Annotated in this window: 163 protein-coding genes and 1 pseudogene (2 of these 164 running past the window's edge); 76 read left to right on the top strand and 88 right to left on the bottom strand. The window is 71.8% G+C overall.

Going from position 1 to position 230686, the window contains the following annotated elements; translation table 11 throughout:
• Window positions 1-201 carry the 5' portion of a lactoylglutathione lyase gene (gene gloA / locus WMF11_RS20070; protein WP_437910006.1) on the bottom strand. The gene continues 195 nt to the left of window position 1, outside the view, so only the first 201 of its 396 coding nucleotides appear in the window; it begins with the start codon at window positions 199-201; its stop codon lies off the left edge, out of view.
• Window positions 202-245: 44 nt separating this feature from the next.
• Complete coding sequence (greB, locus tag WMF11_RS20065) at window positions 246-719, bottom strand: transcription elongation factor GreB (RefSeq protein WP_437553877.1); 474 nt, start codon at window positions 717-719, stop codon at window positions 246-248.
• Window positions 720-978: 259 nt separating this feature from the next.
• Here greB and WMF11_RS20060 point away from each other — a divergent pair, with 259 nt between their 5' ends.
• The gene (locus tag WMF11_RS20060) at window positions 979-2838 is read left to right on the top strand and encodes an acyl-CoA dehydrogenase (protein WP_437553875.1); all 1860 of its coding nucleotides are present in this window, start codon (window positions 979-981) and stop codon (window positions 2836-2838) included.
• A gap of 48 nt (window positions 2839-2886) precedes the next feature.
• On the opposite strand, the gene WMF11_RS20055 is transcribed toward WMF11_RS20060, so the two are convergent.
• Complete coding sequence (locus tag WMF11_RS20055; RefSeq protein ID WP_437553873.1) at window positions 2887-3372, bottom strand: hypothetical protein; 486 nt, start codon at window positions 3370-3372, stop codon at window positions 2887-2889.
• Window positions 3373-3524: 152 nt separating this feature from the next.
• Between WMF11_RS20055 and WMF11_RS20050 the strand changes: the two genes are divergently transcribed.
• On the top strand, window positions 3525-5057 hold the full coding sequence (locus WMF11_RS20050; RefSeq protein WP_437978604.1) for a PGRS family protein: 1533 nt from the start codon (window positions 3525-3527) through the stop codon (window positions 5055-5057).
• A gap of 36 nt (window positions 5058-5093) precedes the next feature.
• On the opposite strand, the gene WMF11_RS20045 is transcribed toward WMF11_RS20050, so the two are convergent.
• Window positions 5094-5882 carry a hypothetical protein gene (locus tag WMF11_RS20045; RefSeq protein ID WP_437910002.1) on the bottom strand — a complete coding sequence of 263 codons (789 nt, stop codon included), beginning with the start codon at window positions 5880-5882 and terminating at the stop codon, window positions 5094-5096.
• 182 nt (window positions 5883-6064) lie between these two features.
• On the opposite strand from WMF11_RS20045, the gene WMF11_RS20040 reads away from it, so the two are divergent.
• Both WMF11_RS20040 and WMF11_RS20035 read left to right on the top strand, forming a co-directional pair.
• Entirely contained in the window at window positions 6065-7297 is a 1233-nt protein-coding gene (locus tag WMF11_RS20040) for a di-heme oxidoredictase family protein (RefSeq protein WP_437910001.1), read from the top strand.
• Window positions 7298-7378: 81 nt separating this feature from the next.
• A complete protein-coding gene (locus WMF11_RS20035; RefSeq protein WP_437910000.1) occupies window positions 7379-8440 on the top strand; it encodes an EfeM/EfeO family lipoprotein in 1062 nt (353 codons plus the stop codon).
• Between the two features lie 46 nt (window positions 8441-8486).
• Here WMF11_RS20035 and WMF11_RS20030 read toward each other — a convergent pair whose 3' ends face one another.
• The 5 genes from WMF11_RS20030 to WMF11_RS20010 form a co-directional block, all read right to left on the bottom strand.
• Entirely contained in the window at window positions 8487-9257 is a 771-nt protein-coding gene (locus WMF11_RS20030) for a PP2C family protein-serine/threonine phosphatase (RefSeq protein WP_437553864.1), read from the bottom strand.
• Window positions 9258-9404: 147 nt separating this feature from the next.
• A complete protein-coding gene (locus tag WMF11_RS20025) occupies window positions 9405-10910 on the bottom strand; it encodes a hypothetical protein (RefSeq protein WP_437909999.1) in 1506 nt (501 codons plus the stop codon).
• A 251-nt stretch (window positions 10911-11161) separates the two neighbouring features.
• Complete coding sequence (locus WMF11_RS20020; RefSeq protein ID WP_437909997.1) at window positions 11162-13000, bottom strand: OmpA family protein; 1839 nt, start codon at window positions 12998-13000, stop codon at window positions 11162-11164.
• A gap of 212 nt (window positions 13001-13212) precedes the next feature.
• A complete protein-coding gene (locus WMF11_RS20015) occupies window positions 13213-13884 on the bottom strand; it encodes a hypothetical protein (protein ID WP_437978603.1) in 672 nt (223 codons plus the stop codon).
• 254 nt (window positions 13885-14138) lie between these two features.
• Window positions 14139-17609 (bottom strand): thrombospondin type 3 repeat-containing protein, encoded by a 3471-nt coding sequence (locus WMF11_RS20010; protein WP_437978602.1) that lies wholly within the window; start codon window positions 17607-17609, stop codon window positions 14139-14141.
• Window positions 17610-17882: 273 nt separating this feature from the next.
• On the opposite strand from WMF11_RS20010, the gene WMF11_RS20005 reads away from it, so the two are divergent.
• On the top strand, window positions 17883-21518 hold the full coding sequence (locus WMF11_RS20005; protein WP_437978601.1) for a Kelch repeat-containing protein: 3636 nt from the start codon (window positions 17883-17885) through the stop codon (window positions 21516-21518).
• Between the two features lie 286 nt (window positions 21519-21804).
• On the opposite strand, the gene WMF11_RS20000 is transcribed toward WMF11_RS20005, so the two are convergent.
• The 4 genes from WMF11_RS20000 to WMF11_RS19985 all read right to left on the bottom strand — a co-directional run bounded on the left by WMF11_RS20000 (window position 21805) and on the right by WMF11_RS19985 (window position 28886).
• Window positions 21805-23703 carry a PEGA domain-containing protein gene (locus tag WMF11_RS20000; protein ID WP_437909991.1) on the bottom strand — a complete coding sequence of 633 codons (1899 nt, stop codon included), beginning with the start codon at window positions 23701-23703 and terminating at the stop codon, window positions 21805-21807.
• Window positions 23704-23739: 36 nt separating this feature from the next.
• A complete protein-coding gene (locus tag WMF11_RS19995; protein WP_437978600.1) occupies window positions 23740-25542 on the bottom strand; it encodes a serine/threonine protein kinase in 1803 nt (600 codons plus the stop codon).
• 571 nt (window positions 25543-26113) lie between these two features.
• Entirely contained in the window at window positions 26114-26929 is an 816-nt protein-coding gene (locus tag WMF11_RS19990; RefSeq protein WP_437978599.1) for a hypothetical protein, read from the bottom strand.
• Window positions 26930-27605: 676 nt separating this feature from the next.
• Complete coding sequence (locus WMF11_RS19985) at window positions 27606-28886, bottom strand: SUMF1/EgtB/PvdO family nonheme iron enzyme (protein WP_437978598.1); 1281 nt, start codon at window positions 28884-28886, stop codon at window positions 27606-27608.
• A 115-nt stretch (window positions 28887-29001) separates the two neighbouring features.
• Between WMF11_RS19985 and WMF11_RS19980 the strand changes: the two genes are divergently transcribed.
• Window positions 29002-30591: a metallophosphoesterase family protein gene (locus WMF11_RS19980; protein ID WP_437978597.1), complete on the top strand. Its 1590-nt coding sequence runs from the start codon at window positions 29002-29004 to the stop codon at window positions 30589-30591.
• Window positions 30592-30606: 15 nt separating this feature from the next.
• Here the strand turns inward: WMF11_RS19980 and WMF11_RS19975 are convergent, their stop codons facing one another.
• Both WMF11_RS19975 and WMF11_RS19970 read right to left on the bottom strand, forming a co-directional pair.
• On the bottom strand, window positions 30607-31815 hold the full coding sequence (locus tag WMF11_RS19975; protein WP_437978596.1) for a glycerate kinase family protein: 1209 nt from the start codon (window positions 31813-31815) through the stop codon (window positions 30607-30609).
• The gene (locus WMF11_RS19970) at window positions 31812-33320 is read right to left on the bottom strand and encodes an SLC13 family permease (RefSeq protein WP_437978595.1); all 1509 of its coding nucleotides are present in this window, start codon (window positions 33318-33320) and stop codon (window positions 31812-31814) included. Before WMF11_RS19970 ends, WMF11_RS19975 begins: the two co-directional genes overlap by 4 nt.
• 727 nt (window positions 33321-34047) lie before the next feature.
• Here WMF11_RS19970 and WMF11_RS19965 point away from each other — a divergent pair.
• From WMF11_RS19965 to WMF11_RS19940, 6 genes and pseudogenes are all read left to right on the top strand, one after another.
• Window positions 34048-34986, top strand: a complete 939-nt coding sequence (locus WMF11_RS19965; protein ID WP_437978594.1) for a vWA domain-containing protein — start codon at window positions 34048-34050, stop codon at window positions 34984-34986.
• An 88-nt stretch (window positions 34987-35074) separates the two neighbouring features.
• Entirely contained in the window at window positions 35075-36361 is a 1287-nt protein-coding gene (locus tag WMF11_RS19960; RefSeq protein WP_437909981.1) for a BMP family lipoprotein, read from the top strand.
• 83 nt (window positions 36362-36444) lie between these two features.
• Window positions 36445-36912, top strand: a pseudogene (locus tag WMF11_RS19955) (ATP-binding cassette domain-containing protein); the annotation flags it as partial.
• Window positions 36913-37086: 174 nt separating this feature from the next.
• The gene (locus WMF11_RS19950; protein WP_437979326.1) at window positions 37087-38016 is read left to right on the top strand and encodes an ATP-binding cassette domain-containing protein; all 930 of its coding nucleotides are present in this window, start codon (window positions 37087-37089) and stop codon (window positions 38014-38016) included.
• The gene (locus WMF11_RS19945) at window positions 38013-39098 is read left to right on the top strand and encodes an ABC transporter permease (RefSeq protein WP_437978593.1); all 1086 of its coding nucleotides are present in this window, start codon (window positions 38013-38015) and stop codon (window positions 39096-39098) included. Before WMF11_RS19950 ends, WMF11_RS19945 begins: the two co-directional genes overlap by 4 nt.
• Window positions 39099-39177: 79 nt before the next feature.
• Window positions 39178-40269 carry an ABC transporter permease gene (locus WMF11_RS19940; RefSeq protein ID WP_437978592.1) on the top strand — a complete coding sequence of 364 codons (1092 nt, stop codon included), beginning with the start codon at window positions 39178-39180 and terminating at the stop codon, window positions 40267-40269.
• Here the strand turns inward: WMF11_RS19940 and WMF11_RS19935 are convergent.
• Window positions 40254-41447: a DNRLRE domain-containing protein gene (locus tag WMF11_RS19935; protein WP_437978591.1), complete on the bottom strand. Its 1194-nt coding sequence runs from the start codon at window positions 41445-41447 to the stop codon at window positions 40254-40256. The two genes, WMF11_RS19940 and WMF11_RS19935, sit on opposite strands and share 16 nt — an antisense overlap.
• A gap of 798 nt (window positions 41448-42245) precedes the next feature.
• Between WMF11_RS19935 and WMF11_RS19930 the strand changes: the two genes are divergently transcribed.
• Window positions 42246-42386 carry a hypothetical protein gene (locus WMF11_RS19930; RefSeq protein ID WP_437978590.1) on the top strand — a complete coding sequence of 47 codons (141 nt, stop codon included), beginning with the start codon at window positions 42246-42248 and terminating at the stop codon, window positions 42384-42386.
• Between the two features lie 355 nt (window positions 42387-42741).
• On the opposite strand, the gene WMF11_RS19925 is transcribed toward WMF11_RS19930, so the two are convergent.
• Entirely contained in the window at window positions 42742-43182 is a 441-nt protein-coding gene (locus WMF11_RS19925) for a tetratricopeptide repeat protein (RefSeq protein ID WP_437978589.1), read from the bottom strand.
• Between the two features lie 107 nt (window positions 43183-43289).
• On the opposite strand from WMF11_RS19925, the gene WMF11_RS19920 reads away from it, so the two are divergent.
• The 3 genes from WMF11_RS19920 to WMF11_RS19910 all read left to right on the top strand — a co-directional run bounded on the left by WMF11_RS19920 (window position 43290) and on the right by WMF11_RS19910 (window position 49669).
• Entirely contained in the window at window positions 43290-44678 is a 1389-nt protein-coding gene (locus WMF11_RS19920; protein WP_437978588.1) for a hypothetical protein, read from the top strand.
• Between the two features lie 279 nt (window positions 44679-44957).
• Window positions 44958-48695 (top strand): serine/threonine-protein kinase, encoded by a 3738-nt coding sequence (locus tag WMF11_RS19915; RefSeq protein WP_437978587.1) that lies wholly within the window; start codon window positions 44958-44960, stop codon window positions 48693-48695.
• A gap of 68 nt (window positions 48696-48763) precedes the next feature.
• A complete protein-coding gene (locus WMF11_RS19910) occupies window positions 48764-49669 on the top strand; it encodes an SDR family oxidoreductase (protein ID WP_437909968.1) in 906 nt (301 codons plus the stop codon).
• A gap of 4 nt (window positions 49670-49673) precedes the next feature.
• On the opposite strand, the gene WMF11_RS19905 is transcribed toward WMF11_RS19910, so the two are convergent.
• The 4 genes from WMF11_RS19905 to WMF11_RS19890 all read right to left on the bottom strand — a co-directional run bounded on the left by WMF11_RS19905 (window position 49674) and on the right by WMF11_RS19890 (window position 53311).
• Window positions 49674-51116: a TfuA-like protein gene (locus WMF11_RS19905; protein ID WP_437978586.1), complete on the bottom strand. Its 1443-nt coding sequence runs from the start codon at window positions 51114-51116 to the stop codon at window positions 49674-49676.
• Window positions 51113-52405: a YcaO-like family protein gene (locus WMF11_RS19900; protein ID WP_437978585.1), complete on the bottom strand. Its 1293-nt coding sequence runs from the start codon at window positions 52403-52405 to the stop codon at window positions 51113-51115. Before WMF11_RS19900 ends, WMF11_RS19905 begins: the two co-directional genes overlap by 4 nt.
• Window positions 52402-52917 carry a hypothetical protein gene (locus WMF11_RS19895; RefSeq protein WP_437909964.1) on the bottom strand — a complete coding sequence of 172 codons (516 nt, stop codon included), beginning with the start codon at window positions 52915-52917 and terminating at the stop codon, window positions 52402-52404. Before WMF11_RS19895 ends, WMF11_RS19900 begins: the two co-directional genes overlap by 4 nt.
• Before the next feature lie 172 nt (window positions 52918-53089).
• Window positions 53090-53311, bottom strand: a complete 222-nt coding sequence (locus WMF11_RS19890) for a hypothetical protein (protein WP_012236178.1) — start codon at window positions 53309-53311, stop codon at window positions 53090-53092.
• A gap of 132 nt (window positions 53312-53443) precedes the next feature.
• Here WMF11_RS19890 and WMF11_RS19885 point away from each other — a divergent pair, with 132 nt between their 5' ends.
• The 3 genes from WMF11_RS19885 (at window position 53444) to gnd (ending at window position 55739) form a co-directional block, all read left to right on the top strand.
• Window positions 53444-53593, top strand: coding sequence for a hypothetical protein (locus WMF11_RS19885; protein ID WP_437553814.1), 150 nt, complete (start codon window positions 53444-53446; stop codon window positions 53591-53593).
• Window positions 53593-54621, top strand: coding sequence for an STAS domain-containing protein (locus tag WMF11_RS19880; protein WP_437978584.1), 1029 nt, complete (start codon window positions 53593-53595; stop codon window positions 54619-54621). Before WMF11_RS19885 ends, WMF11_RS19880 begins: the two co-directional genes overlap by 1 nt.
• A 122-nt stretch (window positions 54622-54743) precedes the next feature.
• Window positions 54744-55739, top strand: a complete 996-nt coding sequence (gene gnd, locus WMF11_RS19875) for a phosphogluconate dehydrogenase (NAD(+)-dependent, decarboxylating) (RefSeq protein ID WP_437553810.1) — start codon at window positions 54744-54746, stop codon at window positions 55737-55739.
• Window positions 55740-55887: 148 nt separating this feature from the next.
• Here the strand turns inward: gnd and WMF11_RS19870 are convergent, their stop codons facing one another.
• Together WMF11_RS19870 and WMF11_RS19865 are read right to left on the bottom strand one after the other, a co-directional pair.
• Window positions 55888-57768, bottom strand: a complete 1881-nt coding sequence (locus WMF11_RS19870) for an inositol monophosphatase family protein (protein ID WP_437978583.1) — start codon at window positions 57766-57768, stop codon at window positions 55888-55890.
• A gap of 29 nt (window positions 57769-57797) precedes the next feature.
• On the bottom strand, window positions 57798-58115 hold the full coding sequence (locus tag WMF11_RS19865; RefSeq protein WP_437978582.1) for a LysR family transcriptional regulator: 318 nt from the start codon (window positions 58113-58115) through the stop codon (window positions 57798-57800).
• A gap of 103 nt (window positions 58116-58218) precedes the next feature.
• On the opposite strand from WMF11_RS19865, the gene map reads away from it, so the two are divergent.
• The gene (map, locus tag WMF11_RS19860; protein ID WP_437553801.1) at window positions 58219-58968 is read left to right on the top strand and encodes a type I methionyl aminopeptidase; all 750 of its coding nucleotides are present in this window, start codon (window positions 58219-58221) and stop codon (window positions 58966-58968) included.
• A 71-nt stretch (window positions 58969-59039) separates the two neighbouring features.
• Entirely contained in the window at window positions 59040-59903 is an 864-nt protein-coding gene (locus tag WMF11_RS19855) for a Uma2 family endonuclease (protein WP_437909959.1), read from the top strand.
• Between the two features lie 32 nt (window positions 59904-59935).
• On the opposite strand, the gene WMF11_RS19850 is transcribed toward WMF11_RS19855, so the two are convergent.
• Both WMF11_RS19850 and WMF11_RS19845 read right to left on the bottom strand, forming a co-directional pair.
• On the bottom strand, window positions 59936-60427 hold the full coding sequence (locus WMF11_RS19850; RefSeq protein WP_437909957.1) for a hotdog fold domain-containing protein: 492 nt from the start codon (window positions 60425-60427) through the stop codon (window positions 59936-59938).
• Between the two features lie 77 nt (window positions 60428-60504).
• Window positions 60505-62163, bottom strand: a complete 1659-nt coding sequence (locus WMF11_RS19845; RefSeq protein WP_437909956.1) for a protein kinase domain-containing protein — start codon at window positions 62161-62163, stop codon at window positions 60505-60507.
• 175 nt (window positions 62164-62338) lie between these two features.
• Between WMF11_RS19845 and WMF11_RS19840 the strand changes: the two genes are divergently transcribed.
• Window positions 62339-63595: a dicarboxylate/amino acid:cation symporter gene (locus tag WMF11_RS19840; RefSeq protein ID WP_437978581.1), complete on the top strand. Its 1257-nt coding sequence runs from the start codon at window positions 62339-62341 to the stop codon at window positions 63593-63595.
• A 115-nt stretch (window positions 63596-63710) separates the two neighbouring features.
• Here the strand turns inward: WMF11_RS19840 and WMF11_RS19835 are convergent, their stop codons facing one another.
• From WMF11_RS19835 to WMF11_RS19815, 5 genes are all read right to left on the bottom strand, one after another.
• Entirely contained in the window at window positions 63711-64055 is a 345-nt protein-coding gene (locus WMF11_RS19835) for a hypothetical protein (protein ID WP_437978580.1), read from the bottom strand.
• Between the two features lie 343 nt (window positions 64056-64398).
• Window positions 64399-64716: a hypothetical protein gene (locus WMF11_RS19830; protein WP_437909951.1), complete on the bottom strand. Its 318-nt coding sequence runs from the start codon at window positions 64714-64716 to the stop codon at window positions 64399-64401.
• A 99-nt stretch (window positions 64717-64815) separates the two neighbouring features.
• Window positions 64816-65217, bottom strand: coding sequence for an SPW repeat domain-containing protein (locus tag WMF11_RS19825; RefSeq protein WP_012236164.1), 402 nt, complete (start codon window positions 65215-65217; stop codon window positions 64816-64818).
• A 270-nt stretch (window positions 65218-65487) separates the two neighbouring features.
• Window positions 65488-66510 (bottom strand): M23 family metallopeptidase, encoded by a 1023-nt coding sequence (locus WMF11_RS19820; protein ID WP_437553790.1) that lies wholly within the window; start codon window positions 66508-66510, stop codon window positions 65488-65490.
• A gap of 238 nt (window positions 66511-66748) precedes the next feature.
• Complete coding sequence (locus WMF11_RS19815) at window positions 66749-68185, bottom strand: DEAD/DEAH box helicase (protein ID WP_437979325.1); 1437 nt, start codon at window positions 68183-68185, stop codon at window positions 66749-66751.
• A gap of 549 nt (window positions 68186-68734) precedes the next feature.
• Here WMF11_RS19815 and WMF11_RS19810 point away from each other — a divergent pair.
• Window positions 68735-69868, top strand: coding sequence for a hypothetical protein (locus WMF11_RS19810; RefSeq protein ID WP_437909950.1), 1134 nt, complete (start codon window positions 68735-68737; stop codon window positions 69866-69868).
• Between the two features lie 280 nt (window positions 69869-70148).
• Window positions 70149-73418 carry a UvrD-helicase domain-containing protein gene (locus tag WMF11_RS19805; protein ID WP_437978579.1) on the top strand — a complete coding sequence of 1090 codons (3270 nt, stop codon included), beginning with the start codon at window positions 70149-70151 and terminating at the stop codon, window positions 73416-73418.
• Between the two features lie 166 nt (window positions 73419-73584).
• Here WMF11_RS19805 and WMF11_RS19800 read toward each other — a convergent pair whose 3' ends face one another.
• Window positions 73585-75195, bottom strand: coding sequence for an SEL1-like repeat protein (locus WMF11_RS19800; protein ID WP_437978578.1), 1611 nt, complete (start codon window positions 75193-75195; stop codon window positions 73585-73587).
• 124 nt (window positions 75196-75319) lie between these two features.
• Between WMF11_RS19800 and WMF11_RS19795 the strand changes: the two genes are divergently transcribed.
• The 3 genes from WMF11_RS19795 to WMF11_RS19785 all read left to right on the top strand — a co-directional run bounded on the left by WMF11_RS19795 (window position 75320) and on the right by WMF11_RS19785 (window position 77437).
• A complete protein-coding gene (locus tag WMF11_RS19795) occupies window positions 75320-75571 on the top strand; it encodes a hypothetical protein (protein WP_437978577.1) in 252 nt (83 codons plus the stop codon).
• A gap of 102 nt (window positions 75572-75673) precedes the next feature.
• Entirely contained in the window at window positions 75674-77107 is a 1434-nt protein-coding gene (gene mgtE, locus WMF11_RS19790; protein ID WP_437978576.1) for a magnesium transporter, read from the top strand.
• Window positions 77108-77146: 39 nt separating this feature from the next.
• Entirely contained in the window at window positions 77147-77437 is a 291-nt protein-coding gene (locus WMF11_RS19785; RefSeq protein ID WP_437909944.1) for a SelT/SelW/SelH family protein, read from the top strand.
• 64 nt (window positions 77438-77501) lie between these two features.
• Here WMF11_RS19785 and WMF11_RS19780 read toward each other — a convergent pair whose 3' ends face one another.
• On the bottom strand, window positions 77502-78494 hold the full coding sequence (locus tag WMF11_RS19780) for a serine O-acetyltransferase (RefSeq protein WP_437909943.1): 993 nt from the start codon (window positions 78492-78494) through the stop codon (window positions 77502-77504).
• A 7-nt stretch (window positions 78495-78501) separates the two neighbouring features.
• Window positions 78502-79494, bottom strand: coding sequence for a cysteine synthase A (gene cysK, locus WMF11_RS19775; protein WP_437978575.1), 993 nt, complete (start codon window positions 79492-79494; stop codon window positions 78502-78504).
• Between the two features lie 789 nt (window positions 79495-80283).
• Here cysK and WMF11_RS19770 point away from each other — a divergent pair.
• The 6 genes from WMF11_RS19770 to WMF11_RS19745 all read left to right on the top strand — a co-directional run bounded on the left by WMF11_RS19770 (window position 80284) and on the right by WMF11_RS19745 (window position 86842).
• Window positions 80284-81522, top strand: coding sequence for a hypothetical protein (locus WMF11_RS19770; protein WP_437978574.1), 1239 nt, complete (start codon window positions 80284-80286; stop codon window positions 81520-81522).
• 281 nt (window positions 81523-81803) lie between these two features.
• Window positions 81804-82148: a hypothetical protein gene (locus WMF11_RS19765; protein WP_437978573.1), complete on the top strand. Its 345-nt coding sequence runs from the start codon at window positions 81804-81806 to the stop codon at window positions 82146-82148.
• A gap of 567 nt (window positions 82149-82715) precedes the next feature.
• Window positions 82716-84788 (top strand): DNA ligase D, encoded by a 2073-nt coding sequence (ligD, locus tag WMF11_RS19760; protein ID WP_437978572.1) that lies wholly within the window; start codon window positions 82716-82718, stop codon window positions 84786-84788.
• A gap of 183 nt (window positions 84789-84971) precedes the next feature.
• Window positions 84972-85607 carry a hypothetical protein gene (locus WMF11_RS19755; protein ID WP_437553764.1) on the top strand — a complete coding sequence of 212 codons (636 nt, stop codon included), beginning with the start codon at window positions 84972-84974 and terminating at the stop codon, window positions 85605-85607.
• Window positions 85608-85619: 12 nt separating this feature from the next.
• Window positions 85620-86219 carry an RES family NAD+ phosphorylase gene (locus WMF11_RS19750; RefSeq protein WP_437978571.1) on the top strand — a complete coding sequence of 200 codons (600 nt, stop codon included), beginning with the start codon at window positions 85620-85622 and terminating at the stop codon, window positions 86217-86219.
• Window positions 86220-86416: 197 nt separating this feature from the next.
• A complete protein-coding gene (locus tag WMF11_RS19745) occupies window positions 86417-86842 on the top strand; it encodes a hypothetical protein (RefSeq protein WP_437909935.1) in 426 nt (141 codons plus the stop codon).
• A gap of 43 nt (window positions 86843-86885) precedes the next feature.
• Here the strand turns inward: WMF11_RS19745 and WMF11_RS19740 are convergent, their stop codons facing one another.
• The 5 genes from WMF11_RS19740 to WMF11_RS19720 form a co-directional block, all read right to left on the bottom strand.
• Window positions 86886-87494: a DUF4360 domain-containing protein gene (locus tag WMF11_RS19740; RefSeq protein WP_437978570.1), complete on the bottom strand. Its 609-nt coding sequence runs from the start codon at window positions 87492-87494 to the stop codon at window positions 86886-86888.
• 264 nt (window positions 87495-87758) lie between these two features.
• Complete coding sequence (locus WMF11_RS19735) at window positions 87759-89621, bottom strand: M14 family zinc carboxypeptidase (protein ID WP_437978569.1); 1863 nt, start codon at window positions 89619-89621, stop codon at window positions 87759-87761.
• 390 nt (window positions 89622-90011) lie between these two features.
• On the bottom strand, window positions 90012-90287 hold the full coding sequence (locus tag WMF11_RS19730; RefSeq protein WP_437978568.1) for a DUF7716 domain-containing protein: 276 nt from the start codon (window positions 90285-90287) through the stop codon (window positions 90012-90014).
• Window position 90288: 1 nt separating this feature from the next.
• On the bottom strand, window positions 90289-96996 hold the full coding sequence (locus tag WMF11_RS19725) for an RHS repeat-associated core domain-containing protein (RefSeq protein ID WP_437979324.1): 6708 nt from the start codon (window positions 96994-96996) through the stop codon (window positions 90289-90291).
• A gap of 356 nt (window positions 96997-97352) precedes the next feature.
• Window positions 97353-98264, bottom strand: a complete 912-nt coding sequence (locus WMF11_RS19720) for a hypothetical protein (protein ID WP_437978567.1) — start codon at window positions 98262-98264, stop codon at window positions 97353-97355.
• A gap of 486 nt (window positions 98265-98750) precedes the next feature.
• Between WMF11_RS19720 and WMF11_RS19715 the strand changes: the two genes are divergently transcribed.
• From WMF11_RS19715 to WMF11_RS19705, 3 genes are all read left to right on the top strand, one after another.
• Entirely contained in the window at window positions 98751-99776 is a 1026-nt protein-coding gene (locus WMF11_RS19715; RefSeq protein ID WP_437978566.1) for an extensin family protein, read from the top strand.
• A 233-nt stretch (window positions 99777-100009) separates the two neighbouring features.
• Entirely contained in the window at window positions 100010-101578 is a 1569-nt protein-coding gene (locus WMF11_RS19710; protein ID WP_437978565.1) for a hypothetical protein, read from the top strand.
• 49 nt (window positions 101579-101627) lie between these two features.
• Window positions 101628-103172, top strand: coding sequence for a hypothetical protein (locus tag WMF11_RS19705; RefSeq protein WP_437978564.1), 1545 nt, complete (start codon window positions 101628-101630; stop codon window positions 103170-103172).
• Between the two features lie 162 nt (window positions 103173-103334).
• Here the strand turns inward: WMF11_RS19705 and WMF11_RS19700 are convergent, their stop codons facing one another.
• From WMF11_RS19700 to WMF11_RS19670, 7 genes are all read right to left on the bottom strand, one after another.
• Window positions 103335-103790 (bottom strand): hypothetical protein, encoded by a 456-nt coding sequence (locus WMF11_RS19700; RefSeq protein ID WP_437978563.1) that lies wholly within the window; start codon window positions 103788-103790, stop codon window positions 103335-103337.
• A gap of 219 nt (window positions 103791-104009) precedes the next feature.
• Window positions 104010-104375 carry a hypothetical protein gene (locus tag WMF11_RS19695; RefSeq protein WP_437978562.1) on the bottom strand — a complete coding sequence of 122 codons (366 nt, stop codon included), beginning with the start codon at window positions 104373-104375 and terminating at the stop codon, window positions 104010-104012.
• 348 nt (window positions 104376-104723) lie between these two features.
• Window positions 104724-104963: an ATP-binding protein gene (locus tag WMF11_RS19690; protein WP_437978561.1), complete on the bottom strand. Its 240-nt coding sequence runs from the start codon at window positions 104961-104963 to the stop codon at window positions 104724-104726.
• Window positions 104960-107476 carry a sensor histidine kinase gene (locus WMF11_RS19685; RefSeq protein ID WP_437978560.1) on the bottom strand — a complete coding sequence of 839 codons (2517 nt, stop codon included), beginning with the start codon at window positions 107474-107476 and terminating at the stop codon, window positions 104960-104962. Before WMF11_RS19685 ends, WMF11_RS19690 begins: the two co-directional genes overlap by 4 nt.
• Window positions 107477-107485: 9 nt before the next feature.
• Window positions 107486-109657: an ATPase domain-containing protein gene (locus WMF11_RS19680; protein WP_437978559.1), complete on the bottom strand. Its 2172-nt coding sequence runs from the start codon at window positions 109655-109657 to the stop codon at window positions 107486-107488.
• On the bottom strand, window positions 109654-110133 hold the full coding sequence (locus WMF11_RS19675) for a hypothetical protein (RefSeq protein ID WP_437978558.1): 480 nt from the start codon (window positions 110131-110133) through the stop codon (window positions 109654-109656). Before WMF11_RS19675 ends, WMF11_RS19680 begins: the two co-directional genes overlap by 4 nt.
• Before the next feature lie 150 nt (window positions 110134-110283).
• Window positions 110284-110649, bottom strand: a complete 366-nt coding sequence (locus tag WMF11_RS19670; protein ID WP_437978557.1) for a hypothetical protein — start codon at window positions 110647-110649, stop codon at window positions 110284-110286.
• A gap of 864 nt (window positions 110650-111513) precedes the next feature.
• On the opposite strand from WMF11_RS19670, the gene WMF11_RS19665 reads away from it, so the two are divergent.
• From WMF11_RS19665 to WMF11_RS19640, 6 genes are all read left to right on the top strand, one after another.
• Entirely contained in the window at window positions 111514-112590 is a 1077-nt protein-coding gene (locus tag WMF11_RS19665; RefSeq protein WP_437978556.1) for an alpha/beta fold hydrolase, read from the top strand.
• The gene (locus tag WMF11_RS19660; RefSeq protein WP_437978555.1) at window positions 112587-113651 is read left to right on the top strand and encodes a hypothetical protein; all 1065 of its coding nucleotides are present in this window, start codon (window positions 112587-112589) and stop codon (window positions 113649-113651) included. Before WMF11_RS19665 ends, WMF11_RS19660 begins: the two co-directional genes overlap by 4 nt.
• Window positions 113648-114664, top strand: a complete 1017-nt coding sequence (locus tag WMF11_RS19655) for a zinc ribbon domain-containing protein (RefSeq protein ID WP_437978554.1) — start codon at window positions 113648-113650, stop codon at window positions 114662-114664. Before WMF11_RS19660 ends, WMF11_RS19655 begins: the two co-directional genes overlap by 4 nt.
• Before the next feature lie 211 nt (window positions 114665-114875).
• Entirely contained in the window at window positions 114876-115406 is a 531-nt protein-coding gene (locus WMF11_RS19650; protein ID WP_437978553.1) for a pyridoxamine 5'-phosphate oxidase family protein, read from the top strand.
• A 151-nt stretch (window positions 115407-115557) separates the two neighbouring features.
• Complete coding sequence (locus WMF11_RS19645) at window positions 115558-116655, top strand: AI-2E family transporter (RefSeq protein WP_437978552.1); 1098 nt, start codon at window positions 115558-115560, stop codon at window positions 116653-116655.
• Between the two features lie 45 nt (window positions 116656-116700).
• Window positions 116701-120192 (top strand): ATP-binding protein, encoded by a 3492-nt coding sequence (locus WMF11_RS19640; RefSeq protein ID WP_437978551.1) that lies wholly within the window; start codon window positions 116701-116703, stop codon window positions 120190-120192.
• Here WMF11_RS19640 and WMF11_RS19635 read toward each other — a convergent pair.
• The 3 genes from WMF11_RS19635 to WMF11_RS19625 form a co-directional block, all read right to left on the bottom strand.
• The gene (locus WMF11_RS19635) at window positions 120144-120902 is read right to left on the bottom strand and encodes a hypothetical protein (protein ID WP_437978550.1); all 759 of its coding nucleotides are present in this window, start codon (window positions 120900-120902) and stop codon (window positions 120144-120146) included. The two genes, WMF11_RS19640 and WMF11_RS19635, sit on opposite strands and share 49 nt — an antisense overlap.
• A gap of 125 nt (window positions 120903-121027) precedes the next feature.
• A complete protein-coding gene (locus WMF11_RS19630; RefSeq protein ID WP_437978549.1) occupies window positions 121028-121903 on the bottom strand; it encodes an Fpg/Nei family DNA glycosylase in 876 nt (291 codons plus the stop codon).
• A 73-nt stretch (window positions 121904-121976) separates the two neighbouring features.
• Window positions 121977-122210, bottom strand: a complete 234-nt coding sequence (locus tag WMF11_RS19625) for a hypothetical protein (RefSeq protein WP_437978548.1) — start codon at window positions 122208-122210, stop codon at window positions 121977-121979.
• Between the two features lie 182 nt (window positions 122211-122392).
• Between WMF11_RS19625 and WMF11_RS19620 the strand changes: the two genes are divergently transcribed.
• Complete coding sequence (locus tag WMF11_RS19620; RefSeq protein WP_437978547.1) at window positions 122393-124189, top strand: sigma 54-interacting transcriptional regulator; 1797 nt, start codon at window positions 122393-122395, stop codon at window positions 124187-124189.
• Between the two features lie 210 nt (window positions 124190-124399).
• Here WMF11_RS19620 and WMF11_RS19615 read toward each other — a convergent pair whose 3' ends face one another.
• Window positions 124400-124891 (bottom strand): hypothetical protein, encoded by a 492-nt coding sequence (locus tag WMF11_RS19615; RefSeq protein ID WP_437978546.1) that lies wholly within the window; start codon window positions 124889-124891, stop codon window positions 124400-124402.
• A 472-nt stretch (window positions 124892-125363) separates the two neighbouring features.
• Between WMF11_RS19615 and WMF11_RS19610 the strand changes: the two genes are divergently transcribed.
• From WMF11_RS19610 to WMF11_RS19590, 5 genes are all read left to right on the top strand, one after another.
• On the top strand, window positions 125364-125564 hold the full coding sequence (locus WMF11_RS19610; protein WP_437978545.1) for a mersacidin/lichenicidin family type 2 lantibiotic: 201 nt from the start codon (window positions 125364-125366) through the stop codon (window positions 125562-125564).
• Between the two features lie 412 nt (window positions 125565-125976).
• Window positions 125977-129162 carry a type 2 lanthipeptide synthetase LanM family protein gene (locus tag WMF11_RS19605; RefSeq protein WP_437978544.1) on the top strand — a complete coding sequence of 1062 codons (3186 nt, stop codon included), beginning with the start codon at window positions 125977-125979 and terminating at the stop codon, window positions 129160-129162.
• 153 nt (window positions 129163-129315) lie between these two features.
• Window positions 129316-133218 carry an nSTAND1 domain-containing NTPase gene (locus tag WMF11_RS19600; RefSeq protein WP_437978543.1) on the top strand — a complete coding sequence of 1301 codons (3903 nt, stop codon included), beginning with the start codon at window positions 129316-129318 and terminating at the stop codon, window positions 133216-133218.
• Window positions 133219-133446: 228 nt separating this feature from the next.
• The gene (locus tag WMF11_RS19595) at window positions 133447-134325 is read left to right on the top strand and encodes an ADYC domain-containing protein (RefSeq protein WP_437979323.1); all 879 of its coding nucleotides are present in this window, start codon (window positions 133447-133449) and stop codon (window positions 134323-134325) included.
• A 591-nt stretch (window positions 134326-134916) separates the two neighbouring features.
• Entirely contained in the window at window positions 134917-136170 is a 1254-nt protein-coding gene (locus WMF11_RS19590) for an AgmX/PglI C-terminal domain-containing protein (RefSeq protein ID WP_437978542.1), read from the top strand.
• A gap of 56 nt (window positions 136171-136226) precedes the next feature.
• On the opposite strand, the gene WMF11_RS19585 is transcribed toward WMF11_RS19590, so the two are convergent.
• From WMF11_RS19585 to WMF11_RS19550, 8 genes are all read right to left on the bottom strand, one after another.
• Window positions 136227-137828, bottom strand: a complete 1602-nt coding sequence (locus tag WMF11_RS19585) for a PAS domain-containing protein (RefSeq protein WP_437978541.1) — start codon at window positions 137826-137828, stop codon at window positions 136227-136229.
• Between the two features lie 208 nt (window positions 137829-138036).
• On the bottom strand, window positions 138037-139197 hold the full coding sequence (locus WMF11_RS19580; RefSeq protein ID WP_437978540.1) for a PAS domain-containing protein: 1161 nt from the start codon (window positions 139195-139197) through the stop codon (window positions 138037-138039).
• Between the two features lie 156 nt (window positions 139198-139353).
• On the bottom strand, window positions 139354-140286 hold the full coding sequence (locus WMF11_RS19575) for an AraC family transcriptional regulator (RefSeq protein WP_437978539.1): 933 nt from the start codon (window positions 140284-140286) through the stop codon (window positions 139354-139356).
• Window positions 140287-140363: 77 nt separating this feature from the next.
• Entirely contained in the window at window positions 140364-146453 is a 6090-nt protein-coding gene (locus WMF11_RS19570; protein WP_437978538.1) for an AAA family ATPase, read from the bottom strand.
• Between the two features lie 199 nt (window positions 146454-146652).
• Window positions 146653-148557: a protein kinase domain-containing protein gene (locus tag WMF11_RS19565; protein WP_437978537.1), complete on the bottom strand. Its 1905-nt coding sequence runs from the start codon at window positions 148555-148557 to the stop codon at window positions 146653-146655.
• A 139-nt stretch (window positions 148558-148696) separates the two neighbouring features.
• The gene (locus tag WMF11_RS19560) at window positions 148697-149014 is read right to left on the bottom strand and encodes a Rieske (2Fe-2S) protein (RefSeq protein WP_437978536.1); all 318 of its coding nucleotides are present in this window, start codon (window positions 149012-149014) and stop codon (window positions 148697-148699) included.
• 11 nt (window positions 149015-149025) lie between these two features.
• On the bottom strand, window positions 149026-151470 hold the full coding sequence (nirB, locus tag WMF11_RS19555) for a nitrite reductase large subunit NirB (protein ID WP_437978535.1): 2445 nt from the start codon (window positions 151468-151470) through the stop codon (window positions 149026-149028).
• Window positions 151471-151473: 3 nt separating this feature from the next.
• Window positions 151474-151818: a hypothetical protein gene (locus WMF11_RS19550; RefSeq protein ID WP_012236117.1), complete on the bottom strand. Its 345-nt coding sequence runs from the start codon at window positions 151816-151818 to the stop codon at window positions 151474-151476.
• A 167-nt stretch (window positions 151819-151985) separates the two neighbouring features.
• Between WMF11_RS19550 and WMF11_RS19545 the strand changes: the two genes are divergently transcribed.
• The 3 genes from WMF11_RS19545 to WMF11_RS19535 all read left to right on the top strand — a co-directional run bounded on the left by WMF11_RS19545 (window position 151986) and on the right by WMF11_RS19535 (window position 158243).
• On the top strand, window positions 151986-153554 hold the full coding sequence (locus WMF11_RS19545; RefSeq protein WP_437978534.1) for a GMC family oxidoreductase: 1569 nt from the start codon (window positions 151986-151988) through the stop codon (window positions 153552-153554).
• A 76-nt stretch (window positions 153555-153630) separates the two neighbouring features.
• Window positions 153631-154326: a zinc finger domain-containing protein gene (locus WMF11_RS19540; RefSeq protein WP_437978533.1), complete on the top strand. Its 696-nt coding sequence runs from the start codon at window positions 153631-153633 to the stop codon at window positions 154324-154326.
• A gap of 299 nt (window positions 154327-154625) precedes the next feature.
• Window positions 154626-158243, top strand: coding sequence for a protein kinase domain-containing protein (locus WMF11_RS19535; protein ID WP_437978532.1), 3618 nt, complete (start codon window positions 154626-154628; stop codon window positions 158241-158243).
• Between the two features lie 21 nt (window positions 158244-158264).
• Here WMF11_RS19535 and WMF11_RS19530 read toward each other — a convergent pair whose 3' ends face one another.
• Window positions 158265-160121, bottom strand: a complete 1857-nt coding sequence (locus WMF11_RS19530) for a hypothetical protein (RefSeq protein WP_437978531.1) — start codon at window positions 160119-160121, stop codon at window positions 158265-158267.
• Between the two features lie 263 nt (window positions 160122-160384).
• On the opposite strand from WMF11_RS19530, the gene WMF11_RS19525 reads away from it, so the two are divergent.
• The 3 genes from WMF11_RS19525 to WMF11_RS19515 all read left to right on the top strand — a co-directional run bounded on the left by WMF11_RS19525 (window position 160385) and on the right by WMF11_RS19515 (window position 163392).
• Entirely contained in the window at window positions 160385-161785 is a 1401-nt protein-coding gene (locus tag WMF11_RS19525; protein ID WP_437978530.1) for a sigma 54-interacting transcriptional regulator, read from the top strand.
• Window positions 161786-162170: 385 nt separating this feature from the next.
• Window positions 162171-162632, top strand: a complete 462-nt coding sequence (locus tag WMF11_RS19520) for a hypothetical protein (RefSeq protein ID WP_437978529.1) — start codon at window positions 162171-162173, stop codon at window positions 162630-162632.
• A gap of 79 nt (window positions 162633-162711) precedes the next feature.
• Window positions 162712-163392 (top strand): hypothetical protein, encoded by a 681-nt coding sequence (locus WMF11_RS19515; RefSeq protein ID WP_437978528.1) that lies wholly within the window; start codon window positions 162712-162714, stop codon window positions 163390-163392.
• A gap of 158 nt (window positions 163393-163550) precedes the next feature.
• On the opposite strand, the gene WMF11_RS19510 is transcribed toward WMF11_RS19515, so the two are convergent.
• Entirely contained in the window at window positions 163551-164978 is a 1428-nt protein-coding gene (locus WMF11_RS19510) for an FG-GAP repeat domain-containing protein (RefSeq protein WP_437978527.1), read from the bottom strand.
• Between the two features lie 304 nt (window positions 164979-165282).
• On the bottom strand, window positions 165283-165984 hold the full coding sequence (locus WMF11_RS19505; RefSeq protein ID WP_437978526.1) for a hypothetical protein: 702 nt from the start codon (window positions 165982-165984) through the stop codon (window positions 165283-165285).
• Between the two features lie 576 nt (window positions 165985-166560).
• On the opposite strand from WMF11_RS19505, the gene WMF11_RS19500 reads away from it, so the two are divergent.
• The 4 genes from WMF11_RS19500 to WMF11_RS19485 all read left to right on the top strand — a co-directional run bounded on the left by WMF11_RS19500 (window position 166561) and on the right by WMF11_RS19485 (window position 170480).
• Window positions 166561-167619, top strand: coding sequence for an alpha/beta fold hydrolase (locus tag WMF11_RS19500; RefSeq protein ID WP_437909878.1), 1059 nt, complete (start codon window positions 166561-166563; stop codon window positions 167617-167619).
• A 68-nt stretch (window positions 167620-167687) separates the two neighbouring features.
• Window positions 167688-168923: a fatty acid desaturase family protein gene (locus tag WMF11_RS19495; RefSeq protein WP_437978525.1), complete on the top strand. Its 1236-nt coding sequence runs from the start codon at window positions 167688-167690 to the stop codon at window positions 168921-168923.
• Between the two features lie 93 nt (window positions 168924-169016).
• Window positions 169017-169511, top strand: coding sequence for a PaaI family thioesterase (locus WMF11_RS19490; protein WP_437553700.1), 495 nt, complete (start codon window positions 169017-169019; stop codon window positions 169509-169511).
• A gap of 291 nt (window positions 169512-169802) precedes the next feature.
• Window positions 169803-170480, top strand: coding sequence for a hypothetical protein (locus tag WMF11_RS19485; RefSeq protein WP_437978524.1), 678 nt, complete (start codon window positions 169803-169805; stop codon window positions 170478-170480).
• Here the strand turns inward: WMF11_RS19485 and WMF11_RS19480 are convergent.
• The 4 genes from WMF11_RS19480 to WMF11_RS19465 form a co-directional block, all read right to left on the bottom strand.
• Window positions 170464-171546: a lipase secretion chaperone gene (locus WMF11_RS19480; RefSeq protein ID WP_437978523.1), complete on the bottom strand. Its 1083-nt coding sequence runs from the start codon at window positions 171544-171546 to the stop codon at window positions 170464-170466. The two genes, WMF11_RS19485 and WMF11_RS19480, sit on opposite strands and share 17 nt — an antisense overlap.
• Window positions 171547-171564: 18 nt before the next feature.
• Complete coding sequence (locus WMF11_RS19475; RefSeq protein ID WP_437909874.1) at window positions 171565-172476, bottom strand: esterase/lipase family protein; 912 nt, start codon at window positions 172474-172476, stop codon at window positions 171565-171567.
• A 416-nt stretch (window positions 172477-172892) separates the two neighbouring features.
• Window positions 172893-177059: a serine/threonine-protein kinase gene (locus WMF11_RS19470; RefSeq protein ID WP_437978522.1), complete on the bottom strand. Its 4167-nt coding sequence runs from the start codon at window positions 177057-177059 to the stop codon at window positions 172893-172895.
• Window position 177060: 1 nt separating this feature from the next.
• A complete protein-coding gene (locus WMF11_RS19465; RefSeq protein WP_437553690.1) occupies window positions 177061-177888 on the bottom strand; it encodes a hypothetical protein in 828 nt (275 codons plus the stop codon).
• A gap of 744 nt (window positions 177889-178632) precedes the next feature.
• Between WMF11_RS19465 and WMF11_RS19460 the strand changes: the two genes are divergently transcribed.
• A complete protein-coding gene (locus WMF11_RS19460) occupies window positions 178633-179013 on the top strand; it encodes a CBS domain-containing protein (protein WP_437909872.1) in 381 nt (126 codons plus the stop codon).
• A 78-nt stretch (window positions 179014-179091) separates the two neighbouring features.
• On the opposite strand, the gene WMF11_RS19455 is transcribed toward WMF11_RS19460, so the two are convergent.
• The 11 genes from WMF11_RS19455 to WMF11_RS19405 all read right to left on the bottom strand — a co-directional run bounded on the left by WMF11_RS19455 (window position 179092) and on the right by WMF11_RS19405 (window position 192886).
• Complete coding sequence (locus WMF11_RS19455; RefSeq protein ID WP_437978521.1) at window positions 179092-181860, bottom strand: hypothetical protein; 2769 nt, start codon at window positions 181858-181860, stop codon at window positions 179092-179094.
• 19 nt (window positions 181861-181879) lie between these two features.
• Window positions 181880-184063, bottom strand: a complete 2184-nt coding sequence (locus WMF11_RS19450) for a hypothetical protein (RefSeq protein ID WP_437978520.1) — start codon at window positions 184061-184063, stop codon at window positions 181880-181882.
• A gap of 160 nt (window positions 184064-184223) precedes the next feature.
• Entirely contained in the window at window positions 184224-185036 is an 813-nt protein-coding gene (locus tag WMF11_RS19445; protein ID WP_437978519.1) for a metallophosphoesterase family protein, read from the bottom strand.
• A 14-nt stretch (window positions 185037-185050) separates the two neighbouring features.
• The gene (locus WMF11_RS19440) at window positions 185051-185401 is read right to left on the bottom strand and encodes a BolA family protein (protein WP_437978518.1); all 351 of its coding nucleotides are present in this window, start codon (window positions 185399-185401) and stop codon (window positions 185051-185053) included.
• A gap of 123 nt (window positions 185402-185524) precedes the next feature.
• Complete coding sequence (locus WMF11_RS19435; RefSeq protein ID WP_437978517.1) at window positions 185525-186919, bottom strand: hypothetical protein; 1395 nt, start codon at window positions 186917-186919, stop codon at window positions 185525-185527.
• A gap of 125 nt (window positions 186920-187044) precedes the next feature.
• Entirely contained in the window at window positions 187045-188061 is a 1017-nt protein-coding gene (locus tag WMF11_RS19430) for an ABC transporter ATP-binding protein (protein ID WP_437909867.1), read from the bottom strand.
• A complete protein-coding gene (locus WMF11_RS19425) occupies window positions 188058-189071 on the bottom strand; it encodes an ABC transporter ATP-binding protein (protein WP_437300518.1) in 1014 nt (337 codons plus the stop codon). Before WMF11_RS19425 ends, WMF11_RS19430 begins: the two co-directional genes overlap by 4 nt.
• Window positions 189072-189118: 47 nt before the next feature.
• Window positions 189119-190162 carry an ABC transporter permease gene (locus tag WMF11_RS19420; RefSeq protein WP_437978516.1) on the bottom strand — a complete coding sequence of 348 codons (1044 nt, stop codon included), beginning with the start codon at window positions 190160-190162 and terminating at the stop codon, window positions 189119-189121.
• A 2-nt stretch (window positions 190163-190164) separates the two neighbouring features.
• Window positions 190165-191085 (bottom strand): ABC transporter permease, encoded by a 921-nt coding sequence (locus tag WMF11_RS19415; RefSeq protein ID WP_012236088.1) that lies wholly within the window; start codon window positions 191083-191085, stop codon window positions 190165-190167.
• A 272-nt stretch (window positions 191086-191357) separates the two neighbouring features.
• Entirely contained in the window at window positions 191358-191717 is a 360-nt protein-coding gene (locus WMF11_RS19410; protein WP_437553672.1) for a glutaredoxin domain-containing protein, read from the bottom strand.
• Between the two features lie 200 nt (window positions 191718-191917).
• A complete protein-coding gene (locus WMF11_RS19405) occupies window positions 191918-192886 on the bottom strand; it encodes a quinone oxidoreductase family protein (protein ID WP_437909865.1) in 969 nt (322 codons plus the stop codon).
• A gap of 120 nt (window positions 192887-193006) precedes the next feature.
• On the opposite strand from WMF11_RS19405, the gene WMF11_RS19400 reads away from it, so the two are divergent.
• Window positions 193007-194518, top strand: a complete 1512-nt coding sequence (locus WMF11_RS19400; RefSeq protein WP_437909864.1) for a GH1 family beta-glucosidase — start codon at window positions 193007-193009, stop codon at window positions 194516-194518.
• A gap of 207 nt (window positions 194519-194725) precedes the next feature.
• Window positions 194726-196210 carry a hypothetical protein gene (locus WMF11_RS19395; RefSeq protein ID WP_437978515.1) on the top strand — a complete coding sequence of 495 codons (1485 nt, stop codon included), beginning with the start codon at window positions 194726-194728 and terminating at the stop codon, window positions 196208-196210.
• A 124-nt stretch (window positions 196211-196334) separates the two neighbouring features.
• On the opposite strand, the gene WMF11_RS19390 is transcribed toward WMF11_RS19395, so the two are convergent.
• Window positions 196335-197168: a class I SAM-dependent methyltransferase gene (locus WMF11_RS19390; RefSeq protein ID WP_437978514.1), complete on the bottom strand. Its 834-nt coding sequence runs from the start codon at window positions 197166-197168 to the stop codon at window positions 196335-196337.
• Window positions 197169-197470: 302 nt separating this feature from the next.
• On the opposite strand from WMF11_RS19390, the gene WMF11_RS19385 reads away from it, so the two are divergent.
• The gene (locus WMF11_RS19385; protein WP_437553661.1) at window positions 197471-197875 is read left to right on the top strand and encodes a hypothetical protein; all 405 of its coding nucleotides are present in this window, start codon (window positions 197471-197473) and stop codon (window positions 197873-197875) included.
• Between the two features lie 123 nt (window positions 197876-197998).
• Here WMF11_RS19385 and WMF11_RS19380 read toward each other — a convergent pair whose 3' ends face one another.
• A complete protein-coding gene (locus tag WMF11_RS19380; RefSeq protein ID WP_437978513.1) occupies window positions 197999-198931 on the bottom strand; it encodes a fibro-slime domain-containing protein in 933 nt (310 codons plus the stop codon).
• 276 nt (window positions 198932-199207) lie between these two features.
• Complete coding sequence (locus tag WMF11_RS19375; protein WP_437978512.1) at window positions 199208-199924, bottom strand: SDR family oxidoreductase; 717 nt, start codon at window positions 199922-199924, stop codon at window positions 199208-199210.
• A 61-nt stretch (window positions 199925-199985) separates the two neighbouring features.
• On the opposite strand from WMF11_RS19375, the gene WMF11_RS19370 reads away from it, so the two are divergent.
• Complete coding sequence (locus WMF11_RS19370; RefSeq protein ID WP_437978511.1) at window positions 199986-200873, top strand: LysR family transcriptional regulator; 888 nt, start codon at window positions 199986-199988, stop codon at window positions 200871-200873.
• Window positions 200874-200900: 27 nt separating this feature from the next.
• Here WMF11_RS19370 and WMF11_RS19365 read toward each other — a convergent pair whose 3' ends face one another.
• The 4 genes from WMF11_RS19365 to WMF11_RS19350 all read right to left on the bottom strand — a co-directional run bounded on the left by WMF11_RS19365 (window position 200901) and on the right by WMF11_RS19350 (window position 209237).
• Entirely contained in the window at window positions 200901-203309 is a 2409-nt protein-coding gene (locus WMF11_RS19365) for a glycoside hydrolase family 31 protein (protein ID WP_437978510.1), read from the bottom strand.
• A complete protein-coding gene (locus WMF11_RS19360) occupies window positions 203306-205450 on the bottom strand; it encodes a peptide ABC transporter substrate-binding protein (protein WP_437978509.1) in 2145 nt (714 codons plus the stop codon). Before WMF11_RS19360 ends, WMF11_RS19365 begins: the two co-directional genes overlap by 4 nt.
• Before the next feature lie 187 nt (window positions 205451-205637).
• On the bottom strand, window positions 205638-206654 hold the full coding sequence (gene galE, locus WMF11_RS19355; protein WP_437978508.1) for a UDP-glucose 4-epimerase GalE: 1017 nt from the start codon (window positions 206652-206654) through the stop codon (window positions 205638-205640).
• Window positions 206655-206762: 108 nt separating this feature from the next.
• Complete coding sequence (locus WMF11_RS19350; RefSeq protein ID WP_437978507.1) at window positions 206763-209237, bottom strand: ABC transporter substrate-binding protein; 2475 nt, start codon at window positions 209235-209237, stop codon at window positions 206763-206765.
• A gap of 71 nt (window positions 209238-209308) precedes the next feature.
• On the opposite strand from WMF11_RS19350, the gene WMF11_RS19345 reads away from it, so the two are divergent.
• Window positions 209309-213709: a hypothetical protein gene (locus WMF11_RS19345; RefSeq protein WP_437978506.1), complete on the top strand. Its 4401-nt coding sequence runs from the start codon at window positions 209309-209311 to the stop codon at window positions 213707-213709.
• Window positions 213710-213736: 27 nt separating this feature from the next.
• Here WMF11_RS19345 and WMF11_RS19340 read toward each other — a convergent pair whose 3' ends face one another.
• Together WMF11_RS19340 and WMF11_RS19335 are read right to left on the bottom strand one after the other, a co-directional pair.
• Window positions 213737-214768 carry an OmpA family protein gene (locus WMF11_RS19340; RefSeq protein WP_437978505.1) on the bottom strand — a complete coding sequence of 344 codons (1032 nt, stop codon included), beginning with the start codon at window positions 214766-214768 and terminating at the stop codon, window positions 213737-213739.
• Window positions 214769-214997: 229 nt separating this feature from the next.
• Window positions 214998-216056, bottom strand: coding sequence for an RNA polymerase sigma factor (locus WMF11_RS19335; protein ID WP_437978504.1), 1059 nt, complete (start codon window positions 216054-216056; stop codon window positions 214998-215000).
• A 105-nt stretch (window positions 216057-216161) separates the two neighbouring features.
• On the opposite strand from WMF11_RS19335, the gene WMF11_RS19330 reads away from it, so the two are divergent.
• From WMF11_RS19330 to WMF11_RS19315, 4 genes are all read left to right on the top strand, one after another.
• Window positions 216162-216698: a L,D-transpeptidase family protein gene (locus tag WMF11_RS19330; protein WP_437978503.1), complete on the top strand. Its 537-nt coding sequence runs from the start codon at window positions 216162-216164 to the stop codon at window positions 216696-216698.
• A gap of 105 nt (window positions 216699-216803) precedes the next feature.
• Complete coding sequence (locus tag WMF11_RS19325) at window positions 216804-217229, top strand: EVE domain-containing protein (protein ID WP_437282361.1); 426 nt, start codon at window positions 216804-216806, stop codon at window positions 217227-217229.
• Window positions 217230-217261: 32 nt separating this feature from the next.
• Complete coding sequence (locus WMF11_RS19320) at window positions 217262-217966, top strand: hypothetical protein (protein WP_437978502.1); 705 nt, start codon at window positions 217262-217264, stop codon at window positions 217964-217966.
• Window positions 217967-218828: 862 nt separating this feature from the next.
• Window positions 218829-221318: an efflux RND transporter permease subunit gene (locus tag WMF11_RS19315; RefSeq protein WP_437909849.1), complete on the top strand. Its 2490-nt coding sequence runs from the start codon at window positions 218829-218831 to the stop codon at window positions 221316-221318.
• Between the two features lie 66 nt (window positions 221319-221384).
• On the opposite strand, the gene WMF11_RS19310 is transcribed toward WMF11_RS19315, so the two are convergent.
• A complete protein-coding gene (locus tag WMF11_RS19310; protein ID WP_437909848.1) occupies window positions 221385-221858 on the bottom strand; it encodes an SRPBCC family protein in 474 nt (157 codons plus the stop codon).
• A 671-nt stretch (window positions 221859-222529) separates the two neighbouring features.
• Complete coding sequence (locus WMF11_RS19305) at window positions 222530-223006, bottom strand: SRPBCC family protein (protein ID WP_437909847.1); 477 nt, start codon at window positions 223004-223006, stop codon at window positions 222530-222532.
• Window positions 223007-223340: 334 nt separating this feature from the next.
• Between WMF11_RS19305 and WMF11_RS19300 the strand changes: the two genes are divergently transcribed.
• From WMF11_RS19300 to WMF11_RS19290, 3 genes are read left to right on the top strand one after another with little or no spacing between them, the layout of a single operon-like run.
• Window positions 223341-223466, top strand: coding sequence for a hypothetical protein (locus WMF11_RS19300; RefSeq protein WP_437978501.1), 126 nt, complete (start codon window positions 223341-223343; stop codon window positions 223464-223466).
• Window positions 223459-224736, top strand: coding sequence for an AAA family ATPase (locus WMF11_RS19295; RefSeq protein ID WP_437909846.1), 1278 nt, complete (start codon window positions 223459-223461; stop codon window positions 224734-224736). The genes WMF11_RS19300 and WMF11_RS19295 overlap by 8 nt, the downstream gene beginning before the upstream one ends.
• Window positions 224733-225311 (top strand): hypothetical protein, encoded by a 579-nt coding sequence (locus WMF11_RS19290; protein ID WP_437909845.1) that lies wholly within the window; start codon window positions 224733-224735, stop codon window positions 225309-225311. Before WMF11_RS19295 ends, WMF11_RS19290 begins: the two co-directional genes overlap by 4 nt.
• 20 nt (window positions 225312-225331) lie before the next feature.
• On the opposite strand, the gene WMF11_RS19285 is transcribed toward WMF11_RS19290, so the two are convergent.
• Both WMF11_RS19285 and WMF11_RS19280 read right to left on the bottom strand, forming a co-directional pair.
• Window positions 225332-226387, bottom strand: a complete 1056-nt coding sequence (locus tag WMF11_RS19285; RefSeq protein ID WP_437978500.1) for a hypothetical protein — start codon at window positions 226385-226387, stop codon at window positions 225332-225334.
• Window positions 226368-227369 carry a hypothetical protein gene (locus tag WMF11_RS19280; protein ID WP_437978499.1) on the bottom strand — a complete coding sequence of 334 codons (1002 nt, stop codon included), beginning with the start codon at window positions 227367-227369 and terminating at the stop codon, window positions 226368-226370. Before WMF11_RS19280 ends, WMF11_RS19285 begins: the two co-directional genes overlap by 20 nt.
• 367 nt (window positions 227370-227736) lie before the next feature.
• Here WMF11_RS19280 and WMF11_RS19275 point away from each other — a divergent pair, with 367 nt between their 5' ends.
• The 5 genes from WMF11_RS19275 to WMF11_RS19255 form a co-directional block, all read left to right on the top strand.
• Window positions 227737-228063, top strand: a complete 327-nt coding sequence (locus WMF11_RS19275; RefSeq protein WP_437553623.1) for a hypothetical protein — start codon at window positions 227737-227739, stop codon at window positions 228061-228063.
• 156 nt (window positions 228064-228219) lie between these two features.
• Window positions 228220-229077, top strand: a complete 858-nt coding sequence (gene bufB / locus WMF11_RS19270) for an MNIO family bufferin maturase (RefSeq protein WP_437978498.1) — start codon at window positions 228220-228222, stop codon at window positions 229075-229077.
• Complete coding sequence (locus WMF11_RS19265) at window positions 229061-229963, top strand: HvfC/BufC family peptide modification chaperone (protein ID WP_437909841.1); 903 nt, start codon at window positions 229061-229063, stop codon at window positions 229961-229963. Before bufB ends, WMF11_RS19265 begins: the two co-directional genes overlap by 17 nt.
• 9 nt (window positions 229964-229972) lie before the next feature.
• Window positions 229973-230404, top strand: a complete 432-nt coding sequence (locus WMF11_RS19260; protein WP_437978497.1) for a secondary thiamine-phosphate synthase enzyme YjbQ — start codon at window positions 229973-229975, stop codon at window positions 230402-230404.
• A gap of 187 nt (window positions 230405-230591) precedes the next feature.
• A protein-coding gene (locus WMF11_RS19255; RefSeq protein ID WP_437553615.1) for a lysophospholipid acyltransferase family protein crosses the window boundary here: on the top strand, window positions 230592-230686 show its start. The gene runs 655 nt beyond the window's last position; the window shows 95 of its 750 coding nt (coding positions 1-95); its start codon is at window positions 230592-230594; its stop codon lies beyond the right edge, outside the window.

Genomic DNA, 230686 nt, shown 5'->3' with positions numbered 1-230686 from the left:
CTCGTATCTGTCCACGCCCCAGTTGTGCGTGAGCTCGAGCTCGGCGTGCTCGGGGTTCTTCCCGTAGCCGAGGAAGCAGAGCGTGAACTTGCCCTCGGGGTAGTCCTGCCGCGACAGGAGCTGCATCCCGAGCACGTCCCTGTAGAAGCCGATCGAGCGCTCGAGATCGCCGACCCGAAGCATCGTGTGCAAGATCCTCATGCCGATTCCCGTCTCCTTCTCCGGCCCTGGCGCCCGCGCGGCGCTCAGCCGTAACGCACCGAGATGAGCTCCATCTCCGCCTCGCCCGCCGGGCGGCGGACCGTGATCACGTCCCCCGCGCGCTTGCCGAGGAGCGACCGACCGACCGGAGAGCGCCAGCTGATGCGCCCTGCGGCGCTGTCGATCTCGTCCTCGCCCACGATCTGGTAGGTGCGGCGCGCGCCGTCCTCGTCCTCGATCTCGACCGTCGCGCCGAAGAAGACCTTGTCGCCGCGCTGCTCGGCCGGATCGACCACGACGGCCTTCTCCAGCCGCTTGGTCAGGTAGTGCATCCGCCGGTCGATCTCGCGCAGCTTCTTCTTGCCGTAGATGTACTCGGCGTTCTCGGAGCGGTCGCCCTGCGCCGCCGCGTCGGCGACCTCCTGGACGATGCGGGGCCGCTCCACGGAGCGGAGCCGCCCGAGCTCTTCGGACAGCCTCCTGGCCCCGCTGGGCGTGATGTAAGCCGGGTCGGACATGGTCGATCGCGAGCGAGCCTACGCCGCGCCGCTCGCCAGTTCAACGCCGTGGATCCCGGCGCGGGAGCCCCGCCGAGGACCCGCCTCGGATGCCCCGATCTTCACGGATCTCCACGAGATTCTTCGCATGTTGCGGACGGCTATTGACGCGACGCGGCGACATGCTAGGCGAATGCAGAACTGTGCCGCAGCTGCGCGGAAGACCGGGAAGGGAACCGGCTGCCAGCGCCTCCCTGCCGCGGCAACGAGGAGGTCTCCCATGTCGAACGCTCAAACCCACCAGAACCGCTACAAGGCCGACCTCCGCGAGATCCGCTTCCTCCTCTTCGAGCAATTCCGCCTGGACGAGCTGCTCGGCAGCGCGCCCTACGACGCCTGGGGGCGCGACGAGGTCGGGATGGTCGTCGACGAGGCGTACAAGTTCGCGTGCGATGTCTTCGGCCCGCTCAACGCGGTCGGCGATCGGGTCGGCTGTCGCATCGAGGGGGGGCAGGTCAAGACCCCGCCGGGGTTCAAGGACGCGTGGGACAAGCTGTATGAGGCCGGGTGGAAGTCGGTCTCGGTCTCGCCCACCTACGACGGTCAGGGCGGTCCCTTCACGCTCTACACGGTGGTGGAGGAGTTCCTCTGCGGCGCGAACGCGGCGCTCAACATGTACCCCGGGCTGACGTACGGCGCGGCCGAGGTGATCGAGCACTTCGGGACGCCGAGGCAGCGCGACCTCTTCTTGAAGCGGATGTACGGCGGGCAGTGGAGCGGGACGATGTGCCTGACCGAGCCCCAGGCCGGGTCGGACGTCGGCTCGTCGCGGACGAACGCAGTGAAGCAGAAGGACGGCAAGTACCTCATCCGCGGCACGAAGATCTTCATCTCCGGCGGCGATCAGGACCTCACCGAGAACGTGGTGCACCTCGTGCTCGCCCGCGTCGAGGGCGCGCCCCCCGGCACGAAGGGGCTCAGCCTCTTCGTCGTGCCCAAGTTCCGGGTGAACGACGACGGCTCGCTCGGCGGGCCGAACGACGTCGTCGTCGGCAACATCGAGCACAAGATGGGCATCAACGGGTCGTCGACGTGCGTGCTCAACTTCGGCGAGAGCGACGCCTGCCTCGGGGAGCTCGTCGGCACCGTCGAGCACCAGGGCATGCCGCAGATGTTCCGGATGATGAACGGCGCGCGCATCTCCGTCGGCCTGCAGGGCGTCTCGGTCGCGTCCTCGGCGTACCTGAACGCGCTCGAGTACGCGAAGGATCGCAAGCAGGGCTCGTCGATCCTCCAGTGGAAGGACGCGACGGCGCCGCGCGTGCCGGTCATTGATCACCCGGACGTGCGGCGGATGCTGCTCGACATGAAGAGCCGCGTGGAGGGCATCCGCGCGCTCATCATCAAGCTCGCGCGCCACCAGGACGCGGTCGCCGTCTACCAGGGCAAGGACGACCGCGCGGCCGCCTACAACCAGGGCCAGGTCGACCTGCTCGTGCCGCTCGTGAAGGCCTACTCGTCCGACCAGGCGTTCCGCGTCTGCGAGACGGCGATCCAGACCTTCGGCGGCGCCGGGTACACGAAGGATTACCCCGTCGAGCAGTACTGCCGCGACGCGAAGGTCTTCTCGATCTACGAGGGCACGAACCACATCCAGGCGATGGACCTCGTCGGGCGCAAGCTCGGCCAGGGCGGCGGGGTCAACCTGCAGGCCTTCCTGAACGACGTGGCCGAGTTCGTGAAGGCCAACGAGAAGCACCCCGTCCTCGCCGCGAGCATCAAGGAGCTCCGCGAGGCGCACGAGGCCGTCGCCGGCACCGCGATGCGGCTGCTCTCGTGGTTCCAGCTGGGCAAGATGCCGATGGTGCCGCTCGCGGCGAACCGCTTCCTCGAGATGATGAGCGAGCTCGCGATCGGCTGGCTGCTGCTCGACGGCGCGGTCATCGCGCTCAAGGCGATGGAGGGCCTCCCGGCCGGCGACGCCGGCGCGAAGGACCGCGCCTTCTACGAGGGCAAGAAGCACGCTGCCCTCTACTTCGCGGCCAACGTGCTGCCGCACGCGAAGTTCTCCGCCGAGATCCTCGGGCGCGAGGACTCGTCCGCGCTCGACATCCCGGCCGACGCGTTCGCGACCGTCTGACCTCCCTCCCCGCGCCGCCCCGCCTCCGGGCGGGGGCGCGGCGCGGGCTCACGCGGGGACCGTGAGCCGCTCCGCAAGGTCCCGGACGGGCACGGGCATCGTCGGGTCGCGCGAGACGGCCATGATCTCGGCGCGGAGCGCGCGGACCTCCGTCAACCGGAGCCACGAGAGCGCGAGCCGCGTCATGCTCGGCAAGCCTCTCGCGAGCACCGCTCGGACGACGTCGGCCGCGGGGAACGAGAAGGCCACCTCCTCGGGGGGGAGGCCCGCGGCCTTCGCCGCCGCCTCGATGCTCGCGTCGAAGTCGTCCCGCTTCGTCTCCAGCACCTCGAAGAAGGCCCGCCCGCGCTCCGGCGCGATGGCCTGAGGCGCCCCGCCGCCTTCGGGCGCGAAGACCCAGGCGCCCGAGCCGTCCAGCCCCACCCGGGCGCCGGACTCCAGCGTGACGAGCGGCAGGAAGCGGCCGCCTTCGATCGGCTCGCCGCCGCCGGCCTCGATCAGCTCGCGCACGAGATCCCTCAGGTTCGCGCTCATGGGCCGATGTTCGCACGGAACACCCGGCGATGGGCAACTGGGCCGGCACGCCAGCGCCGGCAGGCGCGGGGCAGGCGCGGCGCTCGCGCCGGTCGGCACGCGCAGGTCGCTTTGCTTGGAAAACGCGCAGGGCTGACCGGAATAGGAATAGTATGAGGATTCGATTCAAGGTTGATGCATGGGTAGTGGGGTTCATTCCGGTCGCGATGGCGTTGAGCGGCTGCTTTCACGAGTCAAACGTCGTCGGGATCATCGGAGACGAGCTGTCCGACGAGGACTGCACTCCGAGCAAGCACGATCCGGTCCCCCCGACGTGCGGGGTGTGGGTCTCGAGCACCCTGGGGAACGACGGCAACGCGGGGATCCAGAGGGCGCCCGTGAGGACGATCTCGGAGGCGTTGCAGCTCTCCCCGGACAAGGGAAGGCGCATCTATCTCTGCGCCCAGACGTTCGATGAAGCGGTGATCGTGCCCGGGGGACACAAGCTCTTCGGCGGGCTCGATTGCGACGACCGCTGGCGCTGGATAGGCGACAAGAAGAAGACCACGCTCACCGCTCCCGAAGGCGAGACGCCGCTCTCGTTCGACAACGGCGAAGGCGCGGCGGTGATCGAGGATCTCCACGTGAGCGCGCGCTCGATCCCGGTGACCCACACCGAGCTGGCAGGCCGATCGGCGATCGCCGCGAACAGCTCCGGGGTCCCTGTCCATTTCACGCGGTGCATCCTCGAGGCGGGCGACGGGGCGCCGGGGGCGAGCGGCGGGGCGTTCGTGGACGGCGCTGCCGAGAAAGGGATGACCGGCAACTTCGGCAACGCCGCGTGCTCGGCCACGACGGTCACCGGCGGGCTCCCCGTGAACAACACCTGCGGTACCCCCGACGATCGGTCGGACGACTCGCGCGGCGGCACGGGAGGGACGGGTGGCCTGGAGTCCGGGGGGGATGGAAGCAGCGGGTTTCCGAGCGATGGGATGAACGGCGGCAAGGGTGAGACCAGCACCCAGCGCTGCACCGCGGGGCAGGAGGGCGCGGACGGGGTGGACGGGAGTCCGGGCGCCGGTGCGACGGGCTTCGGCGATCTGTTCCTGAATGGGTACACTGGCCCGCTCGCCGGCGACGGGACGCCGGGCACGCGGGGCCAGGGCGGCGGAGGAGGCGGCGGTGCGAAGGGCGGCACCGGCGCGCAGATGTGTCCTTTCGAGGCCTCTGCGGCCGGCGCTGGCGGAGGCGCCGGGGGCGCGGGCGGGTGCGGGGGGCTCGGCGGCCGCGGCGGAGGCGCCGGCGGGGTGAGCATCGCCCTCTTCGTGGGGAGCGCGTCCATCGACTTGAACGACGTGGTCCTGAAGACCGGCCGCGGCGGCAATGGCGGCGCCGGGGGCGAGGGCCAGCCGGGCGGCGAGGGCGGCGACCACGGGGCAGCCGGGACCCGAGGCGAGGCCACGGGGCTGAACGCCGCCTGCCCTGGCGGTCGCGGTGGCCGGGGCGGTCAGGGCGGCCGGGGCGGCGGCGGGCTCGGCGGCCACTCGATCGCCATCGCGTACGCGGGCATCGAGCCCTCGCTCACGAACACGACCATCGAGCTGGGTGAGGCCGGGATCGGAGGGCGCGGGGCCAGCCGAACCCATGACGGAGCCGACGGCGTGGCGGCGGAGATCTACGATATCGAGCAGCGGTTCCGGCAGTAGCGCGGCGTGAGGTCCGCGCCGCGACAGCGCCCCGCTCTACGCCGGCGCCGCGGGCGCGGGCCAACTCCGATCCTCCTGCATGCAGCGGAGCTGCGTCACGCGCCGTCCCTCGGCGGTGGTCACCACGATCTCCCGAACGGGCGTGTCGCGCCGCGCGCGTCGACTCAGCTTCTCGACCACCAGGAAGCCCTCCCGCGCGCCCGCGAGGCGGAGGAACTCGTCGAACAGCGCGATGTGCGCGCTGCGCGTGCCCTCGTCGGCCGTCGCGATGCGCCGCTGGGTGGTGACGCCGATCGCCAGCGCGCCGCCCCGGGCCCGTACGACCATCGCAGGATCGAGCCCACGCTGGCTCTCGTCAGGCACCGTCCAGATGTCCGCGACCCCCGCCTCGGTGAGGCGTCGCTTCATGTAGTAGAAGGAAGACTCGAGCGTGTTGTTCCGGTACGGGATCGCCTTCGACTCGATCGGATCGACGTGATTCCGCCAGAACGCGATCAGCGCGCGCGCCCAGCGCCCGCCGTCGAGCCGGCGATCCTGGAACGGCCAGTCCTCCGCCATCGCCTGCGCGCACACGCCGCGCAGCGCCTGCTCGTCGATGCCGCGCGTCGCCAGGCAGGGCGCGCAGTGCATGTAGGCCGTTCCCCTGTCGAGGAGCGCGCCGCACATCGAGCAGATGTCGTTGCCGTAGCCGGGGCCCATGTACCGGAGCCAGCCGGCGCTGAGCTCCTCGTGAGCCGCGCGGCGCTCCTCGTTCCGCTCGATCTCCCGCAGTCCGTCCCGGAGGGCCTTCGAGGCCGCGCGCCGCTCGTCATCTCGCTGCTTCATCCGCTGTCCTCCAGCGTGAGCCCGTCCGCGCCGGCTCGCGCAGTGTAACGCCCGAGCCTCCGCCACGCTTCGCAAGGAGGTGGGATCCGCCCGCGCGCGATCCGGCACACCAGCCCGGCGAGCGCGCCGCCGTGGGTTATTGACGCTGACTTTCATTTACGGCTACGGTTCCGGTCGACGACATGTCACGATTTGCCCTGTTTCTTGCGCTCCCGCTGGTCTTCAATGTGGGTTGCGGCTCGGAGTCCGCTCCCGACGATCCTCTGGCTGGCATCACGCTGATCGGTGATGACCTCACCGACATCCCGCTGCACGACGCTTCTGCCGAGCAGGTAGCTCGGTTCAAGGACGGCGACGCGCTCTTCGATTTCGTCTTTCGCGAGCGCGATGGCCTCGGGCCGCTCTACATCCGGGCGGCGTGCGCCGGCTGTCACGACGGCGCCGCGCGCGGCCCGGGCGCGGTCCAGAAGATGGCGCTCGTCGAGGACGACGGCGTGACGCCGGCGGCGGATCAGGGGGGGCTCCCCTACGGACACACGTTGCGGCCCTACGCCGTCGGGGGGGCGACGACGCTCTCGCAGCCCGAGGCCGAGGCGACGATCAAGGTCTCGAAGCGCCTCGGCCCGCCGGTGTTCGGGCGCGGCTACATGGAGGCGGTCGACGACGCCGAGATCGAGCGGGTCGCGGCCGAGCAGGCCGCGCGCGGCGACGCCATCCGCGGGCGCATCAACCGCGTGGTGTTCCACTCGAAGAAGAGCGGGGACGAGTCGTTCTACGCCTTCGTCGAGGGCGACGAGAACCTCATCGGCCGCTTCGGGTTCAAGGCGCGGGTCGCCACGCTCGACGACTTCACGGCCGACGCCTACCAGGGCGACATGGGCATCACCTCGCCGCTCCGGCCGGACGAGCTGCCGAACCCCGACGGGCTCACGGACGACGCCAAGCCGGGCGAGGACGTGGTGCTCGACACGGTGAACGCCGTCGCCGACTACATGCGCTTGCTCGAGATCCCGAGGCGCGCGCCCGCCGACGCGCGCGGCCAGGAGCTCTTCGCCGAGGCCGACTGCGCCGCCTGCCATGTCCCCTCGCTGAGGACGCGCGCCGACTACCCGATCGCGCAGCTCGCGGACATCGACGCTCCGGTCTACACGGATTTCCTCCTGCACGACCTCGGCCCTGATCTCGCCGACGGGCTGGCCGACGAGTCGGCCAGCTCCGTCGCCTGGCGGACGGCGCCGCTCATCGGCGTGCGCCACAGCACCTCGTATCTCCACGACGGCCGCGCCAGGACCATCGAGCAGGCCATCTTGCTCCACGACGGCCCCGGCTCGGAGGCCGCCGCTTCGGTCGCCGCGTTCCGCGCGCTCTCCTACGAGGATCGCGGGGCGCTCATCGACTTCGTGCGCTCGCTCTGATCGACGTCCACCGAGACGCACACGCACCCGTCCACATCGCGCGCTCGCCCCACGCGAGCGGTGACAAGGAGCTCGAACATCATGCACATCCCCGCCCGCCTGCGGTCCGGTCTGGCCATCGCCGCCGCCGCCCTCTCGCTTCCTGCGTGCGGAAGCGACAACGAGACGCTGCTCACCGACGCGGAGTACGAGCAGCAGGCAGTGCTCGACGTGAAGGCCTTCATCCAGGACAACATCGACGAGTTCGCCGCCGCCACGGCCGCGCTCCAGGCCGCCGCGCCCGCGCCGGACGCCGACGGGTGGAGCGCGACGAGCGACAAGGAGGCCGTCGATGCCATGAAGGCCGAGTGGAAGAAGGCACGGCAAGCCTACGAGAGCGTCGAAGGAGCCATCGCGGTCGTCTTTCCGGATCTCGACTACTCGACGGATGCCCGCTACGACGCGTTCATCGAGGAGCAGGCCGACGACAACCTCTTTGATGGAGTGGGCGTGACCGGCGTACACGCCGTCGAGCGCATCCTCTGGGCCGACGCGATCCCGGAGCCCGTCCTCGCCTTCGAGTCTGAGCTCGATAACTACAGCGAGGCTGCCTTCCCTGCCACCGAGGCCGAGGCCGCGTCGTTCAAGGACGAGCTCTGCGCGCGCCTCGCGGCCGACGCGGCGAAGATGCGATCGGATTTCGGCTCGCTCGCGCTCGACGCGCCGTCCGCCTACCGCGGGGTCATCGCCTCCATCGCCGAGCAGGTGGAGAAGACCAGCAAGGCGGCGACCGGAGAGGAGGAGTCCCGCTACGCCCAGTACACGCTCGCCGACATGCGCGCGAACGTCGCGGCCGGCGTGGCGACCTACGAGGCCTTCCAGCCGTGGATCCTGACCAAGGGCGCCGAAGGCGCGGAGGTCGACGAGGCGGTGCGCGACGGCTTCGAGCGGCTGTCGAGCGCGTACGACGCGATCGAAGGCGACGCGCTGCCACCGCTTCCGGAGGGGTGGAGCGAGGCGGAGCCGACCGACGAGCAGCTCGCGACGCCGTTCGGGAAGCTGTTCTCGCTCGTGGAGCACGAGAGCGACGACGCGACCCCGGGCACGCTCGCCAGCGACATGACGAGGTCCGCCGATCTGCTCCGGATCAAGACGCTCCCGTAGAGCGGGGCGCGTCCTCGTGCGCCGAGGCGCGGCGCGCTCGGCCGCGTCAGCCGCCGGCGTTCCACCGCACGAGCACGCACGTGACGTTGTCGGGGCCGCCGTGCTCGTTGGCGCGGTCGATGAGGGACCGCGCCGTCGCGGCGAGGTCGCTCTCCTGCGCGAGCAGCTCGGCGATCTCCAGCTCGGGGACCGGGCCCGAGAGCCCGTCCGAGCAGATCAGCAGGAGATCTCCGGCCTCGGGCCGCTCGACGCGCGTGGCCACGTCGACCGTCTTGCCCATCCCGAGCGCGCGCGTCACGACGTTGCGGGCGAGCAGCGGATCCACATCGTCAGGCAGCTGCTCGCCGGTGTTCAGGTGCTCGTTCCAGAGCGAGTGATCCTCGGTGAGCCGCTCGAGGCGGCGCCTTCGGTAACGGTAGACCCGGCTGTCGCCGACGTGCGCGATGCACGCCGAGCTCCCGTCGACGTAGACGCCCGCGAACGTCGTCCCCATGCCGTAGCAGAGCGGGTCGCGCTGCCCGACCTCGAAGATGCGCTCGTTGGCGCGCCAGATGGAAGAGACCAGGCGCAGCTCGAGGGGCGTCACCTCGTCGTACCCCGTCGGCTGGGTGATCTCGCCCTCGCCGTCCTTGCAGAACGACCGCACGATGTCGACCGCCATCCGCGACGCGACCTCCCCACCGGCGGCGCCGCCGATGCCGTCCGCGACGACGAAGAGGCCGAGATCCAGATCGACCGCGAAGCTGTCCTCGTTGTGCTCGCGCTGGTGGCCGACGTGGCTGTCACCGGCGGCTTCGATGTGGAGCGGGGGGTTCACAGAGCTTCCTCGTCAGCGGGACGCGTGTCGTGCCGGGAGCATCCAGCGGCGGGGCGCCTCGCGCAAGTCAGGAAGGAGCTCAATTCGAGTGAAGAGCGCCGGCCTGCTCGGGTACGTACGTGACGCGCGTGACGCGCGTGACGCGCGTCACGTGCGCAGCGCCGCGGTCGCTGGCGACTGGAGAGGCGGATGGGCGCCGTGCAGCTCGCTGCGCTGCCCGGCGGGGGGCGGGACGCTGGCCGTGAGGGCCTCGAAGCGGCCGTTCTTCCAGGTCACGAGGCCTCCCGAGAGGCGCGCGGCGCTGCCCGCCCCCGGCTCGGACCTCAGCCAGACCAGGGGACGCGCGGCGAAGACCGGCTTGGTGCAGGCCACGTCCTCGAAGGCCGCGGACCACGAGCCGGTGTTGCCGAAGAACAGCCCGCCCTCCCAGGTGCCCTCGGGCGTGTGCGTGTGGCCGAAGACGACCGCTCTGGCGCGATGGGCGCGGGCGACGTGGCGCGCGGCGCGACTGACGCGCTGCCACGTCGCGTCGAGCGGGAGCTTCGGCACGAGGCGCTCGTAGACGATGAGCGCCGCCGGCGCGACGAGCGCCCCCGGCGCGAGCCAGAGCGGAGCGAGCACCAGCCACACGAGCGCCACCGCGACCGCGAGCAGCGCCAGCGCGGCCCGGTCGAGCCACAGCTCGCGCGCGACGAGCCCCAGCCGATCCTCCGCCGGGGGTGCGAACAGGCGGGCGTGACGGGCCACGGCGCGGAGCGGGGCGCCCGTCTCCTGCGCCGCGGCGGCGAGGCTCTCGCGCAGGCGAGCGCGCCGCTCCGGCTCGCGCCGACGCACGAGCTCGACGAGCGTGCGGAGCGCGCCGAGCGCCCACGCCCCCGCGAGCGAGCGGCTGGAGAACATGTAGTAACGCGCCCAGTGCGCGAGGTACCCGAACGCGGACAGCATGAACGAGGCGTCCACGTGCGGGTTGAAGTAGCCCATGCGCGACACGAGCAGCCGGCACACGAGCGAGCCCATGGTGGGCTGGATCTCGCCCGGTTTACGCCCGAACGGGACCATCGGGTAGCGGTAGCTGCAATACGCGTCGTACTGGTTGCCGTGCTCCACGATGATGCCGTCGGGCGTCTTGTGGAACCACGCGCGAAACACGACGCGCGCGCCCAGCGCCGCGCGCGCGTGCGGGGCGCTGGAGAGCGGCGCGTCGCCCAGCGCGGCGAGCGCCGCATCGACGACGCGGGCCCGGACCAGGTCGCGCACCTCGGGCAACGTGAGCTGGACGTCGTGGTTGCCGGAGATGAACACGACGGTGTGCCCGTCCGCGACGACGCGACCGAGCGCCTCGATGAACACCGGGTGGTCCGCGAGGATCGCCGCCATCGCCGGCACCGCGTGCTCCGCGCTGCGGGGGAGATCGTGAAAGACGCTCTGCTGGTCGATCACGCGCGGCGCATCGAAGTCGAACACATCGCCGTTGAGCACGAGCGTGAGCTCATCGCGCCCCGCGCCGCGCGCCGCGCCCTGCCTCATCTCGTCCCGGAGCGCGTCCAGCATCGCCGCGACCTCGCTGTCGGGGGAGTAAGGAGCCTGACGGTAGCGCATCCACAGGCCGTCACCCGGCTCGAGCTCGCAAAGATGGATATCTGAGATCGCCACCGTATGGAGCATTCGATAAGGTGACACACTCGCCTGTCCACGGCCGTCAGGGAACGGTCACGGCCAGGGGTCGGGCGGCGGCGGAGGCGCATGCGGGCGCGGCGCAGCATGACGTGCCGCGGCGCCGCGATCGCCCTGGACTGCGAGGTATCGGCGTCCGCGCGTCTGGGCGTCTGTCGGGATTTGTGGTGTCTTGGGCGTTGTGTCGCTCGTGGTCGAGCGTGTTGCGCCGCGACGTCGGCGCTTGCTCGCTAGGGCTTTCCCTTGCGCTTGACGATCACGAACTGCACACGGCGGTTCTTCTGGCGCCCTGTCTTGACGCGGTTGTCCCCGACCGGCTGCTCGAAGCCGTAGCCCTTGGCGACGAGCTTCTCCCTCGGAACCCCGGCGGCCACGAGCCACGAGAGGACCGCGTCCGCGCGCTGCTGCGACAGGCGGAGGTTGTACTCCTCGGTCCCGTTGTCGTCGGTGTGGCCTTGCACCTCGACGAGCTCGATGTCCGGGTTCTGCTGGATGGTGTCGCGCACCTCGTACAGGACCTCGTCGGAGATGGGATCGACCGTCTCGGCGCGCGACTTGCCGTAGACGACGAACTGGACCGGCTTGGACGTCTTGATCTCGTCGGCGTTGACGCGAACGAACCTGGGGCAGCCGTTCTGTCGTGGATCGGGGTCGGAGGGCCCCCGCTCGTTCGGGCAGGCGTCCGCGGCGCCGCGCACGCCGTCGCCATCCGGATCGTCCGGGCAGCCGTTCTGCTTCGGGTCCCGGTTCGCCGGCCCCTTGGCCTTGGGGCAGGCGTCCGAGGCGTCGGCGATGCCGTCGCCGTCCGCGTCGCCAGGGCAGCCGACCTTCTTCGGGTCGTCGCTCGCCCCGCCGCGCACGCTGGGGCAGGCGTCGATGCCGTCGTGGAAGCCGTCGTCGTCCGAGTCCTCGGGGCAGCCGTTCTCCGTGGCGTCGGCGCTGCGGGCGCCCGGGGTGCTCGGGCACGCGTCGTCGATGTCGAGCACCGTGTCCCCGTCGCGATCGGCCGGAGGACATCCGTCCTTCGCGCGATCGGGCGAAGGATCGCCCTTCACGTCGGGGCACGCGTCGATCTCGTCGTTGATGCCGTCGTCGTCCCTGTCGCCCGCGACGGCGGCGGCCTGGGCGCGATCCGGGGCCGGCTTCGGGAGCGGCGTCCAGCCGACCATGCCGACGGCGCGGACCGGCGGTGTGCCGATGGCGTTCGTCAGGCCCGGGCCGACCGCGGCGCCGAACGTGAGGCCGTCGAGGACGCGCAGCTTGGCGCCGAAGAGCAGCTCGGCGTTGACGCCCGCCTCGTCGCGCTGCACCGGCGTGCTGGAGAGCAGGAGCTCGTTGCCGAGCGGCGCGCCGCCGTACGCCTCGGCGCCGAGCTGGAGGAGATCGTCGGCGATCAGGAGCCCGGCGGCGCCGCCGAACGTGAACAGCTGCGGCCGGTTGCGGCCGCCTCCGAGCTCGACGCCGCCGCTCGCGCTCCACAGGAACCCGAGCGACGAGCTCGCCGAGCCGACGCGCCCGCCGACGCTCGCGTGGACGGCGCCGCGGGCCTCCGCGTCGCCGGTGTACTGCGCCGGCGCGCCGGTGGGCGCGAACAGGTATCCGCCGATCCCGAGCTGGAACGGGCCTGCGTCTTCCCCGAGCAGGCGGACGCGCGCGCCGAAGCGCAGGTCGCCGAGCTCGGGCGCCGTCAGCTCGGTGAACTCGACGCCGGGGATGCCCGGGTCGTCGCCCCCTTGCGCGACGGCGAGGGGCGCGTCGATCGAGAGCAGGAGGCGGTCCCAGAGCGCGAGCGAGGCGTCGAGGCGGAGGAACGTCTGCGAAGAGACGAGGTCGACGGGGGTCTCACCGCTGGTGTGGATGGGGCGGTGAGCGTAATCGAGCATCACGTAGGCGCGCGGCGCGAGGTGGCCGGGAGCGGCCGGAGAAGGCACGCCGAAGAAGGCGTCTCCAGCGGGCGCCGGCTCGAACCGGTCGAGGGAGAACCCGCCGGTGGATTGACCGCGCGAGGCGCCGGCGAGCGTCATGAGGACGGCCGTGGACGCGACCGCTGCGACGGAGGAATGCCTCATCGGCCGGGCACGATAGCGGGGGCGCGTGGCGGGGGGCAACATCCGCATTTCTTCCCTGGCCGCGGCGATCCTGGGCGAGGTCCAGGAGGCGGCCTGCGACCCGCCCGCGCCGCGTTCGACGTGGCCACGACTCTGACCACAGGGCGACGGTGCGCGGAGGGCGCGCCGCGCCAGGGACGATCAACGGCTATGGAATGGCCGAGCGCGGCGCGTCACGGACAGTCGCCGAAGGCGCTGTTGGGAACGACGCTGCGCGTGATATCCGCCGTGACGGTGGGGATGTCCTGTGTCCAGACGTGATCCGTGGGGGCCGCGTCGCAAGTCCCATTCTGCGAAAGGTCCACGTACCAGTGCATCTTGTACGCCTTGTCGCCGGGTATCTGCCCCGTCACGCTGAACGTGCCGTCGGCCTCGATCGCGTCCGACGCGCTCAGGGCCGGCGCGGCATCGCCGGCAGCGACGACGGCCACGTAGACCATGTCACCAGTGGTGTAGGCGGGAACGTAACCGGTGCCGCGGAGGGTGAAATTGAAGCTCTCGCCCGACGTGCCGCCAGCGCCGCCGGAGCCGCCTGCTCCCGCGCCGCCTGAACCGCCGGCGCCCTCGCCGCCCGTTCCCGTCCCGCCGGCGCCGCCCGTTCCTGCACCGCCTGTTCCCGCGCCGCCTGAGCCGCCCGTTCCCGCGCCACCAGCGCCGCCCGCTCCTTCGCCGCCAGCGCCGCCCGTTCCTGTGTTGCTCGTGCTGCCCTCACCCGTGGTGGTGGTCGTCGAGCTCGAGGTCGTCGCCTCCCCCGTGGCGTCGTCAGCTCCGCATCCCGCGCCCGTACCGGCGATGACGAGCGCGCCCATCGCCATCCACACCGCGATCCACCGAGATGCCTGCATGAGGGTCCTCCTTGAAGCTCCGTTATGGCGGGGCGCATCTCCGTGCGCCGCGGGCTCGTCCGCGCCGTTCGGCTCGCTGCGGCGTACTTTCGTGCGCCTCGCTCGCCTGCCTGGCGGCTGAGCCCGTATCACACGAATCTGCACCTCGCTATCCAAGATTGACGGTATCGGACGGCCGCGCCGACGAGGAGCCGCCGCGCTCGCCGGGTGTCGCTCTCAGGTGATCGTCAGAGCCCAGTTTCCGCGGCGTGGAATCATGCCGCCCGTCGCGGTTGCAGCCGGCCTCGCCGCCGGAGCACGGCGGCGAGGATCAGCAGCATGCCCCACGCCTCCCGGGGCATCGGCCCACGTCCCATGCGGCAGTCGCAGCCGCCTTGGAAATCCGGCGACGCCGCGCCGCCGCTGGTCGCGGTCGTCGTCGCGGCCTCACCGCCGGCGCCGCCCATGCCGCCAGCGCCGCCCGTCCCGCCGGCCCCTCCGCCGCCGCCGCTGCCGGTCGGATCCGGCGGCTCGCAGGCGTCACCCTGGCCGTCCTCGTCGGTGTCGGTCTGCTCGGGGTTCGCCACGCTGGGGCAGTTGTCGGCGTCGGTCACCACCCCGTCGCCGTCGGGATCGCAGGCATCGCCGAGATCATCGCCGTTCGCGTCTTCCTGCCCGGCGTTCGCCAGGCTCGGGCAGTTGTCGCAGATGTCGCCGCGGCGGTCGCCGTCGGCGTCCGCCTGATCGGCATTCACGATCTGCGGGCAATTGTCGTCCGCGTCAGGTATCGCGTCGCCGTCGGCGTCGTCATCGCAGGGATCGCCGAGGCCGTCGCCGTCGATGTCGGCCTGCGGCTCGCCCGGCGCAGGCGGCGGGTTCGCCGCGAAATCGCAGTTGTCGTCCTCGTTCGTCACCCCGTCGGCGTCCGGATCGCCGTCTGGATCGCACGCGTCGCCGGTCCCGTCGCCGTCGGCGTCTTGCTGCCCGGCGTTCGCCAGGCTCGGGCAGTTGTCGTCGACGTCGAGCGTGCCGTCGTTGTCCGAGTCGCCGTCGCACACGTCGCCCTTGCCGTCGCCATCGGTGTCGACCTGCGGCTCGCCCGGCGCGGGCGGCGGGTTCTCCGTGAGGCGGCAGTTGTCGTCGCCGTCGAGCACGCCATCGTCGTCCGAGTCGGTGTCCCGGTAGTCCGGGGTCCCATCGCCGTCTGTGTCGATCGCCGGCGTATTCAGCAGAGCATCCCCGGCCTCTTCGGAGTCGAGCACCCCGTCGCCGTCGCTGTAGCGGTCCACGGCGTCGATGAACGCGTCACCGTCGGTGTTGTTGGCCGGATCGGCGGGATTGTCGCGGTTCAACACCTCCTCGAAGTCGCCGATCGTGTCGCCGTCGGAGTCGACGCTGGTCGGGTCGGTCCGGAGCGCCGCCTCCTCCGCATCCGTGAGGAGGTCGTTGTCGTCGTCGTCGTCGCAGACGTCCCCGTCGCCATCGCCGTCGGTATCGAGCTGGTTGGTGTTGATGTCGTATCCGCAGTTGTCATCTGCGTCGAGGACGCGGTCGTTGTCGTCGTCGTCGTCGCACGCGTCACCGAGCGCGTCTTCGGGCCCGGTCTTCGGGTTGTTCTCCTGCCCCGGGTTCGGCGTGGTGCGGCAGTTGTCGCCGCCGTCCGGCACCCCGTCAGCGTCGTCGTCGTTGTCGCACGCGTCGCCCTGCGCGTCGCCGCCCGCGAGGCTCTGGTCGGTGTTGATCTGCGTGCTGTTCGGCGCGAACTGGCAGTTGTCGGCGGCGTCGAGCACGCCGTCGGCGTCGTCGTCATCGTCGCACGCGTCGCCCAGCGCATCGCCGCTTGCAAGGTTCAGATCCGTGTTGGCCTGGGCGCTGTTCGGCGTCGTGATGCAGTTGTCGTTCACGTCGGGCACGCCGTCGGCGTCGTCGTCGTCATCGCAGGCGTCGCCGAACCCGTCGCCGTCGGTCAGGTCCTCGTCCGTGTTCGTCTGATCCAGGTTGCGCTGGAGCGGACAGTTGTCGGTTGCGTCGGGCACGCCGTCGGCGTCGTCGTCGTTGTCGCACGCGTCGCCCAGCGTGTCGCCGCCGGGCAGGTTCCGGTCCGTGTTGCGCTGGCTCGTGTTCGGCTCGGTCGGGCAGTTGTCGGCGGCGTCGAGCACGCCGTCGGCGTCGTCGTCGTCGTCGCACGCGTCGCCCAGCGTGTCGCCGGTGGCGGCGTCGGTGTTCGTCTGGTTCGCGTTAGCCACGTCCGGGCAGTTGTCGCAGGAGTCGCCTCTCTGGTCCCCGTCGCTGTCGCCCTGGTTGTTCGTGTCGTTCGGCCCGTTCGGCGTCGAGGGGCAATTGTCGCAGACGTTGCCGACCCCATCGTGGTCATCGTCGATCTGGCCGGCGTTGGCGACGCTGGCGCAGTTGTCGCAGGCGTTGCCGAGGCCGTCGCCGTCGCTGTCGACCTGGGTCGTGTTGGCGACCTCGGGGCAGTTGTCGCAAGCATTGCCGACGCGGTCTCCGTCGCCGTCGGCCTGGTTCGCGGTGATGAGGCGCGGGCAGTTGTCGCAATCGTCGCCGAAGCCGTCGCCGTCGGTGTCGACCTGGGTCAGGGTCGCGACGTACGGGCAGAGGTCGCACGCGTTTCCGAAGGCGTCGCCGTCCTCGTTCTGCTGATCGTTCGCGCGGTCCGCGCAGTTGTCGCACGCGTCGCCCACCCCATCGAGGTCGCTGTCCGACTGGCTGGGGTGCGACGTGGCAGGGCAGTTGTCGCACGCGTTGCCGAACGCGTCGCTGTCCCCGTTCGCCTGGTCCGCGTTCGCGCGGCTCAGGCAGTTGTCGCACGCGTCGCCGACCCCATCGCTATCCGCGTCTTCCTGACCGCTGTTGGGCGTGCCAGGGCAGTTGTCGCACGTGTCACCGTCCCCGTCGCCATCGCCGTCCGCCTGGTTCTCGTTCGCGCGGTTCTGGCAGTTGTCGCAGGCGTTGCCGATCGTATCGCCGTCGGTGTCCGCCTGGTTGTTGTTGGCCGTCCCAGGACAGTTGTCGCAGACGTCGCCGAAGAGGTCGCCGTCAGGGTTGCGCTGATCGGCGTTCGGCGCGTTTGCGCAGTTGTCGCAGTCGTCTCCAACGCCATCGTTGTCCCTGTCCCGCTGATCGTTGTTGTGTGCAGTGGGGCAGTTGTCGCAGGCGTCGCCGTAGTTGTCGCCATCGGCATTGGCCTGGTTGGCGTTCGAGACGTTGAGGCAGTTGTCGTTGAAGTCGGTGTCGCCATCCGCGTCGTTGTCGGTCTCGCAGATGTTCCCCCGCCCGTCGCGATCGCTGTCGAGCTGATCCTCGTTGCGATCTCCATCGCAGTTGTCGCAGACATCCGGGACGCCATCGCCATCGTCGTCGAAGTCCGGATCCGCGGCCAGGGGCGTGGGAATCGTCGGACACTTGTCTGCGGTGTCCGCTATCCCATCGCCGTCGTCGTCGAGATCCGTGTCATCCGGGGTGCCGTCGTTGTCATCGTCATCGTCGCAAGCGTCGCCCTGACCATCGCCATCGCCGTCGTACTGGCTCCGGTTGCTGACCCCAGGGCAGTTGTCGACGCCGTTCGCGACCTCGTCATTGTCCGTGTCCCACAGCGTCGCGCTCGCCGGCCGGGGCGCGAGCGCCACGAGCGTGAGCAGGCCCGCGATCAGCGGCAAGAGCCCGCGTCGCGCAGCGCCGGCGTGCGCGAGGTGGCGGGACATCCAGGGCAAGGCGGGGAAAGTCATCGCGGCTCCTCCAGACAGATCGCGCCGTACGCGACAGCGCCCCCGTAAGCCTACCCAGTTTCGCCCGCCTCCTGGGGAGGTTTTCCTCGGCCGCGCGCTCGATCGAGCGGCGATCGCCCGCCGCCACGTCCCCGTGTCGGAGGCCACGTCGGAGGAGCCCCTCGCCTCTCTCGACGCGCCGCCTCACTTGTTCGGCGGCGGGCCGCCTTCTGTTAGGATGGCCCAGATCCGCCCTCTCACGTCGCGCGCGCCGCGCCGACCACGGAACGACCCTTGCGAAACCACCGCGTGCTGCGACTCGGCTTCAGGCTGCGAACGGCTGCGCTGCTCTCTGCGTGCGCCATTCTCCCCCAGGTCCTTGGCTGCTCCGACGAGGGCGCCTCGCGCCGCTCCCCCCCGGCCGGCCCCGGGTCGCCTCAGGCGGCGCCGCCCGGAGCGCGCGCCCGCATCGCCGCGATCCGCGCGCGCTTCGCCAACGCCATCGCCGCGAGCCCCGTCAAGATCGTCGCGGCGACTCCGGCCGGTGCCCTGCGCGCGGCAGCCCCGGAGGCCGCCGCGGCGTCCGTCGAGCTCCCGGCGCGCGCCGCCGGTCCGGTGCGCCTCGCCGATGGCGCGTCCCGCGTCTCGATCGCCTTCTCCCTCGTCGATGCCGCGGACGTGCCTGCCGCGGTCGACAGCGGCCTCGTCCTCTACGCAGGCGCGCTGCGCGCCGAAGGCGGCGGCGCCCGCGACGTCCTGCACCGCGTCCTCCCGCACGGCACCGAGGACTTCGTCGTCTTCGAGCAGGAGCCCACGCGCAAGGAGCTCCGCTACCGGGTCGACGTCACCGCCGTCTCGGGCCTCCGCCTCGTGGAGCGCACGCTCGAGTTCCTCGACGCCGGCGGCTCGCCCCGCCTGCGCGTCGCGCCCCCCTACCTCGTCGACGCGAACGGCGCGCGCGTTCCGGCCTCGCTCTCCGTCGAGGGCTGCGCCGTCGACACGAGCCCTCGCGCCCCGTGGGGCCGGCCGGTCACCCCGCCGGGCGCGCCGGATTGCACGGTGATCGTCGGATGGCAGCCCGCCGGCGTTCGGTACCCGGCGCTCGTCGACCCGCAGTGGATCGCCACGACAAACCAGATGATCACGCCGCGCGCCCGTCACACGGCCACCGTGATCGACCCGGCGAACCCTGCGAGCCCCGTGCTCTTCGCGGGCGGGTTCGACGCGTCCGGGGGCGCGCTCGCGACGGCGGAGCTGTACTTCCCGCTCGACCGCACGTTCGCGAGCACCGACGCGATGGACGTCGCGCGCGGCGCCCACACCGCCACGGCCGTCACGAAGCTCGCCCCGGCCGCGCCGTCGGATCCTGCGCCTCCGCCGCCGGCGGTCGTCGTCGTGGGCGGCAGCAGCCAGCGCACCAGCGGCACGCCGGTCGCCGCCGTCGAGGTCTACAACCCGGCCACCGGCCAGTTCGTCAGGGACGCCGGGGCCTCTCTGGGCCGGTTCAATCACTCGGCCACCCTCCTCGATCCAGGCGTGGTCCTGGTCGCAGGCGGCCTCGCGGATCCGCTCAACCAGCCCACGAGCACCGCTTCCCTCTACACCTTCAGCGCCTTCGGACCGAACGGCGGCGCGCCCGTCACGAGCACGATCGCCTCCGTGGGCAGCATGGCGACCTCGCGCCACGCCCACACGGCGGTCCGCCTGAAGGCGGGGAACGTGCTCGTCGCAGGTGGCTTCGTCCTCTCGGGCGCGGCGCTCACCTCGGCCGAGATCTTCCACGAGGACGAGGGCATTTTCCGGCCGATCTCCGTCCTCTCGCCCACCGCGACCCCGATGACGGCGCAGATGAGCGCCCTCCGCGGCTTCCACACGGCGACGCTCATCGACCGTACGGAGGCGCTGGGCGGCCAGGCAGCGACGACGCTCGATTCGGGCGAGGTGATCCTCGTCGGAGGCACCACCCGGGTCTCTGGCGGCGCTTACGTCCGCACCCTCGACATCTACCACGACGGCGTGGCCGATCCGACGAAGCGGGGCTTCGAGCTCCAGCCGACGCCGATCTCCATGGCGAACGCGCGCGCCAACCACACGGCCAGCCTGCTGCCGACCGGCGACGTCCTCATCGCCGGCGGGTTCGACGGCACGACCTCGCTCTCGAGCGCCGCCATCTACGATCCGCTGACCAGGAAGTTCAGCGCCCTCACCCTGCCGGCCGGCTCGCTTGCACAGGAGGCTCGCCGGGAGCACGCCGCCGTCGTCGTCAACGCCGGCACCGACCGCGTCGCAGGCCGGGCGGTGCTCGTCGCGGGCGGCATCGGGGCCACGAGCGCGCAGCCGCTCGCCAGCGCGCAGCTGCTGATCAAGGCGAACGGCGAGGCGTGCGTGCACGATCAGGAGTGCGCTTCAGGGCATTGCTCCGATACGGAGAACGTCTGCTGCAACGAGGCGTGCGATCAGGAGTGCTTCTCGTGCACGGCGTCGGGCAAGGGGACGGGCAGCGATGGCACGTGTGGTCCTGCGAAGCCCGACACGGAGCTCCCGGTCGTCTGCGTCAACCAGATCGAAGTGCACAACCGCTGCGATGGCCAGGGGCGCGCGCTGGCTCATGAATCCACGAAGGACTGCAAGCCGGGCCGCTGCGGCAGCAACAACAGGTGCATCCTCTATTGCCTGGACGACTGCGGTTGCGACGAGAGCGGTTGGTGTGACGTCGGCGTCGGCGATCCGGACGCCTGCGGTGAGGCCGGCGGCGCCGGAGGTGCATCGTCCGGAACGGGTGGTGGTGGTGGTGCGGGCGGCGCGTCCACCGGCGCGGGTGCAGGCGGCGCGGGCGGCGCAGCCGCCGGAACGGGTGGCGCGGGCGGTGCGTCCGCCGGAACCGGTGGCGCGGGCGCAGGCGGCGCAGCCGCTGGATCGGGGGGCGCTGGTGCCGGCGGTGCAGGCGGCGCGTCCGCTGGATCCGGTGGCGCCGGTGCCAGCGGCGCCTCCGTTGGATCGAGTGGCGCGGGTGCCGGCGGCGCAGCCGCTGGAGGCAGCGGAGGTGCGGGTGGCGCAGGCGGAGCGTCCGCGGGATCGGGGGGCGCACCGCCCGGGTCGGGTCTGTGTCTCGATCGACTCGCCAACGGCGCCGAGTGCACGCGTGATCGCCAGTGCGTCTCGGGCCATTGCGTCGACGGTTTCTGCTGCGATTTCCGGTGCGATGGCCAGTGTCAGGCATGCGACGTGGTGAACAACGTCGGCAGGTGCACGAACGTCGGGACGCCTGTCGAGCACGAGGCGCCGCACCCCAACGAGGGCGGCACCTTCCAGCGTGAGGCCTGCCCCGGTGAGGGCGCGTGTGCCGGTTACTGCGGCGGCGCCACCGACGCCAAGTGCATGTTCCCTGTGGAAGGGGCGGTCGCGAAGACCTTCACGTGCTCCTGCCCGGACGAGGGCTGCATCGTGGGTCCCGCGACGCTCACGCGCTTCTTCTGCGCAGGAGACGGCCGCGAGAACGAGCCGGTGGTCGAGCGCTGCGGCGGGTTCAAGTGCGCGGACGAGACCGCCTGCAAGACCTCCTGCGCCTCCGACGACGACTGCATCCAGGACTTCGTCTGCCTCGACGGCGTCTGCGCCGACCTCGAGGAGATCGGGCCGCGCTGCGACGGCGAGCACACGCTCCGATCCCCGGGCGTCGACACCGACTGCACCCCGTACAGCTGCCCGCCGGGCGGCAGCGCCTGCGCCTCACCGTGCAGATCGGTGGCCGACTGCGTCGATGGCATGGTGTGCAACCTCGCGAACCAGTGCGTCCCGCAGATCGATCCGTCGGAGGTCCCGTCCTGCTCCTGCAGCGTCGTCGGCGCCCCCGCCGAGCGCACCGCCGCAGGCCTCTCCGTCCTCGTCGGCGTCGCCGCGGCGCTGGCCGCCCTTCGCCGCCGGCGCTAGAGCGGCGGTCACCCGCTTCGGATACGGGCCCACCTCGACGTTTTCGGTGCTCAGCGCACGGGAGTGCGCTTGCGCGCCGAAAACGCCGATCTGGGCCCGTCTCCTGTGCGGGAGACCGCCGCTCTGCTCGGCATGGTGCTGAGGGGGCGGAAGATCAAGACGCGTGTCTGGGCCCGTCTCCTGTGCGGGAGACCGCCGCTCTGCTCGGCATGGTGCTGAGGGGGGCGGAAGATCGCGACGCACGCAACGCCGCGCGGCCGCGCACCGTGGACCGGCGCGGGTCTCGTCAGAACTGGTAACGCAGGCTCGCCCCGGGCGAGAACATCAGGACGAAATCACCCATGAGCGACTCTGGCTCGTAGGTGCCGATCCCGTCCGTCGAGGCGGACAGCTCGATCGTCCTGTCCCACTTCGGCTTGCTGAGGCCGATCAGCAGCAGCAGCTTCAGGCTGCCGGACACCTCCCACCGCTCTCCGAGCCGCAGGCCGAGGCGCAGATCAGGATCCGCGTAGAAGTAGGTCGCCGAGGCGAAGTCGACCACCGGGAACGTGTTGAACCACTCCCCCCCGGTCGTCCTGAACCTGCCGGTCCGCTCGTCGCGGACCTCGCCGACGAGCACCCCCGCGCCCAGCCGGAGCAGCGCCGGGAAGCGGTCGCTGATGTCGAAGTGGTACCCGAACGTCGCGCCGGCCAGGAAGCCGCCCAGGCGGAGCGTGTCGCTCGCCGTGCCGTCGAGCGGATCCCGGTAGCCGACCGGCCTGAGCGTCGCCGAGCGCTCGTCGAGCTGCTGCGCCGCGAACAGGCCGCCGAGCTCGATCCCGACGCCGATCCCCGAGCCGAGCTCGTAACCGCCGTGGATCATGCCGAGCCCGCCGAGGCCGAGCGAGCTGGAGCAACCCGAGCCGCAGCCGTCCGTGATCTCGCCGCCCAGCGTCGGCGCCAGCAGGAACGACGCGCTCACGTCGAGCGTGATCTTCGGCGGCTTGCGCCAGATATCGGCGTCCTCGTCGCGCTCGAGCCCCATGTCGAGGCTCTGGCGCTGGCCCTTCAGCAGGGTCACCGTGCGCGTCCCCGTGACGAACCCGTCGGCCTTCACCTCGACCCGGTGCGTGCCGGCCTTGAGCCGGCCGAGCCAGACGCCGTTGCCCACGTTGACCGAGTTGATCCACACGCTCGCGCCGGGCGGCGTGGGGTCGACCCGCAACGAAGCGTCGAGATCCTCGGCGAGCAGCGACAGCGTCGTGAGCTCCTGCGGCTTCACGGGCGCCGCCGTCGGCTGCGTCCCGAGCTTCCCCGCGCCGCGCAGCGCCACCATGTGATCGCCGACCGACAGCGCGCCGATCCACGGGGTCTGCCCCACGACGACGTTGTCGACGAGCACGTCGACCGTCTTGCCGGCGCGCTCCACCACGCGCAGCCGGCCGGAGCGGGTCAGCCTGCGGAGCTTCGCGTTCACCGTGGCGGTCTGCCCCCCGGCGACGTCGACGCGCGTCTCCACCGGCTCGTAGCCCTCCTTGAAGACGCGGACGACGTGCGCGCCCGCCGCCACGCGGATCGGCTTGACGGGCGGGTACTGCCCGCGCTCCTCGCCGCTCACCACGATGGACGCCCCGGGCTCCGCGTTCGTGATGTCGAGCGTCCCCACGAGCGCCCGCAGCTCGGCGATCTCCCGCTGCGCGGCCGCGCGCTCGGCGGCCGACATGGTGAAATCGCGGAGGAAGGTCTCGAACATCTCGAGCGCCTCGTCGTAGCGCTGGAGCTTGCGCAGCGCGATCGCGGCGTTGTTCGTGGCCACGCGCGTGGGGAAGAGCTTGCGCGAGAGGAGGAACTCCGCGAGCGCAGGGCCCCACGCCTCCTCGCGCAGCAGCGTGAGCCCCTTCTCGAAGTGGAGCCGCGCCACCTGCCGGTCCGTCTCGGAGACGGGCGCCTCCTCGACCGGCACCGCAGCCCCGGTGGCCGGCGCTGCGCCTTCCCTGGCCGGCGCGCCGGCTTCCGCGGCGGGCGCGGCGCCCTCCTTGACCGGCGCGGCGGCGTCCGTGACCGGCGGCGCCGGCTGCGCGAGCACCGGTCCGGCGGCGACCGCGACCGCGACCGCGGCCGAGAGCGCGCGCAGCCGCGGCGCTGCGCGGGGACGCCGCGCGAGGGAGAGAAGACGAGAGCCGCCGCGCCGCGTACGCAGATCCATTCGATCGAGCACCGTACTCAGCCTGTCGCTCCGCTGCTACTTTCCGAACTCGTCGGTGTTGTCGATGATCCCCTTGGGGGTCGTGGGCGCGGGCGGCGCCGTCGCCGGCGCGGCCGAGGTGCTCTTCGCCGACGTCGCAGGACCGCCCTTCCCCGACGTCGGCGTGAGCTCGACCTTCGGCGGCAACGCGCCGGTGTCGGTCACCACGACGTCGGCCATCGCCTCGCCGCCCCCCTTCTTGAAGACGCGCACCCTGTGCACGCTCCCGGGCGGCCCGGTGATATCGAGGATCCCGTTGCGCGTCGTCACGCGCTTGCCTTCGACCTCGACCGAGGCGTCGGCGGGCAGGATGACGACCTGAACGCGCTTCGGCTGCGGCTCGACCGCCGCGACCACCTCCGGCGTCGTCGGCGTCGCGGCCGGCGACGGCGTCGGGGCGGTCGACGTCAGCGTGGCCGCCGCAGGCGGGAGCGTCTCGACGGTCGCCTTCGCCTCCGGCTGGGCGACCGGCTCCGGCGGCGGCCGGCTGATGAAGTACACGCCGGCCGCGATGACCGCGGCGGCAAGCGCGGCGCCGGCCACCACCGGCACCCGCGGCACGCCGGGCTGCGTGCCGCGGTGCGACTGCGTGAGCGCCCCCGTCGTCGCAGCGCCAGCGTGGTTGGTGGCCGGAATGATCGCCGCCGGTGGCCCGCTCTGGAGCGGGGGAGGCGCGAACGACGAGTAGCCTCCGCGGTGCTCCTGCGGGACCGCGGGATACCCGCCGCTCTGGTTCGCCGGCGCGGTCGCGGCGTACACGCCGCCCTGATTCGCCGGCGAGATCGCGGGGTACCCGCCGCTCTGGTTCGCCGGCGAGGCCGCTGCGTACGCGCCGCCCTGGTTCGCGGGCGGCGCGTTCATCGCGAGCCGCGGCGCGGACTGGCGGTGCACGGCCTCCGGCAGCGGCACGAGCATGCTCTCGTGGATGCCCCAGCCGTACGGAAGGAGCGGCCGGATGGCGCCGAACATCTCCTGCGCGCTCTGGTAGCGCTGCCCGGGGGCCTGCAGGAGGCATCGGTGCACGATCGCCGCGATCTCGGGCGCCACCCACGGGGCGAAATCCTGCACCTGCGGCGGAGGATCCGAGCAGATCGCGATGATCAGCTCACCGAGCGCGGTGATGTGATGGTACGGCGTCCGCCCGGTCAGCAGCTGGTAGAGCACGGCGCCGAGCGACCAGATGTCGGTGCGGTGGTCGATCTCCTTCTGGCCGCGCGCCTGCTCGGGCGACATGTAGAGCGGCGAGCCGATCAGGTTCCCGGTGCGCGTCAGATCGGCGCTCTCGGTCTCGTTCGCCCGGTCCATCTTCACCTTGGCGATCCCGAAATCGAGCAGCTTGACGAGGATCTCGCCGGCGTCGCGGCGCGCGAGGAACAGGTTGTGCGGCTTGATGTCGCGGTGGACGACGCTCGCCTCGTGCGCCTTCTGGAGCCCGATGCACGACTGCGCGACGATGCGCAGCGCGAGGTCGGGCGCGAGCGGGCCGACGCGCTTGATGAGCTCGTGGACGTCCTCGCCCGCGAGGAACTCCATCGCGAGGAACGGCAGGTTCGAGCCGCGATCGACGCCGGCGTCGAGCACCTGCGTGATGTGCTGTGTGTCGATCGCGCCTGCCGCGCGCGCCTCGCGCTGGAAGCGGCTCACGACCTTCGGGTCGCGGGTGAGATCCGCCGAGCTGATCACCTTCACGGCGCAGCGTCGGCCGGTCCCCGTGTGCTCGGCCTCGTAGACCGAGCCCATGGCGCCCTCGCCGAGGAGCTTGCGAATCTGATATTTGCCGTCGATGATCGTGCCGATCACAGCGTTAGCGCCACTCTAAGGGATCGCTCGCGGCGTAGCAACGCCCGTGAAGGCGGCACATGCCGCCGGCGCGGACTCGCTGGACTCAGGTGTAATTCCGCGCGATTCGCGGGATTCGCGCAATTTCGCCGGCCGCGCCGCGCTCCCGCGGCGCAGCGCGTCTCACCTCCCCATCATCGCCGGCCCGGCCACCATCCCGCCATCCCGCGCGAGCCGCGGGGGCACGGCCCTGTGGCGCCGTCCCCCTGCGTCCGCGACCCGCGCTGGCGGCGACGACCTCACCTCACATGGGTCGCCCCCGCCGGCGCGGGCCCAGCCTCTGCCGTTGCGGCCGTTCGAGCGCTGCCGTCACGTCCCCGCCGTCCGCTGGCCGCCGAGGTGGTCAGCATGAGGCGGCGCTGGTGAAGCCCGCGCGGGAGAGCGGCGACGATGGGCCGACCCGAGATCGGCCATCGAACGCGATCGACTCACGCGCTCCCGTGGCGGCCGGCGCGCGGCGCCGGGCGTTTCGCCTCCGAGCCCCGCGCCCTCTCCGCGGCCGGCGCGACCGGCCGAGGTCCGAGGCCCGTGGTTACCAGATGCCGCAGCCCGGCCTGAACCCGGCGTTGCCGCCGCAGCCTCCGGCGAACCCGGCGTTGCCGCCGCAGCCTCCGGCGAACCCGGCGTTGCCGCCGCAGCCTCCGGCGAACCCGGCGTTGCCGCCGCAGCCTCCGGCGAACCCGGCGTTGCCACCGCAGCCTCCCGTGAACCCGCCATTGCAGGGGCCCTGGAACCCGCCACCGCAGGGGCCGGCCGAGAACCCGCCGTTGAGCGGGCCGCCGATGCCCGCGGGATTGCAAGGGTTGCAGGGCCGGGGGCAGCAGGGGCTGCACGGAAAGCAGTCGGGAGCGAACACGGTGTTGAAGGTGGTGCAATTCGAGATGAACGCGGCAGGCACGCCGAAGCCGCCGAAACCACCGATGCCACCGAACGGCATCCCGCCGAACGGCACACCACCGACGCCCGGCACGCCACCCGGCACGCCCACGGGCCCCTGCCCGACCGGCCCCTGCCCGACCGGCCCCTGGCCGACAGGCCCCTGCCCCATCTGGCCGATCGGCGCCTGCAGGCCGGGGCCCGCCGGTCCCTGCACGCCGACCGGCCCCTGGCCGAGGTCCATGGGGCCCTGCGCGCCGATCGGCCCGCCCTTGCCGCCGTACGGCCCCTGATACCCGCCCCTCGCCGACGCGCCGGCCTCGAGCGCCTCGGTGGTCGAATCGACCTGCTCGACCTCGTCGATGCTGGCCTCGTCGAGATCCGCGTCGTTCACCGCGTCAACGGCGCACCCCGTGCCCAGCGCCGCCATCACCACCGCGAGCCCCAGCACCTTGCCATGAATCGAGAGCATGTGTTGTCCTCCTCAATATCCCGTGATGGCCGGAAGGTCCGAGCCACCGTGGGCTCATCGAAGAGCAGGCTGTGTGCCTCAGCCCTCGTGTGCAGACACTGCCGCTGCGAGCTCGTGTCACCAGCCCTGACGCGTCCGCAAAAAGGCATTCTCTGGATCGACGCCGGCCTTGGTTTTCCGGGTTCTCAACGCGGAGACCGGCGGGACGGCCCCCGATCGGAGGGCCTATCGCCCGCGGGCCGCGCGCCCCATGCTGGAGATGACGAACTCAACGCCTCGGCGGCAGGCGCCGCGCGCCGCGCGCAACGCCTCTCTCGCGGGCTTTCGAGCAGAGCCCCTGCGCTCCCGCCCGCACCGCGGCCGTCGTGAACGAGAGCCGTCGAGGCCCGATCGAGGCCCGCTGGCGACGGCGCGCGGCGCCTCCCCGCCGCTCGTTTGACCGGGCCGCAACCCGCGCGCGACGTCGGACCCTCTGCGCCTGACGTGCTCAGGCTGCGCCGTTTGTGCCCCAACGGAGGCACGACACGAATCGATCGCCTCGGGCCGTAATCGTCTGCCTCCGCCACCGCAACTTCGCGGCGGGCGCTCGAAACGAGCCGCGTCAGCGAGATCCTGCGCCCATGGACCACCCAATGCGCACACGTGGGCTCATGTGGTCAAATCTATGTGGATGGATTCATCTGGCGCCCTGGGGGTCGACGCCCCCGTCTCGCTCGGCGCCGTCCGCCGGCGTGATGTCCTTGCAGCAGCGGAATCCAAGGTGGTAGTTCGCGTGGCTGCCCCTGCTCATGAGGCGCGTCGCGTGCCAGTCGGGGGCGCGAAAGCGGCAGTCGTCGGCGTGGACCTCCATCGACGAGAACGCGAACCAGCTGCCCTTCATCTCGGTGAAGCCCCGATCGCCGTGCCGCGCGAGCTCCTCGGGCAGGATGGGCAGGCTCATGTGCTCGGCCACGTTGCCGTGCAGATCGAAGACACCGAGGCTGCTCCGGCAGGCGGGGAACGCGCCGGCCGGATACGTGTTGGAGCCGCAGCGGTCCCACCCGCCGCCTGGACAGCCCGGCGTGCGGGAGCTCCCCGTCCCGCAGAGCGCGTGGTTCTTCGCGGGGCCGTAGCTCCACACCTTCTCGCGCAGGAGGTTGTGGTGCCAGCTCGCCTCGTTCCGGGGGCGCGCCCACTCGTACTCGACGTCCGGATCGCGGAGGGCGCCGGCGCACGCCCCTTCCCACTCGTGCGCGTCGCAGATCCGTTTCCCTACCGCCCTGCACAGGAGCGCCGCCTCGCGGGCCCGGACGTGCACGACGGGGTACTCGCAGGGCACGTTCGGGAACTCGAGCTGATCGATGCACGCGGGGGCGTCCGCCGCGGTCTGACCGCGCGTGGGATCGAAGAGCGGCACCATCCCCGGCGCGCCGCAGGCCGGCTCGCGCGCCGGCTCGACGCCCGAGAGCGCTCGAATGCGACGGCACTCGGATCGTGACATCGGGTGCCGCGTCAGCGCGGGGTTGCCCTGGCCGAGCACCGTCGACGCCGCGAAGATCGCCTCGACCTGCCGCATCGCCTCGTCGGGGAGCGCGAGCTCGCGCCGCATCCGCGTGAACAGCCGGAGGCGCTGCTCTTCCAGCGTGCCGGGCTCGGCGTCCTCGTCATCCGCCGTGAGCGTCACGCGCTCTGGTGGCGCCGTCGGCGCGCGCTCCGTCAGCGTGCTCGCCGCGCTCGCCACGAGCGGCGCCGCGCTGCGCGCCGCCGTCGCGGGCGCTCCGGTCCACACGGCCACGGCCGCGCTTGTCCACACGGCCGCTCCCGCGCCGGCGGCGCCCGCGGCGACGAGGGCCGCGGCCCTGCCACGCCGGCGCGCAGGCGCCGCGCGCGCGCCGGTCGAGAGCGCCGGCGGCGGATCGCTCGGCGCGGGTGATCGCAGGGCGCAGGCCGGCTCTATCGGCGTCTCGGTGCAGGACATCAGCGCGCGAGCTCGCGCTTACTGCTACGAGCATCCATCGATTCCGGCAACTTTCGGGGCGCTCGCGGCCCGAGCGGCTCCTTGACGGTCCTGCCCGGGGCACGTCAAATGAGGCATGGCGCGAAGGGCGGCCCTCCGAGTCCTCTACTTGGCGCTCCTGCCGGTCCTCGTCCTGTTCGCGCTGGTCATCACCCCGGCCCTCGTCGTCTCCAGCGTCGCGAGCCAAGGCCGGGTGTGGCGGCCGGAGACATGGAAGAAGATCTCCTACGGGAGCCGCTACTTCCGCTCGTCGTTCCGGGGGAGGCTCGGCGAGGTCGTCGACGTCATCGACGTCGTCCGCGATCGCCTGATCCTGCTGTTCGTCCTCCTCGCCGCGGCCTGCGGCGCCGGCGGGCTCGCCGTGTACGCCCTCGAGGTCGGCGTCCCCGCCTGGCTCTCCTCGTGGCTGGACGGGTCGTTCCTCTCCTTCCTCGCGACCTGGTTCCCCGCGGGCGGCAGGCTCTCCTTCGGCGGCGGGGCCGCGCTCGTCCTGGCCGTGTGCACGGCGCTCGCCGCGCTCGCGCTCGGGCTCTCGCTCTATGCCTGGCTCGCGTCCGCCCTGGGCGAGGCGACCCGCGTGATCCTGCGGTATGGCGGCGCGGCGACGCTCTTCCCCGATCCTGGCGACGCGATCCCCGGCGGGCGGCTCGTCCTCTGCCAGATCTCCGATCTCCACATCACGGCGGGCGGCAGCGAGCCGTACGAGATCGAGGAGGGCTCCGCCGCGTGGCCGGAAGGGGCCCCTCGCCCCGACACCGCCGAGCTGACAGGCCGCCTCCGGCGGCTCGTGGCGGAGATCGCCGCCATGAAGCCGCCGCTCGTCGCGCTGACGGGCGACATGACCGATCTCGGGGAAGAGGCGCAGTGGGACGAGCTCGAGGCGGCGCTCTCCGGTATCCCGGCCTCCTCGCAGGTGCTCATGGTGCCCGGCAACCACGATGTCGCCATCAACCTCGGCACGTCGCCGGACCCCTACCTCACGAAGCGGGCGGAGCGCGAGCAGCGCTTCATCGAGGTGCTCACCCGCGTGGAGCGCGGCCCCTTCCAGCCTCCCTTGCACGTCCCGGCCCGCAAGCGCGCGCGGCGGCGGCTGCGCGCGATCGCCGGCCTGTATCCGAGGCGGCTCGATCTCGGGGGCGGTATCCGGATCTTCGGCCTCAACTCCAACCGTTACAGGTCGCGGTTCGTGGGGTCGAACGCGATCGGGCAGATCGGCGGCGCTCAGCTGCGTCGCCTCGCCCGCGCGCTCCGGCGGGGGTCCGGCCCGGTCATCGTGCTGCTCCACCACCACGTGGCGCGCCTCGCGGGGCCGATCTCGCTCAACGACACGTTCATGATCGCCATGGATGGCCCGCGCCTCCTCGAGATGCTCGCGGCGTATCAGCAGAAGAACCCGAAGAAGAACAGCGCGCTCGTGCTCCACGGGCACAAGCACCTCGCGTTCTTCGGCCATTACCGCTCGAAGAGCGGCGGCCGCGTCAGCGTGTACGCGCACCCCTCGTCGACGCTCGGCCACGAGACCGACGGCCACCTCGACGGCGTCGCCAGGTTCGCGGCGATCCGCCTGACGGACGACGGTATCTGGCGCGTCGAGACGCACCCGCTCCGCCCCGCGCGCTCCGCCGCGCCGGCGCCGCCGGCCCCAGCCGAGGCCGAGGTGTCTTGACCGGCCCAGGTCGGGTCAGCCCGCCCGCGCGCGTGGACGCGGATGCCCGCGCGCCTTGCGGAGCCCGGGGAGACCTCGGCCGATGAGGATGTAGCGCAGCGCGTTCTCGGCCGCGTTCGCGATCAGGAAGGGTGCACGATCCATGGCCTCGGACAGCGTGCATGGAGCCTCGAGGATCGACGAGAACGAGTCGATGCCGCACGCGTAGTTCACGCGCGCATCCTCGTCGATGGTCCCTGCCAGAGCGATGACCGGCAGCCTGAAGTGCTTTGCGCGTCTGGCCAGCTCCGCCGGCATCTTGCCGCGCGAGGTCCGGGCGTCGAGCCCCCCCTCGGCGGTGACGACGAGATCCGCGTCGCGCAGGAGGCCGTCCAGGTCCAGGTAGCGGACGAGGACATCGTAGCGAGGCAGGAGCGTCGCCTTCAGCAGGGCATGGAGCCCCGCGCCGAGGCCTCCGGAGGCGCCTCCTCCCGGCATGGTTCTCACGTCCACGCCCACGTCGCGCGCGATGAGGGCGGCATAGCGCTCCAGGGCCGCCTCCAGCCGCGCGACCATCTCCGGCGAGGCGCCCTTCTGCGGGCCGAACACGCGCGCCACGCCGCCAGGACCGCAGAGGACGTTGCGCCAGTTGCACGCCACCTCGATCTGCACGCGGGGAATGCGGGAGTCCCTGCCTGAAGGGTCGATGCGGTCGAGCTCCAGCAGCGCTCCTCCTCCCGCTCCGATCTCGATCCCCGCCGCGTTCAGCAGGCGGATGCCCAGCGCCTGGGCCATGCCCGCCCCGCCGTCGTTGGTGCCGGAGTCGCCGCAGCCGAGGAGCAGCCGCTCCGCGCCCGCGTCGAGCGCGGCGCGGATCAGCTCGCCGACGCCGCGCGTCGTTGTGGCCATCGGGTTGCGCGCGTGACGCGGGACGAGGCGAAGCCCGGCGGCAGCGGCCATCTCGATCACCGCCGTCCGTGGTCCGGCGCCGCCGAGGAAGCCGAAATGGGACGCGACAGGCTGGCCCAGCGGGCCTGTCACGATGGCGGGGTGCAAGGAGCCGCCCGTCGCCTTGACCAGCGCCCGGGTGAAGCCCTCGCCGCCGTCCGTGAGCGGCGCCTTCAGGAGGCGCGCTTCCGGCAGCGCGCGCCGGATGCCCGTCGCGATGGCCTCGGCGACCTGCTCCGCATCCAGGCATTCCTTGAAGCCCGACGGAGCGATCAGGATGCGCAGGGGGCTCGTCATGGCGCGAGCCCCATCCAGCGCCAGTAGGTGAAGTAAAAGACGGCGATCGACGCCAGGTGGATCGGGAGCATGACGGCGCTGAGGAGCAGGAGATCCGCCGGGCGGAACGTGTCTCCTTCGAGCCCCTGGAACATGAGGAGCGCCTTGGAGCTCACCGGGAACGTCAGGCAGTAATCGATGCCGACCGTGCCGATGAAGATGACCGCCGCGGGGTCGAGATCGCGATCGGCGGCGAGCTGCAGCAAGACGGGGCCGAGCGCGACGGTGCGAGCGACATGGGAGGTGAGGTAGAGGTGGGACGTCAGCGACATCACGCCGACCGCCATCACGAAGAACAGGTGCCCTCCGGCGCTCTCGATACCGCTGTTGCGGAGCAGCGCCTGAAAGAGCCAGCCGGATGCGCCCGTGTCGATCAGCGCTCCTCCCAGGACGAGGGCTGCTGCGACGAAGAGGAGGAGGTTCCAGTCGACCGCCTTCACGCCTTCCTTCCAGCGGAGCGCGCTGCCAGGCGCCGTGAGCACGAGCGCGCCGGCCAGCGTGACCGTGGCGCTCTCGTAGCCGTGCCACCGCTCCGAGAGCCAGAGCACGACCATCGTCGCGCCGACGGCCAGGGTGATCCGCTCCGATCGCGACAAGGAGCCTCGCGGGCGCCGGGGAACCCGGATGCATCGCCCGCGGCGCTCGCCGTCGAGGAAGAGCGCCAGGATGACCGCGCAGGCGGCGCCGCTGGCCACCACGCCGAACGGCATCCCGTAGAGGACCCACTCGCCGAAGGACAGCCGACGGCCGGTGACCTGGCTCAGCAGCTGGTTCGCCACGAGGTGAGACCCCGCGCCGACCAGCGAGCCGATGGTGCTGACCAGGATCACCGCGGGGAACAGCAGCGCGAGGGCACGGGTGATGCGCGGATCCGCCGTGATGGAAGAGATGCTGCGGAAGATGGGAATGGCGATCACGGCGCGGCCGGAGACCGACGGGACGAAGAGGGACGACGGGATGAGCACGGCCGTCAAGCACCAGAACAGGCCGCGCACGGTGCGAGCGCGCTCGACCACGCGCTGCGCCAGCCTCATCGCCAGGCCGGACTGCTCGACCGCGCCGCCCAGGATGAACGCGCCGATCATCAACCAGATGACGTCGGACGCGAGGGAGTCGAAGAGCCGTTCCTGGGGGCTGACGCCGGTCAGGAGGAGGAGCAGCGCCGCGCCGAGCCCGACGTACGCCACGTCGAGCGACGTGGTCGACCAGAGGATGATCGCCAGCAGCACGGCGAAGAGCGCGATCCGGGCGGGCGCCGGCAACGTCGCCGGCAGGACGACGGCGAGCCCCGCAGCGATCGTCAGCGAGAGGGGCAGGAGGACGCGAACCCGAGCGGCAGGGCGCGGCGAGGGCGGCGGGCGGGCGGCCACCGCATTGCCGCCGTCCGCGGCGCTTTCGAGGTCGGGCGCATCCTCATGATTTGCGTCGCTCGATGACATGAAGATCGCCCGCCTGGAGGAAGGCATGGTCCGTGCCCCATCCTGCAACCGTGCTGACGAGACAGGCTGCTTGCGCGCCGCGATCACGGCCGCGGATGCGCCCGACCCAAGCCCGGCGCGGCGCCGTTCTCGTTCGGCGCCAAGGTCCGCCTGGTCGACAACGTTGCCCACCAGAGCCGGCGCTCTCAGCCCCTTCCATACACCGGGCGTCGCGCACCGAGCTGTGGTGAGAGAGGAGACCACACTTCGAGGAATGCTGGGCCGCGGCAACCCATTGCCGGACCGCGTTGGCGGAAAGCAGCATTTCTGATCCGTGCGTCGTCCGGCTGCCATGTTGGTCAGCTATGCTTCCCGGATGGCGAGCACCGGGAGCGAGCTTCAAGGCCGTGTCTGCTCCGGGTGTCTCACGCAGAATCGACGGCTTTGGCGCCGGCGACCCGCGCCCGGCCGCGCTTCATGGAGGGTTCGACTTATGAGATTGCCCACGATGGCCATTGCGTTGCTGACAGTGGGTGCGATTGGCGTTGGATGTGGGGGCAATGGTGCCAGCGACGGCGACGGGAGCTCGCAGAGCGGCGGCCCGGGGAGCGGGGGCTCTGGCCAGGGGAGCTCCCAGAGCACGAGCGGCGATTTCGGATCGGGTGGTCCGGGCGCAAGCGGCTCCTCGGGGCAAGGCGGCTCCTCGAGCAACGGCAGTTCCTCGGGCCAAGGCGGGGCGTGCGCCACCCAGTCGGCCAGCGCCGACCTCCAGCCCGTGTACCTCGCCTTCGCGTTCGACGTGTCCGGCAGCATGGGCATGGGCGACGAGCCCTGGTATGACAGGGAGCTCAAGTGGGAGCCGGTCGTTGCGGCGACGAAACAGTTCTTCGGTGATCCCCTCTCCGAGGGCATCAACGCGTCGCTCAGGTTCTTTCCGAGCGAGGACGAGGACCGCGACGAGAAGTGCGCCGCCGACACCTACGAGACACCGGAGGTCCCGATGACGGCGCTGCCCTCTGCGCGCTTCGCCGAGGCGATCGACGCCGTCACGCCGGCGCCCGGCGCCGACTGGCGCGGCGGCACGCCGACGCTGTTCGTCATGCAGGGGACGATCTCGTTCGTCGAGGCACAGCGGCGGGCCACGCCTGGCAGGTACGCCATCGTCCTCGTCACGGACGGTTATCCTGCGGGCTGCGGCACGGAGGCCAACAGGATCCAGGGCGTGTCAGACGCCGCGGCCGGCGCGCTCGCGGACGGCGTCCCGACGTACGTCATCGGCGTCGACAATCCCCCGATCGAGGACGCGCCGCACGACCTCGACAACCTGCACGACATCGCCGACGCGGGCGGGACGGAGCAAGCCTACCTGATCGACACGGGCAATCCCGGGGCGACCTCGGCCGCCTTCAAGGCGGCGATCGACGCGATCCGCGGCGCCGCGGTCTCCTGCACCGTCGAGATCCCGCCCGCTCCCGACGGGCGGAGCTTCGACGCGCAGCGGGTCCGCGTGACGTACCAGAGCGGCGGAGGTAACCCGACGGCGCTCTCCTACGACCAGGAGTGCGCGAGCGAGAACGCCTGGCGTTACGACAGCGCCGCGAACCCGACCCAGATCGTGCTCTGCGACAGCACGTGCGCCACGATCCAGTCGGACCCCGAAGCGGCCCTGGGGGTCGACTTCACCTGCGAAGACGTGATCGTGATACCGCAGTGAAACGCGGGCGACGCCCGGCACCTGCGCTCGGCGTCGTCCGTCTCGGCGGTTCTTGACACCCTCCGACATTCCCGCCCACGATGCCTCGGTGACACCTCGCTCGCCGAAGTCGCCCGCGTCCCTCGCTGTCCGCTCGCCCGCCGTCCTCACCATCGCGCTGTCGCTGCTGGCCGGCGCGTGCCAGGGCTCCTCGACGAGCACGAGCCCGCCGTCGGAGAAGACCTCCGGCCCCAGCGCCGCGGCGCCGGCGAGCGCTGCGCCCGCGGCGCCGGCCGCCGCATACAAGGTCGGCATGGTGCTGGTCGGCCCCTACAACGACAAAGGGTGGAACCAGGCCCATCACGACGGCATCCGGTCGGTGCTCGCCAAGATGCCGGACGTCGGCTTCGAGTATGTCGACAAGGTGAACCCGGCCGACCGTCCGAACGTGAAAGGTTCCCAGGTCGCGGACGATCTCATCTCCCGGGGCGCGCGGTTCGTCGTCTACAACTCCGACGATTACAAGGACGACGCCCTCGAGACCGCGCGCAAGCACCCGGAGGTCACGGTCATCCATATCTCCGGCGATTACGCCTGGAAGGAGGGCAAGAACCACAAGCCCCAGCCCAACCTGGGCAACCTCATGGGGCGTATCGAGACGGCCCAGCACGTCGCCGGGTGCGCCGCGGCGCTCGGCACCGAGACGGGGAAGATCGGGTATGTCGGCCCGCTCGTGAACGACGAGACCCGCCGGCTGGTCACCGCGGCGTACCTCGGCGCGCGGTACTGCTGGGAGAAGTACCAGAAGAAGAAGCCCGAGGACCTCACGTTCAAGGTCACGTGGATCGGCTTCTGGTTCAACATCCCGGGCGTCACCCTCGACCCCACCAAGGTGTCGGACGACTTCATCGGCGGCGGCTTCGACGTGCTGATGACCGGGCTCGACACGCCCGAGGCCGCGCTGCAGGCCAAGAAGGCGAGCGGCGCGGGCAAGAAGGTCAAGTACGTCCATTACGACCACAGGGCCGGCTGCGACCTGGCGCCGGAGAGCTGCCTCGGCGTGGCGTACTACAACTGGGCGCCGCTCTACCGCGACGCGATCGAGAAGGCGCGCGCGGGCAAGTACGCGAGCGAGTTCGTCTGGCAAGGGCCGGACTTCCGCGACCTGAACGGCGAGTCGTCGGTCGTCGGCTTCGGGCCCGGCGCCGCGCTGGGAGAGGCGCAGGCGCCGCTCGGCGCGTTCGTCATCGAGCTCGCCAACGGGCTCGACCTCTTCAAGGGGCCGCTCAAGTTCCAGGACGGCACCGAGTTCCTGAAGGACGGCGAGGCCGCGACGCCCCAGCAGATCTGGTATCTGCCGCAGCTGGTCCGGGGGATCACCGGGCCGAGCAAGTAGCCGTCTCCGGGCGGTGATCCATGCGGATCGAGATCGAGCGCGTCGCGAAGCGGTTCGGCCCGGTCAAGGCCAACGACGGCGTGTCGCTGACGATCCAGGCGGGCGCCGTCCACGGGCTGCTCGGCGAGAACGGCGCCGGCAAGAGCACGCTCCTCCGCATCCTGGGCGGGCTCCTCCGCCCGGACGCGGGCCGATTGCTCTTCGACGGCCGCCCGGTGGCGCTCGCGAGCCCGGCGGACGCGCTCGCCGCCGGCGTCGGCGTGCTCCACCAGGAGCCGCTCGATTTCCCGCCGCTCACCGTCCTGGAGAGCTACCTGGTCGCCCGGCCCGGCGCGGGCGGCGGCACGCGGTCGCTGCTCTCCAGCCGCGGCCGCGCCGCGGGCGTCTTCCTTCCCCGGCGCGCGGCGCGCGAGGAGCTGCTCGCGCTCGCGGCGCGCTTCGGCTTCTCCGTCGACCCGGACGAGCACGTCGCCCGGCTCACCCTCGGGGAGCGCCAGCAGATCGAGCTCTTGCGGCTCCTCTCGCTGGGCGTCCGCGCGCTGCTCCTGGACGAGCCCACGACGGGGATCTCCGGGGCGCAGCAGGAGGCCCTGTTCGCCGCGCTGCGGCGGCTCAAGGCGGACGGCAAGGCGATCGTCCTCGTGTCGCACAAGCTCTCGGACGTCGAGGCGCTCTGCGATCGCGTGACGGTGCTGCGGCACGGCAAGGTGGCGGGAGAGGCGGAGATGCCGGCCGGGGCCGATCGCCTCGTCGCGCTGATGTTCGGCGAGGCGCGTGCGCCTCAGGAGCGATCCCCTGAGGAAGGCGCGGCGCTCGCGCCCCTGGAGCGCCTGCCCGAGCCGAGCGGCGGCGCGGAGCCGGATGGCGGCGCGGCGCTCGCCCTCGAGGGCGTGGCGTTCGGCGATCACCGGCTCGACGTGCGCATCGCCCACCTGGCCGTCCGCCGCGGCGAGGTGATCGGGCTCGCGGGCCTCGAGGGGAGCGGCCAGCGCCTCCTGCTGCGCGCGTGCGCGGGGCTGCTCCGGGCGCGGCGGGGACGCGTCGTCGTGGGCGGGGCCGACCTGACCGGCCGCCCCTACCCGGCCTTCCTGCGCGCCGGCGTGGGCTACCTGCCCGCGGATCGCCGTCGCGAGGGCCTCATCGCGGGCCTCTCCATCGAGGAGCACGTCGCGCTGCGCGCGCCGCGGCCCGGGCTCTTCCTGCGCCCGCGGGAGATCCGGCGCGCCGCCGAGCGGGCGATCGAGGCGCTCCGGATCCGGGGCCGGCCCGACACGCCCGTCGAGCGGCTCTCCGGCGGCAACCAGCAGCGCACCCAGCTCGCGCTCCTCCCCGCGGGCCTCGCGCTGCTCCTCCTGGAGCAGCCGACCCGGGGGCTCGACATCGCGTCGGCGCGCTGGGTCTGGGAGCAGCTCCTCGCGCGGTGCCATGCCGGCGCGGCGCTCCTGTTCGCGTCGTCCGATCTCGACGAGCTGATGCGCTACAGCGATCGAATCCTCGTGTTCAGCGGCGGGCGCGTCTCGCCGCCCGTCGGCGTCGCCGACCTCACGCTGGACCGGCTCGGGCGGATGATCGGCGGCGAGCTCGACGGCGCCGCCCTGCCCTCGGCGCCTTGTGCACCTGCGCCGCCCCCGGCGCCTGCGGGGTCCGACCGATGAGCGCCGAACCGAGCGCCCCGTCCGAGCCCGCCGCGCGCCGCGCGCCGCGCCGCGGGGCCGTAGCCCTCCTCCTTCGCCTCGCGCCGCTCGCCCTGGCGTTCGCGCTCGTGGCGGGCCTCTGCGCGCTCCTCGGCGCCTCGCCGGCGGCGGTGGCCGCGGGCCTGTGGCAGGGCGCGTTCGGCTCCACGGATCGCGCCGCGCGGGTGCTTGTCACGCTGGCGCCGCTGCTCCTCTGCGGGAGCGGCCTGCTCTTCACGTTTCGCGCCGGGCTCTACCACCTCGGCGTCGAGGGGCAGCTCGTCCTGGGCGCCGTCTGCGCCACGGGCGCGGCGCGCGCCCTGTGGCCGCACCTCCCGGCGGGCGCCGTGGTCGCTCTCTGCGTCGGCGCGGGCGCGATCGGCGGGGTGCTCTGGGGCGCCCTCACGGGCGCGCTGCACACGCGGGTCCGGGTGAGCGAGATCTTCGCGGGCCTCGGCATGAACTTCGTGGCCCAGGGGCTGGTCCTGTACCTCGTCTTCGGCCCGTGGAAGCGCCCTGGCGTCGCGTCCATGGCCGGCACCGAGCCGCTCGACGGCGCGCTCCGGCTCTCCACGCTGGGCGGCACCGATCTCAGCCCCGCAGCGCTCCTGCTCGGGGTCCTCTCGCTCCTCGGGACGGCGGTCGTGCTCGGGCGGACCCACCTCGGGCTCCGGCTGCGGGCGGTGGGGCTGAGCCCGCCGGCCGCGGAGGTGCTCGGCGTGCTCGCGGCGCGGCAGGTGCTCCTCGCGTTCGCGGTCTCCGGCGCGCTCGCCGGCGTCGCCGGCGCGCTGCAGGTGCTCGGCACGTTCCACCGGCTCATCCCGAGCATCTCGAGCAACCTCGGCTTCCTCTCGCTGCTCGTGGTGATGCTCGCCGGGCGGCGCGCCGCGCTCGTCGCGCCGATCGCCCTGTTCTTCAGCGCGCTCAACGTCGGCAGCCTGGAGCTCCCGATGACCCTCGGGCTGGAGTCCTCGCTGTCGGGCGTGCTCCAGGGCGCGCTCGTCCTGTTCGCGCTCCTCTCCCCCCGGGCGGCGCGCGGCGGCGGCCGGCCGGAGGTGGCGTGATGGCACGAGGCCCGAAGAGGACGAGGCCGATGGGGGCAGGCCTGATGGAAGGACGCCTCGGATGGAAGGAGCAGCCCTCATGAGCGACGGCGGCGCCGAGCTCCTCTCGCTGCTCGCGACCGCGCTCGCGGCGTCGACGCCGCTCGTCTACGCGGCGGTCGGCGAGACGCTGACCGAGCGGGCCGGGGTCATCAACCTCTCGGCCGAGGGAGCGATGATGCTCTCGGCGATGGTCGGCTTCGCGGCCGCGCTGTCGACCGGGAGCGTCCTCGCCGGCTTCGCCGCCGCTGCCGCGACCGGGGCGCTCGTCGCGCTCGTCGTGGCGATCGGCGGGATCTACCTCGGCCGCTCCCAGATCGCGGTCGGCTTCGTCCTGGCGATGCTCTGCGCGGATCTCTCGTCGGTGCTCGGCGGCCCGTACGTGCGCGTCCCCGGGCCGACGGTGCCGGCGGCGTCGATCCCGGTGCTGCGGGACGTGCCGCTCGTGGGGCCGCTGCTGTTCCGGAGCGATCCCCTGGTGTATGGCAGCTACGTCCTCGTCGCCTGCGCGTGGCTCTTCCTGTATCGCACGCGCGCGGGGCTCCTCCTCCGCGCGGTGGGCGAGCAGCCGGCGGCGGCGCACGCGCGCGGGGCGCATGTGACGCGGGTGCGCACGGCGGCGACGCTCGTGGGCGGGGCGCTCGTGGGCATCGCCGGCGCGGCGTACTCGCTCGATTTCAAGGCGGGATGGAGCCACCGCCACACGGCGGGTTACGGCTGGATCGCGCTGGCGATCGTGATCTTCGGCGGCTTCCACCCGGTGCGGGCGGCGCTCGGCGCGTACCTCTTCGGCGTGCTCTCGTCGGCGGCGAGCCTCGGCCAGAGCGCTCTGCCATCGGTGCCGACGCAGGTCTTCAGCGTGGCGCCGTTCGCGCTGATGATCGCGGTCCTCGGGCTCACCTCGAGCGGGCTCCTGGAGCGCGCCTCCGCGCTGCTGCCGAGGGCCGCGCGCCGCCCGCTCCTGCGCGCGTTCGACGCGACGCCTCCCGCCGCGCTCGGGCAGCCCTACCCGGCGGACGACGGGGCGGAGGAGCGGCCGCGCGGGGTGGATCAGAGCGCCGAGGAGCAGTCGTGTGGTCTGGAGGATGGGGCGGAGGGGCGGCCGCGCGGAATGGATCAGCGGGCGAGATAACAGACCTCGAGCCAGGGGCGGTCGCTCTGGAAGGGGTGATCGCTCGAGCGGTACGACGTGCGCCCCTTCGGCCCTTCCTCGACGAGGAAGCCGTAGTTCGGTGTCGTGCCGTCGACCCACGCCTGGACGAGCCCGGTCAGATCGGCGCTCATGGCATAGGGGCTGACATAGGTGAGCTCCGCCGCGGTGGTTTTGTCGTAGCCCGCGGCGAAGCTCTGCCAGGTCACGGTGTCTTCGCCCCACGGCGCGGTGATCCGGTGAGCGCGGACGGTCTGGTCGCTCGATCCGAAGGCGACGACGCCGAACTCTGCCGACGTGACGGTGGCCCCGGCGGGGATGCCGTCGAGCCCGAACCGGTAGAGCGCCTGCTTGCGCGCGCCGTTGGAGTCGCCCGAGTAGTTGTAAGGGATGTGGCCGTCGCTGTAGCGGGGGAAGGCCTCCCAGATATCGGCGTCCTCGACCGCGCCGAAGGCGCCTCGCTGCAGGGTGACGCACACGTCTTTGCATGCGTCCCCGAGGCCGTCAGCATCGCTGTCGAGCTGGTCTGGATTCGCGGCGGCGGGGCAATTGTCGCAGGCGTCGCCGATCCCGTCGAGATCGCTGTCGGTCTGGTCCCAGTTGGCGACGCTCGCGCAATTGTCGGTCGCATCACAGAACGTATCGCCGTCGCCATCGCCGAGCGGACACGGATCGCAGGCGTCGCCGATCCCGTCTCCGTCCGCGTCGGCCTGGTCCGGGTTGTCGTGGTTGGCGCAGTTGTCGCAGGCCGCGCCCAGGCCCGGCGCGATGTCGTCGCCGTCGTCGCTCGAGAGCGACGACAGCCCGAGCTCGTAGCCGTCGCAGACGTCGCGATCCGCGCAGGGGATGGGGCCGGAGACCGCATCGTACAGGCAGAGGAGCGAGGCGCCTTCGGTCGCCTCGACGTACACGCGGGCGAAGCCGACGGCCATCGACCCGCCGCCGACGACATCGACCTGGAGGTCATTGCACGCCGCGGGATTGTAGAGGGCGAGGACGTCGGGCTCGGTGAACGTCCTCTGGAGCGTCTCTGAATTGCAATCGCAGCCGTTGGTGCTCGCGACCGTGTCGAGGTGGACCCCATTCAGGTACAGCGAGAACGCGCCGGCGCCGCAATCGGCGTGGTTGACGGTGAAGGTGATCGCTGTCGGTGCCCCCAACGCCGTCCCGGGGATCCCTGCGAGCACGAGAAGAGAGAGGCATGCGCTAGCAGCGCTCGTATGGAAGTATCGCATGATTCTTCTTATATTCTTAGTTTGGACAACATACAATGACCCTGAGAGGTTTTTGGTTCGCTGGTGTGCGCGCGCGTGCATGTGTCGCGTGTAACGTGTTGCGTGTCGCGCAGTGAACAGCGGGGTACACGACGCGCAGTGAACAGCGGGATACGCGCCATGGGGTGAACGGCGGGATACGCGCTGTGGCGTGAACAGCGGGGTACACGACGCGCAGTGAACAACGGGGTACACGCCGCGCAGTGAACAGCGGGATACGCGCCGTGGGGTGAACGGCGGGGTACGCGACGCGGGTTACGCATCGGGCGGTCAACTCGTCGGGGGCGGGCGGCCGGGCAGCGCCTCGACACCATCGCCGTCCGCGTTCGTGGTGACGCCGGTGGTGATGATGCCGGTTTCGAGGGACGTTTCGGGCGTTCAGGCGGCTTGCCGCATTGTCGATTTCTTACGGCGCTCCGCGGCGAGCGGCGGGCGCGTGGGTACGGCCGGGACGCTGGCGCGCAACCGGCGGCTGGGATATAGCGTTACGATCGGGCAAACATCGGCGTTCGCTGCGATTTGGCCAGGACGAGAGGCAGGCAGGAGAAGGACCTTCTCCGCCGTTGATCTGGTGCAGCTCCCAAAGCTGAACGCGCCGTCCGCCCAGGCGCTGGCCACGAACGAGGTGACCGCCGCGAGGGCCTTGCTGGGGAGGAGACCGCGGTCAGGAAAATTCGCCGAGGTGTGATCGAGGCGCTGCAGACCTACGCGGTCCGCGTGTCGGGCATGATCAGCAAACGGGATCCGCGGAAGACGGAGATCGTGCGGCGGCTGCTCGTGCCCCATCGAGACCTGGAGGCCGGCGCGGAGCTCGACGCGCCGTAGGGCCAGGAGGGCGGGCGATGTCCGGGTCGATCGGGGATGGTCCGGACCAGGCGGGCGCGACCTGCGGCTCGGTCGAGCCCGCGTCCGCGCGCTGGAGCAGGTAGGAGGCGCGCAGCGGCTCGGTCGACAGCGGCACCTCGCGCCGCACTTCGAAGCGGCGTCGGCCCCGCTGGACGAGCCGAGCCGCGAACAGCGCGTGCCAGGCCGTCCGGGTCGAGCCCATGGGGCGTCTCTAACGGACTGGGCAAGCGGGGCCAACTATCCGCGCCGCCAGCGCGCCGGAAGCTTCGCAAGCGAGGAGTCCCCGCTGGTGCGCTCGATCCCGGAGGACCGGACCGTGCGGCGTCGCGAGAGCTCAGGAGCGGAAGTCTTGGTCCAAACGGGCGATCAGGTCGTTCCGATCGATGCTTTGCCATGCGGTGCGCGCGGCCTCGACGTGCCGGCGTCGGATGGCAGAGTCGGGCGCGATGGTCGCCAGACGATGATGGGTCCGGCCGATCGAGCAGGGCTCCGGTATGCGCTGGTACAGCGCGAGGGCTTCCTCGTAGCGAGCACGGGCTGTGCTGGCAGCGCTGTGGGCTTGCGCGATCTCTCCAAGGCGCTTGATGCAGTCGGCTTCGCCGCGTACAGACCCCACCTGCCGGTAGAGAGGCAGCGCCTCCTGGTATCGCGCCCTCGCCTCATCGTGCTGCGAACGGCTCAGCGCGATGTCTCCAAGACTCTTGATGCAGCTGGCTTCGCCGTGCACAGACCCCACCTGCCGGTAGAGCCCCGTCGGCGTCCGCTCCGGCGTCATCGCAGCCCGGCTCAGCCCCGGTCGCCGCCCCGCCGCCCGCGCGCATCGCCGACACCACCGTCGCGCTGCACGTCGTCGCGGAGGACGTCCGAGAGGTCGCCGAGATCGTGCCGTGGAATCAGCTGCCGTCCGACGTTCCCCGCCCGTTCTATCTGCACCCGCTGCGCGATCGCGTGCTCGTCACGCTCAAAGGCACCTCGATCTACGCGCTCGCGGACGGCAAGCTGACGGAGGAAGACGGCATTCCGCCGTATAGCCTGCGCCTCGGCGCCTCCACGTCCGAGCTGCCTTTCATGGCCTCGGACGTCGATATCGTGTCCATCGTGGGCCGGTGGCCCTCCGACGTGTGGATCCGCGTGGACGGGTTGTTCTCGGACGGCGCGCGCCTGAACAACTTCGCCAGCCCGCTCTACCGGAAGCAGGGCGACCGGTTCGTCGAGTCGCCGCTCCCCGTCGCGGCCACGGCCTGGACGCAGGGCCGCACGCTCGTGCTGTCGGGCGACCAGTTCTCGCTCGCCCAGCCCGGCGGGGCAGATCTGCCGCGGCGGGCCGCGGGAGCGAAGTGCCCCGTCCGCGTCCGGGCCGAGGCGATGGCGGCCCTGCCGGACGGCGAGGTGCTCGTGGTCGGCCGCGATTGCGACCAGAGCGACCGGCTCGCGGTCGAGCGCTGGGCGCCCGGTCGCGCCGACTCCGCGGTGATCCCCCTGCCCACCTGGGACGGCAAGCTGCTCCACGCCATGGTGCTCGCCACCGAGCGCGATCGCTACGTCGTCGCGCGCTTCGAGGCGGCGAGCGCCCTCGCGCGCATCGACGTGGCGGAGGCCGGGGCGACCGCCGTGCCGCTCTCGCTCCCCTCGAGCAAGCCGGTCACGGACGCCTCGCTCGCCGCCGATGGTTCGCTCTGGATCCTGCTCGGTGAAGGCGATGGGGTGGAGCTGTTCCGCTGGAACAAGGAGGGGGTCTATACGCGCGCGACGTTCCCCAAAGGCCAGGGGCTCTCCTCCACCGGGATGGCCGCCGCGAGCGCCGACGTGGTGTACCTCGCGGGATCGACGTCCAACGTGCGCTCCGTGATCCTGTCGTCTCGTCCGGGGAAGCTCTCCTTTCCCTCGGATGCGCCGGGCGCGGCAGGCCCCGACGCGGGCGCCCCGGCGGCGCAGGACGCCGGGGCCGCGAGCGCGCCGCCGGCCGCGCTCTCCTCGATCTGCGCGTCGCCGTTCGTGATCCTCTTCGCCGTGAGCAAGTCAGCGCCCCCGGACTACGACTATCCCGCGACCCGCGACGCGCTCTCGGGGTGGGCCGACGGCTCGAAATACCGCTTCATCGAGTACAGCCATCGCGGCCAGCGCATGCTGGGCGCGAGCGCGCCGGACGCGGCCCGCGCCGAGGCGCTCGCGGCGAGACTGCGGGAGCGCGTCAAGGGGGCGTCGCCCGCCGTCGCCTGCTTCAGCCCCGCAGAGGTCCTCCGCGAGGTGAGGCTGGCGAGCGCGCCGTGAACGGGTGGCGAACGCCGCTCGAGCAGCGCACCGCCCGGTCAACCACTCTCCCGCATCAGCCCGGCCAGCCGCCGTTCGATCGACAGCGAGTCGAGCAGCTCCTGCAGCATCTCATCGCGGCCTTCGAGCTCCTTCACATCCCGCATCGCGGCCGCCTTCGGCCTCACCCGCCGCGCGCTCACGCCTAGCGACACTGGACGGCCCTCGTGTACCATCGCGCCAGACGGCACCCGAGGCGGATCCACGACATGTCCGACGTGTCTCATCGGACCTGATCCCATGGTCGACCCAAAGCAGCAGCCACCGTCGCTCGGCGGGGACGAGGAGACGGCGAGCCGTACGCCGCCGCCGCCCAGGCTGCAGGACACCGCGCCCGCGACAGGCCACGCCGGTGCGCCCGGGGAGGAGCACCGTCAGGGTACCACCGGCGCCGCGAGCGATCAGAGCACCGTCCGCCGCGTGCGCATCGCGGTCGCCGCCGAGACGCGCTCGCCCGCCTCGGCGGACGAAGCGACCCGCTTCGCAGGCCACGCCCCGCCGAGCTCCAGGGCCGCGCCGAGCACGCAGTTTGGCCCTTACCGGCTGCTCGGGAAGCTCGGGCAAGGAGGGATGGGCGTCGTCTACCGCGGCAAGCACGCAGAGACGGGCCAGACGGCGGCGATCAAGACCATCTTCAGCGCGAGCGAGCTCACCATCGCGAGCATCCGGCGCGAGATCTACGCGCTGGGCCGCCTCCGCCACCCCGGCATCGTGCGGATCGTGGACCAGGGCGTCTCGGAGGGGCTGCCCTGGTACGCCATGGAGCTCCTCGAAGGCCGTACCCTCCAGACCTGCATCCAGGAGATCTGGCACGAGGTGCGATCCGCCGAGACGGCGCCGGTGAGCGCGCCCGCTTCGCAGCCCGCGAGCGCCGCCCCGCGCTCGCTGGCGCCGCGCGACGCGATCCGCCCCCTGCTCACGCTGCTCCGCCGGCTCTGCGCGCCCCTCGCGTACCTCCACGGCCAGGGGCTCGTGCACCGCGATCTCAAGCCGGCCAACGTCTTCCTGCGCGACGGCGACCTGCCCGTGCTCGTGGATCTCGGCATCGCGGGGAGCTTCGGCGGCGCAGAGGGCCGCGAGGAGCTCGCGGTCGACCGGGAGGTCATGGGGACGCTCGCGTACATGGCGCCCGAGCAGATCCTGGGCAAGCTGACCGACGCGCGCTCCGATCTCTACGCGCTCGGCTGCATCCTCTACCAGTGCCTCACCGGCACCACGCCGTTCCCTGGGATCCCCGACTCGGAGCTCGGCCGGTACCACCTCAAGGCCGCGCCGCAGCCGCCCTCCAGCCTCGCGCCCCATGTCCCGCCGGAGCTCGACGCGCTCATCCTCCGGCTGCTCGCGAAGGAGCCACGCGACCGCCTGGGCTACGCGGAAGACGTGGCGCGCGCGCTCGAGGCGCTCGGCGCCGACCCGCACGATCCGGTGCCGCTGCCCCGGCCATCGCCGTACCTGTACCGGCCCCAGCTGACCGGTCGCGACGCGACGCTGCGCCGTCTGGGGCGGGAGGTCGACGCGCTCGTCGACCGCCGGCGCGGAGGCAAGGTGCTCGTGGGCGGCGAGAGCGGCGCCGGCAAGACGCGCCTCATCATGGAGGTCGCGCGCGACGCCAAGGCGCGCGGCGCCGCGGTCATGACCGGGCGCTGCGTGGCGATCGGCGCCGACGACGGCGCCGTCAAGGCCGCGCCGCTGCACCTGTTCCGGTCGTGCCTGATCGAGGCCGCCGATCGCTGCCGCGCCCTCGGGACAGCGGAGACCGAGCGCATCTTCGGCGAGCGCGGCAAGGCGCTCGAGCCCTACGAGGCGTCCCTGGCCGACCTCCCCTACGCCAAGCAGCGCCCGCCGCTGCCGCCGCTGCCCGCGCAGGCCGCGCGCGCGCGGCTCTTCCGGTGCATGCGCGAGGTCCTGTTCGCCATGGCCGAGGCCGCGCCGCTCCTCCTCCTGCTCGACGATCTGCAGTGGGCCGACGAGCTGTCGCTCGACCTCCTGGCCGAGCTGTCCGCCGGCTCCCTGAAGGCCGCGGGCGTGCTCGTCCTCGGCGCCTACAGGATGGACGAGCTGCGCCCCGAGCTCGACGCGATCGCGCGTGCCCCGGAGGTCGTCAGCGTGGAGCTCGGCCGGCTCTCTCAGACGAGCGCCGGCGCCATGGCCCGCGAGATGCTAGCGCTGCCCGAGTCGCCCAGGCACTTCGACGAGGTGCTGTTCCGGCACTCGGCCGGCAATCCCTTCTTCATCGCCGAGTACCTGCACATGGCGATCGACGCGGGGCTCCTCGCCCGCGACGCGACGGGCGCGTGGCAGACGGAGGCGCTCGAGCAGGCGATGGCGATGCCGATGCCGCGCTCGCTGGAGAGCCTGATCCGGCGGCGCCTGCTCGCCTTGCACCCGGCCAGCGCGGAGCTCGCGCAGATCGCCGCGGTGCTCGGCCGCGAGCTCGACGGCGCGCTGCTCCTCGGCACGGCCGGCATCGGCGAGGAGGCGTGGATGGAGGCGCTCCGGGAGCTCCGCGTGCGCCAGATCTTCGAGGAGGCCGGCGAGGGGCGGCTCCGCTTCGTTCACGACAAGATCCGGGAGATTGCCTACAAGCAGATCCCGGAGGGGCGCCTGCGCGAGCTGCACCGGCGCGCCGCCGAGCGGATCGAGGCGACCCTCTCCGAGGGCGCCGCCGACCGCGCCCCGGTGCTCGCGCACCACTTCTCGAGGGCCGGGGTGCACGACAAGGCCATCGCCCACCTGACAGAGGCCGGCGATCGCGCGCGCTCCGTCTACGCGAACAGCGACGCGATCGCGCTCTACCGCGCGGCGATCGCCGAGGTAAGCCGGCGCGCGGAGGCGCCGGGAGCGCCGGCCGTGGACGACGACGCGCGGCGCGCGACCCTCGAGGAGCGGATCGGCGACGTGCTCGCCATCACGGGCAAGCAGGACGACGCGCGGCGGGCCTACGTCGAGGCGCTCTCGCGGCTCGACCAGGCCGCGCGGGTGGACCGAGCCCGGCTGCACCGCAAGCGCGGCAAGACCTGGGCGACGCACCTCCAGCACGGGCAGGCGCTCGCCGCCTACGCCGAGGCCGACGCGAGCCTCGGCCCCGACGAGCCCACCGCGAGCCGCTCCGAGGCGTGGTGGCACGAGTGGATGCAGGCGAAGATCGACCGGCTCGAGGTCTACTACTTCATGGGCCAGCTCGACGCGCTGAGGGCGCAGGTGGAGGCGATCCAGCCGATGGTCGAGCGGTACGCGGGGCCCGTCCGGCAGGCGCAGTTCTTCTACGGCCTCATGCTGATGCAGATCCGCAGCGAGCGGTACCAGGCCTCGGAGCTCGCGGTGCGGCACGTCCGCTCGTACATCGCGGCCAGCGAGGCCACGGGCGATCCGCAGCTCATCGCGTCCGCGCACTTCTCGGGCGGCTTCGTCAACCTTTGGCACGGCGCGCTCGACACCGCCGAGGCGTACCTCGTGAGCTCGCTGAGCGCCGCAGAGCGGATGGGCAACGTGATCGTGCAGTCGCGCGCGCTCACCTACAGGACGATGATCCGCCGGCTGCGCCGCCAGCGCGCGGAGGTGCGGTCCATGGCGCTGCGGAGCCTGGAGGTCGCCGCTCTGGGGCACATGCGCGACTACATGGGGGCCGCCGAGGCCCACCTGGCCTGGTGCGCGTGGTCCGAGGGCGAGCCGGAGGAGGAGATCGTGCGCCGCGCCGGGGCCGCCCTGCACTCCTGGACGGAGCTGGCGACGCCGTTCCCGTTCGAGTGGACAGCGCGCCTCGTGCTCCTCGCGGTGCACCTCGAGCGCGATCGCCTCGCCGCGGCCGTGGAGCAGGCCGAGGCGCTCCACGACGTGAAGCAGCACCGCTTCCCGGGCGCGCTCGATGAGCGGCTCGATCGGGTCGTCGCCGTGGCCCGCGGCGGCGGGCCGCCCGAGCTGAGCCGGGCTGTCCTCGAGGCGCTCGTCGCCTCCGCCCGGGAGCACGGTTACCTCTGACGCAGCGAGCGCGCCCGCTGACCCTCCGTTCGGCCTATGCTGCGGGCCTGCGAGCGAGAGGAGGAGCGATGATCCTGATCGTCGGGGCAACAGGGGTTCTGGGTGCAGAAGTCTGCCGGCGTCTCCGCGAGGCCGGGCGCCCGGTGCGAGGTCTCTACCGGGAGGGATCGGACCCGGCGAAGGTGGCCCGGCTTCGGGAGATGGGGGTCGAGCTCGTGCGCGGCGATCTGAAGGACCGCACGTCGCTCGATCGGGCGTGCCAGGGGGTCAGGGTCGTGATCGAGACGGCCAGCTCGACGCTGTCGCGGCAAGAAGGCGACTCGATCGAGAGCGTGGACCGGGACGGCTCGCTCGCGCTGGTCGCCGCGGCGAAGGCGGCGTCCGTCGAGCACTTCATCTACATCTCGTTCCCGGAGATCGCCGACGAGTTCCCCCTGCAGGACGCGAAGCGCGCGGTGGAACGGGAGCTCCGGGCGAGCGGCCTGCCCTTCACGATCCTGCAGCCCACCTACTTCATGGAGATCTGGCTGAGCCCGGCGCTCGGGTTCGACGTGGAGGCGGCCAAGGCGCGCATCTACGGCAGCGGAGACGGCCCGATCAGCTGGATCGCGCTCGGCGACGTGGCCGACGCGGCGATCGCCTGCATCGACAACCCGCGGGCGCTGGGCCGCTCCCTCGAGCTGGGTGGCCCGGAGGCGCTCAGCCACAACCAGGTGATCGCGGTGTTCGAGGAGCTGACCGGCCGCGCCTTCTCCGTCGAGCGCGTCGGCGAGGCCGATCTGCGGGAGCGCCGCGCCGCGGCGCGGGACCCGAAGCGCGGCGTGGACTCGCTGGCGCAGTCGTTCGACGCGCTGATGCTCCACTGCGTGGAGGGCAAGGTCATCGACATGGGCCCGGTCCTGTCGGCGCTGCCCATCGCGCTGACGCCGCTCCGCGCGTACGCCGCGCGGTCGCTCGGGCGCCCGCGCGCGTGAGCGGTCAGCCGTCGGCCGTCGGCCTTTCGCCGCGCCGCCGGTGCTCGTACTCGCGGGCGAGGACGAGGAGCAGCTCGTCCTGATCGTCGAGCCCCAGCGCGGCCGCGTAACCGTCGAGGTAGGCCGGGAGCGGGCGGCGGGCGATATCGGTGAAATACCACTCCAGCAGCGCTTGCCGCGTCAGGCCGAGGTCCTCGAGCGCGGGCGCCTCGACGCCCGCCGCGGAGAGGACCTCCTGCTTGTGAAGGGCCCGCGCGGCGAGCTCGCCGTAGCGGCCCGTCATGCGCAGGTGGTCGACCAGGAGCCGCTCCACCTCGATCCCGAACACGGCCTGCGCCCACCGGAGGCGCGCCTCCCGCTGGACGAGCAGCGTGAGGCCCTCGACGTCGAGCGCCTGCTCCGTGAGCCAGGCGAGCGTGCTCTCCGGCGTGAGCAGCCCCCGCTCCCGCCGGACCTGCGCGAGGATCTCCTCGAAGAGCTCGACGGGGACCTCGACCCCGTGGCGCCGCGCCTCGCTCAGGGCGAGCGCCCGCGCGAGGGCCCCCTGGACGGCGTTCGTATAGGAGAGCGGCCCTTCCAGCCGGAGCTCGTCGAGGAGCAGCTCCGGCTGCAGCCCGCCCTGCGCGCGCCGCGATCGCGCTGCGGCCGGCTCGGCGCCCGGGCGCGGGCCCGGCGCGTCCCCGGCGCGGGCGCCCTGCGTGGCGGCCACGCTGCCACGGCCGGCGCGCCGGCACGCCTGGTCCCAGACGTCGGTATAGGCGAAGTGGAACGTCACCCTCAGCGGGCCGGGGTCGCGCGCGCGCAGCGCCGCGATGGCCTCCAGCATCGCGACGGCGTCGCGCCGCTTCTGATCCACGCGCCCGTCCGGCAAGAAGCGCCGGAGGGCGTCGAGCTCCTCGGGGCTCGCGCCGACCGCGGCGCCCTCCGCGAGCAGCCGCGCGAAGCTCCGCTGCGCGTAGAACGTACGCTTGGCCAGCGAGATGAGCCCCGCGGCGGTCTCCTCCCGGAGGATCGACGCCGCGACCGCGGCGGCGAGCGTGGCGCGGATGTTCACCATCGCGTCGGAGAGCGGCCGGAAGCCGTCCTCGGCGGCGGCGTGGGCGATCGCGACCTCGTCGTCGTCGGTCAGCGCCCCGCTCTGGAACGCCTCGAACACGGCGCCGACGCCGGTCATGCCGAACGGGTGGAGCTCGGCGGCCCGCAGCGCGCCCATGCTGGCGCTGCCGAAGACGTGGACGCCGTGCGCCATGGCCCAGAGGATCTCCTTGTGCCAGACCGAGGGCAGGCGCTCGAAGTAGCCATCGACGATCCCGATGGCCCACGGCTTCTCGAGCGTGGCCCGGTACACGTCGCCCTGCGCGACCGGCGGCAGGAACACGGCGCCGTCGAGCAGCGCTGCGCCGTCCGCGGCCGAGAGCGTGGGGCCCGTGAAGACGATGACGCTCACGCGGCGGCCCCGCTCCTCGCCGCGGCCGCCGCGCGTGCGGCCGCGCGCGCCCGGGCCCGGGGCCCCGGGACGAAGCCGGGGACGTCGTCGATCGACTCCAGGCCCGGGATGATCACCCGGACGACGGAGATGCCGAGCCCGGGCTTGCTCACATCGACGACGACGACGCGCTCGACGCCCGCGCGCCGGAGGCACGCGAGCTCCGCGGCGATGTCGTCGTCGAACGTCTCGCCCTCGATCGACGGGACGTCGTGGAAGCCGCGGAGCGGGCCGCGGACGTCGGCGATCTGCTCGCGGGCGCGCTGGATGGCGTCGGCGTGGCGTGCCCGTTCGAAGCGATTGCGGTCGCCGTCGTCGCGGGAGCCGGCGATGAACGTGAGCCGGCTCTGCGCGGCCTCGGTGAGCGCCCGGAGCAGCGCGACGCTCCGGCTCGGGTGACAGCCCATCCCCTCGGTCGCGTAGAGGCGGCGGAACGGATCGGGCGCGCGATCGACGATCAGGCAGAGGAACGCGGGGAGGCCGACGTCGCTCGTGGTCTCCCAGACGCCCACGGCGACGCCGGCGGCCTCATAGAGGTCGAGGACGTGGCGGCACCCGGGGTCGTCGATCGTGGCGAGATCGAGCCGGGAGCCAGGGATCTCGGCCTCGCCGCCGGCGCGGAAGAGCGTGGTCGCGTCGCGCTCGACGACCTCGCAGATGCCGTGGCTCACGGCCTCGAGCAGGTGATTGCCCGAGGCGAGGCCGTTCGAGCTCATCACGAACGAGCCGCTGCCCGCCGGCAGCGGCAGGGTGTAGTTCGTGTGCACCATTTCATAAGGGACCCACACGGCCTCGTCGCGGAGGAGATCGCGCCCCTCGATCCAGAGCACCCGGTGGTGCTCGCGGGCGGCGCCGACCGAGAGGCGCGGCAGCGCGGAGACGTCGACGACGGCAGCGGCGCGCGCGAGATCCCGGTGGCTCGCGAGCCGGAGCGGCAGGTCGACGTGCTCGGCGTGGTAGGACTCGATCGACTCCATGAGGCCCGAGGCCCGCGCCGCGTCGAGCGTGAGCCCCTTGCCCTGGGAGACCGCGAGCGAGGCTGCGTTGGGCCGGCAGACCATGACGACGGGCAGGCCGATGACATCGAGGCCGGTGACGTCGGCCACCCGGGTGATGCCGAACGCGGACAGGTGCGGCGCGACGCGCGCGATGGTCTCGGCGGGCGGGACGAGCCGGTGCGTGCCCTCCCGGAACCCCTTGGCGGCGCGGGCCGCGGCCCGCTCCGACGAGGGGCCCGCTGCCGCGCTCACTTGCCCTTGTCGCCCGAGACGAGGTGCTCGATGGCCGCCTGCGCGTCCTTGACGCTCTGCTCCGCGGCATGGAGCGTCTGCTTGGCCGCGATCAGGGCTTCGCCCGGCTCGCCAAGCTCGCGCGCCAGGGCGGCCGCCGTGGCGTGGGTGGCCGCCTGGTCGGCCCACTCGGAGGCCGCCAGGAGGTCCTGCATGGGGTCCGGCCCCTCCTGTTTCCACGTCGCTGGCTCGAACGGCGTCACGCGGCGCAGGCTCGCCAGGTTGACCAGGTAGCAGGCCTGGTTGCCCGGCCGGGGCCGGATCCAGCCCAGCGCGACGCCCTGCTTGAGGAGCTCCATCGCCCGGTCGTAACAGTGCCCGCAGTTCTCCGCGGTCAGCTCGTTCTCGGGCCGGATGTAGTCCTCCCGGCGCAGGTAGTAGAGCTTGCCGTTGTCCGCCGCGAGGATGACGTCCTCGTACTTGTGATCGCCTCGCGGCGCCTTGGGACAGCGCTCACCATGTTGGTCGGCCATGTGGACTCCTGTTCGACAGCGCGTCTGGACCCGAGAAACCGGCCCGTGCATATCACGCTGGCGCGGCGGCATTCAACGTCCTGGGGTCCTGCGGCGGGTCTGTGCGCTCGCGCGGGGCCGGGGCGTGGCGAGCAGGCCCGGCGGTTCGGCCGCGGGCCGGGAGGGCGAAGGATCAGCTGATCCCCATGGGGGCGCCGCCTTCGGCGACGAACCGATCGGCGATGTCGACGAGGAGCGCGTCCGTGGCGGGCTTGCTCTTCACGGTGACCTGCGTCTCGTCGGGAAGGAGCACGAACGAACCGACCACCTTGCCGTCGAGCCGCACCTCGTGGCTGCCGCCGGGCGGAGCGGGCGCGACCTCGTAGACCTTGCCGTCACGTGCCTTGATCTTCATGCCCTAGCGGTAGCATGCAGCGACCGCGCGCGGGGTGCGAGCCCAGCTCGCCGCCTCGGGCAAGAGGCCCTCCACCGCGGGCGGATTGCGCGGTAGGATGCGGCTGCGCGCTGAGCGCGAGGAGTGTTCACCGTGCCGAGATTCGATCTGGTCCCGAGCCCGTTGCTCGCGTCGACGACGGCGCGGGAGCGACCCGGGGAGAGCGTCATGACAGCGGCCTCCGCGCGCGCCATCGAACCACGGACCTACGCCGCGGGCCGCCCGCTCGACGCCGATCGCTGATGCTGACGCCAGAGCCTGGCCAGCCCCTCGAAGCCGGCGGCGGCGGATGGATCGTCCTCGGCGTCCTGAACGAGATCCTCCTCAAGCTCGCCAACCAGCCGGACCTGCGGTCGCTGTGGGAAGAGGTCTGCGCGAGCGCGCGCTGGATCGTCCCGTCCCAGCGTCTCTGCGTCGTGCTCGCCAACGACGGCGGCGGCGCCAGGATCGCGGCCAGGTACGAGCGCGGCACCTTCCTGTACGGGGCGCCCGAGGGCGGCGGCGTCGTCGTGGACGCCTGGATGGTCGCGGCGCTGGAGGCGCAGCGCCCCGCCTGGTTCAGGGGGCCGTGGGACGAGGCGCGCGAGTCGGATCGCGCGCGCGCGTGGCTCCTCGCGGACGACCCCGACGTCGTCTTCCATGTGCCGATCCAGGTCTACAAGAAGACCATCGGCACGATGCTCTTCGCCCTGGAAGACCAGCGCCAGATCGACCGGAAGGCGCTGGCGAGCGCGACCACGTACGCGCTGTACGTCGGGGCCACGTACACGACGCTCAAGAACTCGCTCGACCTCGCCGCCGCGAGCGCGCAGCTGCGCGAGCAGAACGACGAGCTCGAGCGGGTCCAGATCGAGCTGCGCCTGCAGCTCGACCGGGTCCGCGCGGCGCACGAGGCGATGCTCGAGATGTCGACGCCGATCATCCAGGTGTGGGACGGCGTGCTCACGCTGCCCGTGATCGGCACGATCGACAGCGCGAGGGCGGCCCGCATGATGGAAGAGGTGCTCGACGCGGTCGTCCGGCACGGCGCCCGCTTCATGATCGTGGACCTCACCGGCGCGCAGGCGACGGACGCCTCGACCATCGATCACCTGCTGCGGATCTTCGCGGCGACGAGGCTGCTCGGCAGCCGGTGCATCGTCTCCGGCGTCCCGACGGCGATGGTCGGGCGCATCCTGGAGTCCGGCGGCAGCCTCGACGGGATCCCGGTGTTCAGCACGCTGAAGAGCGCGCTCGAGCACGCGGTGGGCGCGATCCGGCAGCAGGCATAGCCGGCGTGCCGGTAGCCGCCGCAGCAGGAGGAGCGCCCGGACCGGAGCGGCGTCGACCGCGCGCCGCGCGCCGCGCGCCGCCCGCTGTGATACGCCCGCGATCCCAGACAGGAGCGTGACGGATGAAGCTCGCGATGATCGGACTCGGCAGGATGGGCGCCAACATGGCGCGCCGGCTCATGCGCGGCGGCCACGAGGTCGTCGCGTTCGATCTGAACCAGGACAGCGTGAAGCGGCTCGGCGAGGAGGGCGCGGCGACGGCCTCCTCCCTGGGCGACGCGGTGGCGCAGCTCGCGTCGCCGCGCGTGGTCTGGGTCATGCTCCCCGCGGGCGCGCCGACCGAGCGGGTCGTCGAGGAGCTCGGCGAGCTGCTCGGCGCCGGCGACGTGATCATCGACGGGGGCAACACCTACTTCAAGGACGACGTCCGCCGCGCCAGGGCGCTCGCCCCGAAGGGCATCCGCTACGTCGACGTGGGCACGAGCGGCGGCGTGTGGGGGATCGAGCGCGGCTACTGCCTCATGGTGGGCGGCGCCCCCGAGGCGTTCGCCCTGGTGCAGCCGATCCTGCGCACGCTCGCGCCGGGGCCGGGGGACATCCCGCGCACGCCGGGCAGGCAGGAGGCCCAGGGCGGCGCGCAGAGCACGTCGGAGGAGGGCTACCTGCACTGCGGCCCGGTCGGCGCCGGGCACTTCGTGAAGATGGTCCACAACGGCATCGAGTACGGCCTGATGCAGGCCTACGCGGAGGGGTTCGACATCCTCAAGAACGCGGCGGGCGAGCGCCTGCCCGAGGAGCACCGGTACGCGCTCGACCTCGGCGAGATCGCCGAGGTGTGGCGTCGAGGCAGCGTGGTGGGGTCGTGGCTGCTCGACCTCACCGCGATCGCCCTCGCCGAGAGCCCGGAGCTCGCCGGGTACAGCGGCTTCGTGCAGGACTCCGGCGAGGGCCGCTGGACCGTGATGGCGGCGATCGAGGAGGCCGTCCCCGCAGAGGTGCTGTCCTCGGCGCTCTACGCGCGCTTCCGCTCACGCCACGATCACACCTTCGCCGAGAAGGTCCTCTCCGCGATGCGGCACAAGTTCGGCGGGCACCTGGAGCGCCCGACAGGCGGCTGAGCGGCGTCCCTGCCTGCCGATCGAGCGAGGCTCCGGGAGCGCTGCCTGCGCGCCCGGCGCGCGGCGCCGCGGGGGAGAACCTCATCCTCTTGAAGAGGCTCACGAACGGGATTCAAATTATTGAATTTATTATGTTTTATCCTCGCGCTCAGAGGATCTCCGACGAGTCGCGTTCGTCGGGCTGCGCGCGCTGGCCGGCAGCGAGGAGCGCCTCGGCGAGGAGCATCGCGTCGACCGGCCAGAGCTCGGGTGGACGCCGGTGCTTCGCCCCTGCCTCGGGGAGCGGGCGGCAGCTGAGCACGAGGCGGCGGAAGCGGTCCGGGACGGCGTCCCGGCCGTGCGCCGCGCCGAGCAGCGCGCCGGCGATCGCGGCGTTCGTGTCGGTGTCGCCGCCGGCCATCACCGTGTCGACGAGGCCCCGCTCGAGCGAGGGCGCGTGGAGGAGCTGGTAGAAGGCGTTCTGCAGGGCGATGAGGACCCAGCCGGCCTGGTGCGAGAAGCTCCGGGGCGGGGCGCCGCGCGCGGCCGTGAGCGCGGCGACGACCGCGCGCTCGCCGCTGCGCTGCGCCTCGTCGAGGGCGGCGGCGCAGGCGCCCTCGACGCCGGCGCCGCCCACCGCCGCGGCGATGGCCGCGACGAACGCGGCGGAGGCGGCGCAGCAGACCGGGTGGGGGTGCGTGAGCGCGCTGTCGTCGCGCGCCCAGGCCGCGGCCTCCCGCGGGCGGCCCGCGCCGAGCACGCCGAGCGGCGCCGCGCGCATCACCGAGCCGTTCGCCTCGCTCGTCAGGCTCGCGGCGGCGCGGGCGCGCTCGCGGCGCGCGCCGGGCAGCGGCGCGCCCGCGGCGGCCCTGAGCGCGGCCGCCGTGGTGTTGCCGATGTCGAACGGGCCGGAGCCGTACCAGTGCACGTAGGCGTCCAGCGCGGCCTCGGCGACGAAGCCGCGCTTGCGGACGATCGAGCGCGCGAGCATGAGCGCCATCTCGGAGTCGTCGGTCGGCTGCCCGGCCAGCGTGCCCCACGTCCCGCCGTCGGCGAGGTCGCGGACGCCGTCCGGGTAGAGCGGCGCGATCACCTCCGCGGTGCGGAACTCGACGAGCGCGCCGAGCGCGTCGCCCGCGAGCTGGCCGAGCAGGCACCCCTGCGCGCGCGCGAGCGTGCCAGCGCCCTCGACGAGCAGGCTGCGCGAGGGGCGCAGGAGCCCGTACGTGCCCTGTGGCGGCGGGATGCGGCCGTGGATGACGGCGTTCCACGGGCGGCGCGCGAGCTCGCGCACGACCGCGGGGGCCCCGCCGAAGAGGCGGCAGACCTCGCCGTCGCCCTGCGCGGTGTACGCGATGGGCGCGCCGTCGTCGTCGACGAGCTCGCCGCCCGCGGCGCGCACGAGCGCGTGCCCGGCGGCGTAGTCCCAGCTGCGGGGCCGGCTGAGCGAGACCGCGGCGACGCCCTCGCCGGCCGCGGCCAGGGCGAGCCGGTAGGCGAGGCTCGGGAGGGCGAGGAACCGCGCGGGGGCGACGCAGCGGGCGTTGCGGGCCGGGAGGTAGTCCGCCGACTGCGAGAGCAGCACGACGGCGTAGCGATCGAGCGCGCCGCCGGCGAGCGACGTCGAGACGGCGGCGCCGTTGCGCCGGATCGGCCCGGCGCCCTCGGCCCAGGCGATGAGATCACCGTCGTCGTCGGGGTAGGCGTACGCGAAGACGACGCCCAGCACCGGGGTGCCCTCGCGGAGGAGGCCGATGGAGACCGAGGCGCCGCGGTAGCCGTGCAGGAAGGACGCGGTGCCGTCGTGCGGATCGACGACCCAGCGGTGCGACGGGTCCACGCCGTCCAGGGCGCCGGTCTCCTCCCCCAGGAACGCGTACGGGGTGGCCCGGGTGAGCGCGTCGCGCAGCAGGAGCTCGACCTCCACGTCGACGTCGGCGCTCGTCCCGGCGCCGCGTGGGCCGCCCGGGCGGTGGAACTCCGCGCGGAGGAGCGCGCCCGCGCGGCGCGCCGCGTCGACGGCCAGCGCGAGCTCAGCGTCGTAGCCCATGCCGTTCCCCTGGTTCCACGCGAGGCACCCTACCCCAGGTCGGCGCGCTGGCGGTGGCCGGCGTCGAGATCGCCCGGGGGAGGCGCGGTGCCGTAGCCGCGCACATCGGCGACGGCCGCGTCGACCTGGGCGACGATGGTGCGGGCGTGGTCGAGGAACGCCGCGCCGGCCGGCAGGAGCCGCATGCCGCGCGCGGTGCGCTCGAACAGCTGCGCGCCGAGCTCGTCCTCCAGGCCGCGGATCTGCCGGCTGAGGGGCGGCTGCGCGATGTGGAGCCGGCGCGCGGCGCGGCCGACGTGGCCCTCCTCGGCGACGGCGATGAAGTAACGGATCTGCGAGAGGCTCACGCGGCCGATTCTAGCCCGAACCCCGCGCGCGGGGAGCCGCGCGCGAGGGCCCGAGATCAAAACGGTATTGGATGGCCGCTCGCTGCCCGCGCATACGCCTCGCATGAACGTGGACATCCTCAGGCCTCACGCGTGGGAGGCGATGCGGCGCGCAGGGCGCGCGGCGGCGGCGACGCTCTCGGCCGTCGGGGCGCGGCTCCAGCCCTTCGTGACGACGGCGGACATCGATCAGTGGGTGCGCGAGGACACGGCGCGGCGCGGCGGCCGCCCGAGTCAGCTCGGCTACAAGGGCTTCCCTGCGGCGGTGTGCACGAGCCGGAACCACGTCGTGTGCCACGGCATCCCGCGGCGCGACGAGGTGCTCCTGCCGGGCGACATCGTGAACGTCGACGTGACCACGGAGCTCGACGGCTACCACGGCGACACCTCCGCGACGTTCTTCATCGGGGAGCCGAGCCCCGAGGCGCTGCACGTGGTGGACGTCGCCAGGCGCTGCCGGGACGCGGGCATCGCGGTCGTGCGCGACGGGGCGCGGCTCGGCGACATCGGCGCGGCGATCGAGGAGATCGCGCGCGCGGAGGGGTGCGGCGTGGTCCGCGAGGTCGGCGGGCACGGCATCGGACGGAGGATGCACCTGCCGCCGCACGTCGCGCACACGGGGGTGCGCGGGTCGGGCATGCGGCTCCGCGCCGGGATGGCCATCACGATCGAGCCGATGGTCAACCTGGGCTCGCACCGCATCCGCACGCTCGACGACGGGTGGACCATGGTCACGGAGGACGGCAGCCTCTCGGCGCAGTTCGAGCACACCGTGCTCGTCACGCGGGGCGGCTGCGAGATCCTGACGCTCTGAGGGCTGCCCAGGGGGCCTGCGCCCGCGCGCTCGCAGGCCGAGGATCCGGGGAAATGCTAGGATGAGGGCCCATGCGACAGGCGCTCGAGCACGGCTACGCGTTCGATCCCGACGATCCGCGCGCCCCCTCCGAGGCGACGTGGGAGCGCATGACCGACGAGGAGCGCGCACGGGTCGTGGACATGCTTCCGTCCGAGTTCGAGCTCGAGCCGCCCGAGGGCGATCCGCACCGCGTGGCGGCGGCGCAGGTGATCGCGACGCTCGACGCGTATTTCCGCCGGAGCGGGCGGAGGATCTACCTGTCCTCGAACCTCGCGGTCTTCTATCCGGACGAGCCGGCCTTCGCGCCGGATCTGCTCGCCGTCCTCGATGTGGAGCCTGGCGAGAGGATGAAATGGGTCGTCGGCGCGGAGGGCAAGGGGCTCGATCTGGTCCTGGAGGTGGCCTATGCGGGCAACCTGACGAAGGATTTCGAGACCAACGTCGAGCGCTATGCCCGGCTCGGCATCTCCGAGTACTTCATCTTCGACCGGCGCCGGCTGAGCCTCCGCGGGTACCGACTCCCGCCGGCCGACGCGGCGCGCAGGACCCGGAGCTACCAGCCCGTCATGCCCCAGGCAGGCCGGTTCGCGTCGCAGGTGCTCGGGCTGGAGCTCGCGGTGGAGGGCTCGAAGCTGCGCTTCTTCAGCGGGACGGCGAAGCTGGAAGAGGCGGATGAGCTGATCGCGCGGCTCGGCGTGATGCTGGACGACGTGCTCGCGCGCAAGGACGATGCGGAGCTGCGCGCAGCGGACGAGGCCAGTCGCGCCGAGGAGGCGGAGCTTCGCGCCGAGGCGGAGGCCAGGCGCGCCGAGGCGGAGGCCAGGCGCGCGTCGGACCTGGAGCGCCAGCTCGCCGAGGCGCTGGCCGAGATCGAGCGCCTCCGCCGCAACTGACCGCGCCCGCGCCGCGCGCGAACGCGGCGGCGTCACACCCCCTTGGTCACCCAGGCCCAGACGAACTCGCACTCCATCGGCGACGCGCCGCTCTCGTCCGTCACCGTGACGGCGACCGCCACGTCCCCTTTCGGCTGGTCCAGGAAGGACTGGCGCTGCTCGGGCGTGAGGGTCGCGACCGCGCGGAGGCCGCCTTGGGCGCGGCGTTTGTAGTCGATCTTCATGCTGCGCAGGAGCGGCAGCTTGTCGTCCGGCAGGTTGACGGCGACGACGAAGCCGGTCGCCGTCTCGGCCAGGAGCCCCGCCGCGGCGGCGTGCACCCCGCCGATGTGGTTCCGCACCCTGGGACCGTTGGCGAGCCGCAGTGCCACCCGATCCGAGCTCACCTCGTCGAACTGGATCCCGGCGGTCCCGGTGAACGGCACGAGGCGCCGGAACAGCACGGTCTGCGCGCGCGTGCGCAGGAAGGACGGGAGCGCCTGGAGCGGCGCGAGCGAGCGGGCGATGAAGTTCAGCTGGGACATGGAGCCTCCGAAGGACCGCGAGCTTAGCGCATGCCGGCCCGGCGCCTTGTCAGGCCGTGGGCGGCGCGGCTCCCACGTCAGCGCCGCCGCCGCTGGGGCTCGTTCACCGCGACCGAGGCCTCTTCTTCCGCCCGTTCCGCCCGTTCCGCCCGCTCCGCCGTGGAGCGCGCGGTGTCCGTCTCGACGCGCAGCTTGCCCCGACGGTCCCCCTCCTCCGCCGCGCCGATGCGCTGGCGCGGGGCCGCCGCAAGGCGCCAGTCCTTGCCGATCGCCCTCGCCATGGCCACCTCGTGCCTGCGGCGATGGTGCTCGTGCCACCACTGCATGCGCTCGGCCTCCTCGGCCCAGTCGTCCTCGTGCGCGGTGAACGCGACAAGCCCGTGGATGGCGACCCCGATGGCCCAGCCCAGCGGGATGATCGCCGCCCAGAGCACGACGCCGAGCGGAAAGGCGAGCGTGAGGAGCGCCGCGTTGACGATGAGGTAGACGCCGAGGTGCCGGTAGAAATCGCGGCGCTTGCGCCGGAGCCACGCGGCGCGCTCGGCGGCGGTCGTCGCGCTCGACCTCCGCTCCACGCCGTCGCGCTCGCGCGCGCGAAGCGCGCGGCTCGCCTCGCGCAGCGCCTCGGGGCCCACGCCCACCTCCTCCGCCGCGGCGAGCAGGTCGTCGAAGCCGAGGCGCGCGTCGCCCCGCTGGGCGCGCGCCTCGCCTCCGTCGGCGGATGCCTGGCGCTCGATCGCCTGCGCGAGGACGTCGCGGACCTCCTCGGTCGAGAACCGCTGCGCCGCGGTCTCGCCGCCGCGAGGCGCCTCGCTGCCCTTCACGCCGGGCGCCTGCGCGGGCGGCGCGGACGTCGCGGCTGCAGGCGCGGCGGGCGCCTCGCCCCTCCCGGCCGCCTCCAGCGCGCGCAGGAGCTCGTCCATGGACGCGAACCGATCGTCGGGGCGCTTCGACAGCGCGCGCAGCACGACCGCGCTCACCGCCGGCGGAACGGCGGCGGCGTCGAGCAGGGCGCGGTCGGCGTCGTCGGTGAGGATCGACGCGACGACGGCGAGCATGTCGCCGGCGCCGCGCCAGGGCAGCCTGCCGGTGAGGAGCTCGAAGGCGAGCACGCCCCACGCGAACTGGTCCGCGCGCCCGTCGAGCTCGGCGCCGCGGATCTGCTCCGGGGCCATGTAGACCGGCGTCCCGAGCTTGACGCCGAGCGCGGTCAGCGTCGGCAGCGCAGGGGCCTCGGTGGACGCGTTCGGATCGGCGTCGCCGGCGGCGCGGCGCGCGATGCCGAAGTCGAGCACCTTGATCACCCCGTCGTCCCGGACCATCACGTTCTCCGGCTTGATGTCCCGGTGGACGAGCCCCCGCCGGTGCGCCGCCGCGAGCGCGCGGGCGACGTCGGAGAGCCAGGCGACCCGCGTCGAGGCCGGCGCGTCGGCGCCGCTGATGGCGCTGCGCAGGGTGCGGCCCGGGACGAGCTCCATCACGATGAACGGCGTCCCCTCGAGCTCGCCGACGTCAAAGATCGAGACGGCGTTCGGGTGATCGAGCGCTGCGGCGGCGCGCGCCTCGCGGAGCAGGCGCGCGCCGGCGTCCTCGTCCACGGCGCCGCCCGCGATCACCTTGACCGCGACGCGCCGCCCGAGCCGCGCGTCGTGCGCCCGGTAGACGCAGCCCATCCCCCCCTGCCCGATGGCGGCCTCGATCGTGTACCGCTCGAACGAATCGCCCGGCTTCAGCATTGCCGGCCGGGAGCCTAATGGATCCGCGTGGGCTTGGACAGGCGGCCCTTGGCCCGCGAACGGCGCGTGCGGAGGTCGATCTGTGCCCGCAGGACGCCCCGTTGGCCGTGGAGGGCCCGGGGGCGTGGCGTCAACTCCGCGGATCGCGGCGCCGCGGCTTGTGTAAGGTGGCGCCATGTCATCGCATCGAACGATGCTGCTCGGCGTCGCGGTCGGGGCAGCGGGCGGTCTCACGGCGAACGCTGTCGCGGCAGGGCATCCGGCGCTCACCTGGATCGTCGATCACATCACCTACCCGGTGGGCCAGATCTTCCTGCGCCTGCTGTTCATGCTCGTGCTCCCGATCCTGTTCTCGGCGCTCGTGATGGGCGTCTGCGAGCTCGATCTGAAGCACGTCGGTCGGCTCGGCCTGCGAACGCTGGGCTACACGGCCGTCGTCTCGAGCATCGCGGTGTTGATCGGCCTCGTCCTGGTGAACCTGATCCGCCCGGGCGACGGCCTGCCCGAGGCGGTCCGGAGCCTCGCGCGCGGCGGGGGGATCAAGGCGGCGACCGCGCCGGCCGACACCTCGCCGGTGGGGATGATCATCGGGATGGTGCCGGACAACATCTTCAAGGCGGCGGCCGGGGGCGACGTGCTCGCGGTGATCACGTTCTCGCTGCTCTTCGGCATCGCCCTGTCGCTCACCCAGACCGACGCGGCGGCGCGGCTCCGCGAGTGCATCCAGGGGCTGTTCGACGTCTCGATGCGGCTCATCGAGGGGGTGCTCCGGTTCGCGGCGATCGGCGTGGGCGCGCTGCTCTTCACGATCACGTCCCGCATGGGCATCGGCATCATGCAGCAGCTGGCGGCGTACGTGCTCACGGTGCTGCTCGGCCTCGGCCTTCACATGTTCGTGGTCTATTCACTCTCGGTCCGCTTCCTTGGCGGGATGTCGCCGGTCACGTTCTTTCGCGGGAGCCGGACGGCGATCGTGACGGCGTTCTCGACCGCCTCGTCGAACGCGACGCTGCCGACCGCGCTGAAGGTGGCCGAGGAGGAGCTGAAGCTGCCGCCGTCCGTGGCGCGCTTCGTGCTGACCGCCGGCGCCGCGATGAACCAGAACGGGACGGCGCTGTTCGAGGGGGTGACCGTGCTTTTCCTGGCCCAGGTCTACGGCGTCTCGCTGAGCTTCGGGCAGCAGGCGACCGTGATGCTCATCTCGGTGCTCGGGGGGATCGGCACGGCGGGCATCCCGGCCGGCTCGCTGCCCGTCATCGCGATGATCCTCGGGATGCTCGGCATCCCGCCCGAGGGGCTCGGCCTGGTCCTCGGGGTGGATCGGTTCCTCGACATGTGCCGGACGGTGATCAACGTGGTGGGGGACCTGGCAGCGGCGGTGTTCGTATCGCGGGATCAGCACCCGAAGCCGCAGGAAGCAGCCGACGCGTGACTGGACGGGGCGAGCGCCCGCGCGCGACGCCTCGCAGCGGAGGCGTCGCGCTGCGCAGGTCCGGAGCGCCCGCTCCCGACCGTCGGGGCTGAGCCGCTCGCCGACGTTCCTCGGTTCAGGCCGCCATCTTCATGCCGGGCATCATCATGCCCATCATGTTCGGCATCATCATCGCGGGCATCATCATGCCCATCATGTTCGGCATCGTGCCGCCCATCATCGGCATCATGCCCATCATGTTCGGCGTCATGCCCATCATCGGCATCATGCCCATCATGTTTGGCATCATGCCGCCCATCATGTTTGGCATCATGCCCATCATGTTCGGCATCATGCCGTTCATCATCGGTGTCATGCCCATCATCGGCATCATGCCCATCATGTTCGGCATCATGCCGCCCATCATCGGCATCATGCCCATCATGTTCGGCATCATCGGCATCATCGGCATGTTCATCATGGCTCTCCCCTGCGTCAGTCGTTGCGGGAAGTGGAGTAACTCCCTGACCGGATCGGAGCAATGTTGAAGACTTGGAGCGCCGTGTTTTCCTCCACGGGAGCGGACAGGGCTTCGGACGGAGCGGATGGACGGCCGAACCAAACAGAGGAACATCCACGATAACGGCAGCCATCGCTGCCGTGCTGGTCGAAACAGGGCCCCCTGAGGCGGGCGCGCTCAGGATGGGAGTCTCGGAGAAGATGCGCCGGAAGGCCGTTCCGTCGCGGTCGAGGTGCGCGCGGGACCGTGGAACCGGGCGCAACCGTGGCGCGCAGGGACACCGGGTGGACGGTACCGCCCTCGGTCACTCCAGGGTGAACGTCGCTCCGGTCACCGGATCGCACACCAAGATCGGCACGTCCTCGCCGGCGCTCTTCAAGCGCGCCCGCGCCTCCTCGATCGCCTCGTCCACGGCTGCCTCCGCCGCCTTCTGCGCGGCCTCCCCTGCCCCCTCGCCGCTCGCGCCGAGCTGGGCCGCCCGCTGGTCCTCCTCGGCCCGCTGCGCCCGCTCGCGGTTCGCCTCGGTATCGAGGGCGTCGCTCGTCTCACCGACGGGCACCACCTTCACGAGGAAGTCACCCACCCGCAGGCTCATCGGATCCGGCTTCTTCGGGTCGCTCACGGCGTCTGTCCTCCCGCCACGCATGAGCTTGCCGCAAATCCGCGCGATCCACCACCCCCTCGACCGCCGGGTTGATCGCGAGGCGCACGCGCACGACCCTCAGGAGAACGACCGGTGCTCCGGCCGGTAACGAGCGCTGGCCGTCGTCGTGGCATAGGAAGAACGGTAGTCCGTCGCGAGCCAGACCAGGCCGACGGCCACGCCCGACACGAGATAGAAGCTCCTCGCGGCGGGCTCCTCATCGAAGCCGAACAGCCACGGCGCCGCGACGAGGAGCACGGCGACCGTGGCCTCGATCGCCCCGTGGACAGGGAACGGGATGAGCTTCGCGGCGCCCAGCGGGAACGCGGTGAGCAGCGTCATCCCTAGATGCGCGGCGCCCAGGATGTAGCAGAGCGTCTCGGGGAGCCCGCCGAAGCCGAACAGCGACGGGGCCAGCAGGAACAGGGCCGCAACCGCATAGTCCACAAACCCATGAGCTCGAGGCGACAGCATCTTCATGACCGACTCCTTGCAAAATCGATATCCGGATTGAGTGCCTTCGTCGGTCCGGAAATTTGCAAGGGATATGCCGCCCAGAGGCTCTCGGGAGAGAGCTTGTCCTCCCGGCGAACTCGGCGGCCATTCGATCAATCATCGGCCAGGAAAGGAAGAACGGCGGGCGTGCGCCTGGAGGCGCCGGGCGCTTCGAGGGCCGAACCCGAGCCACGTTTCCGCCCGGGGGAGCTCAGCCACGAACGCTCTTCGTGTGGCACATTGCCCCGCCGTGCGTCACTTCGCGGCGGAGATCAGGAGCTCTGGATCGACGCGTGTCTCGAAGAGATTCATGCGCCAGTCGAGGTGCGGTCCGTTCGTGCGGCCGGTCATCCCGACGGTCGCGATGACCTGCCCCTGCTTGACCTCGTCGTTCACCTTCACGGCGAAGCCGTGCAGATGGATGAACGTGGAGGTCAGTCCCTGCCCGTGATCGATGATCACGGTGTGACCGCTCAGCGGGAGGTCCTTCTCGACGAGCACGACCTTGCCGCAGGCAGGCGCGCGCACCGGCGTACCGACGGGCACCGCGATGTCCACGCCCCAGTGGATCCCGCCGTCCGTGCCGTTGAGCAGGCGCGGCTGGCCGTACCGCGAGGTGATGGGGCCCTTGGACGGCCAGATGAAGCCGTTCTTGTAGCAGTTCCTCTTCGTGTACTTGCTCCGGAGCGCGTCGAGCTTCTTCTCGGCCTGCGTGAGCTTCACGCGCGTCGCCATGTCGAGCTTGACCATGTTCTCCGGCAGGTGGTCGACCTTGTCGACCTCGAACTTGCGAGGCTCCACGTCGAAGATCTTCTCGAGCACCTGCCCGTCGTCGAACGTGATGGTCAGCTTCTCCTGCGCTGGCGCGTTGCGTGAGAAGGCGATCAGGAACTCCCCTTCGTCGCTGACGGTCACGCGATGGCCGGGGAACGCCATGCGGCGCAGCTTGCCGTTCAGCTTGGCGCGCAGGAGCCCTCCCTGGACGGCTCGCCCTTCCACCGAGAGGCGGCTGTCGTCGGCCGCGGGCGGCCCGGCGTCGGCCGCCGCCGCGCTCGCCGCGGGCGCGGCGGCATCGGCGGTGTCGGCCGCCGCGGGAGCGGCGCTGGCGTCGGGCGCCTCGACCGGCGCGCTGCTCGCGGAGGCGACCGGCGCGGCGGAGGCGATCGGCGCCGGATCGGCGGAGGCCTGGGCGCCCGTGGTGGACGAGCTCGAAGAAGGAGCACCGCGATCGCAGGCAGCGATCGTGAGCAGGCTTACAACGATGACGGGAACGCGCATGAAGGCGATCGTGCCAGAGTTTCCGTACATCGACGAGATAATGTCGAAGTGCGTCATTCAGGCATGGTCGGGTCGCAAGCGACCTGAGCGCCTTGCAGACGACCTGCGCCGCCTCGGAGCGGCGCCCTCACCCTCGTTGGCGCGCGGCGAGCGCCAACGAGCGCCGGGCTCGCGACGCTGCGCGCATCAGGCGATGCGCGGCGAGACGGATCGAGCGCGGCGGGCAGCGCGGTGAGGATCAGTTATCGACGCGAGGGGTGTCGTGCCGCGGCTGCGGCCGCGCCGGGGGCTGCGCCTGCGCGGAGGCCTGCGCCTGCGGGCGAGCTTGCCCCTGGGGGTGTGGACGGCCCTGTCCCTGCGGCCGGCCCTGCGCCTGCGGGCGAGCTTGCCCCTGGGGGTGTGGACGGCCCTGTCCCTGCGGCCGGCCCTGTCCCTGCGGGCGAGCTTGCCCCTGGGGGTGTGGACGGCCCTGTCCCTGCGGCCGGCCCTGCGCCTGCGGGCGAGCTTGCCCCTGCGCCTGCGGTGCGGGCCTGGGATCGATCTGGAAGGCGGGAACCCCGGGGTCGGCGAGGAGGGGTAGGCGCTTCTGGATGAGGCGCTCGATGTCGGCGAGATAAGCGCGCTCCTCGCTGTCGCAGAACGAGAGCGCCACCCCGGACGCCCCGGCGCGCGCCGTGCGGCCGATGCGGTGCACGTAGCTCTCCGGGATGTTCGGGAGGTCGTAGTTGATCACGTGCGAGATGTCGTCGATGTCGATGCCGCGCGCCGCGATGTCGGTCGCGACGAGCACGCTCGTCGTCCCCTGCTTGAAGCTCGCGAGCGCCCGCTCGCGCGCGCCCTGGGACTTGTTCCCGTGGATGGCGACCGCCTCGATGCGCGCACGGCTGAGCTGCTGGACCACGCGGTTGGCGCCGTGCTTGGTGCGGGTGAACACGATCGCCCGGCGGAGCGCAGGATCCTTGAGCACGTGCTCCAGCATCGCGCGCTTGTCGGACCGCTCGACGAAGACCACCCGCTGGTCGATGTTCTCGGCCGTCGTGGCGATCCGCGCGACCTCGACGCGCACCGGGCTGCGCAGGATGCTGTTCGCGAGCTTCAGGATGTCCGGCGGCATCGTCGCAGAGAACAGGAGCGTCTGCCGACGCTCGGGCAGCATCGCGAGCACGCGCCGGATGTCGTGGATGAACCCCATGTCCAGCATCCGATCGGCCTCGTCGAGGACGAGCGTGTCGAGCCGACCGAACGGGGCGATGCCCTGCGAGCAGAGATCGAGCAGCCGGCCCGGCGTCGCCACGAGCACGTCGACGCCGCGGCGCAGCGCCTCCATCTGGGGGCGCTGCCCCACCCCGCCGAAGACGACCGCGGTCCGCAGGCCGAGGTTCTTGCCGTACGTGGTGAAGCTCTCGGCGACCTGCGCCGCGAGCTCGCGCGTCGGGGTGAGCACGAGCACGCGGAGCCCGCCCTGCCTCGGCCCGCCGCTCTGCGCGAGGCGCTGCAGGATCGGCAGCGCGAACGCGGCGGTCTTGCCCGTGCCGGTCTGCGCGCAACCGAGGAGGTCGTTGCCCTCTAGGATCGGCGGGATGGCCTGCTGCTGGATGGGCGTCGGGGCGCTGTACCCCTCGGCCTCGATGGCGCGGAGAAGCGGTTCGATGAGCTTGAGATCGGCAAATTGCATGGACATCGGGCTGGAATCGGGCTGGATCACAGCCCCTCCTGAGCAAGGGCGGAAAGTACGCCGCGGCACCGCGCCCTCCTTGCGAAGAGGGTTCGATCACGGAGAGCTGCCGCCTCGCGCCCCCTTGAGCGGGGGCTGCGAGGACCAATGACAGCGACCGAGCACCGCGACCCGTGCCAGGTCAGTCCGAGGCGGCGACTCTAGTACGGCGTGGTGAGGAAGTCGAGCCGCTCCGCTCGCGGTGCGCGGAGCGCCCTCCGCGCGCGCGGCGCACCATGCTAGACCGTCGCCCGAGCGGAGGGCCCGCTTCTCGTGCGCTCGCGCTCGCAGGTCGCCCCGCGTCGCCCGCGACCTCCAGCGTCTTCCCTCCCCTTCGAAGCAGAGCAGCACGCCATGGCCGAAACCGCCGAAGCCTCGAAAACGCCGGCTCAGGTCGGGCACTCCGCTCCGGAGCGCCCCGTCCTTCGGTCGCCCCGATCCCGGCTTCGGCGCTGGGCTCTCGGTGCCGTCGCCGTCCCGGTGCTCTCCGGGGCCGGGTTATGGATCGCGGTGCACCGCATCCCATGGATGGGCCCGCTCGTCGCGAACGGGCTGCGTTCGGTGATCGGGGCCGAGAACGTGACGGCGCTCGAGGAGACCGCCTACGCCCTGGAGGATCGCGTCCACCAGCTCTGGCGCAAGGACGAGCCGCCGAAGACGTACTGGGAGGTGCCCGAGCCGCCGGGCCCTGCCGCGACCGCCTCACCGTCGGCGGCTGCAACGCCGAGCCCGGCCGCTGGGGGCGCCGGCGCGGCGGCGTTCCGGCCGACGGACGTCGGCCCCTCGCACGCGGCCTGGTCGGCTCCCGGCGACGGGCGGTGGGTGCCCATCGCGGATCACGCCCATCCGAGCGACGCGCCGCGCCTCCACAAGACGCTGCTCCACCCGGATCCGAACCGCTCCTGGGCGGAGCTGTTCATCGTGGCGGTGGATCTCGCGCGGGTCGATGTGCACCTCATGGCCGGCTCCCGGGAGCCGGCGGCGACGACCGAGGAGGGCAAGCCCTACGAGCGGCCCGCGAAGATCCCGGAGGCGGACCACGGGCGGCTGCTCGCGGCGTTCAACGGCGGCTTCATGACCGAGCACGGCCAGTGGGGGATGCGGGTCGACGGCGTGACGCTTGTGCGCCCCCGGGACCAGGGCTGCACGCTCGCGCGGCGCGGCGACGGACGGCTGCAGATCGCGCCATGGACCAGGCTTTCGGCGGGAGAGAGCGACATGCCGTGGTGGCGGCAGACGCCGAGCTGCATGGTCGACGAGGGCGAGCTGCACCCGCTGCTCCGCGCGCCGCAGGTCCGCAACTGGGGCGCCACGCTGGACGGCAACACGGTGATCCGCCGCTCCGCGGTGGGGCTCGACCGCGACGGCAAGGTCCTCTACGTCGGGATCAGCAATCACACGACGGCGCCCGCCATCGCGCTCGGCATGCAGCACGCCGGCGCCTCGGCGGTGGCGCAGCTCGACGTGAACTGGTCGTACCCGAAGTTCCTCCTCTACGAGCCGGGTGAGGGCGGCGCCCTCGCGCCGGTCGCGCTGGCGAGCGGCTTCGAGTTCTCGGAAGACGAGTACATCCGCAAGCGCTCCCTGCGCGATTTCTTCTACCTGACCCGCAAGACCCCGGCGCCCTCGACCGCGACCCCGTGACCTCGTGATGCCTCGCAGCGGCCGGCGGTCCCCTCCGGACCGGGGCTCGCGCCCGCGCGTGTAGGTTCGGGGCGAGCATCTCTTGCCACACGGGCGAGCCCGTCGAACGGCATTGCATCGAGCGAGCGCCTTTTGCCACAGGACAAGGACTCTCACGCATCGCAGCGCATTGCGATCAGCCTACCTCAATTTCCAGCCATATTTCATCGAGATTGATGGTATCCGCGATTGACAGCGCGAGGGAGCTCGATAGGTAAACGGCACCTCACGGCGGAACACCATGCGTTTTTATGCAGACCTCCATGTGCACTCGAAGTACTCCCGCGCGACGAGCAGCGATTGCGATCTCGCGCATCTGAGCTACTGGGCTCAGCGCAAGGGCATCGCGGTGCTGGGCACGGGGGACTTCACCCATCCAGCGTGGATGGCCGAGCTCCGCGAGCACCTCGTGCCCGCCGAGCCCGGGCTCTTCCGCCTGCGGGACGATCTCGGCCGCGCGGTCTCGGATCGGCTCCCCGGGGCCTGCCGCGGAGAGACGCGCTTCGTCCTCTCGGTGGAGATCTCGACGATCTACAAGAAGGGAGATCGGACGCGGAAGATCCATCACCTCCTCTACGCGCCCAGCTTCGACGCGGCGGAGCGCATCGTCCGCGCGCTCTCCAAGATCGGCAACCTGACCGCCGACGGGCGGCCCATCCTCGGGCTCGATTCGCGCCACCTTCTCGAGATCGTGCTGGAGGCCGGCGAGGGCTCCTACCTCGTGCCGGCGCACATCTGGACTCCCTGGTTCTCGGTGCTGGGCTCCAAGGCGGGCTTCGACGCGGTCGAGGAGTGTTATGGCGATCTCGCGCCCCACATCTTCGCGCTCGAGACCGGGCTCTCGTCCGATCCTGCGATGAACTGGCGGATCTCCGGGCTCGATCGGTACCGGCTCGTCTCGAGCTCGGACGCGCACTCGCCCGCGAAGCTCGGGCGCGAGGCCACGGCCTTCGACGCCCCGCTCGACTACTTCGCGATCCGGCGCGCCCTGGAGACCGGTGAGGGCTTCGGGGGCACGGTGGAGTTCTTCCCGGAAGAGGGCAAATACCACCTCGACGGCCACCGTAAGTGCAATGTCGTGCTCTCGCCCGCGGAGACGCGGGCGCTCGCCCTCGCCTGCCCCGTGTGCGGGCACCCGGTCACGGTGGGCGTGCTGCACCGGGTCGAGGAGCTCGCCGATCGCGACGAGGGCGTGCGCCCCGAGGGCGCGAGCGAGTTCCGCAACCTGGTGCCGCTGCCCGAGGTGCTGGCCGAGCTCCACGGCGTGGGCGCCGCCAGCAAGGTGGTGCAGCGGAGCTACGACGGGGTGCTGTCGCGCATCGGCCCCGAGCTGTTCCTCCTCGGCGACGCCCCGCTCGACGAGATCGAGCGCGCCGGCACGCCCCTGCTCGCCGAGGCGATCGCGCGGATGCGCGAAGGGCGCGTGATCCGCGACGCAGGCTACGACGGCGAGTACGGCGCGATCCGGGTCTTCCAGCCGGAGGAGCTCGCGCAGCGCCGCGGGGGCGGGCTCCTCTTCCTGCCGGAGGCCGCGGCGCCGCAGCCGCCTCCCTCGGTGGCGCGCGCTCCCGCGGCGTCGCGCCCCCCTCCGCGCCGCGGCCGGGCCGACGCGGCGCCTCGCCCGGCCCCGGCCGGCGAGGTGTCCCGCGGCGCGCCGCCTGCGCCGCCCGGCGCAGCGCCGCTCGACGCGCTCGACCCGGAGCAGCGGGCCGCGGCGGAGATCACGGACGGCGCGCTGCTCCTCCTCGCGGGGCCAGGCACAGGCAAGACCCGCACGCTCACGCACCGGATCGCGCACCTCGTCCTCGATCTCGGGGTCCCGCCGGAGCAGTGCCTCGCGATCACCTTCACCCGCCGCGCCGCCGACGAGCTGCGGGAGCGGCTCGGCGCGCTGCTCGGCGAGGCCGGCGGCCGCGTGCCCGCCATGACCTTCCATGCGTTCGGCCTCTCCCTGCTCCGCGAGCACGCGCAGGCCGCGGGGGCCGCGCCGCCCGCGATCGCCGGCGAGCGCGAGCGGACGGCGCTGCTCGCCGCGGCGCTGGGCGTCCCGGACCGGCGGGCGTCCCGGTTGCTCGCCGACATCGCCGCGCTGAAGCGGCGCTGCCCGCGCCACGCCGACGCGCACGGGTCGCCGGCCGCGGGCGGCGAGATCGACCGCCACGTGGACCGCGCGTGGAAGGTGTACGAGGACGAGCTCGCCGCGCGCGGGCTCCTCGACCTCGACGACCTGATCGGGCACGCCGTCCTGCTCCTGGAGCAGCAGGGCGGAGCGCTCGCCGCGGCGCGCGAGCGGGCCCTGTATCTCTCGATCGACGAGTACCAGGACATCGATGAGCGCCAGTACCGGCTGGTGCGCGCGCTCGTCGCTCCCGGCGGGAACGTCTGCGCCATCGGCGATCCCGATCAGGCGATCTACGGATTCCGCGGCGCGGACGTGGGCTTCTTCTTCCGTTTCCAGCAAGATTTCCCGGCGGCCCGCGTGGTGCGGTTGAAGCGGAACTACCGCTCGTCGCGCCCCATCGTCGAGGCGGCGCTCCAGGTGATCGCGCCCTCACCGACGCTCGGCGCGCGGGAGCTCCTGCCGAGCGCGGGCGGCGTGGAGCTCGTGGCCTTCTACGAATCGCCGACGGAAGCCGCCGAAGCCGAGCGCGTGGTCCACACGATCGAGCGGATGCTCGGCGGGTCCACGTTCTTCTCGATGGATAGCGGGCGGGTGGGCGACCCTGCCGGGAGCGGCGACCATTCCTTCTCGGATTTCGCGGTCCTCTACCGGACCGAGGCGCAGTCCGAGCGGCTCCGGGAGGCGTTCGCCCGCTCGGGGATGCCGTTCCAGCGGCGGTCGGATCGCCTCCTCGCCGAGCGCGCGGGCTCCGAGGCGCTCGCGCGGGCGCTCGCCGCCGCACCGCCGGGGCCGCTCGCGGGGCGCCTCAAGGCGGCCGCGGCGCGCCTCCGCGAGGAGGTGGCGCAGCCCGGGCTCGCCGGCGCTCCGCCCGCGGCGGGGGCGGCCGAGGAGGGCGCGGCGAGCGCGGCGTGTCTGCGCGAGGCCGACGTGGACGCGGCGCTGGAGCTGCACCTCGCGCTCGCGGAGCGCTGCGGCGGCGACGTCGATCGCTTCTTGATCGAGCTCGCGGTGTGCTCCGAGATCGACGCGTGGGATCCGCGGGCCGACCGCATCTCGCTGCTGACGCTGCACGCGGCCAAGGGGCTCGAGTTCCGGGTGGTCTTCCTCGTGGGGTGTGAGGACGGCCTGCTCCCGCTCCGGTTCCCCGGCAGGGACGAGACGGACGTCGCCGAGGAGCGCCGGCTCTTCTATGTGGGCATGACGCGGGCGCGAGAGCGGTTGTTCCTCACCCGCGCCATGCAGCGCGCGCGGCACGGCAAGGTGGTTGAGACCGAGGTGTCGCCGTTCGTACGCGAGGTGGAGGAGCGCCTGCTCCTTCGGGCCGGCCCGTCGCCCGAGGCGCAGCGGGGATCACGCGCCGGGGCCGATCGTCAGATGAAGCTGTTCTAGAGCGGCGGTCACCCGCACAGGAGACGGCCCCAGCCAACACAGAGCGGCGGTCACCCGCACAGGAGACGGGCCCAGATCGGCGTTTTCGGCGCGGAAGCGCACTCCTGTGCGCTGAGCACCGAAAACGTCGAGATGGGCCCGTATCCGAAGCGGGTGACCGCCGCTCTTAGCGCGGCGCGCCGCCGAGCCGCTTCTGGGCTGCGCACGCCGCCTTGTCCTGCGTCCGCATGCACTGGTCTGCGTAGAACGTCCGAGCCCGCTCCTTGTCCTTGCGCTCCAGGAGCGGGCCGAACGCGTCGCACGCCTTCTTCTCGCCCCACTGCGTGCAGGCCTTCTCGTAGAGCGAGTAGGCCCGCTCCGGATCGGCCGTCACGCCGTCGCCGCGCTGCCAGATCTCGGCGGCCCGCAGGCAGCCGCCCGTCCCACACACCTTCTCGTAGAGCGCCGCGGCGCGCGACATGTCCTTCGGAATGCCGTTCCCCTTCTCGTACATCCCGGCGAGGCTCAAGCACGCATCCGCCCCGAACCCCTTCTCAGGACAGCCCCTCTCGAAGAACGAATACGCCTTCGCGACGTCCTTCGGAACGCCGTCGCCCTGCGCGTAGACCGAGCCGGCGGCGTTGCAGGCGCGCATGTCCCCCAGGCTGCAACCGTGGCTGTACGCCGCGATCGCCTTCACCCCGTCCTTCGGCGCGCCCTGCCCCTTGCGCAGGATGTCGCCGAGATCGACGCAGTCCTCGGACTGGCCGCCCTGGCACGCGCGCTGGAGCACGCCGACGGCGACCCCCACGTCCTTCGCCGCGAGCTTCCCCTCGACCAGCATCTTGCCCAGCGCGCTGCAGCTCGGCCCGTGCCCGAGATCGCAGCCGCGCCGGAGGAACGCGACCGCGCGCGTCGGATCTTTCGGGAGGACCGCCTGCGGACCTTCGCTGAGGTACCACTCGGCCACGCTGAAGCACGCCCAGCCGTCGCCCATCTCGCACGCCTTGTCGGCGAACTCTCGCACTTTGGCCCGCCCCGCGGCGTCCGGGGGGACCTTGGCGCTCTTCATGTCGCGCAGGAGCTGCTTCGCCCTCGCATAGCAGGCCTGCGTGACGCCGGCGCCGCACGCCTTCTCGAACAGCTCCGCCGCCCTCGCGTCATCGCGCGGAAAATCCTTGCCGCCCAGGTACTGAATCCCGAGGTGATAGCAGCTGCCGACATCACCCTTCCCGCACTCCGCCGCGCAGGAGCGGGCGTCGTTGGGCTCGCACAGGTGCGCGGGCGCGAGCGCAGGCGGGGAGCACTTCGCCCCGCTCGGCACCGTCCCGAGCGGGCACAGGCTCGACAGCTTCGGGAACTCGTCTTCCGCCTGCTTCACGGGAGCCTCGGCCGCCGCCGCCTTCTTCGTGAGCAGCGGGACGAGCTCCAGGCGCAGCGGCGCATGGCAGCGCTCCGTCGGCGCCTGCGCGTCGGGCTTCGCGGCCCGGCAGGCGTCGAGCTCCCCTTCCTTGCTCGTGGTGCCGCCCTGGCCCGCCGTCGCGGCCGCCCCGAAGACCTGATCCACCGTCCGCGCCGTGCCCCGGCTGCCTGGCGTCATCGCGAAGGCCCCGAGCAGCGCGGCGCGCACGAAGTGCGTCGCGCCCTCGCAGCTGCCCGAGAGATCCTGCGCCGAGGAGGAGGCCACCGTGGTCGCCATCTTCCCCGTCGGCACGAGCGCCACGTCGATCGCGGCCGAGCCGCCGCCCTCGATCGCGGTGCTCAGCGCCGGGGCCCCGAAGGGGACGTTCGCCTGCATCTCCGCAGGGTTTGTTAATTGTATTACTTTTTCTGCCCGGGTCACGCCAGCGAAGGAGTAGCTCCCCGGGAGCTTGCACTGCGTGAGGAGCTTCAGCGTCGTGCAGTCGTAGGAGACGACGGCGATGCCGTCTTTCATCGCGAGCCCGAGATCGGAGCGGCGTGTCGTGAGCCAGTCGACGATGAGCGGCTCGGCGTGGCCGATGGCCGGACACCCGCCGCTGGTCGTGCTGGCGGTGCTCTCCGGCGAGACAGTGGGCCGGGGAGGATGCACGACCACCTCGGGTTCCAGGCCCGGTCCACAGGCCATCGCTCCGAGCGAGAGCCCAACCACGCACAAATCGAACGCGCGCTTCATCGGGCCGACAGAACCATGAGCCATGGGGTCTGGTCAATACGGCGAGCGCGACCGCACGCGGCATACGACCGGCCGCGCGGACCCGGGCTATGCTCGGCGCGCCCCCGCGCCCGGAGCCGCCATGAGCACGCCCAGGTCCCAGGAGAAACTGCAAGAGAGCCTGAGCCTGGTGACTACCCTGCTCGAAAAGCAACGCGTCATCGAGACGCTGACGCACAAGCAGGAGAGCAAGAACAAGGAGCTCGTCGAGGCGCTGGTTCACCGGCAAAATCTCGCCCTGCTGCAGAGGAAGCTCAGGGATCTGCACCCGGCGGACCTCGCTCACATCATCGAGGTGCTCCCGCAGGCGGATCGCCTTGTGGTGTGGGCTGAGCTCGAGCCCTACCGCGCCGCACAGGTGCTGCTCGAGTCCTCGCGGTCGGTCCGCGACTGGCTCGTCGCGGAGACGGAGCGCCCTCGCCTCGTCGCGCTGCTAGGCCAGCTCGATCCAGACGATCTGGCGTACATCAACGAGTCGGTCGATCCGGAGATCGTGGCGGAGGTGTACCAGTCGCTCGACGCGCGCGAGCAGTCGCTCTTCCAGTCGACGATCGCGTACCCGGACGGCTCGGTGGGCCACCTGATGAGCCCGGAGCTCGTCTCGGTGCGCGAGGGCCGCGACATCGGCGGCGCGCTGGAGGACGTGCGCCGGCGGGGCGAGCTGCCGCCGCACACCGAGGCGCTGTTCGTTGTCGACGCGCGCAACGTGCTCCGCGGCGCGCTGTCGCTCAAGGACCTGCTGCTCCGCGAGCCGCGCGCGCAGGTGAGCGCTGTCATGTCCACGGACGTGGTGAGCTTCACGCCGCAGGAGCGCGCGAGCGACGCGGCCAGGGCGTTCGAGCGTTACGACCTCATCGCCGCGCCGGTGGTGGACGAGCGCGGCAAGCTCGTCGGCCGGCTGACGGTGGATGTGATGATGGACTTCCTGCGGCGGCAAGCCCAGAGCGAGGCGCTCTTGCGCGCGGGCCTCGCGGGAGAGGAGGACTATTTCGCGCCCGCGTGGACGAGCGCGAAGAACCGCTGGCTCTGGCTCTTCGTCAACCTGCTCACGGCATTCCTGGCCTCGCGGGTCATCGGCATCTTCGAGAGCACCATTCAGGATCTCGTGGCGCTGGCGGCGCTGATGCCCATCGTGGCGAGCGTCGGCGGCAACACGGGCAATCAGACGGTGGCGCTCGTGATCCGCGGCCTCGCGCTCGACCAGCTGACGCGGGTGAACACGGGGCACCTCCTGAAGAAAGAGCTCTTCGTCGGCCTGATGAACGGCGCGGTCTGGGGCACGGTCGTGGGGCTCGCGGCCGCCGCCCTCTACGGCAGCGTCCCGCTCGGTCTGGTGATGGCCGCGGCCATCCTGCTGAACCTCGTGGTGGCGGCGATGGTCGGGTGCGCGGTGCCGCTCGCGCTCCAGCGCATGGGCCGCGATCCGGCCCAGGGGTCGAGCGTCCTGCTCACGTTCACCACGGACAGCATGGGCTTCTTCATCTTCCTCGGGCTCGCCAGGGCGTTCCTTGTCTGAGCCCGCCCGCGCGCCGCGCGCTCGCGCTACGATCCAGCCATGGATACCGCCCCCGCCCCGCAACGGCCGCTCGTCGCGATCCGGTATTGCCCCAAGTGCCGCTGGCTCACGCGCGCGGCCTGGCTCGCTCAGGAGCTGCTGATCACCTTCCCTGACGAGATCGACGTGCTCCTGTCGCCGGGCGAGAGCGGCATCTTCGACATCACGCTCGACGGCGCGCCGCTCTTCTCGCGCTCCGTCGAAGGGCGCTTCCCCGAGCCCAAGGAGCTCAAGCAGGCGATCCGCGACCGCGTCGCCCCGGAGCGCCCTCTCGGCCACTCCGATCGATGAGGCGCGCCTGGCGCTCTGCAGCGATCTCCGCCCGCCTCTGCGCCATGCAGAGCAGAGCGGCGGTCTAGATGTCGAAATCGAGGATGCTGTCCGGATCGGAGCCGCCGACGGCGGGCGTGCCATGGGGCGGCGACGCGACCCGCAGCCTCGGGGCCTCGAGCGCGACGCGCTGGCCGCCGGCGACGCTCTTCGTGAGGAACACCGAGCCGCCCACCACGCTCCCCTGCCCCAGCACCGTCTTGCCGCCGAGGACCGTGGCGTTCGCGTAGATGGTGACGCTGTCCTCCACGGTGGGGTGGCGCTTCAGGCCGCGCGCGCCCCGCGAGTGCTGCGGCAGGGACAGGGCGCCGAGCGTCACGCCCTGGTAGAGCTTGACGTGCTCGCCGATGTCGGTCGTCTCGCCGATCACGACGCCGGTGGCATGATCGATGAAGAGGCTGTCACCGATGTTGGCGCCTGGGTGGATGTCGGCCCCCGTCCTCGTGTGCGCCCACTCGCTCATGATCCGGGGCATGAGCGGCACGCCGAGCAGGTACAGCTCGTGCGCGACGCGGTGCACCGTCACGGCGAGGAGGCCTGGATAGGCCAGGATGATCTCGTCCATCGACGCCGCCGCGGGATCGCCGTCGTAGGCCGCCTGCACGTCGAGCAGGAGGCGCCGCCGGACCTCCGGCAGACGGGAGATGAACACCCGCGCCACGTCGCGCCCCCGCTGCCGGCACCTCGGGACGTCGAGGCGGTCCGCGTCGACGGTCTCGTCCTGGAAGCACAGACAGCGCTCGATCTGCCGCTCCAGCTTGTCCCGCAGCGTCGAGACCAGGGTGCCCACGTGGTAGAGCAGGTCCTCGTCCGACAGGTCCTGCCGCCCGTGGTAGCCCGGGTAGAAGATCTGGAGCAGGAGATCGATGATCTCGGTGATCTCCTGGCGCGACGGGGTGAAGCGCTTGTTGATGTGATGCCCGCGCGTATCCGCCCGGTAGCTCGCGATCAGCGCGTCGACGATGCCGTGCAGGTCGGCCGACGCCTCGGAGGGGGCAGCATCACACTTCTTGCTCACGTCGACCTCACGAGGCCTTCATGGCCTCGACCTCGGAGAACATGCCTTCGAAGAGGGGCCCCGAGAGGTACCGCTCGCCGGCGTCCGGGAGGATGACCACGATGGTCTTTCCTTCCCACTTCGGATCCTTCGCGAGCCGGCCCGCCGCGACCATGGCCGCGCCGCAGGAGACGCCGCAGAGGATGCCCTCCTCGGACGCGAGGCGTCGCGACATGGCGATGGACTCGTCGTTCGAGACCGTCTCGACCTGGTCCACGAAGGAGAGGTCGAGGTTCTTCGGGACGAAGCCGGCGCCGATGCCCTGGATCTTGTGCGGGGACGGGGTGAGCGGCTGGCCGGCGAGCGTCTGCGAGATGACCGGCGAGTGGACCGGCTCCACCGCGACGGAGTGGAGGGCGCGGCCGCGGCCGCGCTCGAAGTAGCGGCTGACGCCGGTGATCGTGCCGCCGGTGCCCACGCCCGAGACGAGGACGTCGACGTTGCCAGCGGTGTCGTCCCAGATCTCGGGGCCTGTGGTGGTCTCGTGGATCGCGGGGTTCGCCGGGTTCTCGAACTGCCGCATCAGCACGTACCGGCCGGGGTCGGAGGCGGCCAGCTCCTCGGCCTTGGCGATGGCGCCGTTCATCCCCTTGGGGCCCGGCGTCAGGAGCAGCTTGGCCCCGAGGGCGATGAGCACCTTGCGCCGCTCCATGCTCATCGTTTCGGGCATGCTGAGCACGCACTCGATCCCCCTCGAGGCGGCGGCGAAGGCCAGCGCGATGCCGGTGTTGCCGCTGGTCGCCTCGACGATCGCCTTGCCGGGGCCGAGCACGCCCCGCTGCTCGGCGTCCCAGACCATGGCCGCGCCGATGCGGCACTTGACCGAGTACGCCGGGTTGCGCGCCTCGATCTTCGCCAGCACCGTCGCGCGTGCGCCTTCGATCACGCGGCGGATGCGCACGAGCGGCGTGCGGCCGATGCTCTGGGTGTTGTCGTCGTAGACGCGGGGGTAGCTGGTCATGGGGGGCCCGTGCGGGTGAGTGGGGAGGAAAGAGGAGATCCAGAGGCGCCCCGCGCTGTCAAGGTCCACGTGCGCCGCGCCTGGGTCGCGCCGTATTTCCAGAGCGCAGCGGGGCGTCGTCCGTCGCTGACGTCGGGGCGACGCCTGTAGCACCAGCTCGCCCGGCGGGCGCGCGCCGCGCTCAGCGCGCCCCCTCGTCGATGAACCGTTGGACGTGCAACGGTCGACGCGTGCGGGCCGGCGAGACACCCCGGCGCATGGAGGTCAGTCCGGCCATGAGCGGTCGTGCGGTGGATGGCGCGAAATCGATTACGCGCTCTGCGCGAAGCGCAGGAGCCATCCAGATCCTCCTCGGAGGGCGGACTGGCTTGCTTCGGCGCGGCCTCGACCTCACCGCGCCGGCGCTCGGGTGTCCCGAGTTCCCATGAGCCACAGGGCATGACGCAGCGCGACCAAGGTGACGGTGAGAGCGGCCAATTCATGAGAGATTTTGCCGGATCGCGTCATTCCTGATCTGCTGACGCTCGAACATTCACGTCGTACCACGCCGTGCCACGTCCGAGCACCGACGGCTCAGAGGTGCTCACGAGCGCTCACGAATCCCGGAACCACGGGGCTACTACGTGTGCGAGCAAGGTGCTTCCCTGGGCATGGGCGCCTGGGCAAACGATGAACCACCATGGGACTACGTCGGACCAGGTCCACTTCCTTGACGCATGCGCATGCGAACCTATCATGTAGAATTTTAGCTCTTGCCATGAGTGGCATAGGCCTCGCATCATCGCTGACATGTTCCCCGCTGAGCCCCCTTGCGCGGAGGTCCAACTGCCGCATGACGAGGATGAGCCCACTTTAATTTTCCGTCGCCCGCCGGCGTCGATTGGGGGCATGGCGATGCCGTTCGAATCGCCGGCTCCGCTCATGGCATCTCCGACGCGGCGTTCCACGTCGCGCCTCATCGCCTTGAGCGCGGGTGCCGGCCTGGCCTTCGCGGCGGTGGTGGGCGGGCTCGTCTCGATGCAGCTCGGCGCGGCGGGCTTCGATCTCCGCGCCGGCTCGGCGCTCCAGCCTGCCGCGGCCGCCGCGGCCGTCCTGCGGTCGACGGGGGTGGCGGCGCGGGTCGAGGCGAAGGCCGAAGCGGCCGCGCCGCTCCAGGCAACGCCAGCAACGGCGGCGCCGGCCCTCGCAGCCGCGGATCGGGCCGACGCGACGCTCGATCGAACGGGGGTGATCCCCATCCCTGACGGGATCATCACGATCCCCGCGTCGTTCGCCTCGGCGGATGGGGCGTACGATCTGGTCATCCACTTCCACGGGGTCAACGACGTTGTGCAGGCGGGGTTCGATCGCGCCCGGCTCAACGCGGTTGTGATGATCATCAATCTGGGCATCAGCTCTGGCGCGTACGAGACCCAGTTCTCGATCCGCTCCTATCTACCGGCGTTGATGGCGAAGGCGCAGACGGCGCTCGAGGCCCGTGGGCTGCGCGGCGCCCGGCTCCGGCGCGTCGCGCTCTCGGCGTTCAGCGCCGGGTACGCCGCGGTTCGCGGGCTCCTGAACCAGCCGGGGTTCACGGACAAGGTGGACGCCGTGCTTCTCCTGGACGGCATCCACACCGGCTACATGCCGCTCGACCACAGCCTGGACATGGAGCGCCTCAAGCCGTTCAGCCGCTTCGCCGAGCTGGCGGCCGCCGGCAAGAAGATGATGTCGATCACCCATTCGGAGATCACCCCGAACGGCGATTACGCCGGCACCCACGAGAGCACCGACGCTCTCCTCAAGCTCACGGGCGCGCAGCGCTCCCCGGGCGCGGGCGCGGACGAGCAGGCGATCTACGACCTGACCGGAGCGGCGAGCGAGGCGAGGCTCCGGTTCGCCCCCCTGTCCGAGGCGCACAGGGGCGCGTTCCATGTCCGCGGCTATGCGGGCACCCAGAAGCCAGATCACGTGAGGCACCTCACCCGCATGGCGGAGACCGCGCTGCCTGATCTGGTGCGCTACTGGAGCGAGCCGCCCGCGCAATGACGGGTCGCGTGTGGGGGGCTCGAGCCGCCGGTACGGAGAAGCGTATTACGGAGACCGGGGCGTCTTCATTTGAGAATTCGCCGCGGTGCGGCCTTCGGCGTCTAGATTGCGAGTGCCACCGCTCGGGCACTGGGTGCTGTGGGTCGCGGCGAACGAGCTCCCCCTGCGTGACGAGCTGATCGCTTTCCTGGTCGCCCGTTCCGGGCGAGCCCTGGACGAGTTCGGCCGGTGGGTAGCTGGACGCCGGCCCATCGAGTGGGTGCTGGCCATGCTACCTGGCGATGTCAGCGACGACCCGAGAGGAGCTCCTGTGGAGGTTCGGCAAGGCCGAGGACCCAGAGGTGGAGGCCCGGCGGCAGCGCATCCTCGAGGTGCTGCTCGAAGCGAGCCCGCAGGTCCAGGAGCGGCTCATCGAGAAGGGCATCGAGAAGGGCATCGAGAAGGGCATCGGCAAGGGACGTCTGGCCGAGGCCCGCGCCGCCCTGCGACGAGTGCTCGCTCGCCGGCAGCTCGCGCTGAGCGCGTTGGACGACGCTCGCATCGAGACGTGCGTCGAGCTGGCGACCCTGGAGCGGTGGCACGACCAGGCCATCACCGCGACGACCGCCTCCGAGGCACTGCAGTAGCTCGGTCCGGCACCGGGCGTACCCCGCATCGCTCGCCCCTCACGGCAGCGTTTGACTTGTCCACGCCGTCCGGAACGACCATCCGACGATCACAGCGGCGGCGACGCATAGCACCAGCGTTGCAGCGTTTGTTCTATCGCCGATTTCCTCGAGTCCGTCCTTCCTTGATCTGAACCTACCCCCGCGGTCCTGCGCACCTGTTCATTCCAGGCGCCGTGGCAGGCGTGGGAACTCGGATGTTGCGCGAGAGCCTGTGCGCCAGGATCCGAGGAGCATTGCTGGGCAGAGGCGCGGTTGGTGCGCCACGGGTGAGGACGCGTGCGTGGCAGATCGCCGCATTCTGGGGCGCGCGTGCCGAGCTCAGCCGGCCGCGCCACGGCCTGGGAGCGGGAAATCACCGGCAGGTGAAGATGCCATTGCGGTATCGGAATTGCTTTTTCCACCAAAAGAGACGGTGGCATGATGATGGCCGGACAAAGACAGGCACAAGGCGCGGCGCAGCGGACTCAAGCGGTGCGACAAGCAACCCTGACCGTCCGTCGCAAACGCGGGGGAACGGCGGCCGACGTGGGCAGACAGCGCTCGCCCGCGGCGACGGGAGAGGCGGACACCACCGCAGCGATCCCGCGCCCGACGCCGACCTACGCGGATGCTCTGGAGGGCGCCCGGAAAGGGCCGTTCCCGGGCGAGATCGAGCCCCAGCTCGCGACGCTCGTCACCGGGCCACCCCCGGGCGAGGGGTGGCTCTACGAGGTCAAGCTCGATGGCTATCGCATGCTCGCGAAGCTCCGCGGGGGGCGCGTGACGCTCCTGACCCGCCGCGGCCAGGACTGGACCGAGCGGTTCGCTGGCGTGCGCGACGACCTCGCCCAGCTGCCTGCGCGGGAGGCCGTGCTGGATGGCGAGATCGTCGTCGTGAGGCCGGACGGCGTGACCGACTTCCAGGCCCTCCAGAACGCGCTCAGCGACGGGAATGGCAGGCGCGAGGGGCGCCTGATGTACTTCGCCTTCGACCTGCTCTACCTCGACGGCCGCGATCTCCGCGGGTGCACACAGGTCACCCGCAAGCGGGCGCTCGAGGCGCTGCTCGCGGAAGCGCCCGAGGATGGGCACCTGCGCTACACGGAGCACGTCGCGGAGGACGGCTCCGCCGTCGTCCAGCACGCGTGCGAGCTCGGGATCGAGGGCGTCATCGCGAAGCGCCCGGAGGCGCCCTACCGGAGCGGGCGCGGCGACAGCTGGCTCAAGGTGAAGTGCGGCCGGCGCCAGGAGCTCGTGATCGTCGGCTTCACCGAGCCGTCCGGCGCCCGGAAAGGGCTGGGGGCGATCCTCGTCGGCGTGAACAGATCAGGCAAGCTCGCCTACGCCGGCAAGGTGGGCACGGGCTTCACGAGCAAGACGCTGACGACCCTGCGCAGCCGCCTCGATCCGATCGTACGCGCCACGCCGGCCTGTTCAGGAACGCCGCGCATGCGGGGCGCGCGCTGGGTCGAGCCCAGGCTCGTCGCGGAGGTCCGCTTTTCCGAGTGGACGCGCGACGGACGGCTGCGACACCCCTCCTTCGAAGGGCTCCGCGAGGACCGCACCCCGGAGTCGGTCACCGTCGAGCGCGAACAGCCGCCGCCGCGATCGCCGCCCGGCGAGGCGGCGGGCGCGGCGCCAAGCAGAGCGGCCGGCGCGGCGCCGAGGAAAGCCGCGAGCACGACGGGGGGCAAGACCCCGCGCGGGGGCCGGAGCAGCGGCGGCGCGGCGCGGGTCGACGTCGCCGGGGTGCCGCTGACGAACCCCGACAAGGTGCTCTATCCCGCGCAGGGGATCACGAAGCTCGCGCTGGCCCGGTATTACGAGCAGATCGCCGAGCACATGCTGACCCACGCCGAGAAGCGGCTGCTCACGCTGGTCCGCTGCCCCGCAGGCCAGGGCAAGCCATGCTTCTTTCAAAGGCACGAGGCCGAGGGGCTGTCCGAGGCGATCCAGCGGATGGCCGTCGAGGAGGACGACGGCGAGCGCACCTATCTTTATATCAAGACCACCGAAGGGCTCGTGTCGCTCGTCCAGATGGGGGCGCTCGAGGTGCACCTCTGGGGGAGCCGCGTGGACCGGATCGAGCAGCCCGACAGGATGGTGTTCGACCTCGATCCAGCGCCGGATCTCCCGTGGGAGCGCGTGGCGGACGCGGCGAGGACGACGCGGCGCCTCCTTTCGTCGCTGGGGCTACAGAGCTTCGTCAAGACGACCGGCGGCAAAGGCCTGCACGTCGTGGTCCCGATAGCGCCACGCAGGGGCTGGGACGAGGTGAAGGCGTTCACGAAGGCCGTGGCCGACGCGCTCGTGCGCTCCGATCCGGCGCGGTACACCGCGACGATGTCGAAGGCGAAGCGCGCCGGCAAGGTCTTCGTCGACTACCTGCGGAACGGTCGCGGCGCCACCGCGGTGGCGCCCTACTCGACGCGGGCGCGCCCCGGCGCGGCCGTCGCGACGCCGCTCTCGTGGGACGAGCTCGACGCGCCGCTCGATCCCGCCTCGTTCACCATCGACACCGTGCCGCAGCGGCTCGCCACGATCCGGGACCCATGGGCAGAGCTCACGAGCGTGCGCCAGTCGATCACCAGCGCGATGCTGAAACAGGTCGAGCTCTGACCTTCTTCCCGACGCCCCCGACAAACTCGGGAGCCGGTGAGCTCACCGAAGAAGAACGACACCAGCGACACCGGGAATGGCTCTCACTGACGTTCCGTTCAGCATGGTCGTAATGACGCAGAAGGGCGGCGTGCGCTTGGTTGACGGTGCTGCGCGCGCGCTGCATCGTCCTCTGGATCGACCATGGCCAAGGATCGGGACTCCAGCGCCCTTTCGGAAATTGCAGAGCGACTCCACCAGCAGTTCGACGGTGAACCGCTGCGGGTCGAGTTCCTGGCGCGCGGCATCGACGCGCTCACCCAGGTCGCGGAGCGGCTCGATCAGAGCGAGCTTGGCGAGGTGGTCGCGTCGCCCAGCAACGCAGACGCGCTGGTGACAGCGCTCACGCAGCCGAGCGCCGTCGGCCTCTTCTCCGCTGCAGATCCGCTCACGCCGGCCCGCCTCCGCGGCCTGCAGGCGAGGGACGCGCTCCTCGCGGCCGAAGGGGGCACGCTCACCGCCGAGGAGGTCGGCGAGGGGCTCCACCTCCCGCCCCAGGCGATCGAAGCGCGGCGCGCCGCCGGAAGGCTGCTGGCCGTGAGCATCGGCGCTCGTGGCCACCTCTACCCCGCATGGCAGTTCGCGGACGAAGGCCTGCTGCCGGGGATGGAGGAGATCCTGGCCCTCCTCGAAGCGCATCCTCCGCTGGCGAAGGTCCGCTTCTTCCTCTCCGGCAACCTCCGCCTCGACGGCGAGCGGCCGCTCGACTGGCTCCGCCGCGGCGAGCTGGACGCCGTGCGGCTCGCCGCCCGCACCTTCGGTGAGCAAGGCGCGGCCTGAGAACGCGCCGCGATGACGACGACGCTCGGGGCGCATCCGGACCCGCCCCTCGACCTCGCGACGTCGCCGCTCCCCATCGCGATCTACCGGCGGAGCTGGTTCCGGATCCACTGGCTCACGCGTGAACCGCTGCACTTCGGTCGCTCGGGCGACAACCGCTTCGACGCGCCGGACGGCGAGTTCGGCGTGCTGTACGCCGGGAAGGACCCGCGCTGCGCGTTCATCGAGGTGTTCGGCCACGCGACCGGCGTGCGCTTCGTGGAGCAGAGCGAGCTCGCCGCGCGGGGGCTCGCGCGCATCGCGCCGCGGCGGCCGCTGCGGCTCGTGAACCTCACGGGAGAGGGGCTGGTGCGCCTCGGGGCCGACGCCCGCCTGACCTCGGGGGAGTCCTATCGGGCCGCCCACCGCTGGGCGCGCGCGATCCACGACCACCCGAGGCGACCCGACGGCATCGCGTACGTCGCGCGCCACGATCCGACCCGCGTCTGCGCCGCCCTCTTCGAGCGCGTCAGCGCGGAGCTCGAGGTGACCCGGCTCGGCTCCCTCGCGGATCCGGCGCACGCGGCGCTCCTCGCCAGGCTCCTTGATACCTACAAGTTCGGGCTCGTCTGAGCCTTGACGAGCGGACGGCGGCGCGGCGGCGCGGCGGCCGACGACGCTCCGCCGAGCGCGATGGCGGAGCAGGGCGCGCGTGCGGGCTCCGCGCGCGCGCGCCGGCACAACCGGTGCTTCTCGTGGAAGCAGGCGCGCCGCCGCGGCGCCGCGATGGGCGGAGATCGCGGGACGCGCGGCCGAGAGGCGGGGGTCCGATGAAAATCAAGAATCTGCGGCTGGAAACAGGCTATCTCGTGGAGCCCATCCCGCTCCAGAAGGGGATTGCGGTTCATCAGATCCAGATCATCTCGGTGAGCGAACAGGGGTCGCCTCGGGTCCGGATCTCGCTCGACCCCAACCGCTGCACGGTGGACAGCTTCGGCGAGGCCAAGGCGTGCACGCGGGTGGCGCCGGTCCAGATCGAGGCGGACGTGGAGCTCCTCGAGGAGTGCGACGAAAAGCAGCTGCTCGCCCTCAAGTTCGAGGGAGGCAACGGGCCAGCGGTCCGGCTCGCGCTCCTGCCCCTGTGCGGCACGGGCAAGGAGGCCATCGTCGCGCGGCTCCTGATCTTCGGGGAGACCGGGGAGATCCTGGCCATCGTGCCGATGCAAGGATCGTCGGCCGGCTGCCTGATGGCGTGAGCGAGCCCGGCGCGGCACCGCCGCGCCGGGCGCCCTGCCGACCTCAGGGACCGGGACAGGGGCGGAACACGAGGCCGTACTCGATCCGCACCTGGACGTCGGTCGTGTCGTTGGTCAACACCCCGGAGCTCGACGGCGCGAGCCGGTTCGTGACATAGAGGCTCGTCTTGATGTTGAGCGGCCGTACGGTGCCGCACTCGGACCAGACCGTGGTCGTGAAGTTGTCCGTGCGCGAGAAATTGCTCGTGAACGGCCCGATCATGCTCCACGTGAGCGGCCCCGAGGTGAGCGGCGACCCCGAGAAATAATACGATGTCTCGTGGAGCCCCTGGACGCCGCCCTCCAGGTCGGCGAACCCCCGGTACGTGGCGTCGAAGACCGCGACTTGCCACCCCGGATCGAACCGCAGATCCACGGCCAGCTGGCAGAACGCGCGGTTCGAGGCGCGGCCGATGCCCGGGCCGGCGTGCGCCTCGAACTGGTCGAAGATGACTGTCAACGCCTTCTGATCAGGCGAGATCACCCCCGCGGCGGAGCCGACAGGGCAGCCGCTGCCAGCATAGGTGAAGTTCGCGATCCGCGTATTCTGCGCCAGCGCAGGAAAGGCGAAGAAAAACACCGAACAAAAGCCGAACGCCCATCGCAGGAACATCGTCCCCCCCTTTCGCCGTCAGGCGACATCACGTCGCCGTGCGTCGTCGTAGGCGCGCGCGTCACCGCTATCGCACGCCGGCCGACATGTCGTGACGAGCATGCGATCGCGGCGCGCTCCGCGCAACCCGCGCCTAGCCCCCTCGCACGGCGCGGCGCCGCAGACTGGCCGGAATCCATCGAATGATGTGAGGCCTGTGGGGCTCACGGACATTCTACCAGAGCCGGAGTGCAGACGAAGCAGACGAAACGAAGGAGAGGCCTGTCACGGCGGCGCGGCGACGCGGAATACCGGGACGAGATTCACGCGCTCGTCCCAGGACGGATGGCGCCTGTAGAAGAAATCGAGGCGAGCCTTCGCGTCGTTCGCAAACGCAGGATCGCGCAGGCGCGCATTGAACTCGTCGCGCAGCGCCGGATCCGCGGCGAGCATGCTGCGGGCCTCCTCCTCGGCGACGTAGGCTTCCATGTACTCCTTGCGCTCGAAGGAGGCGTTGAAGAAGCCCCAGGCGACGAGGGAGTCGGGCGCGAGCGGCTCGAGGAGGTGCAGGACGAGGGGCGCCCGCGGCTGCGCGATGGGAACGAACAGCGAGCCTGCCGGAAGATCCTGCCGCTCCGACCGGAAGGCGCCCTGGAGCTTCACGCGCGTGCGACCCTCGAAGGGCCGCTCGAACGTCACCGCGTCGGCCCGGAACGCCTCGACGGCGAAGCCGGGGCGAGCCCCGGGGAGGATCTGGTAACGCACGCCGTGCAGGCGCAGCTTGTCGGCTACCCAGGCCGCGTGCGCCGCCGGGATGACGTAGCCGGCCTCGGGCGCGGTGACCGTCAGGTCCGGCTGGAGGCGGTCGAACAGCGGCACGCGCCAGATCTCCGGGCGGGACTCGTCGTAACGGGTCCACGTGCCGCCCGAGATCTCCGAGGCGCGCTTCTCGTAAGCGAAGCCGCGGAACGGGAAGATGCGCGAGACCGGCCCCGCGCGGTGCGTGAGGGCGAAGGGGACGCCGGCGAGGCGCGCGCTCGCGGCGTCCGCGCGCTCGGCCGCGGCGCGGAGGGCGCCCGCGCCGGAACCGGAGGAGACGCGCTCGAAGAGCGCCGCGAGGAGGTCGTGGACCGCGCGCACGCGCTCGGCGTGGGTGGCCCAGCTGTGCGTCTCGACGAGCACGCCGATGCGGTTGCGGGCGGCGCTGTAGGACTGCGAGAAGCGCGGCGGCCCCGGCTCGGTGGAGATCCCCGACGAGGGGTCGTCGTCCTCGCGGAAGGCCGGGTAGAACGGGAGCGGCAGGTGACCGAGCGCGGAGAGGCGCGCCTGGAGCTCCCCCGAGAGGGCGCGCGCCACGGCGTCGAGCCCGCCGGGGTGAGGCGCCGAGGGCTCCACGACCACCGCGATGTCGTGCTGGAACTTCGCGCCGTCGGTCGTGTGCAGGTCGACCTGGACCACCGGATCCCAGGCGTCGAGCAGCGCCAGCATGGCCCGCATCTCGGGCGCCTCGGCCTTCATTGTATCGCGGTTCAGGTTGAGGTTCTGCGCGGTGGCGCGGAAGCCCATCTCCTCGGGGCCGCGCTGGTTGGGCCGCTGGTTTCGACGGAACCGCTCGTGGCCGTCGACGTTGAACACCGGGACGAACACCGCCGTGGCCGCCGCCAGGGCGCCGGGCGCCATCGCGCCGTCGAGCAGCTCGCGGAGCGCCCAGAAGCCGCCGTCCTTGCCGTCGATCTCCCCGGCGTGGATGCCGCCCTGGAACAGGATCACCGGGCGCCGCTTCGCCCGCGCCGCCGCGGGGTCGAGCGTGCCGTCGTCGGAGGCGGCGATCGCGAGCAGGGGCCTGCCCTCGGGCGTCGTGCCGAAACGGACGCAGCGGGCGCGGCCCGGATAGGCCTGCTCGAAGTCGCGGCATAGCCGCTCGACCTCGGCATAACGACCGGTGCGCCGGAAGCCGGTCCGCTCGGCCTCGGTGACGAGCGAGGGCGCCTCGGGGCGCGCAGACGGCGCTGGCCCGCCGCCGGCCGGCGCGCCGCGCGCCGGGGCCTGGCGGGGCGCGAGCAGCGCGGCAAGCGCGAGCCCGAGGGCGATGTGGAGGCGGCCGAGGGAAGCGAGGCGGCCGGGGGCCGCGATGCAGGGGCGAGACATCGGGGGGAGTCGAGCAAATTCCGTGTCGAACGGCAACGGAGCGGTCCCAGGCCCCAGGCAGGCCAAGCGCGATGCCGGCCAAACGAGGCGGACGCTGTTCACCCGTGACCGCGCGAACATCGGGAACCATGGTGCAATGCCCGCTTCGCGAAGAGCTCGGCAGATCGCCATCGCGCGCGGGTCGGGCCAGCGAGCCTCCCCGGGTCGCGATCGCCACCACGCGCTCCGGCGAGTGGACGGAATCTCGAGCACAATGACGTGCGCGAGCACGGTGGCAACCTCGTCCGCGCGATAGGGCCGAGGAGGTCGACATGTCGGCCTGCTCGGCGCAGCATCTTTTGCACGTTACCGCCAACCCACCGCCGTCACGTTCACGGGGAACCAGTATATCTATGCATCGTACATTGCATAATGAATGATCCGTTGGCATTTTTCGTTGAGCGTCGCATCTGGGCGGCCGCGAAACTCTTCGAGGACCTGTTGAATGGTATCAACCTCAAGAAAGTACTCATAGCCGAGAACCCTTGCTTCGTCAGGAACACGATAGTCCTCGGTAAGCCGAAACGTGCTCGCTTCTGAGTCGGGGCGCCATTCCGGTTTCACGAAGATCACATCCTCACGATCCATCTGATCGATCTTGGCGATCAAGTCCAGCAGACTGGTCATGTTAGAATTCCTTTCCCCAGAGAAAGAACCCGCCTCGGCCCTCAGGATGCATTAGTTCGTAGTAGCCGCTTCCCGCGGTGTGCTGCGCACGCGGGACCAGCTGTACAACACCAGGTCTCTCGGGTACGTGGTGCCATGTCCAACCTGACGGAGAGAGGCCCCTGGGGGCACCGGAAGCAGAAGTGGGCACGTCGATGCTCAACCCTCGCATGGCATGGGATAGCTCTGGGCTCGCCCGCATATCGGCGAGGAGCGCTTCGTTTGCTGCCCTGAAGTGAGCCGGTCGAGTTCCGGCTTCGAGCTTGGGCAGGGGGGTCTCGTATGCGACCGAGTACGCCCTGACTCCCCCGCGTGCGGCTCCTATCGCAACCGCTCCCTCCTCCGCCGCCCCCAGCCCCCTTCCCATCCCGAAGACGGTGGCCGCGGCGAGCACCATCGCCTTGGTTCCCGCCGCGCCCGCTGTCCGATAGTCATCCCGATCGATGGCGAGGGCCGTGTCCGCCGCGCCGCGGCCGATGTGGTAGAGCGGGTTGACGGCGTTGAGCGCGCCGACGACGCCGTCTTCGTCGTAGCCGTCCCACATCGCGCTGGCGAACTCGTAGCCGCTGTACATCCCCAGCGTCAGCGCATTCAGCACGAGCATCCGCCCGATCCCTGCTCCGAGGTCGCGCGTCCCCTCCGCGGCGCCCAGCAAGGTCTGGCCGACGACGGTGCCTGGGCCGCCGACGCCCGAGTGCTCCGGCGAGACGGTCACCGGCTGCGGCACGTACCCGGACGAGCTTCCGGTCGTGCCCACGTCGATAGGCGCCGTCGTGGCGCCGACCTCCACGGCCTCGCGCGGCCCTTCTTCAGGCTGGTTTGCTTTCGGCGGCGAGTAGAAGATCTCTACGGCGTAGTGTTCCGGGTGCACCACCGAGTCGACCGGCAGGATCGGCGCCTCCACCGGCTCTTCCTGGAAGCCGCTCGGATCCACATGATTGAGCGGGCTGTTGCGTACGTAGCTGTACGGATTCCAGCTCTGCCCGAAGGACGGAATCGAAACGATCGGGTCCGTCGTCAAGAACCGCCCGATCCTGGGATCGTAGATCCTGCCCTTCATGTTCACGAGCCCGAGCTCGTCGTCGCTCTCGTGCCCGGTGAACCCCTGCGTCGTCTCGCTCGGGAACGACGCCGGCGGGCGCTCCCCCCACACGGGGTCCCTGCGCTGCCCGAACGGGTCGTAGCTCCGCCGCTCGATCACGTCGCCGTCCTCGTCGGTGAGCGCATCGATCGAGCCGAGGTGATCGACATGCACGTAGCGCGTGCCGTCGTTCGAGCCTCCCCGGGTCACGATCGCCACCACGCGCTCCGGCGAGTGGACGTGGTACCGGTGCTCCACGGCGCCTGACGCCGCCTCGGTGACCCGTTCGTACAGATCGCCGAAGTAGAGCGTCTCCTTTTCCGGGGTGGTCTTGCGGATCCGCTGCTGGTCGCCGTCGTAGCCGAACGTGACGGTGCTCGCGCCCTGCGTGATCTGCTCCGGCAGGTCGAACGGCGTATAGCGCACCGTCGTGCCGCCGGGCCGCGCCGTCTGATTACCGACAGCGTCATGCGCGAAGGTGTCCGTGCCCGCGCCGGTGATCGCATGCGGGTGCAGCGGGTCGTCATACGAGAGGTCACCGACGTCCGACTTGAAGGTGAGATTGCCGTTCGGGTGGTAGTCGTAGCGGAGCGCGCAGGGCGCCGTCGCGCTCTCGAGATCGCCGAAGTACGCGCACGTCAGCCGTTGGATCGGATCATACCGGAAGCGCTCCGTCGTGTTCTCTGGCTGGAGCGCATCGGTGCGGCGCGTGAGGGTCAGGAGGTCGTCGAACCCATAGTCCAGGTCTTGCACCTCCCCCGCGCGGCTCTGCGTCGCCATGTGCCTCAGGCGCTGCTTGTCCGCGAAGTAGCTCCGCTCCGTGACGGCGCCGTTGCCGAACACCTCCTCCCGGAAGCGCCCAGCGTCGTCCACGTCCGCCAAGCGCCAGTAGGCGAGGTTCGTTCCGCTGTCGCGTACGGCGAGCACATGGCCGTGCGCGTCGCGATCGTGGGCCACGACGAACGGCGCCGCGCCGGCCTGCGCCGGGTACGTGACCGTCTCGACGCGACCGAGGTCGTCATAGCCGAGCCTGGCCTCTAGAGGAGAGCGCTCGCCGTCGATGCGGAGCGCGGTCGTGTCGAGCTGCCCGCGGTCGGTGTACCCATATGTCTTCTCCCCGCCGGGGCTCGCGAGCGTGTGGAGCTTGCCGACGCCGTGCGCCGCGGTGTCCCAGGTCCACGTGGTCGTCAGGCGCTCGGCGCCGTCCTGGTCCACGCGTGAGCGGGGTCGACCGAGCGCGTCGTACGTCCACGTGACCTTTCGCTCGAGCGCGTCGGTCGACGAGATCAGCTCGCCAAAGCCGTCATGGATCGAGACCGTCGTGCCCCGATCGGGGTCGTCGAGCTGCCGGACACGGCCGAACGCGTCGCGCGTCGTGCGCGTCACCGCCTCGCCCGGATCGGTGACCGTGTGCAGCAGGCCGAAGGGACCGTACGCGTAACGGGTGATCCCGTCAGCCGCGTCGGTGATGGTCTTGATGCGCCCCAGCGGGTCCTGCTCGGTCACCGTCACGTGATCGAGCGGGTCGGTGACGCGCACGCGAAGGCCATCGTACTCCGTCGTCGTGACAGCATTCCACGGCGTCGTATGGCGCACTTTGCGGCCCGCGGCGTCGTACTGGTAGCGATCGTGCAGGATCGCGCTCTCGGGCGTGTCCTCCCTGACCGGCACCGAGCGCCGCGCGATGTGCTCGCCCAGCGCGTCGTACCCGATCTCCTGCATGATGCGCTTCGCGCCGCCCGAGCCCTCAGACGGCTCCGGTTCGGGCCCGTGTCCCAGCCATCGGATCGGGCGGCCGAGGCTGTCGAACTCCACCGTATCGTCGGCACCGCCGGTCGTGATGCTCCGCTGCCTCACCCGCCAGGCATCCTGCTCCGGGCCACCCTCCTTGCTGCGAGCGAGCGTGACGGTCGTCGTCGTGCCGTCCGGGCGCCTCTCGACGCCGAGCCGCCCGAAGCCGTCGTGCGCCCACGTCGTCACGAGCTGATTCGGATCGACCCGCTTGAGGAGCACGCCGAGCGCGTCGTCGAACTCCACGAGCGTGGTGTGCCCGGCCGCGTTCACGTACTTCTCGGGGAACATGCCCTCCTCGTCGAAGCCCGTGCTGAATGGCCGCTTGTGCCCGAAGGCGTCCTCCGCCGTGACGCCGGTGATGTTCCCGAAGTCGTCGCGCGCATAGGTGAGCCTCAGCTTCGTGTCCGGCAGGCCGTCGTCGCTCTCGGTGGACTCGGTCTCCACCTCGCCGTGGATCGTGTTCGTTCGCGTGAGGGTCCGACACTGCGACATCCCCGCCGCGGCGCTGCACTCCTTCTGCGTCTCGAGCTGGCCGAGGACCCAGCGCTCGGTGTCGTTGTTGAACGACCGCGTGACCTCGAGCGTCAGGTCGACGTCTTCCGTCGAGATCTCCTCGGCGCGCACGTTGCCGAACGTGTCGAAGTCCGTCACCTTCGATACCGAGTCGCGCAGCAGCGTCGCGCCGTCGCCGCCACGCTCGATCTCCCGCACGTACGCCTCGACGGAGGGCGTCGCGCCGCTCGGGGACGGATAGACCCCTTGCGCTCGCCTCACCCGGCGCTCGGTGGGCAGCGTGAAGTACGTGGCGCCGTCGTTGGTCGGCACGAGCGTCCGCGTCACGTCGCGGAACGAGAGCTCGATCTGCTCCGGCCTGGGCTGGCTCGCGAGCCCCGGAGCCCCGCGCAGCGTCCGCTGGACGCTCCCCGCGAAGGGAAAGACCTGGAGCTCGTCGTCGAAGGTGCCGTGGTCGTAGACGTCGATCGTCACGGCACCCGTATCCAGGTCGGTGACGATCCGCTCGCCGAACCCGAGAAATCCGCGGCCCAGCCGGTGGTAACGCCCGTCGCGGTAGCCGACCTCGAAGCGCCTCGCTCGATCCGCGCCGTTGTTGAGCGCGTACGCGCTGACCACCCGGCGAGGGCCCACGACGCAACGCCGAGGATAGCCGCAGTCGTCCGCCGCGCCGGAACGCGCGACGTAGAGCGCGCTCCTCCTTTCAGGATCCTCCTCCGCGCCTCCGCTCGTGACCGGCGCATCGGTCAGGTGGCCGTACGAGAGGCTCACGTTGGGCACGAAGCCCGGCTCGGTCGGCTCGTGCGCGTTCATCCCATCAGAGACCGCGACCAGGAGATCCTGGTCGGCCGAGAGGTTCTGGAAGACGTTGAACACGCCGCCGAGCGCCAGGATCACGTCCTGGGCCCCGTCCCCGTCGAGATCGCCGGTGCGCGGCCCGCGCGGATCGGCGAGCGTGATCGCGTCGCCGAGCTTGGCCTCGAAAGGAACCCCTGCATCGACGAGCTTGAACGGCGGCCCCGCCAGGTCGCCCGTCGCTTGCAGGACGCCCCAGGAGGGGAGGACATTGGAGCCACTCAGCAGCATGCCTGGTGGGACGGGCATGAGCAGATCCTGCCGTCCATCGCCGTTGAAGTCGAGCGGCACCGCGAGGCGGAAAAGCGCGTCGTGATCCGGGGCCCCCAGCAGATCGCCGAAGCTGAACGCGTCGACGGTCCGGAACGGCGACATCACGAACGTCGGCCCCGTGTTGAGGTAGGTATAGAGCTGGTGGTCGCTGCTGCCGGATTCGACGGCATCGGGCAGGCCGTCGCCGTTGACGTCGAGAAAGACGACGCGGCCCCCGCGCCGCACGACAGGGAGCTTGGTGTCGATGAGCTCCCAGCGCCCCTCGCCCCGGCGCATGATCGCTTCGTAGCTTTCTCCGATGAGGGGCGTCCCGTCATTCCACAACATCAGGGAAGGCACGACGAGATCGATCTTGCTGTCGGCGTCGATGTCGAGCGTGTGGAGCTCCACATCGCATGGATAGGCGCTGAGCACCTCGATCGATTCGCCCGTGGGGCCGAACTCCGCGGGCGTCGCGCCGCGCGCGGGCCTCCAGAGGTGGACGGTCCACACGGTGGACCGCGGATCCGGTACCAGCTCCTCGACGTGGTCCTGGCACTGGATCAGATCCGGCACCGAGTCGCCGTCGAGATCGGCGAGGTGCACCGAGGCGACGGGGCTGCTCAGGCTCGGCGGTCTTGGCGTGCTCCCGAGCGGGAACGGCCGGCGGATGCCCGTGTCATGCAGCGCGAAGGTCCGGTCCGGCCGGGACAGGAGCACGTGCCATGTGGTCCTGGTGTCGAAGACGTCGTGGAGAAAGACGTCCATCTGCCCATCGTCGTTGTAATCGAGCACCGTCCCGAGCTCGGGCTGAAGAAGGGCCGGGTCGGACGGTCCATCCGCATCGGCGGCGAACAGCCAATCCTGGAGGAAGGCGCGCTCCGGCGCCGCGAGAAAGGACGGCGAGGCGCTGGGCCCGAGGTTGCGCGCCACCTGCCACGTGGTGATCGGATGCGACGGCGTGCTGGACCCCGGGACGATGTCCGGAATCACGAGATCGTCGAGGCCGTCGGCGTCGATGTCGAACACCATCGGGCTCGCCCTCTCGGAGACCGGCTTGTCGATGTCCGTCGTGAGCCGCTCGAATCCGGGCTTTCCACGGCTGTACTGAAACCGTGTCGGAGGCTTGCAGACCCCGTCGCTCGCGCACTCCTCGACCTGGGTGAGGAGCGTCCGGCTCGTCGTCGGGCTGAGCTCGTAGCGGAAACCGTAGCTCCGGACCAGCGCGTCGCCCGGACCGAGCATCTGGATCTCCTCCAGGCGAAGCGAGCGCTGGAGCGCCATGCCACCCGAGTAGCCCATGCGAACCGCGGCCGAGTCCTTGGTACCATACACGAAGCGCACCGCCCGGGTGGGCGCAAGAGACGGCGTGCCCTCGAAGCTCGTGTAACGGATCTCGTCGATCGCGTACTCGGCGGCATGACCGTCCTCGGCCTCGGCGAGGCAGTACGCGTACGTCATGGCGTTGCCGCGGCCGTCACGGGCCTCGTTCGCGAGCCACGCGCGCGGGACGCCGTCTCGCGCGAGCGGCTTGCTGCCATCGTTGCGCCCGTACTCGACGACGCGGCCGGAGGGCAGATAGGCCTCGAAGAAGAGCGCCTCGGCGGGCGCGCCGCCTTCCGGAGCGTAGTGTCCGACCACCTTGACGAAGGTGTCCGGGAACGTGCGGTACTCGATGATTCCCGGCCCCTCTCCCACGGGGACGAGGCGCTGGCCGTCGAGGCAGAGCCCGTCGTCTCCGTCGTACCGCACCGCGCGGACCTCCCCGTCTTGCGCGAGGCTCTTCGGACATCGCGTGATCGCGGACAGTCCGCTGAGGGAGAAGCCGTTTCCGAGCACGCCGTCGCCGCCGTCGCTGCGGTAGACGAGCTGGAGCCCGGGACCCATGCCCGCACGCGACGGCGGGGAGGCCAGACCCATGGTGTACACGGCCTCGCCGGTGCTCGTGATGGAGAACGCCCCGGGGATGGTGCCGGCGGCGACGGTCTCGACCTCCGGCGCGGGACGGGACGTGGCAGGGCCATGCGCGCGCTGCGTCCGGCAGGCGACGAGGCCAGGTGGCTCCGGAAGCGGCTCACCGAAGGCGCACTGGCACCCGCCCGACCCGAGCACGCAAGCCAGAAACATCCAGAGCGGGATCAACGCCCGGAGCGACCAACGCGGAACTGGCGACATCGCAGCCTCCCCGGCGAACAGCCGTGCCACGGCGCTGCATCGCGCGTCAAGCGCCGCGCTCATGCCGAACCGCGCCATCTACGCCGATGTTGAGGCATTCGTGACTACATCAGTGCCTGGTCGGCGTGCGCGCGGCGGGCGCCACAGCTGCCCTCGTCGAGCAGCGATTGGCCGTCCATGATGAGGACGGCGTCATCCGGGCGTGAAACGGCGTGCGCGCTGCCTCGACGTCGAACGCGGCTATTGGCTGAGCCTCGCTTAACCCGATATTGGGTGGATGGAGGCGGTATGGGAGCTCAGCGCGCACGACGGCGTGACCGGGACGCTCCACGGCAGCCCGGGCGCGGCGGTGACATTTAGCTGGTGGGCGTCGTGCCGTTCAGCGCGGCGCCGGGCACCGCGGGCACTGCCGCGCCGTTCAGCGCGGCGGGCGACGCCGGCTCCGTCGGCCCAGCCGGCGCCTCGTCCGCCGGTGCCGCGGCGGTGTCGCTGGACGACGCCGCGCGGCCAGTGCGGCCCTTGTAGAGGGACGGCGCGATCGAATCGGCATCCCCTTCATCCCAGCGCAGGTACGCGACGGCGCGGCGGGTCTGGTCGTAGGCGTGGACGAGCAGCGAAAACGCCCGCGCCCTCCTGTCCGCGGCCTCGGTCGGCCCGGGACCTTTGCCATGCTCCCTCACGCCGAGGGCCGCGAGGATCTGCGGCCCGATCTCCCCGGCGCGCCTGACTTCTTGCTCGGTCGCTGCCGTCTTGCCGGTGACCTCCGACCAGCTCGCGGTGAAGAGCGCCGAGAGCGCGACGAGATCATTGGCCGTGTCGATGTACCCCTGTCCGGCCCGGATCTCCGCGACCGTGTCCGCGTCGAGCAGGCCGCGGCGGGCCAGCGTCTCGGCGTCGCTCAGCAGGTTTTCGCGCAGCGGGGCAGCCTCCGCGAGCAGCGGCTTCAGCGCGTTCTCGGCGCCTCCGCTCGACAGCCACGCGAGGTGCGCGTACCAGGCAGCCAGCGCATAGGCCTCGAGTCGGTCGAGCGACGCGATCTCGTGCGTCGGCAGGCGCTCCGCGATGGCGGAGCGCAGCGCGAGGAGGCCGGGCAATACGCCCAGCACCTGGGAGACAATACGGGGAATATCGAGGTTGATGGCGATGAGCCGATCGGCGCTGAGCGCCTCGATCTCGGGCAGGGTCTTGTCGAACGCCGCCGCCGCCTGGGGCGGGGCCGCGGGCTTCCTGGGAGCGGGCTTCTTCTTGAGCGGAGAAGGTTTCGTCATGAGGGGATGACCTCTCGTTGTTCGTCGTCGCGGAGCAGCGGAGAACAGGGTTGGTGCGCTCCTCACCCCCGCGCGCTGGATGTGTTGAGAACGTCCGGCGCACACCGGACGTTCCGGGCCGGGATAATCATCCCCACCAAGCCGTCAATCGACCTCCCGGCTGATTTTCTGACGGCGTGCCGCCGAACGTCGTAATCTTGCGCCATGACGCTCGGGCCCGCGCGGGGCTGGATAGCGACGTCGCCCTGCCAGACGGGAGCCCGGCCCTTGCGGAGCGCGAGCCAATGGCTCGGGTGCTGCTCGCTCCGTGACAGGCGCGCTGGATGTGGCGATGGTTGGACAGCACGTGCTGTGCCATGAACCAGAGAGCACCGTTACGGGCCACCGTCTCCCGTGCCACGAAGGCTGCGGGGAGCCTCCCCCCGGCCCGTGTCCGGTGCCACGAAGGCTGCCAGGCTGCCCGGTTTCTCCTAAGCTCCGCCAGAGATGAGCGCGCTCCCTTCCCGCCGTGCGCTGACCCTGGGCGCGGCCCTGATCGGCGCTGCGGCGCTCCTCACGCCGCTCGGCATCGCCTCACTACGCCACGCTTCGGAGGAGCGGGTCGATGCCCCCGCAGCGGCGGCGCCCGCGCCCCCCGGTGCAGCGACGGCGCTCGCGGATGGCGGGGACGGCCCTCTGGACGGCGACGCCGGCGCGCCTGCGCCTGCGCCTGCGGACGGCGCGGCCGCCCTCCTGGACGGCGGTTGGGACGCGGGCGGCGCCCGGTTCGAGCTGCCCGCGTGGTCCGCCTCGTCGCGCGCGGCCACCTACGGTGGGCTCTCGGCCGACGCTTGCGACAGGGAGATGAAGCGCCGCGGGATCCCGCACGCCCCGGCGCGCGGCGCCCCGCTGGTCGACCGGCCGGTCAGGGTCACCGGCCCGCTGCGCGGGGTCATGTTCCGCGGCGACGGCGTGGCGAAGCCCAGGTCGGCCTCCCCGTTCGACATCGCCGATTGCCGGCTGGTCCTCGCGCTCGACGATCTCGCCGCGTTCCTGGCGACGCGCGGGATCACCGAGGTTGTGCATTTCAGCATGCACCGGCCCGGTCCAGCGGGCGCTGTCGCTCCGGCGAAGGCGCCCGCGAAGCCGCCGGCAGGCAAGAAGACCCCGAAGGCCGTTGGCAAGGCGGTGAAGCCCGGTGAGCGCGCCGCGAAGAAGCCGGCGGCGGCGCCCGGGCGCCCCAACCAGCACGCCCTCGGGCTCGCCATCGACGTCGCTGCCTTCGTGAAGGCCGACGGGACTCGACTCGACGTGAAGGCCGACTGGCTCGGCGCCATCGGCGCGCCGCCGTGCGGCCCCGGATCGGAGCCGAAGGCGCCCAGCCCCCACGCGCTCGAGCTGCGGGAGATCCTCTGTTCCATCTCCACGAGCGGGCTGTTCAACGTCGTCCTCACGCCCAACGCGAACGAGGCGCACGCGGATCACTTCCATTTCGATATCAAGCGAGACGCACGCTACTTTCTGCTGGAGTGAGCGCGCGGCACGGCGCGCGTCGCTCCGAAGCACTGGACGGATCGAGCGCCCGCCGGAAGCGAAAGGCCCGCACATACCGCTGACCAGCGGGCCGCATTGCGTTATCGAGAGACATTTTTCACCGGCAAATGCTCCTTGATGCGGGTTCCTGCTGGTTGACGCCGTACGGCTGGCGCAACTACGGTGCACGCGGAATGAGGGACGGGGGCAAAGCGACCAGGCGAGAGTCCGTTGTGGCTGTTGTGCTCTGCGCGTGGAGCGCGAGCACGTTGACCGCGTGCCGTTATTCCGATGCTTGCTGGGAAGGGCTGGACTGCGCCCCCGATCCGGAGCCCTCGCCCGGACCGTGCGAGGGAGAGCCCGGCAAGGCGCAGGCGCTCGACGCGTGCGGGATCTTCGCTAGCGAGCACGGCGACGACGACCACGCCGGCACGAAGGACGCGCCGGTGAAGACGCTCCAGCGCGCGGTCGAGCTGGCCACGACCGGACGAGGCGGCGGCGAGGCGCCGACCCGGCGCGTGTACGCCTGCGACGAGGTGTTCGAGGAGGCGATCTCCCTGCCCTCGGGCGTCGATCTCTGGGGCGGCCGACGCTGCGACGGAGGCGACTGGTCGTTCGGCGGGCCCGCTCAGCGGACGACCATCGCGCCGCCCGGGGGGGTCCCGCTGCGCGTCATCGAGGGAGAGGACGCGACGTCGACGATCTCCGGCGTGCGCGTCGTGGCGGCGGACGCCTCGGCGATCGATGGCAGGTCGTCGATCGCCGTGATCCTGAGCTACGGCGCCAGGGTGAAGCTCGTATCGAGCGTGGTCATCGCGGGCAACGGCAAGGACGGGGAGCCCGGTGAGGACGCGCCGAGCGTCCGCGCGCAGAGCGGGCAGTATGGGAACGACGGGGCGGACGCCTGCACGGCGGGCGCCGCGGCGGGCGCGCTTCCGGTCGTGACCGCCTGCGGCGAGGGCATCGAGTCGACGGGCGGGTACGGGGGCGATGGCGGGATCGAACGGGGCGGCGACGGCGCTCCGGGACAGCCCGAGCCCGCACCGAACCCCGAGGGCAAGGGCCTCGGAGGAGCCGGCGCCGGCAGCATGGCGTGCAGCGACGGGAAAGATGGCGCGCCCGGCGCGGACCGTGGCCGCGCCGGCGGCGCGGTCGGCATTGGCTATCTCACCGACGATGGGTGGATCGGCGTCCGCGGTGACGACGGGGACCGGGGCGGCGTCGGCCAGGCCGGGGGCGGCGGGGGCGGAAGCAACGCGGGCGACGGCGTGAGTCCCCCCGTGTGCCCGGCCTCCGGACCCCAGACCGGGGCTTCCGGCGGATCGGGGGGCGGCGGCGGCTGCGGTGGCCTGGGCGGCAAGGGCGGCGGGTACGGCGGCGCGAGCATCGGCATCGTGGCGCTCGAGGGCACGGAGCTCACGATCGAGGCCACCGAGGTGTTCACGGGCCGCGGCGGGAACGGGGGGACCGGCGGAACGGGTCAGCCAGGCGGCTTCGGCAGGCACGGCGGGAAGCGTGGCAACGGGTTCGTGGCCGGGATGTGGAACGCCTGCCATGGCGGCAGCGGCGGCAGCGGCGGCCGCGGGGGCGACGCTGGCGGTGGGCTCGGCGGCCCGTCCGTCGGCATCGCGTACGTGGTCCCCAACCTGGCCCTCCGGCCCGGCGTCGCCATCAAGTTCGGAGCGGCTGGCGAGGGCGGCCTCGCGGGGAACGCCGCCACGCTGGATGTGGCTGGCAAAGGCGGTTCCGGTCCTTCGGCGGAGACCCAGGCGTTCGGCGGGCCGAACGAGCTGCCCCGTTAGCGCCTTGGATAGCGTGCGTCCCCAGGGACGCTTCCGGTGAGGCATGCCCATGCGCGTCGAGTCCGTGTTCCTTCCGTTCGTCGTCCTACCGCTCGCCATGGCCGGTTGCGGGAACTCTCCGGAGGTGAACGAGCCGGGCGGCGCACCGCCGTGCGACGCTCGGTCCGCCTGTCCGGGCGATGCCGTCCCGGAGTCGGCGTGCCTGGAGGAGCTCGCCGCGGATCGCGCCATGGACGGCTGCGGGGTGTTCGTCAACAGCGAGATCCTCGACGGCAACGACGCGAACCCCGGCACGAAGGACCGGCCGGTTCGCTCGGTCCAGCGGGCGATCGAGCTCGCTCGCACCGGGCGCGGTCGCGTGTTCATGCCCACCGATACCTTCGTGGGGGCGATCAGGCTTCCTTCCGGCGTGGACATCCATGCCGGCTTCGACTTCCTCGAATGGCGGCGCCGGAGCAGCGACAGCCACGGCCACATCAATTCCGAGACCGATGAGCGGATCGCGGTGATCGTCGAGCCGGCACGCCCCGGCGACACGGGGGCCGCGGACGGGGTCTCGACGCTCGATCACCTGTGGATCCAGAGCGGGGTCCAAATCGGGGTGCTCGTTCAGTCCAACACCGCGGTGGAGATCGTCCATAGCAAGATCAGGGCGCTCTACGGCGGCAGGGCGGGCGACGACGGGGAAGAGTGGCGGCCGAGCCGAGCGGCGGCCGGCCCCGATGGCCTGTTCGGTGAGGACGGGTGTTCCGCCGCCACGATCCCCGGGGGCGCGGCGGTGACGAACCCGTGTGACGACGGAACGTCGAGCACCGGTGGCAAAGGCGGTGATGGGCTTCCCGCGCGGGCCGAGGACGGGGACACCGGTGACCCGGTGCCGGCGTCCGACCCGTACTCGGGCCTCGGCGGCGACGCGGAGCGCGAGGACAGCGTCTGCGAGAACGGCCGGTCCGGGCTCGCCGGGTCCCCGGGAACGGTGGGGGCGGCCGGCCAGGGCATCGGGCGCCTCACCGAGACGGGATGGGAGGGCGACAGGGGGACGGACGGCGGCAGGGGCACGCCGGGCCAGGGTGGAGGCGGGGGCGGCGGCCGGCGCGGCGGGCTCGCCGTGTGCACGGCGGCGGACAAGGGAGGGGCCAGCGGCGGCTCCGGAGGCGCCGGCGGTTGTGGCGGTCGAGGGGGTCGAGGCGGCGGGAACGGCTGGCCGTCGATCGGCCTCGCTGTGCTGCACGCCAGGGTGACGGTCCGGGACAGCGTCATCGAGGCGCCCGCCGGCGGGCGGGGAGGCCACGGAGGGCCGCCCCAGCAAGGTGGCGAACCTGGACGAGGCGCGCCGGGCGGCGACGGCCGCGACCGAGCGCGGGCCTGCGAGGGGGGCCGCGGCGGTGACGGCGGCGACGGCGGCTACGGCGGCCCCGGGCGCGGCGGAGACGTGATCGGGATCGCCTACCTCGACGAGGACCAGCTCACGCTGGAGGGGGTCACCTTCGAGCTGGGCCTGCCGGGCCCAGGCGGCACGAGCTGGAGCCATGACGGCACCATGACGACGGGAGAGGATGGCGTCGCCGTGGAGACGCTGCGCTTCTCTGAGTAAGCCGTGTTGCGAGCCAGCTCGATCGACGGATCGGGTCGTCTTCCCTATCGCGACAGAGCTCGCCCCCGGCGCCGTCCTCCGCGCCCACGCCGCCCTGGCCCGACCGCAATCGGTCGGCGCCTCGGCGCGACCGAAGAGCGGTTCTGCACCGATCTCGATGAGCTACGGACTCACCGGTTCATCGACCCTCTCGCCGAGCCTGCGCTTTATCCAAGCGGGAGCACCTCGACGTACTCTGATCGCCCCGTCTGCTTCACGCACGAAGTCGTGCGCAAAGACGATTACGGACTTAGTTGGTCGAAACGCGGCAGGATCGGAGCGTGGTCCAGCATCTGGCCCGGCATACCATCCGATCTCTCCGCTTGGGAGCTTTCGTCCGATGATGAGACCGTCACCGTCGATCGGCCAATCGTCGGGTTTATGGATGCCGATCGTTCCATCCGCCTCTTGAACGATCACAGCCTCGGGCAGGCTGTCCAGACGACCGTGATAGCTCCTGATCTCTTCGGCGATGATCTCTTGGACGGTCGGTTCGACGTTGGAAGCTGGAGGCTCGGGCTCGGGGGTCTCGGGAACGCTGGACGGCGCGGCCTCTGGTTCCGCCGTGTCAATGGCCATGCAGAGTTCCAGTTTTGCCCTGGTCGCGGCCAGGGCGCTTCGTTCGGCCTCGCACGCATCGTCGGCAGGCGTCGTGCCCGGAGACGTGGGTGACCCGCTAGCATCCGCTGCGACAGCTGGCGCATCGTGGGGTACGGCGCGTCCGAGGAAGACGCCAAGGATGCCAGCCCCGGCAATGATGACGAACCCGAAGACGCGAGAACTTGTCATGGCGCATTCTCACTGCGACGGCTTCGACGGTCGATCGATCTTTCCGCCGAACATGAACTGCACGCCAGGGCTCGCAGGCTCTCCGTCGATTGTGATCGTCCCATCCGGTTCACGGTTCCAGACGCGTCGCGGAGGGATCGGAGGATCCCAGGGGCGGAATGCGTCGGGATCTGTGCGTGGTCCGGCGTCTGGCCCTGCATAAACTCCGAGCCGTCCGCCGGGCAACTTGCGCGCGACGATGTACCCATCGCCGTCATCCGGCCATTCGTCAGGTTTGTAGACACCGGTTCTCCCATCGTAGTGCTGGACGACCACGGCCTCGGAATAGCTGTCCAAGAGCCGGCGATTCCGCCGGATCTCTTCGACCTTCGACATGCGCTGGTCGAAGGGCTGGGATTCCGGAGGATCGGGCTCGGATGGCTTGGCGGCGCCAGATGGCTCGGCCTCGGGAACCCGCGAACGAAGAGCCGTGCAGAGTTCCAGTTGTGCCCTGGTCGAGGCGAGAACGGCGCGTTCCTCTCTGCAGCCACGGCCGGGAGATGCCGCAGTCGAACTCGGGGGCGATGCGCTCGGAAACGTTTGTGCGCCTGGCGCGTCGCGCATAGAGACCCGTCCAATGAAGGCGCCAGCGACACCGGCGATGAGCGCGAACACAAGGCAGCTGCGAGTTGTCATCGCGCCTCCCGCTACCACGCGCAGCCCGGGGTCGCGGGCCGACGTTCTCTAGCGGCTCCCTCCGGCGGCGGCGCCCTCCGGCCGGGCGAGGGGGAGCGTGAAGAACAACGTGGCGCCAGCGCCGAACTGACTCTCCGCCCAGATCCTCCCGCCGAGGGCCTCCACGAGCCCCTTCGCGATGGTGAGCCCCAGCCCGGTCCCCAGACGCGCGGTCTCCGCCACCTGCCAGAAACGATTGAAGATGTGAGGGAGCTCGTCGGCGCGGATCCCCGCCCCCGTATCCCTCACGGCGAAGAGCGCCTCGTCGCCACGTGGCTCCGCTCGGACCGTGATGGCCCCCCCTCCGCGGTGAACTTGATCGCGTTGCCGATCAGGTTCGCGAAGACCTGGAGGACCCTCTCGCGATCGCAGAGCACCTCGAAGCCGCCCCCGCCGCGGATCTCGCCCTCCAGCACCAGGTGCTTCTGCGTCGCCAGCGCCTGCTCCATCTCGATCGCGTCGCGGACGAGCGCGCCCGCCTCGTGCCTCCGCGTCTCCATCGACAGCCGACCCGCCTCGATGGCGGCGACGTCGAGCAGATCGCCGATGATCCGGAGCATCCGCTGCGCAGCGAGGAGAATGACCTCGGCCTTCCTCCTGTCGTGCGCTCCCTGCTCGTCGGCCGGCAATGTCCGCATGAGGAGCGCCGCGGCCGTCAAGATGGAGCTCAACGGGTTCTTGAGGTCGTGAGAGACGATGGCGAGGAAATCGTCCCGCGTGCGAATGGCGCGCTGCGCGTGCTGGTACAGGCGCGCATGCTCCACGGCCATGGCGGCCCGGCGCGCCACCTCTTCGGCCACCGCCAGATCGGCGGCGGAGTAGCGGCGGCTCGGCTCCGTCGTCACGAACGTGAGCGTGCCGAGCGTCCGCCCGCGGGCCACGAGCGGCACCACCATCACCGCTCCCGAGCCTCTTGCGCGGAGGGACCCTCGATGGCCCGGATCGTGGGCGGCGGCCCCCACGGCAGACTCGGTGATTTCAGGGATGAGGAGCGGCTCGCCGGTCCGCATCACCTTCGCCTGCGGGGTCTCCCTGCCCGGTCGTTGGGCGAAATCCTCCATCCGCTCGGTCAGCCGTTGCTTCGCGGGATCGGCGGACGTCGGCGCGAGGCGCTCGACACGGCCGTTCTCGTCGACCAAGTCGACGAAGTAGAGATCGGCCAGGGCGTGCACCGACAGGCGCGCCACCGAGGAGACCGTCTCCGCGTAGTCGAGCGAGGAGGCGAGGACCGCGCTGACCTCCGCGAACAATCGCTGCACCTGCTCGGCTCGCTTCACCTCCATGATATCCCGGAAGACGAGCACCGCCCCCGAGACCTGCCCTGCTCGCTGCAGAGGGGCGAACGTGCAGCTGACGTGCAAGGGCGCTCGGTCCCGGCGTGAAACCACGTCCTCGTCGCTCCGGACCGGCTCGCCCGTGTGGATCGCCCGCAGCGCGGGGTGATCCTCGTCGGGTACGGACGTCCCATCCGCGCGTCGAATCTGGACGACCTCCTGGACGCGCCGTCCGACGACCTCCTCCGTCGTCCAGCCGAGCAAGCGCTCGGCCGCGGGGTTGAAGAAGGTGATCCGCCCTTCGCGATCCATCGCGAGCACGCCCTCGCCGATGCTGCCGGTCACCGCCCGCGTGAACTCGAGCTGCTCACGGACCCTCGCCTCCGCCTCCTTCGCGGGAGTGACGTCCATCGAGACGCCTTGAAGCCGAGGCGCGCCGGCGCTGTCGTTCACCAGGTGCACGCCGCTGTGGAGCCAGAGCACGCGGCCGTCCGCCGTCCGACAGCGGTGGTCGCAGCGCTGGTCCCGCTCGGCGGCCAGCGTCCTCCGGAGCGCCTGTTCGAGCGCGCCGCGATCGTCCGGCACGGCGCAGCGGCTCCAGAAGTCGGGCTCCGCGAGCCACCGCGCGCGCGGATAGCCGAGGAGCTCCTCGGCCTGCGCGCTCACGTAGAGGACCTGGAGCGTGCGCGCGTCGGCCTCCCAGACGAACGCTCGAGCGAGGTTGTCCACGAGCGCCTCGTAGCGCTGCCGCAGCGCCTCGGCGAGGGCCCGCTGCTCGTCGGATTCGGCCTGCCTTCGCTGGGCCGCTTCTCGCGCCGCCTCCGCGGCCGCCTGCTTGGCGTCGATGACCGCCTGGCGATCGAGCGCTATCGCGAGCTGGTTGACCACCGCGCTCATGAACACGAGATCCGGCTCCTCCAGACGGGCGGCGCCCTCGATCTGGAGAGCGCCGAAGACAGGCCGGTGGTCGATGACGAGAGGGAGGACGACGAAGCACCCGCGCTCCTCTGCCTCGGCCCGCGGGGCCCGGGCAGGCTGTCCGGAGGGCGCGCTCGTCGCGGTCGGCCCGCCTTCCAGGTCGGCCGGCCGCGCGGCCTCCGATCCGGTGAGGTAAGCGTACGAGGTCGCGGCGTGGGACCTCGCTGCCTGGAGTCGATCGGCGCCGACACCTTCGGCGCTCCAGACGATGGTCCTGACCCCGGGGCGACGCGGGACCTCCAGGAGGACGAGCGCGGTGCGGAGGGGGAGCGCCCGCGCGAGGGTCGCGAGGACCGACGGGACGGTCCGCTCGGCGCTCTCGAAGCGCGTGAGCTGCTTGCTGATCTCGTAGAGGTACAGGACGCGAGGGGACGCGCGATCGAGGCCTCCGGCGGCCGGATCCTCGCCGCCGCGCCGCGCCGGGGCTCCTGCTCCCCGCCGCGCGTCGTCGCTCCTCGCCTCTTCCTTGTGCGCTCTCGGCGGCTCCTTCGTCCGGTGGCCAGCGCTCATCCCCTCCCCCTATTTCTTCGTTCGCCTCCGGCGCTCGATGTTTTTCGCCGCCAGAGGCGCACCCAGGCCAGCGCGCCGCCCGATCCGGGCGCCGCCCTTCCCGATGGTGAAGTGGTAGGCGCCGAAATCGTGCTCGCTCCCGCGCGTCTTCACGACCATGAGGGTCGGCCTGATCTCGCCCGGCATGGGCGTGTACCGGAGCACGACGAGGTTGTCGGCCACCGGAGAGAACCTGCGGTCGGTGACGGTCTCGCTGGAGTACATCACGCTCGATTCGAGCGTGAGCATGGTGGTCACGCCGAGCGCCTTGAACCGTGTGATCAGCGCGTAGAGGAGCTGCCGCAGCTCGTCCTCCGCGATGCCCTCGGCCGCGAGGTGGCTCACGCTGTCGAGGACGAATCGACGCGTCTTCTGCGTGCGGATCTTGTCGGTCAGGAGCGAGAGGAACTGGCTCGGGCGGACGCGCTCCCGCGAGAGATAGATGACCTCGGCGAGCCCCTTCTCGATCGCCTCTTGGAGCGGCAGCCCCAGCGCCTCCGCGGTCCTGATGATCTGCGCGGGCCCCTCCTCGAGGGCGACGTAGAGCCCCGGCTCTTCGCGGCGGCAGCCTTCGAGGAGGAACTGCATCGACAGGGTGCTCTTCCCGATGCCCGCGCTCCCGGAGAGGAGCGTGACGCTGCGCTCGAGCAGCCCTCCGCCGAGCAGCCCGTCGAGCCCGGGCACCCCGGAGGGCAGGCGCCGCGCCGTGTCCAGGGGGGGCGGCGGCTCGCCGAACGCCGCCTCCGCGTTGTAACGGGGATAGACGATGAGCCCGCCCGGGCCGATGTGGATGCTGTGCCGGCCCCTGAGGTGGGCGGTGTTCCTGAGCTTGTAGATCTCGATGTAGCGCTGGCGCTCGAGCCCTTCCTCCGTCGAGGAGAGGAGGATGACCCCGTCGACCACGGTCTCCTCGACGCCGAAGCGGCTGATCTGGTTGGTGCCGTAGGGGATGTCGGTGGCGAGGAAGCCGACCGCCTGCGCGTTGTGGATGACGCTGGCGAGCTGGAAGACCTTCTCTCGGTCTATCTGCGGGTCCCTGACCTTGTGCAGGAAGACCGAGACCGAATCGACGACCACGCGCCGCGCCTTCATGCCGAGGATCCGCTCGCTGAGCATGAGCAGGTGCCCCTCCACCAGGATGTCGGGCTGCGGGATGAAGACGATCTCGACCATCCCGCGCTCGATCTCGGCGTCGAGGTCCCAGCCGAGGCCACGGGCGGTGGCGCGCAGCCGCGCCTCGCTCTCCTCGAAGGAGAAGAATATCCCCTTCTCGCCGGCCTTCGCGCCGCGGTAGATGAACTCGAGCGAGAGCACCGTCTTGCCGGTCCCCGCCACGCCGGCGATGAGGAGGGTGGAGCCACGCGGGATCCCGTCTCCGAGGAGCTCGTCGAGCCTCGAGATGCCCGTCCTGAGGCGCGGCTCCTTGCCCTCGACGGCCGTCCGGTGGATGGTGAGGCGGGGCGCGAACACGTCGATGCCGGCCCGCGTGATGGCGAACGAGTGCTCCTCGCGGCTGTGGTCGGTGCCGCGCATCTTGACGATCTGGATGACCCGCCGCTGCTCGCCGGACTCCTGGCGCTGGTTGATCATGATCAGCCCGTCGACGATCGAGAACAGCGGGTTGGTCTCGATGTCGTTCTGCCCGAACTCTCCGAGGAAGAAGGTGGTGGTCTCCCACGCCATGAGGTTGATCGCGAGCTCGTAGCCGAACTTCCGGAGCTCTTCCTTGGACTTGGCGAGGTCGTCGAAGACCTTGAAGCTGTCGATGACGACCATGGACGGCTTGACCTTCTTGACGTGATCCATGACGAGCCTGGAGGCGCCGTCGAGGCCCTTCGTCCGGAGGATGGCGCCGAGGTCGACGAACTGGATTCCCCCGTCGATCTTCCCGGCGTCGAAGAAGTCGAACTGATTCAGGTAGCGCAGCGTCTTCGCTGTCGGCTCCGAGAGCGTGCTGAAGTAGAGGACCCGGGTCCTGGCCGAGGTGTTGTGGAAGCAGATCTGCTGGGTGAGGATCGTCTTGCCCGCGCCCGGCGGGCCGGCGACGACGACGATCGACCCCTTCGGCAGCCCCCCACCGAAGAGCGCATCCAGGTTTCGCACCCCCGTCTCGATGCGCGCGATGGCCGTCTTCTTCGTCATGGCTCCACTTCCTCGCCGTCCTCGCCCTCGGAGATCCCGGGCGCGTTCTCCGACGCTCTCTCGATCCCGCCCGCCTCCTCCTGCGCGACCTTCGAGTGCTCCGCGTGGAGCGCCGGCGTGAGGATCTCCGCCGTCAGGTTTCCGAGGACCGTGAGGAACTCCACCAAGACGAACCGGAGCCCCTCCTCGATCTGGTCGCGACGCACGCCCCCGGCGCGCTCCTGGAGCTCCACGCAGCAGATCCCGGCCGACTCCACCCTGAGCGACGAGAGGACCGGGTATCGCTCGCAGGCATAGTAGACCACGCGATCCACGATGGCGCCGAGCGTGACCTCCCCGAGGGGGACGTAGGCGCGCCGCCACAGGGCGTTGAACGCTCGTTCGAAGAGCTGGACCAGGCGGTCGGGCGGCGCGCCCCGAGCTGCCCGCGCCAACCAGGCGTCCACGCAGGCGCTGTGCTCGTTCGCGTCACGCATGGGCGCTATGTGGCCTCGACGGTCGCCGAGGAAGGGCAATGTTCATGCCGGTGCCGCATCGCGCGCTCGAGCAGGGCGTCGCGCGCGGGCAGCGTCGCCATGGCGCTCGCGCTTCAGGCCGGACGGTCGCGGCGTCTGCGCTCGGGACGCTCACCGGATCCGTCGACGGTGCGAGGTGTGCCCGTCCTTCAGCTCGGCGCGGTCGCGGGCTCGAGTCCGCGCTCGATCGCCGGGCGACTCCCCGCCGAGCGCGTGGAGCGCGCCGTCCGCGGTGCGCTGCGCCGCACGCAACGAGACGCCCGCCGACCTCCGCGCGGCGCGGAGATCGTCGACCAGCTTCCGCACGCGATGGATGTCCTGCGCGCTTCCGGCGGAGGCGCGGAGCGCGATGATGGATTCGAGCCCCTCGAGGACGTGACGGACGGCGCGGCGCGCGGAGGTCGCCGCGTCAGCCGCCTCGATCAGCATCGCCCGCGCATCCTGTGAATCTCTCTCGAGGTCTCGCATCTCGGTCATCTCGTGCAGTTCGCGAGGGGAAGGGCCGCGCGGTCCATCGCGATGCCGCTGCGGGAGGGCTCGCGGAGCGCCTGTTCGCGCTCCACGCCCACCGCGGCTCGCCCCTGCGCGGCCTGACACCGCGGGGTTCAGGCTGGCACAGCGGCGGCTCCACGTCTCTCGTTATCGCCCGGTGGCGGCGCCTTATCCCGATTCGGGCACGGGAGACGGTCGAGCGCTGCATGGAACTCCTCTTCTTGCCCCGTGCTCTGGGACGAGGGGCGCTGCCGCGGCGGTCGAGCGCGAGGTTGGCCCCGAGGAGCGCGGCGGGCTGGCCTTGCTGCCAGTTCGACGGCGGCGTTGATGAGCAGCCGCACCTGGGCGGCCGCCTGTGCGCTCGGCGCGTCGCGCGGAGCGGCACGTCCAATGAAGGCGCCAGCGACACCGGCAATGAGCGCGAACACAATGCAGCCACGAATCGCAATCGCGCCTCTCGCCACGATGCGCAGCCTGGGAGCACAGGCTGGCAAATCGCATCATGTCGATTCGGCCACTCCTGGGGAATGATGCCCATATCGGTAGAGCGCGATAACCATGCAGTTTGATTCTGTGCGTGCGTCAGCAGGGCGGCCCGGCCAGGGCATCGAACGCAGCACCGAGGTGGGATGACAAAGCGGCCGACTGCGGCAAGGACACGCCGAGCCAGCGAGGAGGCAGGGCGGCCGCCCTCCGGGGACCACTCGAATGTGCCCAGTACGGCGTACGCTGGCGCTGCAAAACCTACACTGGGCGCGAAGCACGCTTCGCGGCGTCCCCCCGAGCTCCCCATCGAAGCCGTGCAATCTGGACAGACGCGGCACTTCGTGCGAACTCTTGATGAAGAACATGTCGGTCACGTGTCGCAGCCATGTTCGTGTCCTTTCTGCTGGCGAGGTCCACTGGCAAGAGTGGACCCCCTCCCGGAACGGCGGCGCGGACCAGCGCCCCGTGGTCCTGGTACACGGCCTGTCCGATAGCTGTCGGACGTGGAACCGCCTCGCCCCCGCGCTCGCGGCGGCGGGGCGCCGGGTCGTCGCGCTCGACCTGCCCGGCCATGGCGACTCGGCTCGGCCCGACGCGCCCTATACGGTCGGGTGGTACGCGGGCGTGGTCGCTGAATGGATCCGTGCCCTCCGGCTCGGCGATTTCGATCTGGTGGGGCACTCGTACGGCGGCAGCATTGCAATGTGCGTGGCGACCGAGCGGCCAGGGCGCATCCACCGCGTCGGGCTGGTCGCCGCGGGCGGCATCGGGACCGAGGTCGCGCTGCCGCTGCGCCTCGCCGCCGTGACCGGGCTGATCGAGCTGGCCGCGCCGGTGCTCATGGGCGTCGGCACGCACGCGGGCGTGCTGGTGCTCGGCGGCGATTTCAACGCGGAAGAGCGCAGGCACCTCGCCAGGATGAACGCGCGGCCCGGCACGGCCCGCGCCCTGTCGCGCACGCTCCGCCACGCGATCGATCTGCGCGGACAGCGCCATCACCTCATGGACATCGCTCATCGGCTCCCGGAGATACCGCCGCTCGCCGTCTACTGGGGCGAGCGCGACCAGGTGATCCCGGCGCGCCACGCGGCGGACATCGACCGCTACATCGAAGGCGCGGCCGTGCGGCGCTTCGCCAAGGCGGGGCACTACCCGCACCGGGAAGCGGTGGGCGATCTCGCCCCCGATCTCCTCCGGTTCCTCGACGAGCCGCGGCCCGCGCCGCGCCTGCGCGCCGGGGCGCGCGCCCCGCGCGCATCCGCCGCGGCGGCCCGCTCACCGCAGGCCAGCGCCCGCTGGCAGCCCTGGCCGGACGCCGCGGTCAGGCGCTGGGCGCGGAGCTCGCTGTCTCCGCTGATGCGGCAGACACCGCAGCAGGACGCCGGCGACTCGGCCTCTCCCGCCGACCTCGGGAGCCGCCCGCCGCCGGTTCCCTGTTGACGCCGTGCCCCCCGGTGCGGTTCTCTCGGGCGCCGGTGCAACTCGAATGTGAGACCTGCGGCGCCTCGCTGCGCGTTGAAGCGGACCAGCGTACCGCGGTGTGCCCCTACTGCGCGTCGCCCTCGGTGGTGGAGCGGCCGCCCTCCCACGATCGGCCGTCGCCGCACTTCGTCGTCGGGTTCACAACGACCCGGGAGAGCGCGCAGGGCGCGGTCAAGGCGTGGCTGGGAAAGCGGAGCTTCTTCGTGCAGTCCAGCGTCAAGACGGCGACGATCGACGCGATCCGCGGCGTCTACACGCCCGCCTACCTGTACTCGGCGATGGCGCAGACGCGCTACGCGGCGCAGATCGGCGAGGACTACCAGGAAACCGAGACGTACACGACGACCGACGACAAGGGGAACAGCGTCACCCGGACACGCGTCGTCACGAGGACCGAGCACCGGCACCTCGAAGGCCAGCATGCGACCTACGTCATGGACGTGCTCGTCGTGGCGTCTCGCGCCGTCCCGAACGCCGAGCTCGAGGCGATCGAGCCGTTCGACCTCCGCACGATGCGGCGCTACACGCCCGCGGTGCTCAGCGGCTGGATCGCCGAGGAGCCGACGATGACCCAGGCCGAGTGCTACGGCCTCGCGCGGCGGGAGGCGCTGGAGAAGATCGGCCGCGACCTCTCGGGCTTCATGCCCGGGGACAGCCACCACGGCCTGACGCACGAGACGCACCTCGACCGCGAGACGCTCGAGCTGCTCTATGTGCCCCTCTGGGTGCTCGCCATCCGGCACGACCCGCAGAAGCCGCCCTTCCGCGTCCTCATCAACGGCCAGACCGGCGCGATCCACGGCAAGGCCCCCATCTCCTGGATCAAGATCGCCCTCGCCGTCGTGCTCGTGATCGCGCTGATCGCGGCGCCGTTCCTCCTCGCCGCGGCGCGCGACCGGGGCCGCGATCCAGCCGAACGGCGCGGCGCCGCGCGGCCGCCCGCCCCCGCCGCCGCCCCCGCGCCGACCGAGCGCGTCCGCCCCGGGAGCAGCCCCGCACCGACCGGAGGGGCGCGATGAGCGCGAACATGGACGTCGCCTCGGCCACCTCGAGCGCCACGGGGCCGTGCTGCGCGCGCTGCCAGGGGCCGCTGGAGCCGGGGGACCTGCGCTGCGCCGTCTGCGGCCTCGCCGCGCCGCAGGGCCGCGCCCAGGCCCCGCAGGCGGTGCAGGTGCTGCGGTGCACCGAGTGCGGCGCCGCGGTCTCGTACTCGGCCGAGGCGCAGGCGCCGAAGTGCCGGTTCTGCGGCGCCGTCACGCGGATCGAGCAGCCGGTCGACCCGATCGATCAGGCCGACTGGCTGCTCCCGTTCGGGGTGCCCCCCGATCAGGCCGATCAGGCGCTGCGCCGGTGGATGTCGACGCTCGGCTTCTTCCGGCCGTCGGATCTCTCGCGCGCGGCGACCGTCGAGGGGCTGCGCCCGATCTGGTGGGCGGGCTGGCTCGTCAGCGCGGACGCCGTGGTGAGCTGGACGGCGGACTCGAACGCGGGCGCCCGGCTGAGCAGCTGGGCCCCGCACGCCGGACAGACGCAGCTGCCGTTCCGCAACCTGCTCCTGTCCGCCTCACGCGGGCTCTCGCTCGACGAGGCCCAGGAGCTCGCGCCGTACTTCCGGCTCGACCTGGCGGTGCCCGCCGCGCACCGGACACAGCAGCAGCTCGGCCCGCCCGACGCGGTGCTGGAGCAGTTCGACGCGCAGCGCTCGGCGGCGCGGAAGATCGTCAGCGAGCGGATCGCCGCCAGCGCGGAGGACGCCCTGACGCGAGGCGTGATCCCGGGGTCCACGTTCCGCAACGTGCACGTGGCGGTGCTCTTGCACGCGCTCGAGACGCGCCGGCTGGCGCTGCCATCGTACGTGCTCGCCTACCGCTACAAGGGGCGCAGCTACCGCGCCGTCGTCCACGGCCAGGACGCGAGCCACGTCACAGGCACGGCGCCCATCGCCTGGGGCAAGGTGGCGCTGGTGGTCGCCGGCGCGCTCGCGCTCGTCGTGCTCGTGATCGGGGCGCTCGTGCTCGCCCGCGCAGCGTAGCTTCGCCCGCCCTCGGTCCTCACCCCCTCCCCCTCCCCGCTCCCCCAGCTCGAGCGCTGCGCGGGCGCGGCGGGCCGCGCCTGCCGCTGTGGCGGAATGCCGCGAGCGCACGCCCGGTGCGGCACAGAAGGGCCATGATCCGCGCCCTCCACAGCGCGCCCCGGCCATGGTCCGGATCTCGCACTGAGGCCGGAGCTCGATGGAGGAAACCATGGAAACTGGATCGCGGGAGAAGCTGCTGGAGATCCTCAAGAAGTTCCGGACTGCCATGCTCGTCACGCACGCCAGCCAGGGGGCGCTGCGGGCGCGTCCGATGGCGCTCATGAAGGTCGACAGCGACACCGGAGACGTCTGGTTCATGACGAGCATCGACTCGGGCAAGGTCGATGAGATCGAGTCGCAGCCCGAGGTGAATGTGACCCTCCAGGAGGGGCGCCGCTTCCTGTCGCTGTCGGGCAGCGCCTCGATCGTGCGGAGTCGGACGAAGATCGAGGCGCTGTGGTCGGAGGAGGCCAAGGTGTTCTTCCCGCAGGGCAAGGACGATCCCTCCCTCGCGCTCATCCACGTGAGCCCGCGCGAGGGCGAGTACTGGGACAACGAAGGCGCGGCCGGGCTCAGGTTCCTCGTCGAGGCCGTCAAGGCGTACGTCACCGGGACGACGCCGAAGACCGACGCCGCCCAGCACGGCTCGGTGCCGCTGAACGGCGGGCAAGCCGGCGATGCCCGGGTGTCCGCGCGATAGCGATCCACGCCGTCGCGCCGCGGCTCGGGCGGGACGGAGCGTGGCGCATCCCTTGCTCTTCCTCGAGGAGACTGCGCCGCGCTCCGCTCCACCGGAGCGGAGGTGACGCGAGAACCCGTCAGCAACGAGGTTGGGCATGGGGATCTTCACGATGTCTCGTCGAGCTCAGATGGTCGTGGTCGCGGCGGCGGCGGTCGTCGTCATCGTCGGGCTGCGCTACGCGGAGCCGTTCCTCGTGCCGGTGCTGTTCGGCGTCGCGCTCGCGGCGATCTCGTCGCCCATCGCGACCTGGGTGACCCGCCGCGGGCTTCCCGCGGCCCTCGGCGCGCTGGCCGCGCTCGTGGTCGATCTGGCGATCCTGGTCTTCGTCGGGGCGGTGGTCACCATCGCCGGGGTGGAGCTCGAGGAGAAGGTGCCGGTCTACCTGGTCCGGATGTCCTCGATGACCGAGGCGCTCGCCATGACGCTCACCGAGCGCGGCTTCCCGGTGAACCCGGAGTTCCTCTCACGCACGCTGCACACGGCGTCCCTGGTCCCCCTCCTCGGCGGGGCCGCGGTCACGGTCGCCAGCGCGGCGTCGAGCCTCGGGGTGGTGCTCCTCGTCGTGTTCTTCGCCCTCTGCGAGGGCGCCGGCGCGGGCGCGAAGGTGCGGCGGCTGATCTCGACCCCTGCGCGCGGGCTCGAGCACGTCGATCGCATCGTCCGGGAGGTGAAGAAGTATCTCGTCGTGAAGACGCTGACGAGCCTGCTCGTCGCCGTCCTCGCCTATGGGCTCCTGGTCCTCCTGGGCGTGGACCTGGCGCTCCTCCTGGCGTCGAGCCTGTTCGTCCTGCACTTCATCCCCAACATCGGCGCGGCGGTCGCGACGATCCCGGCCGTGCTCGCCGCGCTGGCAAGCCAGGGCCCCGGCACCGCGGCCATCGTCGCCATCGGGTACCTGCTGATCAACCTGCTGGTGGGCAACGTGCTCGAGCCGCGCGTGCTCGGGCGGACCCTGGGCCTGTCGCCGCTCGCCGTCCTGATCGGCATGCTCTTCTGGGGCTGGCTCTGGGGGCCGGCGGGCGCGCTCCTGTCGGTGCCCATCATGATGGTCGCGAAGATCACGCTGGAGAACGTGGAAGGGCTCTCGTGGGTCGCGCGCATCATGGAGCCCGCGCCCGAGGAGCCAGAGACGGCGCCCGCCAGCGGCGAGCCGGCGCCAAGCTCGCTGCTGCGTCCGAGCGTCGCGGGGGCGCGGAGATCCGGGTAGCGATACGTGGTCTCGTGCACCAGGTCTTCTCTCGAAGATCTGGTCATGTCCATGAGACTCATCGCAAGCACGGAGCCGCAACAGCGTTCGGAGAGCGAGCAGGCGCTGCCAGCAAGCCCCGATTTCCGAGCGATCTTCGAGGGGCTCCCCGCCTGTTACTTCGTACTCAATCCGGACTTCACCATCGTCGCGGTGAGCGACGCCTTTCTCCGGGCCGCGAACACCCGGCGTGAGGACCTCCTGGGTCGCCACCTCTTCGATGCCTTCCCGGACAATCCGGACGATCCGAACGCGACCGGCACGAGGAACCTGCGCGCCTCGATCGAGCGTGTGCTCGAGACGCGCGCCCCCGACACCATGGCCGTGCAGAAATACGATATCCCGCGCCCCGAAGCGGAGGGAGGCGGCTTCGAGGAACGGTACTGGTGCCCCATGAACTCGCCCCTCATGGGGCCGGACGGCAGGGTCGCGTACATCATCCACCGCACCGAGGACGTGACCGAGTTCGTCCGCCTGAAGCAGCGCGGGATCGAGCAGACCCGGCGCACGGAGGAGCTGAAGATGCGTGCGGAGCGGGTCGAGGCCGAGGTCTTCCTCCGGGCGCAGGAGATCCAGCGCGCGAACGAGCAGCTCCGCGTGGCGAACGAGCGGCTCAGCCGGCTCGACGAGCTCAAGACCAGGTTCTTCTCGAACGTGAGCCACGAGTTCCGGACGCCGCTCACGCTCATGCTCTGCCCGATCGACGAGCTCCTGACCGGCGCGCCCGGCGGCCTCACCGGCAGGCAGCGCGAGCTCGTCGAGCTCGCGCGCCGCAATGCGCGGCGGCTCCTCAAGCTCGTGAACACCCTGCTCGACTTCGTCCGGATCGAGACCGCCCGGATGCAGATGGTCTTCGAGGCGCTCGACCTCTCGGCGCTGACCGCGGAGGTGGCGAACGCGTTCCGCGGGGCCATGCAGCGGGCGGGGCTCCGGCTCGTGGTGGACTGCCCGCCGCTTCCGGAGCCGATCTACGTCGATCGCGAGATGTGGGAGAAGATCGTCCTCAACCTCATCTCGAACGCGTTCAAGTTCACGTTCGAGGGGGAGATCACGATCTCGCTCCGGTGGGGCGGCGACCACGTGACCCTCGAGGTCCGCGATACGGGGACGGGCATCCCCGCCGACGAGCTCCCCCGGATCTTCGAGCGCTTCCACCGGGTCCACGGGGCGCGCGGGCGGAGCCACGAGGGCTCCGGCATCGGCCTCGCGCTCGTGCGGGAGCTCGTCCGGTTCCACACGGGCGACGTCCAGGCGACGAGCAAGGTCGGTCGTGGCAGCTCGTTCACCGTCCGCATCCCCGCCGGATCAGCGCACGTGCCCGCGGCGCGCGTCGGCGCCGACCGGGAGCTCGGCATGACGGCCGTGACGGTCCAGGCGTTCGTGGAGGAAGCGTCGCACTGGGGATCCGTGGCCGCGCCGTCGGCGGAGCTGCCGGTCGGGTCACCGGCCAGCGCATGGGACACACGCCCGGCGGAGGGCCCGGTCGGCCACGTCCTGCTCGTCGAGGACAACGCCGACATGCGGAGCTACCTCAGGGACGTCCTTGCGACGCGGTGGACCGTGGAGGCCGTCGAGAACGGCGAAATGGCGCTCGGCGCTGTGCGCTCGCGTGTACCCGATCTCGTGCTCACCGACATCATGATGCCCGGGCTCGACGGGTTCGGCCTCCTCAAGGCGCTGCGGGCCGAGCCGAGGACGAGGCTCGTCCCGGTGGTGTTCATCTCGGCCCGATCTGGCGAGGCGTCGCGCGTGCACGGCGCCGAGGCGGGCGCGGACGATTACCTCGTCAAGCCGTTCTCGGTCCGCGAGCTGCTCGCGCGGGTCGGCGGTCGCATCGAGATCGCCAGGCTGCGCCGCCAGGTCGCCGAGGATATCGAGCGCCTCCGCGAGAGCGAGCAGCGCTTCCGCTCCCTCGCCGACTGCGCCCCCATGATGATCTGGATGTCCGGGCCCTCCGGCGGGTGCGAGTACGTCAACACGACGTGGCTGCGCTTCACGGGGCGCTCCCTCGAAGAGGAGCTGGGGGACGGCTGGCTCGACGCGGTCCACGCGGACGATCGCCCGCTCGTCGCGGGCGCGTGCGCCGAATCGATGGAGACGCACGAGCCGTTCATGCTGGAATGCCAGATGCTCCGCCGGGACGGCAAGAGCCGGTGGGTCGTGACGCAGGGCGCCCCGCGCTTCGGCGCCGCCGGAACGTTCCTCGGGTTCGTCGGCTCGTCGCTGGACATCACCGAGCGAAAGCGCGTCGAGGACGCGCTGGCCGACGCGGATCGCCGGAAGGACGAGTTCCTGGCCATGCTCGGGCACGAGCTGCGCAACCCCATGGCGCCGATCTGCGTGGCCGTGGAGCTCCTCCGGCGGCGGAGCCGCGGCGGGCCGCCGGACCAGCACGTCGAGGTGATCGCGCGGCAAACGAGGACCTTGATGCGCCTCGTGGACGATCTGCTCGACGTGGCGCGCATCACCCGGGGAAAGATCGAGCTGCGCAAGGAGCGGATCGACGCCAAGGCCGCCGTGACGCGCGCGGTGGAGTCGACGCGCGAGCAGATCGAGGCGCGGCGGCACCAGATCCGGCTCGTGCTGCCGGCGGCCGCCGTCCACGTCCTCGGGGACGCTGTCCGCCTCGAGCAGATCCTCGTCAACCTGCTCACCAACGCGTGCAAGTACACGGATATCGGGGGCCACATCGGGGTGACGGTCGAGCAGCGCGGCGACCGGGTGGAGCTGCGCGTCCGCGACGACGGGATCGGGATCGCCAGGGAGGTGCTGCCCCATGTCTTCGAGCTGTTCCGTCAGGCGGATCGCAGCCTCGATCGGGCGCCCGGCGGCCTCGGTATCGGGCTGACCATCGTCCGCGATCTGGTCGCCCTCCACGGCGGGAGCATCGAAGCGACGAGCCCGGGGCCAGGGCAAGGCAGCGAGTTCATCGTGCGTCTCCCCGTTGCGGCGGAGGAGCGCGTGCCCGCGGCGGCGGACGAGCGTTTGCCCGCGGCGGCGGACGAGCGCCTACCCGCCGCGGCCGTCGGGGCGACGGCCGCGCCCTCGAAGGACGCAGAGGAGCCGTCTCCGGCGGCGAGGAAGCTCCGCGTCCTCATCGTGGAGGACAACGTGGACGCGGCGAGCACCCTCGCCGACGCCTTGCTGGCCCTCGGGCAAGAGGTGTGGATCGCCGGCGACGGCCCACGCGCGTTGAAGGCCGCGGCGGAGCATCGGCCCGATCTCGTGCTCCTCGACATCGGGCTTCCAGGAATGGACGGCTACGAGGTGGCGCGGCGCCTGAGGGAGGCCGAGCTGTGCTCGGGCGCGCTCATCGCGCTCACGGGGTACGGGCAGGCGTCGGACCGCCGCCGCGCCGAGGCGGCAGGGTTCGACGCCCACTTCGTCAAGCCGATGTCGCTGGACGCGCTCGCCGGGGTCGTCGACGCTGCCGCGGCGTCCGGAGCCCGTCAGGGCGCCGCGGACGGCGCCTGCGCGAGCCCGAAGACGCGCTCGTGACGGGCGCTCACGTGGCAGCCCATGCACGAGGCGACCCGGCCGGCGGAGGTCACCTGGCCCGCGGCCGTGACCGTGCCGTAGACCCAGCCCGCGTCGGTGCCGGGGGTGTCCGGCGCGACCTTGAGCACCACGTAGGCGCCGGCGAGGCGCGACGCGCGGTAGACGCGATCGCCGTCGCGCAGGATCGGATCGAAGTGATCCGCGCCGTCCGGCGGCGTGGCGCCGGCGCCCGGGAGGGCGGCCGCCGCGCCGTCCTCCACCAGCTCAGGGACATAGCTCTCCTTGACCAGGACCTGCCCGACCGGCTGGGCGACGGGCGCCTGTTCCGCGACGAGCGGATAGCGATCACGGTGCTTGGCGAACACCGAATAGAGCTTGCGGGCGTGGCCGCCGTCCTCGGCGGCGCTCATGCGGACGCGGCCGGGCAGCGGCATCCGGCACAGCCAGGGCGCCCAGCGGAGCTCGTCGTCGACGCGCCCCCAGGGCTTGTAGTCGCGAAAGGCGGCGGCGATGAGCGGGGCGAGGCGGGGGTCGATCTCGGCCTCGGCGGTGCCCGTCGCGGGCGGCGAGCCCGGCGGATCCGCCGAGGAGGAGGCGGCGGAGGCCGGAGGGGGCGTGGCGCTCCCGGCGTCGTCCGGCGTGACGGGCTCGTCCAGGGCGTGGCTGCACCCGGGCGCGAGCGCGAGGATCAGGAGCAGGGTGAGTCGCATGGAGCGGATCGTACGATCGCGGCGCCGGAAAGGTCTGCCAGGCAGCACGGTTGCGCGCGCCAGCCGATCGCCGAGGGGGCTGGCGTTCGCGCGCGCGCTGCAGCGCGCCCCGCCGGCGGCCGAGTTCACGGCGCGGGCGGAGCAGGCCCGGCCGGCGGCGGCGCGGCGCGGGTCGGCTGGCAGCGAGGACAGAAGTAGGTCGACCGCATCATCGTCCCCTGCCGGAGCATCTGGATCGCGGCGCCGCAGTCGTAGCAGGCGTACCCCTCGCGGCCGTACACGCTGACCGGCCTCCTGCGGTCTCCGCCGGCGCGCGTCGTGCGTTTGGTCATGTAATGTGCGGTCGGCCCACGGTACGCGCTGGCGGCGTCCCGCGGCTCGACGTTGGCTTGCAGGAGGCGGCGGCCGACGTCGAGCATCGCGGAGAGCTCCTCGTCGGAGTACGCCCGGACGGGGGCGAAGGGGTCGAGCCGCGTCCGGAAGAGGAGCTCGCTCTTGTAGATGTTGCCGATGCCGGCGACGACGCGCTGGTCCATGACGGCGACGCCGAGCGGCACCTCGTCGAGGGCGCGCAGGCGGCGGAGCGCCTCGGCGGCGTCGAAGGCGTCGCCGAGCAGATCCGGGCCGAGGGCGCCGAGGAGGCGGTCGCCGCGCAGGGCGCTCGCGCGGAGCAGCCGCGCGACGGGCGCGCGGAAGCAGACGGCGACGTAGCCCGGGACCGCGAGGATGGCCGACGCCGTCGCCTCGGACCGCTTCCAGCGCTCGCCCTCGCGGTAGAGGTGCCAGACCCCGCTCATGCGCAGGTGGGTGTGGAGGACGGTCCCCTCGTCGAAGAAGATCAGGAGGTTCTTGCCGCGCGCCTCCACGCGCTCGACGCGGCGGCCGACGAGCCGACGGCACGGCTGGTCGCTCCTGGGCAGCTCCAGCGCGACGACGGGCGCGCCCGTGAGCGCGGGGCCGAGGGCGGCGGCGATGCGGAAGAGGGTGTCGCCTTCAGGCATGAGCGGTGTCCGGAGGCTCTGGTGCGGACCGGCCGGATCGCAAGGGGCACGAGCGCGGAGAAGGCGACGCGCGTCACCGGTCGGCGCCCGTCCGCGACGCGGGCGCTTCCCTCGATGTCGCCGCGAACGGCTCGACGTCCTCGCGAAGCGGGCGAGCGCCCTTCTCGTAATTCGCTCGGAGGAGATCCCCGCCGAGCACGGAGCGGATCTCGGTGTCTTCCGTCACGACGGTCCCATGAGCACCGGCGACGGTGAGCTCGCCGTATCCGACGCTCGTCCCCACACGCATCAGCCCCGCTTGGTCCACGTACCCTCCCATCGCTCATGCCGGCATGACGGCTCGAGATGGTGTTCGCGACAGACAAACGAAGAGATGACGCTGGTCGGGCGACAGGGCACCAGGTTTCTACCGACTGGCCACGCGACGTCCCGAACGCGCTTTGCCCCGCAGCTTGCGGCGCAAGGGGTTGGCGTATAGCCTCGAGGCTCATGAGCGGCCCCGCGAGGTTGCTGTCGACGACTCAGACGTTCGATATCCAGGAGTCCCCGGATAGCCCGGAAATCTGCTCCTACGTCCTCATCATCGGCCCTTTTTCGTCGTACCGGCGCGCGCTCCCCCACGAAGGCATGCTCATCGTCGGGCGCAACGACGAGGCCGACGTGAGGATCGACACCGCCGCGGTCTCCCGGCGGCACGCCAAGCTCATCGCCTCCGGCGGCGAGATCGGGATCACCGATCTCGGCAGTCATAATGGGACGCTCGTCAACGGCGAGCGCATCAAGGGATCGCGCACGCTCGCCTCCGGTGATGTCGTCACGATCGGCGATGCCACGCTGATCCTCCGGCGCGAGCCGAGGTCCAGCGGTACCGCTCTGATCGACATGGGCCGGCTGCGCCGGCGCGTCGAGGAGGAGATCGAGCGCGCCGCCGACTCCGGGCGGCCGTTCGGTCTGGCGGTGATATCCATTGGCTCCGTCCGAGATCGCGCGGCGCTCGCGCAGGGAGCGCTCTCTTCGCTCCGGCTCGTGGACATCGTCGCCTGGGACGGCGCCTCTCACCTGGCCATCGGATTCCCCGAGCTCGGCGGAGAGGCGGCGCGCAGCGCGGCGCTCCGCGTGCTCGAGGTGATCGCGCCGCTGGCCCTGGAGGCGCGCGGCGGACTGGCCTGCTTCCCGTTCGACGGCGGCGACACCGAGACGCTCCTCTCGGGCGCCCGCAGCGCTGCGTCGATCGCCGTTCCGGGGGCGATCGGCGCCGCCTCGGAGACGGCCATCCGGTACGTCATCGGCGAGCGCGCCATCGTGCTCGCCGATTCGGCCATGATCCGGCTGTTCGATCTGATCCGGCGCCTCGCGGCGAGCGATCTGCCCGTCCTCGTCCTCGGCGAGACGGGAGCTGGCAAGGAGAACGCCGCGGCCGCGGTGCACCACTGGTCGCTGCGGGCCCCGAAGCCGCTCATCACGCTCAACTGCGCGGCGCTGCCCGAGACGCTCGTGGAGAGCGAGCTCTTCGGCTACGAGCGAGGCGCGTTCTCGGAGGCGCGCGCGCCCAAGGCTGGCCTGCTGGAGCGGGCGCACGGCGGCAGCGTCTTCCTCGACGAGGTCGGCGAGCTGCCGCTGGGCGCGCAGGCCAAGCTGCTCCGCGCGCTCGAGGCGAAGCGGATCACGCGCCTCGGCGGCGTGCACGAACGCGAGGTCGACATCCGCATCGTCGCTGCCACCAACCGTGATCTCGAGGCCGAGGTCCGCGCCGGCCGGTTCCGGCAAGACCTGCTCTTCCGCCTGAGCGCCGCCGCCGTCGAGCTGCCCCCGCTCCGGAACCGGCGGCGCGAGATTCCGATCCTGGCCCGGATGTTCCTCGCCGAGGTGTGCGCCCGGACCGGGCGGCCCGCGCTCGACCTCTCGGAAGCTGCGCTCGCCGCGCTCTTCGCGCACCCCTTCCCCGGCAACGTGCGCGAGCTCAAGAACGCCATGGAGTACGCCGCCGCCACGACCGACGGCCCCGTGATCGAGCCGTGGAGCCTGCCCGAGCGCATCGCCGGGCTCGATGATCCGCCGCGGCCCGCTGCGGACACCTCCGCGCCGCGCGCCGCGGAGCCCCACCGCTTCCAGCCGCTCGCGGAGGAGCTTCGAGACATCGAGCGGAGGCGCATGCGTCAGGCGCTCGACGTCACGGACGGAGTCCAGAAACGGGCGGCGGCGCTCCTCGGGATGCCTGTCCGCACCTTCACGTTCAAGCTCAAGCAATACGGCATCTCCGCGCGGGAGGGGAAGCGGAGCTCGTGAGGGGCCGGCTCCGCTCCCCGGAGGCTCCTCGGCGCTTTCCTCGGCGGCGAGGGCACCCGCAACGACGGGCAATTTCCCGCCGAGGCCTCCCTCGCACAGGTCGCTCGCCGTCGCGCACGTGCCGTCGACGCAGGACGCGATGACGAGGCCTTCGTCGCCCGGACACTCGACCCACGGACACGCCTCGTCCGTCGTGCACGGCGCGCCGGGCTAGCTCTCGCCGAAGATATCCAGCACCTCCGTCAGCGTGAACACATAGCCGAAGACACAGGCGTCTGCGCCCTCGGGGTCCTGCTCCGCCGCCGCCTCGAGGGTCTCCTCGAAGCGCGTGATCTCCTCGAAGCACCGGTCTTCCCACGAGGAAACGCCCTCTTCGGACGTCTCGCCGAACAACTCTTCGCAAGTCGCGTGCTGCGACACGCAAGCAAAGGCGGTCTGCATCGCCTGGACGAGCGGCCCGCAGAGAGCGTCCTGCTGCGCCTCGTCATAGAATGTGTCGATGGTGGCCTCGCACTGCGCGGTCGTGATCCCCTCCTTGAGCTTCCCGCAATCGGCTGCCTTGTCGCAGATGGCCTGCGCGTCGTTAACCGGAGCCTCCGCCGGCTGCGCTGCATGAGCATCTGCCTCTGGGCAACCCGGCAGCGCCGTCGCGACGAGACCGAAGAAGGTGGTAGAGAGGAGGACGGTCTGAATCTTTTTCATGGCTTGTTTCCTGTGTTCCCTGTCGCCGCCGGTGAACCCGGCTGGCAGCGAGTCATCGCAACCGGCGTGCCGCCTTCCGAGGGAGGCCCCGCTCTGCGAAGAGAGGGCGGCGCTGCGCGCCGATCGCGCGGCGCCGAGAGGTCGCGCCCGGCGATCGATCTCGCCCGCGGCCCGGCGCGCGCAGGCAAGCTTTGCCGCGCTGGCAACGGTTGCCCCGCCTCCGCGGGCGAGGGCGCGGCAAGGATTGCCAGCGCGCGCTCCGATCCGCGCCCCGGAGACGCCGAGACGTTCACGCCCACGCTCCCCGGCGAGCGGTGCAGCCCTGTCGCACCGGATCGCGACACGCGAGATCTCCGTGGCACGTGGGTTGCTGGATGACTCGGCGTCCGACCCGCGAGGAGAGGACATCGTATCAACATCGAACCGCGCTCTCCGCCATTCACGGCAGGGCGCTCGTCCAAGGAGCATTCACATGAATCAGGAAATGATCGTTCGTGCCTGGGAGAACCCCGTCTACCGCGCGAGCCTCGCGCCGGAGATCCTCGCGTCGCTGCCGGCGAACCCGGCCGGCGTCTCGATGAACGACCTCGGCGAGGACGAGGTCCGCGCCGCGGTCGGCGTCTCGGGGGCGCTGACCACTCATTCTTGGAACGGTTGTTCTGTCCATTGCTAGCACCACGGCGCTGTGGGGATCCTGGTTGACGAGCGCGTCGAGCGCCAGCTCGGGGCAATTCTCGGTGAGCGTTCGACGGCCCTCTCCTAGATGCCAGTAAGGCCTCTCCGACGGGGCCTGCCCGTCATCCATCGAGCCATCTCCAGAGCCTCCAGTGAACGGGGGAGGCCGCCGGCCACCGGCCGGGGCTTGCGGCCTCTCTCGCTTCTTTTTCAACGAGCTTGACGGCCCGCCGAGGGCTTCGCCCTGTCTTCAATCGCCGTGTCTTTGTGACAGCGGAGGGACCATGGACATTCTCCCCATGAATGATGTATGGAAAAGCGCCGCTCTTCTTCACGAGAGGGCGCCCGGACGGGCGCTGGGCGGGCCGGGAGCTCGCCCGGGGCTCCTCGAGGAGGCCGAGCGGCGAGCGATGGCGTGGCAACAGAGCATGATGAGCGACGAGGCCGCCTTCGCGGAGCGCCTTCGAAGCGCCGGGCTCGATCGCGAGGGACTCCTGCAGATCCTGGCGGATGATGGACCAGCTGCCGGCGCATCGACGGGCAGCGGGACGTGGCGCGATGGCATCGAGCAGATCCTCGAGGATCGGTACGCCGGCGACGCCCTGCCGTCGATCCCGTCGCCGCACACGGCCCCGCCCATGCCCGCGCGACCGTTCTTTCCGGGATTCCTGCGCCCGTTCCTCCAGGCCGGTGTGGCGCAGCTACGCGCAGGGCTCGCGGAGATCGGCGCGCGCTATCCCCTCACGGGCCCGCGGCTCACCGAGGATGCCGAGGCGATGCTCGTCGCGAGCCTGGCCCGGCGACTCGAGGGCAGCGCCCTGCGGACGCTCGTGCTCGAGCTCCACATCGCAGCAATGCGGGACAAGCTCCCGCAAGCCACGTCCGAAGAGCGATTCGCGCACTTCGCGACGACCTACTGGGAAGCGCCCGGGGCGCGGACCAGCCTGCTGTGCAAGGTGCCAGTGCTCGCGCGGCTCCTGTCCACCGACCTTTCCCGCTGGGTCGAGACGAACCTCGAGCTCCTCGCGCGGCTCGCCGAGGATGAGGCGTTGATCCGCGGCGCGTTCATCTCCGGCGAACGCATCGGTGACGTGGCCGCCCTGGAGATCGGCGCGGGCGATCTGCACCGGAGAGGGCGCAGCGTCGCGCGGATCGCGTTCACCTCTGGCCTCTCGCTGGTCTACAAGCCGCGCTCGCTCGCGATCGATGTCCAGTTCCAACGCCTCCTCGGGTGGCTCAACGACAATGGCCTGTCCGCTCCGCACCGGACGCTCACGGTCCTGGATCGCGGCAGCCACGGGTGGGTCGAGCTCGTGGAGGAGATGGGGTGCGAGACCCGTGTGGCCGTCGAGCGGTTCTACCGCCGCCAGGGCAGTCTCCTCGCGCTGCTTCATGTGCTCAGGGCCATCGACTTTCATCGGGAGAATCTGATAGCCGCGGGGGAGCACCCCGTCCTCATCGATCTGGAGGCGCTCTTCCACAACGAGGCACCGGTCCTTGCCGGGGACACGGCCGCTCACCGGGCGCTCGCCTTGCTCCGCGACTCCGTCCTCGACACAGGTCTCTTGCCGTTGATCTTGCCAGGCGACGGCGTCGGCGCCGACTTCAGCGGGCTGGGCGGAGAAGCCGGGCAGAGCGGTCGGCACCTGGTACCGGGTCTCGACGAGACGTCCCGCGATGTGATGAAGATCGTGCGTTGCTGTCCGCTGATCGGTGAGTCGAACAACCGCCCTCGACTCCACGGGGAGCTCGTGGATCCGGCGCCGTTCGTCGAGGAGATCGTCGATGGATTTCGAGAGACATACCTCTTCATCGTTCGCCGGCGCAACGAGCTCAGCGACATCCTCGGATCCTTTGCCGGCGTCGAGACACGACACCTCCTCCGGCAGACGATGCGGTACGCGCTCCTCCTCTCCGAGGCCACCCACCCCGATTTCCTGCGCGACGGCCTCGCGCGGGATATGCTCCTCGACAAGCTCTGGGTCGAGGCGGCGCATCGACCCGAGCTGCGCCGGGTCGTCCCGTTCGAGAGCGCGGATCTCCGGCTCGGGGACATCCCCGTGTTCACCTCGCGCCCCGGAGAGCGCCACCTCTGGAGCAGCGCCGGCGATCGCATCGACGATTTCTTCGAGCGAGACAGCCTGAGCCTGGTGCTCGATCGGCTGGCCGGCATGAGCGAGGACGGCTGTCTTGCGCAGATCTCGCTGCTCCGCGCCTCGTTCGTCGCGTTCGAAAAGGACCACATCGCCTCGGACAGAGCGCTGCTCTCGCCGGACTCCGCGCCTCGCGGGCTCGCCGAGGCAGGAGACGCCCTGGCCATGGCCATCGCCATCGGAGAAGACCTCGCCACCAGGGCGATCCACGGCCGTGACGACGTCACCTGGATCGGCGCGACGCTCGTCGACATCGAGCGCGGCCGCTGGTCTCTGTCGCCCCTTCCGACGGGCCTGTACGACGGCGTCGGCGGAATGGCGCTCTTCTTCGCTCACCTCGCCGCGGCGACCGGACGCGGCGATTTCGAGGCCCTCGCGCGCGCCTCCCTCGCGCCCATCTTGCGCGAGATCCGCGGGGACGATCGCGCGGCTCCCGCAGCGCTGGGGGCGTTCACCGGCCGGGCCTCGCACCTCCACGTGCTCGGCCAGCTCGCCGCGCTGTGGGGAGACTCGACCTTGCTCGACGGCGCGCTCTCGCTGCTGCCGGGGCTCGACGCGCAGATCGACGGAGACGAGCAGCTCGACCTCCTCGGCGGAGCGGCCGGCTGCGCGGTCGTCCTGCTCGCCCTGCACCGGCAGACGCGAGACGCGCGCGCCCTGGCCTCCGCAAGGCGCTGCGGCGAGCGCCTCCTCGCCAGGGCGGCGCCGACGCCGGACGGAGGGATCGCCTGGAAGACCCCGCAGGCAGAGCGGCCGCTCGGAGGCTTCTCGCACGGCGTGGCGGGCATCGCGTGGGCCCTCCTCGAGCTCGGCGCCGCCACCTCCGACGAGCGCTACAGGGACGCGGCGCAGCGCGGCCTCGTCCACGAGCGGTCGCTGTTCGCGCCGGCACGGGGCAACTGGCTGGACATGCGGAGACCGATCCCCCCGCGCTCGGGCCCGGAGGAGCGTGTCATGACCGCGTGGTGCCACGGGGCGCCGGGGATCGCGCTGGGCCGCATCCTCTCGCTCCCGCACCTGGACGATCCGACCGTTCGATCCGAGATCGACATCGGCCTGGAGACCACCCTGCGCGAGGGCTTCGGGCGCGGTCATAGCCTGTGCCACGGCGACATGGGCAACGCCGACGTCCTGCTCGTCGCCGCCGAGGCGCTGGACGATCCACGCTACCGGGAAGCCGCCTTCGTTCGCGCCGCGGACACGCTGGCGGAAGCTCGCCAGCATGGCCTTCGCTGCGGTGTCCCCGGAGAGCGCGAGAGCCCCTCGCTGATGGTCGGCCTGGCCGGAATCGGGCTCGGCATGCTGCGACTCTGGTCGCCCGAGACGGTGCCGTCCGTCCTCTGCCTCGGGGAGGGACGCGGGCGCCGCGCGGCATCGAACGATGGCCGCGAACCAGACACCATCCGAGACGCCATTGCGCCGCGCCACGGAGAGGCGATCTGACGCTATTCCCTTGTCCCCCTGCAAGCTCATCGTACGATTCCTCGCCGGGGGGCCGGTCGCGGGGCGCAGCCCCGAAGCGGGCGCGCAAGGCAATACGGCATCTTCGCCGCCGGCGCTCGGGTAACACGGCATCTCCGCGCGCGAGGAGGTTTGGTGTCCAAGGCAGACGGCGGGGGGCGGTGGCCGCCTGACGAGATCGAGGAGTATCGGCTCCTCCGGCAGCTGGGCCAGGGGGGGATGGGCGTCGTCTATCTCGCCGAAGATCGGCTGCTCGCCCGGCTCGTGGCCATCAAGCTCATCGACGCGCCCTCGCCGAGCGAGGCGGCTCGATCGCGCTTCTTCGCCGAGGCGCGCGCGGTCGCCCGCCTGTCGCACCCCAACGTGGTCTCGGTCTTTCGCGTCGGGGAGGTGCGCGGGCGCCCCTTCCTCGTGTCCGAATACGTGCGCGGACAGAGCCTCGCCGAGCTCGACAAGCCGCTCGATCCGCGCCGCGCGCTCGCCATCGCCGTCGAGCTCGCGCGCGGCCTCGCGGCCGCGCACCGCCGTGGCGTGCTCCATCGCGACATCAAGCCGGCCAACGCGATGATCGGCGAGGACGGCACGGTCAAGCTCCTCGACTTCGGGCTGGCCGAGCTCCTCCCGGGGGCCGGCGCGGAAGGCGGCGATGCTGCACGGGCCATGATCCATTCAGGGGGCGCCGAGGCGGAGTCCATGCGCGACAGCGCGCCGGGGGCGCTGCCCGGCGGCGCCGGCGCGATCTCCACCGCCGATCTCGTGTCTCGCCCGGATCGAGCGGCCCCGCCCGGCGCGGTTCCGTTCGCGTCCACCCTCGACGTGGGGCCGCTGCTCTGCGCCACGACGCCGGCGCCCACGGCGGACGCCGCGCCCCGCCCGGCGCCGCGGCGCCTCGCAGGAACACCTCTCTACATGGCCCCCGAGCTCTGGCGCTTCGAACCGGCCACGCCGGGCGCCGACGTCTACGCGCTGGGCGTGCTCGTCTACGAGCTGTGCTGCGGCGCGCCCCCGCACGCCGAGCTGCCGCTCGCCGCGCGGATCCAGGAGGCTGCGCCCTCGCTCTCCGACGCCGCGCCCGGCATCGATCCCCGGCTCGCCGCGATCGTCGATCGGTGCCTCCTCCGCGATCCGTCGCTCCGCTACCCCAACGGCGACGCGCTCCGCGCAGCGCTCGAGGCGCTCGCCGCGCCGGCAGTTACGAAGGACGCCGTCCTCGAGGGCAACCCCTACCGCGGCCTCCTCGCCTTCGAGGCCGAGCACCGCCGCATGTTCTTCGGCCGGAGCGCCGAGGTCCTCGCCATCGTCGACCGGCTCCGCGCCGACCCCTTCGTGCTCGTCGCCGGCGACTCGGGCACCGGCAAATCATCGCTCTGCCGCGCCGGCGTGCTCCCGGCCGTGGCCGACGGCGCGCTCGGCCGCCCCGTCGCGGTGGCGACCGCCCTGCTCGGCCGCGACCCCCTCACCGCGCTCGCGGCGGCGCTCGCCCCGCTCCTCGACGGCGACGAGACCGCCGTGGCCGAGCGCCTCCGCGCGGAGCCGGCCACCGTCGCGCGCGATCTCGTGCGGCGCCACGGCGCCGCGCTCCTGTTCGTCGACCAGCTCGAGGAGCTCTCGACCCTCGCCTCCCCGCCGGATGCCGCGAGCGCCGCGGCGGCGCTGCACGGCCTCGCTGGCCGTACAGGCCGCGTGCGCCTCCTCGCCACTGCGCGCAGCGATTTCCTCACGCGCCTCTCCGCGCTCCCGGATCTCGGCGACGATCTCCCGGCGGCGCTGTACCTGCTTCGCCCGCTCACCGGCGAGCGGCTGCGCGAGGCCGTGATCGGCCCCGCCGCGGCCAAGGGCTTCTCCTTCGCGTCCGATGCCGTCGTCGAGGCCCTGGTCGTCGAGGCCCTCCGCGCCCCGGGCGGCCTGCCGCTGCTCCAGTTCGCGCTGGCCGAGCTGTGGGAAGGGCGCGACGAGGCGCGCCGGGTGATCCCGACGGCGCGGTTCGAGGCGCAGGGCGGCGTCCCCTCGGCCCTGGGCCGCCACGCCGACGGCGTGCTCGCGCGCGTGCCGCCGCCGCACCGCGCCGCCTTCCGGGCCATCCTCCTCGCCCTCGTCACGGCGGAGGGCACGCGGGCCCGTCGCGGCGAGGCCGAGTTGCTGGCCGCAGCGCGGGGATCGCCGGACGAGCCACCGGGGGCGCGCGCGGCGCTCGACGCGCTCGTTCGCGGGCGGCTGCTGGTCGCCCGCGAGGGTGAGGACAGCGAGGGCTCGGTCTTCGAGCTGGCGCACGAGGCGCTGCTCTCCGGGTGGGACACGCTGCGCGGGTGGCTCGGCCACGACGCCGAGGGGCGCGCGCAGCGGCAGCGGATCGAGCGGGCCGCGGCCGAGTGGGATCGAGCCGGCCGCCCCGTGGACGCGCTGTGGGGCCCACGGCTCCTGGCCGAGGTGGCGGCGGTCGACGAGCGGAGCCTCGCCCAGCGTGATGCCGCGTTCCTCGCCGCGTCACGGAGGTCGGAACGACGGCGCCGGTTCGGGCGCTGGGCAGCGGCGCTCGTGGTGCCGCTCGCGATTGGCGCGGGGATCCTCGGCGTGCGCGTCGAGGCTGCGATCGACATGGGCCGGCGCGTGGACGAGGCCCGGCGAGCGCTCGATCGCGCACGCGCCGCCCGCGGCGAGGCCGACGAGCTGCGGCGGATCGCGTTCGCGCGCTTCGACGCCCACGACCTGGCGCAGGCCGAGCGAGGCTGGACCGAAGCGCTGGACAGCGGCGCCAAGGCGGAGAAGGCGTTCGCCGAGGTCTGCGGTCGCCTGGAGCACGTCCTCCAGCAGGACGCGGATCGGGAGGACGCGAGGGCCTTGCTCGCCGATGCGCTCTACGAGCGCGCGCGCCTCGCCGATCGGGACGGCCACGCTGCCGAGCGCGACGAACTCGCGCGGCGGCTCGCGGTGACCGGCAAGCCCGGCGCGGCGAGCCCCTGGGACCGCCCCGCGCGCCTCGCGATCGAGACCACGCCGCCGGGCGCCGGCGTGGCGCTCGAGCGCTTCGCACTGCACGGGGAGCGCTGGGTCACGGTGCCCGAGGCGTCGCTCGGGCCGACGCCTGTGGCGGAGCGCCCTGCCGCGCCGGGGTCGGTCGTCCTCGTGTTCTCGGCTCCTGGCCGCGCCTCCGTGCGCTTACCGCTCGTGCTGGAGCGCGGCGAGACGTGTCGGATCGCGCTCGATCTGCCCCCTGCCGCGGCGGTGCCCGAGGGCTTCGTGCTCGTCCCGCCGGGCCGCTTTCTCTACGGGAGCGCGAGCGCGGAAGCGCGGGCGTTCTTCGGTACCCAGCCGATCCATCCCGTCGAGACGGGCGCGTACCTCATCGCCGAGAACGAGACCACGTTCGCCGAGTGGATCGCCTTTCTGCGCGCCTTGCCCCCGGCCGAGCGGAGCCAGCGGATGCCGAAGGCCGGTGGTGCAGGGTTCGTTGCCGCGCTCGCCGAGCTGCCGGGCGGGGAGTACGAGCTCACCTTCGGCCAGGAGACGCACCTCGCCACCGCCCGGATCGGCGAGCCGCTTCGTTACCTCGGCCGCGATCGCCGGACGACCCAGGACTGGATGCGCTTTCCCGTGTCCGGGATCCTGCTCGACGACGTGCTCGCCTATGCGGCGTGGCTCGATCGCACCCGCCGGGTCCCCGGCGCGCGCCTCTGCACCGAGCACGAGTGGGAGCGTGCCGCGCGCGGCGCGGACGGCCGCTCGTATCCAGGAGGCGAGCGGCTCTTCGCCGACGACGCGAACATCGACGTGACCTATGGCCGCAACCGCCTTGGATTCGGCCCCGACGAGGTGGGATCGCACCGCGCCTCCGACAGCCCGTTCGGGCTACGTGACATGGCCGGCAACGTCTGGGAGTTCACGTTGTCGGTCGCGGATCCCCGCGAGCCCGTGGCGCGCGGAGGGAGCTCCTTCCAGATCGCCGTGGACGCCCGCGGGGAGAACCGCGCGCCCCAGAGCCGTGACCAGCGGGATCCGTTCATCGGAGCGCGCATCTGCGCGACGCCCGGGACCCCGTGAGCCTGGACGCGACGTCTCTGCTCTCGGCCTCGGGACGGCGCCACGGCAATCGTTGCCAGCAGGCAGAGATTGCCGGTACGGCGAAGGCAGAAACTGCCTGTTGACGACGGCGCCTTCAGCCGAGACGCGGGCCATGCGAGCGGCGTGGACCACAGAAACACGCGCGATGCGCCCGTCTAGAGAGCGGCACGCGATGTGCTCATTCTGGACGACAAAAGCCGACGCTCGATGAACGACGGTGGCTTACTCGGCCGTTCTGTACCGCCATGGACGTCCACGCGGAGCCCCCTCTTCAGGATCTCGGAAGGTAGGAGAATCATGGATTCATCGTCTTCGCTACACGTTCGTCGACGTCGATGGGATCGGTCCTCGCCGGTGGCCGCAACAGGCGCACATGGGAGTCGACTGACTCGACCGTGGCCTTGCGCAATGGCCGCTCCGGTCCTCTGGCTGTTGGCGGGCTTGCTCCAGGGGTGCAGCGACGACGGCAGCATCTCCGCACCGGAAGCGACGGGCACCGCCACCGGCGCCGCGATGCCCGATCAGGCAGAGCCGTTCTTCGTCGACTGGGAAGCGTACCGCCACGGCAGGCAGAGCCGGATGCAGCGGGTACCGGACGAATACGAAGGACACTCGGGGACGAATGGCGATCTGCCTGGACATACACCTCATCATTCCGGACAAATAACTCTTCATAAGTGTCAGACGCACTGGCGCTACCTGCCGGACCCGGTGAGCCCGAGCTCCATGTCCGAGCTGCATGCTGCATGTGTACGCATGGTGAGCGCCGACTATTGCGGCGACGGCACGAGCGCGACCATCGACGGCACCCCCATCGACGTCTGGGACACCGCGGGCGTGCACACGAAGGAGCCGGACTCGCCGGGCCACGGGTTCGAGGCGGCGTGGACGAGCAAGGGCGCTGTTTGTGTCGATCATCTGCGCTGGCCAGAGCTCGGGCGGCAGTGCGCCTCCGCGCTCCCGATCTGCCGCTCACCGGAAGAAGCGAAGGCGATCGCGAAGCAGAAGGGGCTCGGCGAGGTGCTCCTCTTCAACGCCTCGTGCAAGGGCCATCCTTGCCGCCACGACCCCGTCAGAGCCCCCTGACGAGTCGACGGTGCCCAGCCCCTGCCAGCCGCCGGGCAGCGTCCGGATCTTCTCGTGAGTCCGCTCATCAAGGCCAGGTTCGGACACCACCGGCCGCCGAGGGGCTGGTCGCCCTGGTGGTGTCCTAATTTGAACATGAAGGCGGTAAGGCGGGAAGAAAAGTCAATGATCTTCCCGCCTTACCGCCTTCATGTGAATCATTCCGGGGCAAATTAGGCCACCACCGTCGCCCTGGGCATATCCCCGCTGGATGTAAAAAACTCACCCCCCCAGTGCCAGCAGCGTTCGTCCGTGGTCCTGGCGCCGTGGCATGCTTGGATGGTTCGAGGTGGCGGGTGGCCCGGGCGCGGAGGCTCCTGAACGTGTCGATGTCGCTGGTGGCGCGGTCACGAGGTGACACCTGGGACGGGGCGAACGGCGGTTGCGCTCATACGCCCGCCTCCACTACGCTGTTGGTGCCTTGCTGGAGGAGCTCTTCGGCGCAAAGTACCGGGTAATCCGCTTGCTCGGGCAAGGGGGAATGGGCGCGGTCTACGAGGCAGAGCTCCCCCATCACGGCAGTCCAGCGAAGCGACCACGGAGATCCCCTCGATGCCTCACCCGACCTGGTGCCCCATCGCCCTGCTGGCGGCGTCGCTCTGCGCGTGCGCCGCGCCTGCGCCCCCGCGCCCGCTGGCCGAGCGTCCGATCGCCGTACCCATCGCGCCCGCGGCGCCGCCTGTCGCTCCGGACGCCCCGCCCGACGCAGCCTCGACGCCGGAGGTCGAGATCCGAGGCCACCAGATCCTCCTGGACGGCCGGCTCGTCGGCGACGCGAAGCGCATCGCCGAGCTCGGCCAGCTGACCAAGGTCGATGAGCTGTTCGTGCAGCTGGAGGCGCGCCGCGCCCGCGAGAGCGACCGCGGCGCGCCCGGGCAGGGCGAGATCGCCGTCGTGGCGGACGGATCGGTCGCCTGGATCGTCATCGAGAGCGTGTCGCGCACGGCGGCCTTCGCGGGCTACCCCGTGGCGCTGGTGCGCACCGGCGTGGGCGGGCTCCGTTTCCGCGCGCCCGTCCCCGGATCTCCAGGTGAAGACGCCTCGGAGCCGCCGTGGCTCGAGATCGCCGTCGATGTCCGCGAACGCGACGTGGAGGTGAGCCTCTTCGAGCTGACCGTCGCCCCGCCGAGCGCCTCGGAGGGCGGCGGGTTCGTCCGGACGCTCGTGAAGCGTGAGGTCGTGGGCCCGCAGCGGGAACGCGCCTCCGCCGCGCTCGCGGAGCTCGCCGAGGCCGCGTGCGCGAAGGCGCCGCGGACCTGCCTCGACCGCATCGGCCTGCGCGCCGTGCCGGGAGCGAGCCTCGCCGACATCAAGGAGGTCGTGTCGACCACCCTGGGCCGCGCACGGCAATGGAAGGAGCGACCGCCGGGCTCGAATCCGGAGATCCTCATGATCCGAGCCCTCCCCCGCGAAGGCCGGTTCACCGGCCCGCCAGGATCGCCGCCCTCGTTTCGCGCGCTCTCGATGGAGGTCTCGGGCCGGCTGCCCCCCGAGGAGATCCGGAACGTCGTGCGCGCGCGCTTCGGCGCGCTGCGCAGATGCTACGAAGCCGGGCTGCTCCGCGATCCCAACCTCGCTGGCCGGATCGCGGTGCGCTTCGTCATCGGCAGGGACGGCAAGGTGACGGCCGTCGCCGAGGACGCTCCGCAGCCGAACAGCCCCCCGCCGCCGCCCGCGATCGCGTCCATGCCGGATCGCGCGGTCGTGAGCTGCGTGCTGCGCGAGTTCGAGAAGTTCACGTTCCCGGCGCCCGAGGGCGGCGTCGTGACGGTGGTGTATCCCATCATGTTCTCGCCAAGCTCGTGACGCCGACGCGGTGGCGCGAGCGGCCGTCTCGCGCGGCGCGGACGGCTCCGCCGCGCTCAGGCCTTTCGATCCCCGCGCGCGCAGATCACATACCCCTTCCGCGCCAGCGCGTGCCGGAACCCGGCTTGCAGGTCCCGGTGCGTCGCGAGCTTGCCGAGCTCGATGCCGAGCTCGATCACGGTGCGGGCGGTGCTGGGCGAGGCGCCGACGACGCTGCACTCGGCCCCGAGGAGCCCCGCGGCGCGCGTGGCCTGGAGCAGGTGGTTGGCCACCGCGCTGTCGACCGACGTGACGCCGGTGATATCGATGATGACGAACTCGGCGTGGTGCCGCTCGACCGCGGCGACGAGCGACTCCACGAGCTGGGCGCCGCGCGAGCTGTCCATCTGGCCGACGAGCGGGACGACCAGGATGCCCGGGTGGATGGGGATGCTCGGCGTCGAGAGCTCCTGGATGAGCTCGAGTAGCCGCCGCTGCGTCTCCAGGAGGATCGACTCCTGGCGCTTCGCGTCCTCGATCTTCTTGCGCTCGGTGATGTCCTCGACGAGCCCGAGGAGATAACGGCCCTTGCCCCTGGCGTCCTCCATGGGGATGAACCGGGCGCGACCGATGCGGTCCCCGAAGCGCTTCGAGGGGACGCGGAGCTCCGGGAACTCGACCGGTACGCCCCCCGCAAGGACGTCGCGGCTCTCGGCGTCGATCTTCGCGGCCAGCGCCTGCGGCAACAAGTCGCTGGCGCGCAAGCCGATCAGCTCCCCCGGCGCGTGGCCATGGAACTCCTCGAACTTCCTGTTCACCCGCACATAGCGGAGCTCCGCCGCATCCTTGACGAAGAGCATCAGCGGGAGGTGCTCGATGATGCCGTCGAGGAGGAGGCGCGCGCTCTCGAGCGACGCCTCCGTCGCCCTGCGCTCGGTGACATCGTCGTAGACCACGGCGACGCACTCATCTCCCACGGGGAACGACCACGTCGTCATGACGCGCGTGCCCGCTTCCTGGGGGAGGATCACCTCGCTCTCGTCGGTCCCGCCGGTGCGGATCAGCTCCGCCAGGCGCTGAGGAATGCCGATCTGCCGGAGGCTGGGGACGCTCTCGTCCATGGTCCGGCCGAGCATCGCCGCGGTGGGCCGGCTGGCGATCCGCTCGGCGGCGCGGTTCATGTAGACGTACCGGAGCGACCGGTCATCCTCCGGGGCCTCGAGGGCGAGGAAGGTGCAGCCGAGGTGCATGGACTCGACCACCTGCGCGCACCGGCGCTGGTGCTCCCGGATGCGGCGCTCCCCTCCGTCGATGAGGCGGAGCAGGGCGCCGCGGCCGCCGCCGATCGTGCAGGCGAGCCCGCGGAGCACCCACCGCGGCGCGCCGCGGCCCTCGTCCGGGAGGTCGATCTCGGCTCGATCGACCTCGCCCGAGAGGAGCGCCTGGATCCGGGCGACGTCGGCGGCCGCGGGCGCCAGCGACAGGAGCACGCGATCGCCCTCCGGCGACAGCGGCAGGCTCGGCGCCCCGAGCCCCGAGAGGAGGCGATCGAGCTGCTCGTTCTTGCACAGGACGGCGCCCCGCGCGTCGATGACGAGCGCGGGGTCGTCCAGGGCCTCGATCAGGAGACGTGGATCGATGTGAAGAGTCTCTGCGCGATCTTCGGCTGTCGTGTGCACGCACCCACCCCGTGAGCCCAGCGCGAGGGCCGAGCGCGGCCCCGCTGCTGAACGGTCACAACCGGGCGCATCATCGCTCCGTTCTCGCGCAGCTGCACCCTCCGGATGAGCAGAGTCGCCGAAAAAAGGGAGGCGGCGTTCGCGCCGGAGGCGCTCTCCGGCGCCGGAGCAAGCTCGACGGCGCGGGGCCGCCGCGCGTGATGCCCTGTCAGCTGGCGCGGCTCTGCTGCGGCGGCTGCGGCGCCATCCGCCGGATACAGTAGCTCAGGGCGGCCCGCAGATCGCGTTGCGTCGAGATCGTCGAGAGATCGAGCCCCAGCGCGACCATCGTCTGCGCGACGTTCGGCTTGATGCCAGCCACGATGCCTTCGGCGCCGAGCAGGCGGATCGCCGCCACGAGCTCGATGAGATGGCTCGCGACCTTCGTGTCCACCATGTCGACCCCGGTCAGATCGAGGATCGCGAAATGGGCTTGTTTCTCCATGATGCGCGCGAGCAGCGCATCCATCACCTCGGCCGTCCGCACGCTGTCGACCACGCCGATCATGGGGAGCGTCAGCACCCCGTTCCACACTTCGATGATCGGCGTGGAGAGGCTGCGAATCACCTCCTGCTGCTTCTCGATCTGAGAGAGCCTGGCCCGCAGCTCTTCCTGCGCGCGCTTCACCGCGGTGACGTCGAGCGAGAACCCGAGCACCGCGTCGACCTCATCGCGCCTGTCGAGCACGGGGACGACCCAGCTCTCCCAGTGGACGCCGTGCGCCGTGGTGTGATCATGGACCATCGTGCCGGCGATAGCCGCCTGCAAGGCGGCGCGCTCTCTCTCGGGATAGAGCTCGAGCAGGTTCTTCCCGAGGAGCGCGCCCCTCGCGAGCCCGGCGGCGTCGAGCCCCTTGCCGTCGTGGTAGATGACGGTCCCCTCGGTGTCGATCGCCCAGATGACGACCTGGAGGTTGTCTGCCAGGCCGTCGAGGAGCCGCTCCTTGAGGCTCGGCTCTGCAGGGCTGCTCTCGCCGTCGGCGCCGGCCTGCCGCAACGATCCGTGGATCGTGCCTCCTTCGGGCGCCCGGCTCGCGTTGCACGTCAGCCGCCGGTAAGCGCCCTGGGCGTCCATCAGGCGCACATCGACCTGCACCGGCTCTGTTTGCTCCTTCAGCCGGATCCACGCAGCGGTGAAGTCGGCGCGATCTTCCGCATGGACGAGCGCCGTGAGCGAATTGCCGTGCGCTACCCCGGCCCCCAGCGCCTGACGGAGCGCGCCGCTCGAGTGCAGCACATCCCCGTCGATCCCCGCGATGAAGAGCATCTCTGGACAGGATGCAAGAAATGTATGCAGCAGCCCCGAAGTGGCGTCCGGTTCGTTCGCCATCGTCTCCCTCCCGTATGTCCCCCCTCAACAAGATGGCTTGTATCAGAAGCGCATCGCTGTTGGGAAGCCGCGCTCGCCACGTGATGATGTTGGTGCGATGGACGACGGATCGCGTCCAGCGTCGAGGCCCGGATGAGCTCTCGCGGAGTGCTGCGGTCAGCGGCGCGGCCGCACCTTGAACCAGAGCTCGAGGTCCACGCGGCCGTCCTTCGGCTCGTCCGTGACGTAGTGGTCGTGGACGGTGAAGTCGTCGGGCGCGAGGCTGCTCTCCCTGAACCAGCACGAATAGATGCTGCGATACGCCTCCGAGATCCCGGACACCTCGCCGGCATAGCGGAAGACGGCGTAGCGGCCCTCGCTCATCCGGCCGCGGAAGAGCGGGGGCGGCAGCGGGACGGTCTTCGGACAGGGCACGCAGGCGTGGTATCGGCACAGCTCGGGGGCCGTGATCTGCGGGCTGTCGTGCGGGATACCCCAGGCATCCACGGCCTCTTCGCAGAGCCCGAGCTGCCGGGCGGCGGCGATGAGGTCCGACCAGAGGCGATCGAGGGCCGAGACGTCGTACCCGCCCGGGCTGGCGAGGCATGCGAAGTCGAGCCCGCTCGTTGTCTCGAAGCGGACCCGCGCGCTCCACGCCGCCGCCTCGAGGCGCCGCTCGTCGACGCCGCGCTCGGGCGGGAGCGTATAGAGCTCTTCTGGCCGAAAGTCCTTTCCGTAGAGCGACGTCAGCTTCCCGATCGCGACGGGGAGGCCGCGCTCCGGGCTCCGCACCTGCGACGGGCTGCAGCCGAAGTGCGCCGCGAACGCCTTCGAGAAGTTCGAGGCGGACGAGTACCCGGACGAGAGCGCCACATCCATGATGCTGCGGTCCGGCTCGTACGCGAGCCGCAGCGCCGACTGCTCGAGCCGCCTCCGGGTGATGAACCGCCCGATCGGCTCGCCGACCGCCGCGTGGAAGACCCGGTGGAAATGGAACTCGCTGAGGCGCGCCGCGCGCGCGACGTCCGCGACCGTGATGGGCCTCTCGAGGTTCGCGGCGATGAAGCGGAGCGCGCGCTCGATCTCGGGCCGGTGGGCGGACTCCGTCACGAGGACCTCGGCGAGGCGGCCATCGCGGCTGCGAGGGGCGTGCCCAGAGCCCGCGGGCCTTCGGCGAACCGCATGCCCTAGTCTACGACGGATCCGGCCGGCACGGCGCTCTCCGGTGGGCTCAGCGGGAGCTCCACCACGAACGTCGCCCCGGCGCCCGGCTTGCTCTGCACCCGGATGGATCCGCCGTGCGACGCCACGATCGAGCGCGCGATGTAGAGCCCGAGCCCGATGCCGCCAAAGTTGCGCACCGACACCGCGCGCTCGAAGCGCTCGAAGATCCTGCCCTGATCGGCCTCCGCGATCCCGATCCCCTCGTCCCGGATCACGAGCTGCGCGCGATCGGCCTGCCGCAGCACGCCGATGAAAATAGGCCCGCCTGCGCCGTACTTCATCGCGTTCGACAGGAGGTTGACGACGACCTGCTCCAGGCGATCCGGATCCCAGTGCCCGATCACGGGCGCTCCCAGATCCAGCTGCGTCGGGCAGCGGGCGTCCGCGAGCTGGGGGCGCATCCGCTCGACGACCTCACGCACCAGCGCCGCCAGATCGACGAGCGCCCGCGTGAGCGCCAGCTGCCCGGCGTTCATCCTCGTGACGTCGAGCAGCTCGTCGATCAGGCGCCCGAGCCGCGACGTCTGGCGGCCGAGGATACGGAACATCGCCTCGATCCGCTCCGGGGGAAGGCCTGCGAGCGAGCGGCGGTGCAGCAGGCGCTCGGCCGCCTGCACCTGCATCTGCATCGAGGTCAGCGGGGTCTTGAGCTCGTGAGACGCGACGACGAGGAACTCGTCCCGCCGCGCGATGGCCTCCTGGGCCTCGGTGTACAGGCGGGTATTGTCGAGCACGAGCGCCGCGCGGCGCCCCAGCTCTTCGGCCAGCCGCAGGTCGGCGGGGCCACAGCGGCGCTCGGGCGCCGTCGCCAGCAGGGTCATGACGCCGAAGTACCGGTCGCGCGCGAGCAGCGGAACCCGCAGGAACGCGTGGACGCCGAGCCGCTCCCAGGGCGGCCTGACCCGCGGGTCGAGCGAACGCACCTGCTGCAAAAGCGGCGCGGCGCGGCCATCGACCCCCTCGGAGCCGGCCGGCGGCGCTTCTGCCAGGGCGCGCAGCGCGTCCTTCAGCGCTTCCAGCTGCTCGCCGGGCACCCCTGCGACGACCGTCGGGCCCGGTGTCCTGTCCGCCGAGAGCACCTCGACGACACACTGATCCGAGAGCTCGGGCACCGGGAGCTGCGCCACGCTCTCGAAGGTCGCGCTGTACCCCAGCGTCATCAGCTTGCGGCTCGCCTCGGCCAGGAAGCGCTCGGCCTGCTCGGCCCGCTTGCGCTCGGTGATGTCGGTGGAGATGCCGCAGAGCACGCCGGGCATGACCCCCTCGTCGAGGGGGAATTTGATCGACAGGAACGTGTGCAGCCCGTCCTCCAGCGGCACCGTCTCCTCCCACTCCATCGGCGCGCCCGTCTCGAGCACCTTCCGCTCGTGCTCGCGGACCATCTCGGCGAAGGGAGCCGGGAAGAGGTCGGCGTCGGTCCTCCCGAGGAGCTGCTCGCTCGGCATGCCCAGGAGGGCGCCCACCTGCCGGTTGGCGAGCAGGAATCGGCCCTCTCGATCCTTGACGTAGACGCTCGCCGCCGAGTTGTCGACGATGGCCTGGAGCATCTTCTGATTGGCCTTGAGCGCCTGCTCCGCCCGCCGCCGCTCGGCGTTCTCCTGCTCCACCTCGGCATAGAGCGTCGCGTTCTCCAGCGAGAACGCCGACTGCGAGGCGAGCAGCTCGACGACGCTGAGCCGCCCGGGGGTGAACGCCCCGGTGGCGAGGTTGTTTTCCAGGTAGAGCAGGCCGATGAGCCGGCCCTGGCGCACGATCGGGAGGCACAGCACCGATCTCGGGCGCTTGCGCCGGAAATACTCATCCTCCACGAAGGGGTGCCGGCCGGCGGCGTCGTCGAGCAGCACGCGATCGTGGCTCCGGCGAACATAGTTGAGGACCGACTGCGGCAACGCAGCCGAAGGCGCCTCGTCCGCATCCAGCAGCCGCACCGCGCCCCCTGGCGTCGCGATCGCCGCGAGCCACAGCTGCTCCTCCCGGACCAGGAGGATACAGCCCTCCTCGGCGCCCGCGTGCTCGACCACGATGCGAAGCAGCACCTCGAGCAGCCGCGAGAGCTTGAGCTCGCCGGAGATGCTCTGCGCGGCCTTCACCACCGACAGGACGTCGAACTGCTCGGCCCGTACGGCGAAGGTGACGGTGGGGGCGATCGGCTTGCGCTCGACGAGGTGAGGGTGGCGCTGATCGAGCTGCTCCACCTTGGCGTGAGCGCCCCAGCGGAAATAGCCGGCGCGGGCGCTTCGCAGGTAGCTGTCGGCGGGCGTCGGGAGGCCGCGCGCGCGGTAGAACTCCGCGGCGAGCTCGCAGGCGATGGCCTCATGCTGGACGAAGCCGCCCTCGCGCGCCGCCGCGATGGCCTGCTCGTAGAGCCGGCTGGCCTCCGGCTCGCGCCCCAGGAGCCGGGCGATCTCGGCGCGGACCAGGGCGTGCTTGTGGAGGAAGTTGTCCGGGCCGCTCCTGGCCCACGCGCCGAGCTGCCGCTCGCACTCGATCAGCTCCTCCAGCTCCTCGGGGAGCACCGGCGGCGGGGACGGCTGCGCCTCGCCCGCGCCGCGCGGCGCGTTGAAGAGGGCCGCGAGCGCGAGCGCGCGATAATAGAAGCTCTCGGCGATGAGCGCGTGCGGACCGACCCTGGGGGGGTGCTCGGCGATCGCGCGGGTCGCCGCCGCGAGCGCCTCTCGGGGAGAGCCGAGCACGAAGAGCGCCTGCGCCTTCAAGCTGTAATAGAAGTCGCGAGCGGCCTCCAGCTCTCCCCCCTCCTCCAGCCGCGCCTCGAAGGCCGGCGGATCCAGCTCGGACCCGTCCGGCATCGAGAAGCGGACCGGCCTCCCGCGCAGCGTCTGGATCATGGCGTGGCCGCCGAGGAGGGCGTTGTGCGCGAACGTGTAACCGACCCTGCGCACGAAGCCGAGGCGCTCCTCGACCTCGTGGAGCACGTCCTCCAGCGGCTCGCCGGAGAGCAGCGGGAACAGCGCGGCCCAGATGCAGTTGAGGCACGCGTTGTTCAGATTGCCGGACTCGACCGCGGCGCCGAAGCCTTCTCGCGTGTACGGATACGTCTCTCTGTAGTGGCGTGTCCAGAAGACGACGTAGTGTCCGAAGAGGATGACCACCACCGATTTCGTGGTGAGGAGGCCGCTCTTCTGCGCCAGGTCGTGGCCGAGCTTGCCGAACAGGTGAGCCTGCTCATATCGCCCGAACCTCGAGCTGATCACCATCGCGAAGGCGGCGTACGCGACAGCGGAGTGCTCGGCGTTGCCGTGGCGCAGGCTGAGCTCGACCATGCGCATGACGCCGAGGTTGTACAGGTTCGGGTCCACGAAGAACGCAGGGAGGGAAACGCTCTGCAGCACGCCCATCGTGATCTTGAACCCCGGGTGCGTCATGGGCGGCAGGTGGATCAGGTCCTCGATGGCCCGATGGCCCAGGGCCTTCCAGACGATCTCGGTCTCCTCCTCGACCTGCGCGTCGGTGGGGTGGAGCGGCAGATCGACGTCGCACGCGCGGAGGCACAAGAGCCCGATCTCCACCGCGCGGGCGTATTGCCCGCGGGTGACGTTCAGCGCGACGGCGAGCTCGACGACGGTCGCCGTCTCGTGCCGGGTCCTCGCGCGATCCATGAGCTCTTCCACGCACCGCTCGGCTTCCTCGAAGCTGCCGGTGATGTACGCGATGTGCGCGCGCTCGAAGGTCAGGCCGTAGGTCAGCTCGTGGCGCGTCTCCCACGAGGCCGGCGCGAGCAGCGCGAGGCCAGCCGCGAAGAGCGCGGCGGCGGACTGGAAGGCCGCGGCCGCCTTGGCCTTTCTGCCGGCGCGGAGGTTCAGCGCGGCGACCTCGTCCCGCTCCGCCTGGCAACGCAGGAGCGCGGCGCCGCGGTTGAGGTGGCCGACGACGTCGAAGAGCGCGTCGTCGCGCTCCTCCGCGCGTCGCGCCCCGAGGAGCAGCCGCCCGATCCCCAGGTGCATCTCGGCGAGCTGTCCCGCCGGGATGAGCGAGTAAGCGGCTTGCTGCACCCGGTCATGGAGGAATCGATAGGCGCCGTCCTGGCGGAGCAGCAGCCCCTCCCGCACGGCCTCCTCGAGCGCGTCGCGGAGCTCCGCCGCCGGGCGGCCCGCGACCACCGCGAGCGTGTCGAGCTCCAGGCTGCTGCCGAGGCACGCGGCGAGCGTGAGCGCGTCCCGCGTCGGGCCCGAGAGCCGCTTCAGCTTGCCCGCCATCAGCTCGACGACGTTGTCGGTGAACTCCTTGTCCCGGATCGCGGCGATGTCCCAGCGCCACCTGCCCTCCTCCGCGTCGAAGGTGATGAGCCCCTCCTGGTGCAGCGCGAGGAGGAACTGGAGCACGAAGAACGGGTTGCCGCCGGTCTTCTCATAGACGAGCCCCGAGAGCGGCTCGGCCTGCTCTGCCGGCGCGTGCGGCGCGTGGACCGTCTCGGCGACGAGCGCCCCGACATGGGTGGCCGAGAGCGGATCGAGGACGAGCTCGACCACGGCGGCGCCGCGCTTGCGCGCCTCGGCCAGCGTGAGCCGCAGCGGGTGCGCGGGGCCGACCTCGTTGTCGCGGTACGCGCCGATCAGCAGGAGGTGCTCGGACCCGGCGTAGGTGGCGAGTTGCTCGAGCAACTGGAGGCTCCCCGCGTCGGCCCACTGCAGATCGTCGAGGAAGAGCGCGACGGGGTGGTCCTTCTGGGCGCACGCCGAGACGAAGCGCTGGAGCGTCGCGTGCAGCCGGCTCTGGGCCTCGGCGGGCGGCAGCTCGGGCACGGGCGGCTGCGGGCCGAGGAGGAGCGTGAGCTCGGGGAGCACGTCGGCGAGCAACCTGCCGCTCTCGCCGAGGGCCTCCCGGAAACGCTGTCTCCAGCCCTCGACCTGCTCCTCGCTCCCGCAGAGGATCTCCTGAAAGAGCGCCCGGAACGCCTGATGGAAGGCGCTGTAGGGGACGTCCCGCGCGGCTTGCTCGAACTTGCCTGACAGGAAGAAGCCGCGCTCCCTCACCACCGGCCGGTGCAGCTCGGCGACGAGCGACGATTTGCCGATGCCCGAGTAGCCCGACACGAGCACGAGCTCCGGCCGGCCGCTCGCGACCACGCGCTCGAACACGGCGAGCAGCGCCGTGAGCTCGCGCTCGCGCCCGTACAGCCGCTGCGGGACCTGGAACCGGTCGGAGAGATCGCGCCCCCCGAGCGCGAAGGGGGGAATGGAGCCGCTCTCCCGCCATCGGGCGAAGCACTCGTCCAGGTCGTGCCGCAGGCCCGCCGCGCTCTGATAACGCTCCTCGGCGGCCTTGGAGAGCAGCTTGAGCACCACCGCGGAGAGCTGCGGGGGAATCGAGGGGACGAGCGCGTGCGGCGGCCGCGGCGCCTGGGCGATGTGGCAATAGACCCACGCGACGGGATCGCCGGCCTGGAACGGCAGCGTGCCCGTCAGCATCTCGTAGAAGACGACGCCCAGGGAGTAGAGATCGGTCCGCTGGTCGATCCAGCGGTTCATCCGGCCTGTCTGCTCCGGGGCCATGTAGGCCAGGGTCCCCTCGATGAGCCCGATGTGCTCGAGGTGCTGGAGCTCGCGGGGTATCCGGGACGCAATCCCCAGGTCGGTGATCTTCACCTCGCCGGTGGCGGGGTTGAGGAGCACGTTCTGCGGCTTGATGTCCTTGTGGACGACGTCGTGCCGATGCAGCCCGGCGAGCGCCTCGACGAGGCGGATGGCGAGGGGGAAGAAGCGCTCGAGCGGGGTCGGCCCATCCTGGAGCCGATCGAGCGACACGCCGCCGAAATCCTCCAGGACCAGCGCCGGCTGTTCGCAGAGCATCGCGAGCCCACAGGGCTTGACGATGGCCGTTGTGTCGAGCGCCCGAGCGATCTCGTATTCGTGGCGAAGCCGCTCGGCGGCGCGAGGGCTCGCGTGATCGCGCCGGAGGACCTTGAGCACCACGGGATGGCCGTCGTCCTCGCGTACACCCCGGTAGAGAACGGTGTCTGAGCCCTCGTAGAGGGTCTCGATGATGGCGTAACGGGACGAAGACCCGTGATCGGACGAGACGGGATTGGTGCCCACGTGAGCCCTGATGCGGGGGATGCGCTGCACATGCTGCCATGGTCGGCGCGCGTCGCCAGCGCTTTGAGCGGGCGGCGCGCCGGCTCTCATCCGTCCTCCGCGAACCCCCAGCGCGCCTCGCCCCACACCGGGCCCGCCCTGTCGATGACATCGTGGCAGGACCTCTGCCCCGCGCGCTGGATCGGGGAATGTCCGCTCATCAGCGGCGCACGAGCGCCTCGCTCCCCGCCAGCGTGCCGCCCAGGGTCCCCCATCGCCCCGCGAGCTGCCGGCCCGCGATCGCATAGCTGACCACGCCGACCTGCTGGCTCGGCGACCAGCCCACGACGAGCTGATCGCCCGAGCGGATGCCCACCCCCTTGAGCGCGCCGGTGCTCAGCGCCCACGTGACGGCGTACGTCTCGCCCGTGGGCACGATGACGACCGTGCCCTTGCGAGCGCCGTCGACGATCCGGTAGCTGCCGACCAGCCCTTCAGGGCCCTCCAGCTCCTCGGAGATCACCTGGCCGGGCCGGTCCGTGGCGATCCACTGCCCGTGGAGGCGGCCGCCGTCGATGCGGTACGCGGCCGCGCCGTAGGGCCCGCCGCTCGCCCATCCCACGGCGAGCGTCTGCCCCTGCACGAACGCGATCCCCTCGTAGCCCGCGCCCTTCGTGATGATCCAGGCGATGCGGTACGTGTCGCCGCTCCGGGAGAGGAGGACGTTGCCCGAGTAGCTGCCCTGCCCGCCCGGGTTGCGCGACGATACGATGTCGTAGGTGCCGGCCAGATCGACGTCGCTGCTCGCCGCGACGCTCGATGGCCTGGCCGGCGGCGTCGGCGTGCCGCCCGTGGCCGTGGCCGCATCGCCGCTGCCGTACAGCGGCGCCGTCGGCGCGCCGTCGGCGCCGCGGTCGGCGCCGCGGTCGGCCGCGAGGAGCCGCTGCAAGGCCATGAAGCCGAAGGCCATGAGCGCGGCGACGGCGACCAGCCCGCCGCCCGCGATCGCGAGGAGAAGGCCCCAGGGGGCCCTGCGCGGGGGCAACGCCGGCACCGGGACGAGCGTACCGCCGCTCATGCCGCCGACGTCGGTGCGGTAGACCCCCGGCTGGGTCGGCGCGGTGATCGGCCCGGAAGGGCCGGAAACCACCGGCGGCGTGGGCATGGAGGGCATGGAGGGCACGGCCGGCAGCGGCGCGGATCTGTGGGCGGCCGCGGCGAGCACGGGGTCGAGCGCCGCCATGGCCTGCGCCGCGTCGGCGAAGCGAGCGCGGACGTCGCGGGCCAGGCACCGGGCGAACCAGGCGTCGAAGCCGGGGGGGATCAGGTGCGCGCACCCGAGCTGCGCGGCGCGGGCGGACGGCGGATCCAGCGGGCCGAAGAGCACCTCGCGCATGAGCGACATGACCGAGGCGCTCTGCCCGCGGCTCGGCTCGACCCAGTAGAGGCGCGCGGTGAGCAGGTAGAACGCGAGCAGCCCGAGCGCCCACACGTCCGACGCCGGGACGACCTGCGCGGCGAGCTCGGTCTGCTCGGGCGCCATCCAGAGCGGCGTCCCGACCGACGCGGTGATCGACGTCGTCGCCCGCGCCTCGGCCACGATCTTCGCGACGCCGAAGTCGAGCACCTTCACCTTGAAGCGGACGTTCTGCTGCCGCGGCCGCGCGATGAAGATGTTCTCGGGCTTGAGATCGCGGTGGACGACGCCCGCGCGGTGCGCCGCGCCGAGCGCGTGGCACAGCTGCCCCATCAGCTCGCGCACCTCGTCGGGCGGCAGCGCGCCGCGCTGCGCCATCACGGCCGAAAGGTCGGCCCCGTCGAGCAGCTCCATGGCCAGCCAGGGCGTCTGGGTCGCGGGATCGACCCCCGCGGCCACGACCTCGACGACGTGATCGCTCTCGATCCGCGCCCCTACCCTCGCCTCCTGCTCGAAGCGCTCGCGGAACCGCGGGTCCTGCGCGAGCTGCGCGTGCATCAGCTTCACCGCGCGCGGCTTGCCCGTCGAGAGCTGCTCGGCGACGAACACGGCGCCCATGCCCCCCTGGCTCAGGGGGCGGACGACGCGGAAATCGCCCCCGAGGACGGCGCCAGGGGCGAGCGGTGCGGCTGTCGTGGGGTCGGCCATGGCGAACGGGAACCCTCCAGGCGACGTCGGGCGACGCGCTCCGGCAGCGTACCCAAAGACGCGCGATCCAGGGGCTCCGCAGAGCGCCGGCGCGGCAGCACGCGCCGGGCCTCCCCCCCGGGCGCGTGGCGGGCGGCGCTCAGCCCCCGCCGCCCTCGATCCGCACAAGGATCTGGTTCGTCGCGCTCAGGCGGACGGGATAGGTCTTGAGCCCCTCCCCGCCGCTCAGGGCCTCTCCGGTCTCCAGGTTGAACTTCTGGGCGTGCAGCGGGCAGATGAGCGTGCAGCCGCCGAGCAGCCCGTCGACGAGCGGGCCGCCGCGGTGAGGGCAGCTCGCCTGCGTGGCGAACATGCGGCCTTCCCGCGTCACGAACACCGCGATGCGCTCCGATCCGACCTCGAACGCGCGCCCCTCGCCCGGCGGGATCGCCGAGAGGGGGCCCAGGGTGATCTCCATCTCTCGCCCCCTCATTGCACGATCGGCAGGACCGATCGGAACTGGTTCGCCGTCTTCGGGGAGTTCGCCTCTCGCCACGGATCGCGGTACGCCTCGACCGTCTTCCGCATCTCCTCGTCGAGGCGCGCAGCGATGCCCTCGCTGTCGTCCACGACCACCGCGCGGATCTTCTGGATACCGACGCGCTCGACGAAGCCGTACGTTCGCTCCAGGTACCTGGCGTTCTCGCGATAATACTGGATGAATCGGCCCATGAGCTTGAGCACGTCCTCGTGCGTGTCGACAACGCAGAGCACGTCGCCCTTGCGCACGTGGGCGCCGGCCGCGCCGCCCACGTAGATCTCCCACTTGCCGCCCTCCACCGCGACGGCCCCGACGTCCTTCACCATCGCCTCCGAGCAATTGCGCGGACAGCCGGCGGTCGCGAGCTTCAGCTTGGCCGGCGTGTCCATGCCCTGGAAGCGCTCCTCGATCTTCAGCGCGAGCGCGATGCTGTCGCCGAGCCCATACCGGCAGAAGTCGCTCCCCACACAGCTCTTGCACGTGCGGTACGATTTGCCGTAAGCGAACCCAGAAGGCATGTCGAGGTCGCGCCACACGGCCGGCAGGTCCTCCTTCTTCACGCCGAGCAGGTCGATGCGCTGGCCGCCGGTGAGCTTCACGAGCGGCACACGGTATTTGTCGACGACGTCCGCGATCTTCCGGAGCTGCGCGGCCGACGTGATGCCGCCGGCGATCTGTGGGATCACGCTGAAGGTGCCATCCTTCTGGATGTTGGCGTGCACGCGGTCGTTGATGAAGCGGGCGTCGCGCTCGTCCTCGTAGTCATGGTGCCATACCGTGCGGAGCAGCGACGCGAGCCCCGGCTTGCTCCCCGGGTCCTCGTTCCCGCCGGCGAGCTCGCGGAAGACGGCGGACACCGACCGGAGCCCGCGCTCGCGGATCGCCTGGACGAGCTCGGGCTTGCTCAGCGGGACGCCAGGCACGTAGTAGCTGGCCGAGGGGTCCTGCTCCGCCGCGCCCCCGCACGCCCACGCCACGACCTCCGAGACGAGCTGCTTGCAGGCGCCGCAGCCCATGCCCGCGCGCGTCGCGTCCATGATGGTCCGGAGCGTCCGCTTGCCGGAGCGCACGCACGCGACGAGGCCCTCCTTGCTGACGCCGTTGCAGTTGCAGACCTGCATCCCTGGCGGCATCTCCTCGATCGTGGCCTGCGGCGAGGGCGCCCCGATGTCGAACAGCAGCGACAGCCGCTCTTCCGGGAGCGGTGTGCTCTTGTCGAACGCCTGCATCAGGTACGCTGCCTTGCTGACGTCGCCAAGGAGGATGCCGCCGAGCAGCCTGCCGTCGCGGATGATGAGCTTCTTGTACGTGCCCTTCTTCGGCTCGAGGAACTGCACGATCTCGTCGCGGTCGTCGGCGGGCTCGGTGATGCCCATCGAGGCGAGCTGGATGCCCATGACCTTCAGCTTCGTGGCGACCTTCGAGCCGGCGTACGAGGCCTTGTCGTTGCGCTTCGTGATGTGGTCGGCCAGCACCTTGCCTTGCTCCCAGAGCGGCGCCACGAGCCCGTAGACCTGCCCCCGGTGCTGCGCGCACTCGCCGACGGCGTAGATCCTCGGGTCGTCGGGCGAGCGCAGGTGGTTGTCCACCACGATCCCGCGCTCGACGGTCAGGCCGGCGCGCAGCGCGATCTCCACGTTTGGCCGGATGCCCGCGGAGATCACCACGAGATCGCAGGCGAGCACCTCGTCGTCGGCGAAGCGGAGCCCCGTCACGCGGTCGTCTCCGAGCACCTCCTTCGTGCTCTTGTTGAGGTGCACCGTCACGCCGAGCTGCTCGAGCGTCGTCCTCAGGATGCCGCCCGCCGTGGCGTCGAGCTGCTGCCCCATCAGGTGACCGCTGATGTGGACAACGTGGACGTCGAGACCGAAGTTCTGCAGCCCGCGCGCGGCCTCGAGCCCGAGGAGCCCGCCGCCGATGACCGCGGCGCTCCGCTTGCCCCGCGCGTACTGGGCGATCTTGTGGCAATCGTCCAGGCTGCGGAACACGAACACACCGGGCTTCTCCCTGCCGCCCTCCAGACGAACTCCCTGGATCGGCGGGATGTACGGAGAGCTGCCCGTCGCGATGATCAGGTTGTCATACGGTGCCACGACCCCGTGATCGCCGGTCACCTGGCGCGAGTGCCGGTGGATGGCCCGCGCGCGCACGCCCGCGTGGAGCTGGATGCCGTTCTCCCGGTACCAGGCCAGGGGGTTCAGGAAGATCTCGCTCGGATCCTGGGAGCCGTTGAGCACCTCCGAGAGCAGGATGCGGTTGTAATTGCCATACGGCTCGTCGCCGAAGATGGTGATCTCGAACTGGTCGGCGCCGCCCCGCGCGAGGATCTCCTCGACGGTGCGGACGCCGGCCATCCCGTTGCCGATCAACACGAGCTTTCGCTTCTTCTGCATGGCTCAGATCTCCGCCAGGCCGATGTCGATCGTCGCGAGCCCGCGCGCGCCTTCGGGCGCGCCCACGCACAGCTCGATCACGCTCTCCGGGTGAATGTCCTCCACGATCACGAGGGGCACGTGGATCGCCGCCTTGGCGCCGATCGGGAAATAGCGCATCGGGTGGCCGTCGCGCTTGAGGAGCAGGTAGATGAGCTCGGACGTGGAGTTGCCCGCGCGCAGGTAGATGAGCTGAGCGCGCTTGTCCCGCGGGACGGTGTACCCGACCGCCGGACGAAGGGGCACCGGCTGCTCCAGGCCCTGCCCCTCGAACGAGTAGACACCCTGTATGAACCTCGGTGTTTCCAATGTGGCCTCCCGGGCGGATCCATCGGACCCTCGGATGGGCGTGCGCGCCGTACGCCGCCCGGCGCGCGCCGCGCGGCGCTCTGGCACCGCACCACGTTCATACAGCGAGGACAGTTTCGAGGGTTCGTTGCCCGGCGGCGCGATCCCGTGTAGGTCGAGTTTCCAAGGTGTTTCGATCGTCACTGTCCTCTTCGCCCCGCCCGGCCGGCGCCGCTGAGCTCGTCATCGTCGGGGCCGGCTCGGCGGGCGCCGTGATCGCCGCGCGTGTCACCGAGCGCGCGGATCGCGAGGTCCTGCTGCTCGAGGCCGGCCCGGACTACCCGGACCCGGAAGGCCTGCCCGCGGATCTGCGGGACGGCACCCGCAACTCGTGGCTCGCGCACGACTGGGGCTATCGCCACCGGCCGACGCCCGGGCAGATCATGTTCCTCTTCCCGCGCGGCAAGGTGGTCGGCGGCTCGTCGGCCGTGAACACGTGCATCGCGGTCCGCGGCCAGCCTTACGACTACGACGAGTGGGCGGCGCTCGGCCTGCCCGAGTGGGGCTTCGACGCCTGCCTGCCCTATTTCAAGCGCCTCGAGGACGATCTCGACTTCGGCGAGCCCTGGCACGGCAAGGGCGGCCCGGTGCCCATCCGCCGCGCCCGGCGCGAGGAGCTCGTGCCGTGGCAGGCGGCGTTCGTCGACGGGTGCAGGGCGCTCGGCCACCCCGAGTGCGCGGACACCAACGATCCGCGCGCGCCCGGCGGCGTCGGGCCGCACGCGATGAACAAGATCGACGGACAGCGCATGAGCGCGGCGCGCTGCTACCTGACCGCCGAGGTGCGCCGGCGCGAGAACCTGCGGCTCCGGCCGCGCACGACGGTGCGGCGGGTGCTCGTGCGGAACCGCCGGGTCGAGGGGGTCGAGATCGAGACGGACGGGCGCGTCGAGGTCGTCGCGACGCGGAAGGTGGTGCTGAGCGCCGGCGCGATCGCGACGCCGGGGATCCTCCTGCGCAGCGGGATCGGGCCGCGGGCAGAGCTCGCGCGCCTCGGGGTCGCGCTCGTGTCCGACGTGCCCGCCGTGGGGGCGCGGCTGCTCGATCATCCGGGCGCCGTCATCGGCCTGTGGCCGCGCCGCCGCGGCCTGATCGACGTCCTGCGCCAGCCGCTCGTCCAGACGATGCTCCGCTACACGTCGCGCGGCAGCCAGTACCCGAACGACGTGATGCTCCAGCCGGGCTCGTTCTTCCCGCTGCACCCGCGCCTCACGGTGCCGGCGTTCGCGCTCGCGTGCTGCATCGGCAAGCCGCGCGGCGTCGGCCGCATCGAGCACGTGAGCGCCGACCCGCACGCGCGGCCCCGCATCGTCTCGAACATGCTCGTCGACCGGGACGACCTGTCGCGCGCTGTCGACGCGCTCACGCTCGCGTACGAGATCGCCCGCACCGCGCCGATGCGCGAGCTCGGCTGGTTCGTCTGGCCCACGGAGCGCACGCTGATGCGGCGGGAGGCGCTGGAGCGGTGGATCACCCGGAGCTGCGGCTCGGGCTACCACCCGTGCGGGACGGCCCCGATGGGGCCCGAGGGGGACGTCTCGGCGGCGGTCGACGGGCGCGGGCGGGTCCGCGGCGTCGAGGGCCTGGTCGTCGCGGACGCGAGCATCATGCCGACCATCCCGAGCGTGAACACGAACCTGACGGCGCTGATGATCGGCGAGCGGTTCGGCGAGTGGCTCCGCGACGGCAGGGTGTAGCCGCCGCGGGGGGTGAGAGGCCCGCTGACAGCGTTCGGCGCGCGCTCGAGGGTCGACCGGGTCTAAGGTCGCGCTCATGACGTCCACCGTGACCCGCAACACGGGCTCTACCCTCAAGTACGCCGTCATCACGGCGGTGCTCGTCGGTCTCTCGTTCCTCTGTTTCCGCGCGATGATCGGCCGCTCCGGCCTGCTGTGGGTGCTCTGTCTCGCCGGCGGCCTCGGGTTCGCGGTGTTCGCGCTCGGGTCGCTCCTGGTCGCCAAGGACCTGGCCGGCACCGCGACGTGCCCGCGCTGCCGGGCGACGCTCGAGGAGATCGAGCTCAACCATACCGACGACCCGGCGTTCTGCGACACGTGCCAGGCCGCGTACCTCGTCGACAAGCGTGTCCTCACCGTGCTCGCCGACGACTACGTCCACCCGACGCCGGGCTTTCCGGCGCCGGTGACGAGCGAGACGATCAGCTGGCCGGCAGGCTGCTGCGTGTGCGCGAGGCCGGCGACCCGCGGCGTCGAGGCGAAGGCGCACGACGGCGAGACCGGGACCAACGCGGCCGTCGCCGCGGCCGGGCTCGCGCTCGGGAGCATCGCGGTGCGCACCGGCGGCGGCACGACCTATACGCTGCGCATCCCGCACTGCGCCGAGCACGACGACGGCGCGAAGGTCGAGATCGAGAGCAACAACAAGCCGCCGCTGAAGATCCGCTTTCGCTCGTACGCCTACCAGCGCCGCTTCCTCGAGCTGAACCCGAAGCCGGCCAAGGCCGCGTAGATCCGCTTCAGCGCTTCACTGTCGCGCACGTCTCATCTGCGCGCGATCGGCCACGCCCACGCCGGCCTCACGCGGCCAGCGGCGGCCGTGCGAGGATGTGTGGCGGGCCCACGTCGCCGCAGAAGCCGCGCAAGGATCCGCGCCTGGAGCGCTCGCGCAGTTCGCCGTCACCTGGTTGATCGGCGCGTTCGCCGCGCGCTGGTGGGTGGTCACGCTCGCGGCGGCGACGTTCGGCGCGGTGCTCTCGCACTGGTGCGCGATGGCCATCCACGAGGCGGCGCACGATCTGGCCGCGCGCCGTGCGCTTCGCCAAGCTGCCGAACCGCGACGAGTGGATCAACCTGGCCATCCAGCTGCCCGCCGCGTGGCTCTCGTGGCGCCTGCTCGGCGCGCCCGGCTTCACCTACTTGCTGCTGTCGACCTTGATCGGCCACAGCCTGCACCCGGTGGCCGGCCACTTCGTGCACGAGCACTACGTGTACGCGCCCGAGCAGGAGACCCGCAGCTACTGCCCGAGTTCCGCTGGGCATGGTCGAGGTGGCGACGCCGAAAGCGCGCCCAGGCTCGCGCCTGTTGCTACAGGCGCCGCCGCAACCGGCCGCGCGCCCGCGCCCGGGCTCCCTAACCGCGGCTGTAGTACTAGGAGCGTCAAGGTATATTCCCATCGAGGTTTTCAGGTGATGTTCGTCGAGATGGTAGAAGGGGCGATCTTTGCCGGGCGTTACCGGCTGATCCGCCGCCTCGCTGCAGGCGCCATGGGCGCGGTGTATGAGGCTCGTCACCTGGGGACGGACCGCCGGTTGGCGCTCAAGGTGATGCTCTCCCATATCATCGAGCGCCCCGAGCTCCGGCAGCGGTTCGAGCTCGAGGCGCGGGTCACCGCGGGCATCGAGAGCCCGTTCATCGTCGAGGTCGTCGACGCTGGGGTCGACGAAGCGACCGGGGTGCCATTTCTCGTCATGGAGCTGCTCCGCGGTGAGGAGCTCGGGCGATGTCTCCGGCGCGTGGGGCGATTCTCGTTCGAGGAGACGCTCGCGTGCCTTCATCAGACGGCGCTCGCGCTGGACAGGACGCATGCGGCGGGGATCGTCCATCGCGACCTCAAGCCGGCCAACCTTTTCCTGAGCCTGCGCGAGGGTGGCGAGCGGCGCATCAAGGTCCTCGACTTCGGCGTGGCGAAGATCGTCGCCGAGGGCACCGCCCGCGGAGGCGCGACCCAGACCGTGGGGACGCCGCTGTACATGGCGCCCGAGCAGTTTCGCGGCCATCGCGTCTCGGGGGCGACGGACGTCTATGCGCTCGGGATGATCGCCTATACTTTCCTCGTCGGCGAGGCGTACTGGGCCGACGAGAGGACCGAAGAAGACAACCTCGTCGCCTTCGCGCTCAGCGCGGCCTACGGCCCGGTGGAGCCGGCGATAGCGCGCGCGTCGAGGAAGGGCATCCTTCTGCCCGCCGGCTTCGACGTCTGGTTTGCGAAGGTGACCGCCGTCGACCCGGACCAGCGTTTCGCCACGGCAACCGCGGCGGTGTGCGCGCTCGGTGACGCGCTCGGGCTCGCCGACATCACGGCGCTCGCCCTGCCCGAGCCGGCCCTTGGCCGCGGGCCATTGACGGCGGTGGCGATGGCCGCTGCCACAGAGGACGACGGGCTCGAGGATGGCGGGACACGACCAGGCCCGGACGAGAGCGCGTTGGGAAAGACGGAGCCGGCATCCGAGCAGGGGTCGACGAACAGGGATTCGGCGTCGGAGCCTGGGTTTCGCGGGCCCACGAGAGAGGGACGAAGTGCGATTCCCATCGAACGGGCCCCCCCGACGCCCACGCCGCTCGCTCCCGGGCGCCCGCGCGTGTGGGGCGTCCGGGCCATCACCGGCGGCTTGATCCTGGCGGTCTTGGGTGCATGGGTCGTCGACCGCGATGCGCCGTCTGCGCCCCTGCTCCTGCCCGCTCCCCCCTTGCAATCGACGTCATCGGTGCTGGCGTGCCCGCCCTTCGACGCGTCGGGCATCGACGAGCCCTCTGGCTGGATGGGCGCCGCGGCGGCCTCCCTCTTCTGCGACCGAGCAAGCGTCCTCCTCGGCGGCTCCGCCACACGGACGCTCGCCCCTGCTGAGCTCCTCGCGCTCCCGGCGCAGCCTGTGGATCGGTTCCCCGAGGATCCCTACGCCACGCCCGATGCCCGCGCGAAGGGGATCGAAGCTGCCCGTCGCCGGGCGGCGGCCTATGCCGATGGTCAGGTTGTCCGGGAGAGCTCCGGCTTCCGAATCACGGTCACCCTCCGCCGGCCCGACGGGGCGGACATCGATCACGCCGCAGGCACCGGGCGTTCCCTCTACGAGGCTGCGCGGGACGCGATGAACCCCCTGGCCGAGCGGGGCTCGCTCCCCGTCGCGACCGCGCTCGACGCCACGATGGCGGATTTTTCGCGCGCACGAGACGTTGGCAGCGCCCTCGCGCTCTTCGATCTTACTGCGGCCATGAGCAACAACGCGGGGGGGCTTCCGGACGAATGCTCCCGCGTCGCGGCGAGGAGCGCCGACCTCGCGGAGCTGGGGCCCGCCGAGGCCCGCCATTGCGCCTACACGCTCGGCCTCCCGCTGCCAGAGGTGCGTCTGTCCCCCCGCGGCGACGTTGCATCACCGGGCGAGCTCGCCGCGCGCGCCCGTGTCGAGCACGTGGCTCGACGCGTGGACGATCCGGCCTCGATCGCCGAGCTGGATCGGCTCTTCGCGCGCGAGGTGACGTCCCGCGGGCGCTCGACGCTCGCGACGACCCTCTCGTGCCTCCTCCAGTCGGGCGACCCGAGGCGGGCCGCGGAGATGTCGCTGCTAGCGGTCACCGCGGAGCCGAGGAATCCGATCGGCGAGGGCTGCGCGCCCTGGCTCCAGCTCCTGGCCGTGACGTACGGCACCACGAGCGCCGAGGCGTCGCTGCGAGCGATGCAGGCATGGGTGCCCTGGAACAGCTACGGGTGGCTGTATCAGGCCAAGCGCCTGGGAGACACGCACAACGCCCTCACGTATGCCCGGCGCGCGTACGTGCTCTCGCCGCTGGACACGTCCGTCGCAGGCATGCTCGCTGACACGCTCCTCACCTCCGGCGCGCGCGAGGAAGCGCGGGGCATCGCGCTCGCGCTGGCGACCGGTGGTGCCCCCGTCCATCGCGTGGCGAGCGATCTTCTCCTCGTGCGCATCGAAGCGAGCGAGGCACGATTTGGCGCGGCCATCGCGCGGGCAAAGCGGGCCATGGTCGTCTCCGCGGACGACGCTGGCTGGCAGCGGGTACAGCGGTTCGAGATCGCCTGGCGCGCCCTGCAGATCGCGCTCGTCCTCGGCCGCGCGCAGGAGCTCGCCGATCTCGTCGTGGAGCGCTTCCTCGATCCCGAGCCGCCGCCGCTCGACGGCGCGCACCTGGACGTCCCGCTCCGGCTCCCCGCCGTCTGCGCGCACGCCTCACCTGCCGTCTCCCGGCGCTGCTTCACCCGGTTCCGGGAGCTCCGGCAGCGCCTGTCGTATAGCGCCCTCCCGGACGCGGACGCCTTCACGGACGGGGCCGAGCGCTATGCAAAGGGAGACTTCGCGGGCGCGGCGCGCGCTTTCCGGCCCCTGCTCCGGACGCCGGGTCCGTTCGTCGAGGTCCTCGCCGAGCCGATGGTCGAGACGTTCGAGCAGGTGGGGGCGAGCGAGCTCGTCGCGAGGCTGGAGGCGGCCATGGCGGATCGTTCCGGTGAGCTGAACGGGGCGAGCCTCTCGCTGGTGCGCGCCGCGCGTCGGGCCGCGAAGCGCGGGGAGAGCGATCGGGCCCGGGCGCTTGCCAATAGAGTGCTAGAGGCGTGGTCGGTGGCGGATGAGACGGTCCCCGCGGTGGCGGAGGCGCGCATGCTCGTTCAAGAGGGGCGGCGCGCGGCGCGGTGAGCGGGGTTCTGGGGGAGCGGCTCAGTTGCAGGTCTTGCCGCACACGGTCTGGACTTCGTCGACGCAGAGGTTGTCCCAGACAACGTCGCAGCAGAAGGAGTCTACTGCACAGATGCTCGTCACGCAGCCCGGGGCGGCGAGGGGCGGGACGTCGCAGCCCGAGGTGAGAGGAGCGCCTTCGGTACAGAGCTTGTGAGCACACGCGCCGGCGACACATTGCAGGTCGTTCGCCACACTCTGGACCTCGTTGACGCAGAGGTCGTCCCAGGCGGTGTTGCAGCAGAAGGGGTCCACTGCACAGATGCTCGTCACGATCGGACCGCATTCATTGGTGAGCGGGGTGCCCGTGGTGCAGACGGGGTGGCTGCAAGCGCTGCACGCCGCGTTGTTCGCGGCAGTCGCTCTGGTCGTACGCGGCCGGGAATCGCCCAACGTGCGATCCTCGTGGGACAGGTCGCTGTCCGGCGCCACGTCGTCCGACGTCCCGTCGAGCGTCGGGTCGGATTCCAGGGCCGTCGAGCCGCTGGAGAGATCGCGGGGATCGTTGAGGAAAACGGTGAACCCGGGCCAGGGCCATGCATCCTCCGGATCCTGCGAACCGAGGTTCTCGCAGTTGGAGTAGGCTTCTCCTGGACGGCTCCTGTGCCCGCAGACGTCTTGACAGGCCGGGGGTGCGACGGAAAGGCAGCTGTTCGCATCCGGATCTGCGCAGAGCCGATCGGCGAGGTACGATACGCCTTGTTCCCAGAGCTCACTATAACACGCGAATCGATCGACTCCGTCATCCTTCGTTGGGAAGACGTTGCCATAGAATGCGCCTTCGGGATAGGTGAACACCTCTCGCTCAGCAGCGGGATAGACAGCGCCGCAAATGGGCTGCACGGTGGGATTCTTTGGAATGTTCCCCTCGCGGACGGCCGGCGCCACCATGACGCTGAAGTAAGCATGTGTAGGTTCGCCGAGTGGTGCAGCGGCCACGTCATCGGGGCATGTGAACGTGATGGGGTCATTCATGGCATTCACATCGAACTCGTGCACGAAGCCTGCATATGGCGCACGGCCGAAGGAGCTCGCGATCTGCGGGTCGTATCCACACCCGTGGATGCCTTTGCACACGCGCACCCTGAACGCTCCGTTGCGCTGCAAGGTCACGGACTGGTTCCGCTGGCAGATTCCGACAAAATCCGCTTTCCAACCGCAGTTACCCGTGGGTTCCGCGTCATTCGGATCGCAGGGAGCGAAGCCTCCGATCGTCGTCCCATCACGGAGCGTGGTCTGGGCCCGGACCTTGGGCGCAGGCAGGTGCCCGGGGAAGCGCATCGAGATGGGAACATGCCTGCCGAGTGCGTTCATCCGCGCAAGCAGACAGGCAGAGACGACGCCGCGACACGCGTCGGTAGCGCTCGTCTCCCCCCAATTGCCAAACGGGGACTCCGCTCCACAGAGGCCGAACTCGCCATTCCAGATGAGTTTGACGCCACCGATCGTGGCCACCAATTTCTGATTCGGGTCAAGCGCGCACGAGACGATCTCCGCCATGAGGTACCTGGCGCCCGCGGGCCCTTCGCGTCCGAACAGGCTGGGGATGTCCACGGGCGTATTGTCCGGCAAGCTCACCGTCGTCGAGAGGGTGTGGGCGAACCCCGAACGATTGAGCGGCTGCTGCCAGACATTCCACAAGAGGTCAAAGTTCGAATCGACCGCGAGCGGGTCGAGCCCATTCTGCGGCATCTCGAACTTCGGCCCGTGTAGAGCCTGCTGCGCCGAGCCCGTGACCTCTTCGAGCATGTCTTCGGGCTGCGTATCTTCTGCACCGCACCCCGTGGCAAGGGCGGCGGGCACGAGGACGAGCGAGGCGACGAGGGTTCGAAGTTTCATCCCCGGAGCCCTATACAAGACGTGTGCCCGCCTGCTCGGCGTCTCTCGCTGCGCTCTCGATCCGCGGGACGAGCGTTGCGGTGTTGCACCCCTGTTGCACCGTCGGGGCATTGCTAGCGGTGCCTTGGGAAGATGGGAAGACGGGAAGACGAGAGGGCACCGCGCCAGCCCAGCGCGCCATGGCCGGCGTGCTGAAGGACCGAGGTTTCAGGGCTGTTGCCCCTCGAGGACGCGGCGTGCGATGCTTCACGCGAGCAGCCGCGATGATCGACGGCCAGGACAGCACGCTCTCCTCCACCGAGGAGCCCAAGGAGATCGGCGACGCCCACCACCGCCCCCACCTGTTCCTCGTCCTCGAGGCGCACCGCCCCCTCGCCCCGCCCGTGCGCGTCTCGCTTGCGAAGCTCGATGGGCTCGACATCGGCCGCGGAGCCACCCGACAGCTCGAGGCGACGACCGGCCCGGGGGCCCGCCTCACGATTCGTACCGATGATCGCCGCATGTCGGCGCCCCACGCGCGCCTCGGCAAGCTGCTCCAGCGCTGGGTCGTCGACGACGTCGGCTCCGACAACCAGGGATCCAAGAACGGTACGTTCGTCAACGGCATCCGGACGACACGGGACGAGCTCGAGGACGGCGACCTGATCGAGCTCGGACAAACTTTTTTCCTCTACCGGGAAGCCCTTCCTTGCGACCCCAACGAGCCGCCCGTGCTCGACCTGGCCGCCTTGCGCCCGGTGGTCCCGGGCTTCGGGACCGTGCTCCCCCAGCTCCACCGCGTGTTCGATAAGCTCGTCCCCATCGCGCGCTCGACCGTCTCGGTGATCCTCGAAGGCGAGACCGGCACCGGCAAGGAGGTCATGGCGCGCGCCCTCCACGCGCTCTCCGGGCGCCCCGGCGATTTCGTCGCCGTCAATTGCGGAGCGCTCCCGAAGGACCTCGTGGAGGCCGAGCTCTTCGGCCACAAGAAGGGGTCTTTTTCGGGGGCCACGGAGGATCGCCTCGGCCTCGTCCGCAGCGCCGATCGGGGCACGCTGTTCCTCGACGAAATCGGCGACCTGCCGGCGCCGGCACAGGCTGCCTTGCTGCGAACCCTGCAGGAGCGCGAGGTCCGTCCGATCGGCGGCACGCGCTCGATCGCGGTCGATCTCCGGGTGATCGCCGCGACCCACCGATCCCTCGAACGGATGGTCGCTGCGGGCTCATTTCGCGCCGATCTCTGGAACCGCCTGGCCGGCCAAAAGGTCGAGCTTCCCCCGCTGCGCGCGCGCCGCGAGGATCTCGGCCTGCTCGCCGGCGCGATCCTCGCGCGCCTCCCGCCGGAGCAGGCGGCGCGCATCCGGATCCACCCGCGCGCGGCGAGGGCGATGCTCCGCCATGATTGGCCGGGAAATGTGCGGGAGCTGGAGAAGTGCCTCGGGACGGCGGTCGTGCTCGCAGGAGAGGAAAAGCAGTTGGAGCTCGAGCACCTCCCCGCGGCCGTGCAGCGCGCGCTCGAAGCGCTGCCGGCCGAGGATGCCGCGCGGCGGGACGAGCTCGTCGCGCTCCTCGGCGAACACGGAGGCAATATCACCGCGGTCGCGAAGGCGATGGGCAAGGCACGGATGCAAGTGCAGCGCTGGCTGAAGCGGTACGCCATCGACGCGGAGCGATTCCGCCGATAGCGGCAGCCCTGCAGCGCCACGCGCAGCGCAACAGCGCAACAACCAAGGTTTCGAACAAGGGGATCGCGAACCTGAGCAGCGATCCTTTCGGCCCCCGCTCCTAAGCGTGCCAGCGGTCCCGCGCGCCGCTCTGAAGGGGCCAGCCTCTATACAGCGAGGCCTCGGCCTCGAGGCCATGGCCTCCGGGCAGCGGCAAAGATTGTCCGTTTTCATAACAATTACGCGAATTTGCGAGTCGATTTTGACCGGCACCGGCCTCCGAGCGGCGCCCGGAGCATTCCCGGACTGTGCCCTTGGCCCGGCGCGTGCTGGCGTGCTGAAGAGTCCGACGAGCCGGCCGTCGCGAGATTGCGACGGACTCAGCGACCACCAAAGGAGATTCGCCATGAACCGTTTCGTGAAAAGCACCGTCGTTGTCGCCTCCGCCCTCGCCCTCGGCGCCATCACGCTGCCCGCCGCGGCCCGCAGCGCCGTCGGTTTCCTCGGGCGCCCCACGAACGCCGCCGACGCGGGGTGCTTCAGTGAGAGCACCGGCAGCCTGATCAACAACTGCAGCGCCGCGAAGCTCATTGTCCTCCCGGTGACCATGGATCCAGGGCCGTTCAACAACTACTTGAACGCGACCGTCACCGCGTACGCGGCCAACACGACCGGACTGGTGCAGTGCGCGTCGATCGGGGTGGACAGGGCGACGGGGGCCTACTGGGGAAACCAATACAAGAACCTGCCCGCGTTCGGCTCGCGGCAGGACATCGTGATCCCCGGCGCGTTCTTCCAACCCGACGGCGCGGCCTACGTCGCCTGCTGGGTCGGCCCCGGCGGGCAGGTGAACCAGGTCCGCTACTGAGATCGACGGCGTGTGCCGCGGGAGCGGGGGGGCTCCCGCGGCGTTGCTCGGGCCGATTGGCCGCGCAATGGAGGGAGTCATGGGCATGAAGCGGATAGGGCAGGTTCTCACCGCGCTCGCGGTGATCGGCGCCGTGACGATGTTCGTCCTCGAGTGGCGGCGCCAAGAGGCCCAGGAGGCCGAGCTCGCGCGCATGCGCGCCGAGATGGGCGAGCTCTCGCGCGACCTGGAGGAGGCGCGCGGCGGTACCGCAAGCGCCGAGTCGGTGCGGCGGCTGGAGCGCCGTCTGGAGGCCGCCGCCCGGCCGAACGCCGCGCTGCGGCCTGCGTCCGGGGAGGAGGCCGATGCGTCGGGGCAGCCCGACGACGAGCAGGGCGAGAGCCCCGCGCCGGCCGGGCCGCGCCCGGTCGATATGGCCGAGGTGAGCGAGCGGATCCAGGACGTATTCGCGCAGCAGACGACCGACACGCAGTGGACCGCAAGCGCGAGCGAGGCGGCGCGCGAGAAGCTGAGCTCGGCCCTCCCCGAGCGCTCGTCGCTGCGGACAGTGGAGTGCCGCAGCTCGATGTGCCGCTTCGAGACGGAGCACGACGACATGGCGCAGATGCAGCAGTTCATGCAGGAGGCGTTCATGGATCCGCAGAAGAGGCCCTGGAACGGCGGGTTCTTCGCGATGCCCGTGAGCGATCCGAACACCGGCAAGGTGATGGTCGTGTCCTACCTCGCGCGCGAGGGCGAGGAGCTGCCGATGCCGCTGTGACCTGAAGTCCAGCGCCGGCTCACACGCTCGGCATCTGGCCCCGCGCGCTGCAATGCCAGCTTCTTGGCAGAGCAGCGTGCGCAGCTGGAAGATGAAGATGCAGCGGCGTGACGCGACGGGCGCGGACGAGGGGCAGGAGGCGCCGCCCGCGGGAGCGCTCAAGGCGCCGTCGCGCAGCCGCGACCGCGGAAGACGACCAGACCGCCGAGCTGGACGCCCACGACGTCAGGGCACCCGTTGCAGTCAAAATCGGTGATACCGACGCCGAAACCGTCGATGTCCTGGAAGGTGCCGGGGAATGGAGCCGCCTCGGCTTCGAACGTGCCCTCCTGGGTCTGGAGGAACGACCACATCTCGGCGGTGCTTCGGCTGACCGCGACGAGATCGCTCCGCCCATCGAGGTTCAGATCGGCGATCTGCAGGCCTCCTGAGACGGAATACTGGTGATCCTCGATGGTGAGCAGCGGCTGCGGCGCAGTCAGGTGGCCGAGCTCGTCTTGCAGCAGGATCCAGACCCGCATCGGCCCGTCCGTGTACTCGTGCGTGACGGCGGCGACGTCCTGGCGTCCGTCGTTGTTCACGTCGCCCACCGCGACCGAGACGAACGAGACGCCTGAGCTCGGCGGCGTGGTCTCGAAGAAGACCTGCTGCCCCGTCGTGTCGAACCCGCTCTCTACGTCGTGCGGAAAGACGGCGACGCCCGCGCCCACGCCGTCCATCGCGATCACCGCGTCGGGGTGCCCGTCCCCGGTCACGTCGCCGGTGACGATGCCGGACATGAACACGCCGGCCGGCAGCTCGTGGGCCAGCTCGAAGCCGCCGCCGCCGTCGCCCCGGTAGACGAGGATCTTGCTATGATAGCCGAGCCCGACGATGTCGAGGACGCCATCCCCGTCATGGTCCACGGCGCTCGGGGAGAGCGCGGTTGGCCCGGCGATCGTCCTTGGGGGCTCGAAGGCGCCACCGCCCTGGTTGCGGAGGAAGGCGAGCCCTTCGTGCTGCGCGACGACCACATCGAGCGCGCCGTCGTGGTCCGCGTCGAGCAGCAACGTGTCCTCGACCGAGTTGGCCCGCGTGGAAGGGGTGTAGATGACCTCGCCGTTCAGGTCCTGTACCCGCGGATGGGTCTGCAAGTACAGCGCTTCGCGATCCGTGCTCACGAAGTCGAAGCGCCTGTCCCCGTCGATGTCGCCCAGCGACAGCTGACTCATGTACACGCCCGAGGACTCCGCGGGATAGAGGAGGCCGGGCTTCAGGTAGTAGCCGCTGCCGTCGCTCGGCTCCTCGCCCGGGAACGGGCCCGTGCATCGATCGCCCGCGCCGCCGCCGTTCGGCACGTCCACGCCGCCGCCGTTCGGTTTCGGCACATCCGCGCCGCCGCCGCCGTTCGGCTTCGGCACATCCGCGCCGCCGCCGTTCGGCACATCGACGACGCGCTCGGCCGTCCGCGGCCGGGCAACGGGCCTGTCCGGCGAGCCGACGTCGGCCGCCTCTTCGTTCCGCGGAGGATCGACCGGGGCGTCGTGCGGAGATGGCTCGGAAAGGACAACCGAGCTCTCGCACCCCGAGCTGAAGCCAACAAGCAAACAACAAGCTACCAACATGCGTCCGCTGCTGCGTCGCCCACACCTCATAGGTTTACCTCCGCAAGACAAGTGAAACCCACGAACCTGAACGTCTCCAGGACACGCCCGTCCCCCACGCCATCGGCGGCTCGGCGACTACGATGCAATGAACGGGCTGCGCATTCATCGGAGCAGGAAAATCGCAGCGCGTCATCCGGGGCGCGGCGGCACATTCTTGCCCGGCGCATCGCGTCGCCGAGCCGGCCACGACGGTCCTCCCTGCCGGCAATGCGCCGTAGTGTAATTTTCTACCACACCCGCTGGTTCAGCAGATCATCCCCTGGCCGCGCATCTCGGCGAGATCCTCGTCGCTCGGCCGGCGGTGCCGCCCGAGGAGCAGGTCGCCGAGCCAGAGCAGGTTGTAATTGCAGTGCATGTACCGGTGGTGCAGGTAGTGGTGCCGGGAGATGAAGCGCACGTAGCGCGTGCCGAGCAGCCACCGCATCGGCCGGGACGCGCGGGCCATGGCCTCGGCCCGCGGCATGTGCAGGTACGGGTGGAGGACGAGCGACGACAGCGGGTAGATCACGAGCGGTAGCAAGGCGCCGACGACCACCGCCGCCGGGAGGAAGAGCGCGTACAGCGCGAAGAACGGCAGCACGGGCGCGGCGAACGCGAGGATCCCCAGGCCGGCCAGCGAGACGCCGTATTGCTCGCGGATCATCCGCCGGTCTCCCTGGGTCTCGACGATCCAGCGATCCAGCCGCTCCTGCTCCTCGCGGTTCCGGAACTGCCGCACGTGACTCTCACGGTAGGTCTTGCCGTGATGCACGACCGTGTGGCTCGTGTACGCGCGCAAGAGGGGGCGGCCCGCGCGGCCGAGCCGCTTCGCCGCGCGGCGGGCCGCGAGGCTCGCGTGCAGCGCGTTCCGGTGGAGAAACGACTCCGCCATGGAGACGGTGAGATAACCGATCACGACGCCCGCCACGGTCTGGACAGCCCCTGTAGACATTGCCACGGGATTCATGGGTATGCTCCTTCGCGCAGACCTGCGGTCTGCAAGGGACGCTGGCGCGGCCGGCGAGCAGCGCGGCCGGGATGCCTTCGTCGATGCCGGTTCGTGCATGGCAACCCCGGTGCCAGCCCGGCTCCGGCGCGACTCCGCCCGCTCCGGCGCGACTCCGCCCGTCCGGCGCGGCGGTTCGGCGTCCGGAGCCCTCACGCCGCGCCGCGGGGGCGCTCCTCACATGGAGGCCCGGACCTCCAGCTGGCGGCTGGCCCCTTTACCCCGGCTGGCCGCATGCACCGCCGGCGGCGCGGCGCGTTGCTCGATCGAGCAAGCGGGTGTCCGCGCCGATTCAGCCTGGGCTCGCTGAAGCCCCGAGGGCGCGCGGCGCGCCCGCGTCGGGGCGGAGGGCGGCCCACGAGGCCAGCTGGAGACTGGCATCCTTGCTGCAGTGACGCCTCTCGCCGCCGCACCCACGCCGCCCCGTGCCGGCCGTGGCCGGCTGTCGCACGGCCCGGCTCCTCGGCGAACACCCGCGGATCAGGAGCTCGTGCCGGACAGCGCGCCTCGCGGCGGAGAGGACGAGGTAGAGGACCCATGATCGAGCAGAACGCCCTTCATCGCGCATCCTTGATGCAGCGTCCCGAGCCCCTGACCGCGCAGCAGGGAGAGCGCGCGCCTCTCGTGCGCCTCGCGCGCGGCCACGCCGCGACCATCGCGGGCTTCGTCACGAGCAGCCTCACCCCGGAGCTCACGTCCGCGGTCCCCTGGCGATTCCGCGTCCCTGGCGGGCCGTACGGCGCGGCGACGCTGACCGGCCTGTACTTCCCTTCCCCGGGCAGCCGCGACCTTGTCGTCCTGCTGCACGGCATGGGCGGCGACGTGCGCTCGGCCTACCTGCGCGCGGCGACGGCTGCCCTGCGCGCGCAGGGGCTGTCGGTGCTGCGACTCGGCCAGCGCGGCTCGTCGTGCGACCCGGAGGATCTCCACCACGCGGGGCTCTGGGAGGACCTCGCGGCCGTGCTGAGCGGCGATCCGGTCGTCGCGCGCCACGAGCGGATCTTCGTCGTCGGCTTCTCGATGGGCGGACACGTGGCGCTCCACCTCGCCGCGGCGGGGCACCCGCGGCTCGCGGCCGTGGCCTCGATCTGCTCGCCCCTCTACCTCGATCGCGCCGTGAGCCACATGGATCGCCCCGAGAGCGTCGTGTACCGGCGCCATGTCCTCGGGGGGCTGAAGCGGATGTACCGGGAGATCTCGCGGCGGCGGCGGATGCCCGTCCCGCCGTCGGCCGTCGATCGGGCGGCGACGCTGCGCGAGTGGGACCGCCTGACGGTGGTCCGCCGCTTCGGTTTCCGCGATCCCACGGCCTATTACGAGGCCCAGGGCGCCGGGAGGATCCTTGGCTCGCTGGCCACCCCGGCGCTGCTCCTGTACTCGCGCCAGGATCCGATGGTGCCCCCGGCGACGCTCGCCGGCCTGGCAGCGCGTGGGGGGCTCTCGTCGCCCGTCCGCGTCGTCTGGATGGACGGCGGCGGCCATATCGCGCTTCCCCGCAGGCTCGATCTCGGCCTCGACCCGGCCGTGCCTCGGACTCCGTACGAGCAGATCGCCGCCTGGTTGCGGCGGCACCAGGCCCCCGGGGGCGCGTCATGAGCGCTCGAATCATCACCATGGCCATGACACGCCTCGCTTCGCTCGAGACGCAGAGGACGGAGATCACGATGAAGACCGATGATGTGTTTCCCCGCGCCGCGCCCGCAGCGACCGACACGGCCACTCGCACGACCTCGCTCTCGGCCGACGATGCCCGGCGGCTGATGGCGGGCATCAGGGCGATCCGCGCCGGCGCCTCGGCCCGGACGGGCGCGGAGGATCTCCGCCATATCAAGCGCCTGTCCCTGCTGGGCCGCGTCTTCTCCGCCCTCGGGTACGCGACGTCCGCGCTCGGGCCCAACCCGATGTCGATGATCCTCATCGCCCTTGGCCGGTTCGCCAGGTGGGTCGTCGTCGCGCATCCGGTCCTCCACAAGGCGTATGATGGCGTCGCCGGCGGCGACCCGGCCTGGAACAGCCGCACGTTCGCGCGGGGCCGGCGCAGCCTGTGGGACTGGTTCGACTGGCTGGACGCCGACGCCTGGCAGGCGCAGCACAACGTCTCTCATCATTGCTACACCGGCGACGAGCGGGACCCGGACCGCGTCGCCGTCAACATGGCGTGGCTGAAGCGCAAGCCGAAGCTCGTCCGCGCGCTCGCGCTGTTCGTGACCGCGTGCACCTGGAAGTGGCTCTACTATGGCCCGGCCACCCGGAGCGCCCTCCGCAAGCGGCGCGAGCGCGCGGCCGAGGCCTCGGCGGAGGGGCGCGAGCGCGCGGCCTGGTCGCCAGGCGTGCTGCTCGACCGCGAGATGCTGCTCCGCTCGTACCTGCCGTATGCGCTCGTGCACTTCGTCGTCCTGCCGCTCGCGTTCCTGCCGCTCGGCCGCTGGGCGGCGCTCGGCGTGCTCGTCAACAGCGTCGTGGCGGAGCTCCTGTCGAACCTGCACAGCTTCGCGGTGATCGCGCCGACCCACACCGGCCTGGATATCCCCATCTTCGAGGGCGCCGCGCGCAGCCGCGAGGAGTATTACGTCCGGCAGATCGTCGGCTCGGTGAACTACGAGAGCCCGAGCAGCGCCGCCGACTTCCTGCACGGCTACATGGGGTATCAGATCGAGCATCACCTCTGGCCGGACCTGCCGCTCCGGCAATACCCTGAGGTCGCGCGGGAGGTCGAGGCGCTGTGCAGGGAGGTCGGGCTCCCGTACCGCAGGGACTCCGTCTGGAGGCGGATCGCCGAGATGGTCCGCGCGGTGATCAGCGACGAGGAGGTGCAGGCCGCGCGCGTCGCGATCTCCGGCGCGCGCCGCGCCGAACGGAAGGACATCGGTGGCCTTGAGCTCGCTTCCTTGCACGGATAGGCTCCGAGGCCCATCGATCGCGGGCTCGCGCGGACGTCACGGACGTCACAGACGTTACAAACGTCAGATTCAGGAACACGGAGAGAGGGAATCATGACGACGAATCAGGAACGACAGCTGGTGGTGACGTGGCAAGATCCTGCGCCGGCGGTGGAGAAGGTGAGATCGATGTCCGGCCTCGCCTACCTCACGGCCATGATGAACGGCGAGCTGCCGATGGCGCCGATCGCGAGCTTCCTCGGGCTGCGGGTCGCGGCGGTGGAGGCTGGCCGGGTCGTCATCACCGGATCTCCCGGCGAGCAGCACCAGAATCCGATCGCGATGGTCCACGGCGGTTATCTGAGCACGATGCTCGACTCCGCGATGGGCTGCGCCGTGCACGCGTCCCTGGAGGCGGGGGTCGGCTACTCGACCGTCTCGCTCCAGGTCAGCTTCGTGAAGGCCCCGCGCGCCGGCGGGCCCGAGCTCATCGCCGAGGGCCGGGTCGTCCACCTCGGCAAGCGCCACGCCACCGCCGACGGGACGCTGCGCGACGCCGACGGCACCCTCTACGCCCACGCCACCACGACGTGCCTGATCCTGCGGTGAGCGCGGGCTCGCCCGTGAGCCGGCGCCGCTACCGGAGGATCTCCTCGTCTGCGGCGTCTTCCCGGGACGCGGGACTCGGCATCTCCTCTCCATGAAGCGGAATCGCAGCGGCGCCGAGGACTCCGAGGGGATCGCAGAGGATCGCTGTGCGCTCCTTGCCCTCTGTGCTCACTGCACCTCCCTGCCCCGGATCCCGGGCGATCGAGCGACGGGGGCGAAAGGCATCTCCCGGAGGAGGCCCGTGGCTTGCTCTCTCCAGCGCAGGTGCGTCGATGGCACCGGGAGGGGCGCATGTGGACTTCGAAGACAGGGAGAACCAGCGGTAGGTCAACAAGGGGGAAAGGCGTCGTCCAGGGGCTCGCCGGGCTTCTCGGGATCGGCCTCTGTCTCGGCATCTCCAGCGCTTCCGCTGCTGACCCGACTCAGGCCATCTCCCCTCAGGCCCCGGCGCAGGGTCGTGTCGCGCCGCCGCAGCAGACCGCGACCATCACGCAGCGCGCCCCGCAGCGGGTCGCGACCGCCACCTACGTCGCGAACCCGCGGAGGGCGCGCTGGATCATCGCGGGCGCGTCGACCCTGGGCGGCTTCTGGGTCGCGTCGGCCGTCCGCGGCGCCGCGCTCTCCCTCGCGCAGCCGGAGGTGCGGATCCGGCTGGTGCCGCAGTGCTCCCAGGGCGCCTGCTTCATCCTCCGGCGCCAAGAACGCACCTCGGCCAACCCCGCCTCGCTGCTGATCCCCCTCGCGGGTCCGTGGATTCACCTCGGCACGGGGCGGCCGACGGCGGCCAGCGCGGTCGGCCTCTCCCTCCTCGGCGCCGGGCAAGCCGTCGGCCTTGGGATGCTGCTCGGCGGCATCGCCATGCCCCCGCAGGTGCGCGTGCCGCTGCAGCGCGGCCAGGTCCTCCAGGTGGGCGCGGCCCCGCTCGTCACCCCCGGCGGGCTCGGGCTCTCGATCAGCGGATCGCTGTAGGCGCTCCCGTCACCGCGGGAGGCGCGAGGTTGAGGATCGCCCGCACGCGCAGCCGCTCCTCGGGCGTGAACGAGCTCTCGAGCAGCGCCTCCTCCTCGGCGCGCCGCGCGTCGGGATCGGCCACCGTCGCCTCGATGTCCGCGCGCGCGCCGGCGAACGCGTCGAGCCGCTGCTGCCAGGCCGCCCGCCGCCGGTCGAGCTCCGCGAGCCGGTCCGCGGCCTCGGGGCCCACGGTCGCGACCCGGTGCTCGCGCAGCTCCTCGTCGGACGCGCCCGCGTCCCGGAGCGCCTGCTCCTCGGCCTGCTGCGCGAGCGGGCGCGTCGCCGCCTCCCGCGCCTCGCGGACGGCCTCCGGCAGCGCCGCCTCGACCTCCGCGATCCGCGCGTCGCGCTCCTCCGGCGACAGGGCCTCGTCCGCGAGGATGCGGGACTCCTCGATCGCTGCCTCGATCTCCCGCTCTTCGTCGCCGAACAGCCGCGCCGCGGCCGCCTCGCCGAACCATGCGCGCCGGATCGCGCGCAGCGCGGCGAGGCGCGCCGCCGGATCGGCCTCCTGCGCGACGCGCGCCGCGCCGGCCGCCTCGCGGTAGCCGAGGTACCGGTCGAACAGCGCGATCGCCTGCTCCGCTCCGCGCCCCGTCGCCCGCTCCCGGATCGCCGCGACGACGCGGGCCCGGATCGCCGGCGCCGGCTCCTCGCCGGTGGCGCTCAGGAAGTAGTCGAACAGACCGAGCAGCTCCGGGCCGACGACCAGATCGCCGCGCTCGTCGACGGTCACCGCGCCGTCGACGTCGGTGCCGCGGAGCGAGGGCGGCGCGGCGCTCGCCGGCGGGCGCGGCGCCGCAGGGGGCCGCGGCGATACCGACAGCGCCTGCCGGACGCGCGTGGGGGCCGGCGCCACCGACAGCGCGGGCAGCGCCTCCTTCCGAGCGGGGCGCGCGATCCCGTTCGATCGGACCGAGGGCGCCGCCGGCCGTGTCCGCTCCCCCGAGAGGAGGCGCCCCACGCCGACCGTCGCGACGAGCGCCATGGCCACGAAGAGAGCGGTCCTGCCACGACGCGCCACGAAGAGCCCTCCAGGAGGTCAGAGGCCGACGGCCTTCAGCCGGCTCGCGTGCGACCGGAACACGGACTTCGGGTTCGGGCCAGACAGGTTGATAAACCCGAAGATCTGATTGACCTCGTCGAGGTGGTTCATCGCATAGTCGTCGCGGACCACCTCCCCGAAATGGGAGCTGCACCTGCCCACCATCCCGTCGTTCGACTCCGAATACAGGGTGGAGATGAGCTTGAGCGTCAGGTCCGTCGGATCGATGAGGCTCGTGACGACCGCTGTCCCCGACCACGAGAAGAAGCGCACGCCGCCCTCCTCGGCGGGGCCCTGCCCGCACCGGCCGTCGGGCAGCCCGGCGGGGTAACGCGCGTTGAACTCGCGCATCCCGGCGGCGGACAGCGATCTGACGGCGGCGATCGCGTCCTGAGGCGCCGTGTGCCCGCTGAGCAGGCTGAGCACCGCGCCGAGGCCGTTGGCGAGGAGCGAGAGCGCCCCCTCCGCGAGCCCGCCCTCTCGCAGGTTCTCCTGGAGGAAACTGGCGAGCTCGGCCCCCTGATGCGGAGACCCGATGGTGGTCACCGACGCAATGAGATCCGGCCGCACCGCGGCGACATACCGGGCGTCGAGCCCGCCATGGCTGTGCCCGACCAGGTTGACCTTCCCGCTCCCGGTGCGCGCGACGATATCCTCGACCTGCGCGAGCAACGCCTCCCCCCGCGCCTCGGTGCTGTCGAACTGGGGGACCTCGGCGGCATACACCTCCGCTCCGCCGGAGCGCAGCGCCGACGCGATGCCGCCGAAGTAGTCGATCACCCCGAACATCGCCTTGAAGCCGGCCATCCCGTGACAGAGCACGATCGGATACCGCGTCTGCGCATAGCTCTTCATCGCCAGCGCGGCCTCGCCGACCTCGGCGCGCTCCACGTCCGCCGGCTCGTCCATCGACGCGACGCATCCTGGCGAGAGCAGCACCACGACAGCTCCCGCCGTGCACCGCAATGCGTCAATCCACGTCCGGCGCCCGGCCCATCGTTTTCTCTCGACTCTCTGATTTCGAGCGGGTGTGACGGCGGTGGGTCGCGCAGCGCGCATGCTGGAGGAATGAGCTCGTCTGATCACCTGTCACCTCTGATAGAGTATTTGTTTAATTCGAATCAAGCAGAACTCACAGGCTCTCAGCGCGACAAGCACCTCGCGTATCCTGGACAATCGGAAGGCCGGTGTCCTCCCCTTCACGGGTCACGTCGGTCCAGGCGGCGCGACAGGGCATCAGCACGGGAGCGCAGAGCCGCCCATGTCGCGGCGAGGCCCGGGGGCACGCGGACGGGCGAGGCGGAGGGCGCGAGCCCTCGGGGCGGCTAGGTCGCCGTCGCACCGCGCGCGCCGCGGACGATGCTCGCGTTCTCGGGCACCGCCGTCAGGAACCGCTCGCGCCGCCGCGGGTCCGCGATCCGCCGCGCCCGCGCGAGCAGGAGCTCCCTGGCCTCCGAGAGCACCGCCGACGCCTCGCCGTGGGCGCCGGACGCCGCGAGCGCCTCGGCGTAGGCGAGCCGCACGAGCGACTCGCCTTCTTCCAGGGATCCGAGCGCCGCGAGCTCGCCGAACGCCGCCCGCGCCGCGCCGAGCGCCGCCGCGACCTCGCCCGCGGCGAGCAGCGCCCGCGCGCGCACCGCCACGGCGGCCGCGCGCAGCCGGGGGGCCACGTGCAGCGCCGCCTCGGCCGCGCGCGCCTCCCGCTCGGCGGTCGCGGCGTCGCCGGAGAGGAGCGCGATCTTCGCGAGGTAGGTCCGCGCCACGCCCTCCATGCGGAGGTCGCCCCGCTGCTGGAACGCCTCCACCGCGCGCCGCTCGACGAGCTGCGCCTCGTCGAGCTTGCCGAGCAGCCCGAGCGCGTGGCCGAGGTTGTGCAGCGCGACCGTCTCGAGCTCGCGCAGCCCCATCCGGTCGGCGGCCTCCAGGGCGGCGCGCAGGACGGACTCGGCCGCCCCGAGCTCGCCGAGCTCGGCGTAGATGAAGCCGAGGTTCGCGCCGATGACGCACGCGCTGCGCCTGTCCCCGGCCTGCTCGAAGGCCGCGAGCGCCGCCTCCAGGCCCTCGAGGCACGCCTCGGGATCGCCGCCGGCCGAGGCGCGGATCGCGCGGAGCTGCTGCGCCATCGCGACGAGCTCGGCGTCCGGCGGCGGATGCGCGCGGAGATCCTCGTCGATGCGCGCGAGCAGCGCGTCGGCCTCGGCGTAGCGGCCGCCGAAGACGAGCTGCGCGCCGCACTCGCAGAAGCACGCGATCCGGGCGCGGCGCAGCGCGGCCGCGCCGGAGGACAGCGCCGCGGAGGCCGCGGATGCCGGCGCCGCGGGCGCGAAGTGCGCAGCGGAGGGCGGCGCCGCGGACGCAACGGTGGGAGGCGCCGAGGACGCGAACGTGGGAGGCGCCGAGGACGCGAAGGAGGGCGGCGCCGCGGACATCCCCTCGGCGACGGCGGCCCACCGCGCGACGCGGTCGACCGCGCCGAGCTTCCCGGCCGCGGCGGCGATCTGGGTGACCGCCCGGAACCACCCGGCGCAGCCGGCGGGGAGCAGCTCGGCCGCGGACGCGCCCAGCTCCTCGGCCGCCGCGAGGTCGCCCGTCCAGACGTTGACCTCGGCCGCGACCAGGCGGAGCGCGCCGAGATCCTCGCCCTCGGCGCCGCAGGCCTCGCCGCACGCGGCGCGCTCGATCGCGGCGCGCAGGTCGTTCGCCTCGAGCGACTGCTCGGCCGCGCGGCGGTACCAGCGCACCGCGCGGCCCGGCTCTCCGCCGCGGCGGAAGTGCTCGGCCACGCCCCGCGGATCGGCGGAGGCGCTCCGCTCGAGCCACGCGCCCGCGAGCCGGTGGCCGAGGGCGCGGTCGCGCTCGGTCAGCATGGCGTACGCCGCCTCGCGGACGAGCGTGTGGCGGAAGACGTAGTCGGCGGCGTCGGCGAGGCCCGCCGACGCCGAGGCCGGCGCGACGAGCTCGCGGTCGGCGAGCGCCGTCAGCCAGGCCTCCACGTCGGCGAGGCGCTCCTCGCCGCCGAGCAGCGCCGCGACGCCGCGCTTCGAGAAGCGATCGCCGAAGATGCTGGCCGCCCGGAGCACGCGCTTGCCCTCGTTGCCCTCGGCGTCGAGCCGCGCCTCCACCGTGCCGAGCACCGAGTCGGGCAGGTGCTCCTCCTTGCCGCTCGCGACCGCGCGGATGAGCTCTTCCAGGTAGAACGGGTTGCCGCCGGCGCGCTCGACGAGGCGCGCGACAACGCCCTCGGGCACGGGCTCGCCGAGCGCGGCGCGCACGAGCTCCGCGCTCGCGCGGCGCGGCAGCGGGCCGAGCTTGATCGTCTGCACCTCGCGCTCGGCCCACAGGCTCGGGAACAGCCGGTGGACGTCCGGGCGCGCGAGCGCGAGCAGGATGAGCGGGAGCTCGCGGAGGTTCCGCAGCGTCGCGTCGAGCAGGCGCACGGTGGCGGCGTCGCCCCAGTGGAGGTCCTCGAGCGCGAGGAGCACCGGGCGCGCGGCGCACTCGGCGGCGAGCCAGTCCTCCCAGGCGGCCCCCACGCCGTCGCTCATGCCGGTGGCGCTCTGGCGCGCCGCCCGCACCATGCGGGCGTGCTCCGGCGACGGCGCGCCGCTGATCTCGCCGAGGAACGCCGCCGCGCGATCGAGCGCCGGGCCGCCCAGGTGACGCCCGAGCCGCTGCTTCAGCTTGCGCTGGCGCGCCCACGCCGGGTCGCGCGCGCGGAGGCCGGCGGCCCGGCAGAGCACGTCCGCGATCATGCCGAAGGGCGAGCCGGGAGAGCCCGAGTCGGCGCGGCCCCAGAGGATCTCGATCGGCTCGTCCCGCTGCCGCAGGGCGGCGAAGAGCTCCAGGCGGAGCCGGGACTTGCCGGCGCCGGGCGGCCCGAGGACGAGCACCGCGCTCGCGAGCGACTCGGAGATGCAGCCGGCGAGCACGCCGTGGAGCATCGAGAGCTCGCGGGCGCGGCCGACGCACGGGGTGCGCTTCCCGAGCAAGGCGGGGGCGATCTCGTCCACGGCGCGCTCGCCGTAAAGGAAGAGCGGCCCGCCCGGCGCCGAGGGCGCGGCGTGCGCGACGATGAAGCGCGGGCCGAGCATGTCGGCGGTCGCGCCGTCGATGCGCACCGCGCGCACCTCGCGCTCATCGAGCGCCACGCGGAGCTCGGCGAGGCCGCGGTCGATCACGTCGCCCTCGGCGAGGCCCGCGGAGAAGACGCCCCGCCCCGTGATGACGCAGAGCGGTGCGGCCGGGAGCTCGGTGCGGAGGGCGAGCGCGCACTGGGCGGCGCGCTCGGCGCGATCCACGGCGCTGCCAGGGCCGGACATCATGACGATCTCCACGCCCGGGACGAGCTGCGTGAGCCTGCCGCCGTGGAGCTCGACGAGCGAGCGGATCTCCGCGGCCCGGGCGCTCGACGTCGACGGCTGTAGCCTGCTCGATCCGGGCGGCAGCTGCGACCTGCGCGAGGCGGGCGGCGGCTCGCCAGGGGCCTCCTGGGCCTGCGGCGCCCGGGCTGCGCCGTGGTCGGGCTCGCCGAGGAGGACGAGGCTCACGACGCGCTGCTCGCCCAGCGTGAGGGCGGCGCGGTCGCGCGGGCCGAGGCCGTGGGCCGGCGCGTCGGGCTCCGCGCCGCCCGCGAGCGTCGGCGCGTCGGGCGGCGCGGTCCACCCGCCCCGCATGGCGGCGATCCGGTCGAGCTCGGCCGCGACCTCGGCGCCGTCGCGCGGGCGGTCGCCGGGCTGCCTGGAGAGCATGCGCGCGACGAGCTCGTCGAGCGGCGCCGGCGCGTCCGAGCGCACGTCGCGGAGGCGGGGCGGGCTCATCAGCAGCACCCTGCTGAGCGCCGCCATGGGGCTCGCGCTCGCGAAGGCGGGCTGGCCGGCGAGGCACTCGAAGAGGACGCACCCGAGGGAGAACACGTCGCTGCGCGGGTCGGGCACGCTGTGCGCCTCGACCTGCTCCGGGGCCATGTACCCCGGCGTGCCGAGGACGCCTCCGGTGACGGTGACGCGCCCCGCGTCGCTGCTGGGCCGCGCGATGCCGAAGTCGACGAGCTTCACCCGCCCGGCGTCCCCGCCCGGGAGGAAGAGGTTGCTCGGCTTGATGTCGCGGTGGACGATGCCGCGCGCGTGCGCGAACGCGAGGGCGTCGGCGGCCCGGCGCACGAGCAAGAGCCCCTCGCTCGCCGGCAGGACGCCGCGCGCGAGGCGCGCGGCGAGGTCCTCGCCGTCGAGCCACTCCATGGCGAGGTAGCGATCGCCTTCCGGGGTGCTGCCGTGCGCGACGTAGCGCACGATGCCCGGGTGGACGAGCGCGGCGAGGAGGGCGGCCTCCCGCTCGAACCGCTCGATCTGGATCTCGTTCCTCAGCCGGACGATCTTGAGGGCGACCGCCGCGCCGCCGAGGCGGTCGTACGCCTTGTAGACGGTGCCCATCCCTCCGGAGGCGGCCTCGCCCTCGACGACGAAGCGCCCCGCGATGATCTCCGCGTGGCCCACGTCAGCGAAGGAACACGGTGACCGAGCCGGGGTTGGGCGTCTTCTCGACGATGAGCTTGCCCGAGCTGTTGCGGACCTTGCCGCGGCAGTTCGGGAAGCTTCCGTCGCTGTTCGGCTCGTCGCACAGGCTGTCGCACGAGCCGGCGACCTTGATCGCGCACGTCTCGAGCGAGGGCCCGCAGGCGCGCGCGAGCGACGAAGCCTCGGGGGGGAGGCACGCGTTGTAGCGAGGCAGCGGCGCGAAGATGTCGCCGTAGTACGTGGCCTCGCGCCTCGGATAGGCCGAGCGCTCGACCTTGTCGGCCCGGAGCTCCTCGCGATCTCCGCGGACGGAGATGTTCACCTTGTGCCCGAGGTAATTGACGCGCGCGAGGACGCAGCCGCTGACCCAGGACCGGCACGCTTCGTCGCAGGCGCCGCCCTCCTCGCCCCAGCTCGCCGCGAGGCCGAGCTCCCCTGGAAAGGAGAACTCGTCGCCGTCCACGGCGACGGTGAAGCCTTCACCCGCGGGCAGCGCGCAGCCCGCGACGTACTTCAGCAGGGTGCGCGCGGCCGGGTCGCGGAGCGCGTCGGCCGTGCGCGGGTTGCCCGAGAGCGCCTCGGCCCTGAGCGCGTTCGACGTCAGCGCCTTCGACGTGAGCGCGTTCGACGTGAGCGCGTTCGACGTGAGCGCGTTCGACGTGAGCGCGTTCGCCGTCTGGGCGGCGTTGGAAGCTGCGTCCCCGGCGTCCTCGGCCGGAGCGTCCGGATCGAGCGCCACCGCGCACGCGCTCGCGAAGAGCGCCGCGATGGCCAGGAGGAGTGCAGCTAGCTTCGGCGAATGCTCCATGGATAACGCCCCCCTGGGATGCCCATGAGCGCATGGCCCACGAGCTCCCGAAACGACCGGCGCCGAGGCGCGGGCCAAGGGGTACGCGCATCGAACACCGGTGCGTGATCTTGTTCAGATGCACGAGCCGCGAAGAAGCCCACGAGTCGGAGCGGCCGATGGGGCCATCTCCGCTTCAGAGACAAATGGAAAGATGTCACTGATACCCCGCTGGGCAAAGACCGACGCGCACGCAATGATCTCTTTTTTTGTGTCGCGGCGCGATCGCTCTGTCGACGCTGTCGGCGCGAGACTCCTGCTCTGTCCAAGGCATCATGGACAGCGATGCTGGCACCGGGGACGGAGGAGCGATGGGGTGCGGTCGAAGTGCGATGGTGGCGACAGGATGGCCTGTCGCTGACAGCCAACCTCCTCGCCGGGAGGCGCACGGCGGGCTCGATCCATCCGAGCGGAGACGACGTCCTGGGCCTGCGCCTCCCGGGCCCGCCGTCGACCTCCTGAGCTCCCCCGGCGTGCCCGTAGGCCGCCGCGGCGGTCGGCAGGGGGCGCCGAGGTCGGCTGAGCCGGCCGGTGCGATCGCCCCTCGGCCGTCCGCAGCGGTCGCGCGACGGAGGGCGTTGGGCGGGGGCGTTGCGGAAGGCCGGCGGCTGGACGGGCTGCTCGGCGCGGTGCGTTGACGCCCTTGACGTCGCTGCGTGTTGATCATTACATGCCCGGACCATGAAGGGCCATGCGCGCAATCTGATGACCGAGCGCGTTATCGCTTTGGAGCAGGGCACGCCGGTCGCCGACATGCTGCAGCTGTTCGCCAACCATCACCTGAGCGGCGCGCCGGTCATCGACGGGGGGCACCACATCGTCGGGTTCGTCAGCGAGACGGATCTCCTGGGCGTGCTCCTGCGCAAGGAGTACGCGGGCATGACGGCCGCGGACGTGATGAGCACCCCGCCCATCTGCGTGGACGAGTTCATGCCCACGGACGAGGTGATGACCCTGCTGCGCGCGAACCGGATCCACCATCTGCCGGTGGTGCGCGAGGGGCGCCTCGTCGGGATCATCACCCCGCAGGACATCCTGCGCTATTTCGTGGAGTGCGTGATGCCGCTCCCGCCCAGCTCCGCCTGACGCTGCGCGCCTGCCGGCGCGAGGCGTCGGTCAAGCCGAGGACGCCTCCCCGCTCTGGGCGCCGCCGCTGGCCGCGCATCAGTGGTGGCGAGAGGTCACGAACCACTCCGGGGAGATGTATCCGTAGGGGCTCGAGATGGGGATCGTGCAGGTCCCGTCGAGCGCGGTATAGGACTCGATCCGCGTCTCCGTGTCGAGGTACCCGACCGCCGACGCGGTGTTGCACTCGTCGTACCCGGGCGGCGCGCCGCCCCCGTCGTCGAAGCGCGCGCACTCGGCGTGGGACAGCACCGTGTAGTGCAGGTGCGAATTGCCTGGATCGCAGGGGAAGCTGTCCTCCGCCGGGCACTCCGTCCACTTGTTGTCGCAATAGAGGTTGTGTTGCCTCGGGATGTCGTCCCAATAGGCGATCTTCCCGAGCGGCGTGTCGGTGCCGATGTCCTGTCCCACGAGGGTCATCGCCAGCTCATCCACGTCGAGGTGCCCGTAGAAGGAGCAGAACCGCTTCTCCTCGCCGTTCTCCTTGAAGCGGTGCTCGACGAGCGCGATGCCGAGGTACTGCGAGCAGTTGATGCCCGCCCGGAGGAGCTTGCCAGGGGCGATCGGGAAGACGTAGGTGCCCTCCGTCCGGCCGCTCGCCTTGCCGATGTCCTCGCCGAGGTGCCGGCCCTCATTCCAGTCCGGCTTGTGGCCTATGTTCTGGATCATCTTGTGGTCGGGGAACGGGAACTGGAGCTTCCCCGTGGGCGCGATGCACGCGTCGTTCACCCGCTCGTTGATCATGCACCCCATCGGGCAGTAGGTCGCGTGATCGAATTGGTAGACCCGCGTCCTCTCTCGCCCGTTCCGGCCGTCGCCCTCGCGCCCCTCGCACGGCACCAAGCGCGTCGTCGCGCCGTCCTCGCGCTCGCAATACGCCTTGCAGGTGTAGAGCATCGACGGGTCACCCGCGGCGTGCAGGCCAGGGTTGTGGCCGCAGTAGGCAGGGTCGTTCAGGAGGACGTCATCGCTGTTGTTGCACAGGATCGCCTCCGGTTCGGCGGTGATGTCGCTGCACGTGTTGCCGAAGAACTCCGTGATCGATCTGCAGAACGAGCTCTGGACCCCGTACGGATCCGGGCCGCAGATCCCGCACGCGGTGCCGCACGAGATCCCCGTGGCGTGCCAGCCGTCGGGGCGGTAGAGCTGCCGATCGCGGCACTCGAACACCTGCCCGCCGCGGCCGCAGACGCTCGCGCCCCGCCGCCGCGACGCCGGAGGGACCACTTTGTCCTGGTAATCGCGGATGGCGTCGCAGCGCGACGACGGGCTCGACTCGGGCGCCGGATCCGGGATCCCGAACGGCTCCTGAGGATCCACGGAGGAATCGCACACGTCGTGATGCCCCTTGGCGTCGCGCGGCATGCACGCCGCGGAGCACTGCTCGTAGGGCACCGGACGGCCCACGACGGCGCGCGTGGACTCCGCCGACGGCGGACAGTACGTCCAATTGTCGTAGGCGCACTGGTACAAGGTCCCGACGCGGCCGGTGATCCCGTGTTGACCGCAGAACAGATGGCGGCAGAAGCCGTTGTCGTCCGGCCCCACCCTCGTGTACACCGCGTCGGTGACCGTGGGGCACGCCTCGTCGCAGCGGTCCCAGTCGCGGATCGTCTTGGCGTCGTCCTGGGGCTGCGCGCCGGTGACCTCGTGGTAGTGCATCGCCGGCAGCTCCCGCACGGTCTTGCACTCCCCGGTGCCGCCGAGCGCGGAGCAGTCCCGGTAAGGCACAGGGCGGGCGCCCGGCCCGGGGCAGGCGAAGAGCTGCGTCGCCTTCCCCTTGATGTGGATCGAGGGCTCGCCGAAGCTCCGCGCCAGGTCGTTGTTCCAGGGGCTGCGAAAGACCTGATCACCGCAGAAGGTCTGGCCTTGCTCGACCGACTTCCATTTCCCGTCCTTGTCCTGGAACTGCTCCGGGCAGCGGCCGAACTCCGCGTCCTCCTCCTCCGGCTTGCCCGGCTCGCACGGGCGATTGAGGTCGAGCCACCCCGCTTCTCCGCAGATCCATTCGCTGCGGTTGCCGTGCCCGAGGCCGCAGATCGTCTCGCCGCACGCGGTCGTGGTGACCTCGTTGTCGAAGCTGTCCTGCACCCCGCGGCAGGCGCTGCAGGTGCCCGCGCGCTGCGTGCACGAGAGCCCCAGGCTCTGCCACCCGTCCGCCGTGCACACCATCTTCACCCCGTCGCTGCCAGCGCCGGTCGGGAAACACACGCGTTGCCCGCAGGTGCGCGGGATGTGCTCGCCGCCGGCGACGGGCGGTACCTCGCACGGGCACTCGCTCGTCGCGGCGTCGGTGCACGCCCTGCCGCGGCAGCCCCCCTCGCAGATCGTCCACTCGAGCGGGATCTGCCCTGCGCCCGCGCACTGGTACAGGGCCGCGGGCTCGCCGTTCACGACGTCCGCGCCGCAGAAGGTCCCTGCGTCACGACAGGAGAGATCACCGCACCTGTTCCCCGGGAAGCTGCGCCAGTTGTCGTTCGCGCCGAGGTCGACGCAGTGATAGGCGATGAGGTCGCGCCCGCACACGAAGCTGTCACACCGGGTGTCCTCGATCGGGATCGCCTGGCCGTTGTAATAAACGCCGCCGCTGCACGCGCACGCGTCGTCGTTCGCCTGCGCGCCCAGGGGCGGCGCCGCGACGGCGGGAGGGGGCGGCTCCTGGCCGCAGCCCATGCCGGCCACCACCCCGGCGGCGAGCAGCACGGCGAGCGTCCCGAGGAGGCGCACCGCCGGCGCACGCCGGCGGCGGCTCGAGACAGGGCTTCGGTGCGACGGACTGCCCTCGACGCGATCATGCATGCGCTGCATCTCCCGGCTGCTCTCCAGCTCACTTCGCGATCTTGCGGACGTCGCCCGCCCGGGTCGCCCAGTAGACGAACGCCTCGTCGACGGCGATCGCGATCGCGTCGAGCTGGCCGACGGCGAGCGTCGTCACGGCGCCGCCGGCCTTCGGTACCTTGCGGATCGAGCCGACGCGGTTGGCCCAGTAGACGGCGCCGCCGTCGCCGGGATCGACGGCTATCCCGGCGGGGTTCGGCTGATCGTCGGCGAGCACCGTGAGGCCGGCGCCGTCCTTGGCGAGCCGGAACACGAACCCGTTCGGGCTGCTCCAGAAGAGGTGACCGGCGTCGACGGCGAGGGTGTGAGGCGTGAGGTTCGTCGTGTCCACCACCTGGCCGGACGCGATCTGGCGCCGCTCCGTGCCGTCCTTGCGGAGCTTCACGACGGTGCCGTCGGTCCGGGACCAGTAGAGGTGCTCTGCGTCGCTGGCGAGCGCGCCCCCGGGCTCGGAGAACACGCCGGTGATCTCCTGCGCGCGCTGGCCGCTCGTGAGGGCGTCGACGCGGTAGATCCCGCCCTGAGAGAGCGAGGTGAACCAGACGTCGCTGCCGTCGGTGACGACCGCCCAGGGGTCGGGGATCGCGGTGGTGAGGGGGATCGCGGCGCCGCCGGACAACGGGTACCGGAGCACGCCGGAGGACCCGGTGACGATGGCGTCGGCGCCGAGCAGGGCGATGTCCTCGAAGCGGTCGGCGCTGCAGCCCACGACCCCGGGAGGAGCGCCGTTGGCGAGGCACGTCGCGCCGCCGGAGAGCTTGTCGACGCGGACGGCGATGCCGCCGGCGTGCTGGAAGCCGACAAGGTAAAGAGCGCTGCTGTCGACGGCGAGAGCCGACGGCACCGCGAGGCCCGAGGCGAGCGACGTGGCGCCCGGGGCGCACTCCCCGGCGTCGCAGAGGCCGCCCGCGCAGTCGTTGCCGCACGCGCCGCAATTGAAAGGATCCGAGGCGAGCGCGACCTCGCAGCCGTTGAAGGCGTCGCCGTCGCAGTCGGCGTACCCGGCGTCGCACGCGACCTCGCAGGCGCCCGCGACGCAGGTGGCGGCGCCGTGGCGCGCGCTGCAGGTGTTGCCGCAGGCCCCGCAGTTGTCCGCGTCGCCCTCGACGTCCGCCTCGCAGCCGTTCGCGGGCTCGCCGTCGCAGTCGGCGTGGCCGAGGTCGCACGCGAGCGAGCACCTGCCGGCCGCGCACGAGGGCGTCGCGTGCTGGTCGCCGCAGACGTTGCCGCAGAAACCGCAGTTGTCCACGTCGCTCGACGTGTCCCCGCAGTCGTCGCCGCCGCCCCCCGCGCCGTCGCTGACGAGGCAGAGGCCGAACGCGCGGATCGAGCCGGTGAACGCCTCGCAGCGGGCATGGACACCGGACATCGCGGCCAGATCGCACTCGTACGCGAGCTCCGGCTCGAGCGTCCCGCAGCACGTATCGAGCAGCGCCTCGCACGGGGCCGCGCTGAACGGCTCGTCCGGGGCGAGCCTCGGACAGCGGCCCGCGTCCGCCGCGCCGCCGAGGTAGTCGAGGCACCGCGACGCGTCGGACTCCCCCGCGAGGGCGGCGCAGCGCTCGCGCGCCCCCTCGGGGAGCGAGGGACAGCACCGCTCCGACAGATAACCGCAGCTCTCGGCCGCGGGGTCGACGTCGGCGCAAAAGCCGTTGTCCTTGGCGTCGCTCTCCAGGAACCGGTGACACAGCTGCTCATTGCCCCGGAATCCGGTCGCGTGGCACGCTTCCCTGAGCTGCGCCGGCAGCGCCGCGCAGCACGCGTCGAGCAGGCCGGCGCAGCTCGGGCCATAGGGGACCACCGGCGCCCCACCCTCGCCGGCCCCTCCGGTGCAGAGGTCGACCGCGTTGGCGCTCGCGAGGAAATCGTCGCACGCGGCGTCGTTCGCCTGGCTCGCGGCGGCGTCGCAGCCCGCGACGAGCTCTTCGGGGAGCGCGGGGCAGCACGCTTCGCCGAGGTGTTCGCACCCTCGTCGAGACCCGCTCGCCACGGGGGCACACGCGCCGAACCCGGTGCCCTCCGCGTTGCACTGCTGCGCGCCGAGCGACCCGTCGGCGAGGAAACAGGCGGACAGGGCGCCTGGCGAACAGATGGCATCGTCACCGCAATCGGCGCCGAACAAGGCAAGTGCGAGGAGGAGCGCGGGGCGGAGGCGTGAGTCGTCGGGACGCATGAGGGGCGGAGTTAACGCTAAAGCGCCCCGGAATGAGCTGTCAATTGGCGTTCCGAGCCGACGCACGCCTGAAACCGACGATCGGAGCCGGGCATTGGAGTGGAGCGGAGCTGTCGGCCGACTCCCGACTTCAATTCCCCGCTCGGGCGCTCTCCGGCCCCTACCGCCGGTCGAACTGGTACCGTGCCCGCTCCGCGCCCTCGATCTCCACGACGATGCGCTTCGGGCCGAGCCGCACGACCGCGTGCGCCGCGGCGGGGCGGCCCGGCGCGTCGTCGTCGAGGTTCTCGATCAGGCTCTGGAGCGTCACGTACGGGATGCCGCGGATGACGTCGAGGTGGTTCCAGTGCAGGTGGCCATTGAAGACGGCGAGCACGCCGTGCTCCTCGAAGATCTTCCGCATCGCGCGCCGCTCGCGCACGAGGCAGATGTGCGGGCTCCCCTCGAACCAGCGGTTGCCCCGGAGATCCTGATCGGCCGCGCTGTGGTGCATCAGCACGATCTTGGGCAGCGGGGAGGCCGCGAGGTCCTCGCCGAGCCAGGCGAGCTGCTCTGGCCCGAGCGAGATGTCGTGATCCTTGCGCTCGCGCGTGTGGAGGACCGTGAAATGGAAGCCGCCGCGATCGAACGCGTAGTGGAGCCGCGTCGCCTCGGGCCTGCCCCAGGCGGACAGCAGCTCGGCCTCGCTCAGGTGGACCACGTCGTGGTTGCCGGCGACGTGGAAGAGCTCGGCCTTCAGGCCGCGGAGCGCGGCCATGCAGGCGCCGTAGCGCTCCCGGTCGGCCTCGGGCCCCTCGTCCTCGATGTCGTCGCCCAGGTTCACGACGAGATCGGGCCGCGTGACCTCGTTCATCCGCTTCACGAAGGCGCGGGTCAGCTCGGGCGCCTCGCCCGTGAGCTTGCGCAGCTTGCCCCCGAACGACGCCTCCGGGCCGAAGTGCAGGTCCGAGACGAGGGCGACGACGAGCTCCATGCGCGCCTCGCCGCTCAGCCCGACTTGGCGCCGGGCTCCGGCGCCGCCTTGGAGCCGCCCAGGCACGGGGGAGATCGGAAGTCCGCGCCCCCCTGCCGCTCCCACTCGTCCGGCGTCATCGCGCGGATCGTCAGGGCGTGCAGCCCGGAGCGGAACTCCTCGCGCACCACGTCGTTGACGCGGCGATGGCGATCGAGCGGGCTCAGGCCCCGGAATGCCTCGCTCACCACGAGCACCTTGAAGTGGGTCTCCGAGCCCACCGGCACGCTGTGCATGCGGCTCTCGTTCTCCACCTCGATGTGCACGGGCTCGAGCGCGCGAACGAGCTTGCCGTGGATCGACTCCTGCTTCGTCCCTGTCGTCATGGCCGCGCGAAGCTTACCCTCCGCCGCGCCGCCGGTCACCCGTGGGGCGCGGCCCTCGCCGGCAAAGGGATCGCCCGGCGCCCCCGCCAACGGATGAGCCGCCCGGCGCGCCCCGGCCGAGCGTCACTTCGCCTGCGGATCGGCGCGCGGCAGACCTCGCTCATCGAACAGGAGAGCGATGTCGACGTGGAACTGCGCTCTGCGAGAGGACGGCGGCGCTTGATGGGAGCTCGGCGGCGCGCGGTGGGAGCTCGGCGGCGCGCGATGGGAGCTCGGCGGCGACGCGGAATGACCGCCGTGCGCCTCGCCGTCCTGCGAGCCCATCGCGAGCGCCTCCCGCTGCGGGGGGGCCGCGCCTGGCTGCGGGCCGATGTTCTCCTCCCACGGCTGCGCGTCGCGCTGCTCCCACGGCTGCGCGTCGCGCTGCTCCCACGGCTGCGCGTCGCGCTGCGCGGCAGGCGACGGAGGCACCTGCCGCGGAAGCGCATGCGTCGCCGGCGTATCCCGACGCGGAACCACCCCGGCCTGCTGCCGCGAGCTCGGAACGGCCCGTTGCGACAGCGGCGCCGACGCCTCCCGCCGTGCCGACGTCGCGGCCGGCGCATCCCGACGCGCGTACGCCCCGGCCTGCTGCGAGCCAGCCATCGGCGTATCCCGCCGCACGTAGGCCTCGGCCGGATGCGAGCCGGCAAGCGGCGTATCCCGCCGCACGTACGCTCCGGCCGCCGGCGATGCCTGCACCGGCCTGGACGCGTCCCGGCGCGCAACCACCGGGCCAGCGGCCGGCGGCGGCGGGAGCGGCGTCGGAGCGGGCAGCTCACGGCGCGCCCGCGACGAGGGCGGCCCCACCATGACCCCCAGGCGCTCCGAGCGCGGCACCGGCGCCTCGCGCGGGCGGTACGCCGCCTCCCCCGGCGCCTCCGCGCGTGAGCGCTCCGGCCGCTGCGCAGCCACGGCAGCCGCCACGCGCTCGCGGTACGCGAGCTCCTGCGCTCCTGCGCTGCGCGGCGCCTGCGCGCCCGCGCTGCGCGGCCCCGAGCGCGGCAGCGGCGTCGCCTCGGGGTCGCGCCGCGACGCCGGGTCCGCCTTCATCACCCCGATGGTCAAGCGCTCCGACCGCGGCACCGACGCGCTCTCTTCCGCAGGCATCATCGAGTAGCGACCGGGCGTCTGCTGCCGCGAGCGCTGCTTGCGGCTCTCGCGCGCCGCCGTGGCCAGCAGCGCCCCGAGATCGTCGTCCACCATCGCCTCGTCGACCCGCACGAGCGTGCTGACCACGTCGCGCGCGATCTCCTCGAACGCCTCGGGCGCGAGCGCGTAAGTCGACGACGTGACCACGATGACCACCGGCCGACGCTCTTCCGCGAGCGCGGCGGCCATCGATACCGGGCACGCCTTGACGATGATCCCCACATCCATCGCCGCCGTCTGGCAGCGCTGGAGCAACGCCTGATCGCCGCCGATGAGAAGGGCCGTCGGGATCTGGGCGCGAAGCGTGGCGTCAGAGATTCGCGGCATCGGTCCCAGGATCCTAACCCCGCTACTGCACGCAGAGGTCAGGAAAATCCTGTCATCGGACATTCCACGTCATGTCTGGACAACGAGCTCAGCCGATGTGGGGTACTGCGCGCCGCCGGATCACCTCACGGATGCGTAGGTGCCGTGGGCAGCTCGGTGAGATGGCAGGCGGCCCAGTGCCCAGGGCGACGCTCCTCCAGCGGAGGGGCCTCGGCGCTGCACCGGTCCATCGTATAGGGACAGCGTGTGTGAAAATGGCATCCTGACGGCGGGTTCAGCGGACTCGGCACCTCGCCGACGAGGGGCAGCCGGCGGCGCGTGCGCTCCACGTCGGGATCCGGGATCGGGATCGCCGAAAGCAGGGCCTGCGTGTACGGATGTTGCGGTGAACGGAAGAGCTCGTCCGGGCGAGCGCGCTCCACGATCCGGCCGAGGTACATCACCGCGATCTCGCTTGACAGGTGGCGGACCACGGCGAGGTCGTGCGCGACGAACACGTACGTGAGCGAGAGCTCGCGCTGGAGCGACGCGAGCAGGTTCACGATCTGGGCCTGGATGCTCACGTCGAGCGCGCTGACCGGCTCGTCCGCGATCACGAGCTTCGGCTTCAGGGCGAGCGCGCGGGCGATGCCGATCCTCTGCCGCTGGCCGCCGGAGAACTCGTGCGGATAGCGCCGCATGTACGAGGGCGAGAGCCCGACGAGCTCCATGAGGCGCGCCACCTCGCGCAGCGCCTCGTCGCGCGACGAGACGAGGCCGTGGGTGGAGAGCGGCTCCGCGATGAGGTCGTGGACCGTCATGCGCGGGTTCAGGCTCGCGTACGGGTCCTGGAAGATCATCTGCATCTCGCGGCGCGCCTTCCGCAGCGCGCCCGGCTCGAGCGTCAGGATCTCCCGGCCGTCGATCTTCACGCTCCCCGACGTGGGCGGGACGAGCCGGAGGATGCCCCGGCCCGTCGTCGACTTGCCGCAGCCGGACTCGCCGACGAGGCCCAGCGTCGCGCCGCGCTCGACGTCGAACGAGACGCCGTCGACCGCGCGCACCGTGCCGACCTGCCGCTGGAGCAGGCCGCGGCGCACCGGGAAGTGGACCTTGAGATCGCGCACCGAGAGCAGCGGCGGGGGGGTTCGGGCGGTGGTCATGGCGCTCGTCCTGCGACGTCCTCGACGTGGCACCGCACGACGTGCAGCGCCTTCCTGTTGCCCTCGCCCGAGACGACGCGCGGCGGCGGCGCCTCCTCCCGGCACGCCGCGATCGCGTGCGCGCAGCGCGGGTGGAACGGGCAGCCCGGCGGCAGGCGCGCGAGCGAGGGCGGCATCCCGGGGATGGGGACGAGATCCGCGCCGCGCGCGTCGTCGAGCCGCGGGATCGAGCGCGACAGGCCGATGGTGTACGGGTGCCGGGCCGCGTGGAAGATGGCGCCGACGGGGCCCTCCTCGACGATGCGCCCGGCGTACATGACCGCGACGCGATCGGCCATCTTCGCCACGACGCCGAGGTCGTGCGTGATGAGGAGGACGGCCGCGCCGAGCGCCTCCTTCCGCTCCCCGATCAGGTCCAGGATCTGCGCCTGGATCGTGACGTCGAGCGCCGTCGTCGGTTCGTCGGCGATCAGCAGATCGGGGTCGCACAGGAGCGCCATCGCGATCATCACGCGCTGCCGCATCCCGCCCGAGAGCTGGTGCGGGTAGTCGTCGATCCGCGACGCCGCCGCGGGGATCCCCACCGCCTGCAGCATCTCGACGCTGCGCCGGCGCGCCTCGGCGCGGCCCATGCCGCGGTGGAGCTCCAGCACCTCGATGAGCTGCTCGCTCACCCGGAGGTAAGGGTTCAGCGACGTCATCGGGTCCTGGAAGATCATCGCGATCCGGTCGCCGCGGACGCGCTCCATCCGCGCCTCGCTCGCCTCCACGAGGTCCTCGACGACGCCGCCCTCGGACTCGAGGAGGATCTGGCCGCCGACGATCCTGCCCGGCGGGTCGGGGATGAGCCGCAGGAGGGAGAGGCTCGTCACGCTCTTGCCCGAGCCGGACTCACCGACGATGCCGAGGACCTCGCCGCGATCGAGGCTGAAGGAGATGCCATCGACCGCGCGGACCACCCCCTCCTCGGTGAAGAAGTGGGTCTTCAGGTTCTTGACCTCGAGCAGCATGGTCCGTGCGGTCGCGCGCGTGTCCCGGAGATGGAGCGCGGCGCCCTTCAGTCCTTTCGGATGCGAGGATCCAGGGCGTCGCGGAGCCCGTCGCCGAGGAAGTTGAAGCAGATCAGCGTGAGCGCGAGCATCAGCGCCGGGAAGACGAGCTGCCAGGGGAAGAGGTCCATCGCGTCGGCGCCGGTGGACGCGAGCAGGCCCCAGCTCGACAGCGGCTCCTGCGTGCCGAGGCCGAGGAAGCTCAGGAACGCCTCGGTCATCATCACCTCGGGGATGGTGAGCGTCGTGTAGACGATGATCGGGCCGACAGCGTTCGGCACGAGGTGCCGGAAGATCAGCGCGGCGTGCCCGACGCCGATCGAGCGCGCCGACTCGATGAACGGCTGGCCGCGCAGCGCGATGACCTGGCCGCGGACGATGCGGGCCATGGTGAGCCAGGAGATGCCGCCGAGGGCCGCGAAGACGACGACGATCTGGAAGATGGGGAAATAGCTCGGGTCCGACGGCTCCTTGACGAAGACGCCGAGCGCGACCTTCCAGGCGCGGTAGAGGACCGTCTGGTCGTTCGCGAAGAAGACCATCAGCAGGATGACGAGAATCAGGAACGGGAACGTGTAGAGCACGTCCACGATGCGCATCATGATCGCGTCGACCTTGCCGCCGAAGTACCCGGCGACCCCGCCCCAGCTCACGCCGATGACGAAGCTCACGAGCGTCGCGACGATGCCGACGGCGAACGAGATGCGCCCGCCGAAGAAGACGCGGGCCATCAGGTCGCGGCCGAAGTAGTCGGTGCCCATCCAGTGGGCGAGCGACGGGGGCTGCGCGCCGAGCTTGAGATCCGCCTTGTCGTACCGGTAGCTCGACAGCTCGGGCACGAGGATGCAGGCGAGGATCATCGCGATGAGCACGACGCCGCAGGCGACCGCGGCGCGGTTCTTTCGGAGCCGCCGCCAGGCGTCGCGGCCGAGGCTCGATCCCTGCTCCAGCGCGTCGAGCCGCAGCGGGCCGGCCGGGCTCGGCGCCGCGCCGCCAGGGGCGGCGGGCGGATCGCCGGGGGCGGCGGGCTGCGGGAGGGCGGCGTGGAGCATGGTCAGCGCAGCTCCACCCGCGGGTCGATGAAGGCGTACGCCACGTCGACGATCGCGTTGAAGAGCATGAGCAGGAAGCCGTAGACGAGCATGACCCCCATCACGAGGTTGTAGTCGCGGTTCGTGGCCGCCTCGACGAAGTAGCGGCCCATGCCGGGGATGTTGAAGATCTTCTCGACGACGAGGGAGCCGACGAGCAGGCCGCTGAAGCCGGGGCCGAGGAAGCTCACGACCGGGAGCAGCCCGCCCCGGAGCGCGTGCTTCAGGACGACCTTGCGCTCGGAGAGCCCCTTGGCGCGGGCGGTGCGGATGAAATCCGAGCGGATCACCTCGAGCATCCCGCCGCGCGTCAGCCGGGCGATGTAGGCCGCGACCGGGAGCCCGGCGCAGATGACGGGCAGCACCATGTGCCGCCACGTCTCCCAGCGCGCCACCGGGAACCAGTAGAGCTTGAGCGAGAAGACGAGCATGAGCAGCGGGGCGAGCACGTACCGCGGCACGCTGAGGCCGACCATGGCGACCCCCATGGCCGCCGTGTCCTTCCAGGTGTTCTGGCGGATCGCGCCGATGATGCCGAGCGGGATGCCCGTCGCGAGGGCGAAGAGCATCGCCCAGCACCCGAGCTGCATCGACACGGGCAGGCTGAGCGCGATGATCTCGTTGACGGTGCGGTTCGGGTACTTGAACGTCGGGCCCAGGTCGCCTCGGGTGACGAGCGCAAGGAGCCAGTCGCCATACTGCTTCAGCACCGGATCGTTCAGGTGGTACTTGGCGTCGAGCTGCCGCTGGACCTCGACGGGCACGGCCCGCTCCTGGTCGAACGGGCCGCCCGGCACGATGCGCACAAGGACGAACACCAGGGTGGCGACGAGGAAGAGCGTGGGGATGATGGAGAGCAGACGCTTGATGGCGTAGGAGCTCACGGCGCGCCGCCTCCCGGCCGTCGGGCCGCGCCGTCCGCCCCGTCATCCCGCCGCCTTCCGTGGATCCCGAGCGATGTCACGAGGTGCCTCCGAGCTGCCTTCCTTCAGCGCGGCGACCGCCGCGATCGCCGCGAGCGCGCGCCGCGACCTCCCGCATATCACGGAACCGCCGGTCGACCGCGGCGTTTCGCGCGGCACGCCGCGCCGCGCGAAACGCAGCGGCCGAGGCGGCCTGCGCGCTGTGTCCCGCGTTCATGCGCGCCTGTTCACGGCTAGCCCTTGAGCTTGCCCTGGTCGCGGAGCTTCACGAGCTCCGCGTAGCCGCCTTCGAGGACCCCGCCGACGAACACCATCGGGAACGTCGGAAAGCCCGCCCATAGCTTGATGGCGAGCCGCTCCTTCCACCTGGAGAGGTAACTCCCGTACTCGAGGTAGGTATATTTCACGCCCTCTCCGTCGAGCAGCTGGCGCGCCTTCTTCACGAAGGGATTCTGGGCCATCCCGACGACGACCACCCGGTCGCGGCTCACCGCCGCCGCGACCTCGTCGATGATGGACCGATGAAATCCGGCGATCTGCGACTTCACCGTGTCCGAGATCTTCTCGGGAGCAAGCGTGGGACGTTCGGCCATGGAATGAGCACCTCCGGGCCGGGAGCGTACCGGCCCGAAGACGACACGGTCAACGGCCGGATTGGCCGGAGACGGCTCGCGTACAGCGCGCGTCTGCACGCCTGAGCGAGAAGCAGAGAGACAAGGAGCTCCCGCCGCGGGGCCGCACTCCCCAGCTCCTCCGTGCCTCGAATCGCGCCTCCGCGCGACGATTCCGTCCGTTACGGGATGAGCAGCACCTTCCCCGTCGTCGCCCGCCCGGCGAGCGCGCGGTGCGCCTCCGCCGCGTCGGCGAGGGGGTACGTGGCGCCGATCGAGATCGTGAGCTCGCCGCGCGCGATCGCGCCGAGCACGTCGGCGGAGCGCTCGAGCAGCTCCTCGCGCGTCGCTGTGTAGTGGCCGAGGCTCGGCCGCGTGAGGTAGAGCGACCCCTTCTGGTTCAGGATCTGCGGGTCGAACGACGGCACCGGGCCGCTCGACTGGCCGAAGAGCACCATCGTGCCGCGCAGGCGGAGCGCGCCCAGGCCCTTCGCGAACGTGTCGCTCCCCACGCCGTCGTAGACGACGTGGACGCCGGCGCCGCCCGTGAGCCGGCGCGCCTCCGCCTCGAAATCGGCCTTTGTGTACAGGATCACCTCGTCGGCGCCCGCGTCTCGCGCGAGGCGCGCCTTCTCCTCGGTCGAGACGGTGCCGATCACGCGCGCGCCGAGCCGCTTCGCCATCTGGCACAGGAGGAGGCCGACCCCGCCCGCGGCCGCGTGGATGAGGCACGTGTGGCCGGGGCCGAGCGGGAACGTGGAGCGCACGAGGTACTGCGCGGTGATGCCCTGGAGCATCGCGGCCGCGGCGCGCCTCGCGCCGACGCCCGCGGGCACCGGGACGAGCTTCGCGGCCGGGATCCGGACGTGCGTCGCGTACGAGCCGGGGCCGCCGGTCCACGCGACCTCGTCCCCTTCCCTCACCTCGGTGACGGACGGCCCCACCGCCTCGACGCGCCCCGCGCCCTCGAGGCCGAGCGGGATGGGCGGCTCCAGCTTGTACTGGCCGCTCCGCTGGTAGATGTCGATGAAGTTCACGCCGGCGGCCTCGACGCGGACCACGGCTTCCCCTGGGCCCGGCGCGGGCGTGGGGAGCTCCTCCAGCGTCATCACCTCGGGGCCGCCTGCGGCTTTCGGTCGGATCGCGAGCATGCCGCCCATGTTGTCGAGCCGCGCTGGGCCGTCAAGCGACCGGCGCGATCACCGACGCGCATCGAAGCCGACGCGCATCGAACCCATTGCTGTCCCGCGCGCGCCGTGGATGATGCCTCCATGGCTCTCCATCCTTCCGAGTCGCTCCCCGCGAGCAACGCCTCTCCCGCCTCGCCCTCCTCCGCGCCCCCGCCTGTGACCGCCGCCTCGGCCGGCACGGGCCGAGCAAACGCGACGGCGGCGCCGTTTCCCGCGGACTTCCTGTGGGGCACGGCCACCGCGGCCTACCAGATCGAAGGCGCCGCCAGCGAGGATGGCCGGACGCCCTCCGTGTGGGACGTCTTCTCGAAGACCCCTGGGAAGGTCTTCGAAGGGCACACGGGAGACGTCGCCTGCGACCACTACCACCGTTACAAGGAAGATGTCGGGCTGCTCGCCGAGCTCGGGGTCAAGAGCTACCGCTTCAGCGTCTCGTGGAATCGGGTCCTCCCGGACGGCACGGGCAAGGTCAACCCGAAGGGGCTCGACTTCTACGATCGCCTCGTCGACGAGCTCCTCCGCGCCGGCATCGTGCCCATGTGCACGCTCTTCCACTGGGACTTCCCCCAGGCGCTCCAGGATCGCGGCGGGTTCCTCCAGCGCGACGTCGCCGACTGGTTCGCGGACTACACGACCGTCGTCGCCCGGCGGCTCGGCGATCGCGTGCCCTGGTGGGTGACGCAGAACGAGCCGCAGGCGTTCATCGGCAACGCGCTCCTCAACGGGGTCTTCGCCCCCGGGCTCAAGCTCCCCTACCGGGAGTACCTGACCGCCGCCCACAACCAGATGCGGGCGCACGGCAAGCAGGTGGACGCCCTGCGCGCCGCGGCCACGGCGGCGAAGATCGGCTACGTGCTCGCCACCCAGGTCCAGCGCCCGGCGACCGAGGACCCGGGGGACATCGAGGCGGCGCGCGAGGCGATCTTCTCGGTCTATGACAAGAACCCCTGGAACAACGCCTGGTGGATCTGTCCGGTGCTCGAGGGGCGGTATCCGGAGAGCGGCCTCCGGCTCTTCGGCGACGACATGCCCGAGTTCCCCGCAAGCGACTTCGACCAGATCAAGCGGCCGATCGACTACCTCGGGCTCAACATGTACTCGGCGGGCACGTGGCGGCAGGGCAAGGACGGCAGGCCGGAGCGCGTCGTCTCCCCGCCGGGCTACCCGCGCGGGACGCTCGACTGGCTGCAGATCGTCCCCAGCACGCTCTACTGGGGATCGAGGTACTTCTGGGAGCGGTACAAGCTGCCCATCGGGATCACCGAGCACGGCCTGGCGACGCGGGACCAGGTCTTCCTCGACGGCAAGGTGCACGACCCGAAGCGCATCGACGTCATGCACCGGTACCTGCTCGGCCTGGCGCGGGCCGTCCAGGAGGGCGTCCCGGTCGTCGGGTACTGGGCCTGGTCGCTCCTCGACAACTTCGAGTGGGCCGAGGGCTACAAGGATCGCTTCGGTCTGGTCTACGTCGATTACGCGACGCAGCGACGGATCCCGAAGGACTCGTTCTCCTGGTACCGAGAGGTCATCGCGAGCGGTGGGCGCTCGCTCCTCGGGCCGACCGCCGTCGCGTGGGACAACGTGACCGGCTGATCCCGGCGGCCCGCGGCCCGGTCCCACCCCGGGCCGCGCGGCCCGCCGCCGCGCTGCGCCGCGGCTCGTCACGCTCGCGATCGAGGCGCGTCACTCGCGCGCACCGGCGTCGGGTTCCGGCTTTCCCAATCGCCTCATCCGTGCTCCGCCTCGAGCGATGATATCGTCGCGGCGAGGGAGGCAGCGATGAACGGAAGAGCGTCTTGCTTGAGGCATCTTTCTCTGGCGGCTGTGCTGGCCACGCTCGGATGCAGCGTCAACGTCAGCGTGGACGACGGGGAAGCGACGTCTGGGACCGGCCCGGAGGCAGGGGAAGGCGGCGCTGGTAGCAGCAGCAGCAACGCCAGCAGCAGCAACACCAGCAGCAGCGGCACCGGCGGCAGCGCTCCCGTGTGTGATGCGGGGTGCCTCGCGCTCGATTTCGCTCGCCAGTTCGACAACGTTGAGCCCTACGCCCTCGCCGTCGACGCCGACGGGAACATCCTTGTGACGGGAGGCTTCGATGGCACCGTCGACTTCGGGGGCGGTCCTCTCGTGGGCACGGGCAATATCGACGCGTTCGTCCTCAAGCTCGATCCGGTCGGCAACCACCTCTGGAGCCGGCGGTTCGGCGATCTCTCCTCCGTGATCGAGGCCCAGGTCGGGTTGGCCATCGCGACCGACGCGTCGGGGAACATCGCGATCGGGGGCCGATTCGGTGGAACGACGGATCTCGGCGGCGGCCCCGTGACGAACGAGGGGGACTCGAGCGGCTTCGTCGTCGTGCTCGACGCTTCGGGACAGCACGTCTGGAGCAAGCACTTCGGAGCGGTGTCCGTGGCGGTCCGCAGCGTCGGCTTCCATCCGGCGGGCGGCGTCGTCGTCGCAGGTGACTACGGGCGAACCATGGATCTCGGCGGCGGGCCCTTGGCCGACGCGACAGCAGCGCTGAAAGCCTTCGCCGCCAGGCTCGATGCGTCGGGCGGCCACCTCTGGAGCAGGAGCTTCGGCGGGCCGGGAGGCGCGAGCGCCGAGACCCTCACGATGGATGCGGCGGGGAATACCACCCTCGGGGGGAGCTTCCATGACGTCATCGACTTCGGCGGCGGCCCGCTCCACGTCGCAGGGCCTTCGGGGGAGAACGGGCCGGCCGACATCTTCGTCGCCTCGCTCGATCCAGACGGCGAGCACCGATGGAGCCAGAGGCTCGGCGGCGTCGATGGTGACGATCACCTCGCAACGGTCATGGACGGGGCAGGCGGCGTTGTCACGCTCGGCTCCTTCTTCACGACGTTCTCGGTCGGCGACACCACCCTGACGGGCGACGGGAACAGCGTGTCCGTGAGCAGGCTCTCCGCCAGCGGCTCCGCGATGTTCGCCAGGAGCTCCGCGAGAGCGCAGGCGCTCGCCACCGACGCCGCCGGCAACACGTGGCTCGCCGGCACCTACCTCGATGGCACGGACCTCGGTTGCGGTCCGCTCACCACGCAGCTCGTGGGCATGTTCGTCGCCGGGCTCGACCCGAGCGGCGATGACTTCTGCAACGTCGCGTTCGAGCCGTCCGAGTACGGAGGGCTAACCCATATCGCTCTCGGCCCCAACGGAGCGCTGGTCGCCGTCGGGAAGCTCAAGGGCACGATCGATTTTGGCGCCGGACCGATCTCGAGCCCCGGTGAGAAGGAATCGATGATCGTCGTGAAGCTCACCCGGTGACCGCGCCGGGCTCGGCGCCGGCCAGGGGTGCCCTTCCCCGTGGACAGCTGCGCGGCCCGTCAGGCGTCGCGTCGAGAAGGAATGCAGCGCGATCCGACAGGACGGGCCGCGCTGCGTTCCTCGGTCAGCGGGGTTTGCGGCCGATCGCGATGTTCGCCGTCACGGGGACACGCACGGCCCCGCCAGGTTCGGCGAAGGACGCGATGGCGGCCCGCAGCGGTCCGCGTAGCCGAGCGCGCCCATCGCCGTCCAGCGCGACGTAGAGGGGCATGAAGCGCAGGATCTCGTCGAGATCCGCCATGACGTGGTCCACCGAAGCTCCGCCCCATGCGCCTTCGACCGCGTGCACGGCGACCTCGCCGCACCCGGCCCCGAGCATCTCGGCCTTCAGGCCCTCCACTGAGCACAGCACCGTCATGCCCTGGGGCGGCGGCTGGATCGGCGCCTCCGGGAAGGTGCGGCGATAGGCCTGCAGGAAGAGCGGCGCCGGGCCTGCCCCCTCCGCGCTCGACCAGGCCGCCACGACGACCCGGCCCCCGGGCCGGGTCGCGCGGACGAGCTCGGCCATGCCGCGGCGCCAGTCGGGGAACATCATGACGCCGAACATGGAGCAGCTCACATCGAACGTCGCGTCCTCCACGTCCAGCGCCTGCCCGTCCATCACCCGCGCCTCGCTCCCGGCGAAGGGCTGCAGTCGCTCGCGCAGGCGCGCCGCCATGCCGCGCGAGAGATCGGTCGCGAGCACGCGCGCGCCCGCCTCGGCCGCGGCCAGCGCCAGGGCGCCCGTCCCTGCGGCGACGTCGAGCACGCGCTCGCCGTGCCCGATCCCGCCCGCCAGCGACAGCGCCGCGCGCGCGAAGCCCGCCGTCAACGGCTCGGCCCAGCGCTCGTAGCTGGCCGCCATGGCGGTCCAGTGCGCTTCGTCGCTGAAGTTGAGTGGCTCAACGCGGTTGGTCATCGGCCATTCCTCCTGTCATCGTTCATGGGAGAGGAGCCTGTCACCGCCCGAGGAGCGCGGCACTGGCGGCGCTTTCGGTGGATCTGGCCTCCTTTTCGATCGCCGCACCTCTCCCGCGGCCAGGCCACGGCGACGGCGGCGCGCTCCGCAGGATTGTCGCTGGCGCCCTTTCGTGCTCCCCTGTGATCGCGGAGGAGCCCCGTGGCATCGGTCGCTCCCTCGCCGGCGCGACGCGCAGCTCGGGGTCCTCCCTCACGCTCTGCCGACCGCCGGCCCGTCAACGCAGTCGTGTGGAGGCTCCCATGTCGATCGCCGGTCCCCTCTTAGGAATCGTGATCACCCTCGTCGTGCTGGGCGTCATGGCCGTGGTGTTCGTCACCGTCTTTCTGCCCATGATGAAGAACGCGAACAAGATGCTCGCGGGCGCGAACGAGATGATCCAGGCCCAGACGGCGGCGGCCAACCTGCGCATGACGGGCCTGCCCGCGCAGGCCCGCGTGCTCGTCGTCCAGCCCACCGGCACGATGATCAACTACCAGCCGCAGTGCCGGGTCGACCTCGAGGTGTATCGCCCGAACGCGCCGCCCTACCGCGCGGCCATCCTCGCGGTCATCCATCAGATGGCGATCCCGCGCGTGCAGCCGGGCCTGGTCGTGCCGGTCAAGATCGACGCCGCCAACCCCAACAACATCGCGCTCGACGTCTGAATCCGGGCGGTGGGGGGGATTCCCCCACCTCGCAGGAAGGATGGAACCGCCAAGGCGCCATGAGACGCCAAGATGGATGTCGGGCTCACGCCTGCGAGAGGGCGCGGGGCGAGCCCGGACGCCTCACAGCGGGATGTCGACGGGCACGAAGCAGGAGATGTTGGTCGTGACGCGGAAGTTCGACCCGTCGGTGTGGCGCTCCGCGTGGAAGATATCCATCGCGTAGTTGTTGCCCGGGAAGATACCGAGGTCGTCGGCCATGGCGTCGAAGTCGATGATGCCTGTCTCCGGCCCGTGCATGCTCCCGAGGTCGACCGCGAGCTTGCCGTTGATGAAGATCCAGATGTCGTCGTCGCCAACGAAAGTGAACTTCTGACCGGCGACGTAGCCAAACATCAGGTGGATCTCGGTGGTGAAGAGGAAGTTCCGGTCCCTGCCTGCCGGGGAGATCCCGAACCCCTCGTCCGGCGCCAGCGGGAAGAACGCCGCGCTCTCGAACACGAACTGCCCCGATCCGGGCGGCGATTCCTCGAGCGCGAGCTCCTTGGTGAACGTCATGTTCACGCCCGGCACGTCCCGGTACCACTGGTTGAAGGATTCCTCGCTCGTGATGGTTTTCTGGGTGCCGACCCCGTCCCTGCAGCCCAGCTGGGTCTCCCTGTCTGCGAAGCAGCCTACCGAGTCGAGGAACACCGGCTTCCGATCGCCGTCGAGCGTCGGCTCGATGAGCTTGCGGCGGGGCTCGTCGCCCCTGAAGGTGGGCATCTCGAAGTCGGGGTGCGTTTCCTTGAAGTCGCGATACGTGACATCGAGGACGCTCTTGCAATCGCTGCCGCCTGCGCCGCCTGCGCCGGCGCTCGTGTTGCCCCCCGTGATGGTCCCGAAGTCATCGCCGGTCGAGCTGCTAACGCCGCTCGTCGGCGTCCCGCCGCTGCTCGCGGGCGTCCCGCTGCTGCCGCCGGACCCGGAGGTCGGGCCGCTGCTCTCGTCGGGCGTCGAAGAGCACGCCAGGGCTACCGCTGCGAAGGTCAGAAGAAAGAAAGAACGAGCGTACATGGTGCACTCCTAGGGAGCAGAAGAACAACCATATTTCGCGGCTTTTGTCAACCACGTCTCATGGCGATCGCGTGGTGAAGCGTTGCCGCAAGTGCTGCGGCAAGCGCGGGGAACATGCCTTGTTCGATGGGCCAGGCGGCGGCTGCGGCGCGCGTCCCTCGCTCCCCGCGGTTTTCTTGCTTCTCTCGCTTGCCGTCTCTTGTTTCGTGTTGCGCTCGTGTTGCGCTCGCGTCGCGCACCTGTCGAATCCGGCCACCACCCTGGGCGGGCTCAGGCTCAGACGAGGCGGTGTCCCCCGTCGACGCGCAGCACCTCGCCCGTGGTGAACCCGTTTCCCATGAGGAAGAGCGCGGCATGGGCGATGTCCGCGGGCGCGCCGACGCGCCCGACCGGGAGGCGGCGCGCGTGCTGCGCGAAGCGCTCCTGCTTGGCGCCGCCCGCGAGGGAGTCCCAGACCGGCGTGTCGACCCAGCCCGGCGACAGCGCGTTCACGCGCACCGGCGCGAGCTCCACGGCCAGGGCGCGCACGAGCGCCATGAGCGCGCCGTTCACCGCGGCCACGACCGCCCCGCCGGGCCCCGGCCGCTCCGCCGCGATCCCGGCCGTGAACGTGAGCGAGCCGCCCGGCTCGATCCGCGCGTGCTTGGCGACGTGGAGGGCCGCGACGAGCTTCGCGTCGATCACGCGGCGCGCCGCGGCGATGTCCAGCGCGCGAATCGGCTGATAATGCGCCTCCACCGCCGTCACGACCACATGGCGCGCCGGCGGATGCTCGTTGAACAGACTCCGCACCTCGGCCTCCTGCGTCGCGTCGGCCGCGAAGGTGCGCACCCGGCGCAGCTCCCCGAGCTCGGCCGCGGCGCCCGCGAGGCGCTCGCGCGAGCGGCTCACGAGGGTCAGAGACGCGCCGCGCTCGAGGCAGGCTCTGGCCACGCCGAGACCGATGCCCGACGAGCCACCGATGACGACGACATGCTGATCTTGAAGGTCCATGAGCGAGGCGTAGCGCGCGCGCCTCGGGCGAACCATGGGATGCTGTGGCATGCTCCGTCCCATGAGCGGGATGATCTCCCTCGAGGACGTGCGCCTCTTCGCCGTCGTCGCTCACCACCTGAGCTTCGTGGAGGCGGCGCGCCGCACGGGGGTGCCCACGAGCACCGTGAGCCGCCGGGTGGCGCAGCTGGAGGAGGCGCTGGGGGTGCGGCTGCTCCAGCGCACCTCACGCCGGGTCGGCCTCACCGGCGAGGGCGCGCGGCTGATCGAGCGCGCCGGGCCGCTGCTCGACGAGCTCGGCTCGGTCCTCGACCGGGCCGCGGATCGAGAGGACGAGCCCGCGGGCAGGCTCCGGGTGACAGCGCCCGTGATGACGGGCGCGCAGCGGATCGCGCCGGCGCTGTTCTCCTTCGCCGCCCGGCACCCGCGCCTGTCGCTGGAGCTCACGCTCACGAACGCGGTCGTCCCCCTGGTCGAGGAGGGCATCGATCTCGCCTTCCGCGCCGGGCCCGTTCAGGACGCCGACCTCGTGGCGCGGCGCCTGTGGTCGCTCCCGTACGCGCTGGCCGCGTCGCCGCGCCTCGTGCGGGACGCCCTCGAGGGCCGCTCGCGGCTCGCGCGCGCGTCGCTCGGGTCCGTGCCCGCGGTCCTGAGCCACCCCGGCGCCGCATGGCGCCTTCGCCGGCGGGACGGATCCATCGAGGAGGTCCGGCCGCGCGCGCAGCTCTGCGTGAACGATCCGCGGGTGGCGATCGCCGCCGCGGCGCAGGGGCTCGGCGTGGTCTGCGCGCCCCGCGAGGTGATCGAGCAGCAGGGCAAGGCGCTCGTCGAGCTCACGATCACGGGGCGCACGGTCGAGCCACGCGAGCTCTTCGCGGTGTACCCGTCGCGGCGGCTGCTCTCCACGCGGGTGCGGCTGGCGATCGACTGGGTGATGAAGCACCGCTGACCGCCCCGGCGCGCAGCGCCGCCGCGATCAGGACACCTTGAATTCAATCCGCTGCCAGTCGGCCGCGACCTCGATCTCGACGCCCCCGTCGATCGCGCGGTGGGACCTGGCCCCGACCACGGAGCGCGGCGCCGGCACGCCGTGGAGGCGGATCGTCTCCACCTCGCGCGCGAGCGGCAGATCGCCTGTCGCGCTGCGCTCGATCGCGAACGTGGCGCCGTCGAGGCCGCCCTCGATCCGGGTGGCGCGCGACGCGCCGTGGCCGTCGCCCTCGTCCTCATGGAGGCGGCCGCTCACGCGCTCCGCCGCGTGGACGTGCCATGTGATCTCCTCCCAGCTGGCGCTCGTCGTGTGCATCCGAGGCGCGGTGAGCGCCACCGCGCCTCCGGCGCGCAGCCACACGGGGACCACCCCGAGCGGCGCATCGGCGATCACGTGGCGCCCGCCCTGGTCCACGCTCCCCGCGCGCTCCAGGTTCGCGAAGTCCATCCATGCGCCGGCGGGCAGGTACACGAGCCGCTTCGACTGCCCTGGCCGCACCACCGGCGCCACGAGCAGATCGCCGCCGAACAGGAGCTGATCGAACGCGTGGAGCGCCTCGGGGTCGCCCGGCGCCGCGAAGGACAGCGGCCGGAGGACCGGTATCCCCGTCTCCGTCGCCTCGTACATGAGCGTGTACAGGGTCGGCAGGATCCGGTAACGCCGCTCGAGCGCCGCGCGCGCGAGGCCGAGGTACGGCTCGCCGAAGCGCCAGGGCTCCTGCGCCGGCCTGCCCCTCGCCGCGTGGTTGCGCATCAGCGGATAGAACAGCCCCGCCTGCATCCAGCGCACGAGCAGCTCGCCGTTCGCGCGCCCCGTGAAGCCCGGGATGTCCGCGCCCACGAACGGCACGCCCGAGAGGCCGAGGCCGATCAGCATCGGGATGGATGCTTCCAGGTGGGTGAAGTTGCTGGCGAAGTCGCCCGTCCACACCGCGGCGTAGCGCTGGATGCCGGCGAAGGCGGCCCGCGTCAGCACGAAGGGGCGCCGCTCCGGCGCGTGGCGCGCGAGGCCCTCGTGGGCGGCCCGCGACATGCCGAGTCCATAGACGTTGTGGACCTCGAGGTGGCGCCGGGCGCCGTGGCGCGCGTCGTCGGGGAGCGTGCTGCCCTCGATGGCGCCGAGGCCCGCGGTGCGCCCGCCGCTCGGCGCCGGCAGGCCCCTGTCGGGGCGGACGGAGAAGCACGCCGGCTCGTTCATGTCGTTCCAGATGCCGGCGATGCCCGCGTCGACGAACGGCTTTTGCAGATCACCCCACCAGCGCTGCACCTCCTCGCGCGTGAGATCGGGGAAGACCGCCGGATCGGGCCAGACCTCTCCCACGAGGGGGCCGCCGCGCGGCAGCCGGACGAGGTAGTCTCGCGCCCTCGCCTCCTCGTAGACGGCATATCCCTCGTCGGCCTTGATCCCCGGGTCGACGATCGTCACCAGCTTGACGCCCTCGGCCGCGAGCTCGCGCGCGAGCCGCGCCGGGTCGGGGAAGCGCGAGCGGTCCCAGGTCCAGACGCGATAAGCATCCATGTAATCGATATCGAGGTGGACAACGTCGAGGGGGAGGCCGCGCGATCGGTAGCCGCGGACGACGCCGCGCACGTCGTCCTCGGTCTCGTAGCCCCAGCGCGACTGGTGCGCCCCGAGGCTCCAGAGGGGCGGCATGGCCGGGCGACCGGTGAGCGCGGCGTAGCGCCGGAGGACGTCGGCCGGGTGCGGGCCGGCCAGGAGGTAGACGTCGAGCTCGGGGCCCCGCGACTCCCATTCGATGCGGGTCGGGTCGTTCAGGGCGATATCGACCTCCGAGCGCCACGGCTCGTCGAGGAAGAGGCCCCAGGCCACCCCGCCGCGGAGGGCGATGAAGAAAGGGATCGAGGCGTAGAGCGGGTCGGACTCCACGTGCGGCGGGAAAGCGTCGGTGTTCCAGAAGGTGAATCGCAGGCCGCGCTTGTCGAGCGGGCCGACCTTCTCGCCGAACCCGAGGTAGGCCTCGCCCGGCGGCGCCGCGAGCGAGAGCCTGGACCGGAGCTCGTCGACGGGGAACGCCGGCCGGACCTGCCCCGAGACGGCCTCGCTGCGCGCGAGGATGCGGCCCGCGGCGTCGCTGAAGATCCATGTGCCCGCGGCGAGCGAGATCTCGAGAGAGGCGCCCTCGGCGCTCACGTGGAGCGTGTCCCCCTCGCGGCGCGCGGAGAGCGGCAGCGCGCCGTCTGCCACCACGGCGAAGGAGTGTTTGGGGGGCAGCTCGGGGTGCGTGAAGCTGGTCGCGGCGGACGAGGGGGCGTGGCGCACGCGCAGCACGCCGGGGCCTGGACAGCGGATCTCGACCGCGGCGCGGGCGCCCCAGAGGAGCACGTGCGTGGCGCCGATCGAGGCGTCGGTGAGGAGGCTGTGCGCGCCCGTCATGACCCCCCGAGCCGCCCCGGCGGCGGCAACTCCAGCACGGGCGGCGGCTCTCCGGCCGGTCCCTCCTTCTGCTTCTGCCAGTCCGGGTCGATCCAGAGCCATTTGATGAGCTGCGTGTTCCGCGCGTTGGGGATGAACCCCCTCACCCACGGCTTCACCAGGGTCGGCTTCTCCTCGAAGTAGAGCGGTATCCTGCTCATCCCGTCGAGCGCCCGCCGCTCGGCCGCCCGGAAGCGCCGGATGCTGTCCCTGGGATCGGCCGTCGCGGCCGCCTCGCCGACCGCCTTGTCGAACTCCGCGTCTGCCCAGCCGGTCCGGTTCTGGGGGCTCTGCGACAGGAACGTCCCGAGCCACGTCTGCGGATGGTTGTAGTCGGCCAGCCAGCCCAGCCGGATCACCTGGAAGTTGCCGTCGCGGAGGTCCTTGAGCATCACCCGCCACTCCTCGCTGCGCAGCGTCGCGGAGACCCCGAGGTGGCGCTTCCACATGTCCTGGATGGCCACGGCGACCTGCGCGTGCCCCTCCCCCGTGTTGTAGAGGATCTCGAGCGGCGGAAACCCCTTCGCCCGCAGCTCGTCTCCCTCGCGGGCGACCTCGTACCCGGCCTCGGCGAGCAGCGCGCGGGCGCGCGCCGGGTCGTGGCCGACCTCGGGGCTCGAGAACGGATCCACGCCGCGCGCCCTGTCCTCCGCCGCCTGCTCGGCGTAGCCGGATCCCGTGATGTCGGGCACGTAGTGGGTCGCCGGCTTCCCGAGCCGCGTGATCTTCTCGACGAGCTCCCGCTTGTCGATCGCGAGGTTCAGCGCCCACCGGACGCGCGGATCGTCGACCGGCGGCTTCCTCGTGTTGAGCTCGTAATACACCGTGGAGAGGAACTCGGTGCGCCGGAGATCCTTCTTCCCGGACAGCCAGCTGCGGTGGTCGTACGGGAGCTCGCAGTTGTCTCCCAGGTAGTCGATGTCCCCCGCCTTGTAGAGCTGCAGGGTGGCGTTGTGCTGGGCGATCTCCATCCAGACGATCCGGTGGATCCTGAGCGCGTCGTGGCCCCAGTACGCCGGGTTCCGGTTCATCGTGATCTCGTACCGGAACTTCCACTCGTCGAGCCGATAGGGCCCGTTGACCACCATGTTCTCGGGGCGAAACCAGAGCTCCGGCTCGCCCCGCGCCTCGAACGGCTCGACGACGTCGCGGCGCACCGGGAACAGGGTGACGAAGCTCGTGAGATCGGTGAAGTACGGCGCCGGCTGCTCGAGCTCGACGTCGAGGGTCAGGTCGTCGCGGGCCCGCACGCCCACGGCGGTGTCGTCCTCCACGAGCAAAGACGTGGCGACGAACCCGGTCGCCCCGCTGGAACCGGAAGGCGGCGCGGCGCGAGCGCCTGGGGCCGCGGCGGGGTCGTACGTCGGGAGGCTCGCGTGGGGCGCGACCAGCGCGTACGCGGCGGCCTCCACGGGCGCAAGCAGGCAGCCCGGGAGGAAGCCGCGGCCCGCTGGCCCCTCGATCTCGAACCAGCGGTCGGCCGCGCCATTGCAGGCGACCGGCGGCCCGGCCGCGAGGAGCGCGACCTCGGCGCCCCGCCACCCGCCGCCCGGGGTGGCTTCGCGCGGCGCGGGCGGCGGGGTCGCGCCGGCCGCGTCGAACGAGAGCCGCTCGCCGGCGCCGGTCGCCTCGTCGGGCTCGGCGTACGTCACCGAGGTCACCCCGGTGGGCGGCGCCGGCAGGGGCGCCACCGCCGACGTCACCCGGGCGGGCGAGTGGCCGAGCACGACGACGAAGGCTCCTCTGGGCAGATCGAGCGCGGGCGGCGCGTCGGGACGAGGCGCGCGGCGCAGCGTCGCGCCCTCGCGCAGCGCCTTGAGCTTGCCCAGGTTGAAGAGCTCGCCGTTCTTGAGGACGTGCAGATTCGTCGCGGCGAGCGAGGCCGTCGACGGGCGCAGCACGCGCTTCCACGCGTACTCGAAGTCGTGCGCCGTCACCGGCTTGCCGTCCGACCAGCGCGCCTCCGGCCGCAGGTGGAACCGGAAGAGCCGGTTGTCGTCGCTCCGCTCCCAGCGCGCCGCGACCCCCTGCGTGGCGTGGAGATCGCCGGGCGCGTAGCTGGTCAGCCCCTCGAACATCTGGTGGAGCAGCGTGATGCTCACGGAGTCCACGGCCTTGCCGGGATCGAGGTACTCCGGCTCGTCGCCGTTGTTGACGTAGAACGTCGTGACGTCCTTGCCGACGCGCGACGTCGTCCCGACGTAGCCCTCGGTCTCGCCCGCGCAGGCCGCGAGCAGGCACGAGAGGGCCGCGAGCAGGAGCGCTCTATCGCGCCTCAGATCCGCGGCCCTAATCGGCGAACCCCTTCGGGTTCTGCTCTTGCCAGCGCCAGCTGTCGCGGCACATGGTCTCGAGATCGCGCTCCGCGCGCCAGCCGAGCAGCTCGATCGCGCGCGCGGGGTCCGCGTACACCGAGGCGACGTCCCCGGGGCGGCGCGGCACGATCTCGTGGGCGACGCGCCTCCCGCTGACCTTCTCGAACGCGGCCACCATCTCCAGCACCGAGTGCCCCCGCCCGGTGCCGAGGTTGACGGTGAAGCTGTCGCCGACGGTGAAGATGCGGTTCAGCGCGGCGAGGTGCCCGAGCGCGAGGTCGACCACGTGAATGTAGTCGCGCACGCCCGTGCCGTCCGGCGTCGGCCAGTCGCCCCCGAACACCCGGAGCTTGTCGCGCCGCCCCACGAGGACCTGCGTGATGAACGGCGTCAGGTTGTTCGGGATCCCGTTCGGATCCTCCCCGATGAGCCCGCTCTCGTGGGCGCCCACGGGGTTGAAGTAACGCAGCGACCCGAGCGACCAGCCCCCGGTGGCCGCCACGTCGCGCAGGATCTGCTCCACCATGAACTTGGACTGCCCGTAGGGGTTGGTCGGTCCGAGCCGGCTCCCCTCGTCGAGCGGCACGCGCTCGGGATCGCCATACACGGTGGCGGACGAGCTGAACACCAGCTTCCGCGCGCCCCGCGCGTCGAGCGCCTGGAGCAGGCACACGGTGCCTGCGACGTTGTTCTCGTAGTACGAGAGCGGCTTCTCGACCGACTCGCCGACGGCCTTCAGCCCCGCGAAGTGGATGGTCGCGTCGATCGGGTGCTCGGCGAGCAGCCGATCCAGGAGCGCCGCGTCGCGGATGTCGCCCTGGATGAACGTCACCTGCTTCCCGGCGATCCGCTCCACCCGCTCCACCGCCGCCTTGCGGCTGTTGCAGAGGTTGTCGAGGATCACCACCCGGTAGCCCGCGTGGAGGAGCTCCACGCAGGTGTGCGAGCCGATGTAGCCCGCGCCTCCGGTGACCAGGATCGTCTTGCTCATGTCGTTCTCCCGAGAGGGTCTATGCCGCGCTCCCGTCGATGAGGCCACGGCACAGGCCGGCGCGTCAACGGGGACCTCGGGGCGCGGCCAGCCGGCCCAGCGGCGCCGTCAGGGCGCGCCCAGCCGCCCCGGCGCCGGGAACTCGAGCTCCGGAAACGCGGTCTGGTTCGACGGGTTGTCGCGCCAGCTCGGGTCGTTCCACAGCCACTTCACGAGCTGCACGCCGCGCGAGTTGCCCTTGAACCCCTTGACCCACGGCTTCACCAGCGTCGACTTCGTGTAGAAGTAGAGCGGCAGCTTGGGCATGCGGTCGAGGGCCCGCTTCTCCGCCTTGCGGAACGCCCGGATGCTCTCCTTCGGATCGGCCGTCGCCGCGGCGGCGCGCATCAGATCGTCGAACTCCTGGTCGGCCCATCCCGTCCGGTTCTGCGGGCTGTACGAGAGCAGCGTGCCGAGCCACGTCGCCGGGTGGTTGTACTCGCCGATCCAGCCGAACCGCACGACCTGGTAGTGACCGTCGCGCACGTTCTTGAGCATCACCTTCCACTCCTCGTTCCGCAGCGTGACCGAGACGCCGAGGTGGCGCTTCCACATGTCCTGGACCGCGACAGCGATCTGCTTGTGGCCCTCGCTCGTGTTGTAGAGGAGCTCGAGCGCCGGGAAGTTCTTCGCCCGGTACCCGTCGCCCTCCTGGACGACCTCGTACCCTGCCTCGGCGAGCATCGCGCGGGCGCGCTCCGGGTTGAACGCGACCTCCGGCGACGAGAACGGATCGACCCCGAGCTTCCTGTCCTCGGCGACCGCCTCGTCGTAGCCCGATCCGGTGTAGTCCGGGACGTAGTGCGTGGCCGGCGTCTGCCCCGCCCGCGTGACCTTCTCGACGATCTGCCGCTTGTCGACAGCGAGGTTGAGCGCCCAGCGGACGCGGGCGTCGTCGACCGGCGGCTTCTTCGTGTTGAACTCGAACCAGTAGATGGAGAGGTACGGATACCGCTGGAAATCCCGCTTGGTCGACAGCCAGTCCATGTGCTCGGCGGGGAGCGAGGTGTTGTCGCCCAGGTAGTCGAGATCCCCCGCCTTGTAGATGTTCATCGTGGCATTGTAGAGCTCGACCTCCAGCCACACGACGCGGTGGATCTTCAGCTTGTCGCGGTTCCAGTACATCGGATTCCGCTTCATCGTGATCTCGTAACGGAACTTCCACTCATCGAGCGTGTAAGGGCCGTTGACCACGATGTTCTCGGGGCGGAACCAGAGCTCGGGCTCGCCGCGCTTCTCGAACGCCTCGATCACGTCCTTGCGCACGGGGAAGAGCGTCACGTAGCTCGTGAGATCGGTGAAGTAGGGCGTGGGCTGTTCCAGCTGCACGTCGAGCGTATGGTCGTCGCTCGCCCGGACGCCGACAGCCCTGTCGTCCTCCACGAGGAGCGCGTCGGGCACGAAGCCCACGGGGGGCTCGCCCTGCGCGGCGCTGCCGGAGGGCGGCGCCGCGGCGTCGTACGTGGGGAGGCTCGTGTGCGGCGTGACGACGGCGTACGCCTCCGACCGGGGCGCGCCGCCCGCGCTCTCCTTGCCCGGGTTGCCGGCGTTGCCCGCGGGGGGGACGAGCGCGCAGCCCGGGAGGAAGCCGCGCGCGCCGCCCCGCTCGATCTCGAACCACCGGTCGGCGGCGCCATTGCATTTGCACGGCGGGCCCACGCGGACGATGTCGACGACGGCGCCCTGCCAGCCGCCGCCGGGCGCCGAGCCGAGCGGCGCCGCGCCGCCAGCGGCCGCGTCGCCTCCTGCCGCGCCGCCCCCTGCCGCGCCGCCCCCTGCCGCGCCGCCCCCTGCCGCGCCGAACGAGAGCCGATCGCTCGCGCCGCCCTTCGCGTCGCCCTTCGCGAAGGTCACGGCGGCGGAGCCCTCCGGCAGCGCCGCGAGGGGCGCGATCGCGGTGTCCACCTGGATCGGCGAGCGCGCCAGCACCACGACGAACGCCCCCTTCGGCAGATCGAGCGCGGATGGCGCGTCGGGCCGGGGGGCCGCGCGGAGCGGCGCGGCCTCGCGCAGCGCCTTGAGCTTGCCGAGGCTGAACAGCTCGCCGTTCTTGAGGACGTAGAGGTTCGTCGCGGCGAGCGAGGCGGTGGAGGGGCGCAGCACGCGCTTCCACGCGTACTCGAAGTCGTGCGCCGTCACCGGCTTGCCGTCGGACCAGCGCGCCTCCGGCCGCAGGTGAAACCGGAAGAGCCGGTTGTCGTCGCTCTGCTCCCAGTGGGTCGCGACCCCCTGCACCGGGCGGAGGTCGCCGGCGCCGTAGGTCGTCAGCCCCTCGAACATCTGCTGCACGAGCGTGGAGCTCGCCGAGTCGTTGGATTTTCCTGGATCCAGGTACTCGGGCTCGCTGCCGTTGTTGATGTAGATCGTCTCTGTGTCCTTGCCGACGCGCGCGGTCGTCCCGGCATACCCGCCTTCGCCCTCGCTGCACGCCGAGAGCGCGAGGATCGCGAGCCCGAGCGCCGCGGAGGCGCCGCGCGCCCCGCAACCGGCGCTCCCGCCGCCCCCCGCGCCGCCGGCACCTCGTCGCTCCGAAGCCCGTCGCATATCGCGCGCGTAGCACGGCGCTCCGGGGGCAGGAAGACAGGGGTGGTTTCGTGTAAGGTCGCGCGCGCGTCATGCTGCACGATCGCGTGTCCTCCTCGCCGCGCGCTCTCCCGCTCTGCTCCGCGCTGCTCCTCGCGCTGCTCGCCGCTGGCTGCGGCGGCGCGGCCTCCCCGGGCGCCACGCCCCCGGCGACCGCGCAGTGCGATCCTGCGCACCTCGACGCGTGTGAACGCGCCCTCGCCGCGGCCCTCGCGGAGGGCCGGCCCCCGCGCGACCTCGCCCTCGGGTACGTCGCTGCCCGCACCGCCCGGGACGCCGACGACCCTTGGGCGCTCTTGCTCCGCGACCTCGACCGGCGCGCCGGGCGCGCGCCGCGGGCCGCGGTCATCGTCGAGGCGGGCGCAGAGGCCACGGCGACCGCGCGAGCGCCTGCGGCCGCGGCGGAGGCGAAATGGATCCGCGCCGCGCCGCTGCCGCCCCCCGGGGCCCTGGGCGCGGACGCGCTGCTCCTCGCGCTCGGCGAGGCCCTCGGGTACGAGCACCTCGTCCACGCGCGCGCCCGCCACGGCGCCGTCCAGCTCTTTCCGGCCGATCCGCTCGCGCCGTTCATGGCCGGCCTCGCGCCGATCGCGCGCGGCGACGCGTCGCTCTCGCGGGTCGCGGACGACATCGCGCTCGCCGCGCTCGTCCGCCGCGCCTTCGGCGCCGCCGGCCGCTTCCGCTACGTCGAGGCCGCGGCCGCGGCCGACGCCCTCGCGGCCGCGATGAAGGGGCGCGACCCGAACGACGAGCCGATCCTGCGCGGCCGCTACGCGCTGCAGCTGCTCGCGACCGCCGGGGTCGCGCTCGAGGAGGCCGAGGACGACGCGACCGGCACGCCCTCGGCCCCCCGGCTGGACCCGCCGCCCGCGCCGGGCGACACGCCTTACGGCGACCTCCTCCGCGTGCGCACGGCCCGGGACGGCCGCGCCGCGTGGCGCGCCCACGGCGCGGCCGTGCTGCGGGCCGTCCCCGCGGACCGGCGCGCCGCGCTCGACGACCTGCTCGGCAAGGCCCCCGGCTGCGGTCGGGACGTCGCGCCGCCCATGGAAGGTCCGCGCGACCTCGTGTTCGCCGCGGCGCTCGCCGGCGCCCTCGCCCAGGGCGATCCTGCCGCTGCGCCCGCCGCGCCCGCGAGCACCGCGGCGTCGCCGGGACGGCGCCTCCCGCTCGACGCATGGCTGCCGCGCTACGAGGCGCTCGTCCGCGCCGTCGACCAGACGAGCACCACGTGGGCCCTCGCGCCCAGCCTGCTCCACGAGCGCGGCCCCGCGCCCGCCGCGAGCCAGGCGGGGAGCGCCGTCCACCGCCGCGCCACCGAGCTCGGCCTCGCGCACCTCGCCGCGCTGCGTGCCCTCGCGGAGGCCGAGCCGCGCCGCTACCGCGCGCTCGCGCTGATCCCCCTCGCCTACAGCCCCGGGGTGCTCGCCGACGAGCCGCTCCGCGACGCCATCGTCGACCTCACGCAGATCGCCGTGCAGCGCCGCATGGCCGAGGCGCACGACCCGGAGGCCGTCCTCGGCGCGGCGCTCGCCGGCGTCTTCGCGGGCATGGCGTACCCGCCCGAGGTGCAGCCCCCGCACTTCCTCGCCCTGCAGGGCGCGCTCACCGCCAAGCTCCGCGGCGAGCTCACCGAGCAGGCCGGCTGGGGCGTCGCCGGCCTCTACGCCGCCGACGCGCTGTACCGGCTGGCCTCCGGCCAGGCGCCGGATCTCGCGTTCTCGTCCGCGCAGATCGAGCGCGCGCTCGCGCCCGCCCCGGCGCTGCCCTACCCCGGCCTCGCGGCGCTCGCCGCGAGCCTCTCCCGCTACGCCGCGCTCGGCGCCGCCGGCGCGCTGGATCCGCAGGCGACCGACGCGGCCAGGCTCCCCCCGGAGCGCCGGCAGGCGCGCGACGCGCTCCGGCGCGCCGTCGCGGGGCTCGCGGCGGGCGATGCCGACGCCGGCGCCGCGGAGGCGCCCCCGCCCGAGCTCGTCGAGGACGTCACCGCGCTGGCCGACGGCGTCCTCGCCGTGCTCCTCACCGAGCGCTCGCGCAAGCCGCCGCCGGCCGGGGCCGCCTGCGCCGCCGGGCGCGGGCCGAGCCCGGAGGCCCGGCGCGCCCTCGCGCGCCTCGGCGACGTCCGCCGGCGGATCCTGCTCGCGCCGCGGTACAGGCAGGGCGACGGCCTGTGGGCGCGCCGCGCGCGGCTCCTCGTGACGCTCCTCTCCGACGCCATCGATCTCCTCTCGGCGCCGCCGCGCGCCGCCGGCGCGCCGGCGCGCGTCGCTCCGCCGCGCTTCACCCTCCCGACCGCAGACGCCGAGGCCGCCGTCGCCGCGGGCCTCTCCGGCTGGGTCGACCACGACCTCGCCGACGCGCTCACCGGAGGTTATGCGCTCGCCCGCGCGCTCCTCGAGTCGTCCACCGCGGAGCGCTTCGCCGAGCGGAGCGGCGCCCCGCTCGGCCGGGTGCTCCGCGGGCTCTCCGCGGCGTTCCGCGACGATCCGGCGCGGCGCGGCGGCGTCGGACGAGGCCCCGCCGGCGGCGCGCTGCTCGACGCGCTCGCGTCGCTCCCCGCCGCGCGCGACGGCGGCGGCGGCGGCGATCTGCGGGGCCTGTTCGTCGGCTACGCCCGCGCGTTCTCGGCCCTCGGGCTGCGCGACCAGGCCGATCTCGCGCTGCTCGCCTCGCTCCTCGGCGCCGCCGTGCTGGGCGGGCCGCCGTCGCCGGACGCCATCGCGCTCGCGAACGACAGCGGCAGCCGGGTCGCCTGGGCGCTCTCGTACCTCGGCGAGATCGCGAAGGCCCGGGCCGGCATTGCCCCGGATCCGTCGGCGTACGCTGCCGCCATGAGCAAGGCGTCCGACGACGCCTGCCAGGCGGCGGACACCGGCGACGTGCTCGCCCTCGTCGGCGCCGTGCGCGACTTCGCCGGCGGCCGGCGCGCCGAGGCGCGCGACGCCCTCGACCGCGTCCTCGCCGCCGCCGACGCCCGCGGCCTGCGCGTGCCGCGCATGACCTACCGCTACGAGGAGAAGACCGCGACCCGCGTCTTCTCGCTCAGCTTCGACGTCTCGTACGGCGCAGGGCTCCTCGAAGGGGCGAACAGCTTCCAGCTCGGCCTCGGGCTCCGCACCCGCGGCGAGCCCGAGGGCTCCCTCGCCGCGGCGCTCGCGCCCGAGGGCTCGCCCCGGAGCGACGAGGACGCGGCGCGCGCCTACGTCAGCGCCGCGGCGCTCGCGGCCGCCTACCACTTCCTCGAGGGCGACGCCGAGCGCGGCACCGCCGCGGCGCGCCGGGCGATCGCCGCGCTCTCGTTCGGCCTCCGGCTCGGGCGGCGGGCGCTGCGCCCGGACCAGCCGCTCGCCTGGGGCCGGGACGCCCGCGCGCTGCTCGCGATCGACGCCCAGCTCGCGGCCGAGGCCGGTCACCCGTTCCTCGCCGGCGACCTCTGGACGCTCGTCCGCGGCCTCCTGCCGCCGGACGCCGACGACGCCGCAGTCGCGGCGCTCCTCGATCCGCTCCCGGCCGGCCTCGCCGCTGTCCAGGGGCTCGACCCGCTCGTCGCGAGGACCGCGCGCTCGCTCGCCGCGGTCGCCAGGCCGCTCGCGTGCACCGAGGCCAGGGTCGAGCTCGGCGGCTACGAGGAGCCCGCCTGCGACGCCTACCCGCTCGCGCTCTCGCTGCGTATCGCCGACGTCCTCGGCAAGCTGCCGCACCTCCAGCGACGGGCGCGCGCGAGCAGCGCGGCCGCGTGCCCTGCCCTGCGCAGCCTCGACGGCTTCCTCACGGCGGCGGAGCGGGGGACGTACGACCCCGACGCGTTCACGGCCGCCGTGGAGGCGCTGCGGCAGAGCGGCCGGCTCTACGACGCCGGCGTGATGCTGGCGCGGCAGCGGCGCGAGGGGCACTGCGGCCCCGTCGTGCTCGCCGCCGCGCGCGCTCTCGGCCGCGCTCCTTCGCTCGGCCCCGCGCTGCGCGCGGATCTGCTCAGCGTCGCGGTGCGCTGCGCGGCCGCGGCGCTCGACGCGAGCGTCGTCGACGACCTGATGGCGCTCGATGGCGAGACGCGCGCCCTCCCCGACCTCGGCCGCAACCTGAAGGTCGTGCTCTTCGCGACGGAGCTCGCCGTGCGCGAGCAGCGCTGGGACGTCCTCTCACGGCTCTCGAAGCAGCCCGACTTCGTCGGCCGCTTCCGGGGCGCGAGCGAAGACGCGGCGGCGACCGCGCGCCTCATCGAGGCCGCGGCGGCCGTGCTCGCCGGCGAGCCTGCGCCGCGCGACGCCCCCGGAGACGGCGCGTGCGGCGCGCCTCTCGCCGGCGATCGCGCCGCGCTGTGCGCCGAGATCGAGCGCCTGCGCCCGGGCGCGCTGCCCGAGCCGCAGCGCCGGCAGGCCGCGCGCGAGGCGCTCACGAACCTGCTCGCGGCCGCGCGCGGACAGGCTCGCTAGCCTGCCCGCTCGCGCGGCGCCGAGCGCCTACTTCACGCTGGCGGGCTTCGTCTCGGCCGGCTTCGTGTCCGCGGGCTTCGCCGCGGCCGGCTTCGTGTCCGCGGGCTTCGCCGCGGCGGGCGCGGCGGGGGCAGGCGCGGCGGCGGCGGGCTGCGCTGCAGCCGGCGGCGCGGCGGCGGGCGCCGGTGCGGCAGGCGCTGCGGCGGGCTTCGCGTCCGCGGGCTTGGCGGCGGCCTTCGGGTCCACCGGCTTCGGGTCGGAGGCCTTCGTGGGGCCCTTCGGCGCTGTCGCGGGCACGCCGGCCGGCTTGAGGCCCTTGGCGGCGACCGCGGCGCAGGCGAGCTCGACGCCGGTGTCCTTGCCGTCGAGCCGCATGATCTTGATCTCGACGCGGCGGTTCTTCTCCTTCGCCTCCTCGGTCTCGCCCGGATCGGTCGCGCAGTGCGCCCCGTAGCCGGCGGCCCGCACGCGGTTCTTCTCGACACCGAGCGCGGTGAGCGCCTTCACCACCGCCTCGGCGCGCTTCTTCGTGAGCGTCACGGTGGCGGCGTCGTTGCCGACCTTCTCGGAGTAGGCCGCGACCTCGACGAACTGGATCTGCGGATGGTCCTTGAGGATCTGCGCGACGTTCGCGAGGAGCCCCTGCGAGGCGGGCTCGATATCGGGCTTGCCGGCGACAAAGGCGATCTTCTCGTTGAGCTTCACCTCGTTGCCGTCCAGCGCGACCGGCGGGACGTCGGGACAACCGTCCTCGTCCTTGTAGCCGTTCTTGACCTCGGCCTCGGTCGGGCACTTGTCCGCATCGGCCACGAAGCCGTCTCCGTCCGGGTCGGTCGACTTGCAGCCGTCCTTGGCGTCGGGCGGCAGGCCGTCCTCTTTCTCGGCGACGCACTTGTCGGCGCCGTCGTCGAGCACCCCGTCCGCGTCCGCGTCAGGGGGCGGCGCAGGCGGCGCAGGCGGCGGCGGCGCGGGCGGCGGTGCCGGCGCCTTCGCGGTCTGCTGCTGGGGCTCAACCGCGCAGCCGGCGCTCGCCGCGAGCAGCGACACTGCGAATGCCATTCCAAGCCATCTCGTCGTTCGCATCTCCTGGGCTCCTCTCCTTGGCGTCGTTGATGGCGCCGAGCGCCAGCGTGTTTAGACGACTACGCCGGAAACTGCGAGATGGATTCGTACGGCGGCGCGCGCCGCTCCCCCTCGGAAGCGCGTCGGCCCCCCCGCTCCGGAGGCGACGGCGAGCCGTCGAGTTCGGCTCGATCTCGGCGCGTCGTTCGCCCCTCGGCGCGAGCAGCTAGAGTTTCCCCGACGGGAAATCCAGCTCGTCGACCTTCGATTTCGGCGCTGCTTTCCTCGACTTGAGCATCTGTTCCTTGAGCATCTGCTCCGCGCGCACCGACGAGGTGGGCTTCTGTGCGGGCGGCGGCGCCACCTTCGGGCGAGGCTTCGGCGCGGGGCGAGAGTTGCTCTCGTCCTTCTTGTCGAGCTTCTCGTTGACGGGCGCCGGCGCCTTCTCCGTCGGCGCGCGGAGCGCCTCGAGCGCGCGCTCGCGCGCCGCGGCGATCTCCGGCGCGTCGCGGCCCGCCGGGTCGAGCCGATCGGCCTCGTCGAGCTGGTCCAGGCACCGGCGGAAGGCCGCTTCGTCGCAGGCGCGCAGCGCCTCGGCCCGCAGCGACCGCGCGCGCTCCAGCGCGTCGAGCGGCGAGGGCGGCGCGATGGGCGGCGAAGGCCCGTCGGGCGGCGCGCTCGGCTGCGGCTCGGGCAGGGGCGCGATCAACGGCGCGTCGCTCGTCGACCGCAGGAGCCGGGCGACGATGATCGCGAGGATGGCCAGCGCCGCGACCGCGGCGAGCTCGGCCATCCAGCGCTCCCGCATCCATCGCCGCATCCGCGACACGCGCTGCCGCACCCGGGCGGCGGGCACCTGCTCCTCGGCGGCGATGTTCTCGAGCTTCTCGCCTTCCCCTTCCCGGGCCATCCACGACAGCGTCTGCCGGGCGTCGCGGCTCGCGGAGGCCTGCTCTTCCGCCCAGCGCGCCAGCTCGCGCGCCTCGACGGGCGGCGGTCCGACCGGCAGGTCGGGCAGCTCCGTCGCGGCCTCCCGCGCCGAGCGCCGGTGGTGGTCGGCCACCTTGTGGCGCGCGATCCCGAGGAGCCAGCGCCGGAGCTCCGTCGGGTCGGCCGGGCGCCCCGACGACGCGAGCGCGTCGCAGAGGACGGTCTGCACCACGTCGTCGACCTCGCCGCTCGGGACGCGCCGCCGCACGAAATCCTCGAGGGCTCGGCGGAGCCCCGGCTCTGCCAGGGGGTTCGTCGCGGGGGTGCGGTCCTCGGTGGTCATCGGCGTGCTCATCGACCCTGCATCGCGCCGCGGCCGCGGAGTGTGACGCGCCCGATCGAGAATACTGCAGGCCCCGGCCGGGCGTCACACTCTCCAGCCCGGCGCCGACGGTCGGGCATGCTCCTCAGGCCCCCTCTCGTCCTCGCCGCGGCGTTGCTCGCCGCTTCCCTCACCCACACGGTCCCCTCCCTGACCGCCGCCCGGGGCGGTGCCCCGCCGGTCACCGAGATCCGGATCGACAAGAGCGAGCACACGCTCGATCTCGTCGCGGGCGGCAAGATCGTCCGGTCCTACCGGGTCGCCCTCGGGCCGGGCGGACCGGGGCCCAAGCGCTACGAGGGCGACAGGCGCACCCCCGTCGGCACGTACCGCGTCGCGGGTCGCATCAACGGCCTGTTCCATCGGTTCCTGATCGTCAGCTACCCGAACGAGGAAGACCGCGCGCGCTTCGCCGAGCTCAAGCGGCGCGGCGAGGTCCCGCCGGGCCGCGGCGTCGGGCACAGCATCGGCATCCACGGCGTCGGCAGCGCGCAGCTCGCCGGCGTGCACAAGGAGAGCGACTGGACGCTCGGCTGCATCGCCCTCGACGACGACGAGATTGACGAGATCGCGCGTCGAACGCCGGACGGCGCCAAGATCGTGATCACCGACTGAACGGGCGGTGCTAGGGTAGCCGGTCAAATCGACGGGCTGTCCGTCGAGGATGAGAGCGCGACGGCGAGGCCGGCGCCGCCCTCGCGCCTGCCCTGGAGATCGTGCATGTCTCGCCGTTACTGGCTGATGAAGAGCGAGCCACAGAAATATTCGTTCGCGCAGCTCGTGCGCGACGGCCAGACGATGTGGGACGGCGTCCGGAACTTCGAGGCCCGCAACAACATGCGGGCCATGAAGCAGGGGGATCTCGTGCTCTTCTATCACTCGAGCGAGGGCAAGGCGGTCGCGGGCGTGGCGCGCGTCAAGCGCGAGGCGTACCCGGATCCGACGGCCGACGCCGACGAGGACTGGAGCGTGGTGGACATCGAGCCGGTCGCGCCGTTCAAGGTGCAGGTGAGCCTCGACACGATCCGCGGCGACGAGTCGCTGGCCGAGATCTCGCTCTTGAAGCGGTCGCGGCTCAGCGTGGTGCCCGTCTCGAAGGAGCACTTCGATCGGGTGCTGAAGCTGGGCAAGACCAAGATCGCTTGACGCGCGGACCCGGGGAAACGACTAATCCCGTCGTGAACCTCCGCCCCGGAGCCCGACCCCTCGCCGTCTTCTTCCTCGGCAGCTTCCTCGCCAGCGCCGCGTGCGGCGGCCCGCCCACGCCGTCCCCGATCGACGGGGAGCCGATCTGCCCCGATTTCGAGATCGGCGCGACGCGCGCGCACATGCGCGGGAGCCTTCGCTTCCCGGTCACGCTGACGGTGCGCGAGGGCAAGGAGCCGATCACCCGGACGACGCTCACCGGGCGCCGGTCCAAGGACGATCCGCCGAGCCGGATCCTCCTCTCCGATCAGGACGCCGAGTACGAGATCGAGTGGGCCCAGTGCGAGAACCAGCGCGCGCCCCGGACGCGCGTGGTGGCGCGCGAGTCGAAGGACGCCGCGGAGTACGCGTGCGGCAACGCGACCGTGTACAAGACCGACAAGCTCGTCACCCGGAAGGGCGACGCCGCGTCGCGCACGGTCCACTTCGCGGCGCCCCCGAAGTCGGAGTGCTGGGAGAGCGAGCTCCCGCCAGCGCCCGCGCCTCCCGCGCCTCCCGCTGCGCCCGACCAGCCTCCGCCGGACGCGGGCGCCGAGGCCGACGCGGGCAACGCGCCGGTGGACGCGGGCGCCAGGCCGGTGGACGCCGGCGCGCCCCGCGACGGGGGCTCAGGCGGTGCTGCGAAGCCTCGCCGCGCGGGGGCCGCGGACGCCGGCACGACCCCGCCGGGCCCGTAGTTCCGCTAGAACATCGATTCACGTTGAAACCCGGAGAATTTTCACAGGGAGGCGGGGAGGCGGGGGGGAAGAAAAAAATGAAGTTCTCCCTCTTGCCGTCTCTCGCTCCCCGCCTCCCCGACTCCCTGTGAAATTCCTGCTTTCTCTCGTGGTTTCACCCGTTTGTCGCCCTAGGGGCTGTTCCTCTACCTCATGAGGCGATCGGTCGGCGGGCTTGGCCGCCGCGACACCCTAGCTGCCTTGACCCGTGTGCGACGCGGCCAAGCCTTCTCAGGCTCCCTCCGATCGCGCGATGCCCCCGGGAGAGGCGTCGTAGGCGAGCGGGCTCGGCACGAGAGGCACGCCCGGCGCCCATCCTCGAGGCAATGACGCCGAGAGCCGGCCTCGAGCTCCCGGCAGTGCCGCCTTTTCGCGCCCGCGATGCGGGCGATCTCGTGACCGATCAGGCGGCGCACGAGATCGTCGTTGCGCATCCCGAACACCGCATCATGGTCAGCGGGGCCGTGGGAGCGCCCATGGGCCCGGCGCGCCTCCATGGCCGCCTGGACCTCGGCGGCGCGCCATCGCCGCGCCGCACACGACCGCTGTTCTCCGGGGCTCCCGTTCCCTAGAACGTGGTCCACCGGCGCTTTCACTCCGGCGCTTCCACCGTCCTTCCAACGTCCCTTTCCGCCCCGGATCCACACACCGTCTCATGTCCGCTCCGCCCATGCCACCGCCTCCGGCGCCCCGCCCGCATCCTTCCCCTGATTCCCCTGATTCACACGAAAGCTCCGGTGAACCCCCCCGCGAGCCCTCTCCCCGCCTCGCGCCGCCCTCGTCGCGCGGCGGAGGGCTCGCGTCGCGCCTCGCCGAGCTCCAGGTGAAGCGGCCGGCGCTGCCGCTGCTCGCGACCGGGATCCTCACCGTCATCGCCCTCTTCCTGGCAACGCGGCTCCATGTGCTGACCGGGTTCGAGTCGCTGCTGCCGGCGTCGCGGCCCAGCGTGCAGGAGCTCGACCGGGTCGCGGCCAAGACGGCCGGCGTCTCCACGCTCTTCGTCGTGCTCCAGGGCGGCGAGGGCACGCCCACCGCCGCGCTCCAGCGGGCCGCGGACGCGCTCGTCCCGGAGATCGAGAAGATCGGCCCGCCGTGGGTCGGCAGCGTCGAGGACGGGGTGCACGAGGCCTACCGCTTCCTCTCGCCGCGCGCCGGGCTCTACGTCGACCGCGACAGGCTCACCAAGCTCAGGGACGACATCGAGGCGCGCTACGCTTACGAGGTCAACAAGGCGACGGGCGCGCTGCTCGACGACGACGAGCCGCCCCCCGAGGTGAGCGCCAGCTCGATCGAGCAGAGCCTCGGCCTCCAGGGGGTCGACACGGGGCGCTACCCCGACGGCTACTACCAGTCGAAGGACGGCAAGACCGTCGTCGTCGCCATCCGCTCGAAGGTGATGGCCAGCGATTTCGCCGCCGGATCCGAGGCGATCCGGCGCGTGAGCGAGGTCGTCGAGCGCGTGCGCCCCGCCTCGTTCGAGCCCGGGATCACCTACGGCCTCGCCGGCGATCTCCAGACCGGCATCGCCGAGTACGCGGCGATCAACGAGGATCTGACCGACGTCGGCGTCTCGGGCGCGGTGCTCATCGCCGCTGTCGTGTTCCTCTACTACCTGCGCCTGCGCACGCTCGTCGCCATGCTGATCACGATCGGCATCGGCGTCGCCTGGACGTTCGGCGCCACCCAGCTCGCGCTCGGCCACCTCAACATGGCCACCGGGTTCCTCTTCTCGATCGTCGCCGGCAACGGGATCAACTTCGGGATCATCTACATGGCGCGCTACCTCGAGGCGCGCCGCGGCGGCGCGAGCCTGCTCGAGGGCGTGCGCGTCGCCCACCGCGAGACCTGGCTGCCCACGCTCACCGCCGGCTGCGCGGCCGCGGCCGCCTACGGCTCGCTGCTCGTCACCGAGTTCCGCGGGTTCCACGACTTCGGCCTCATCGGCAGCGCCGGCATGGTGCTCTGCTGGGTCGCCACGTTCGTCGCGCTGCCGAGCATCCTCGCGGTGATGGACCGGATCGTCCCCCTCGAGCAGGAGTCGCCGGGCCTCCTCGGCAGGCTGCGGCGGCGCGCCCAGGGCGGCGTCGCGTTCGGCGCGCCGTTCGCGCGGCTCGCGTCGCGGAGCCCCGTCACGCTCACGCTCGCGGGCCTCGCCCTGGCCGCGGCCGGCCTCGTCGCCACGGTGAGCTACGTGCGCGCCGATCCGATGGAGTACAACCTCCAGAACCTCCGCAACGACGAGGGGGCCCGCGCGGCGCAGATCCGCCTGAGCTCGCTCGCGGAGGACATCACCGGCTACGTCGGCACCGACGGCATGGCGATCCTCGTGGACCGGCCCGAGCAGGTCGATCCGCTCCGCGCCGCGCTCTACGCGAGGCGCGACGCGGCGCCCGAGGGCGAGAAGCCGTTCAAGGAGATCTACGCGCTCCAGGATCTGGTCCCGCGGGATCAGGAGGCGAAGCTCCCGCTGCTCCAGGAGATCAAGGATCGCGTCCTCAGGGCGCGGAAGCGCGGCCTCGTGGGCGACGAGGACTGGCGCCGCATCCAGGCGGTCATCCCGCCGGACGATCTCGCGCCGTTCGGGATCGACGATCTGCCGGCGGGCGTGGCGCGCGCCTTCACCGAGACCGACGGGACGCGCGGGCGCATCGTGTACATCAGCCCGATCACGCCCGAGAGCGTGCACGACGCGCACTACCTCTTCCGGTGGGCGGACGCGTACCGCGAGACGCGGCTCCCCGACGGCAGCGTCGTGCGGGGCTCGGGGCGCGCGGTCATCTACGCGGACATGTGGGCGGCGATCATCGACGACGTGCCGCCGGCGGTGCTCTTCTCGCTGGCCGCGACGGTCCTCGTCGTGCTCGTCGCCTTCCGCGGCGGCCGCCCGGCGTTCGCGGTGCTCGGCGCGCTGCTCGTCGGGGTCTCGTGGATGGCGGGGCTGCTCGTGCTGATGGACGTGAAGCTCAACTTCCTGAACTTCATCGCCCTGCCGCTGACGTTCGGCATCGGCGTCGACTACGCCGTGAACGTCGTGCAGCGGTACGCGCGGGAGGGCGCCGGCGGCGCGCTCACCGCGGTGCGCGAGACGGGCGGCGCCGTGATCCTCTGCAGCCTCACGACGACGCTGGGCTACCTCGCCCTGGTCCGCTCGCAGAACTACGCGGTGCGCAGCCTGGGCGTCGCCGCGGTCATCGGCGAGCTCGCGTGCCTCTTCGCGGCCGTGCTGGTCTTGCCCGCGGCGCTCGTCTGGCGCGACCGGCGGCGCCCGAAGGGCGAGGAGGCCTTCCTCGCGGTCGGCCGCCCCACGACCTGAGCGCGCCCGGCGTGTGGTGCGCTCGGGCTGCCGCCGTGCCGCGATGTTCGCGGCGCGGCGGCAGGATCATGCAGCGCGGCGGCGCTTCGCGAAGTACGCCTTGATCGCCGCGACCTCCTTCGCGGTCAGCGCGACGATGGCCGGGACGACCTGCGCGGGATCGTGACCTGCCGCGACCCCGAACTCCCGTGGAAACTCGAGGAAGGTCTTGCCCGGCTCGGTCGTGACGCGCCGGAGCCGGTAGGTCCCGGTGTACCGTTCGATGCCGAAGATCTGCCCGTGGATCCGGTAGGTGACGGCGTGCTCGGTCTCGGAGCGCGCGACCACCTCCTCCAGCGAGCTCTCCCCCGAGACGAGCGTGAACGCGAACCGCGACGGCACCTTCTCCGCGGAGCCGCCCTCCACGTAGCCGTACTCCTTGACGTTGTCCCCGAAGACGACAGGGATGAGCTTCGTGATGTCACGGACCTCTTGCCAGACCTCCTCGATGGGGGCGTCCAGCACCGCCGAGTCGTAGACGTGATAAAGCGCGTCGATCATGGCTCCCTCCTCCCGATGCCGCGGGCGCGACACCGCCATGCGCGGCGGAGCGATGCTATCAGGGGATGTCGCGGCCTCTCGAGCGCGCCCTCATCACGGCGACGCGCGCTCGGAAAGTGCGAATCGCGCCGACGTGGACGGACGGCCCGGTGGTCGCGCGGCAGCAAACCCGAGCCCTGGCCGCCCTCAGCGGAGTCAATCCGTCGCGTACCAGTGGCTCGCGCGCGCTCCAGCGCACGCGATCCGTCGCAGACCCCCGTCGGCGGGCCCCTCGCGCTCACTCGATCCGTTGAAGACCCCCGTCGGCGGGCCCCTCGCGCTCACTCGATCCGTCGCAGACCCCCGTCGGTGGGCCCCTCGCGCTCACTCGATCCGTCGCAGACCCCCAGCGGCAGGCTCCTCCCAACGGTTGCGATCCGTTGAAGACGCCCGGCGGCGGGCCCCTCGCGCTCACTCGATCCGTCGCAGACCCCCGGCGGCGGGCCCCTCGCGCTCACTCGATCCATTGAAGACCCCGGCGGCGGGCCCCTCCCAACGGTCGCGATCCGTTGAAGACCCCCGGCGCCGGCTCCTCCAGCGGTTGCCGTCGGACTCAGGCAACCTGCTGCCATCCCATGCGGAGCCGCGGGGGCTCCACCTCGGCCCCGTGCGCTCGGCCGATGCCGCTCGCATCACACCGAGCGGCGGCGCTTCGCGAAGTGCTCCTTGATGGCGACGATCTCCTTCGCGGTGAGGGCCGCGACCGACGGGACGACCTTCTCGGGCTCCTGGCCCGGCGCGACGCCGAACTCCCGGGGCCACTCGAGGAACGTCTTGCCCGGCTCGGTCGTGATGCGACGGAGCCGGTACGTCGCGATGTACCCCTCGATGCCCAGAACCTGCCCGAGCAGCCGGTACGTGACGGAGTGCTCGGTCTCGGATCGCGCGACCACCTCCTCCACGGCCTTGTCTCCCGACGGGTGGAGCGTGAACTCGAAGCGCGACGGGATCTTCTCCGCCGAGCCGCCGTCCACGTAACGGTGGTCCTTGACGCCGTCACCGAAGACGATCGGCAGGAGCGCAACGATATCGCGGAGCTCTCTCCATGCCTCCTCGATGGGCACGTCGAGCACCGCTGAATCGTAGACGTGATATCTGGCTGCGAGCATCGATGGTCCTCCCGGCGGTGTCGCACGAGCGCGACGTCCTCCGGCGCATCGGCCGATGCTACCAGATCGTCCCGCTCCGCCGCGATCGCGCGCCCGTCACGGCGGCGCGCGCACATCCGCGCAGCAGCGGTGCGCTGAGCCTCACGACGACGCTGGGCCTCCTTCCCCTCGTCCGCGCAGGGCCGTGCCGTGGAGCGTCGCTGGCTCCAGCGTCCCGGCGGCACAGTGGAACGGCTCGTTCCCCCGCGGCGCCGCGCGGTCGGACGGAGCCCTGCGGGAGCGGCTTTTCTTGCCTTTTCCCGCGCGACCCAGCAGATCACGCGTTGCCATGGTCATGACGCAGCCGATGGAGCTCCTCTGCAAGAAGGTCTGGCACGGCTTCCGCGCTCCTCCGCTCGCGACCCCCATCGGCCACGGCCCGAACGAACCACGGGCGACCGAGAGGGGCCGCGATGCTTGAGAGGCTGGAGCTGCACGACACCGGACCGGCGCCCGCGATGGAGTTCGAGCTCGCGCCGCGGCTGAACCTCTTCGCGGGCGACAACGGGCTCGGCAAGACCTTCGTGCTGGATGTCGCCTGGTTTGCGCTGACGGGGACGTGGCCAGGGTACCCGGCCGCGCCGCGACGTGGCCCAGCTGTCAAGCCACAGATCGTCCGGGAGACGCGTGACGGGGAGGTCGTGCACCGCGTCTCATCGTCGTTCGACTTCGAGAAGCAGAACTGGCACACCGTCTATCCACCCGGTGCCTCCAGGCGCTCCGGTCTCGTCTTCTACGCCCGGGTCGACGGCAGCTTCTCCGTATGGGACCCGCTTCGACCCGCGGGGCACCTGCGATTCCCGCTCGGCGTGAAATCGTCGGGCCCCGTGCCGGGCTTCCACTTCACGCCCAGCCAGATCTGGAACGGGCTCACCGCGGACGACAGCGACGGCTCGGTGCTCTGCAACGGCCTGATCCGCGACTGGACGACATGGCAGCTCCGGCGAGACAGCACGTTCGATCTACTGACGCGCGTGCTGGAGGTCCTGTCACCGAGGCCAGGGGAGACCCTCCGCCCCGGGGCGATGACGGCCCGGGTCTCTCTTCACGACGTGCGCGACATCCCCACCCTCGACATGCCCTACGGCAACGTCCCCGTGGTGCTCGCGTCCGCCGGGATGAAGCGGATCCTCTCCTTCGCCTACCTCCTGGTCTGGATGTGGCGCGAGCACGTCGAGGCGGCGAAGCTGCGGAACACTTCGCCCGAACGGAGCATGATCGTGCTCGTCGATGAGGTGGAGGCGCACCTGCACCCCCAGTGGCAGCGTGTGATCCTGCCCGCGCTGCTCCGGGTCTCCCGCGAGCTCGAGGCATCCATCGAGACGCAGCTCTTCGTCACGACGCACGCGCCGCTGGTCCTCGCGTCCGCCGAGCCGCACTTCGACGAGGGGCACGATGCGCTCTTCCTGTTCGATCTCGACGGGGCGGAGGTCACCGTGTCGAGGCCCACGTGGAAGCCACGCGGGGATGCCTCGTCGTGGCTCACGTCCGATGTGTTCGACCTCGCGCAAGCGCGGTCCGTCGAGGCGGAGAAGGCGATCCTCGACGCCATGGCGGCGATGCGGCGGCCGGATCTGCCGATCGAGGACGCGAAGCGGATCCACGAGGAGCTGCACGACGTGCTCAAGGACACCGATCCCTTCTGGGCGCGTTGGCTCGTCAGGGCGCGGCAGGCCGGGCTCACGCCGTGATCCACGTCCCCCTCCGGCCCGAGCCCGCGCGCTTCGACGCGCTGGTCCGGCAGCCCGGCTTGCGCGCCCTCGCCGCGAACGCGGAGCCCCTGCCCCCAACCTGGCGGGAATGCCTGGACGATCTCCGGGACAGCTATCGCAGCGTCTGCGCCTACCTCTGCGTGCTCGTTCCGCGAGGCACCGGGGCACGATCCGTCGATCACGTCGCGCCGAAGTCGAAGCGTCGCGAGCTCGCCTACGAGTGGAGCAACTACCGCTTCGTGTGCTCGCTCATGAACGCGCGCAAACGCGATTTCGACGACGTCCTCGACCCCATGGAGATCCCTGACGGGTGGTTCGTCCTGGAGATGTCCTTCCTTCAGGTGCTCCCAGCGGAAGGCCTCCACGACGAGACGCGTGCGCGTGTTCAGGCGACCATCGAGCGACTGAAGCTCAACGACAAGGAGTGCATCGCCGCACGGGAGCTGTACTACACGGCCTACCTGGACGGCGGACTGACCCTGCAGCTGCTCCACGAATGGAGCCCGTTCGTCGCCCGAGAGGTGGTACGGCAGGGACTCGCCAGGCGGGAATGAAGCGCGGGCTCCGCGCGCCCTCACGGCGCCACGCGCAGATCCGCGCAGCAGCGGACGCCGGTCGAGTAGTCGAAATACGTGAAGTCGTGCGACGCGACGCGCGCCATGCACCCCTCCCGGGTCGCGCGCGCGTAGAACCCGCCGACGAACGTCCCCTCCGGATCGTCGATCCACTCGTCCAGGTTGCCGACCATGTCGGCGATCGCGTCGTCCTCCCACGCGCTCGCGCACGTCGCGGTCTCGCCCGTTCGCCGCAAGAGCGGCGCCCCGGCGACGCGCACCAGGTTGAGCCGAGGGTCGCTGTGCCCGAGCGACACGTCGCGGTGGAGCACGCCGGCCGGGTGGTGCTCGCGGAACACGTTGCACCGCCCGTCCGCGTAGGTCGGCCCGTACGGGAACTGCTCGTCCCGCTCGCCGCGGCACGCCGTCCGCCACTCGTCGAGCGAGCAGAGCCGCTTGCCCGCGTTCCGGCACGCGAGCTCCGCCTGCGCGCCGGTCGTGTAGCCCTGCGGGAGCACGCCCCTGCGCGACACCGCGCGCGGCTCGAACTCGCGCTGCTTCTGCCAGCCGGGCAGGAGCGGGAGCTCCATGCGGCGCGCCTCGTCGTCCCCGAGCTGTAGCCGCATCTTCGACCACACGCGCTCGACGGACGCGGCCGCCTGGCGCGACGGCGGATAAAACGCCGAGATCTCGAGCCCCGTCTCCTTGTCGAGCAGCACCGCCTCGTAGCGATCGACGCAGAACCGGCGCGCGACCCGCACCATCTCCGGCGGACAGCGCGGCTCCACCGGCGGCGCGAGCGCCCTCGGCCCCGGAGGCGCCCCCACGAGCGGCGGCGCCACGTCCGGCGCCCCGGCCCCGGCGTCCGCCGCGCTGGTTCCCGCGTCCGCCGCGCTCGGCCCCGCGTCCGCCGCGCCGCGCTCTGGCTCCGAGCGGCAGCCCGCGAGCGCCGCGGCAGCGAGCGCCGCGGCAGCGAGGCGCCGGCAGGCGCGGGGCCGCGTGGAGCGCTCGGCGGATCGCGCCGGCGTCGGGTCAGCAGATCGCGCCGGCGTCGGGTCAGCGAATCGCGCCGGCATACGGGTCGATGGACGCGGGCTCGCGACAGAAGAAGCGGCGGAGCACGAGGTAGTGATGGATCGGCAGGAGCCGCGTCTCCTCCTTCATCGACAGCCCCATCCGGCTGATCTCGGCGCCCGGGAACGGCGTCTTCGGATAGCAGCGGACGATCCCGGAGAGCGCCTCGTACTCGTCGAGCAGCCCGAGCACGTGCCCCACCTCGTGGGCGAGCACGGGCAGCGACCAGCCGGCCCGCATCGCGCTGAAGTACGGCGTCCTGCCGCACGTCGGCGAGAGCGGCACCGCGAGGTCGACCCGGAGCGCCCGCGCGCGCGCCTCGTCCGCCAGCACGAAGTCGAAGTCGTAGCGCACCGGCAGCCCGAAGGCGCGCGCGTCGCGGTTCCAGTACCCCTCGGCCTCGTCCGACCAGCGCGCGAGCAGCGCCCGGATCGCGGCCGGCGTCGCCCTCGCCGTGAACACGCCGGACCCCGGGCAAGCGTCCGTCGATCCCGAGCGCGCGTACGGCGTCCCGCGGCACGCGATCGCGCCCCCGAGCCGGGCGGAGAGCCCGCAGTCGGGCAGCTCGAGCCAGCCCGCGCCCTCCGGCGGGTCGACCGCGATGCGCACGTCGACCTCCCAGGCGCCGCCGCGCCGCCGCACGAGGTAGCTCATCGGGCCGAAGAAGAGGCCGTAGTGCGGCATCACCCCGGCGATCCGCCGCTCCCCCTCCGGCACGTCGCCGCGCGGCCCGGAAAAGACGCGGCGCGGAGCCGGCTGGCACAGGTACGCGTCCTTCGCGATCGCGTCGGTCAGGATGTCCCGGAACGTCCCTTCCCGCCCTTCGAGGACCGCGCCGCTCATCGCCTCGAGCTCGGCGGCGATCGCCTCGACCGGGATCTCGCGCCCGGAGGCCGCATCCCCCGCGGCGCCGCCCGGCGCGCCAGTCCCCGCGCGCGGAGCCCCCCCGCAGCCGGACGCCCCCAGCGAGAGCGCCGCGAGCACGGGGAGCGCCCCGCGACGCGGGTGGACGAGGACGCGCCACGGCGCCGGCGCGCCGCGCTGGACGCTTTGTCTTGCGCGTACCGTCCGAAGCGAGTTACGTCGTGCATGGAACGCTGCACGCTGGCCGCGCGCCCCAGCCGCAGAGGCTACGCCGCCGGACGCCGTGCACGCAGGGGGGGCTCGCGTGGGCGTGGAGGTCAACCCCGCTCACTTACGGGGAGTTGAATGAAGAATCAACGCGTCCGAAGTGAAACCGTGGAACCGGCCGGGCGTAGTGACGCGTAGCCGATGGGCTCAGCGCGGTCGAGAGGCCGGCGAGACCCGACGGGCTCCAGCGTGCGGGCGCGCCATTCGGGCGAGGCGCGCGGTGGGCTCGGTGATCGCGACGAAGACGAGCGTGGAGGATCAGATGACGATCGACATGGGCAAGACGTTGGCGTTGACGGCGGTGTCGGGCATGGTGGCGGGCCTCGCGGGCTGCGCCTCGGCGCCTCCGCCCGCGCCCGAGACGGGCGCCGCCCCCGCGGCCGACGCGCCTCCGGCCGCGGCGCCGGAGAACGCCGCGAAGGCGTGCTGTGCCGGCAAGAACGAGTGCAAGGGCAAGGGCGGCTGCAAGAGCGACAGCCACGCGTGCGCCGGCCAGAACGAGTGCAAGGGCAAGGGCGGCTGCAAGCCGGCCGACTGCTCGTCGTAGGTTCGGCGCGCCCGGCCCGGCGGAATCCGGCGGATCCACGCGGATCCGCCAGATCCGCTGGGCCGTCTGGCCATGCCACGCGGAACCGCCGGATCGGCTGGATCGTGAGGCGCCGCGGCGCACCCCTCCACCCCTGAGCAAGGCTCGCGGTGAACCATGGTGAACCTCGAACGGATGCGGCTGGGACTCCCCGACCTCGGCGTCGGCGTCGGGCTGCGCATCCCGCACTACCGGCACATCTTCGAGCACCGGCCCCGGGTCGACTGGTTCGAGATCATCAGCGAGAACTTCATGGTCGACGGCGGCATGCCGATCGCCAACCTCGAGCGCGTCCTCTCGAGCTACCGCCTCGTCCAGCACGGCGTCTCGCTGTCGATCGGCAGCACGGATCCGCTCGATTTCGATTACCTGCGCCGGCTGAAGGCGCTGCTGGCCAGGGTGGGCTCGCCCTGGGTGAGCGATCACCTGTGCTGGACGGGCGCGCACGGGATCAACCTGCACGACCTGCTCCCCTTGCCGTACACCGAAGAGGCCGTGCGGCACGTCGCGGCGCGGGCGCGGGTGGTGCAGGACTTCCTCGAGGTCCGGCTCGCGCTCGAGAACGTGTCGAGCTACCTGACCTTCACGGCCAGCCGGATGAGCGAGTGGGAGTTCCTCTCGGCGATCGCAGAGGAAGCCGACTGCGGCATCCTGCTCGACGTCAACAACGTCTACGTCTCCTCGTACAACCACGGCTTCGATCCGGAGGCCTACATCGATGGCGTGCCGCACCACCGGATCGTGCAGTTCCACCTCGCCGGCCACGCGCACCAGGGCGCGTACATCCTCGACACCCACAGCGATCACGTGGTCGACGCCGTGTGGGCGCTCTACCGGCGCGCCGTCGCCCGCGCAGGCGACGTCTCGACGCTGATCGAGTGGGACGACGACATCCCCTCGTTCGAGGTCCTCGCCGCCGAGGCGGAGAAGGCGCGGGCGATCCGGCAGGAGGTGGCGCGTGCGCGCGCCGCCTGACCCCGCGCCCCCGGCCGGCCTCGCCGCCCTGATGCGCCAGCTCACCCGCATGTTCACGGCGGGCGCGCCGCTCCCGGACGACGCCGAGCTCGCCGGCCTGTGCCGCGAGCACGTCGCCGGGAGCGAGCGGCTCGCGCCCGCCGAGCAGGCCGACATCTACCGTCGGCAGTTCTGGCTGCGGCACAGGGACGCGCTCCGCGAGGACTACCCCGCGCTGGCGCACGTCCTCGGCGACGACGGCTTCGACGCGTTCGCGAGGGCCTACCTGGCGGCGCACCCGCCCGCGAGCTTCACGCTGCGCGACCTCGGGCGATACGTCGCCGATTTCGCGGGCGCGCACGAGGGGTTCCCCCCTGCCCTGCGGGATCTCGCGCGCGACGTGGCGCGGTACGAGCACGCCCTCGTCGATCTGTTCGACGGCGCCTCGCCCCCTCCGCTCGATCCGGCGAAGGTGACGGGCATGCCGGCGGACGGCTGGTCCACCGCCACGATCGTCCTTCACCCGCTGCTCGCGCTGGTGCGGCTCGGCCACCCGGCGCACGTCCTCCGGAGCGAGCTCAAGCAGGGCCGGTCGCCCGCGCTGCCCGCGCCCCGCCCCGTCCACCTCGCCGTGTTCCGCGGCGCGGATCTCACGATCCGCTTCGAGGAGCTCGAGCCGCCGGCGTTCGCGCTCCTCGAGGCGCTCGGGCGGGGCGTACCGCTCGTCCCGGCGTGTGAGGAGGTGGCGGCCGGAGCCCACGGAGCGGAGGCCTCCAGCGAGCCGCCGGGCGCTGGAGAGGGGGCGGGCGCGGCGCTGGCCGAGCGCGTCGGCGTGTGGTTCCAGCGATGGACGAGCTGGGGGCTCATCGTCGACGTCGTGCCGGGCGCCCGCGCTGAAGGCGGCTAAGATGGCGCGGTGACCACCATCGTCCAGCGCACGCTCGAGATCCGCACGAACGGCCGGGGTTTCGTCGATATCACGCGCGAGGTCGCGCGCGTCGTCGCCGACGCGGGCGTCGACGTCGGGCTCTGCGCCGTGTTCCTGCAGCACACGTCCGCGAGCCTCATCCTCCAGGAAAACGCCGATCCGGCCGTCCTCCGCGACCTGGAGCGCTGGATGTCCCGCCTCGCCCCGGAGGGCCGCGAGTACGAGCACGACGACGAGGGCCCCGACGACATGCCGGGCCACCTCAGGAGCGCCGTCACCCGCTCGAGCGAGGTGATCCCGATCTCCGGCGGCCGCCTCGCGCTCGGGACCTGGCAAGCCCTGTATGTCTGGGAGCACCGTAGTTCTCCCCACGGGCGCCGCGTGGTAGTGACCGTGACCGGCACCACAGCCGGGGGTTGAGTGGTATACTTTGCGGCGTTCGCGTACGGACGAGCAGTGGACGAGTGCTGGATGAGCGCTGCATGAGCACTGGATGAGCTCGGCGCCCCTCGGGGTTGCTTGCCCGCCGCGTAAGGCAGGGCCTGCCCGGTCGCCAGCGCGCCACGCGATCCCCTCACCTTTCAGCGGAATCAGCGGGAAGAGAGCGATGAGCCTTCAGACGACGTTCATGGGAATCTTCGACACTGCCCGGATCTGCTTTCCGACCGTGGTGGACGCGATGATCGGGCGTGTGACCCTCGA

This window comes from Sorangium sp. So ce295 (genome assembly GCF_051527405.1).
Lineage (GTDB): Bacteria > Myxococcota_A > Polyangia > Polyangiales > Polyangiaceae > Sorangium > Sorangium cellulosum_B.
This window is presented reverse-complemented; position numbering and strand designations above follow the sequence as displayed.

Coding starts and splice junctions, on each gene's coding strand:
- greB (WP_437553877.1), bottom strand. CDS start 719: ATGTCCGACCCGGCTTACATCACGCCCAGCGGGGCCAGGAGGCTGTCC.
- WMF11_RS20060 (WP_437553875.1), top strand. CDS start 979: ATGTCGAACGCTCAAACCCACCAGAACCGCTACAAGGCCGACCTCCGC.
- WMF11_RS20055 (WP_437553873.1), bottom strand. CDS start 3,372: ATGAGCGCGAACCTGAGGGATCTCGTGCGCGAGCTGATCGAGGCCGGC.
- WMF11_RS20050 (WP_437978604.1), top strand. CDS start 3,525: ATGAGGATTCGATTCAAGGTTGATGCATGGGTAGTGGGGTTCATTCCG.
- WMF11_RS20045 (WP_437910002.1), bottom strand. CDS start 5,882: ATGAAGCAGCGAGATGACGAGCGGCGCGCGGCCTCGAAGGCCCTCCGG.
- WMF11_RS20040 (WP_437910001.1), top strand. CDS start 6,065: ATGTCACGATTTGCCCTGTTTCTTGCGCTCCCGCTGGTCTTCAATGTG.
- WMF11_RS20035 (WP_437910000.1), top strand. CDS start 7,379: ATGCACATCCCCGCCCGCCTGCGGTCCGGTCTGGCCATCGCCGCCGCC.
- WMF11_RS20020 (WP_437909997.1), bottom strand. CDS start 13,000: ATGAGGCATTCCTCCGTCGCAGCGGTCGCGTCCACGGCCGTCCTCATG.
- WMF11_RS20015 (WP_437978603.1), bottom strand. CDS start 13,884: ATGCAGGCATCTCGGTGGATCGCGGTGTGGATGGCGATGGGCGCGCTC.
- WMF11_RS20010 (WP_437978602.1), bottom strand. CDS start 17,609: ATGACTTTCCCCGCCTTGCCCTGGATGTCCCGCCACCTCGCGCACGCC.
- WMF11_RS20000 (WP_437909991.1), bottom strand. CDS start 23,703: ATGGATCTGCGTACGCGGCGCGGCGGCTCTCGTCTTCTCTCCCTCGCG.
- WMF11_RS19990 (WP_437978599.1), bottom strand. CDS start 26,929: ATGCTCTCGATTCATGGCAAGGTGCTGGGGCTCGCGGTGGTGATGGCG.
- WMF11_RS19985 (WP_437978598.1), bottom strand. CDS start 28,886: ATGTCCTGCACCGAGACGCCGATAGAGCCGGCCTGCGCCCTGCGATCA.
- WMF11_RS19980 (WP_437978597.1), top strand. CDS start 29,002: ATGGCGCGAAGGGCGGCCCTCCGAGTCCTCTACTTGGCGCTCCTGCCG.
- WMF11_RS19975 (WP_437978596.1), bottom strand. CDS start 31,815: ATGACGAGCCCCCTGCGCATCCTGATCGCTCCGTCGGGCTTCAAGGAA.
- WMF11_RS19970 (WP_437978595.1), bottom strand. CDS start 33,320: ATGCCTTCCTCCAGGCGGGCGATCTTCATGTCATCGAGCGACGCAAAT.
- WMF11_RS19950 (WP_437979326.1), top strand. CDS start 37,087: ATGCCGGCCGGGGCCGATCGCCTCGTCGCGCTGATGTTCGGCGAGGCG.
- WMF11_RS19945 (WP_437978593.1), top strand. CDS start 38,013: ATGAGCGCCGAACCGAGCGCCCCGTCCGAGCCCGCCGCGCGCCGCGCG.
- WMF11_RS19940 (WP_437978592.1), top strand. CDS start 39,178: ATGAGCGACGGCGGCGCCGAGCTCCTCTCGCTGCTCGCGACCGCGCTC.
- WMF11_RS19925 (WP_437978589.1), bottom strand. CDS start 43,182: ATGACGCCGGAGCGGACGCCGACGGGGCTCTACCGGCAGGTGGGGTCT.
- WMF11_RS19915 (WP_437978587.1), top strand. CDS start 44,958: ATGGTCGACCCAAAGCAGCAGCCACCGTCGCTCGGCGGGGACGAGGAG.
- WMF11_RS19910 (WP_437909968.1), top strand. CDS start 48,764: ATGATCCTGATCGTCGGGGCAACAGGGGTTCTGGGTGCAGAAGTCTGC.
- WMF11_RS19895 (WP_437909964.1), bottom strand. CDS start 52,917: ATGGCCGACCAACATGGTGAGCGCTGTCCCAAGGCGCCGCGAGGCGAT.
- WMF11_RS19890 (WP_012236178.1), bottom strand. CDS start 53,311: ATGAAGATCAAGGCACGTGACGGCAAGGTCTACGAGGTCGCGCCCGCT.
- WMF11_RS19880 (WP_437978584.1), top strand. CDS start 53,593: ATGCTGACGCCAGAGCCTGGCCAGCCCCTCGAAGCCGGCGGCGGCGGA.
- gnd (WP_437553810.1), top strand. CDS start 54,744: ATGAAGCTCGCGATGATCGGACTCGGCAGGATGGGCGCCAACATGGCG.
- WMF11_RS19870 (WP_437978583.1), bottom strand. CDS start 57,768: ATGGGCTACGACGCTGAGCTCGCGCTGGCCGTCGACGCGGCGCGCCGC.
- map (WP_437553801.1), top strand. CDS start 58,219: ATGAACGTGGACATCCTCAGGCCTCACGCGTGGGAGGCGATGCGGCGC.
- WMF11_RS19855 (WP_437909959.1), top strand. CDS start 59,040: ATGCGACAGGCGCTCGAGCACGGCTACGCGTTCGATCCCGACGATCCG.
- WMF11_RS19850 (WP_437909957.1), bottom strand. CDS start 60,427: ATGTCCCAGCTGAACTTCATCGCCCGCTCGCTCGCGCCGCTCCAGGCG.
- WMF11_RS19845 (WP_437909956.1), bottom strand. CDS start 62,163: ATGCTGAAGCCGGGCGATTCGTTCGAGCGGTACACGATCGAGGCCGCC.
- WMF11_RS19840 (WP_437978581.1), top strand. CDS start 62,339: ATGTCATCGCATCGAACGATGCTGCTCGGCGTCGCGGTCGGGGCAGCG.
- WMF11_RS19835 (WP_437978580.1), bottom strand. CDS start 64,055: ATGATGAACATGCCGATGATGCCGATGATGCCGAACATGATGGGCATG.
- WMF11_RS19825 (WP_012236164.1), bottom strand. CDS start 65,217: ATGAAGATGCTGTCGCCTCGAGCTCATGGGTTTGTGGACTATGCGGTT.
- WMF11_RS19820 (WP_437553790.1), bottom strand. CDS start 66,510: ATGCGCGTTCCCGTCATCGTTGTAAGCCTGCTCACGATCGCTGCCTGC.
- WMF11_RS19815 (WP_437979325.1), bottom strand. CDS start 68,185: ATGCAATTTGCCGATCTCAAGCTCATCGAACCGCTTCTCCGCGCCATC.
- WMF11_RS19805 (WP_437978579.1), top strand. CDS start 70,149: ATGCGTTTTTATGCAGACCTCCATGTGCACTCGAAGTACTCCCGCGCG.
- WMF11_RS19800 (WP_437978578.1), bottom strand. CDS start 75,195: ATGCAGGCGAACGTCCCCTTCGGGGCCCCGGCGCTGAGCACCGCGATC.
- WMF11_RS19795 (WP_437978577.1), top strand. CDS start 75,320: ATGCCGTCTTTCATCGCGAGCCCGAGATCGGAGCGGCGTGTCGTGAGC.
- mgtE (WP_437978576.1), top strand. CDS start 75,674: ATGAGCACGCCCAGGTCCCAGGAGAAACTGCAAGAGAGCCTGAGCCTG.
- WMF11_RS19785 (WP_437909944.1), top strand. CDS start 77,147: ATGGATACCGCCCCCGCCCCGCAACGGCCGCTCGTCGCGATCCGGTAT.
- cysK (WP_437978575.1), bottom strand. CDS start 79,494: ATGACCAGCTACCCCCGCGTCTACGACGACAACACCCAGAGCATCGGC.
- WMF11_RS19770 (WP_437978574.1), top strand. CDS start 80,284: ATGTTCCCCGCTGAGCCCCCTTGCGCGGAGGTCCAACTGCCGCATGAC.
- WMF11_RS19765 (WP_437978573.1), top strand. CDS start 81,804: ATGTCAGCGACGACCCGAGAGGAGCTCCTGTGGAGGTTCGGCAAGGCC.
- WMF11_RS19755 (WP_437553764.1), top strand. CDS start 84,972: ATGGCCAAGGATCGGGACTCCAGCGCCCTTTCGGAAATTGCAGAGCGA.
- WMF11_RS19750 (WP_437978571.1), top strand. CDS start 85,620: ATGACGACGACGCTCGGGGCGCATCCGGACCCGCCCCTCGACCTCGCG.
- WMF11_RS19745 (WP_437909935.1), top strand. CDS start 86,417: ATGAAAATCAAGAATCTGCGGCTGGAAACAGGCTATCTCGTGGAGCCC.
- WMF11_RS19740 (WP_437978570.1), bottom strand. CDS start 87,494: ATGTTCCTGCGATGGGCGTTCGGCTTTTGTTCGGTGTTTTTCTTCGCC.
- WMF11_RS19735 (WP_437978569.1), bottom strand. CDS start 89,621: ATGTCTCGCCCCTGCATCGCGGCCCCCGGCCGCCTCGCTTCCCTCGGC.
- WMF11_RS19730 (WP_437978568.1), bottom strand. CDS start 90,287: ATGACCAGTCTGCTGGACTTGATCGCCAAGATCGATCAGATGGATCGT.
- WMF11_RS19725 (WP_437979324.1), bottom strand. CDS start 96,996: ATGTCGCCAGTTCCGCGTTGGTCGCTCCGGGCGTTGATCCCGCTCTGG.
- WMF11_RS19720 (WP_437978567.1), bottom strand. CDS start 98,264: ATGACGAAACCTTCTCCGCTCAAGAAGAAGCCCGCTCCCAGGAAGCCC.
- WMF11_RS19715 (WP_437978566.1), top strand. CDS start 98,751: ATGAGCGCGCTCCCTTCCCGCCGTGCGCTGACCCTGGGCGCGGCCCTG.
- WMF11_RS19705 (WP_437978564.1), top strand. CDS start 101,628: ATGCGCGTCGAGTCCGTGTTCCTTCCGTTCGTCGTCCTACCGCTCGCC.
- WMF11_RS19700 (WP_437978563.1), bottom strand. CDS start 103,790: ATGGCCATTGACACGGCGGAACCAGAGGCCGCGCCGTCCAGCGTTCCC.
- WMF11_RS19695 (WP_437978562.1), bottom strand. CDS start 104,375: ATGTCGAAGGTCGAAGAGATCCGGCGGAATCGCCGGCTCTTGGACAGC.
- WMF11_RS19685 (WP_437978560.1), bottom strand. CDS start 107,476: ATGAGCGCTGGCCACCGGACGAAGGAGCCGCCGAGAGCGCACAAGGAA.
- WMF11_RS19680 (WP_437978559.1), bottom strand. CDS start 109,657: ATGACGAAGAAGACGGCCATCGCGCGCATCGAGACGGGGGTGCGAAAC.
- WMF11_RS19675 (WP_437978558.1), bottom strand. CDS start 110,133: ATGCGTGACGCGAACGAGCACAGCGCCTGCGTGGACGCCTGGTTGGCG.
- WMF11_RS19670 (WP_437978557.1), bottom strand. CDS start 110,649: ATGACCGAGATGCGAGACCTCGAGAGAGATTCACAGGATGCGCGGGCG.
- WMF11_RS19665 (WP_437978556.1), top strand. CDS start 111,514: ATGTCGGTCACGTGTCGCAGCCATGTTCGTGTCCTTTCTGCTGGCGAG.
- WMF11_RS19655 (WP_437978554.1), top strand. CDS start 113,648: ATGAGCGCGAACATGGACGTCGCCTCGGCCACCTCGAGCGCCACGGGG.
- WMF11_RS19650 (WP_437978553.1), top strand. CDS start 114,876: ATGGAAACTGGATCGCGGGAGAAGCTGCTGGAGATCCTCAAGAAGTTC.
- WMF11_RS19645 (WP_437978552.1), top strand. CDS start 115,558: ATGTCTCGTCGAGCTCAGATGGTCGTGGTCGCGGCGGCGGCGGTCGTC.
- WMF11_RS19640 (WP_437978551.1), top strand. CDS start 116,701: ATGTCCATGAGACTCATCGCAAGCACGGAGCCGCAACAGCGTTCGGAG.
- WMF11_RS19635 (WP_437978550.1), bottom strand. CDS start 120,902: ATGCGACTCACCCTGCTCCTGATCCTCGCGCTCGCGCCCGGGTGCAGC.
- WMF11_RS19630 (WP_437978549.1), bottom strand. CDS start 121,903: ATGCCTGAAGGCGACACCCTCTTCCGCATCGCCGCCGCCCTCGGCCCC.
- WMF11_RS19620 (WP_437978547.1), top strand. CDS start 122,393: ATGAGCGGCCCCGCGAGGTTGCTGTCGACGACTCAGACGTTCGATATC.
- WMF11_RS19615 (WP_437978546.1), bottom strand. CDS start 124,891: ATGAAAAAGATTCAGACCGTCCTCCTCTCTACCACCTTCTTCGGTCTC.
- WMF11_RS19610 (WP_437978545.1), top strand. CDS start 125,364: ATGAATCAGGAAATGATCGTTCGTGCCTGGGAGAACCCCGTCTACCGC.
- WMF11_RS19605 (WP_437978544.1), top strand. CDS start 125,977: ATGGCGTGGCAACAGAGCATGATGAGCGACGAGGCCGCCTTCGCGGAG.
- WMF11_RS19595 (WP_437979323.1), top strand. CDS start 133,447: ATGAACGACGGTGGCTTACTCGGCCGTTCTGTACCGCCATGGACGTCC.
- WMF11_RS19590 (WP_437978542.1), top strand. CDS start 134,917: ATGCCTCACCCGACCTGGTGCCCCATCGCCCTGCTGGCGGCGTCGCTC.
- WMF11_RS19580 (WP_437978540.1), bottom strand. CDS start 139,197: ATGGCGAACGAACCGGACGCCACTTCGGGGCTGCTGCATACATTTCTT.
- WMF11_RS19565 (WP_437978537.1), bottom strand. CDS start 148,557: ATGGCCGACCCCACGACAGCCGCACCGCTCGCCCCTGGCGCCGTCCTC.
- WMF11_RS19560 (WP_437978536.1), bottom strand. CDS start 149,014: ATGGAGATCACCCTGGGCCCCCTCTCGGCGATCCCGCCGGGCGAGGGG.
- nirB (WP_437978535.1), bottom strand. CDS start 151,470: ATGCAGAAGAAGCGAAAGCTCGTGTTGATCGGCAACGGGATGGCCGGC.
- WMF11_RS19540 (WP_437978533.1), top strand. CDS start 153,631: ATGACGTCCACCGTGACCCGCAACACGGGCTCTACCCTCAAGTACGCC.
- WMF11_RS19530 (WP_437978531.1), bottom strand. CDS start 160,121: ATGAAACTTCGAACCCTCGTCGCCTCGCTCGTCCTCGTGCCCGCCGCC.
- WMF11_RS19525 (WP_437978530.1), top strand. CDS start 160,385: ATGATCGACGGCCAGGACAGCACGCTCTCCTCCACCGAGGAGCCCAAG.
- WMF11_RS19520 (WP_437978529.1), top strand. CDS start 162,171: ATGAACCGTTTCGTGAAAAGCACCGTCGTTGTCGCCTCCGCCCTCGCC.
- WMF11_RS19515 (WP_437978528.1), top strand. CDS start 162,712: ATGGGCATGAAGCGGATAGGGCAGGTTCTCACCGCGCTCGCGGTGATC.
- WMF11_RS19505 (WP_437978526.1), bottom strand. CDS start 165,984: ATGAATCCCGTGGCAATGTCTACAGGGGCTGTCCAGACCGTGGCGGGC.
- WMF11_RS19500 (WP_437909878.1), top strand. CDS start 166,561: ATGATCGAGCAGAACGCCCTTCATCGCGCATCCTTGATGCAGCGTCCC.
- WMF11_RS19495 (WP_437978525.1), top strand. CDS start 167,688: ATGAAGACCGATGATGTGTTTCCCCGCGCCGCGCCCGCAGCGACCGAC.
- WMF11_RS19490 (WP_437553700.1), top strand. CDS start 169,017: ATGACGACGAATCAGGAACGACAGCTGGTGGTGACGTGGCAAGATCCT.
- WMF11_RS19485 (WP_437978524.1), top strand. CDS start 169,803: ATGTGGACTTCGAAGACAGGGAGAACCAGCGGTAGGTCAACAAGGGGG.
- WMF11_RS19475 (WP_437909874.1), bottom strand. CDS start 172,476: ATGGACGAGCCGGCGGACGTGGAGCGCGCCGAGGTCGGCGAGGCCGCG.
- WMF11_RS19465 (WP_437553690.1), bottom strand. CDS start 177,888: ATGGAGCATTCGCCGAAGCTAGCTGCACTCCTCCTGGCCATCGCGGCG.
- WMF11_RS19460 (WP_437909872.1), top strand. CDS start 178,633: ATGACCGAGCGCGTTATCGCTTTGGAGCAGGGCACGCCGGTCGCCGAC.
- WMF11_RS19455 (WP_437978521.1), bottom strand. CDS start 181,860: ATGCAGCGCATGCATGATCGCGTCGAGGGCAGTCCGTCGCACCGAAGC.
- WMF11_RS19450 (WP_437978520.1), bottom strand. CDS start 184,063: ATGCGTCCCGACGACTCACGCCTCCGCCCCGCGCTCCTCCTCGCACTT.
- WMF11_RS19445 (WP_437978519.1), bottom strand. CDS start 185,036: ATGGAGCTCGTCGTCGCCCTCGTCTCGGACCTGCACTTCGGCCCGGAG.
- WMF11_RS19440 (WP_437978518.1), bottom strand. CDS start 185,401: ATGACGACAGGGACGAAGCAGGAGTCGATCCACGGCAAGCTCGTTCGC.
- WMF11_RS19435 (WP_437978517.1), bottom strand. CDS start 186,919: ATGCCGCGAATCTCTGACGCCACGCTTCGCGCCCAGATCCCGACGGCC.
- WMF11_RS19430 (WP_437909867.1), bottom strand. CDS start 188,061: ATGACCACCGCCCGAACCCCCCCGCCGCTGCTCTCGGTGCGCGATCTC.
- WMF11_RS19425 (WP_437300518.1), bottom strand. CDS start 189,071: ATGCTGCTCGAGGTCAAGAACCTGAAGACCCACTTCTTCACCGAGGAG.
- WMF11_RS19420 (WP_437978516.1), bottom strand. CDS start 190,162: ATGCTCCACGCCGCCCTCCCGCAGCCCGCCGCCCCCGGCGATCCGCCC.
- WMF11_RS19410 (WP_437553672.1), bottom strand. CDS start 191,717: ATGGCCGAACGTCCCACGCTTGCTCCCGAGAAGATCTCGGACACGGTG.
- WMF11_RS19405 (WP_437909865.1), bottom strand. CDS start 192,886: ATGCTCGCGATCCGACCGAAAGCCGCAGGCGGCCCCGAGGTGATGACG.
- WMF11_RS19400 (WP_437909864.1), top strand. CDS start 193,007: ATGGCTCTCCATCCTTCCGAGTCGCTCCCCGCGAGCAACGCCTCTCCC.
- WMF11_RS19390 (WP_437978514.1), bottom strand. CDS start 197,168: ATGACCAACCGCGTTGAGCCACTCAACTTCAGCGACGAAGCGCACTGG.
- WMF11_RS19385 (WP_437553661.1), top strand. CDS start 197,471: ATGTCGATCGCCGGTCCCCTCTTAGGAATCGTGATCACCCTCGTCGTG.
- WMF11_RS19380 (WP_437978513.1), bottom strand. CDS start 198,931: ATGTACGCTCGTTCTTTCTTTCTTCTGACCTTCGCAGCGGTAGCCCTG.
- WMF11_RS19375 (WP_437978512.1), bottom strand. CDS start 199,924: ATGGACCTTCAAGATCAGCATGTCGTCGTCATCGGTGGCTCGTCGGGC.
- WMF11_RS19370 (WP_437978511.1), top strand. CDS start 199,986: ATGAGCGGGATGATCTCCCTCGAGGACGTGCGCCTCTTCGCCGTCGTC.
- WMF11_RS19365 (WP_437978510.1), bottom strand. CDS start 203,309: ATGACGGGCGCGCACAGCCTCCTCACCGACGCCTCGATCGGCGCCACG.
- galE (WP_437978508.1), bottom strand. CDS start 206,654: ATGAGCAAGACGATCCTGGTCACCGGAGGCGCGGGCTACATCGGCTCG.
- WMF11_RS19350 (WP_437978507.1), bottom strand. CDS start 209,237: ATGCGACGGGCTTCGGAGCGACGAGGTGCCGGCGGCGCGGGGGGCGGC.
- WMF11_RS19345 (WP_437978506.1), top strand. CDS start 209,309: ATGCTGCACGATCGCGTGTCCTCCTCGCCGCGCGCTCTCCCGCTCTGC.
- WMF11_RS19340 (WP_437978505.1), bottom strand. CDS start 214,768: ATGGCATTCGCAGTGTCGCTGCTCGCGGCGAGCGCCGGCTGCGCGGTT.
- WMF11_RS19335 (WP_437978504.1), bottom strand. CDS start 216,056: ATGAGCACGCCGATGACCACCGAGGACCGCACCCCCGCGACGAACCCC.
- WMF11_RS19330 (WP_437978503.1), top strand. CDS start 216,162: ATGCTCCTCAGGCCCCCTCTCGTCCTCGCCGCGGCGTTGCTCGCCGCT.
- WMF11_RS19325 (WP_437282361.1), top strand. CDS start 216,804: ATGTCTCGCCGTTACTGGCTGATGAAGAGCGAGCCACAGAAATATTCG.
- WMF11_RS19310 (WP_437909848.1), bottom strand. CDS start 221,858: ATGATCGACGCGCTTTATCACGTCTACGACTCGGCGGTGCTGGACGCC.
- WMF11_RS19305 (WP_437909847.1), bottom strand. CDS start 223,006: ATGCTCGCAGCCAGATATCACGTCTACGATTCAGCGGTGCTCGACGTG.
- WMF11_RS19300 (WP_437978501.1), top strand. CDS start 223,341: ATGACGCAGCCGATGGAGCTCCTCTGCAAGAAGGTCTGGCACGGCTTC.
- WMF11_RS19295 (WP_437909846.1), top strand. CDS start 223,459: ATGCTTGAGAGGCTGGAGCTGCACGACACCGGACCGGCGCCCGCGATG.
- WMF11_RS19285 (WP_437978500.1), bottom strand. CDS start 226,387: ATGCCGGCGCGATTCGCTGACCCGACGCCGGCGCGATCTGCTGACCCG.
- bufB (WP_437978498.1), top strand. CDS start 228,220: ATGGTGAACCTCGAACGGATGCGGCTGGGACTCCCCGACCTCGGCGTC.